This window comes from Methylotenera mobilis JLW8, from assembly GCF_000023705.1.
In the GTDB taxonomy this organism is placed as follows: domain Bacteria; phylum Pseudomonadota; class Gammaproteobacteria; order Burkholderiales; family Methylophilaceae; genus Methylotenera; species Methylotenera mobilis.
This window is the reverse complement of record NC_012968.1, coordinates 2,133,844-2,364,529: the sequence shown is the minus strand read 5'-3', so window position 1 is coordinate 2,364,529 and position 230,686 is coordinate 2,133,844. Positions and strand designations below refer to the sequence as shown.

Annotated in this window: 227 protein-coding genes, 1 tRNA gene and 1 other RNA gene (1 of these 229 cut by a window edge); 150 read left to right on the top strand and 79 right to left on the bottom strand. The window is 46.9% G+C overall.

Annotated elements, in window-relative coordinates; all coding sequences use genetic code 11:
- A protein-coding gene (dprA, locus tag MMOL_RS11060) for a DNA-processing protein DprA (RefSeq protein ID WP_015833124.1) crosses the window boundary here: on the bottom strand, positions 1–304 show its 5' end (the start). The gene continues 809 nt to the left of window position 1, outside the view; the window shows 304 of its 1,113 coding nt (coding positions 1–304); the start codon lies at positions 302–304; its stop codon lies beyond the left edge, outside the window.
- Positions 305–312: 8 nt separating this feature from the next.
- Positions 313–1,482, bottom strand: coding sequence for a LysM peptidoglycan-binding domain-containing protein (locus MMOL_RS11055; protein ID WP_015833123.1), 1,170 nt, complete (start codon positions 1,480–1,482; stop codon positions 313–315).
- Positions 1,483–1,665: 183 nt separating this feature from the next.
- Between MMOL_RS11055 and def the strand changes: the two genes are divergently transcribed.
- The 3 genes from def to htpX all read left to right on the top strand — a co-directional run bounded on the left by def (position 1,666) and on the right by htpX (position 4,074).
- Complete coding sequence (gene def, locus MMOL_RS11050; protein ID WP_015833122.1) at positions 1,666–2,166, top strand: peptide deformylase; 501 nt, start codon at positions 1,666–1,668, stop codon at positions 2,164–2,166.
- A 20-nt stretch (positions 2,167–2,186) separates the two neighbouring features.
- Positions 2,187–3,128, top strand: a complete 942-nt coding sequence (fmt, locus tag MMOL_RS11045) for a methionyl-tRNA formyltransferase (protein ID WP_015833121.1) — start codon at positions 2,187–2,189, stop codon at positions 3,126–3,128.
- Between the two features lie 82 nt (positions 3,129–3,210).
- The gene (gene htpX, locus MMOL_RS11040) at positions 3,211–4,074 is read left to right on the top strand and encodes a zinc metalloprotease HtpX (RefSeq protein ID WP_015833120.1); all 864 of its coding nucleotides are present in this window, start codon (positions 3,211–3,213) and stop codon (positions 4,072–4,074) included.
- A 120-nt stretch (positions 4,075–4,194) separates the two neighbouring features.
- Here the strand turns inward: htpX and MMOL_RS11035 are convergent, their stop codons facing one another.
- Entirely contained in the window at positions 4,195–4,707 is a 513-nt protein-coding gene (locus tag MMOL_RS11035; RefSeq protein ID WP_015833119.1) for a hypothetical protein, read from the bottom strand.
- Positions 4,708–4,844: 137 nt separating this feature from the next.
- Between MMOL_RS11035 and rsmB the strand changes: the two genes are divergently transcribed.
- The 5 genes from rsmB (at position 4,845) to MMOL_RS11010 (ending at position 10,855) form a co-directional block, all read left to right on the top strand.
- On the top strand, positions 4,845–6,143 hold the full coding sequence (gene rsmB / locus MMOL_RS11030; protein ID WP_015833118.1) for a 16S rRNA (cytosine(967)-C(5))-methyltransferase RsmB: 1,299 nt from the start codon (positions 4,845–4,847) through the stop codon (positions 6,141–6,143).
- Entirely contained in the window at positions 6,121–6,690 is a 570-nt protein-coding gene (locus MMOL_RS11025; protein WP_015833117.1) for a DUF4390 domain-containing protein, read from the top strand. Before rsmB ends, MMOL_RS11025 begins: the two co-directional genes overlap by 23 nt.
- On the top strand, positions 6,687–8,816 hold the full coding sequence (locus MMOL_RS11020; RefSeq protein WP_015833116.1) for a sensor histidine kinase: 2,130 nt from the start codon (positions 6,687–6,689) through the stop codon (positions 8,814–8,816). The genes MMOL_RS11025 and MMOL_RS11020 overlap by 4 nt, the downstream gene beginning before the upstream one ends.
- Before the next feature lie 31 nt (positions 8,817–8,847).
- Positions 8,848–10,164, top strand: coding sequence for a sigma-54-dependent transcriptional regulator (locus MMOL_RS11015; protein WP_015833115.1), 1,317 nt, complete (start codon positions 8,848–8,850; stop codon positions 10,162–10,164).
- A 64-nt stretch (positions 10,165–10,228) separates the two neighbouring features.
- Positions 10,229–10,855, top strand: coding sequence for a hypothetical protein (locus MMOL_RS11010; RefSeq protein WP_015833114.1), 627 nt, complete (start codon positions 10,229–10,231; stop codon positions 10,853–10,855).
- A gap of 53 nt (positions 10,856–10,908) precedes the next feature.
- Here the strand turns inward: MMOL_RS11010 and hemB are convergent, their stop codons facing one another.
- From hemB to MMOL_RS10975, 7 genes are all read right to left on the bottom strand, one after another.
- A complete protein-coding gene (gene hemB / locus MMOL_RS11005; RefSeq protein ID WP_015833113.1) occupies positions 10,909–11,913 on the bottom strand; it encodes a porphobilinogen synthase in 1,005 nt (334 codons plus the stop codon).
- 71 nt (positions 11,914–11,984) lie between these two features.
- A complete protein-coding gene (gene trpC / locus MMOL_RS11000; protein ID WP_015833112.1) occupies positions 11,985–12,773 on the bottom strand; it encodes an indole-3-glycerol phosphate synthase TrpC in 789 nt (262 codons plus the stop codon).
- 55 nt (positions 12,774–12,828) lie between these two features.
- Entirely contained in the window at positions 12,829–13,272 is a 444-nt protein-coding gene (locus MMOL_RS10995) for a DUF3465 domain-containing protein (RefSeq protein ID WP_015833111.1), read from the bottom strand.
- The gene (gene trpD, locus MMOL_RS10990; RefSeq protein WP_015833110.1) at positions 13,269–14,285 is read right to left on the bottom strand and encodes an anthranilate phosphoribosyltransferase; all 1,017 of its coding nucleotides are present in this window, start codon (positions 14,283–14,285) and stop codon (positions 13,269–13,271) included. Before trpD ends, MMOL_RS10995 begins: the two co-directional genes overlap by 4 nt.
- Before the next feature lie 4 nt (positions 14,286–14,289).
- Positions 14,290–14,853 (bottom strand): aminodeoxychorismate/anthranilate synthase component II, encoded by a 564-nt coding sequence (pabA, locus tag MMOL_RS10985; RefSeq protein WP_015833109.1) that lies wholly within the window; start codon positions 14,851–14,853, stop codon positions 14,290–14,292.
- Between the two features lie 192 nt (positions 14,854–15,045).
- The gene (gene thiO, locus MMOL_RS10980; protein ID WP_015833108.1) at positions 15,046–16,131 is read right to left on the bottom strand and encodes a glycine oxidase ThiO; all 1,086 of its coding nucleotides are present in this window, start codon (positions 16,129–16,131) and stop codon (positions 15,046–15,048) included.
- 24 nt (positions 16,132–16,155) lie between these two features.
- Entirely contained in the window at positions 16,156–18,141 is a 1,986-nt protein-coding gene (locus tag MMOL_RS10975) for a cation:proton antiporter (RefSeq protein WP_015833107.1), read from the bottom strand.
- A gap of 255 nt (positions 18,142–18,396) precedes the next feature.
- On the opposite strand from MMOL_RS10975, the gene MMOL_RS10970 reads away from it, so the two are divergent.
- The 15 genes from MMOL_RS10970 (at position 18,397) to tmpT (ending at position 32,010) form a co-directional block, all read left to right on the top strand.
- Positions 18,397–19,422 (top strand): KpsF/GutQ family sugar-phosphate isomerase, encoded by a 1,026-nt coding sequence (locus MMOL_RS10970; RefSeq protein ID WP_015833106.1) that lies wholly within the window; start codon positions 18,397–18,399, stop codon positions 19,420–19,422.
- 54 nt (positions 19,423–19,476) lie between these two features.
- Entirely contained in the window at positions 19,477–19,983 is a 507-nt protein-coding gene (locus MMOL_RS10965; RefSeq protein ID WP_049764529.1) for a KdsC family phosphatase, read from the top strand.
- Between the two features lie 68 nt (positions 19,984–20,051).
- Entirely contained in the window at positions 20,052–20,771 is a 720-nt protein-coding gene (lptC, locus tag MMOL_RS10960; protein ID WP_015833104.1) for an LPS export ABC transporter periplasmic protein LptC, read from the top strand.
- A gap of 10 nt (positions 20,772–20,781) precedes the next feature.
- A complete protein-coding gene (gene lptA, locus MMOL_RS10955; protein ID WP_148207869.1) occupies positions 20,782–21,444 on the top strand; it encodes a lipopolysaccharide transport periplasmic protein LptA in 663 nt (220 codons plus the stop codon).
- A 49-nt stretch (positions 21,445–21,493) separates the two neighbouring features.
- On the top strand, positions 21,494–22,216 hold the full coding sequence (lptB, locus tag MMOL_RS10950; RefSeq protein WP_015833102.1) for an LPS export ABC transporter ATP-binding protein: 723 nt from the start codon (positions 21,494–21,496) through the stop codon (positions 22,214–22,216).
- A complete protein-coding gene (locus MMOL_RS10945) occupies positions 22,213–23,790 on the top strand; it encodes an RNA polymerase factor sigma-54 (protein WP_015833101.1) in 1,578 nt (525 codons plus the stop codon). The genes lptB and MMOL_RS10945 overlap by 4 nt, the downstream gene beginning before the upstream one ends.
- Before the next feature lie 145 nt (positions 23,791–23,935).
- Positions 23,936–24,262, top strand: a complete 327-nt coding sequence (hpf, locus tag MMOL_RS10940; protein ID WP_015833100.1) for a ribosome hibernation-promoting factor, HPF/YfiA family — start codon at positions 23,936–23,938, stop codon at positions 24,260–24,262.
- A 38-nt stretch (positions 24,263–24,300) separates the two neighbouring features.
- Positions 24,301–25,242, top strand: a complete 942-nt coding sequence (gene hprK / locus MMOL_RS10935) for an HPr(Ser) kinase/phosphatase (protein WP_015833099.1) — start codon at positions 24,301–24,303, stop codon at positions 25,240–25,242.
- 62 nt (positions 25,243–25,304) lie between these two features.
- A complete protein-coding gene (gene rapZ / locus MMOL_RS10930; RefSeq protein WP_015833098.1) occupies positions 25,305–26,138 on the top strand; it encodes an RNase adapter RapZ in 834 nt (277 codons plus the stop codon).
- Between the two features lie 19 nt (positions 26,139–26,157).
- Positions 26,158–26,580 carry a PTS sugar transporter subunit IIA gene (locus MMOL_RS10925; RefSeq protein WP_015833097.1) on the top strand — a complete coding sequence of 141 codons (423 nt, stop codon included), beginning with the start codon at positions 26,158–26,160 and terminating at the stop codon, positions 26,578–26,580.
- Between the two features lie 29 nt (positions 26,581–26,609).
- Complete coding sequence (locus MMOL_RS10920) at positions 26,610–26,879, top strand: HPr family phosphocarrier protein (protein ID WP_015833096.1); 270 nt, start codon at positions 26,610–26,612, stop codon at positions 26,877–26,879.
- Positions 26,876–28,642 carry a phosphoenolpyruvate--protein phosphotransferase gene (ptsP, locus tag MMOL_RS10915; protein WP_015833095.1) on the top strand — a complete coding sequence of 589 codons (1,767 nt, stop codon included), beginning with the start codon at positions 26,876–26,878 and terminating at the stop codon, positions 28,640–28,642. The genes MMOL_RS10920 and ptsP overlap by 4 nt, the downstream gene beginning before the upstream one ends.
- Positions 28,643–28,656: 14 nt before the next feature.
- A complete protein-coding gene (locus MMOL_RS10910) occupies positions 28,657–28,998 on the top strand; it encodes a DUF4870 domain-containing protein (protein ID WP_015833094.1) in 342 nt (113 codons plus the stop codon).
- A gap of 137 nt (positions 28,999–29,135) precedes the next feature.
- On the top strand, positions 29,136–31,163 hold the full coding sequence (locus MMOL_RS10905) for a M3 family metallopeptidase (RefSeq protein WP_015833093.1): 2,028 nt from the start codon (positions 29,136–29,138) through the stop codon (positions 31,161–31,163).
- Between the two features lie 199 nt (positions 31,164–31,362).
- Positions 31,363–32,010, top strand: a complete 648-nt coding sequence (tmpT, locus tag MMOL_RS10900; RefSeq protein WP_015833092.1) for a thiopurine S-methyltransferase — start codon at positions 31,363–31,365, stop codon at positions 32,008–32,010.
- Positions 32,011–32,017: 7 nt separating this feature from the next.
- Here the strand turns inward: tmpT and MMOL_RS10895 are convergent, their stop codons facing one another.
- Positions 32,018–32,656: an HAD family hydrolase gene (locus MMOL_RS10895; protein WP_015833091.1), complete on the bottom strand. Its 639-nt coding sequence runs from the start codon at positions 32,654–32,656 to the stop codon at positions 32,018–32,020.
- A gap of 230 nt (positions 32,657–32,886) precedes the next feature.
- Between MMOL_RS10895 and xth the strand changes: the two genes are divergently transcribed.
- Positions 32,887–33,657 (top strand): exodeoxyribonuclease III, encoded by a 771-nt coding sequence (gene xth / locus MMOL_RS10890; protein WP_015833090.1) that lies wholly within the window; start codon positions 32,887–32,889, stop codon positions 33,655–33,657.
- Here the strand turns inward: xth and MMOL_RS10885 are convergent.
- A complete protein-coding gene (locus MMOL_RS10885; protein WP_015833089.1) occupies positions 33,644–36,145 on the bottom strand; it encodes a penicillin-binding protein 1A in 2,502 nt (833 codons plus the stop codon). The two genes, xth and MMOL_RS10885, sit on opposite strands and share 14 nt — an antisense overlap.
- A 195-nt stretch (positions 36,146–36,340) precedes the next feature.
- Here MMOL_RS10885 and MMOL_RS10880 point away from each other — a divergent pair, with 195 nt between their 5' ends.
- From MMOL_RS10880 to MMOL_RS10835, 10 genes are all read left to right on the top strand, one after another.
- On the top strand, positions 36,341–37,414 hold the full coding sequence (locus tag MMOL_RS10880) for a pilus assembly protein PilM (RefSeq protein ID WP_015833088.1): 1,074 nt from the start codon (positions 36,341–36,343) through the stop codon (positions 37,412–37,414).
- Positions 37,411–38,010, top strand: a complete 600-nt coding sequence (locus tag MMOL_RS10875) for a PilN domain-containing protein (RefSeq protein WP_015833087.1) — start codon at positions 37,411–37,413, stop codon at positions 38,008–38,010. The genes MMOL_RS10880 and MMOL_RS10875 overlap by 4 nt, the downstream gene beginning before the upstream one ends.
- Positions 38,007–38,678: a type IV pilus inner membrane component PilO gene (locus MMOL_RS10870; protein ID WP_015833086.1), complete on the top strand. Its 672-nt coding sequence runs from the start codon at positions 38,007–38,009 to the stop codon at positions 38,676–38,678. Before MMOL_RS10875 ends, MMOL_RS10870 begins: the two co-directional genes overlap by 4 nt.
- Positions 38,679–38,725: 47 nt before the next feature.
- Positions 38,726–39,226 (top strand): pilus assembly protein PilP, encoded by a 501-nt coding sequence (locus MMOL_RS10865; RefSeq protein WP_015833085.1) that lies wholly within the window; start codon positions 38,726–38,728, stop codon positions 39,224–39,226.
- Between the two features lie 157 nt (positions 39,227–39,383).
- On the top strand, positions 39,384–41,543 hold the full coding sequence (locus tag MMOL_RS10860) for a type IV pilus secretin PilQ (protein WP_015833084.1): 2,160 nt from the start codon (positions 39,384–39,386) through the stop codon (positions 41,541–41,543).
- A 193-nt stretch (positions 41,544–41,736) separates the two neighbouring features.
- Positions 41,737–42,216: a shikimate kinase gene (locus MMOL_RS10855; protein ID WP_049764495.1), complete on the top strand. Its 480-nt coding sequence runs from the start codon at positions 41,737–41,739 to the stop codon at positions 42,214–42,216.
- Positions 42,217–42,224: 8 nt separating this feature from the next.
- The gene (aroB, locus tag MMOL_RS10850) at positions 42,225–43,307 is read left to right on the top strand and encodes a 3-dehydroquinate synthase (RefSeq protein ID WP_041928888.1); all 1,083 of its coding nucleotides are present in this window, start codon (positions 42,225–42,227) and stop codon (positions 43,305–43,307) included.
- 144 nt (positions 43,308–43,451) lie between these two features.
- Positions 43,452–44,576 carry a deoxyguanosinetriphosphate triphosphohydrolase gene (locus tag MMOL_RS10845; protein WP_015833081.1) on the top strand — a complete coding sequence of 375 codons (1,125 nt, stop codon included), beginning with the start codon at positions 43,452–43,454 and terminating at the stop codon, positions 44,574–44,576.
- A 355-nt stretch (positions 44,577–44,931) separates the two neighbouring features.
- Entirely contained in the window at positions 44,932–46,149 is a 1,218-nt protein-coding gene (locus tag MMOL_RS10840; RefSeq protein WP_015833080.1) for a porin, read from the top strand.
- A gap of 113 nt (positions 46,150–46,262) precedes the next feature.
- Positions 46,263–46,934, top strand: a complete 672-nt coding sequence (locus tag MMOL_RS10835) for a DUF6445 family protein (RefSeq protein ID WP_015833079.1) — start codon at positions 46,263–46,265, stop codon at positions 46,932–46,934.
- A gap of 229 nt (positions 46,935–47,163) precedes the next feature.
- Here MMOL_RS10835 and ntrC read toward each other — a convergent pair whose 3' ends face one another.
- From ntrC to glnA, 4 genes are all read right to left on the bottom strand, one after another.
- Complete coding sequence (gene ntrC, locus MMOL_RS10830; RefSeq protein ID WP_015833078.1) at positions 47,164–48,561, bottom strand: nitrogen regulation protein NR(I); 1,398 nt, start codon at positions 48,559–48,561, stop codon at positions 47,164–47,166.
- A 118-nt stretch (positions 48,562–48,679) separates the two neighbouring features.
- Positions 48,680–49,774, bottom strand: coding sequence for a nitrogen regulation protein NR(II) (gene glnL, locus MMOL_RS10825; protein WP_015833077.1), 1,095 nt, complete (start codon positions 49,772–49,774; stop codon positions 48,680–48,682).
- Between the two features lie 301 nt (positions 49,775–50,075).
- On the bottom strand, positions 50,076–50,576 hold the full coding sequence (locus tag MMOL_RS10820) for a DUF4124 domain-containing protein (RefSeq protein WP_015833076.1): 501 nt from the start codon (positions 50,574–50,576) through the stop codon (positions 50,076–50,078).
- Between the two features lie 194 nt (positions 50,577–50,770).
- Positions 50,771–52,180: a type I glutamate--ammonia ligase gene (glnA, locus tag MMOL_RS10815; protein WP_015833075.1), complete on the bottom strand. Its 1,410-nt coding sequence runs from the start codon at positions 52,178–52,180 to the stop codon at positions 50,771–50,773.
- Positions 52,181–52,520: 340 nt separating this feature from the next.
- On the opposite strand from glnA, the gene MMOL_RS10810 reads away from it, so the two are divergent.
- The 4 genes from MMOL_RS10810 (at position 52,521) to MMOL_RS10795 (ending at position 55,423) form a co-directional block, all read left to right on the top strand.
- Entirely contained in the window at positions 52,521–52,985 is a 465-nt protein-coding gene (locus MMOL_RS10810; protein ID WP_015833074.1) for a rhodanese-like domain-containing protein, read from the top strand.
- A 2-nt stretch (positions 52,986–52,987) separates the two neighbouring features.
- The gene (aroE, locus tag MMOL_RS10805; protein ID WP_041928886.1) at positions 52,988–53,791 is read left to right on the top strand and encodes a shikimate dehydrogenase; all 804 of its coding nucleotides are present in this window, start codon (positions 52,988–52,990) and stop codon (positions 53,789–53,791) included.
- Positions 53,788–54,522 carry a monofunctional biosynthetic peptidoglycan transglycosylase gene (mtgA, locus tag MMOL_RS10800; protein WP_015833072.1) on the top strand — a complete coding sequence of 245 codons (735 nt, stop codon included), beginning with the start codon at positions 53,788–53,790 and terminating at the stop codon, positions 54,520–54,522. The genes aroE and mtgA overlap by 4 nt, the downstream gene beginning before the upstream one ends.
- 76 nt (positions 54,523–54,598) lie before the next feature.
- Positions 54,599–55,423, top strand: a complete 825-nt coding sequence (locus MMOL_RS10795; RefSeq protein WP_015833071.1) for an HDOD domain-containing protein — start codon at positions 54,599–54,601, stop codon at positions 55,421–55,423.
- A gap of 73 nt (positions 55,424–55,496) precedes the next feature.
- On the opposite strand, the gene uvrA is transcribed toward MMOL_RS10795, so the two are convergent.
- Positions 55,497–58,310 carry an excinuclease ABC subunit UvrA gene (uvrA, locus tag MMOL_RS10790; RefSeq protein WP_015833070.1) on the bottom strand — a complete coding sequence of 938 codons (2,814 nt, stop codon included), beginning with the start codon at positions 58,308–58,310 and terminating at the stop codon, positions 55,497–55,499.
- A gap of 248 nt (positions 58,311–58,558) precedes the next feature.
- Between uvrA and MMOL_RS10785 the strand changes: the two genes are divergently transcribed.
- Both MMOL_RS10785 and MMOL_RS10780 read left to right on the top strand, forming a co-directional pair.
- On the top strand, positions 58,559–59,962 hold the full coding sequence (locus tag MMOL_RS10785; RefSeq protein ID WP_015833069.1) for an MFS transporter: 1,404 nt from the start codon (positions 58,559–58,561) through the stop codon (positions 59,960–59,962).
- Positions 59,963–59,964: 2 nt separating this feature from the next.
- Positions 59,965–60,465 (top strand): single-stranded DNA-binding protein, encoded by a 501-nt coding sequence (locus tag MMOL_RS10780; RefSeq protein ID WP_015833068.1) that lies wholly within the window; start codon positions 59,965–59,967, stop codon positions 60,463–60,465.
- A gap of 111 nt (positions 60,466–60,576) precedes the next feature.
- Here the strand turns inward: MMOL_RS10780 and modC are convergent, their stop codons facing one another.
- Genes modC through MMOL_RS10760 form a run of 4 tightly spaced genes read right to left on the bottom strand, consistent with a single transcriptional unit; the run spans position 60,577 to position 64,250 of the window.
- Complete coding sequence (gene modC / locus MMOL_RS10775; RefSeq protein ID WP_015833067.1) at positions 60,577–61,215, bottom strand: molybdenum ABC transporter ATP-binding protein; 639 nt, start codon at positions 61,213–61,215, stop codon at positions 60,577–60,579.
- Entirely contained in the window at positions 61,208–61,918 is a 711-nt protein-coding gene (modB, locus tag MMOL_RS10770; RefSeq protein ID WP_015833066.1) for a molybdate ABC transporter permease subunit, read from the bottom strand. Before modB ends, modC begins: the two co-directional genes overlap by 8 nt.
- A gap of 12 nt (positions 61,919–61,930) precedes the next feature.
- Positions 61,931–62,722, bottom strand: a complete 792-nt coding sequence (gene modA, locus MMOL_RS10765; RefSeq protein WP_015833065.1) for a molybdate ABC transporter substrate-binding protein — start codon at positions 62,720–62,722, stop codon at positions 61,931–61,933.
- Between the two features lie 28 nt (positions 62,723–62,750).
- Positions 62,751–64,250, bottom strand: a complete 1,500-nt coding sequence (locus MMOL_RS10760; protein WP_238524379.1) for an alginate export family protein — start codon at positions 64,248–64,250, stop codon at positions 62,751–62,753.
- A gap of 311 nt (positions 64,251–64,561) precedes the next feature.
- Here MMOL_RS10760 and MMOL_RS10755 point away from each other — a divergent pair, with 311 nt between their 5' ends.
- The 20 genes from MMOL_RS10755 to MMOL_RS10655 all read left to right on the top strand — a co-directional run bounded on the left by MMOL_RS10755 (position 64,562) and on the right by MMOL_RS10655 (position 81,999).
- On the top strand, positions 64,562–64,849 hold the full coding sequence (locus tag MMOL_RS10755) for a winged helix-turn-helix domain-containing protein (RefSeq protein WP_238524378.1): 288 nt from the start codon (positions 64,562–64,564) through the stop codon (positions 64,847–64,849).
- Positions 64,850–65,308: 459 nt separating this feature from the next.
- A complete protein-coding gene (locus MMOL_RS11975) occupies positions 65,309–69,061 on the top strand; it encodes an EAL domain-containing protein (RefSeq protein WP_015833062.1) in 3,753 nt (1,250 codons plus the stop codon).
- Between the two features lie 316 nt (positions 69,062–69,377).
- Positions 69,378–70,472, top strand: a complete 1,095-nt coding sequence (locus MMOL_RS10740) for a 3-deoxy-7-phosphoheptulonate synthase (RefSeq protein WP_015833061.1) — start codon at positions 69,378–69,380, stop codon at positions 70,470–70,472.
- A gap of 111 nt (positions 70,473–70,583) precedes the next feature.
- Positions 70,584–70,871: an FmdB family zinc ribbon protein gene (locus tag MMOL_RS10735; protein ID WP_015833060.1), complete on the top strand. Its 288-nt coding sequence runs from the start codon at positions 70,584–70,586 to the stop codon at positions 70,869–70,871.
- Between the two features lie 23 nt (positions 70,872–70,894).
- Positions 70,895–71,521: a DUF502 domain-containing protein gene (locus tag MMOL_RS10730; RefSeq protein ID WP_015833059.1), complete on the top strand. Its 627-nt coding sequence runs from the start codon at positions 70,895–70,897 to the stop codon at positions 71,519–71,521.
- Positions 71,522–71,524: 3 nt separating this feature from the next.
- Positions 71,525–73,312 carry an aspartate--tRNA ligase gene (gene aspS / locus MMOL_RS10725; RefSeq protein ID WP_015833058.1) on the top strand — a complete coding sequence of 596 codons (1,788 nt, stop codon included), beginning with the start codon at positions 71,525–71,527 and terminating at the stop codon, positions 73,310–73,312.
- Between the two features lie 123 nt (positions 73,313–73,435).
- On the top strand, positions 73,436–73,963 hold the full coding sequence (locus tag MMOL_RS10720) for an adenine phosphoribosyltransferase (RefSeq protein WP_015833057.1): 528 nt from the start codon (positions 73,436–73,438) through the stop codon (positions 73,961–73,963).
- Between the two features lie 129 nt (positions 73,964–74,092).
- Positions 74,093–74,488 (top strand): VOC family protein, encoded by a 396-nt coding sequence (locus tag MMOL_RS10715; RefSeq protein ID WP_015833056.1) that lies wholly within the window; start codon positions 74,093–74,095, stop codon positions 74,486–74,488.
- A gap of 132 nt (positions 74,489–74,620) precedes the next feature.
- Positions 74,621–75,430 (top strand): quinoprotein dehydrogenase-associated SoxYZ-like carrier, encoded by an 810-nt coding sequence (locus MMOL_RS10710; protein ID WP_015833055.1) that lies wholly within the window; start codon positions 74,621–74,623, stop codon positions 75,428–75,430.
- 141 nt (positions 75,431–75,571) lie between these two features.
- Positions 75,572–75,991 carry a secondary thiamine-phosphate synthase enzyme YjbQ gene (locus MMOL_RS10705; protein WP_015833053.1) on the top strand — a complete coding sequence of 140 codons (420 nt, stop codon included), beginning with the start codon at positions 75,572–75,574 and terminating at the stop codon, positions 75,989–75,991.
- Between the two features lie 60 nt (positions 75,992–76,051).
- A complete protein-coding gene (trhP, locus tag MMOL_RS10700) occupies positions 76,052–77,401 on the top strand; it encodes a prephenate-dependent tRNA uridine(34) hydroxylase TrhP (RefSeq protein WP_015833052.1) in 1,350 nt (449 codons plus the stop codon).
- 264 nt (positions 77,402–77,665) lie between these two features.
- Positions 77,666–77,872, top strand: a complete 207-nt coding sequence (locus MMOL_RS10695) for a hypothetical protein (RefSeq protein ID WP_015833051.1) — start codon at positions 77,666–77,668, stop codon at positions 77,870–77,872.
- Positions 77,873–77,903: 31 nt separating this feature from the next.
- A complete protein-coding gene (locus MMOL_RS10690; RefSeq protein ID WP_015833050.1) occupies positions 77,904–78,203 on the top strand; it encodes a hypothetical protein in 300 nt (99 codons plus the stop codon).
- Positions 78,204–78,261: 58 nt separating this feature from the next.
- A complete protein-coding gene (rpsD, locus tag MMOL_RS10685) occupies positions 78,262–78,879 on the top strand; it encodes a 30S ribosomal protein S4 (protein ID WP_015833049.1) in 618 nt (205 codons plus the stop codon).
- Positions 78,880–79,047: 168 nt separating this feature from the next.
- Entirely contained in the window at positions 79,048–79,269 is a 222-nt protein-coding gene (locus tag MMOL_RS10680) for a hemin uptake protein HemP (RefSeq protein ID WP_015833048.1), read from the top strand.
- 7 nt (positions 79,270–79,276) lie between these two features.
- Positions 79,277–79,549, top strand: a complete 273-nt coding sequence (locus MMOL_RS10675; protein ID WP_015833047.1) for a hypothetical protein — start codon at positions 79,277–79,279, stop codon at positions 79,547–79,549.
- A gap of 158 nt (positions 79,550–79,707) precedes the next feature.
- Positions 79,708–79,878 (top strand): hemin uptake protein HemP, encoded by a 171-nt coding sequence (gene hemP, locus MMOL_RS10670; protein ID WP_015833046.1) that lies wholly within the window; start codon positions 79,708–79,710, stop codon positions 79,876–79,878.
- A 67-nt stretch (positions 79,879–79,945) separates the two neighbouring features.
- Positions 79,946–80,776 carry an energy transducer TonB gene (locus MMOL_RS10665; RefSeq protein ID WP_015833045.1) on the top strand — a complete coding sequence of 277 codons (831 nt, stop codon included), beginning with the start codon at positions 79,946–79,948 and terminating at the stop codon, positions 80,774–80,776.
- Positions 80,777–80,833: 57 nt separating this feature from the next.
- A complete protein-coding gene (locus MMOL_RS10660) occupies positions 80,834–81,583 on the top strand; it encodes a MotA/TolQ/ExbB proton channel family protein (protein WP_015833044.1) in 750 nt (249 codons plus the stop codon).
- Positions 81,580–81,999 (top strand): ExbD/TolR family protein, encoded by a 420-nt coding sequence (locus MMOL_RS10655; protein WP_015833043.1) that lies wholly within the window; start codon positions 81,580–81,582, stop codon positions 81,997–81,999. The genes MMOL_RS10660 and MMOL_RS10655 overlap by 4 nt, the downstream gene beginning before the upstream one ends.
- Positions 82,000–82,103: 104 nt before the next feature.
- On the opposite strand, the gene MMOL_RS10650 is transcribed toward MMOL_RS10655, so the two are convergent.
- From MMOL_RS10650 to MMOL_RS10630, 5 genes are all read right to left on the bottom strand, one after another.
- Positions 82,104–82,841 (bottom strand): hypothetical protein, encoded by a 738-nt coding sequence (locus MMOL_RS10650; RefSeq protein ID WP_015833041.1) that lies wholly within the window; start codon positions 82,839–82,841, stop codon positions 82,104–82,106.
- 153 nt (positions 82,842–82,994) lie between these two features.
- On the bottom strand, positions 82,995–84,218 hold the full coding sequence (locus MMOL_RS10645) for an ABC transporter permease (protein ID WP_015833040.1): 1,224 nt from the start codon (positions 84,216–84,218) through the stop codon (positions 82,995–82,997).
- Positions 84,218–84,949 (bottom strand): ABC transporter ATP-binding protein, encoded by a 732-nt coding sequence (locus tag MMOL_RS10640; RefSeq protein ID WP_015833039.1) that lies wholly within the window; start codon positions 84,947–84,949, stop codon positions 84,218–84,220. The genes MMOL_RS10645 and MMOL_RS10640 overlap by 1 nt, the downstream gene beginning before the upstream one ends.
- Positions 84,950–84,963: 14 nt before the next feature.
- On the bottom strand, positions 84,964–86,178 hold the full coding sequence (locus MMOL_RS10635; protein ID WP_015833038.1) for an efflux RND transporter periplasmic adaptor subunit: 1,215 nt from the start codon (positions 86,176–86,178) through the stop codon (positions 84,964–84,966).
- A 15-nt stretch (positions 86,179–86,193) separates the two neighbouring features.
- Positions 86,194–87,675, bottom strand: coding sequence for a TolC family protein (locus MMOL_RS10630; RefSeq protein ID WP_015833037.1), 1,482 nt, complete (start codon positions 87,673–87,675; stop codon positions 86,194–86,196).
- Between the two features lie 311 nt (positions 87,676–87,986).
- Between MMOL_RS10630 and MMOL_RS10625 the strand changes: the two genes are divergently transcribed.
- The 5 genes from MMOL_RS10625 to MMOL_RS10605 all read left to right on the top strand — a co-directional run bounded on the left by MMOL_RS10625 (position 87,987) and on the right by MMOL_RS10605 (position 93,052).
- On the top strand, positions 87,987–90,188 hold the full coding sequence (locus MMOL_RS10625) for a TonB-dependent receptor (RefSeq protein ID WP_015833036.1): 2,202 nt from the start codon (positions 87,987–87,989) through the stop codon (positions 90,186–90,188).
- Between the two features lie 232 nt (positions 90,189–90,420).
- Positions 90,421–90,684: a PepSY domain-containing protein gene (locus MMOL_RS10620; protein WP_015833035.1), complete on the top strand. Its 264-nt coding sequence runs from the start codon at positions 90,421–90,423 to the stop codon at positions 90,682–90,684.
- Between the two features lie 49 nt (positions 90,685–90,733).
- A complete protein-coding gene (locus MMOL_RS10615; protein ID WP_015833034.1) occupies positions 90,734–91,414 on the top strand; it encodes a Fe2+-dependent dioxygenase in 681 nt (226 codons plus the stop codon).
- Complete coding sequence (locus MMOL_RS10610) at positions 91,414–92,502, top strand: alpha-hydroxy acid oxidase (RefSeq protein ID WP_015833033.1); 1,089 nt, start codon at positions 91,414–91,416, stop codon at positions 92,500–92,502. Before MMOL_RS10615 ends, MMOL_RS10610 begins: the two co-directional genes overlap by 1 nt.
- Before the next feature lie 58 nt (positions 92,503–92,560).
- Positions 92,561–93,052 carry a cytochrome b/b6 domain-containing protein gene (locus MMOL_RS10605; protein ID WP_015833032.1) on the top strand — a complete coding sequence of 164 codons (492 nt, stop codon included), beginning with the start codon at positions 92,561–92,563 and terminating at the stop codon, positions 93,050–93,052.
- A gap of 43 nt (positions 93,053–93,095) precedes the next feature.
- Here the strand turns inward: MMOL_RS10605 and MMOL_RS10600 are convergent, their stop codons facing one another.
- The 3 genes from MMOL_RS10600 to MMOL_RS10590 form a co-directional block, all read right to left on the bottom strand.
- The gene (locus MMOL_RS10600; protein WP_015833031.1) at positions 93,096–93,527 is read right to left on the bottom strand and encodes a CBS domain-containing protein; all 432 of its coding nucleotides are present in this window, start codon (positions 93,525–93,527) and stop codon (positions 93,096–93,098) included.
- Positions 93,528–93,734: 207 nt separating this feature from the next.
- Positions 93,735–95,087: a chromate efflux transporter gene (gene chrA, locus MMOL_RS10595; protein ID WP_015833030.1), complete on the bottom strand. Its 1,353-nt coding sequence runs from the start codon at positions 95,085–95,087 to the stop codon at positions 93,735–93,737.
- 258 nt (positions 95,088–95,345) lie between these two features.
- Positions 95,346–96,158 carry a Tim44 domain-containing protein gene (locus MMOL_RS10590; protein WP_015833029.1) on the bottom strand — a complete coding sequence of 271 codons (813 nt, stop codon included), beginning with the start codon at positions 96,156–96,158 and terminating at the stop codon, positions 95,346–95,348.
- A gap of 343 nt (positions 96,159–96,501) precedes the next feature.
- Between MMOL_RS10590 and MMOL_RS10585 the strand changes: the two genes are divergently transcribed.
- The 23 genes from MMOL_RS10585 to xerD all read left to right on the top strand — a co-directional run bounded on the left by MMOL_RS10585 (position 96,502) and on the right by xerD (position 113,747).
- Positions 96,502–97,008, top strand: coding sequence for a MarR family winged helix-turn-helix transcriptional regulator (locus MMOL_RS10585; protein ID WP_015833028.1), 507 nt, complete (start codon positions 96,502–96,504; stop codon positions 97,006–97,008).
- A gap of 33 nt (positions 97,009–97,041) precedes the next feature.
- Complete coding sequence (locus tag MMOL_RS10580) at positions 97,042–97,419, top strand: YybH family protein (protein WP_015833027.1); 378 nt, start codon at positions 97,042–97,044, stop codon at positions 97,417–97,419.
- A 55-nt stretch (positions 97,420–97,474) separates the two neighbouring features.
- The gene (locus MMOL_RS10575; protein WP_015833026.1) at positions 97,475–98,392 is read left to right on the top strand and encodes a DMT family transporter; all 918 of its coding nucleotides are present in this window, start codon (positions 97,475–97,477) and stop codon (positions 98,390–98,392) included.
- A 147-nt stretch (positions 98,393–98,539) separates the two neighbouring features.
- Positions 98,540–99,265: a YebC/PmpR family DNA-binding transcriptional regulator gene (locus MMOL_RS10570; protein ID WP_015833025.1), complete on the top strand. Its 726-nt coding sequence runs from the start codon at positions 98,540–98,542 to the stop codon at positions 99,263–99,265.
- A 32-nt stretch (positions 99,266–99,297) separates the two neighbouring features.
- The gene (ruvC, locus tag MMOL_RS10565; protein WP_041928588.1) at positions 99,298–99,864 is read left to right on the top strand and encodes a crossover junction endodeoxyribonuclease RuvC; all 567 of its coding nucleotides are present in this window, start codon (positions 99,298–99,300) and stop codon (positions 99,862–99,864) included.
- 253 nt (positions 99,865–100,117) lie between these two features.
- Complete coding sequence (gene ruvA / locus MMOL_RS10560; protein ID WP_015833023.1) at positions 100,118–100,696, top strand: Holliday junction branch migration protein RuvA; 579 nt, start codon at positions 100,118–100,120, stop codon at positions 100,694–100,696.
- Between the two features lie 64 nt (positions 100,697–100,760).
- Entirely contained in the window at positions 100,761–101,816 is a 1,056-nt protein-coding gene (locus MMOL_RS10555) for an AI-2E family transporter (protein WP_015833022.1), read from the top strand.
- A complete protein-coding gene (gene ruvB, locus MMOL_RS10550) occupies positions 101,813–102,853 on the top strand; it encodes a Holliday junction branch migration DNA helicase RuvB (RefSeq protein WP_015833021.1) in 1,041 nt (346 codons plus the stop codon). The genes MMOL_RS10555 and ruvB overlap by 4 nt, the downstream gene beginning before the upstream one ends.
- Positions 102,853–103,257: a tol-pal system-associated acyl-CoA thioesterase gene (gene ybgC / locus MMOL_RS10545; protein ID WP_015833020.1), complete on the top strand. Its 405-nt coding sequence runs from the start codon at positions 102,853–102,855 to the stop codon at positions 103,255–103,257. Before ruvB ends, ybgC begins: the two co-directional genes overlap by 1 nt.
- Before the next feature lie 135 nt (positions 103,258–103,392).
- Positions 103,393–104,067, top strand: coding sequence for a protein TolQ (gene tolQ / locus MMOL_RS10540; protein ID WP_015833019.1), 675 nt, complete (start codon positions 103,393–103,395; stop codon positions 104,065–104,067).
- A 54-nt stretch (positions 104,068–104,121) separates the two neighbouring features.
- Entirely contained in the window at positions 104,122–104,517 is a 396-nt protein-coding gene (locus MMOL_RS10535) for an ExbD/TolR family protein (protein ID WP_015833018.1), read from the top strand.
- A 19-nt stretch (positions 104,518–104,536) separates the two neighbouring features.
- Positions 104,537–105,343 (top strand): energy transducer TonB, encoded by an 807-nt coding sequence (locus MMOL_RS10530; protein ID WP_015833017.1) that lies wholly within the window; start codon positions 104,537–104,539, stop codon positions 105,341–105,343.
- 106 nt (positions 105,344–105,449) lie between these two features.
- A complete protein-coding gene (gene tolB, locus MMOL_RS10525) occupies positions 105,450–106,751 on the top strand; it encodes a Tol-Pal system beta propeller repeat protein TolB (protein WP_015833016.1) in 1,302 nt (433 codons plus the stop codon).
- 42 nt (positions 106,752–106,793) lie between these two features.
- Positions 106,794–107,369: a peptidoglycan-associated lipoprotein Pal gene (gene pal / locus MMOL_RS10520; protein ID WP_015833015.1), complete on the top strand. Its 576-nt coding sequence runs from the start codon at positions 106,794–106,796 to the stop codon at positions 107,367–107,369.
- 23 nt (positions 107,370–107,392) lie between these two features.
- On the top strand, positions 107,393–108,202 hold the full coding sequence (locus MMOL_RS10515; RefSeq protein WP_015833014.1) for a YbgF trimerization domain-containing protein: 810 nt from the start codon (positions 107,393–107,395) through the stop codon (positions 108,200–108,202).
- 122 nt (positions 108,203–108,324) lie between these two features.
- Entirely contained in the window at positions 108,325–108,963 is a 639-nt protein-coding gene (gene queE / locus MMOL_RS10510) for a 7-carboxy-7-deazaguanine synthase QueE (RefSeq protein WP_015833013.1), read from the top strand.
- Entirely contained in the window at positions 108,960–109,640 is a 681-nt protein-coding gene (queC, locus tag MMOL_RS10505; protein WP_015833012.1) for a 7-cyano-7-deazaguanine synthase QueC, read from the top strand. The genes queE and queC overlap by 4 nt, the downstream gene beginning before the upstream one ends.
- A 160-nt stretch (positions 109,641–109,800) precedes the next feature.
- On the top strand, positions 109,801–110,238 hold the full coding sequence (gene rpsP, locus MMOL_RS10500) for a 30S ribosomal protein S16 (protein WP_015833011.1): 438 nt from the start codon (positions 109,801–109,803) through the stop codon (positions 110,236–110,238).
- Positions 110,239–110,273: 35 nt separating this feature from the next.
- Positions 110,274–110,864 (top strand): ribosome maturation factor RimM, encoded by a 591-nt coding sequence (gene rimM / locus MMOL_RS10495; RefSeq protein WP_015833010.1) that lies wholly within the window; start codon positions 110,274–110,276, stop codon positions 110,862–110,864.
- A 33-nt stretch (positions 110,865–110,897) separates the two neighbouring features.
- Entirely contained in the window at positions 110,898–111,635 is a 738-nt protein-coding gene (trmD, locus tag MMOL_RS10490) for a tRNA (guanosine(37)-N1)-methyltransferase TrmD (RefSeq protein ID WP_015833009.1), read from the top strand.
- Between the two features lie 65 nt (positions 111,636–111,700).
- The gene (gene rplS, locus MMOL_RS10485) at positions 111,701–112,096 is read left to right on the top strand and encodes a 50S ribosomal protein L19 (RefSeq protein ID WP_015833008.1); all 396 of its coding nucleotides are present in this window, start codon (positions 111,701–111,703) and stop codon (positions 112,094–112,096) included.
- Positions 112,097–112,306: 210 nt separating this feature from the next.
- Entirely contained in the window at positions 112,307–112,846 is a 540-nt protein-coding gene (locus MMOL_RS10480; protein WP_015833007.1) for a methylated-DNA--[protein]-cysteine S-methyltransferase, read from the top strand.
- Positions 112,839–113,747, top strand: a complete 909-nt coding sequence (xerD, locus tag MMOL_RS10475; RefSeq protein ID WP_015833006.1) for a site-specific tyrosine recombinase XerD — start codon at positions 112,839–112,841, stop codon at positions 113,745–113,747. The genes MMOL_RS10480 and xerD overlap by 8 nt, the downstream gene beginning before the upstream one ends.
- A 198-nt stretch (positions 113,748–113,945) precedes the next feature.
- Here xerD and folB read toward each other — a convergent pair whose 3' ends face one another.
- Entirely contained in the window at positions 113,946–114,302 is a 357-nt protein-coding gene (gene folB / locus MMOL_RS10470) for a dihydroneopterin aldolase (protein WP_015833005.1), read from the bottom strand.
- 142 nt (positions 114,303–114,444) lie between these two features.
- Between folB and plsY the strand changes: the two genes are divergently transcribed.
- Positions 114,445–115,086 (top strand): glycerol-3-phosphate 1-O-acyltransferase PlsY, encoded by a 642-nt coding sequence (plsY, locus tag MMOL_RS10465; protein ID WP_015833004.1) that lies wholly within the window; start codon positions 114,445–114,447, stop codon positions 115,084–115,086.
- A 46-nt stretch (positions 115,087–115,132) separates the two neighbouring features.
- Here plsY and tsaD read toward each other — a convergent pair whose 3' ends face one another.
- Entirely contained in the window at positions 115,133–116,155 is a 1,023-nt protein-coding gene (tsaD, locus tag MMOL_RS10460) for a tRNA (adenosine(37)-N6)-threonylcarbamoyltransferase complex transferase subunit TsaD (protein WP_015833003.1), read from the bottom strand.
- Positions 116,156–116,328: 173 nt separating this feature from the next.
- Between tsaD and rpsU the strand changes: the two genes are divergently transcribed.
- The 5 genes from rpsU (at position 116,329) to MMOL_RS10435 (ending at position 121,011) form a co-directional block, all read left to right on the top strand.
- Positions 116,329–116,541, top strand: coding sequence for a 30S ribosomal protein S21 (gene rpsU / locus MMOL_RS10455; RefSeq protein ID WP_015833002.1), 213 nt, complete (start codon positions 116,329–116,331; stop codon positions 116,539–116,541).
- Between the two features lie 24 nt (positions 116,542–116,565).
- On the top strand, positions 116,566–117,009 hold the full coding sequence (locus tag MMOL_RS10450) for a GatB/YqeY domain-containing protein (protein ID WP_015833001.1): 444 nt from the start codon (positions 116,566–116,568) through the stop codon (positions 117,007–117,009).
- A 123-nt stretch (positions 117,010–117,132) separates the two neighbouring features.
- Complete coding sequence (gene dnaG / locus MMOL_RS10445) at positions 117,133–118,872, top strand: DNA primase (RefSeq protein WP_041928869.1); 1,740 nt, start codon at positions 117,133–117,135, stop codon at positions 118,870–118,872.
- Positions 118,873–118,965: 93 nt separating this feature from the next.
- The gene (gene rpoD, locus MMOL_RS10440; protein WP_015832999.1) at positions 118,966–120,906 is read left to right on the top strand and encodes an RNA polymerase sigma factor RpoD; all 1,941 of its coding nucleotides are present in this window, start codon (positions 118,966–118,968) and stop codon (positions 120,904–120,906) included.
- Between the two features lie 26 nt (positions 120,907–120,932).
- Positions 120,933–121,011, top strand: a tRNA-Ile gene (locus MMOL_RS10435).
- Positions 121,012–121,500: 489 nt separating this feature from the next.
- Here MMOL_RS10435 and MMOL_RS10425 read toward each other — a convergent pair.
- Both MMOL_RS10425 and MMOL_RS11970 read right to left on the bottom strand, forming a co-directional pair.
- The gene (locus MMOL_RS10425) at positions 121,501–121,788 is read right to left on the bottom strand and encodes a hypothetical protein (RefSeq protein ID WP_148207867.1); all 288 of its coding nucleotides are present in this window, start codon (positions 121,786–121,788) and stop codon (positions 121,501–121,503) included.
- A gap of 174 nt (positions 121,789–121,962) precedes the next feature.
- Complete coding sequence (locus MMOL_RS11970; RefSeq protein WP_015832996.1) at positions 121,963–123,975, bottom strand: MBL fold metallo-hydrolase; 2,013 nt, start codon at positions 123,973–123,975, stop codon at positions 121,963–121,965.
- Between the two features lie 311 nt (positions 123,976–124,286).
- Between MMOL_RS11970 and MMOL_RS10415 the strand changes: the two genes are divergently transcribed.
- The 4 genes from MMOL_RS10415 to MMOL_RS10400 all read left to right on the top strand — a co-directional run bounded on the left by MMOL_RS10415 (position 124,287) and on the right by MMOL_RS10400 (position 129,202).
- Positions 124,287–124,727 (top strand): HNH endonuclease, encoded by a 441-nt coding sequence (locus MMOL_RS10415; RefSeq protein ID WP_015832995.1) that lies wholly within the window; start codon positions 124,287–124,289, stop codon positions 124,725–124,727.
- A 650-nt stretch (positions 124,728–125,377) separates the two neighbouring features.
- Entirely contained in the window at positions 125,378–125,932 is a 555-nt protein-coding gene (gene fae / locus MMOL_RS10410) for a formaldehyde-activating enzyme (protein WP_015832993.1), read from the top strand.
- 417 nt (positions 125,933–126,349) lie between these two features.
- Positions 126,350–127,474, top strand: a complete 1,125-nt coding sequence (locus MMOL_RS10405; protein ID WP_015832991.1) for an HD domain-containing phosphohydrolase — start codon at positions 126,350–126,352, stop codon at positions 127,472–127,474.
- 198 nt (positions 127,475–127,672) lie between these two features.
- Positions 127,673–129,202: a sensor domain-containing diguanylate cyclase gene (locus tag MMOL_RS10400; protein WP_015832990.1), complete on the top strand. Its 1,530-nt coding sequence runs from the start codon at positions 127,673–127,675 to the stop codon at positions 129,200–129,202.
- 209 nt (positions 129,203–129,411) lie between these two features.
- Here MMOL_RS10400 and MMOL_RS10395 read toward each other — a convergent pair whose 3' ends face one another.
- The 3 genes from MMOL_RS10395 to pip all read right to left on the bottom strand — a co-directional run bounded on the left by MMOL_RS10395 (position 129,412) and on the right by pip (position 133,414).
- Positions 129,412–130,941, bottom strand: coding sequence for a 2OG-Fe(II) oxygenase family protein (locus MMOL_RS10395; RefSeq protein WP_015832989.1), 1,530 nt, complete (start codon positions 130,939–130,941; stop codon positions 129,412–129,414).
- A 53-nt stretch (positions 130,942–130,994) separates the two neighbouring features.
- Complete coding sequence (locus MMOL_RS10390) at positions 130,995–132,302, bottom strand: YhjD/YihY/BrkB family envelope integrity protein (RefSeq protein ID WP_041928587.1); 1,308 nt, start codon at positions 132,300–132,302, stop codon at positions 130,995–130,997.
- 155 nt (positions 132,303–132,457) lie between these two features.
- A complete protein-coding gene (pip, locus tag MMOL_RS10385; protein ID WP_015832987.1) occupies positions 132,458–133,414 on the bottom strand; it encodes a prolyl aminopeptidase in 957 nt (318 codons plus the stop codon).
- A 301-nt stretch (positions 133,415–133,715) separates the two neighbouring features.
- Here pip and MMOL_RS10380 point away from each other — a divergent pair, with 301 nt between their 5' ends.
- From MMOL_RS10380 to MMOL_RS10360, 5 genes are all read left to right on the top strand, one after another.
- The gene (locus tag MMOL_RS10380; protein ID WP_015832985.1) at positions 133,716–135,587 is read left to right on the top strand and encodes an outer membrane protein assembly factor BamB family protein; all 1,872 of its coding nucleotides are present in this window, start codon (positions 133,716–133,718) and stop codon (positions 135,585–135,587) included.
- Positions 135,588–135,941: 354 nt separating this feature from the next.
- Positions 135,942–136,859 carry a quinoprotein dehydrogenase-associated putative ABC transporter substrate-binding protein gene (locus MMOL_RS10375; RefSeq protein WP_015832984.1) on the top strand — a complete coding sequence of 306 codons (918 nt, stop codon included), beginning with the start codon at positions 135,942–135,944 and terminating at the stop codon, positions 136,857–136,859.
- Positions 136,860–136,991: 132 nt separating this feature from the next.
- Positions 136,992–137,495 carry a c-type cytochrome gene (locus MMOL_RS10370; protein WP_015832983.1) on the top strand — a complete coding sequence of 168 codons (504 nt, stop codon included), beginning with the start codon at positions 136,992–136,994 and terminating at the stop codon, positions 137,493–137,495.
- Positions 137,496–137,596: 101 nt separating this feature from the next.
- On the top strand, positions 137,597–138,121 hold the full coding sequence (locus MMOL_RS10365) for a c-type cytochrome (RefSeq protein ID WP_015832982.1): 525 nt from the start codon (positions 137,597–137,599) through the stop codon (positions 138,119–138,121).
- A gap of 89 nt (positions 138,122–138,210) precedes the next feature.
- The gene (locus MMOL_RS10360) at positions 138,211–139,548 is read left to right on the top strand and encodes an NAD(P)/FAD-dependent oxidoreductase (RefSeq protein WP_015832981.1); all 1,338 of its coding nucleotides are present in this window, start codon (positions 138,211–138,213) and stop codon (positions 139,546–139,548) included.
- 257 nt (positions 139,549–139,805) lie between these two features.
- Here the strand turns inward: MMOL_RS10360 and lplT are convergent, their stop codons facing one another.
- The 8 genes from lplT to moaA form a co-directional block, all read right to left on the bottom strand.
- Positions 139,806–140,966 (bottom strand): lysophospholipid transporter LplT, encoded by a 1,161-nt coding sequence (gene lplT / locus MMOL_RS10355; protein WP_015832980.1) that lies wholly within the window; start codon positions 140,964–140,966, stop codon positions 139,806–139,808.
- 64 nt (positions 140,967–141,030) lie between these two features.
- Positions 141,031–142,428: a PhoH family protein gene (locus MMOL_RS10350; RefSeq protein WP_015832979.1), complete on the bottom strand. Its 1,398-nt coding sequence runs from the start codon at positions 142,426–142,428 to the stop codon at positions 141,031–141,033.
- A 201-nt stretch (positions 142,429–142,629) separates the two neighbouring features.
- Positions 142,630–143,085: a peroxiredoxin gene (locus MMOL_RS10345; RefSeq protein ID WP_041928862.1), complete on the bottom strand. Its 456-nt coding sequence runs from the start codon at positions 143,083–143,085 to the stop codon at positions 142,630–142,632.
- 179 nt (positions 143,086–143,264) lie between these two features.
- Positions 143,265–144,749 carry a sensor histidine kinase gene (locus MMOL_RS10340; protein WP_015832977.1) on the bottom strand — a complete coding sequence of 495 codons (1,485 nt, stop codon included), beginning with the start codon at positions 144,747–144,749 and terminating at the stop codon, positions 143,265–143,267.
- 17 nt (positions 144,750–144,766) lie between these two features.
- Positions 144,767–145,507: an energy transducer TonB family protein gene (locus MMOL_RS10335; RefSeq protein ID WP_015832976.1), complete on the bottom strand. Its 741-nt coding sequence runs from the start codon at positions 145,505–145,507 to the stop codon at positions 144,767–144,769.
- Between the two features lie 175 nt (positions 145,508–145,682).
- Positions 145,683–146,957, bottom strand: a complete 1,275-nt coding sequence (gene moeA, locus MMOL_RS10330; RefSeq protein WP_015832975.1) for a molybdopterin molybdotransferase MoeA — start codon at positions 146,955–146,957, stop codon at positions 145,683–145,685.
- A 96-nt stretch (positions 146,958–147,053) separates the two neighbouring features.
- Positions 147,054–147,665 (bottom strand): molybdenum cofactor guanylyltransferase MobA, encoded by a 612-nt coding sequence (gene mobA / locus MMOL_RS10325; RefSeq protein WP_015832974.1) that lies wholly within the window; start codon positions 147,663–147,665, stop codon positions 147,054–147,056.
- Positions 147,666–148,691 (bottom strand): GTP 3',8-cyclase MoaA, encoded by a 1,026-nt coding sequence (gene moaA, locus MMOL_RS10320; RefSeq protein ID WP_015832973.1) that lies wholly within the window; start codon positions 148,689–148,691, stop codon positions 147,666–147,668. It abuts the gene before it with no gap.
- A gap of 101 nt (positions 148,692–148,792) precedes the next feature.
- Between moaA and MMOL_RS10315 the strand changes: the two genes are divergently transcribed.
- Genes MMOL_RS10315 through MMOL_RS10295 form a run of 5 tightly spaced genes read left to right on the top strand, consistent with a single transcriptional unit; the run spans position 148,793 to position 154,769 of the window.
- A complete protein-coding gene (locus MMOL_RS10315; protein ID WP_015832972.1) occupies positions 148,793–149,275 on the top strand; it encodes a formate dehydrogenase subunit gamma in 483 nt (160 codons plus the stop codon).
- The gene (locus MMOL_RS10310) at positions 149,272–150,825 is read left to right on the top strand and encodes a formate dehydrogenase beta subunit (RefSeq protein ID WP_015832971.1); all 1,554 of its coding nucleotides are present in this window, start codon (positions 149,272–149,274) and stop codon (positions 150,823–150,825) included. Before MMOL_RS10315 ends, MMOL_RS10310 begins: the two co-directional genes overlap by 4 nt.
- A gap of 9 nt (positions 150,826–150,834) precedes the next feature.
- The gene (fdhF, locus tag MMOL_RS10305) at positions 150,835–153,699 is read left to right on the top strand and encodes a formate dehydrogenase subunit alpha (protein ID WP_015832970.1); all 2,865 of its coding nucleotides are present in this window, start codon (positions 150,835–150,837) and stop codon (positions 153,697–153,699) included.
- Positions 153,700–153,708: 9 nt separating this feature from the next.
- A complete protein-coding gene (gene fdhD, locus MMOL_RS10300; protein WP_015832969.1) occupies positions 153,709–154,530 on the top strand; it encodes a formate dehydrogenase accessory sulfurtransferase FdhD in 822 nt (273 codons plus the stop codon).
- Between the two features lie 20 nt (positions 154,531–154,550).
- Positions 154,551–154,769, top strand: a complete 219-nt coding sequence (locus MMOL_RS10295; RefSeq protein ID WP_015832968.1) for a formate dehydrogenase subunit delta — start codon at positions 154,551–154,553, stop codon at positions 154,767–154,769.
- A 166-nt stretch (positions 154,770–154,935) separates the two neighbouring features.
- On the opposite strand, the gene MMOL_RS10290 is transcribed toward MMOL_RS10295, so the two are convergent.
- The 5 genes from MMOL_RS10290 to MMOL_RS10270 all read right to left on the bottom strand — a co-directional run bounded on the left by MMOL_RS10290 (position 154,936) and on the right by MMOL_RS10270 (position 160,491).
- A complete protein-coding gene (locus tag MMOL_RS10290) occupies positions 154,936–156,588 on the bottom strand; it encodes an ArnT family glycosyltransferase (RefSeq protein ID WP_015832967.1) in 1,653 nt (550 codons plus the stop codon).
- Between the two features lie 144 nt (positions 156,589–156,732).
- A complete protein-coding gene (locus tag MMOL_RS10285) occupies positions 156,733–156,975 on the bottom strand; it encodes a type B 50S ribosomal protein L31 (RefSeq protein WP_015832966.1) in 243 nt (80 codons plus the stop codon).
- Positions 156,976–157,094: 119 nt separating this feature from the next.
- Positions 157,095–158,354, bottom strand: coding sequence for a transcription termination factor Rho (gene rho / locus MMOL_RS10280; RefSeq protein ID WP_015832965.1), 1,260 nt, complete (start codon positions 158,352–158,354; stop codon positions 157,095–157,097).
- A 154-nt stretch (positions 158,355–158,508) separates the two neighbouring features.
- On the bottom strand, positions 158,509–158,835 hold the full coding sequence (gene trxA / locus MMOL_RS10275) for a thioredoxin TrxA (protein ID WP_015832964.1): 327 nt from the start codon (positions 158,833–158,835) through the stop codon (positions 158,509–158,511).
- Positions 158,836–158,934: 99 nt separating this feature from the next.
- Positions 158,935–160,491 (bottom strand): hypothetical protein, encoded by a 1,557-nt coding sequence (locus MMOL_RS10270; protein WP_015832963.1) that lies wholly within the window; start codon positions 160,489–160,491, stop codon positions 158,935–158,937.
- A gap of 170 nt (positions 160,492–160,661) precedes the next feature.
- Between MMOL_RS10270 and MMOL_RS10265 the strand changes: the two genes are divergently transcribed.
- Entirely contained in the window at positions 160,662–161,135 is a 474-nt protein-coding gene (locus MMOL_RS10265) for a TlpA disulfide reductase family protein (protein WP_015832962.1), read from the top strand.
- 99 nt (positions 161,136–161,234) lie between these two features.
- On the opposite strand, the gene MMOL_RS10260 is transcribed toward MMOL_RS10265, so the two are convergent.
- From MMOL_RS10260 to MMOL_RS10245, 4 genes are all read right to left on the bottom strand, one after another.
- Entirely contained in the window at positions 161,235–161,552 is a 318-nt protein-coding gene (locus MMOL_RS10260) for a DUF3579 domain-containing protein (RefSeq protein WP_015832961.1), read from the bottom strand.
- A 236-nt stretch (positions 161,553–161,788) separates the two neighbouring features.
- Positions 161,789–162,376: a BON domain-containing protein gene (locus MMOL_RS10255; RefSeq protein ID WP_015832960.1), complete on the bottom strand. Its 588-nt coding sequence runs from the start codon at positions 162,374–162,376 to the stop codon at positions 161,789–161,791.
- Between the two features lie 46 nt (positions 162,377–162,422).
- Positions 162,423–162,782 carry a YraN family protein gene (locus MMOL_RS10250; RefSeq protein ID WP_015832959.1) on the bottom strand — a complete coding sequence of 120 codons (360 nt, stop codon included), beginning with the start codon at positions 162,780–162,782 and terminating at the stop codon, positions 162,423–162,425.
- Between the two features lie 16 nt (positions 162,783–162,798).
- Positions 162,799–164,424, bottom strand: coding sequence for a penicillin-binding protein activator (locus MMOL_RS10245; protein ID WP_015832958.1), 1,626 nt, complete (start codon positions 164,422–164,424; stop codon positions 162,799–162,801).
- Between the two features lie 15 nt (positions 164,425–164,439).
- Between MMOL_RS10245 and rsmI the strand changes: the two genes are divergently transcribed.
- Positions 164,440–165,282, top strand: coding sequence for a 16S rRNA (cytidine(1402)-2'-O)-methyltransferase (rsmI, locus tag MMOL_RS10240; RefSeq protein ID WP_015832957.1), 843 nt, complete (start codon positions 164,440–164,442; stop codon positions 165,280–165,282).
- A gap of 38 nt (positions 165,283–165,320) precedes the next feature.
- Positions 165,321–166,364, top strand: coding sequence for a dihydroorotase (pyrC, locus tag MMOL_RS10235; RefSeq protein WP_015832956.1), 1,044 nt, complete (start codon positions 165,321–165,323; stop codon positions 166,362–166,364).
- Between the two features lie 111 nt (positions 166,365–166,475).
- On the opposite strand, the gene MMOL_RS10230 is transcribed toward pyrC, so the two are convergent.
- A complete protein-coding gene (locus MMOL_RS10230; protein ID WP_015832955.1) occupies positions 166,476–167,381 on the bottom strand; it encodes a LysR family transcriptional regulator in 906 nt (301 codons plus the stop codon).
- A 130-nt stretch (positions 167,382–167,511) separates the two neighbouring features.
- Between MMOL_RS10230 and rnk the strand changes: the two genes are divergently transcribed.
- Positions 167,512–167,886, top strand: a complete 375-nt coding sequence (rnk, locus tag MMOL_RS10225; protein WP_049764492.1) for a nucleoside diphosphate kinase regulator — start codon at positions 167,512–167,514, stop codon at positions 167,884–167,886.
- A 1-nt stretch (position 167,887) separates the two neighbouring features.
- Here rnk and MMOL_RS10220 read toward each other — a convergent pair whose 3' ends face one another.
- Positions 167,888–168,115 (bottom strand): VF530 family protein, encoded by a 228-nt coding sequence (locus MMOL_RS10220; protein ID WP_015832953.1) that lies wholly within the window; start codon positions 168,113–168,115, stop codon positions 167,888–167,890.
- Between the two features lie 110 nt (positions 168,116–168,225).
- Here MMOL_RS10220 and MMOL_RS10215 point away from each other — a divergent pair, with 110 nt between their 5' ends.
- The 23 genes from MMOL_RS10215 to MMOL_RS10105 all read left to right on the top strand — a co-directional run bounded on the left by MMOL_RS10215 (position 168,226) and on the right by MMOL_RS10105 (position 193,336).
- Positions 168,226–168,525, top strand: coding sequence for a flagellar basal body protein (locus tag MMOL_RS10215; protein ID WP_015832952.1), 300 nt, complete (start codon positions 168,226–168,228; stop codon positions 168,523–168,525).
- A gap of 35 nt (positions 168,526–168,560) precedes the next feature.
- Positions 168,561–168,755, top strand: a complete 195-nt coding sequence (locus tag MMOL_RS10210; RefSeq protein WP_015832951.1) for a YjfB family protein — start codon at positions 168,561–168,563, stop codon at positions 168,753–168,755.
- 252 nt (positions 168,756–169,007) lie between these two features.
- An RNA gene (rnpB, locus tag MMOL_RS11990) (RNase P RNA component class A) lies at positions 169,008–169,338 on the top strand.
- 634 nt (positions 169,339–169,972) lie between these two features.
- Positions 169,973–170,419: a division/cell wall cluster transcriptional repressor MraZ gene (mraZ, locus tag MMOL_RS10205; protein ID WP_015832950.1), complete on the top strand. Its 447-nt coding sequence runs from the start codon at positions 169,973–169,975 to the stop codon at positions 170,417–170,419.
- Positions 170,416–171,498 (top strand): 16S rRNA (cytosine(1402)-N(4))-methyltransferase RsmH, encoded by a 1,083-nt coding sequence (rsmH, locus tag MMOL_RS10200; RefSeq protein ID WP_015832949.1) that lies wholly within the window; start codon positions 170,416–170,418, stop codon positions 171,496–171,498. Before mraZ ends, rsmH begins: the two co-directional genes overlap by 4 nt.
- The gene (ftsL, locus tag MMOL_RS10195) at positions 171,495–171,827 is read left to right on the top strand and encodes a cell division protein FtsL (protein WP_015832948.1); all 333 of its coding nucleotides are present in this window, start codon (positions 171,495–171,497) and stop codon (positions 171,825–171,827) included. Before rsmH ends, ftsL begins: the two co-directional genes overlap by 4 nt.
- The gene (locus tag MMOL_RS10190; RefSeq protein ID WP_015832947.1) at positions 171,827–173,551 is read left to right on the top strand and encodes a peptidoglycan D,D-transpeptidase FtsI family protein; all 1,725 of its coding nucleotides are present in this window, start codon (positions 171,827–171,829) and stop codon (positions 173,549–173,551) included. Before ftsL ends, MMOL_RS10190 begins: the two co-directional genes overlap by 1 nt.
- Entirely contained in the window at positions 173,548–175,011 is a 1,464-nt protein-coding gene (locus MMOL_RS10185) for a UDP-N-acetylmuramoyl-L-alanyl-D-glutamate--2,6-diaminopimelate ligase (RefSeq protein WP_015832946.1), read from the top strand. Before MMOL_RS10190 ends, MMOL_RS10185 begins: the two co-directional genes overlap by 4 nt.
- On the top strand, positions 175,008–176,360 hold the full coding sequence (locus MMOL_RS10180) for a UDP-N-acetylmuramoyl-tripeptide--D-alanyl-D-alanine ligase (RefSeq protein ID WP_015832945.1): 1,353 nt from the start codon (positions 175,008–175,010) through the stop codon (positions 176,358–176,360). Before MMOL_RS10185 ends, MMOL_RS10180 begins: the two co-directional genes overlap by 4 nt.
- Before the next feature lie 19 nt (positions 176,361–176,379).
- A complete protein-coding gene (mraY, locus tag MMOL_RS10175; protein WP_015832944.1) occupies positions 176,380–177,483 on the top strand; it encodes a phospho-N-acetylmuramoyl-pentapeptide-transferase in 1,104 nt (367 codons plus the stop codon).
- 15 nt (positions 177,484–177,498) lie between these two features.
- Complete coding sequence (gene murD, locus MMOL_RS10170; protein ID WP_015832943.1) at positions 177,499–178,857, top strand: UDP-N-acetylmuramoyl-L-alanine--D-glutamate ligase; 1,359 nt, start codon at positions 177,499–177,501, stop codon at positions 178,855–178,857.
- Positions 178,854–180,017, top strand: a complete 1,164-nt coding sequence (gene ftsW, locus MMOL_RS10165) for a putative lipid II flippase FtsW (RefSeq protein WP_015832942.1) — start codon at positions 178,854–178,856, stop codon at positions 180,015–180,017. Before murD ends, ftsW begins: the two co-directional genes overlap by 4 nt.
- A complete protein-coding gene (gene murG / locus MMOL_RS10160; protein WP_015832941.1) occupies positions 180,014–181,105 on the top strand; it encodes an undecaprenyldiphospho-muramoylpentapeptide beta-N-acetylglucosaminyltransferase in 1,092 nt (363 codons plus the stop codon). Before ftsW ends, murG begins: the two co-directional genes overlap by 4 nt.
- The gene (gene murC, locus MMOL_RS10155; protein ID WP_015832940.1) at positions 181,102–182,541 is read left to right on the top strand and encodes a UDP-N-acetylmuramate--L-alanine ligase; all 1,440 of its coding nucleotides are present in this window, start codon (positions 181,102–181,104) and stop codon (positions 182,539–182,541) included. The genes murG and murC overlap by 4 nt, the downstream gene beginning before the upstream one ends.
- Entirely contained in the window at positions 182,538–183,428 is an 891-nt protein-coding gene (gene murB / locus MMOL_RS10150) for a UDP-N-acetylmuramate dehydrogenase (protein WP_015832939.1), read from the top strand. Before murC ends, murB begins: the two co-directional genes overlap by 4 nt.
- On the top strand, positions 183,428–184,333 hold the full coding sequence (locus tag MMOL_RS10145; RefSeq protein WP_015832938.1) for a D-alanine--D-alanine ligase: 906 nt from the start codon (positions 183,428–183,430) through the stop codon (positions 184,331–184,333). The genes murB and MMOL_RS10145 overlap by 1 nt, the downstream gene beginning before the upstream one ends.
- Positions 184,323–185,150 carry a cell division protein FtsQ/DivIB gene (locus MMOL_RS10140; protein WP_015832937.1) on the top strand — a complete coding sequence of 276 codons (828 nt, stop codon included), beginning with the start codon at positions 184,323–184,325 and terminating at the stop codon, positions 185,148–185,150. The genes MMOL_RS10145 and MMOL_RS10140 overlap by 11 nt, the downstream gene beginning before the upstream one ends.
- Before the next feature lie 19 nt (positions 185,151–185,169).
- Positions 185,170–186,408, top strand: coding sequence for a cell division protein FtsA (ftsA, locus tag MMOL_RS10135; protein ID WP_015832936.1), 1,239 nt, complete (start codon positions 185,170–185,172; stop codon positions 186,406–186,408).
- Between the two features lie 94 nt (positions 186,409–186,502).
- Positions 186,503–187,681 (top strand): cell division protein FtsZ, encoded by a 1,179-nt coding sequence (gene ftsZ, locus MMOL_RS10130; RefSeq protein ID WP_015832935.1) that lies wholly within the window; start codon positions 186,503–186,505, stop codon positions 187,679–187,681.
- Between the two features lie 163 nt (positions 187,682–187,844).
- Positions 187,845–188,774 carry a UDP-3-O-acyl-N-acetylglucosamine deacetylase gene (gene lpxC / locus MMOL_RS10125; protein ID WP_015832934.1) on the top strand — a complete coding sequence of 310 codons (930 nt, stop codon included), beginning with the start codon at positions 187,845–187,847 and terminating at the stop codon, positions 188,772–188,774.
- 289 nt (positions 188,775–189,063) lie between these two features.
- Positions 189,064–191,082 (top strand): lytic transglycosylase domain-containing protein, encoded by a 2,019-nt coding sequence (locus MMOL_RS10115; protein ID WP_015832932.1) that lies wholly within the window; start codon positions 189,064–189,066, stop codon positions 191,080–191,082.
- 84 nt (positions 191,083–191,166) lie between these two features.
- Positions 191,167–192,114, top strand: coding sequence for a complex I NDUFA9 subunit family protein (locus MMOL_RS10110; protein ID WP_015832931.1), 948 nt, complete (start codon positions 191,167–191,169; stop codon positions 192,112–192,114).
- Between the two features lie 13 nt (positions 192,115–192,127).
- Positions 192,128–193,336: a multifunctional CCA addition/repair protein gene (locus MMOL_RS10105; protein ID WP_015832930.1), complete on the top strand. Its 1,209-nt coding sequence runs from the start codon at positions 192,128–192,130 to the stop codon at positions 193,334–193,336.
- A 99-nt stretch (positions 193,337–193,435) separates the two neighbouring features.
- Here the strand turns inward: MMOL_RS10105 and MMOL_RS10100 are convergent, their stop codons facing one another.
- From MMOL_RS10100 to MMOL_RS10070, 7 genes are all read right to left on the bottom strand, one after another.
- On the bottom strand, positions 193,436–193,657 hold the full coding sequence (locus MMOL_RS10100; RefSeq protein ID WP_015832929.1) for a DUF2788 domain-containing protein: 222 nt from the start codon (positions 193,655–193,657) through the stop codon (positions 193,436–193,438).
- Positions 193,658–193,692: 35 nt separating this feature from the next.
- Positions 193,693–194,250, bottom strand: coding sequence for a nucleoid occlusion factor SlmA (gene slmA / locus MMOL_RS10095; RefSeq protein ID WP_015832928.1), 558 nt, complete (start codon positions 194,248–194,250; stop codon positions 193,693–193,695).
- Positions 194,251–194,279: 29 nt separating this feature from the next.
- On the bottom strand, positions 194,280–194,909 hold the full coding sequence (locus MMOL_RS10090; protein WP_015832927.1) for a pyrimidine 5'-nucleotidase: 630 nt from the start codon (positions 194,907–194,909) through the stop codon (positions 194,280–194,282).
- 64 nt (positions 194,910–194,973) lie between these two features.
- The gene (gene argB, locus MMOL_RS10085) at positions 194,974–195,858 is read right to left on the bottom strand and encodes an acetylglutamate kinase (RefSeq protein WP_015832926.1); all 885 of its coding nucleotides are present in this window, start codon (positions 195,856–195,858) and stop codon (positions 194,974–194,976) included.
- 197 nt (positions 195,859–196,055) lie between these two features.
- A complete protein-coding gene (locus MMOL_RS10080) occupies positions 196,056–197,012 on the bottom strand; it encodes a hypothetical protein (RefSeq protein WP_015832925.1) in 957 nt (318 codons plus the stop codon).
- A gap of 119 nt (positions 197,013–197,131) precedes the next feature.
- Positions 197,132–198,733: an amino-acid N-acetyltransferase gene (gene argA, locus MMOL_RS10075; RefSeq protein ID WP_015832924.1), complete on the bottom strand. Its 1,602-nt coding sequence runs from the start codon at positions 198,731–198,733 to the stop codon at positions 197,132–197,134.
- Positions 198,734–198,860: 127 nt separating this feature from the next.
- On the bottom strand, positions 198,861–199,373 hold the full coding sequence (locus MMOL_RS10070) for a class I SAM-dependent methyltransferase (protein ID WP_015832923.1): 513 nt from the start codon (positions 199,371–199,373) through the stop codon (positions 198,861–198,863).
- 158 nt (positions 199,374–199,531) lie between these two features.
- Between MMOL_RS10070 and MMOL_RS10065 the strand changes: the two genes are divergently transcribed.
- Positions 199,532–199,912, top strand: a complete 381-nt coding sequence (locus MMOL_RS10065) for a surface-adhesin E family protein (protein WP_015832922.1) — start codon at positions 199,532–199,534, stop codon at positions 199,910–199,912.
- A 40-nt stretch (positions 199,913–199,952) separates the two neighbouring features.
- On the opposite strand, the gene MMOL_RS10060 is transcribed toward MMOL_RS10065, so the two are convergent.
- The gene (locus MMOL_RS10060) at positions 199,953–200,687 is read right to left on the bottom strand and encodes a 16S rRNA (uracil(1498)-N(3))-methyltransferase (RefSeq protein ID WP_015832921.1); all 735 of its coding nucleotides are present in this window, start codon (positions 200,685–200,687) and stop codon (positions 199,953–199,955) included.
- A 103-nt stretch (positions 200,688–200,790) separates the two neighbouring features.
- Here MMOL_RS10060 and MMOL_RS10055 point away from each other — a divergent pair, with 103 nt between their 5' ends.
- The 11 genes from MMOL_RS10055 to ppa all read left to right on the top strand — a co-directional run bounded on the left by MMOL_RS10055 (position 200,791) and on the right by ppa (position 212,581).
- Positions 200,791–201,357 (top strand): thioredoxin family protein, encoded by a 567-nt coding sequence (locus MMOL_RS10055; RefSeq protein ID WP_015832920.1) that lies wholly within the window; start codon positions 200,791–200,793, stop codon positions 201,355–201,357.
- A 56-nt stretch (positions 201,358–201,413) separates the two neighbouring features.
- On the top strand, positions 201,414–202,820 hold the full coding sequence (locus tag MMOL_RS10050; protein WP_337998501.1) for an AMP-dependent synthetase/ligase: 1,407 nt from the start codon (positions 201,414–201,416) through the stop codon (positions 202,818–202,820).
- Positions 202,768–203,151 (top strand): hypothetical protein, encoded by a 384-nt coding sequence (locus MMOL_RS12310; RefSeq protein WP_337998500.1) that lies wholly within the window; start codon positions 202,768–202,770, stop codon positions 203,149–203,151. Before MMOL_RS10050 ends, MMOL_RS12310 begins: the two co-directional genes overlap by 53 nt.
- Before the next feature lie 94 nt (positions 203,152–203,245).
- Positions 203,246–204,313: a Gfo/Idh/MocA family protein gene (locus tag MMOL_RS10045; RefSeq protein ID WP_015832919.1), complete on the top strand. Its 1,068-nt coding sequence runs from the start codon at positions 203,246–203,248 to the stop codon at positions 204,311–204,313.
- 224 nt (positions 204,314–204,537) lie between these two features.
- The gene (tkt, locus tag MMOL_RS10040; RefSeq protein ID WP_015832918.1) at positions 204,538–206,523 is read left to right on the top strand and encodes a transketolase; all 1,986 of its coding nucleotides are present in this window, start codon (positions 204,538–204,540) and stop codon (positions 206,521–206,523) included.
- 200 nt (positions 206,524–206,723) lie between these two features.
- Positions 206,724–207,743 (top strand): type I glyceraldehyde-3-phosphate dehydrogenase, encoded by a 1,020-nt coding sequence (gene gap / locus MMOL_RS10035; protein WP_015832917.1) that lies wholly within the window; start codon positions 206,724–206,726, stop codon positions 207,741–207,743.
- A gap of 11 nt (positions 207,744–207,754) precedes the next feature.
- Positions 207,755–208,936 (top strand): phosphoglycerate kinase, encoded by a 1,182-nt coding sequence (locus MMOL_RS10030; RefSeq protein ID WP_015832916.1) that lies wholly within the window; start codon positions 207,755–207,757, stop codon positions 208,934–208,936.
- Between the two features lie 103 nt (positions 208,937–209,039).
- Positions 209,040–210,476 carry a pyruvate kinase gene (pyk, locus tag MMOL_RS10025; RefSeq protein WP_015832915.1) on the top strand — a complete coding sequence of 479 codons (1,437 nt, stop codon included), beginning with the start codon at positions 209,040–209,042 and terminating at the stop codon, positions 210,474–210,476.
- Between the two features lie 193 nt (positions 210,477–210,669).
- Positions 210,670–211,572: a phosphoribosylaminoimidazolesuccinocarboxamide synthase gene (locus tag MMOL_RS10020; RefSeq protein ID WP_015832914.1), complete on the top strand. Its 903-nt coding sequence runs from the start codon at positions 210,670–210,672 to the stop codon at positions 211,570–211,572.
- A gap of 63 nt (positions 211,573–211,635) precedes the next feature.
- Complete coding sequence (locus MMOL_RS10015; RefSeq protein WP_041928855.1) at positions 211,636–211,929, top strand: YkvA family protein; 294 nt, start codon at positions 211,636–211,638, stop codon at positions 211,927–211,929.
- Positions 211,930–212,032: 103 nt separating this feature from the next.
- Positions 212,033–212,581, top strand: coding sequence for an inorganic diphosphatase (ppa, locus tag MMOL_RS10010; RefSeq protein ID WP_015832912.1), 549 nt, complete (start codon positions 212,033–212,035; stop codon positions 212,579–212,581).
- A 119-nt stretch (positions 212,582–212,700) separates the two neighbouring features.
- Here the strand turns inward: ppa and MMOL_RS10005 are convergent, their stop codons facing one another.
- From MMOL_RS10005 to MMOL_RS09995, 3 genes are all read right to left on the bottom strand, one after another.
- Complete coding sequence (locus MMOL_RS10005; protein WP_015832911.1) at positions 212,701–213,393, bottom strand: VIT1/CCC1 transporter family protein; 693 nt, start codon at positions 213,391–213,393, stop codon at positions 212,701–212,703.
- 172 nt (positions 213,394–213,565) lie between these two features.
- On the bottom strand, positions 213,566–215,593 hold the full coding sequence (locus MMOL_RS10000) for a sodium-translocating pyrophosphatase (RefSeq protein WP_015832910.1): 2,028 nt from the start codon (positions 215,591–215,593) through the stop codon (positions 213,566–213,568).
- 264 nt (positions 215,594–215,857) lie between these two features.
- Positions 215,858–216,277, bottom strand: a complete 420-nt coding sequence (locus tag MMOL_RS09995; RefSeq protein ID WP_015832909.1) for a DciA family protein — start codon at positions 216,275–216,277, stop codon at positions 215,858–215,860.
- A 76-nt stretch (positions 216,278–216,353) separates the two neighbouring features.
- On the opposite strand from MMOL_RS09995, the gene MMOL_RS09990 reads away from it, so the two are divergent.
- The 3 genes from MMOL_RS09990 to MMOL_RS09980 all read left to right on the top strand — a co-directional run bounded on the left by MMOL_RS09990 (position 216,354) and on the right by MMOL_RS09980 (position 220,467).
- Complete coding sequence (locus tag MMOL_RS09990) at positions 216,354–217,328, top strand: M23 family metallopeptidase (RefSeq protein WP_015832908.1); 975 nt, start codon at positions 216,354–216,356, stop codon at positions 217,326–217,328.
- 143 nt (positions 217,329–217,471) lie between these two features.
- Entirely contained in the window at positions 217,472–220,201 is a 2,730-nt protein-coding gene (gene secA / locus MMOL_RS09985) for a preprotein translocase subunit SecA (RefSeq protein ID WP_015832907.1), read from the top strand.
- Between the two features lie 71 nt (positions 220,202–220,272).
- Entirely contained in the window at positions 220,273–220,467 is a 195-nt protein-coding gene (locus MMOL_RS09980; RefSeq protein WP_015832906.1) for a DUF1289 domain-containing protein, read from the top strand.
- 83 nt (positions 220,468–220,550) lie between these two features.
- On the opposite strand, the gene MMOL_RS09975 is transcribed toward MMOL_RS09980, so the two are convergent.
- The 13 genes from MMOL_RS09975 to rsxB all read right to left on the bottom strand — a co-directional run bounded on the left by MMOL_RS09975 (position 220,551) and on the right by rsxB (position 230,686).
- Entirely contained in the window at positions 220,551–221,297 is a 747-nt protein-coding gene (locus MMOL_RS09975; RefSeq protein ID WP_015832905.1) for an HvfC family RiPP maturation protein, read from the bottom strand.
- A 15-nt stretch (positions 221,298–221,312) separates the two neighbouring features.
- Positions 221,313–222,215 (bottom strand): HvfB family MNIO-type RiPP peptide maturase, encoded by a 903-nt coding sequence (locus MMOL_RS09970; RefSeq protein ID WP_015832904.1) that lies wholly within the window; start codon positions 222,213–222,215, stop codon positions 221,313–221,315.
- A 20-nt stretch (positions 222,216–222,235) separates the two neighbouring features.
- A complete protein-coding gene (locus tag MMOL_RS09965; protein ID WP_015832903.1) occupies positions 222,236–222,556 on the bottom strand; it encodes an HvfA family oxazolone/thioamide-modified RiPP metallophore in 321 nt (106 codons plus the stop codon).
- Positions 222,557–222,606: 50 nt separating this feature from the next.
- Entirely contained in the window at positions 222,607–222,864 is a 258-nt protein-coding gene (locus MMOL_RS09960) for a zf-HC2 domain-containing protein (RefSeq protein ID WP_015832902.1), read from the bottom strand.
- Positions 222,865–222,873: 9 nt separating this feature from the next.
- On the bottom strand, positions 222,874–223,431 hold the full coding sequence (locus MMOL_RS09955) for a sigma-70 family RNA polymerase sigma factor (RefSeq protein ID WP_015832901.1): 558 nt from the start codon (positions 223,429–223,431) through the stop codon (positions 222,874–222,876).
- Position 223,432: 1 nt separating this feature from the next.
- On the bottom strand, positions 223,433–223,870 hold the full coding sequence (locus MMOL_RS09950) for a DUF1841 family protein (RefSeq protein WP_015832900.1): 438 nt from the start codon (positions 223,868–223,870) through the stop codon (positions 223,433–223,435).
- 7 nt (positions 223,871–223,877) lie between these two features.
- On the bottom strand, positions 223,878–224,957 hold the full coding sequence (locus MMOL_RS09945; protein WP_015832899.1) for an FIST C-terminal domain-containing protein: 1,080 nt from the start codon (positions 224,955–224,957) through the stop codon (positions 223,878–223,880).
- A complete protein-coding gene (gene nth, locus MMOL_RS09940) occupies positions 224,954–225,619 on the bottom strand; it encodes an endonuclease III (protein WP_015832898.1) in 666 nt (221 codons plus the stop codon). Before nth ends, MMOL_RS09945 begins: the two co-directional genes overlap by 4 nt.
- Positions 225,620–225,636: 17 nt before the next feature.
- Positions 225,637–226,329: an electron transport complex subunit E gene (locus tag MMOL_RS09935; protein ID WP_015832897.1), complete on the bottom strand. Its 693-nt coding sequence runs from the start codon at positions 226,327–226,329 to the stop codon at positions 225,637–225,639.
- 9 nt (positions 226,330–226,338) lie between these two features.
- The gene (gene rsxG / locus MMOL_RS09930; RefSeq protein ID WP_015832896.1) at positions 226,339–227,040 is read right to left on the bottom strand and encodes an electron transport complex subunit RsxG; all 702 of its coding nucleotides are present in this window, start codon (positions 227,038–227,040) and stop codon (positions 226,339–226,341) included.
- Positions 227,041–227,057: 17 nt separating this feature from the next.
- On the bottom strand, positions 227,058–228,077 hold the full coding sequence (gene rsxD / locus MMOL_RS09925; RefSeq protein WP_015832895.1) for an electron transport complex subunit RsxD: 1,020 nt from the start codon (positions 228,075–228,077) through the stop codon (positions 227,058–227,060).
- A 96-nt stretch (positions 228,078–228,173) separates the two neighbouring features.
- Entirely contained in the window at positions 228,174–230,087 is a 1,914-nt protein-coding gene (rsxC, locus tag MMOL_RS09920) for an electron transport complex subunit RsxC (protein WP_015832894.1), read from the bottom strand.
- Positions 230,084–230,686, bottom strand: coding sequence for an electron transport complex subunit RsxB (gene rsxB / locus MMOL_RS09915; protein ID WP_015832893.1), 603 nt, complete (start codon positions 230,684–230,686; stop codon positions 230,084–230,086). The genes rsxC and rsxB overlap by 4 nt, the downstream gene beginning before the upstream one ends.

The window sequence follows — 230,686 nt, the reverse complement described above, 5'->3', positions numbered from 1 at the left end:
GGTCGCTGATTTCTAAGAGTGCACGTGGATATTCGTGGTCTGCAAGCGTGATCAGATGGTTGTTGGCTCCAGCCAGCCATTGCGTGAACTCTGCAGCGGGTTCTTGGTTGGCACCATTACTAATTGCATTAGCAATGGTGGCTGAAACGACTTCTTTTAACTGCGAGAGGCTGGCGGCATAGATATTGTAGGGACTACCAAAGGCTCTCAGTAACTGGCAAAAGGTCTGTGGCCCTATACCGGAAATGCTGCCCAAGCTCACCCATAGCGACTTTTCCGCAACTTCTTCGCGACTGATAGTCATGCGTGCAGTTAAGGATTGTGTACAGAATCTAGCGTGTTAATTGGGTCGCTGGCTTGCATAACGAGGCCATAAGCAACGCGATCAAATACCCGGAATACCATGATTAAACCTACGCGCTCATCTGGAAGCTTAATGTAGCCTGGTTCCAATGCTGGCTCAGTGCTTGTGGCTTCTTTTTTGTCTTTGCCAAAGTTAACGATGGCTTTGCCATCTTCACCAGTGGAAATGTCAAAATTTAACTCTTTTAATTTTGGCTTCGCATCCGCTTTTTTAGCCTCTTCTTTGGCTTCTTTTGTCGGCTCAGGGTCTTTAATAATGCGGCCGTAGCGGCTAATTGCTAGTACTTGCCCCACTTCTACGCCATCTTTAGAGCCGCGACTGATAGAAATAATGCTCCCAGGTCCAGTTTCGGCTAGTCCACCATAAATCTTCAGCACTCGTCCTTTGATCTGCGTGTCAGGTGCATGCGGTGTAAAGTTGACGGAAATTTCATCCCCGCTTGGCACTAGGCGGTCTTTGACAAAAATCTCTTCTTTCGCTTTAGTTACCTCTGCTGTTGCAGGCTTGCCGTATTTTTTAACGCGTAAATCCCCTAGGTAGGTCGCTTCTACCCCCAGCACTTCTTTCGAGTCTGGGTCTACCATGGAGTCACCTGGACGGTAAATAAACCAATTCAGGTCTTTATTTTCTTCAATTTTGTTAATGTAAACGCGTGTGCCAGTGCTAAGTACCACACGGTTATCCGGCCCTGCAATAATTCTTGGTGATTCTGCTAGTTGATCTTTTTCTATCACTAGTGGCTGGCTTAAGAATGGCGCAATCGCGTTGATTGGGATGGTAGAAATTGCAGCTTGATCCACTGGTTCAACGATCACACCAGGCTCTAGCGTAATGGTTGGGCGTAATAGTTTTAGTTGCGGAGTGCCGCTACTTTGATCAAGCACGATAACGTCGCCGGGATAAATTAAGTGCGGGTTTTTAATTTGGGCGCGGTTTAGCTGCCAAACTTGGGGCCATAACCATGGGTCTTTAAGGAAGCGGGCAGATATCCACCACAAGGTGTCACCTTTGACCACGACGTGACGATCCGGATGATCTTCTTTTAGTGCAATTACTTGTGCATTCAGGTTGAAGCTTAAGCAACAAAACATGAGCAGCGTTATAATATTGCGAAACATATGTTGATGACCTCGGTCAAAGATGCATTTAGACGACATACAATGGCGTGCAATATGAGCCGCACACACCGTGAATTTACGTTAAATTTATCACGTAATTCATTAAAGAATCAAGCTTTTATGGAAAAAGCTCAGCTTTTGAGATTTTTTCGAATTTTTGAATGTGTATATTAAAGAGTTTTTATGGCAATTTTAGATATCCTTAATTATCCTGACCCGCGTTTGCATACGGTGGCTAAGCCTGTGAAAGAAGTGAACGCAGCGGTTCACCGCTTGATTGATGATATGGCGGAAACCATGTACGCGGCGCCGGGGATAGGCTTGGCAGCAACGCAGGTCGATCAGCACGTGCAGCTGTTGTTGGTAGACACCAGTGAGACCAAAGACCAACTGCAGGTGTTTATTAACCCTAAAATACTGGAGCGTGATGGCGAGCAAGTTTATGAAGAGGGTTGTCTGTCAGTGCCAGGGGTCTACGAGAGTGTGACGCGCGCAGAAAAGATTTTGGTTGAGGCTTTGGGTAAAGACGGTAAGCGCTTTACTTTGGAGGCGCATGGCTTATTGAGCGTGTGCATTCAACATGAAATGGATCATTTGCAGGGTAAGGTGTTTGTTGAATACTTATCCCCACTTAAGCGTAATAGAATTAAAAACAAAATGCTCAAGCAGCAGCGTGGCAAATAGTCTGATTAGGGGTTAAAGCGTTGAAAATTATATTTGCGGGGACACCCGATTTTGCCGTGCCGGCATTGGCGGCACTGATTGAGGCTGGCCATGATGTTGTGATGGTGCTAACACAGCCAGACCGTCCAGCTGGGCGCGGTATGAAGCTAAAAGCTAGTCCGATTAAAGTATTGGCCGAGCAGTATGGTTTATTTGTGTTTCAGCCCGAAACCTTAAAAGATGCGACGGTACAGGCGGAAATCGCAGAAACGCATGCCGATGTCATGATTGTTGCTGCCTATGGTTTAATTATCCCCACTGTTGTGTTGCAGATGCCTAAGCATGGCTGTTATAACATCCATGCCTCATTGTTGCCGCGCTGGCGCGGTGCTGCGCCTATCCATCGCTCTATCTTGGCTGGCGATAATGAGACCGGTGTCACCATCATGGAAGTAGTGCCGGCCTTGGATGCTGGTGCTATGGTAAGTAAGGGCGTGGTGCCCATTACTGAAACCGATACCACACAAGGCTTGCATGATGCGTTAGCCGCGATTGGTGCTGATTTAATGGTAGAGGCGATGCACGTGTTAACCCAAACGGGTCGGTTGGCGAGTGTGCCGCAAGATGAGTTGTTGGTGACCTACGCGCACAAGTTAGAAAAAGCAGAAGCGGTGATTGACTGGCAAAAAAGTGCTGCAGAAATTTCAAGGCAAGTGCGTGCATTCAATCCCTTCCCGGTTGCGCAAAGCTTTTTACATGGTGAAGTATGCCGTCTTTGGATGGCGACCACTGTTGATGGTATGTCTAGTAGCGCCGCTCCTGGCAGTGTGCTTGATGTACATGACGGTATTTTGGTGGCCTGCGGTGATGGCGGCGTGTTGCGCATTAGTGAATTACAAGCCCCAGGTGGCAAACGCTTGAGTGCTTCAGTCTTTATGCTGGGACATGCTTTAAAAGCAGGTGATCAGTTTGGCGGGGCATAACCAACTTGGAAATTTCAGCTTGAATTTTAAGCTCAGTGTCACCACTTTATGCAATGTCTAAGCATAAGATAAGGGTGAAATAATGTTAGGAAACTGGCTGAAAACGACGATTTTGATGGCAGCGATTGTTGCCTTGTTTGGCGTGGTGGGTGCGGCGTTAGGCGGTGCCGGCGGTATGATGATTGCGTTGCTGCTGGCTGGCGCGATGAATATTTACGCGTACTGGTTCTCTGATAAAGCCGTGCTGAAAATGTATGGTGCGCAGGAGATTACACCAGACAATGTGCAGTTCCGCAGTTATTACCAAATGGTGCGGCAGTTGGCAGAAAACGCACAGTTGCCTATGCCTAAGGTTTATGTGATTGATGAGTCTCAGCCTAATGCCTTTGCGACAGGGCGTAACCCCGAGAATGCCGCGGTCGCAGCAACCGTTGGCATTATGCAGATTTTGGATGAGCGGGAGTTGCGTGGGGTAATGGCGCATGAACTTGCGCATGTGAGAAATCGAGATACGTTAATTTCCACGATATCCGCCACCGTAGCGGGTGCCATTGCTTCTATAGCGCAGTTTGGCATGTTGTTAGGTGGTGGTCGCAATGATCAGGGTGAGCGTAATGTGAATCCGATAGTCGGTATATTAGTGATGCTACTGGCGCCGTTAGCGGCAACATTAATACAGATGGCGATTTCGCGAGCACGTGAGTTTGAAGCGGACAAGGCCGGAGCTGAAATTAGTGGCGATCCGCGCGCCTTGGCTAGTGCGTTGCAGAAAATCCATCACTATGCACACCAAGTGGCAAACCCAACCGCAGAGGCGCACCCGGAAACAGCGCAGATGATGATTATTAATCCGTTGTCTGGCGTATCATTAGATAGATTGTTTAGTACGCATCCTGATACTGCAGAGCGTGTGTCGCGTTTAATGGCAATGGCTAGCCGCTTTTAACGGTATGCAAAAACGGTACATTAGATAACAGCGAGTCTGTGCCGACGGTCTTACAAGGCCAGTTTAACTGAACGTGCTAAATATCAGACGGGGCAAGCTTGTTGCCCCGCGCATCAAGTCTTAGTCCCTATCTCCGCCTCTTCCCCTGCCATGGCCATTACCACGATTTCCCCTGTCACCATCATGGCCTCGGTCGTGGTCTCCGCGGCCTCGATCATCCCAACCACCTCTGCCACGATTGTCATAATAATCGTTGCGGTAGTAGTCGCCGCGATGGTGCGCGCGGTATTGTGGGACGAAGTCGTCGTTATACCACCGGTCTTGCACAAAATACACAGGGCGACCACAAGCGCCATAACGGCCGCAGTAGCGGCGCCAGTTTTTATAATGGCCAGGTGGTACGCGTAAGTACATAGGCTCATATACGTCCATTACCTGACGATGCACAATGATAGGTTCTCTGTAAATGACGCGTGGTTGTGGGTATGGGTAGTTGCCGATATCAATTTGGCCATAAAACCCAGGTTGTCCCACACTGATAGACACGCCAACATCCGCTGCAAACGCCGTATTGGCTGTTGCAAGTAAAAAGCCAGTCACCAGTAAACGCTTTAATATATTTGTTTTGTTCATGAATCTCTCCTCGTGAATCGAACACATACAACGCATCAGCATCTCGATGCGATGACAACATAATGCTTAGCTTAACCCTAATCGAGCGGATATCAAGTAAAATCAGTGTTTTAGCAATTTATGAATAGAAACTAATTTTGTATATTTCTCAACAAATCGCTGCAGATGCGGTACATCAAGTGTTTGCTGGTCGTAACCTGACGATCGCATTGCCTGCGGCACTGTCTCTTTTTCCCAATGCCACACCGCAACAAAAAGGCGCTGCGGCTGATTTGAGTTACGGCACTTTGCGGTTTTATGGTGAAATTGATGCCTATTTGCGTGCTTTGCTTGAAAAGCCGTTGGCAGACGAGCGTATTCACGCTTTATTACTGGTGGCGATTTATCAGTTAAGGCACGACAAGGCAGATGCATTTACTGTGGTGAATCAGGCGGTGCATGCGGTTAGTCAATTAAGACGTCCTGCAGTCAAGGCTTGGGCTAAAGGATTGGTGAATGCAGTGTTGCGTAATTTTCTGCGCCAGCAAGCACAATTGACGTTAAAGTTAACCGCGAATGAAGTGGCGACTTATTCCTACCCGCAATGGTGGGTGAATAAGCTGAAAACACAATATCCTGATGCATGGCAGGGCATCTTAAGCGTAGGTAATCAGCATCCACCCATGAGCTTGCGTGTGAATACTCAAAAAATTGCGATTGCCGACTACTTGCAACTGTTGGCCCTTAGTGAAATTGAGGCGACACAAGTCGGTGCGCAGTCGGTCATTTTGACTAAGCCCGTGGCGGTTGAGAAAATTCCAGGCTTTAGTGACGGCGTGGTGTCGGTACAAGACTACGGTGCGCAACTGGCGGCGCATTTGATTGGTGCCGAGGACGGTATGCGTGTACTGGATGCTTGCTGCGCACCGGGTGGTAAAACCAGTCATATCTTAGAGCTGGCTAAGGTGGAGATGACGGCATTAGATAGTGATGCGCTACGTCTGGAGCGGGTGCAGAGCAATTTGGCGCGTCTGCACTTAAACGCGCAGGTGATTGCGGGTGATGCCGGTTCTGCCGATTGGTATGACGGTAAGCCTTTTGATAGAATTCTTGCGGATGTACCTTGCACTGCGTCTGGCATTGTGCGGCGTCATGTCGATATCAAATGGTTGCGACGAGAGACTGATGTGGCGTCATTTGTGGCGCAACAGGCGAAAATTTTACCAAGTTTATGGCAGATGCTGGCAAAGGGTGGTAAATTGCTTTACGTGACTTGTTCTGTTTTTAAAGAAGAAAATCAGGCGCAGATTGATCAATTCTTGCAGAAAAATGCAGATGCACAGCAATTGCCAATTGAGCAGGCACTTGCACAATATAATGTTGCGCATATACAAGGTCAGCTTATTCCCTCTAACTCACATGATGGTTTCTTTTATGCACTGTTGCAAAAAAATTAAGGCTATTTTTTGCATCATTGCGTTGGTATTGTTCTCTAGCTCGGTCTTGGCGGAGGGTAACAGTTTACGCCTGCGTAGCGCCAATCTAACCGCTTACGAGGGCGAATACCTGCTCAACGCCGATGCGGAAATCAACTTTAGCTCCGAAATTGAAAAGGCAATTCAAAAGGGCTTTGCCTTTAGCTTTCTGATTGAGTTCCAGCTGCTGTCCCCTAAAAAGTACTGGTTTGATGATGAAGTGGTGACCACAACACAGCAGGTTAATTTAAGTTATCACGCGCTAACTCGCCAATACATAGTTGCACGCAATGATCAGCAGCGTGCTTATGCTAGCCTAGATGAGGCGCTGGAGGACTTATCTATTATTCAGGACATGAAAGTGTTTCAGGAGGCGGATGTTGAGAGAGGTGAGCGATATCGCGCGGTGTTGCTGATGCGACTAGACCAGAAAAAATTGCCTAAAGCGTTACGCATAGAGGGCATGACTTCTAACGAGTGGAAAATCAGCTCACAGCGCTTTGAGTGGACGCCTAGCTTATTCAAATGAAATACATAGTCTTTACCAGTGCGTTATTAGGCGGCTTGCTGCTGTACTTGCTCTCAAATGCAAGTGCCAATACCGCTGCGTCTGGCGAGCACTATACATTATTGGTTGCTTTAAATATTGCATTGGCTGTATTGCTAGTGGTGTTGATTGGTGTGCAGCTGTTCAGTTTGTACCGTAATATCCGCCAGCGGGTGATGGGGAGCCGCTTTACGCTGCGCTTACTGGGGTCATTTGCGCTGATGGCGATTATCCCGGGGTTGATTGTGTATCTGGTGTCGGTGAATTTCCTGACGCGCTCAATAGAGTCGTGGTTTAACGTTAAGGTGGAGTCCGCGCTAGAGGGCGGCTTGAACCTAGGGCAAACTGCACTGGAGATCATGCTGGCCGATGTGAAGGAAAAAGGCGAAAGTATGGCGACCAGTTTGGCGTTTCAGTCAGCTAATACCCATTTTTCTACACTCAATGATTTACGCGAGAAGAGTGGTGTGCAGGATGCTGCGCTATTTACGCCACAAGGCGGTATTTTGGCGGTGTCTAGCGGTGATGCCAGTAGCTTTTTACCTGACCTGCCTAGCGTGTCGCAGCTGCGGCAAGCGCGGCAGCGTATCTACGGCAATATCGAGCCGATTAACGGCAAAGGTTTGTATCTGCGTGTGCTGATTCCGGTGAGTGTGCAGGATATTGCGGGTGAAATGCGTATTTTGCAGTTATTGCAGCCGGTACCTAAATCGCTGGCCACTACGGCTGAGGCGGTGCAGGATGTGTATCAGGATTATCAGCAGCTTTCATATAGCCGAACCGCATTACGAGAGGTATTCGCATTGACCTTGACCTTGGTGATGATGCTGGCCATGTTTACCGCTGTGGCGATTGCCTTTGTGTTGAGTCGGCGCTTATCTGAGCCGCTTACCGTGTTGGCGGAGGGTACCAAAGCCATTGCGAGTGGCGATTACAGCACCATGCTGCCTGCGCATGGCAAGGATGAACTGGGGGTGCTGGTGCAGTCGTTTAACAGTATGACGCAGCAATTAGGCGATGCGACTAAAGCAGCAGATAGGAACCGCGCACGTGTTGAGGCCGCGCGTGGTTATTTGGAAACGATACTGGCGCATTTGTCGTCAGGGGTGTTAGCGCTCAATGAGCGTGGTGAGCTGCGTACCTTTAATGAAGCAACGGTGAATATACTGGGTATCTCATTGGAATCCTATGTCGGCTTTACCCCAGAGAAAATCATCGAAAAACAACCTAATCTGGCGACCTTTTTTCAGACCATTGCCCTAAGTGTGCAGCCTGACGCTGTGCAAAAAGACGAAGCGCAGGTACAAGTAGAGTTGGCAACGGCGCAGGGTAAGAAGATTATCACTTTGCGTGGTACGCGATTGCCGGATGGCGGCTATGTGGCGGTGTTTGATGACGCAACCGCCATGGTGCAGGCGCAGCGTGACGCGGCTTGGGGTGAGGTGGCGCGGCGTTTAGCGCATGAGATTAAAAACCCACTGACGCCGATTCAACTGTCCGCTGAGCGTATGGCGCATAAGCTGCATAGTAAATTGTCGGCGGCAGATGCCGAGATTTTGCAGCGCTCAACCGAAACTATCGTTAACCAGGTGGATGCACTGAAAAAAATGGTGAACGAGTTTAGTGAGTATGCACGCTCGCCAACGCCACATTTGGAAAGCTTGGATTTGAATGCGCTTATCCGTGAGATTGTGTCTTTTTATGACGCACCTAAAGTCAGCATCCAGCTAGCGCTAACCAAGCAGGTTTGTTTAATCAAGGGCGACAACACCATGCTGCGTCAGGTGCTGCATAACTTGCTGCAAAACGCGCAAGACGCCTTGGCATCAGCGCTGATGCCGCAGATACGAATTGCAACCGCAGTTTACGACAATATGCTGGTGTTAACCGTGCAGGATAATGGCGGCGGCTTTCCGGCGGAGATGATGTTGCACGTGTTTGAGCCCTATGTCACGACCAAGCCACATGGCACTGGGTTGGGCTTAGCCATCGTGAAAAAGATTATTGAGGAACATAAAGGCAATATTAAGATTGAGAACGTATTAAGCGATGAGGCGAATAGTGCGGGTGCTATGATTACGATTAGCATCCCGCTATTCATCAGCTAATTAACATTAACTTATTGATTAAACGAACCGTATGGCATCAAAACATATATTAGTGATTGACGATGAAATAGGTATACGCGAATTATTGCGTGATATTTTGCAAGATGAGGGCTATCAGGTGCAGCTGGCGGAGAATGCGGCTGCGGCGCGTGCCATGCGTCTGCATGAGCGTCCGGACGTCGTGTTGCTGGATATTTGGATGCCGGATTGTGATGGCATCACACTACTGAAAGAGTGGGCAAATGGCGGCCTGCTCACCATGCCGGTGGTGATGATGTCTGGTCATGGCACGATTGATACAGCGGTAGAGGCAACACGCATCGGTGCGTTTGACTTTTTAGAGAAGCCGATTGCACTGCAAAAGCTATTAAAAACGGTGGCTACTGCACTCAAGCACAGTGAGCAGTTGCCTAAATCGGAAATGAATTTGATGAGTTTGGGCAAGAGCCCTATCGTCGCTGCGCTCAAAGAGCGTTTGGATAAAATCGCTATGAGCACTAGCGTAGCACCTAGCCCGGTGTTGCTGATTGGGCCATTGGGCTGCGGTGCAGAGTTGTGCGCGCGTTTTCTGCATAATGCAGGTACGCCTTGGGTAAACTTAACCGAGTTTTCCCAGTTGGTGCATGCGCCATTAGAGATACTGGAACAGGCAAATGATGGCGTAGTCTATGTTTCGGAAATTGCAGAGCTCAATAAAACCGAGCAAAAAGGTCTGCTGCTGCTGATTACCAAGGCTGAAAAGTATAACGTGCGCGTGGTTTGTGGCACCAGTCATAATTTACAAAAACTGCAGGCAGAGGGCTTATTTGACCATAACCTGTTGCAAATACTCTCCGCGGTGTCATTAAGAGTGCCCGCGTTAGAAGAGCATAAGGAAGATATTCCGGATTTAGTGGTGGCGATTGCTAATCTGCAGTTTGAAATTGCCACGGTGCCTTATCGTGAGTTTGATATTGCCGCGCTAAACGCCTTACGTAACGCGAGTTGGCCTGGTGATATTGCACAGTTGGATGCCGTGGTGCGCAACCTGATTCAAACCAGCTTGGGCGATAAAATTACTTTGGATGACGTGAACCGGGTGATGCATCAATTTGACGGGCACCTACATGCTGAGTTGCAGGTGACTGTTGACGCCGCGGTGAACACTGTCATTCCTTCGGGGCTGGCGATGGAGGTGAATCTTAGCCAGCCACTACGCGAGGCGCGCGATGAATTTGAGCGATTGTATTTTAATCACCACATTAAATCGGTGACGGGCAATATGAATAAACTGGCTGAGATTTCTGGGTTAGAGCGTACGCATTTATATCGTAAGCTTAAACAGCTGGACGTCAAAATCAAAGGTTAAGCTCACTTTGCCATGGCACAAGCACATGGTGCCCAGCTAACGCACTAAATCGAGATAGTACAGAATGGCAAAAGAGAATTTACAGCACATTCGCCAGCTGGTTGCGCAGCAGGCGGCACGTATGATGGCTGAGGATGGTATATCGGATTATGCCTACGCTAAAAAGAAGGCGGGGCGGCAACTCGGCGCATTAGAGAATAGTAGCTTACCCTCCAATGCCGAGGTGGAAGAAGAGCTTAAGCTGTATAACGCGCTGTTCTTAGGTGAAGAACAGCCAGAAAACCTGCGTGACTTGCGCAAAAATGCTTTATTCACCATGCAAATTCTGGAGAAGTTTAATCCGCACCTCACTGGGGCGGTGCTGGACGGTACAGCTGGACTACTTGCAGAAACCCATATACATTTATTTGCGGATAGCATCAAAGAGGTTGAGATGTTTTTGCTTAATCAGCAAATTCCGTTTGATGTGAACGAAAAGTCGTATCGTGTGATGAACGATGGCAAGCGCGACAAAAAGGGCGATCAGCGTAAAACGGTGCCGGTTTTCACTTTGGAGATGGATACCGGTCTGATTAAGTTGAGCGTGTTTGAGGTGGATGATATCCGTGTGCCGACCAAGCGAGCTACTGATGGCACCAACGCTGGTCGCGTTGGAATAGAGGCGTTAAAAGCGCTTATTGCCAGCAGTTAAGTAAGCGCTTAGCTTCGGTGCTTACTTAACTGTGTTTGTTTAGCTGTGCTTATTTAATTTGCGTGGCTTTCATCTTTGAGCCAGCGCGCTGCATCCATGGCGAAATAAGTCAAAATGCCGTCTGCACCGGCACGTTTAAATGCAAGCAGGCTTTCTAGTACGCATGCTTTCTCATCTAACCAGCCATTTTGTGCTGCGGCTTTTAGCATGGCATATTCACCACTCACTTGGTAGGCAAAAGTTGGCACGCCAAACTCATCTTTAACGCGACGTACGATATCCAAATAAGGCATACCAGGTTTTACCATCACCATGTCTGCACCTTCTGAAATATCCAGCGCTACTTCTTGCATGGCTTCGTCGCTATTAGCAGGATCCATTTGGTAGGTGTATTTATTGCCCTTACCTAAGTTGGCTGCCGAGCCGACAGCATCGCGGAACGGACCATAAAACGCAGAGGCATATTTAGCTGAGTAGGCGAGAATTCTAGTGTGGATATTACGTGTACTTTCCAGTGCCTCGCGAATTTGGCCAACGCGACCATCCATCATGTCGCTTGGGGCAACTACGTCTGCGCCGGCATTGGCATGGGAAATAGCTTGCTTCACTAGCACTTCAATGGTTTCATCATTCAGCACATAGCCGGAGTCATCAATTAAACCATCTTGGCCGTGCGTGGTGTATGGGTCTAATGCCACATCGGTAATCACGCCTAGCTCAGGAAAGTTGGCTTTGAGTGCGGCAACGGTGCGTTGTACTAAACCATCGGGGTTGTAGGCTTCAGCCGCGTCCAGGCTTTTGAACTCACTGTCCACCACTGGAAACAACGCTATTGCCGGGATGCCTAAAGCTACACACTCTGCTGCGGTCTTCAGAAGCACATCGATACTTTGACGCTGTACGCCAGGCATGGAGGCCACTGCTTCAATCCGATTTTCGCCATCCAGCACGAACACTGGGTAAATTAAATCGTTACTGGTGAGTACATTTTCTTGCATTAAACGGCGAGAGAATGCGTCTTTGCGCATGCGGCGTGGACGAGAATAGGGGTAGCTCATGATTAAACCTCAATAAAAATAGCGCTGCAGTTGCGCCTGATTCACATAGTTGTGCGGTGTGGTCGCTAGTGTTAAGCAAACACTTTTGCTAGCTCAACACCAGGCTCAGGCTGGCGCATAAACGCTTCACCCACCAAGAATGTGTGCACATGATTTTGTCGCATCAGCGCCACGTCAGCCTGGGTGAAGATGCCAGACTCGGTCACCACGATTTTGTGCGCAGGAATGCGTGCCAATAAGCCTAATGTGGTATCCAGTGTGACTTCAAAGGTGCGTAAGTTACGGTTGTTGATGCCGAGTAGCGGCGTGTCGAGTTGCAACGCGAGTTCTAGTTCTTCGCCATTATGCACTTCTACCAATACTGCCATGCCTAAGCTATGTGCGATGGTTTCCAGTTCACGCATTTTGGCCAAATCAATGGCGGCGGCAATCAGTAGAATGCAATCCGCACCCATAGCGCGGGCTTCATAGACTTGATAAGCGTCTATCATAAAGTCTTTGCGTAATACCGGTAAGTTACATGCGGCATGCGCTTGCTTCAGGTATTCCGGCGAGCCTTGGAAGTATTCGATGTCAGTGAGTACTGACAAGCACGCAGCACCGCCCTGCTCGTAGCTGGCTGCGATAGCTGCAGGCTGAAAGTCAGCACGAATCACACCTTTAGATGGGCTGGCCTTTTTGATCTCTGCAATCACCGCCGCTTGGTTGTTGGCGATTTTGGCGCGTATGCTACCTACAAAATCTCTGGTTGGGCTGGCTGTGGCAGCTTCCTGCTGCACCATTTCTAGTGATTTGTTGGCTTTAGCCGCAGCCACTTCTCGTGTTTTTGTGGCGATAATTTTATTCAGAATGTCAGACATATGGCTTTCGCTATTACATTAAATCAGTCAATGGATGATTGCTGGCCATGGCAGATTACTGGTATTTCTCGTTGTTGTGCATAATCCAGCCGCCAGCATGGCTGCCTTGAGGGCTATGGTGCGTCCAGTGTATAACCCCACCTTTTGGATTATATACATACTCGCCGCTAAACGAAATTGTGTCGCCAGTTTGCACCGGCACTCTGGGGGCGAGGTCTATATTATGAGCAAATAACAAGGTTTGCTGCGGGTTGATTTTTACCAGAAATTTTTGGTGTCTGGCGCCCTTGTTGTCATCAGCCAGTAGTTTGACAGCAACACCAGTACCGCTGACCTGCACCTTGCTTTGTTTAGCCGCAAATGCCTGTTCAACACTTTGGTTGTTAACAGCAGTTTGTTCTGTTGCTGGCTGGTTATGTTCTGCGCTGGGTTGATGGCATGCACATATGCCTAAAGCCAGTATGAGTGCGTAGCATAAGTGTTTGGCTGTAAGATTCATGCGTTAGTGGCGGTGATCAGCGCTTGCAGTTTTTGCATGGCTTGGCCGCCATCTAGCATATTGGCGGCAGCTTTGATGCCATCAGCCAGTGTTGTCGTGATGCCTGCAACATAAATCGCGGCGCCAGCATTGAGCAATACGATATCGCGTGCCGGGCCGGTTTTCCCAGAGAGTAAGGCAAGGATGATGTCTTTGGATTCTTGCGCATTGCTGACTTTAATACTGCTTAAATCGTGCAGGTTTAAGCCAAACTGGGTGGGGTTGACAGTGTACTCAAGTACCTCGCCATGCTTTAGTTCTGCAACGTAGGTGTCACCGGTAAATGAAATTTCATCCATACCGTCGGCACCGCACACCACCATCACATGCTCGCTGCCCAGCTGTTTTAGTACATGCGCTAATTTGCCGGTAAGATCGCGTGAAAATACGCCCATTACCTGACGCTTGGCGCTGGCTGGGTTAGTCAATGGGCCGAGTAAGTTGAATAGGGTGCGGATGCCAAGTTCACGTCGTACCGGGGCGGCATGCTTCATTGCGCTATGGTGATTGGGGGCAAACATAAAGCCCAAGCCCACTTGATTCACGCTGTTGGCAACTTGTTCCGGGCTTAGATTGACGTTGACACCTAACGCTTCCAGCACGTCGGCGCTGCCGCAAGTGGATGATACAGAGCGGCCACCATGTTTGGCTACTTTAGCGCCGGCTGCTGCAGCAATAAAGGCGCTCACGGTAGAAATGTTGAAAGTTTGTATGCCATCGCCACCAGTGCCACAGGTGTCTACTAAGTGGGATGTGTCTTCAATCTCTACCTTGGTGGAGAGTGAGCGCATCACACTGGCTGCTGCGGCGATTTCATCCACGGTTTCACCTTTGATGCGCAGTGCGACCAGTGCGCCAGCAATCTGCGCTGCGGTGAGCTCGCCTGCCATCACTTGTTGCATCAAGCCTTGCATCACATCAAAGCTTAAGCTTTCTCCGTTGATTAAACGGGTCAGCGTTTGTGCATAACTCATGGGCTTAAGCTTTCAAAAAGTTATTCAAAAGCGCATGTCCATGTTCGGTCAGGATGGATTCAGGATGGAACTGCACCCCTTCAACGGCTAATGTTTTATGGCGTACACCCATGATTTCGCCGTCATCGGTCCAGGCGGTAATTTCCAGGCAGTCCGGTAAGGTTTCTTTTTCAATCACTAATGAGTGGTAACGCGTAGCTGTGTAAGGGTTAGGCAAGTCTTTAAACACGCCGATGTTTTTATGGTGAATCAGCGAAGTTTTGCCGTGCATTAACTGCTTAGCGTGAATGATGTTGCCGCCGAAGGCTTGACCAATACTTTGATGACCCAAGCAAACCCCTAGTAACGGGATTTTGCCGGCAAATTCTTTAATCAAAGGTACGCTAATGCCGGCCTCATTCGGGGTGCAAGGTCCAGGTGAAACCACGATGTGATCAGGCTTTAGCTCTGCAACTTTGGCTAAATCAATTTCATCATTGCGGTACACCAAAACTTCTTGGCCGAGTTCACCAAGGTATTGCACCAAGTTGTAGGTGAAAGAGTCATAGTTGTCGATCATTAGCAGCATGTTCTGTCCTAGTTTACTAGCGGCTTTTCGTAAACAAAAAGCAATGAGTGATGGAGTGTTATTTTACCAATGCTTAAAATCTACGTATAGGTAAATTCTGCCTAAATAACGAAAGAATCCCACCGTATTGAATGGGTTGGCGTTAATTTTGATGATGTCAGCGCGCTAGTACACACAGGTGTGTGTGCAAAGCTAATGCGCACAGGCATAAGGTGAGGCATCTAGTGTGGGCGACTCTCCAGAGATAATGGCTGCGATTAGTTTGGCGCTGGCGGGGGCCATGGTGAGTCCATACCTGAAGTGACCTGTATTTAAGTACAGATTTTTGATTGTAGGGTGTGCACCAATGGTTGGCAGGTTTTCAGGGGTGCCAGGGCGCAATCCGCTCCAGTGTTTAATAATAGCTTGCCCTTTTAGCTCGGGCATAATTGCCTCTGCTTTCATGCGCAGCTCTTCACGCACCGCTTCAGTTACGCCATTATCAAATCCTACATCTTCCAGCGTGCTGCCTGCTAGCAGGTAGCCATCTAGGCGAGGAATCATATAAAAACCTTCTTTGTAGACCATTTGCTCAAGATTCTGTTGTGGCTGGTAGAGCAGAATCTGCCCACGCATCGGCTTGATATTCAGTTTGGCGCTGGTGGCTTTTAATAGGTCAAAGCTCCAAGCGCCTGAAGTGACCACAAATTGATCGGCGCTTAGTTTCTCTCCACTCGTGGTTTGCCACTCATTGAGCTGCTGCGTTTCTTCCAGTGGCAGCAACTGTGTGTGCTCCAGCATGGTGACCTGGTGTTGCTCCAGCCATTTGCGCAGAGCCTGCATTAAATACGGTGGGCGTATTTGGCACACGGTGGGCAGCCACAGCGCATTTTCACCTTCGCTAGACTGCACGCCAAAAGCGCTGGCTTTGACCGGTTGCACGCTGACTTCGTTGCGCACACACCAGCTTTGTGCAGCGTCGATATCAAATTTTGGCAGTAGTAAAAAGCCTGACTGTACAAAATCAGTCGGCAGGCCAGTTTCTTGCGCTAGCTGCTGAGATAGTGTGCGATAGAAGTCAGCGCTGTGCTTGGTCAAGGCATTAACCGGCTCGGAGTATTGCCATGGCAGCAGCGGGAAAATAATGCCGCCGCCAGCCCAGGATGATTCGCCTGAGGTTTGACTGGCGATTTGATTGCGTTCCACAATGGTAACGCGGTGGCCTTTGTGAATTAACTCCATTGCGGTCATGCAGCCTACAATGCCGCCGCCTATGATCATGGTGTGTGGTTTAGCCATTAGATACTCTACTTATATAAACTTTTACTTATTAGCCACGCGTCCCATCAGTAGCGCGTTTTCTGCATTGGCCAAGCCGGCAGGCTGACCGAGCAATACGACTACGTCGCCTTCAGCCAGCAGGCTTTCGTTAGACATATGTGCGCTGTTGGCATGTGGGCGTCGAATGTTTTTAATTGAGACCTCAAAACTGTCAAGTTGCATGTCGTTGAGGCAGCGGCCGATGGCATAAGCGCCGGTTGTGATAATCACTGAGTGCAAGCGCACTTCCTGTTTGGCGATTTCCTCGTTCTCAGTGTCTGAAATGCCGCGGAAATAGCCTTTAAACATGCTGTAGCGCTCTTCACGAAAGATTCTGATGCGCTTCACTACGCGGTTGAGCGGCACGCCCAGTAGCATTAACGCATGAGATGCCAGCATTAGGCTGCCTTCCAGGATCTCCGGTACCACTTCTGTAGCGCCAGCTTCACGCAATGCCTCCATATTGCTATCGTCTACGGTGCGCACGATGACTGGTAGTTGTGGGTAGCTTTCCTGCGCGATATGCAGAATTTTCATAGCAGCGCGGTTGTCGGCGTAACTGATAATCAGCGCTTTGGCTCTGGCGGCACCTGCTGCTTCCAGTACTACCCGTCTGGCCGCGTCGCCAAACATCACATTCTCGCCTGCTGCGGAGGCTTCTAGTACGCGGGATGGGTCAATATCCAATGCCACGTAAGGAATGTTTTCTTCTTTCAGAAAGCGACCAAGATACTGTCCGCTACGGCCATAACCGCAAATGACTACGTGATTATTCAAATGCTTGCTGCCTTCATCAATTTCTTCAATGATTTGGCTGCTGTTGCGGGTGTAGCTACGCGCTAGGCGTCGGGCAATGCGGCCGTTATATTGAATCAAGAACGGCGCAATCACCATGGACAGCAGTGCTGCCGCGAGTACCACTTGCAGGGTAGGGCCGGCAATCAGTTTTTGCTCTGCGCCCAGCGCTAAAATCACGAAGCCGAACTCGCCTGCTTGCGCCAGAATAATGCCGGTACGTATGGCGACGCCGATTTCGTATTTCACGAAACGCACCACCGCTGTCACGATAACGGCTTTTAGTAGGATGAAGCCCAGTAGCGTGAGTAAGATTACGCCTATGTTGTTGAATATCTCTGCGATATTGAGCAGCATGCCCACGCTGATAAAAAATAGCCCAAGCAGAATGTCGCGGAACGGCGCAATGTCAGACTCAACCTGATAGCGATATTTGGTTTCAGAAATCAGCATGCCAGCGACAAAAGCACCCAGTGCGTAAGACAAGCCGGCGGTTTTGGTGGCAAAGGCAACCAGTAGCGTTACCATCAGTACATTCATGACGAATAATTCGCGTGAGCGCTGGCTGGCAACTAGGTTGAATAGAGGGTTTACTAGCCATTTGCCTACGGTAAACAAAAACAGCAGCATGCCTATGGCTTTAAGCGTGGCTAGCCCTAGCACGTCAAAGATGTTGGCATTGGCTTTGCCTAGCGCGGGGATCAGCACTAACACAGGGACGACGATAATGTCTTGAAACAGCAGCACGCCTATGCTCAGGCGTCCGTGTCTAGAGTTTAGGTCTATGCGCTCAGCCAGAATTTTTGACACAATAGCGGTGGATGACATGGTCAGCGCTGCGCCAATCACAAATGCTGCGGCCCAGTTAACCCCGGCTAGTTTGGCAATGCACATGGTGAGTGCTAGCGTGATAAATACCTGCGCACCACCTAGCCCCAGCACTTTTCTGCGCATGGCATACAGTTGCGGCAGGCTGAACTCTAAGCCGATGCTAAACATCAGAAACACGATGCCGAACTCGGCAAATTCGCGGCTGGCTTCGTCGTCCGGTAGTACGCCAAAGGTGTGTGGTCCGAGTGCTAAGCCAACCAAGAAGTAAGCTAGCATGGCAGGGAGTTGTAACTTACGGAAAAGCGCAACAGCCAGAACTGAGCTGATGAGCAAGATGAGAATGAGTGGAAGTGTACCTGACATAATTGTCTTTATAAGCAGCTGTTTTTTATTATTAAGTTTTTATGGTTATCTATAGTTTCACAAAGCACATCCAAAACTTGGAGTATCTTAGTCGATTTTACGTAACTTTTGTAAAAAGCGCAGAGTAATAGCAAAAACTATGCCCGTGACGGAATATTTTTGGAAAATTTACTGAGTTAAGCATGCATTATGCTTTATCACCAAAGCATTCCCTTTTATACTAGTCACTTAAAGTTTTAAGCGTAGATAAAAGTTATGGTGTCGTCATCGCAGATTAAAAAATCAAATGCCGCTAGCGCATCGCCATTGGGTGAGCAAGCGCAAACGCTTGCGTTGGCAAAAGAGGTTCTGCAGCTGGAGTCTAGCGAAATAGATGCGCTAGCACAGCGTTTAGATCACCGCTTCAGTGAAGCGGTCTCGCTGATTTTGCAGTGCAAAGGGCGTGTGGTTGTTACCGGTATGGGGAAATCTGGTCATATCGGCGGCAAAATTGCGTCCACTCTGGCCAGCACGGGAACGCCAGCTTTTTTTATGCACCCAGCCGAAGCGAGCCATGGTGACTTGGGGATGATTACTGCGGGCGATGTGGTGATTGCGCTCTCTAACTCCGGTGAGAGTGATGAGGTGTTGGCAATCGTGCCGCCATTGACGCGTCTAGGTGCCAGTATTATTGCCATTACCGGCAATGACGCTTCCAGTTTGGCCAAGGCTGCAAATATTCATTTAAGCGCGCATGTGAGCCGTGAGGCTTGCCCACTTGGCTTGGCGCCTACTTCTAGTACCACGGTGGCGCTGGCGCTGGGAGATGCTCTGGCGCTGTGTGTGCTGGATTTGCGTGATTTTACCGCAGAGGATTTTGCCAGGTCGCACCCGGGTGGCAGCTTAGGGCGCCGTTTGTTGGTGCACGTGAGTGATGTGATGCGCACTGATGCGGGTGTGCCGCACGTGTCCGAGCAGGCCGGGCTGGCTGAAGCTTTGCTTGAAATGTCACGCAAAGGGCTGGGTTTGACCGCGGTGGTGAATGCTAAGCACGAGCCTGTCGGTATTTTTACCGATGGTGATTTACGACGCGCTTTTGAACAGAACGTGAACGTGATGACCGCCAAAATTCTGGATGTGATGCATGTGAACCCTAGTACCATCCATCAAGACCAGCTGGCGATTGCCGCGGTGGAGATTATGGAGCAACGCAAAATCAATGGTCTGCTAGTAGTGGACGACGCTGGGCGTTTAGTCGGTGCATTAAATATGCATGATCTCTTATTGGCAAAGGTGGTTTAGGTGAGCGGTACAGACAATGGTTTAGGCTTAACGCAGCGTCTAAAAAGCATTCGTATGCTAGTGCTGGATGTTGATGGCGTGATGACGGATGGCGGTTTGACCATAGGTGATGACGGCCAGGAGTATAAGACGTTTCATGCGCACGACGGCTTGGGCATGAAGCTATTGAAGGCCTCGGGTGTTAACGTGGCTATTATTACCGGGCGCACCTCCAACGTGGTTAAAAAGCGTGCGGAAAGCACTGGCGTGGTACATTTTTATCAGGGTGCAGAAGATAAGCTTGCTGCCTTGCAGGACTTGATGCAGCGTACAGCGTTGACCCCTGAACAATGTGCGTTTATGGGTGATGACGTGGTTGATTTACCGCCTATGCTGCGCTGTGGTTTGGCGATTGCGGTGCCTGATTCTCCAGACTTGCTACTCAAACACGCACATTATGTCACCCATAAAAAGGGTGGCCGCGGTGCCGTACGCGAAGTGTGTGAGTTGATTATGCAAGCACAAGATACATTTGATGGGCAGATGGCTCAATTTTTAACGCAAGCTAGCATTGCCAACTAAGTGAAAAATGCTACCAGTATGGGTAAACGGTTAATGCAATCTGGCTTAAAAAGCGCGGGTGTTTAAGTATGCAGCTTAGTACAAAATCTGCGATTATTTTTCCATTGGCTCTGCTGTTATTGCTGGCTTTGCTTACATTTTGGATTAATAAGTCTGTGCAGCCTCTGGCGCCTAAACTGGATGGCAGCAGTCGTCATGATCCTGATTACATGATGCATAATTTTGAGACCACGCAAACCGATGCAAGTGGTGCGCTACGTTATAAATTGGCGGCGCAGGAAATGAAGCACTTCCCGGATAAAGACTCGACCGATTTGGTTAAGCCGCGCTTTACCAGGTTTGCCAAAGATAAGCCTTACACCAGACTGGAAGGTGACACTGGTAATGTTTCTAGCGATGGCGAGCAGGTTGATGTGTTGGGTAATGTAGTGGTGCTGCGGGAAGCTTATGCTGAAAAGGGTGTAATGACGATAGAAACTGATGCCCTCAGAATTTTACCGAACCAAGAATATGCAACCACCGATAGGCCGGTGGTCATTAAGCAGGCGCCTGGCACCGTGGTGCATGCAACAGGGATGATTTATGAGCAGAAGCAGCAAACCGTTACTTTGCTGCATAAAGTGCGCGCGCATTACGATCCGCCCGCCGCTAAGGCAAAAAAAACAAATACACCAAACACCAAGAGTCGTCCACAGGCTAAGGCTAAAAAGCCAGTAGCGGTCGCTCAGCAAGACAAACCAAAAGATAAACCAGATAACCATGCGCGCATTCGGAGACGCTATGAATAGGCAGCTTTTTATGATTAACATCAATACATTATCCAGCTTGCTGCTCTGTGGGGGCTTGTTGTTGGGTGTGGCTGGCCGTGCATGGGCGGAGGCGGCAGACCGTGATAAGCCAATTGATTTAGAGGCGGATACGATGAAGGTCGATGACGCTAAACAAATCAGTACCTACAGCGGTAACGTGATTCTGACCCAAGGTACTTTGGAAATACGTGCGGATAAATTAATCGTACGTGAAGATAAGGAAGGTTTTCAGCACAGTACATCTTTAGGTAACCCGACTACCTTTAAGCAAAAGCTGGAAGGTAAGAGCGAGTATATTCAAGGCAGCGCGCAGCGCATTGAGTATGACGGGCGTATGGATAAGGTGCAGCTTTATACCAAAGCGTGGGTAAAGCGTGGTGAAGATGTGGTGCATGGCGATTACATTATGTATGACGCTAATGCCGAGTATGCCGAGGTGATTGGCGGCAACTCTCAATCTGCAACGTCAGGCTCCGGACGTGTGCGTGCGGTGATTCAACCTAAAAACAAAAAAGCACCAGTGGAAATTAAGCCGGCGGAGCCTGCCAACAAACCTAAGCCTGAGACCTCTACTGGCCCAATCCCTACGGTGAAAGACACAAGGTTCAGCCGTACTTTGGAAGTCAGTAGAAATGCCGGTACTGCACAATAGTGTTGAAGCGATAATTGCATGATAAGTAAACCATGATAAGTGAACAAAGATGAGCGAATTAACTGTAGAAAGTTTGCGTAAATCCTACGGTGCCCGTACGGTAGTGCAGGACATCTCGTTAACGATTAAAAGTGGTGAGGTGGTCGGGCTGCTTGGCCCGAATGGCGCGGGTAAAACCACCAGTTTTTATATGATAGTGGGTTTGGTGGCGCTGGACGCCGGTAGGATTGCCTTGGATGGCACGGAGCTCAGTCATTTGCCGATTCATATGCGTGCTAGGATGGGTTTGTCCTATTTGCCGCAGGAAGCCTCCATTTTCCGTAAATTGACGGTGTCTGAAAACATTCTCGCTATCCTGCAGTTGCAGGACATTCCTGAAGACGAAATGTCAGCCCGTTTGGAATCGCTGCTGGAAGAGTTGCACATCACGCATATCCGCGATAGTGCCGCGGTGAGTCTGTCTGGTGGCGAGCGCCGCCGTGTAGAAATTGCACGCTGTTTGGCATCAGACCCCAGTTTTATTTTGTTAGATGAGCCGTTTGCTGGCATTGATCCGATTGCGGTGATTGATATCCAGCAAATTATCCGCTTCTTAAGTGCGCGCAATATTGGCGTGCTGATTACTGATCATAACGTGCGTGAAACTTTGGGTATTTGCGACCGTGCTTATATTGTGAATCAAGGCCATGTGTTTGCTTCAGGCGTGCCAAGTGAGATTGTGGCCAATGAAAGCGTACGTGAAGTGTATTTGGGTAAAGATTTCCGCCTATGAAGCAAGGGTTACAACTAAAGTTTTCACAGAATCTATCGCTGACGCCGCAGTTGCAGCAGGCGATTCGCCTGTTGCAACTTTCAACGCTGGAGCTGAATCAAGAAATTGATGTGCTGATGCAAACTAATCCCCTGCTGGAACGGGGTGACGACACCGAGGATGAGTACGGCAACGCCGTAGAGCCGGTGGCTGACGGAGCCGACTTATCTGCTACCAGCCCTGAGTCTGCAGAGGCTAAGCCTGAGTTTGAAAATTTTGATGCTGAGTATGCGGAATCTGCGAGTGAGTTCAATGGCGCAGAGTCTGCAAATGCAAGTGTTGCGGATGTGTCCGATACGGCTGATTTTGATGTGCCAAGCACAGATTACGCAGACACGTTTTCGGCTGAGTTTAATGATGAGTTTGATGAGTTTTCCAACGGCAGCCGTTGGGATGAAAACACCATGCCGGCGGATGATGACAGTGACTTCAAGCCGCAGGAAACTTTGCAGACCAGTTTGCGTGAGCATTTGCTGTCCCAGTTAAAGTTGATGCCCTTGTCCGAGCGCGATCAATCGCTTGCGTTGATGCTAGTAGATAGCATTAATGATGATGGTTACTTGGAGCAAAGCCTGGAGGAAATTGCCGAGCTGATGCCAGAAGAGCTGGAGATAGATGCGATAGAGTTGCAAACAGCGTTGCGTCATGTGCAGCATTTGGATCCACCAGGCGTAGGTGCGCGCAGCTTAAGTGAGTGCTTGCTACTGCAGCTTGCGGTGTTGCCGAAATCTACACCGCATTTGGCGATGGCTGATTTGGTGGCTAAGCACCATCTGCAAGTGTTAGCCTCGCGTGACTTTGTGAAATTGCGTAAAGAACTAGGCTGTGATGAGGCTACCTTAAAGCAGGTGCAGCAACTAATTACCAGTTTAAATCCACGCCCTGGCAGTGCTTTTAGCCATATAGGTTCAGAGCACTATATCCAGCATGAAGTGATTGTGAAAAAGGTCAAAGGCATTTGGATTGCCAGCTTAAATGACAGTGTGATTCCTAAACTGAAGATCAACCAGCTGTACGCTGGTATCTTGAAGCGCAATCGTGATAGTTCCAGTCAGTACCTGCAAAGTCAGATGCAGGAAGCCAAATGGATGATTAAGAATATCCAGCAGCGTTTTTCTACCATTTTGCGTGTATCGCAGGCGATTGTAGATAGACAGCGCAACTTTCTGGAGTATGGTGAAGTTGCCATGCGCCCGCTAGTATTAAGAGAGATTGCCGATGAGCTTGATTTGCACGAGTCAACAATTTCACGCGTGACGACCAATAAATACATGCTGACACCGCGCGGTATTTTTGAACTTAAGTACTTTTTTGGCAGTTCAGTGGCGACCGATGCTGGCGGCACTTGTTCGGCAACCGCCATTCGCGCCCTGATTAAGCAGTTGGTGGATCAAGAAAATCCAAGGAAGCCATACTCGGATAATCAGATTACAGATTTGCTGGCTAAACAGGGTATTGTGGTCGCGCGGCGCACGATTGCCAAGTATCGTGAGTCTATGAATATCGCGCCAGCAAGCTTAAGAAAATCCTTATAAGTTGATTGTTGAAATCTACGTAAAAAATTGTTGAATTCCTTGCCACAGAGCGAATGAAAAGTTGTAAACTGAAATTGTTCTGTAAGTCTTAATCACGAACCTCTAAGAATTAATATTTGCGGAATATTTTCAAAAGGAGCAAGTCATGAATTTACAATTAACAGGTCATCATTTAGAAATTACGCCCGCTTTACGTGACTATGTCACCAGTAAGTTAACTAAAATCAGCAATCACTTTGATCATGTGATCGATGTCAAGGTGACCATGAGTGTCGAAAAGCTGGCTCAAAAGGTTGAAGCTACACTGCATGTGCCTGGTAATGATTTACACGCAGAATGCCAAGATGAGAATATGTATAGTGCCATCGATATGTTGACCGACAAGCTTGACCGTCAAGTGGTGAAACATAAAGAGAAAAATACCAATCATCACAAAGCGAATGGTGCGGTAAAGCATCAAAACATTGACTGAGTTTTTCTAGTATTTAATTCTTTTTTGTTACCTTAAATATGGCTCAATTCAACGTCGCTGAGCTATTCAAACAAACCCGCCGTAAACTCAAATTAAATTGGGTTGCAGGACTCGACGGCGGGTCAAATACTCTCACTAGCGAAACAGTTACCAAGCCATCTCTGGCTCTAATTGGACACCTTAATTTTGTACATCCTAACCGGGTGCAGGTATTGGGCTGTGCCGAGATGGATTATCTGACCAGCTTGCCTAGTGCAGATGCTGAACGTGCAATTAATAATTTATTTTCCACCGATTTAGCCGCTGTGATTGTGGCTAATGGTGAAAATGTACTGGATATCTTGTTGGCTGCCGCCAACCAGCACAACGTTCCGTTATTTACCTCTACCTTACGCAGCCCTGAGCTCATGGATATTTTGAGCCACTTTCTGGCGCAGGCTATGGCCGAGACTATCAGTGTGCACGGTGTATTTATGGAAGTGCAAGGCTTTGGCGTGCTGCTCAAAGGCGAGGCTGCTATCGGTAAGAGCGAGCTTGCGTTAGAGCTGATTTCACGTGGACATCGCTTGATTGCCGATGATATTGTGGATTTTTTCCGCATATCGCCTGAACGCATCGAGGGGCGCTGCCCGCCATTGCTAGAAGATTTTCTGGAGGTGCGCGGTTTGGGGATACTCAATATACGCGCATTGTTCGGTGATAATGCCGTGAAGCCCACCAAGCCGTTGGACTTGATTATCCAGCTGGAAAAAGCTGATTTACAAACTCTGCAGATGTTGGACCGCTTAAGCATTAAAACCCAGCATGAAGAAGTGCTAGGCTTAAAAGTGACCAAGGTTCATATCCCGATTGCGGCTGGGCGAAACATAGCGGTGTTGGTGGAGGTTGCGGTGCGTAACCATATGCTGCTACTACGTGGGGTCAACGCAACCAAACAGTTCATGCAGCGCCAACAGCGCGCCATGAAGCAACACAAGTAAATGCTGTATTAGCCTTTATCAACACTAATGATTTTTCAACACTAAGTGATTCATCAATACCAATGAAACAACTGATTATTGTCACTGGGCTGTCCGGCTCTGGTAAAAGTATTGCATTGCGCGCGTTGGAAGACAGTGGTTATTACTGTATTGATAACTTGCCTGCCACCATGCTAGATACGATAGCTGAGCATTTGCATGCTAACCATCAGCGGATTGCGATTAGTATTGATAGCCGTAGTGCTGCGATTGAAACCTTACCAGCACATATCGAGCAGCTCCGGGCGCAAAATATTGATGTGCAAGTATTGTTTTTAGAGTCAAATGTTGAAACCTTGGTTAAACGTTTTAGCGAAACCAGACGCAAGCACCCTTTGAGCGAGTCGTCGACTACGCTGGCTGAAAGTATCGCGCTGGAGCGTGATTTGCTCGGCGGGCTGGGCAGTCTAGGCCATGTGATAGACACTAGCTACTTAAGTGCCAACACCCTGCGTGGCTGGGTGAAAGAGGTGGTTTCTATCGAGCACACGGGCTTGACCTTATTGTTTACCTCTTTTGGTTTTAAGCATGGCATTCCACTGGATGCAGACTTTGTGTTTGATGTACGCTGTTTGCCTAACCCGCATTACGACCCTGCACTGCGCGACTTGACCGGGCGTGATGAAAAAGTGCAGGAGTTTTTAAAAGATCATGCAGCCGTAAGCGAGATGATGCAAGATATTAGGGCTTATGTAGGGAAATGGCTGCCTTGTTTTATACAGGATAACCGCAGCTATCTGACGGTGGCGGTCGGCTGCACCGGCGGTCAGCATCGATCTGTGTACTTGGTGGAAATGTTGAGTTTATACTTTAAGGATAAACAAAAAGTATTAACACGACATCGCGAATTAAAATAAATAGGATTGGTATTCAACAATGATAGGTATTCTGATTGTGACGCATGGTGCACTAGGTGAAAGCCTGATTGGGTGCGCAAGCCATGTGTTAGGTGGTGTGCCGACACAAACTGCTGCATTGGCGATTCATAGTCAGGATGACCCTAATGTGGTGTTACCGAAGGCACAGGCGCTAGTTGCACAGTTAAACAGCGGCGATGGGGTGCTGGTGCTATCTGATATGTATGGCGCAACGCCATGCAATATAGTCACCAAGCTGTGGCAGCCGGATGTGGTGGCTGGGGTGGCAGGTGTGAACTTGCCCATGCTGGTGCGTGCCATGACTTATCGGCATGAGCCGCTTAATGTAGTTGTAGAAAAAGCCCTCAGTGGCGGTCGTGAAGGCGTGGTGCAGTTTACCAGCCAGCAATGCGAACGCTATGAGCAGGATTCCTCCAAATAATAGATTTTACAAATAACTAGGTCCAAAGCATGATTAGTAAAGAGCTGGAAATTATTAATAAACTAGGGTTGCATGCACGTGCATCTACCAAACTTACACAGGCCGCTGGTAAGTTTGCGAGCGAGGTGTGGATTACGCGCAATGGCCGCCGCGTGAACGCCAAAAGTATTATGGGCGTGATGATGCTGGCCGCAGCCAAAGGTTCTATCGTAACGTTGGAAGCCAATGGTGCGGACGAGGTGACGGCACTCGACACCTTGGTGGCACTGATTAATAACCGTTTCGGTGAGGATGAATGAGTAATCTAACTAATCCAAGTTTTAGTATTCATGGCGTTGCTGTTTCTAGCGGTATCGCCATTGGACAGGCACATCTTGTGTCTAATGCTTTGCTGGAGGTTGTTCATTATCAACTACCTAAGCATTTGATTGAAACCGAGATTGACCGCTTTAACGAGGCGGTTGCTAGTGTTAAGTTTGAGCTGGAGCAGATTAACCTTAGTCTGCGTAAAAATGCACCGGCGGAGCTAAGTGCGTTTGTGGGTACGCATTTGATGATGCTGGAGGACAAGTCGTTAACCGAAGTGCCGCAAGATATTATTCGTAGCGAGCAGTGTAATGCCGAGTGGGCGATCAAGCTGCAAATGGATGATATCGTTGAGCAGTTTGAACAGATTGAGGATGTCTATTTCCGTGAGCGCAAGCAAGATGTAGTGCAAGTGGTGGAGCGCATCATTAAAGCCTTGCTTGGGCACCCAAGCCAATTGACTAGTGAACAACAAATCAGCGCCATGCATCAGGAGCGCAAGCTGATTTTGGTGGCGCATGATATTTCACCGGCGGATGCGATTCAATTTAAGCAGCACCAGTTTGCTGCATTTATTACCGATGTAGGCGGTGTTACCTCCCATACTGCCATTCTGGCGCGCAGTTTGAATATTCCATCCATCGTTGCCCTGCAGCGCGCGCGCGACTTAATCAATGACGGTGAGTTGATTATTGTCGATGGTAACTTGGGCATTGTGATTGTTAATCCATCCAAAGAGATTCTCGCAGAGTACAAGCTGCGCCAGGATCAATGGGAGCTAGAGCAGCAGAAGCTGAAGCGTATCAAGAGCACTAAGGCAGTGACCATTGATGGCGTTAGCATCGATTTGCTGGCAAATATTGAGGTGCCGGAAGATGTGGCCGCGGTCAAGCTAGCGGGCGCTACCGGCATTGGTTTGTATCGTACCGAGTTTCTTTTCATGAATCGCCACGATGCGCCTGATGAGGAGGAGCAGTTTTTAGCTTACAAGGCGGTGGCTGAGGCGATGAAAGGTGCACCGGTTACTATTCGCACCCTGGATATAGGTGCGGATAAACAGGTTAATTCGGATACGGTAGTGAATTGCGCGAACCCGGCATTGGGGTTGCGCGCGATTCGTTTGTGTTTGGCTGAGCCGCAACTGTTTCATACCCAGTTGCGAGCCTTGCTGCGCGCTTCGCATTTTGGGCATATCAAGATTTTAATCCCTATGCTGTGTACGCTGTCTGAGTTAAGGCAAACCAAGCTGTTGCTAGAGCGTGCCAAGCAAAGTTTACGCAAAGATGATATCCCGTTTGATGAAAACATTACTTTGGGCGGCATGATAGAGATCCCGGCTGCGGCAATCAATGCAGAAGCTTTTGCCAATGAGTTGGATTTCTTATCCATCGGTACTAACGATTTAATTCAATACACCTTGGCGATAGACCGCACCGATGACGCGGTTGCGCATTTATATAACCCGTTACATCCTTCTATCCTCAAGCTGATTTCGATGACAATCAAAGCCGGTATCAAGCTGGGCAAGTCGGTATCGGTATGTGGTGAGATGGCGGGTGACGCCAGATTTACCAAGCTACTGTTGGGCATGGGCTTGCAGCAGTTGTCTATGCATCCGTCACATATTTTGAGTGTTAAGCAGCAGGTGCTGCACAGCCAATTGGGCGAACTTAAGGTGCACGCGCGTAAGGTTTTAAACTTAAGCGATATAGAAAAAATTGAACTCAACCTTGCCAAGTTTAATCAGATTCAATAAGAAGAGGGCCCGCCATGAGCAACGCGCTATTAGTACCAAGTAATGATGATAAAAACATCGCCACTATTACGCATTTGAGCGGGGTGCTGTTTTCGTTCATTCCTTCTTTAATCGTTTGGCTGTTAAAGAAGGACGATAACGAATATCTATCAGCACAGGCCAAAGAAGCGCTGAACTTTCAAATCACCATCCTTATTGCGCAATTTGCCTCAGGTGTGCTGATTGCCGTTCTGGTCGGTTTCTTGTTGCTGGGGATTATTTGGCTGTTCAATGTTGTTTTATGCATCGTCGCAGCCATCTCTACCAGTAATGGGGAGACTTATCGTTACCCGCTGTGCCTACGTCTTATTAATTAGGGTGGCTTATCATTTAAGGCGTTTTATTAATTAATGCGATTTATCAATTAGCGCGACTGTTAATTAGCGCACTTGAGTATCAATTACTCGTTTTATTCACTAATGCAGTTTAAGTAATGCAGTTATAAGGATTCTTTGTGTCAAACCCATTATTACATTTTGCTGGCTTACCAAAATTTAACGAAATCAAACCTGAGCATGTTGGCCCAGCGGTAGATAGTTTAATTGCAGAGGGGCGTGCGCTGGTTGAGCAGTTAGCTATCAGTACAGAAGCGCCAACCTGGCAGAATTTTGCCGTCAAGCTAGAAGACCATAGTGAAAAATTGGGCCGTAGCTGGAGCCAAGTGGGGCATATGAACGCGGTGGTGAATAGCCCGGAATTACGCGAAGCTTATAACGATAACTTGGCCAAACTGACAGATTTTTACGGTGACCTATCGCAGGATGAGCGCCTCTATGCAAAGTTCAAGGCGATTCAATCCAGTGCTGCTTTTACTACGCTGAGTGCAACGCAGCAAACCATTATCAATAAAGAGGTGCGTGACTTTAAATTAGGTGGCGCCGAATTGCCTGCTGAGCAGAAGGCAAGATTTAAGGCCATTAGTGAGGCGCTGTCTAAACTAGGTGCTAAATTCGAGGAAAATATACTCGATAACACTAACGACTTTAAGCATACGGTGGACAATCTGGCAGATTTGGCCGGATTGCCGCAAGATGCGATTGAGGCGGCACAAGAAGCCGCTAAAGTCGATGGCAAGCAAGGTTATCAGTTTAGCCTGCACTTCCCGTCTTACATGCCGGTGCTGCAATACGCAGACAATCGGGCGCTGCGTGAAGTTTTATATCGTGCCTACGCCACACGTGCCTCTGAGCTCAGTAAGCCGGAGTGGGATAACACAGCGTTAATTCGCGATATTCTGAGATTAAAGCAAGAAGAAGCGCACATGCTGGGTTTTAACAACTTCGCAGAGCTTTCGCTGGCCACCAAGATGGCGGATACACCTAAGCAGGTGACGGACTTTTTGGACACATTGGCTAAGCGTGCCAAACCTTACGCGCAGCAAGACATGCAAGCGCTTACCGCTTATGCTAAGCAACTCGGTATTAGCGACATGCAGGCATGGGATGTGGCTTACGTTAGTGAGAAGTTACGCCAAGAGCAATACGCCTTTTCTGACCAGGAGGTAAAACAATACTTCCCTGAGCACAAAGTACTGGCTGGCCTGTTTAAAGTAACGGAAACCATTTTTGGCGTGCATGTGCGCAAAGTGGAGGCGCCGGTATGGCATGCTGATGCAAGCTTTTATGAAATCAGTAACAGCGACAATCAGCCTATCGCTTATTTCTACCTGGACTTATACGCACGTAACCACAAACGTGGCGGTGCTTGGATGGATGAGTGCATTAGCCGCCGCCAGCGTGCCAATGGCGTAGAGTTACCGGTAGCTTTCCTCACCTGCAACTTCTCTGCGCCTGTTGGCGGAAAGCCTGCGTTATTCACGCACGATGAAGTCATCACCATGTTCCATGAGTTTGGTCATGGTTTACATCATATGCTTACTCAGGTGGATGAGTATGGTGTGTCCGGCATTAAAGGGGTGGAGTGGGATGCTGTTGAGTTGCCTAGCCAGTTTATGGAGAACTTCTGCTGGGAGTGGGACGTGCTACGTCAGATGACTGCGCATGTAGACACTGGCGCGCAATTGCCACGTGAGCTGTTTGACAAAATGGTGGCGGCGAAAAACTTCCAAGCTGGCATGCAAATGGTACGTCAAATTGAGTTTTCACTATTCGATATGCGATTACATGGTGACTTTGATCCTAACGGCAAACTCACCGCCCTAGACCTCATTGAACAAGTGCGTGACGAAGTAGCGGTGATGCGCCCACCGCGCTGGAATCGTTTCCCCAACAGCTTCTCACATATCTTCGCAGGTGGTTACGCTGCTGGCTACTACAGCTACAAATGGGCAGAAGTATTATCTGCCGATGCCTACAGCTTGTTTGAAGAAATGGGCGTACTGTCCGGTGAGGCGGGGACGCGATTTAAGAATGAAGTGCTGGCTAAGGGCGGTAGTCGTCCGGCGATGGAGTCTTTTGTGGCATTTAGAGGCAGAGAGCCCAGTTTGGATGCACTCTTACGCCACAGTGGCATGGCTTCGTAAGCATAGCTCCTCTATAGGCACCTGAAGTACAGACTCTTGGTTTGTGGCCTAATCTAGGTTTGCGTGGCATCACGCAAACCTACACTTAATCTTAAAGCGCCCGCAGATAGTTCAGTATTGTTGGTTTGAACTGAGGCTTTGCTGCAAGCTGTAATCGACTTAACTATTATCGACCCATTAGAATCAACATCAAACTAATATGCATCACGATTTTTGGCATCAAAAATGGAGTAAAAGTGAGATAGGTTTTCACTTACCTGAAGCTAATCCATTGTTAGTTAAATATTTTTCTGCATTAAATTTAAATCCTGGTGCTTGTGTGTTTTTGCCGCTGTGCGGAAAAACTGTGGATATCGGCTGGTTGTTGGCAGCTGGCTATCATGTCGTTGGCGCAGAGTTAAGCGCAGTCGCGATTCATGACCTATTCGAAAGTCTGCACCTGACGCCAACAATCCATGAGTTAGGTGGCGTTACGCATTACAGCGCAGCCAATATTGATATATTTGTCGGTGATATTTTTCAGCTTTCATCCTCCGTGTTGGGTCATGTGGATGCAGCTTACGACAGAGCTGCTTTGGTCGCGTTACCAGACGATATGCGCTTACGCTACACCGAGCACTTGGTGGCGCTAACCTGTAACGCACCACAATTGCTGATTTGTTATGAGTACGACCAAAGCCTAGTGGCGGGGCCGCCATTTTCTATCGGCGTGCTAGCCGTTGCGCGATACTACCAAGCAAACTATGGTTTACATCTACTGGCAACGGTTGAGGTGGATGGTGGTATGAAGGGGCGTTGCAGTGCTACTGAACACGTATTTTTGTTGAAGCCATTACAGGCGGCTTAACTCATATTTAACCAATCAGCTTTAGCCAGTCATCTAGCGTAGTGACTACCTGATGGCAGTGTTCTCTTACAAAGTCACTAGGTTGAATTAAGTCTGGCACCACCACCACCTTTAAGCCGGCGGCAATTGCTGCGCGTGCGCCCATTTCGCTATCTTCAAATGCAATGCATGCCTCGGCAGGCAGGCCTAGCTTGTAAATTGCCAGCAAGTAAATATCTGGATTGGGCTTGCCGCGCTCCACCTCTTGCCCGCTGGTGATGTGCTGGAAGTAATTACTTACACCGACCTGACTTAAGCGCTGGGTGATGTGATGGCTAGCAGACGATGATGCAACACTGCAAATAATATCGTGGGCCTGATAGTGTTGAAGCAGAGCGCGTGCGCCGGGCTTTAGTGGGAATGTGTTGTTCAAGCTTGCTAATTGGGCATCTAAGCCCTGCATCACTAGATTAAATCGCTCTGTGTCGCCTAGTTGCGCCGTCATAATGCGCGTGGAGTCTGGTCCTGCGCGCCCAATCAGCTCCACATAGTCTGCTTGCGTGTAGGTGATGCCTACTTGTTGCGCTGCGCTGATGCAGGCTTGCATGATGATGCGTTCTGAATCTATCAGCAGGCCATCCATGTCAAATATTGCGGCTTTTATCACGTGCTTAAACTTCAAAAGTTGGTTTTAAAAAAATGGTGAACTCTATCATATGGTGCGGATAGCTAGCTAAGGAATTTACGTCTAAGGCTGATGGTGATATCAATGCGTTACTAGAAATGAGTTATTTGATGGGGCGCACACTACCGACAATAGGTTCTTTGACTGGCTTATGGGCGCATGCTAGAGTTGCGCACCTGTCTTATTACATTTTTAATTGCTGGCCTAAGCTTATGAAACTCGCTACTTGGAACGTCAACTCACTTAACGTGAGGCTACCGCATGTGCTTGATTGGTTAACGGCAAACCAGCCGGATGTACTGTGTTTGCAAGAAACCAAGCAAGAAGATAGTAAGTTTCCTTATGCAGCGTTTTCTGAGTTGGGCTATCACGCTGTGCATATTGGTCAAAAAACCTACAATGGGGTGGCTATTTTAAGCCGTCACCCTATTTTGAATGTACAGCGCAATATCCCAGACTTTGAGGATGATCAACAGCGCGTGCTAGCTGCCGATATTAATGGTGTGAGGATGGTGTGTGCTTACATTCCGAATGGTCAGGCGGTAGATTCCGACAAGTACCAGTATAAGATGCGCTGGTTGTCTGCCTTGAATGCATGGCTTAAAACTGAATTGACGCAGCATGCTAAATTAGCACTGTTGGGTGATTATAATATTGCACCAGAAGACCGTGACTGCCATGACCCGGCCGCTTGGGAAGGACAAATCTTGGTTTCTCCGCTGGAGCGGGAGGCCTTTAATCACTTGGTAAGTTTAGGCCTTAGCGATAGTTTCCGGCTGTTTGAGCAGCCGGAAAAAAGCTTTAGCTGGTGGGATTACCGCATGATGGGCTTTCGGCGTAACCTAGGTATGCGCATCGACCATATACTAGTTAGTGATGCGCTGAAAGTATTATGCGCCGCAGCGTATATAGACAAGGCGCCGCGCAAGCTGGAGCGCCCATCAGACCATACTCCAGTTGTATTGGAGCTTAATGCGGGCTAAGTAACTGCTGTGCTTGGTCTGTCTTGGCGGTGTCAGCAGGTTTTGCCGTCGCGCCTGCACTATTTTCCTTCGGTCTGGCTGCTTGATCTTGTGCCCTAGGTGCACTATTTCTTGGCAGCATCGTAATATTGGGCTGTAGTATTTGCTGTGGCTGGCTTAGCGGCACAGCTTCTCCACCATCTTGCATACCCGGTAACTCGGTTTCCACCTCGGGTGGTGGGTTCTCATGATAAAAGTACTCGTAAATACCGTTCTCGTCATTGTCGGCGCGGATACCTGTGGTTGGGTCTATGCGCAGCGCCATCACCCCATCTGGTATCGGCATGTCGGTTTCAGGCACATTTCTCAGAGCACTCGCCATGTATTTAATCCAAATGGGCAGAGCGGTGGAGCCGCCGGTTTCGTTGCGGCCTAAGCGCCTAGGCTTGTCGAAGCCCACCCATGTCACTGCGACCAGTTTAGGGCTATAGCCGGTAAACCATGCATCATAATGGTCGTTGGTGGTACCGGTTTTACCTGCCAAGTCACCGCGGCCAAGCTGGGAGGCTTTGGCTGCTGTGCCGTATCGCACCACATCTTGCATCATAGAGTTCATAATGAAAGCGTTACGTGCATCAATGACGCGCGGCGCATCGACTTTAGCCGTGACGAATTTACTTTGACTGATGACTTTACCGTTTTGGTCAACAATTTTGGTGATCAAATAAGGGTTAACCCGGTAGCCGCCATTGGCAAATACCGCGTAAGCGTTAGCCATTTGCATCGGTGTTGCTGAGCCAGCACCTAGTGCCATCGTCATATAGGCTGGATGGTTCTTCGCTGCAAATCCAAAGCGCGTGATGTAGTCTTGTGCGTAGCTTGGGCCAATACTATCCAGCACACGTATTGCCACCATGTTTTTTGATTTGGCTAAGGCTTGCCTTAATCTGATTGGGCCATCAAATGTGGCGTCATAGTTTTGTGGCGTCCATTCTTTATTACCAGTCTCTTCAGATGAGAAGCTCAGTGGCGCATCTTCCACAATGGTGGCTGGTGTGTAACCTTTTTCTAAAGCGGCAGAGTAGATAAAAGGTTTGAAGCTGGAGCCTGGTTGACGCCACGCTTGGGTAGCATGGTTGAATTTGTTACGGTTAAAGTCAAAGCCGCCTACCAGCGCGCGAATTGCACCAGTTTCAGGGTCTATTGAGATAAGTGCAGATTCCACCTGTGGTACTTGAACCACACGCCATTGACCCGTTGGGGTGGATGGCGCGTTGTTTAGAATGCGAATTACCGCGCCTATCCTTAACAGGCGCTTCTCTGGTTTTTTCTCATTCAGCGTGTTTTGAATCAGTGCCAAACCTTTGCCGCTGATTTCAACGTCATCCCCGTATTTTGTGTGTACGGTAATGGATTTTTCAGAAATTTTGGTAATTGCAGCCGGAATTAAGCCGTTAGAGACATCGATGTCGCTGAGTGCTTCTGTAATTTCCTCTTTATCTACTTCGCTCACTGCCGAGTTAAGATTGAGCATTTTTTCCGGTCCGCGGTAGCCTTGGCGTGCATCGTAGTCCAGGATGCCATCTCTAAGCGCGTTATTGGCGGCTTCTTGATTGGTTTTACGCACGGTGGTGTAGACCTTTAGGCCGCTGCTGTAAATTTCATCTTGATAGGTTGCGTATAAGCTTTCTCTCACCATTTCTGCAACGTAGTCAGCAGATAGGTCACGCGCCTGTCTTGATGCTTTAAATCTAAGCGGTTGATTTAGGGCCTTTTTATAAACGGATTCTTCAATAAAGCCGTAGCGCTGCATGTCGCGCAACACTTCCATTTGGCGTGCAATGGCCCGCTTAGGGTGTAGATAAGGGTTGTAGCCAGACGGCGCCTTCGGTAGGCCTGCGAGCATGGCGGTTTCCGCTAGGTTTAGTTTCTCTAGAGGCTTGCCAAAATAAACTTGCGCTGCCGCGGCAAAGCCGTAAGAGCGCTGGCCTAGGTAGATTTGGTTGATATAAAGCTCAAGAATCTTATCTTTACTTAAATTGTTCTCGATTTTGATAGCGAGCAAGGCCTCGTTGATTTTTGTCGCTAGTGTGCGTTTGCCATTGGGCTTGGTGAAGAAGTTCTTGGCAACCTGCATGGTAATTGTGCTGGCACCCTCATGACTCACGCCCGTGATATTGTTCTTAATCGCACGCAGAATGCCTTTGGTGTCAATGCCGCCGTGCTGATAAAAGCGGCGGTCTTCAATCGCGAGTACCGCATCTTTCATGTTTTTTGGCACATCTTCGATTTTGACGTAAGCGCGTCGTTCTTCACCAAACTCCTCAATTAAATAACCATCTTCAGAGTAAACTCTTAACGGTAGTTTCGGGCGGTAATCGGTAAGCGTTTCTAGCGAGGGTAGGCTCGGATAAATGATTGCAACGGCAATCCCTATAAAAGCAATGGCAGATAACGTGCTAACAATTACGGTTAACAAAAGATAGTGCCACCATTTATTTGGAGTCATAGGTGATTCGATTTCAAGAAAAAATATTGGACTATTATAAATTGCTATGGTTGCTGACGTGCATAAACTAACTGATTAAGTTTAAAAAAATGAATAAATTAAAAATTGCTTTACAGGGTTTAAAGTTGTTGCTAGGATTTAATGTAAATTATTAGAAATGTTCGTAACTAACGAAATCAGAAAAGGAATTTCAATTTGAAATTCAGCTTTTTTACAGAATCGGTACCCCCGCTAGTCGGCATAGATATAAGCTCAACCTCGGTAAAAATGGTTGAGCTTATTAGTGATGGGCGTGGAGGTTACAAACTTGAGAACTATTCAATCTCCCCTTTGGCTAAAGATGCCATCTCTGACGGCAATGTAGGTGATCTTGAAAAGGTCGCTGATGCAATCAAGCTAGGGTGGAAGCTGCTAGGCTCGCGTGAGAAGCGAGTTGCATTGGCGTTGCCTTCATCCGCAGTTATCGCCAAAAAAGTAATTATGTCTGCTGACTTGCGTGAAGAAGACATGGAAGTGCAAGTTGAAGCTGAGGCCAATCAATACATTCCCTTTTCACTCGATGAGGTGAATATTGACTTCCAAGTACTTGGCCCCACCCCCAATAATTCAGATGAAGTTGAAGTGCTCATCGCTGCTGCGCGCAAAGAAAAAATTGAAGACCGCGTTGCTGCAGCTGAAGGCGCAGGGCTAAAAGTGATAGTAATGGATGTCGAGTCTTACGCAACAGAGGCTGCGTATACACTAGTCTCAAGTCAGTTGCCTAATGCGGGGCGAGAGCAGACGGTGATGATTGTGGATGTGGGTGCGACAATGATGCATATTAATGTGCTGCATAATAACGTGCCTATCTATGCCCGTGAGCAAAGTTTTGGCGGTGCTCAGTTAACGCAAGAAATTCAGCGCCGCTTTGGTTTGTCGCAAGAAGAAGCCGAAATCGCTAAACGTAAAGGCGGCCTACCAGAGAGTTATGAAGGGGAGGTGCTGCAGCCTTTTGTGCAATTGCTGGCGATGGAAGTGGCAAGAGCGTTACAGTTCTTTACAAGCTCTACGCAATACAATCGTGTTGACCATATTGTGTTAGCAGGAGGCTGTGCCTCTATTGCAGAGATTGCCATAACGGTACAGGACCGCACTCAGGTTAATACCATTGTCGCTAATCCATTTCATAGTATGGCGACAAGTGCCAAAGTGCGGGCGCAGCAAGCCGCAACAGATGCTCCTGCGTTATTAATTGCTTGCGGCCTTGCTATGCGGGGGTTCGCAATATGATACGCGTCAATTTATTACCACACCGTCAATTAAGGCGTGAAGCCAAACAGCGTGAGTTCGGCTTGATGGCACTGTTTTCTGCCATTGCTGCCTGCGCCATTTTGTTTGTGGCCTACACCGTTATTAATAGTAAGGTTGATTCTCAGTTGGAGCGCAATCAACGCCTTAATAACGCGATTACTAAGTTAGATAAAGAAATCGCAGATATTAAAGACTTGAAAGAGCAAATCAGCGCGATGCTTGAGCGTAAGCAAGTGGTTGAGAACTTGCAGACCAATCGTAGTCAAGCGGTGATTGTGTTTGATGAACTTAGCCGCCAGTTGCCAGAAGGCATGTATCTTAAAAGTATCAAGCAGGAAGGCAAAGTGATTACGCTGGAAGGTGTTGCTGATACTAATGCCAGAGTGGCGACATTAGTGCGTAATTTTAATCAGTCTACTTGGATGGAATCGCCTATTTTGATTGAAATTAAGGCGATTACCGTCGGTGCTCAGAAGCAAAATTTATTTACGCTTAAGGTGAGTTTAAAAACACCAACTACAGAAGCTGATGATGCAGGTGCTAAAGCGAAAGCTGGAAGTGCGAGAAAATCATGAAGTTAGAAGATTTTAATAATATCGATATCAACAACGCTGGCAGTTTGCCTGCACCAATGAAAGCAGTGCTGCTGAGTGTTGTTTTTCTGGTGTTGCTCGCATTAGGTTATTACTTGCTGTTAGGCCCTGCGATGGAGTCTTTAGATACAGAAAAGGCAAAAGAGGAAGAGTTAAGGAAAGTTTACTTCGACAAAAAAAGCCAGGCGATTAATTTAACCGCATATCAAGCGCAGATGGTTGAGATTGAAAAAACATTTGGTGCGTTGCTAAAGCAGTTACCAGATCGCTCTCAAATTGATGGTTTATTAACGGATATTAATCAGGCAGGTTTAAGCCGTGGTCTAGAGTTCGAGTTGTTCAAGCCTGGGCAGGAGACTTTGGCGGAGTTTTATGCAGAGATGCCAATATCAATTAAAGTCACTGGTAGCTATCATGATCTAGGCGCTTTTGCTACCGATATCTCAAAGCTGTCACGTATTGTGACGCTGGGTGATGTGTTTGTTGTGGGCAAAAATAAAGATGCTAAAGATACGAAGTCAGGACCTAATGACGGCGGCTTGGTGATGGAGGCTGTTGCAAAGACTTATCGATATTTGGATGCGAATGAAATCGCAGAAAAACGTAAAGCTGAGAGCGAAAAAGCTAAAGCAGCTAAGAAAGGTAGCTAGTAACCGTGGCTGAAATTATCAAACGAATATTTACCTTGCAGATTATCATGCCCCTTTTAGTGGGCGGGGTGTTGAGTGCTGGGCTTGCCGGTTGTAGCTTTGAAGAAGGAGATGACCTTGATCAGTATATGCGTGATGCAACTAAAGACGTAAAACCCAGAGTAAAGCCATTGCCTGAGGTGCAGCCATATATGGCATTACAATATAACGCTGACAGTACGCTGGTTGATCCATTTCGTGCGCGTAAGGCTGTTAATAAGTCTAGCGCCTTACAACCCAACTTAAATCGACCTAAAGAGCCTATGGAGGCATACCCGCTTGAGAGCCTCAAGTATGTTGGTATGTTGTCTAAAAGTAAGTTGATCTATGCATTGCTTAAAACGCCAGATGAGTCAGTACAACAGGTTAAATTAGGTAATTATGTTGGGCAGAATTACGGCAAAGTGACACAAATTAAAGATGGTGAAGTAGTGTTGTTGGAGCTTGTGCAAGATGACCTTACCGGCGATTGGGTGGAGCGTACTACAAGTTTAGTATTGCAGGAATAATAGCTTTAGCCGCAAGAGGCTAAGTAAGTAGTAGCTTTTTGTGGGTGATGTTGCTGTGTAGTGAAGGTTCGTTTTAAGGCGGTTAATTTATTGTGATAGCGCATTAGGCCCTAAGAACTTTAATATATTCTTAGGAAGTGGGATTTAAGGTGAAATAATGAAAACGAATATTTGGATATCAAAACTTTTGCAGGCCACTATGCTGCTTGGCTTGGCTCTAGGTTCAGCATTTGCTGTCGCTGAAGACCAGGCTGGGTTAACCAATAAAATTGAAAGTGTCGACTATTCAACGTTACCTGGCGGACGTGTGAGTATACGTGTAAAAACCACACAGCCATTAGCAAATCCGCCGGCAGGTTTTACGCTTAATAATCCTTCTCGTATTGCACTGGATTTTCCCAAAGTTGGTAATGGCTTAGCCAAAAATAATATTCCAGCAGATGCTGGTGCACTTAAAAGTGTTACATTGGCGCAGGGTAAAGATCGTACCCGTATGGTGCTTAACTTATCAAAGAACGTAGGTTATAGCGCCACCGCAAAAGGTAATGAGGTGACAATACTTCTGCAGGCGAACGAGGCGGTTGCAGGGGCTGGTGTTGAGACTAAATTCTCTGAGCCTGTTTTGGGTAACAAGGCGGTCTCCATCAATAACGTAGATTTTGTGCGTGGAAAGAATGGCGAGGGTCGTATTATTGTTGATTTGTCAGATGCCTCAGCTGGTATTAACATCAAGCAAAAAGGTAAAACTATTGAAGTTGACTTTATTAACACGGATGTACCAGCTAATTTGCAACGTCGTCTGAATGTGATCAATTTCAATACACCAGTACTCTATGTGGATACGATAAAGCAGGGTAAAAATGGGCGAATGACCATTGAGCCTAAGGGTAATTGGGAACAATCTGCATATCAGGCAGATAAAAAATTCATTATTGATGTGCGTCAGGTGGTAGAAGATCCAAACAAGCTAGTGCGTGGCTCAAAACCTGGCTATGCTGGTGAGAAGCTGTCTTTGAATTTCCAAAATATTGAAGTACGCGCAGTATTGCAAGTGATTGCGGACTTTACAGGTTTGAATATCATTACCAGTGACACCGTAACAGGTAACCTGACCCTGCGCCTTAAAGATGTGCCTTGGGATCAGGCGCTTGAGATTATTATGCAAAGTAAAGGCTTGGATAAGCGCAAGAATGGTAATGTGATTTTAGTAGCTCCTGCGGACGAAATTGCTGCAAAAGAAAAGCAAGCGTTTGAGAGTCAACAACAGATTGATGATGTTGAGCCTATGCGCACCGAGGTGTTTACTTTGAAATATATGAAAGCGGAGGCTTTAAAAAATATTTTAAGTGATCCTAAGCAGAAGATTTTATCTAAGCGTGGGAATGCAGTGCTGGATCCACGCACCAACACCGTGTTTGTGCAGGATACACCTAAGTATTTAGAGCAGGTGCAAGCTATAATTAATAAGACAGATATACCAGTCAAACAGGTGATGATTGAGTCGCGTCTGGTGATTGCTGATGATAAGTACAGCAAGGCGCTAGGTGCTAGATTGGGTGTTACTCAGGTAGGCACTCCTGGTAGTAGCGTAGGTACATTAAGTGGAACTTTGGGCAATCGGCCAACTTCAGTATCAACTACTGGCGTGGTCACACAGGGTACTCATAACGGTGCAGTGCAAACCACATTAACTAATGGTGGCGTATTTACTAGCTCTGATGGGCAGCCAGACTTAATGTCGAATCTTGCGGTTGCAAATGCAGCAGGTTCAATTGCCTATAGTATTTATAATGTTGCAGCTGGATTGTTGCTCAATTTGGAATTAACGGCGATGGAGACTGATCAACGCGGTAAGATTGTATCAAGCCCACGTGTGATTACAGCTAATCAACATAAAGCAAAAATTGCGGCAGGTACAGAGATTCCTTACCTGCAAGCTTCAAGTAGTGGTGCTACCAACGTTGCGTTTAAGCCGGCAGTGTTGAGCTTAGAAGTGACACCACAAATTACGCCGGATGAAAAAATCATCATGGAGCTTGATATCAAGAAAGACAAAGTCGGTCAAATCTTCAATGGCGTACCGTCTATTGATACGCAGAACATCAACACCCAGGTGCTGGTAGGTAATGGTGAGACTGCTGTGTTGGGTGGTATTTTTGAGCAGATTGAGCGTGACGATGTAAGTAAAGTACCATTTTTTGGTGATCTGCCGCTTTTTGGTAATCTATTTAAGAAAAAGACTCGTCAGAATGATAAAACTGAATTATTGATTTTTATCACTCCGAAAATAGTTGATGAGCGATTAACGTTGCAATAATGGCGATGTTCATTATGTCGTGCTAATACAGTTCATAGTTTTGATAAAATGCCCATCTAGAATATGATGGGCATTTTGTTTTGCAGGCCTTTGCGTGATTGCATGGCGAAGCTAATTTAATGTGCTTGTGTATGAGATGTAGCTGTGCAATAAGGATGGTTTTAATTTGAATAATATTTACTTTATAGGTCTGATGGGTGCTGGTAAAACCACCATAGGACGCATGCTATCCAAGCAGCTAGATAAGGAGTTTTATGATTCTGATGTTGAAATCGAGCGTAGAACTGGCGTGAAAATTCCGCTTATTTTTGAGTTGGAGGGTGAGGGCGGCTTTCGTAAACGTGAGACGCTGGCGCTAGAAGAGCTTTGTCAGCTGGATAATATGATTATGGCAACAGGCGGTGGTGCGGTGCTGATGCCTGAGAATCGCGTCTTGTTAAAAAATAGTGGGAAGATTATATACCTGCGCGGCAAGGTCAATGATTTATACCAGCGCACCCGACATGATAAAACCAGGCCTTTGCTGCAAGGTGGCAATATGAAGCAAAAGTTAGAGCGTTTGTATTTAGAGCGAGATCCTATCTACACTAGTCTAGCCGATTACATTGTAGATACTGGCGCCCAGTCTGCACTTGAGATTACAAGTTATATTGAAGATTTATTGAAAAAGTAAACATGGTTATGCAAACACTAAAAGTAGAATTAGCGAATAGAAGCTACCCAATCTATATTGGGCGCTCACTTATCTCCAATGCAGAGCTGATATTGCCGCATTTAAAGCGTAAACATGTGGCAATTGTAACCAATACAACGGTGGCGCAGCTCTACCTTGAGACTTTAAGTAATGCGCTGCAGGATGCGGGTGTGAAGGTAATCCCAATTATATTGCCGGATGGCGAGGCGTATAAGAACAGTGAAACACTGAATTTAATCTATGACGCATTGCTGCAAAATCGCTGTGAACGCAGCACTACTTTAATTGCCCTGGGTGGAGGGGTGATAGGTGACTTGACTGGTTATGCAGCGGCTACCTACTTACGTGGTGTCCCTTTTATACAGATTCCAACCACCTTGCTATCTCAGGTGGATTCATCCGTGGGCGGGAAAACTGGCATCAATCATCCGCTAGGTAAGAACATGATAGGCGCGTTTTACCAACCACAAGTAGTGTTAGCAGATATAGATACGCTGCAAACTTTACCTGCGCGCGAGTTCTCAGCAGGGATGGCTGAGGTGATTAAGTATGGCCTGATTAGGGATGCTGAGTTTTTTGATTGGTTAGAGTTGCACATCGAGCAATTGATGGTATTAGATGAACAGGCAATCACCGAGGCTATCTATCGCTCGTGCAAAAATAAAGCAGACGTAGTTGCACGCGATGAGCACGAAACGGGTGAAAGGGCATTGCTGAACTTAGGTCATACATTTGGGCATGCCATAGAAAATGCCATGGGCTACGGCGTATGGCTCCACGGTGAGGCTGTGGGTGCCGGCACCATGATGGCTGCCGATTTGTCTCAACGCATGGGTTGGCTGACGGCCGACGAGGTGAGGCGGATTCATCAACTGTTAACTGCTGCTAAGTTGCCCTTAGATGCGCCAAAATTAGGTGTGGAGAAGTATTTGCACTTAATGCAGTTGGATAAGAAAGTAGCCGATGGAAAGATTCGACTGGTATTACAACAAGCGATTGGTAAGTCAGTAATTACCAGTGATTATGATGCCGAAAAGCTAAAACAAACGCTTTCTTTAAAATCTGATTAATCAATACTGCGTACATAACACCTAGTATTGGAGCGCTGCTAGGTGAATGTGAGGACTAAAGGCTGCGTAGGCGTAGTTTTTGTTTTGCTCACTTGCTTTTTTGCAGGCTTGCCAGAAATGCTTTACCTAATATAAGATTCAAGCATGAATACTCTCGCTCCTTATGCTGCCAATCCAGATCAATCTATAGGGCGGCACCATGCTGAGCCCGCTTCGTCAACGCGCAATGCGTTTCAGCGTGACCGTGACCGTATCATTCACTCCACAGCCTTCCGTCGCCTGGAATATAAAACGCAGGTATTTGTAAACCATGAAGGTGATTTGTTCCGTACACGCTTGACGCATAGCCTAGAGGTTGCGCAAATGGCACGCGGCATTGCTCGCACCTTGCATCTGCATGAAGACCTCACCGAGGCCATCGCGCTGGCGCATGACCTTGGCCATACACCGTTTGGACATGCTGGGCAGGATGCGCTGAATGACTGTATGCGAGATTACGGTGGCTTTGAGCATAACTTGCAGTCGCTGCGTGTAGTCGATCAGTTGGAGCAGCGTTATGCGGAGTTTGATGGCTTAAATCTCACGTTTGAAGTAAGAGAGGGCATACTTAAGCATTGTTCCATTAGAAATGCCAAGCAACTTGGTGATGTAGGTGTGCGCTTTATCGAAAAAACCAGCCCTAGCTTAGAGGCGCAGCTGACAAACTACGCAGACGAGATTGCTTATAACAATCATGATATTGATGATGGCTTGCGTTCTGGTTTGATCAGTATTGAGCAATTGTCTACAGTGGAGCTGTTTGCGCAAAATCTAGCCGAGGTTAAGGTGAAATATCCGGTGTTGGAGCAAAAGCGTCTGCTGCATGAAACCATACGTCGCATGATTAATACTTTGGTAGTGGATCTATGTACGCAAAGTGCACAAAATATCGCACAACACCAGCCTGACAGTATTGCCGATATCAGGCTACTACCACAGTTAATCGGTTTTAGTGAGGGTGTAGCTAAGCAAAACCTGGAACTTAAGCAGTTCTTACGTAAAAACTTATACCAGCACTATAAAGTAAATCGTATGAGTGCAAAGGCTGTCCGCATCGTACGCGAGCTGTTTGCCTGTTTTTATGAAAATACAGGCCTACTGCCAAACGAGTTTCAAGTATATGCAGAAATTGATAAAGCGCGTGCGGTAGCTGACTATATCGCTGGGATGACAGATCGCTTTGCTATCAGAGAGCACCGCAAGCTGTTTACAGTAGAAGAGTACCTCTAGGTGATGTTGCTGTGCGCTTAGTAGCGAACGCGACATTGATAATCTGCTCAGATACTCCGTCCTTATTCGAAACTACGGACTATTTCGCAAAGTTTCATGCTGTAGCCCGTCCGGTAAAAACTCTATTGTTGCAAAATTACAACAAATGTAAGTAATTGTGACAAAAAGCCCAACTTTTAGTTGTAAGCCTAAAAATCTTTGTGCATACTACGCTCTACCTTCTTAGTGAATGCTACTTAAGTAGTAAACGTTGAGAGAGTTTGCAAACTTTCTTTTTAGTTTGGTTGCTGGCAACGGCGACAAGCTGATAGGGTAATCGAGAATTAAAAATAGTAATATTTTTTAGGAGATTTATATGAAAACAACAATTAAATTAGCAGTTGCTTCAGCTTTAGTAGCTGCAGCTTCAAGCGCACAAGCTGGTATCATGATTCCAGCTGGTGATTGGACATTGGACATCGGCGGTGTTGTAAACGCTTACTACACAACTACTAAATACAGTGGTGACAACGGCGGTACAGCTGCTTTAGGTCTAGGTAACGGTGATGCTGCATCATCAAACAACATCACTACAGGTTTGTTGCCAAACTACTTATCAGTTTCTGGTAAAACACGTCAAAACGACTTAGACGTTGGTTTCACAATCAGCTTGAATCCAGGTGCATCAACAAAAGCTTCAGGTAACCAAGCAGCACAACAAGAAAATCGTCAAGCATTCTTGACATTCGGCGACAAATCATGGGGTACTATCAAGTTAGGTAAAGATCTAGGTATCTACGCATCTGACGCTATCTTGAACGACATGACATTGTTAGGCGTTGGTGGTGGTGCTGGTTCACTAGCTGGCAACACAACAACATTGGGCCGTATCGGTTCAGGTTTCATGTATGCTGACTGGAAATCACAAGTTGCTTACTCATCACCAAACTTCAATGGCTTCAGCTTCACAGTTGGTTTGACACAAGGTTGGGATGCTGTTGCTGATGCTGAAGGCGCTGGCATTTCTAGCTTAAAAAGCACTGGTCGTAGTGGCGCATCATCAGCATACGAAGGTAAAGCTTCTTATGAGTGGGCTGGCGACGTAGCTGGTAAAGTTTGGGCTTCTGGTATCTACCAAAAAGTATCTGGCTTTGCAGGTGCTCCAGGTGCTGACAACGCTCAAGCATTCGACATCGGTACTACAGTTAACGTAGCTGGTTTCGGTTTAACTGGTTACTACGGTAAAGGCGACGGTATCGGTCAAACATTCCAATTACGTAACGGTTTTGATGCAAACGGTAAATCACGTGATTCAGACCAGTGGTACGTACAAGGTACATACACACTTCCAGGTGTAGGTACTAAATTGGGCGTTTCATACGGCGAGTCAACTTTAGACGGCAACCGTTCTGCTGACACATGGAAAGATCTTACAGATTCTATGTGGACAGTTGGTGCTTACCACCCACTTACAAAACACTTGAACTTGGTTGCTGAGTACTCAGAATCTGAGCGCGATTTAGACAACCGTGCAGCAGCTGATGTTAAAGCTAAAGCAAAAACTATCTCTTTAGGCGCTATCTTATTCTTCTAGGATAAGGCAGGGGTTACCCTGTAGTGTTTAAGTAATAGATAAAAAAACGGCAACTTTAGTTGCCGTTTTTTTATAGGTATAGCCCAAGTAATGCAATATAAAGAGATTTTGTAATGAATTTATATCCAGTGACAGTGATTAGTGATTTTTATGAGAATCCTGATGAAATCAGGAGGTATGCGCTTTCTCAGAAATATACCTATTGTCATGAAATGAAAGATGTTGGTTATGTCTTTCCTGGATGTCGTACTAAAGATTTACGTGATATCAGTACCTCGCTTTATGATAAGGTTTGTAAGAAAATAATCAGTGTCTTTCATATACCAGAACATGATGTGATGCGTTGGCAAGTTAGCACTAGTTTTCAAATTGTGTGCGCTGAGTATGGTTCGGGTTTGATTCATCAAGACCAAAATACGGTGTTTGCAGGTGTGCTGTATTTAACACCTGATGCGCCTTTGGATGCAGGAACATCTTTGTTTAAAAAGAATTCTTCGTATGACGATGAGTTGTATTGGAAGACAATTAAAGAGAATGACGAGAACTTTAAGAGTAAGTCACCCATAGACTTTAGTTACCACAGTATGTTTGACGAGGTGGTAAGGGTTAATAACGTATATAACACCTTAATTTTATTTGAGGGCGATATTCATCACTGCGCTAACCAGTTTTTTGGAGATAATAACCATAATGCGCGCCTAGCGCAGGTGTTTTTTATTAACAAAATTGACGCGAATAAGCAAAGTTCATTTCCTTTATTGCGGGCTAAAAGTCAGCTAATCTGACACGGATAGCACAATACTAAGCTTACTTCCTTTGAGCATCAGGTTGATTTTTGCTTATTCATATAATAAGGCACCAGATATATGATTGTCTTAGCCGCGTGATAACTGAAGTAATGTGTACGTAGAGAGGTCATAGCATCTTATCCTCGCCACGTGTGAGGCATTAAATTGAGTGTAGTGCCGTTACAAACCGCTGAGATATAGTGGGGTGGCTGATTTTTCTAATGATCTACTCTTCAATCCCAAGCTCCTGAATCTTCCGTGTGAGTGTGTTACGCCCCATGCCGAGTTGGGTGGCGGCTTCAATGCGGCGGCCGTGGGTGTGCTCTAGTGCCTTTTCAATTAAGATGCGCTCAAAGATTTGAGTGCGAGATTCCAGTACATTTTGCTCACCACGATTGAGCGCGTCAGTTACCTCTGCTGCAAGTGCTTCTTGCCATGAGCCGTTTGAGTCTACTTTATTGCCATCTTGTTTTAGCTCTGGCGGTAGGTCTGCAATGTCAATATTTTGGCCTGGTGCCATCACGGTGAGCCAGTGACATACGTTCTCTAGTTGGCGTACGTTTCCGCTCCAGTTGACTGCGCTGAGGAATTTAAGTGCAGCAACCGAGGGTTGTTTTGCCTCTACACCCAGTTCGGTGGCGCTGTGTTGCAGGAAGTGCTTAATCAGTAATGGGATGTCTTCACGGCGCTCACGCAGTGCTGGCAGGCGTAGGCGAATCACGTTGAGGCGGTGAAATAAGTCTTCGCGGAAGAGGCCGTTTTTAACACGCTCTTCCAAGTCTTGGTGGGTTGCGGCAATGATGCGTACGTTGACTTTAATTGGCTGATGGCCGCCAACACGGTAAAACTGGCCGTCACTCAGCACACGTAATAAGCGCGTTTGTAGATCGGCTGGCATGTCGCCGATTTCATCTAAAAACAGGGTGCCCGTGTCTGCTTGCTCAAAGCGTCCGCGGCGGCCGGCAGCAGCGCCGGTAAATGCGCCACGCTCATGACCAAATAGCTCTGACTCTAATAAGTCTTTGGGGATAGCCGCGGTGTTAATGGCAATAAACGGTTTATCTGCGCGCGGGCTGTGGCGATGTAATGCGCGAGCAACCAGCTCTTTGCCGCTGCCAGACTCACCGTTAATCAGTACGGTAGCATGTGAGCGGCTTAAGCGGCCAATGGCCCTGAAAACCTCTTGCATGGATGGTGCTTGGCCAATGATTTCAGGCGTGTCTTCCGCTACTGAACTGAAGCCACTTTCGGAGGCTTGTCTGGTGCTTTCTTCCACAGCGCGTTTGATGATATCAATTGCCTGGTCAACATCAAAAGGCTTGGCTAAGTATTCAAACGCACCGCCCTGGAATGCTGCTACCGCACTTTCCAAGTCTGAATATGCCGTCATAATAATCACCGGAATGTCTGGGTGCCTGCGCTTAATCTCACTCAGCAGGTCTAAACCTGAGCCGTTAGGCATGCGGATATCACTGACAACAACTTGTGGCTGTTCGTGGTCTAGTGCGTTGAGTGCCTCTACCACTGAGGGGAAGGTTTTGAACTCAAGATCGGTGCGGGCGAGTGCTTTTTCAAAGACCCAGCGAATAGATTTGTCGTCGTCAATAATCCAGATTGGTTTCATAGGTTTCTCTTTTTCAGTCGTGCTAGGTTAAGTTGCACAAATTTTTGCTTATTATTCTATTGGGCTACACTACATTTACTAGTGTCGTGTTTAACATCACATTAAACACTAGGCGCAATCATTGCGTTTTTGCCATCGGTTTGATTGCAGTGGTTTCAATTGGTAGCAGTATGGTGAAGCGCGTATTGCCTGGCGTGCTTTCGCAATCAATCATGCCGTGATGCTGCGTGACAAAGGTTTGAGCAAGGGTTAAGCCTAGCCCGGTGCCGCCTTCGCTGCCTGATACCAATGGGTAAAAAATACGGTCACGTATATCGGCTGGAATGCCTGGGCCGTTATCAATAATTTCCAACTTAATGGCTACACGGTAGCGCTTTCTTGCAAGGGTGACCTGACGTTCAGCACGCGTTTTAAAGGTAATTTGGCTGTTAGGAGTTTTATTGGACTGCATTGCTTGTACCGCGTTGCGTGCAATATTTAATACAGCCTGAATCAGCTTTTCACGGTCACCAATAATCTCTGGTAAGCTTAAGTCATAATCTCGCTTAATGAGAATGCTGCGTGGAGACTCGGCCAGTAGTAGGCTGCGCACGCGTTCTAATACTTCATGAATATTGGTAGGTTGATACTTGGGTACACGGTGCGGAATTAGCAGTCTATCCATCAACGCCTGTAGCCTGTCTGCCTCTTTAATAATCACTTGCGTGTATTCGCGGAGGCTAGGCGATGGTAACTCGTGCTCTAGCAGTTGTGCTGCGCCGCGCAGGCCGCCAAGCGGGTTGCGAATCTCGTGCGCTAAATTACGCAACAGCTCTGCATTTGCCTGTTGTTGAATCAGCATGCGCTCTTCACGCGCAATGCGTAATTGCGCATCCATCGGTTGGAACTCTAATATCAAACTTGCTACGATTGACTCTATAGGGGTAACCGTACAGGTAACGGCAAAGGAGTGGTGCCTATGGGTGCTGATGGTGAACTCATGCTCGCGGAATGGGCTTTGTTCTTTAATGGCGTTGTTCACCGCAAGCATGAGTATCTCGCAGTCTGGGAACACTTCATTGATCTTTTGGCCGATGATTTGGGTGGCACTAAAGGCGAATATGATTTCGGCGCCTGGGTTAACGTAAGCGACGCGGCAGTGATCATCCAAAAGGATGATTGCTGTTGCTAAATGCTCTAGGCCAGCAAAGTGGTCTGGCGTTGGTTGAACCATAATAGTGCTTCACTCATCATTTCATTAGTTGCCTTACTATAAGCAAAAGCTAGACCAGTTTTAAGCTGTGACGTGAATAAGTTTATTAAATGTGCCGAAGTTATACATCGAGCTTATTAACTCATTGAATCTCATAGTTAAAAAATTTCTGTGATGCAGTCTATCTGAGCCATATTTCTTGGTGACGCTTAATAGCCATAGATAGTGATGGTTTTAAGTATAGCAGGATTAGAAAACAAAAAAGCCGCTATTGCACCATTTAGGTGCAATAGCGGCCGTGTACGTTGTTTGATGCGTTAGGTTAGCGTAGTGAGTCGAGCTCTTTTTGCAAAAGCTCAATATTTTTCTTGTGATTGTCTACATTGGCCTGCAGGCCTTTCATTTTTTCTTCGAACTTGGGGACGTTTCTGAATGTTTGTCCCGTGGCCGTTCTGTAAACCTCTGGATTTGATTCGCCCTCAGCATAGGCTTTGTTCGCCTCCTCCAGTGCTTGTTTTTCTGCCTCAAGTTCGTTGCGTAGGATCTCTTTGCGTTTGCCATCGCGCTGGTTTTGCGTGTTGGCATCTACCCGAGGGAAGCTGTCTGGTGTTGTTGTGCGTTTGCTCGCAGCTGGGCTGGCTTTGGGCCTATTCTCGTTGGTAATGTTATTGGTGTCAGGGTCTAGCTCAAGGCGGGTAGAGCCTTTGCTCTTAATGTTGGAGTAAGTCACGCGGCCATCTGCATCTACACGCTTATAGATTTCAGCAAATGCATGGCTAGAGAGCGTAAAGGCAACCAATGATAACAATAAGTGTTTTTTCATGAGGTGAGTTTATTAGAGTTAATCAAATAAGGCAACATGGATTGCATCTGGCCTAGTACGCTGCTTAACGGTTGTTTGTGGTGTTGCGTTGACGCTGCAATTAATGTGTTTTGGTTAGCGTTAAAAATTAAAAAGGGCGATTGCTCGCCCTTTTTAATTAGATCAAACTAACAACTGCGTAAACTAGCTACGCATTAGCATGAGTAGTACAAGCCAAACTCAGCTGGGTGTGGTGTCATACGCACTTTGTTTACTTCTTCCATTTTCAATGCAATGTATGCATCGATCCAGTCGTTAGTAAACACGCCACCTTTGGTTAAGAACTCACGGTCAGCATCTAGTGCTTCAAGTGCTTGTTCTAATGATGCGCATACTGTTGGGATCTTAGCATCTTCTTCTGGTGGAAGATGGTACAAGTCTTTGGTTGCAGCTTCACCTGGGTGAATCTTGTTTTGCACGCCATCTAAACCAGCCATTAGCAATGCAGAGAATGCCAAGTATGGGTTAGCGATTGGATCTGGGAAGCGAGCTTCAACACGGCGACCTTTGTCAGAGTGCACAAATGGGATGCGGATAGAAGCTGAGCGGTTTTTAGCTGAGTAAGCTAATTTAACTGGTGCTTCGAAGTGAGGTACTAAACGTTTGTATGAGTTAGTACCTGGGTTTGTAATCGCGTTTAATGCACGAGCGTGTTTGATGATACCGCCGATGTAGTAAAGTGCGAACTCGCTCAAACCAGCGTAGCCGTTACCTGCAAATAGGTTTTTGCCATCTTTCCAAACTGATTGGTGAACGTGCATACCTGAACCGTTATCGCCAGCGAATGGTTTTGGCATGAATGTAGCAGTTTTGCCGTATGCATGTGCTGTGTTCAAGATTACGTATTTTTGGATTTGAGTCCAGTCAGCACGTTGTGTCAATGTGCTGAATTTTGTACCAATTTCACATTGGCCAGCAGTTGCTACTTCGTGGTGGTGAACTTCAACAGGCACGCCTAGTTGTTCCAATGTGATACACATTGCAGAACGGATGTCGTGTAGTGAATCGACTGGTGGCACTGGGAAGTAGCCGCCTTTAACGCCTGGGCGGTGACCTGTGTTGCCGCCTTCAAATTTCTCGTTTGATGACCATGCGCCTTCTTCAGAGTTGATGCGTACTGAGCTGCCGTTCATTGACACATCCCATTGGATGCTGTCGAAAATGAAGAACTCTGGTTCTGGACCAAAGTAAGCTGTATCGCCTAAGCCGCTTGATTTTAAGTATGCTTCAGCACGTTTTGCCAAGCTACGTGGGTCACGGTCGTAACCTTTGCCATCAGTAGGGTCTACCACGTCACAAGTCAATACCAATGTTGGCTCGTCAAAGAACGGGTCGATAAATGCAGTGCTTGCGTCAGGCATCAATTGCATGTCAGATGCTTGAATGCCTTTCCAGCCAGCGATAGAAGAACCGTCAAAAGCGTGACCTTCTGTAAATTTGTCTTCATTAAAGTGTGACACTGGCACTGTTACATGTTGCTCTTTGCCGCGTGTATCGGTAAAACGAAAATCAACAAATTTAATGTCGTTATCGATTACCAATTTCATTACATTTTCCACTGACATTAGAATCTCCTATAGTGGTGTGGGTTAAAATAAAACAAGTAAAAATTCAACTCATAAGATTAGCAGGAAACGTGCCAATCTGAAAGGTGCTAAGCGCTTGAATTTTAGGGGATAAATAAAACCAACTTCAGATTGATGCACCAATACAATGCATTTTGCGATTTTATGCACATTTTTGGTGCAAACGGGCATTGGTGACGTGGTTTGTCACAACAGGTTTAAGCATAATCTTAAAGATGGTTTATTATAATTCGAACGGCAGTAATGGTGTGAAGAAAAAGGCGTTAACAGATTGTTTTTGGACATGTAATTTGGCATGTAATTTAAGGATAAATGCATCATGAGTGAGATACAGGAAATTTTGGCGCTTGCGGAAAAGCGCGCGATTGAAAAGCGTTTGCCATATGCTGGTGCGCTTACGCCGCAGGAGGCAGATGCGATTTTGCGCGCTGATGCGAGTGCGCAGCTGGTGGATGTGCGCACCAGGGCTGAGCTGGAACTAGTAGGGCGTGTGCCGACCGCATTGCATGTGGAATGGGCTTTTTACCCCGGGATGGTGGCTAACCCGGATTTTGCAGCACATCTACAGGCGCAGCTGAAGCAAAAGGGCGCAGATAAAGATACGGTAATTATGTTTTTGTGCAGAACCGGCGGGCGTTCACATAATGCAGCCGTGGTTGCCGAGTCTTTAGGCTATCTGCATGCGTATAACGTGCTGGAAGGTTTTGAAGGCGATGCCAATGAATATAAGCAACGCACGCTGATTAACGGTTGGAAGCACGCTGGCTTGCCTTGGACAAACTGATGATGGTGGATAAGTATGCGGTGATTGGTAACCCAATCGCACACAGTAAGTCACCCTTGATTCATGCGGACTTTGCCCAGCAAACTGCGCAGGCCATGACTTATGAGGCGATCCTAGCTCCGGTTGATAGCTTTGATGCTACGGTTAAAGAGCTGATGGCGAGCGATTATAAGGGGCTGAATGTCACGGTGCCGTTTAAGTTTGAGGCCTATAAGATTTGCGATAGCTTGAGCGTCCGAGCGCAGAGTTCTGGCGCTGGTGCTGTGAATACGCTGATTAATAGTCATGGCAAAATCCACGGCGATAATACGGATGGTGCTGGTTTACGTCGAGATATTGAGCTGAATTTAGGATTTGCCATTGAGGGTAAAGAGGTATTGATATTGGGGGCAGGCGGCGCAGCGCATGGTGTATTGAATTCGCTGGCAGGTGCTAAACAGATTACGGTTGCCAATCGTAATTTGGACAAGGCGTTGCAACTGGCTGCATCGATTACTAATGGCAGCGCTTGTGCATTTGATGCGTTGGATAAGCCATACGACTTAATCATTAATGCAACGTCAGCGGGTTTGACTGATAGTATGTTGCCAATTTCGGATGCGATTTTTTCAAAAAACACATTGGCATACGACATGATGTACGGCCGTGAAACGCCATTTATGGCGCAGGCGCGTCGAAATGGTGCACAGGTGGCGGATGGTTTGGGTATGCTGGTAGAGCAAGCGGCTGAGGCGTTTTATTTATGGCGCGGCGTGCGTCCGAACACTAAGCCTGTGATGGATAAGATAAGGGCGTTGGCAACATGATCGCTTGGTTGATGAATAGTAAATCTAATGCAGCGCCTCTCAGTGTGGGCGGCTATTTAGAACGCGCGGCAGTGCTTTTTATTGCTTTTGTGCTGTTGTATCAGGTTTGGATATTTTTGCATATTTGCTGGTGGATTAAATTTAATCCCTCATCGAGTGCATTTATGGAAGACCGCTTGGAAGTTATTCAAGAAAAACGACCTGATGCCGAGCTGAAGTATCAGTGGGTGGATTATGGAAAAATATCCAATAATTTGAAGCGAGCGGTGATTGCCTCTGAGGATGCTAAGTTTCTTGATCACGAAGGTTTTGATTGGGACGGCATACAGAAGGCTTATGAGAAAAACCTGAAAAAAGGCAAGATTGTGGCTGGTGGCTCTACCATTAGCCAACAACTGGCGAAGAACCTGTTCTTATCCACCAAACGTACGCCTTGGCGTAAGGGGCAAGAGGCCATTATTACGCTTATGCTGGAAAATATGATGTCTAAGCGTCGCATCTTAGAGATTTACCTTAACGTGATTGAGTGGGGTAATGGCGTGTTTGGTGCGGAAGCTGCGGCGCGACACTACTATAAAACCAGTGCGGCGGGTTTGAGTAAAGGTCAGGCCGCAAGGTTGGCAGCAATGATTCCCAACCCCCGTTTTTACGATAAGCATCAGTACACGCGTTATCTTAATAAGCGTACCGGCACGATACAGGCCAGAATGCATATGGTGCCGGTGCCCTAGTGGAAGCGAGGTGCTTGCCACTAATTGGTTTTGATATGCGCCAAAAGTATCATCGGCTGTAGCGTAAGGAGAGGGTATGCAGTCTATAGAGGATTTCTTTAATTCGATTGTTAGCTTGCCTAGCCTGCCTAAGGTGGTACAGGAGGTGATGCAGCTGCTCAGCAAAGATAATGTTGATATTAATCAGCTAGCTAAAGTGATTGAGCAAGATGCGGTGATTGCTGCCAAAGTACTGAGGATGGCGAACTCCTCATTTTACGGCGTGACACGTGCCGTTAAAAATATCGACGATGCCGTCGCTATTTTGGGCTTGGCTAAGCTGCGTTCTTTGGTAATTGCCAGTGGCGTCACTGGCGCCATCGCCAAGGCACCGGGCTTGAATCTAAAAGAGTTCTGGTGTCGTAGCTTGGTGGCTGCCGGTATCAGCCGTGAAATTGCCAAGCAATTGGAGTTGGATGCTGAAGTGGCATACCTTGCAGGGCTCTTGCACAATATCGGTGATCTATTGCTGCACTTGGTGTCTCCTGCAGTTTTAGAGGTGGATGCTTTGTGCGCAGGAGCTTGCTCAGCGCAGCGGTGCTTGGTAGAGCGTGATGTTATTGGCCTGGATCACTGTCAGATTGGTGCCGAACTGGCGTTGCGCTGGGACTTCCCGTCTGAGATTTCACGGGTACTGCGTTACTATGCGACGCCCTTGGATAAAGCTGCATGTGCAGTTGCACCTGTGGTGTACGTGGCGGTGCACATTGCACAAGGGCTAGTGCGCGGGGATGATACCAATGCCATCACGGCTAGTTGGGATACAGAAGTGTTGCAGCGCTTGCAACTAGGGGGTGTCGATTGGCAGCCCTCAATTGAGCATTATCATAGCTTGCTGCAAGAGGCCAATGCCATGATTTAGTTGTGCTGTGATTGAGTGGCACTGATTAAAATGCATAAGCTGCATTTTAATCAGTGGGTTAGTTTATCGCTAACTACAGCATGAGTTTTAGGTATTTGGCGGTATAGCTAATCTCGTTTTTTGCCACCTCTTCCGGCGTACCTTCGGCAATCACGGTGCCGCCGCCGTCGCCGCCCTCCGGTCCCATATCGACGATCCAGTCTGCGGTTTTAATCACATCCAGATTGTGTTCAATGATTACGATAGTATTGCCGGCGTCGCGTAGGCGATGAATCACATCTAGCAATAATTGAATATCGGCAAAATGCAGGCCGGTGGTTGGCTCGTCAAGAATGTAAAGCGTACGGCCTGTGTCGCGTTTGCTTAGCTCCAAGGCCAGCTTCACCCGTTGCGCTTCGCCGCCAGATAACGTAGTGGCGCTTTGCCCTAGTGTAATGTAGCCTAAGCCCACATCAAGCAAGGTTTGCAGTTTTCTTGCAATCACGGGCTGTGCACTGAAGAAGGCATGGGCCTGTTCTACGGTCATGCCTAGAATTTCATGGATGTTTTTACCCTTGAACTGGATTTCCAGTGTTTCACGGTTATAGCGCTGGCCTTTACACACGTCGCATGGCACATATACATCGGGTAGGAAGTGCATTTCCACGCGCAATACACCATCGCCCTGACAAGCCTCGCAGCGCCCACCTTTTACGTTGAATGAGTAACGGCCTGGACCATAGCCACGGGCACGGCTTTCCGGCACGCTAGCAAATAAATCACGGATAGGCGTAAACAGGCCAGTGTAGGTAGCTGGGTTGGAGCGTGGGGTGCGGCCAATTGGGCTTTGGTCTACATCGACCACTTTATCAAAGAATGCCAAGCCGTCGATTTCATCGTAAGGCGCGGGTTCGGTGCTGCTGCCGTACAAGTGTTGAGCCACAATGCGATACAGCGTATCGTTAATCAAGGTGGATTTGCCGCTGCCGGATACACCGGTGATGCAGCTGAGTAAACCTACTGGTAGCTTCAGTGTTACATTTTTCAGGTTGTTACCAGTGGCGTTGGTCATTTTGAGCCAGCGCTCCGGGTCGGGAGCGGTGCGTTTTTTGTTATAAGTGATTTGGCGTTTTCCGCTCAAATATTCACCGGTCACAGAGTTTGTGTTGGCTTTAATTTCCGTGGGAGTGCCTTCTGCCACGATGCGGCCACCATGCTCGCCGGCACCTGGGCCAATGTCGACTACATAGTCGGCAGCCATGATTGCATCTTGGTCATGTTCAACCACAATCACGCTGTTGCCAATGTCACGTAAGCGCTTCAGGGTGTCCAATAAACGGTCATTGTCGCGCTGGTGCAGGCCGATGGATGGCTCATCAAGTACATACATAACACCGGTTAAGCCGCTGCCGATTTGTGATGCCAGCCGAATGCGTTGTGCCTCGCCGCCGGAAAGGGTTTCAGCTGAGCGTGATAGTGAAAGGTACTCAAGACCTACGTTGGTCAGGAATTTTAAGCGGTTGCTAATCTCTTTAACGATTTTGTCTGCAATCGCTAGTTTGGCGCCAGTTAACTCAAGTGATTCAAAGAAAGTAAGTGCTAACTTTAGTGGCACCTGACACACTTCGTGGATATTTTTATTGCCTACCTTCACGTGGCGTGCTTCTTTGCGTAAGCGGGTGCCTGCGCAATCTGGGCAGCTTTGTGAGTTGAGATACTTTGCCAGCTCTTCACGTACGGTTTGTGAGTCGGTCTCGTGATAGCGGCGTTGTAGGTTATTTAAAATGCCTTCAAATGTGTGGATTTTTTGATAAAACACACCGCGTTCGTTTAGATATTTAAACGCGATCTCTTCCTTACCGCTACCGTTAAGTAGTATCTTCTGAATGGGCTCGGACAACTGCTCAAATGAAGTTTCTAAATCAAACTGGTAGTGTGCGGCCAGGCTGGCCAGCATTTGGAAATAAAATTGGTTGCGCTTATCCCAGCCTTTGATGGCGCCTGAGGCTAAAGATAAATGTGGGAAAGCCACCACACGTTTCGGGTCAAAGAAGTTGATGTTGCCCAAACCGTCGCAAGTTGGGCATGCACCCATTGGGTTGTTGAAAGAGAACAGGCGAGGCTCTAGTTCGGCAAGTGAGTAGTCACACACTGGGCATGAGAACTTGGCGGAGAATAGCAACTCTTTATCAGTATCCATTTCCACTGCAATTGCTTTGCCATCCGCTAAGCGTAGTGCAGTTTCAAATGACTCTGCGATACGTTGCTTCATGTCTGGCTTAACCTTGATGCGATCAATCACAACGTCGACATTATGCTTGGTGGTTTTGGCTAGCTGCGGTAGCGCATCTATCTCGTAAATCTTACCGTCAACACGTAGCCTTACAAAGCCCTGCGCCTTCAACTCTTCAAATAAATCAATTTGCTCACCTTTGCGGTTGGAAACCACAGGTGCCAATATCATGAGTTTAGTATCTTCAGGCAGTGCTAATACACTATCTACCATTTGGCTGACAGTTTGTGCCTCAAGCTTGATGCCGTGCTCCGGGCATTCTGGGTCGCCAGCGCGTGCGTATAACAGGCGCAGGTAATCATGAATCTCTGTGACAGTGCCTACGGTAGAGCGCGGGTTATGTGAGGTGGATTTTTGTTCAATGGAAATTGCGGGAGACAGGCCTTCAATCAAATCGACATCCGGTTTGTCCATGCGTGCCAGAAACTGGCGCGCATAGGCCGAGAGTGACTCTACATAACGGCGCTGCCCCTCTGCGTATAAGGTGTCAAAAGCTAGCGAAGATTTACCGGAGCCGGAAAGACCGGTAATCACAACCAGTTGATTACGTGGAATATCCAGCGAAATATTCTTTAAGTTGTGCGTACGCGCACCGCGAATACGAATTAAATCCATATAGCTAAATCCATTGTACTTTTACTCACCTGCGTGTCTGATAAAATAGCGGTGTAATCAACACAACATTTTATGATGTAGGTAAAGTTTGTGAAAGAGGTGGTGTTTTGGCCCATAAGCCTTGCCAGCAAACGCTGCATGCCATAAAACGGGCGATTGGCCGTGTGCAATTTTATGAAACATTCAGGTTAACATTAAGGCAACCTGCTAATATACCTACTTTTACGCATTTAGCTTAATTATTTTTCATGTCTTCACCGCAACATCTCTCATCAGAAAAAATGACCCCGGCAGAAACCCGTGCGACCTTGAGCTTAGCCTCTATCTATGGCTTGCGCATGTTTGGTATGTTTTTGATTTTACCGATTTTTGCAATTTATGCATCTACCTTGCCTGGCAACCCTAGCAGCTTTATGGTGGGCTTGGCGCTAGGTGCGTACGGCTTAACCCAAGCTTTGCTGCAATTGCCATTTGGCATGGCCTCAGATAAATACGGCCGTAAGCCAATGATTTATCTGGGTTTGGCTATTTTTGCCCTGGGTAGTTTGGTGGCGGCTTTGGCTAGCAGTATTGAAGGCATTATTATTGGCCGTGCCTTACAGGGCGCGGGCGCTGTTTCTGCGGTAGTGACGGCATTGGTTGCAGATCTAACACGTGATGAGCACCGCACCAATGCCATGGCAACGATAGGTATGACCATAGGCGTTGCGTTCTCGGTATCATTGGTTGGCGGCCCGATATTGAATCAATGGATAGGCGTGCCGGGTATTTTTGCATTGACCGGCGTGCTGACCTTAGCAGCTATTGCTGTCGTGCGTTTTGTGGTGCCAGATCCTGTTCACAGCCATTACCATTCTGATGCTAGCGCCACGCCTGCCAGATTAAAAGATGTGCTTAAAAATAAGCAGTTATTGCGTTTGAATTACGGAATTTTTGCCTTGCATGCAGCACAAATGGCAATGTTTGTGGTGGTGCCGTTTGCGATTGTGAGCGCTAGCGGCATGCATGAAAATCAGCACTGGCAGATCTATTTGCCTATCGTATTAGCCTCCTTTGTATTAATGGTGCCGGCGATTATTTATGCAGAAAAGCAATCGCAAATGAAGCGCGTATTTGTGCTTGCGATTGCCATGATGTTGGTGGCGCAATTGATGTTTTCGGTGTCCATACATTATTTCTGGGGGATTGTTGCCTCGCTGACGGTTTATTTTGTGGCGTTTAACGTGCTGGAAGCTTCATTGCCATCCTTAATCAGCAAGATTGCACCAGCCGCCGCTAAGGGTACGGCGATGGGTGTTTATAACACCGCGCAGTCTTTAGGTATCTTTGTTGGTGGCGCTTTAGGTGGCTATCTTTCACATGTTTATGGTTTTGCCAGCGTGTTTATATTTTGTGGCACGATGATGCTTTTATGGCTATTATTAGCGTTTTCTATGCAAGCACCGTTAGCGGTAAGAACCAAAATGTACACCATGGAAGAATCTGCCGACCAGATGACGGCAGAGGTGGCAGCTAACGTGAGAAACAGCCTTGCTAAACTGGCTGGCGTGATAGAGGCTGCAGTGTTGCCGCAAGAGCGCACCGTGATATTGAAAATAGATAAATCGTATGATTGGGATGACGCCCAAGTGTATCAATTGTTGAGAGGATAAACATGGCATCAGTAAATAAAGTGATATTGGTTGGCAATCTTGGTCGCGACCCAGAAGTGCGCTATATGCCAAACGGCGAAGCGGTATGTAACTTCAGTATTGCTACAACCGATAGCTGGAAAGATAAATCAGGTGCCAAGCAAGAGCGTACCGAGTGGCACAATATCGTGATGTACCGTAAGTTGGCTGAAATTGCGGGCGAGTACTTGAAAAAAGGTCGCCCGGTCTATGTAGAAGGCCGCTTGCAAACCCGTAAATGGCAAACCAAAGAAGGCCAAGACCGCTACACCACAGAAATTATCGCAGACCAAATGCAAATGCTGGGCGGCCGTGATGGCGGTGGTTCTAATGCTAGTTATGACGGCGGCATGGATCAGGGCAGTGACTACGGTGATTATAATCAAGCGCCTCCTAGCCAAAGCCAAGCAAAACCAGCGCCAGCGGCTAAGCCTGCAACTAGTGGTTCAGGTTTTGATGATTTTGAGGATGATATTCCGTTTTGATCGACACAATACTAATATTTGTTGATTTACTTTAGAAAAAGCCAGCTTTTAGCTGGCTTTTTTATTGGGCAATATGGTGGTAAAAATGGCTGCTTGGATTGATGCAATCGATTAAGCCACAATTTTCCCTGCGTTGATGTACACCATATTATTGGTGATTTGCATGATTTCGTCTTTAGAGTGGCTGATGTAAATCATGGGGATGTTGATTTCATCCGCCACTTTTTTTAAAAACGGCAGAATCTGGCTTTTTAAGGACTCATCTAAAGAGGCCATGGGTTCATCTAGCATCAGCAGTCTAGGTGAGCTGAGTAAGGCGCGACCAAGTGCAACGCGCTGTTTTTCGCCGCCAGATAGCTGGTGTGTCGTACGTTTGAGTAAGGCGCCAATTTCCAGTAAATTGATGATGTCGTTGAAATGAAACTGCTGTTCATTCGTGGGGGTGAACTTCAATGGGTAGCGTAAGTTATGCTCCACGTTTAAATGTGGAAATAAGCGCGCATCTTGAAACACTAGGCCGATTCTGCGTTGATGTATCGGTTTGTTAATTTTTTTCTCATCATCAAACACGGCTTCCCCGTTGATCATCACGCGGCCTTGGTCAGGTTTGCTAATGCCGGCAATAATGCTAAGTAAAGTGCTTTTGCCTGAGCCGGATGGGCCAAAGATGGCGGTCACGCGCTGATCTAGCTGTAGTGCTACGTCGAGGGTGAAGTCTGGGCGTTTAAGTGTGGCGTTAATTTCAATCATGGGTATGCCCAATCTGCTGGCTTGCCTTACGCTCAAGTCTGTCGCTAATCATGAGCGCACCCAGCGCCAGCGCCATGCTGATAATCACCAGTCGCAAGGCGGCTAAATCACCATCAGGCGTTTGCGTGAGAGAGTAAATGGCAAGTGGCAAGGTACGGGTTTCATTTTCGATATTGCCAACAAACGTTATCGTCGCGCCAAACTCGCCCATGCTGCGGCTAAATGCCAGAATGAGGCCGGTAATAATCCCTGGCATAGATAAGGGCAGGGTGACGGTAAAAAACACGCTGAGCGGGCGCGCACCCAATGATTGGGCGGCTAGCTCTAGGCGGCGGTCCACATGCGAAATCGCTAGCCGGATAGAGCGTACCATGAGTGGAAAGGCCATCACTGCTGATGCTACCACTGCACCCATCCAGGTAAAGGCGATGCTAAAGCCAAAGTGGGTATTGAGAAACTTACCAATCAAGCCATTATTGCCAAGCAACAGTAACAACAGGTAGCCTGGCACAACGGGCGGCAATACCAGCGGCAGATGAATCAGGCTATCCAACAATGATTTGCCAAAGAAGGACTTTCTGGCAAGTAGCCAGGCTACTGCAATTGCTGGTGCAATAGTGAGTACTACGCAACATACTGCTACCTTAAGTGATAGCAGCAGTATGCTGATTTCGGCTGGCGTAAAATTGAAAAAGTCCAACATTTGATTTGCGTGTTATTTCTTTCCTAAGTTTTTTTCTAGGAAGCTAAAGCCGTACTTGGTGAAAATAGCTTTTGCCTTATCTGATTTTAAATATTCATAAAAGTCTGCAGATTTCGCGCTGGCATCTTTAGTGAGCGCCAACGGGTACAAAATTGGCTCATGCGTATTATCTGGAAAGGTGGCGATAACTTCAACCTTGTTAGATATTTTTGCATCAGTTTCATACACGATACCTACTGCACACTCAGCTCTTTCCACCAAAGTTAGTGCTGCACGCACATCTTGCGTGCCTACTATTCTGGACTGGCCTGCATCCAACCATGCGAGTGAAGTTAGTGCTTGCTTCGCATAAATACCTACGGGTACGGATGCCATTTCCCCGGTACAAAGTTTGCCATTAAATGCGCCAAAGAAGTCGAAAGATTTTTGCATGTTTACATCAAAACGTTTACCTGCGGGTGCAATCAGCACCAGATTATTGGTCAGCAAGTTACTGACCGTACTGTCTTTTAGTGTGCGTTTATCTTTTAAGTAATTCATCCACTTCGTGTCCGCAGAGATAAAAATATCTGCGGGTGCACCGTTCTCGATTTGTTTTGCGAGTGCAGACGAGGCTGCAAATGATGACTTAATCTGCGCGCCTTTCTCTTGCTCGTAGTTTGCCGAGATTTCATTGATGGCGTTAGTCAGGCTGGCTGCCGCGAACACAACTACTGCGTCTTTGTTTTCCGCCGCATTTAAGCTTGAGGTAAACGCCAAGAAAATGCTGACGATTGCTACCTTTAAGTATTGATTAAATTGCATGATGAACTCCAAGTTTTACATGAATAGTTTAGAACGCACTGATTTCAAATTGCACGTACAGATAGTCAGAGTTGTCTCTGCGCGTCGGGTCGTTTTTATTGCTGGCGATGCGCACGGCATTCTTGGTGAAGTCACCAGCCATAAAGTGGGCGTAACCAATTGTGGTGTAGATATGGTTGTTAATCGGGAAGCGTGCTGTGATGTCGAACTCTTCGCCAATATCGCTACCGCTTAAGCCTTTTGTATCTCTCAATGTGGCTGGGCCCCAGCTGTCAGTGTCGCTTTCCAAGCGATACCAGCTATAGCCGGTGTCAATTTTCAGGTTTTTGATAAAGCTAACTTTCGGGTCAAACTCTGCTCTTATCTTGGTTGCGCGTATGTTAGACATTTCTATGGTGTCGCTGTTAGACCATGGGCGTGCGAAGCCAAACAAGCGTTCAAAACGCTGGTTTTTCTTGTCGGTTGAACTCTTATCACCAGTTGCCACGCCATAGAAGCCGCTTAGTCTTGGTTTCCAGGATTGGTCAAATGTGTAGCCAACTTCTGCGTTGTAGGCATAGGCATCATGGTCGACTTTAGTTTTATTAGTGAGGCTGGTGTCTTGCTCACCCCATTGTTTGGTGTAGTTGGCATCGTAGTCCCAACCGGTTTTACCTAACACGCCGTATGCGCGTAAGCCTGCGGTGTGTATGGTGCGGTCAATTCTGCTTGTTAAGCTTGTTACATCGCGGCCATTGAGGTCGTATTTCACTTTGTCGCCATCTTGCTCTAGCAGATAGTAGTAAGGTTGTAAGTTAATGACTTGAGACCACCTTCTCCAATTTGCTAGTGCGCCATAAAAATGCTGCGCATCGTTATCTTCGTCTGCCTGAACCGTAAAACGTTGCACCGGCTTGAATGCAAAGGTTTCTAGCTGCCAGTCATTACTTTGTTGACCGATGACAGCACGCACGCCTTCAAAGTTGTTGGTGGTGTTGCGATAGCCATTGCGCGCTACCAGTCTTTTGTCGCCTTGCTCCAATGCTTGGCGACCCACTTTAATGCTGATAGGGCGCTCGTTGCCTAGGTCATCTTTGCCTAACAGTGTTTCTTTAAAGAACAGCTCAAGGTAAGCCTGTACGACCTCGCCTTGGTTGACGTCGCGGGTGTCGTACTCGCGGCTAAACTGGCTATGGTTGCGTCTGGCATCGCCAAGTTCTACCGCAAAACGCAATGGGTCTAAAATATCTTTAATGCCAATATAGGCACGTGTTCTGAGCAGGATTGGGTCATCAATTACGTCTTTGGCGCGTCTAAAGTCGTTGTCACGATGCTCGTAACGAATGCGGTGGTCTAAACCGATATCCAGCCAGTTAACATCCTCAAGGCCACTCACATCCTTTAACCATGTCTTATTCAGCTGCTTTACATATTTTGGCGGCTCAGTTTCTAATGAGGTGCCAAAACTTTTGCGCTCTACATAATATGAGCCAATGCTGCCATCAGCAGCTGATGCGTATTGCATCCCTGTGGCTAATAAAAGCGGCAAGCAAAAGATGCTTGCGTATGAGTTGGTGCGAGGTGGACTGGGTGTGGTTGGTGGCGTAGGTGTTTTCATTTGTATGAATTGTTGTAACGTTTGAATAATGTGCAATTTAATCACAAACACCGATGTGTTTCAATGAATATAGCGGTAGCGTTGCTGTCGATATTTTTTAAAGGTATAAACGGCCATATTTAAGCTAGTTAGATGTTTTTAATTTTTTAGGCACTATAATTAGCAATATGCTAAATAATCAGATCAAAATTAGAATATCTAATGGGCCTGCAACCGCAATGGGGCCGGGCAAGGCTGAGCTCTTGGCATTAATCAATGACTACGGCTCTATTTCAGCTGCAGCCAAGCAAATGAAAATGTCTTACCGCCGCGCTTGGCAGTTGGTAGATGAAGTGAATAAGTGCTTTGATCAGCCGCTGGTTGCGAGTAGTGTTGGAGGTAGTCACGGAGGCGGTGCTAAGCTAACTGAGTTTGGTGTTAAAGTGTTGGAAAACTATCATGCGCTCATTGCTAAATCCCAAGAAGCCTCTGTGCAGGAGCTTGCATTCATAAGGGCTCATCTCAAGTCGCCTATTGAAAGCATCAATTGATACTTGGATGAAAATACAAAATTTTCAGCAGTAGTGTGCGAGTATGTTTCAAATCTTGCTGGATAGGTCGGCGTCGCTAGCTAAAAGTTTGCCAATGGGTGTTAACTTAAGACAGGCGTTGATTACAGAAGTCTTTGTTTTATATCAAATAGTAAGTAATCTTTGATTGATAAAGCTAATTAAGTTTGTTAAATTGCATATGCCATTGAAAATGGTGTTCAAACTTATCTAAAGTTGGTATGTAATGTGAGTGGGGTCTAGAAGCCGCCTCCTAGGGTTTTGTTATTGGATTAATCAATAATGAAGCAAGCATTCCTTAAAGGGGCTAAGGTTTATGTGTGTTGTACTTCACGATGTGGTTAATCTGCATATTCAAAATCTGTACTATATTTGCTGCCAAGTCATTGTTGACATGTGTTTAGCTGGTCATCGCATTTAGCGGTTTAAGGTGATGCTTCGATGTTCAAGATGAATACTATTGCGTACTTTTTTCGCCAGAAAACAGGGCTTTCTGTATTAATGCTTGCAGTTTTAGCTGCGGTGTTTAGCTACTATGTTTATACCGAAAAACGATTGGATGCCGCCAGCGAGTCTCGCTACGTTTCTCATCAGTTAGCCAGCCAGCTTAGGCAGACTTCAGATGATCTGACGCGTATGGTGCAATCTTATGTGCTAACTGGAGATGTCCGATACAAGCGTTATTTTCAAAATATTCTAGATATTCGTAATGGCACAATTCCGCTTCCCGAGGGGTATTTTCATTCTTACTGGGATATGGTGCTTGTCGGTAAGTTGCCGCCACCATCCACACAAGGCAAAGGTGTTGCGTTATTGGAGATGATGCGTGATGCCGGATTTACGCATGAGGAGCTGGATAAGCTTGCCTCTGCCAAGCAGTACTCAGATGATTTAGCCGCTCTAGAGTTTGATGCCATGCAATTAGCTGAGTTGAAAGCGGCTGATGTTGATGCAAATCGATTAAAAGCTGCAAACATGTTGTTGGATAGCCATTATCATCAGGCCAAATCTAAAATTATGGGGCCGATTAACGAAACCTTCTTGATGATGGATCGCCGTACATTGAGTGCTGTGGAGCACGCCAAGTGGGTAGCTACAATATTTCGGATACTTTTCATATTGGTTGCATTTTGGTCAATATTCTATCTATGGCGAGCTTATAGGGCGCTGCACTCAACGCTAGGGGCAAGTGCAGATGAGGTGTATCAGCATATCTTTAGGGTGGGTGCTGGTGACTTCTCTATACCAATTACCGTCAAGCCCGCCCAAGATAATAGCGTGTTGGCAGAGTTGGCAAAAATGCAAAGTTTATTGCATGCCCACGACGTAGAGCGCACACATGCGGAGCAAAGTCTGCATAGAAGTAAAGCGCTTTTAGTGGAGGCGCAACATATTGCTCAAGTTGGGAGTTGGTCGCTAGATTGGCTAACTGGTGAGTTGATATGGAGTGAAGAGATTTATCACATATTTGAGACCGATCAGCACCAGTTCCATGCAAATTATGAAGCGTTTCTAAATGCAGTACACCCTTGTGACCGTGAGGCGGTGGATTGTGCATTCAAGGCATCAGTTGTTAGCCATACCCCTTACGAAATCACGCATCGTCTACTTCTGGCTGATGGCTCTGTGAAGTGGGTGCATGAGCGTGGTACCTCCGATTATGATGCGGCAGGCAATCCGACTTACTCTCGGGGAACTGTGCAGGATGTCACTGAGCGTCAAAATAGCGAGGCATTAATCCGAAAAACTGAAAGTTATCTCACGAATATTCTTAATTCGGTCGAAGAGGTGATTTGGACCGCAAGTGCGCCAGACTTTCGGGTAAATCACGTAAATGCTGCAATAGAAAAGCTTTGCGGTTTGTCGCAGCAAGCGCTGATTGACGATATTGAGGTGTGGATTAACCTTATTCATCCAGACGATTGCGCGCAAGCGAAATTGGCAATGAAAGCAGTTTTTGAACAGTCCAGCGTGGCGCTTGAGTATCGGATTGTATTGGCAGATGGCACGGTGCGCTGGGTATCCGATAGCCGCCATGTGGTGTATGGCGAAAGCGGCGAGTCTGCTGAGTTGGTGTGCGTCATCCATGATGTGACAGCTAAGCGGCTGGCAGCGGATGCTGACCGTGAGAGTAAAGAGCGAGTGATTCAGATGTTGGAAACTAGCCCAATCGCTGTGCGTATTGCTACGTCTTCTGGTGATAAGGTCTTGTTCGCGAATAAGCGCTATACCGAGCTGATTAATTGCCCGCCAGACGCGGTGATGGGGCGCAATCCTAAGTTATATTACGCGCATGCTGAGGAATATGATGCGCTGTTGGCACAGGTGAATAGTGGGCACGCAATTAATGATAAATTGATTCAGCTTATAGTTGAAGGGAAAGGTCCGGTGTGGGCGATGGCTTCCTATCGGCCGGTACATTATGAGGGGACGGCTGCTATATTGGGCTGGTTCTATGATGTCACAGATTTGCGGCGAGCACAGGATGCATTGTTACTGAGTGAGGCGCTTGCAAAGCAATCGCTGGAAGAGCTGAAATACCAAAAATATGCGCTAGATAAACATGCCATTGTTGCGGTCACGGATGTTAAGGGACGCATTACTTATGCTAATGATAAGTTTAGTGAAATTAGTGGTTATTCGATTGAAGAGTTACTCGGGCAGGATCATGCAATTCTAAATTCAGGGTATCACCCCAAGGGATACTTTAAAGAAATGTATCGTACCGTGGCTAACGGTCAGGTTTGGCATGATGAAATATGTAATCGTGCAAAAGATGGTAGTTTGTATTGGGTGGATACCACGATAGCGCCCTTTATCGGTGATGATGGAAAGCCACAGAGTTACATTTCTATCCGCACAGATATTACACAGCGTAAGGCGGCAGAAGATAAAAGTAATTACTTGGCTCTTTATGACCCATTGACCAATTTACCCAATAGACGCTTACTTTTAGATCGGCTAACGCATGCGCTGGCTTCTGCTATGCGTACCGGACGTGGCGGTGCTTTGTTGTTTCTGGATCTAGACCACTTTAAAACATTGAATGATACGCTAGGGCATGATGTGGGTGACTTGTTGCTGCAACAAGTTGCTGAGTGCCTTACTGCTTGTGTGAGAGAAGGTGATACTGTTGCTCGTTTAGGTGGTGATGAGTTTGTGGTGATTCTGGAGGGTTTGAGTGAGCAGGAGGTTGAGGCGGCGGCTCAGGCAGAAGTGGTGGGTGAAAAAATCCTGAACAAGTTTATTGAGCCTTATCAGTTTAAGGGTTATGAGTATCATATTACTTCAAGTGTTGGCATTACCTTATTTGGTAAAAACAATCTGAAATCTGACGAGTTGTTAAAGCAGGCCGATATTGCCATGTATCAGGCGAAGAAGTTGGGGCGTAATGCGCTCAGCTTTTTTGACCCAAAAATGCAGGAGGGGATACAGGCGCGCGTGGATATGGAGCACGAGCTACGTAAGGCTTTGGATAAAAATGAATTCCAACTGTTTTATCAAATGCAGGTGGGGTTGTCTGACCGTGCGGTGGGTGCTGAGGCCTTAATTCGCTGGATACATCCTGAGCGTGGTTTGATTCCGCCCAATGAGTTTGTGTCGATTGCTGAAGATTGCGGCATGATTTTGTCGATTGGGGCATGGGTGATTGATACAGCCTGCGCACAATTAAAACGTTGGGAGCAAAGTGAGCGCACGCGCAGCCTGACCCTTTCGGTGAATGTGAGCGCCAAACAGTTCCGCCAGGCGGATTTTGTCGAGCAGGTCACAACTGCGATTGCACGGCATGGCATTAACCCTATGCTGCTGAAGCTGGAGCTAACCGAGAGTGCGCTGTTGGATCATATTGAAGACGCCGTTGCCATCATGAATGCGCTGAAGGATATCGGTATCAGATTCTCGTTGGATGACTTTGGTACCGGATATTCCTCCTTGCAGTATCTGCGATTGTTGCCATTGTACCAATTGAAGATAGATCGCTCATTTGTACGTGATATCGCAAGCAGTATCGGCAATCAGGCCATTGTGCGCACGATTATTGCCATGGCGCATACCCTAAACCTGAACGTGATTGCTGAAGGGGTGGAAACGCAAGTGCAGCAGGGCATCTTGTTAGATAGCGGCTGCATGCACTATCAAGGTTATTTGTTTAGTGAGCCTGTGCCAATTGATGCGTTTGAAGCATTGCTCTAATTTACGGCTAAAACTCAAGCAGGCTATAGGTTGGTGGCACTAGATTCGGCTATGGTTGCGTTAAAGCCACTAAATTGTATCAAGTGCGCTGTAAAGTGTTAAAATCGTACAAGACGATTGGTTTTAAAGACAAAAAAGCAGAAAATGCGAAAAATTAGCCGTTAATTTTGCTGGCGCTAACGGATAAAGCCGTAGCGAACTGCAGTTGTCGAGAACCCCCCATCGTTTTACTGTTGATAAGCCCGCGCTATACGGGCTTTGTTGTTTGTGAGTTTTGTTGCTGCATGCTTTTTGCGGCAACCCATGAGTTATCTAAATGAGCCCAGTCCATAAAATTATTACTGATGATGTGCGCATCATCGAAATCAAAGAGTTGACGCTGCCGTCTGTGCTGGTGAATAAGCTCGAGCCTAGTGCGGCCACGACTGATATGATCGTGAGAACCCGTGCCGATATCCACCGTATCTTGCATAGTGCCAATGATCGTTTGCTAGTCGTGATAGGGCCGTGCTCCATTCATGATTATGCAGCTGGCATCGAGTATGCAAAACGCCTGCTGGAGCAATACCACAAATACAGTAACGAACTATTGATTGTAATGCGTGTGTATTTTGAAAAACCACGCACCACGGTGGGCTGGAAAGGCCTGATTAACGATCCGCATCTGGATGGCAGCTTTAATATTAATGCTGGTTTAGAGTTGGCGCGTCGCTTCTTGCTAGAGGTGAATGAGCTAGGCTTGCCGGCTGCTACCGAGTTTTTGGATACGATTACACCGCAATATACGGCAGACTTGGTGAGCTGGGGCGCCATTGGTGCACGCACGACAGAATCCCAGATTCATCGCGAGTTGGCATCAGGCTTATCTTGCCCAGTTGGTTTCAAGAATGGTACCGATGGCAATATCCGTATCGCCGTAGATGCGATTAAAGCAGCGGCTAGTCCGCACCACTTTTTGTCTGTAACCAAAGAAGGCCGCTCGGCCATTATTTCTACTACGGGTAATGAAGATTGCCACGTGATTTTACGCGGCGGTAAAACCCCTAACTATGATGCGGCGAGTGTAGAGGCGGCGGCGGTTGAGCTGGCGCAATCTGGCTTAAATGCTAAATTGATGATTGATTGCTCACATGCCAATAGTCAGCGCCAATACCAGTTGCAAGCGCAAGTAGCAGCACACGTGGCAGAGCAGTTGCACGCGGGCGATGACCGTATTATGGGCTTGATGATTGAGTCACACCTGAAAGCAGGGCGTCAGGACCATGCGCCAGGCTGCGAATTGACCTACGGTCAATCGATTACCGATGCGTGTTTAGGCTGGGAAGAGACCTTGCCGTTGTTGGATATGTTGGCTGAGAGCGTGAAAGCGCGTCGTCTTAAAAATCAGCAAGATGATGATAGTGATGAGTGAGGCGCGGTAGTCTTTACAGCTTAAATTTCGGGCGGTTTAGACCGGCATAAAAATCTAGTGGATTCAGGTATAATCGCGGGTTATTTAACGTATTAAGAACGGTGATTTTCTATGCCTATTTACGATTATCAATGTAGTAGCTGCGGACACAAAGCAGAGGTGATGCGCAAAGTGAGTGCTGCCAGCGTAGAGGCCTGCCCGCAGTGTGCAAAAGAGACTTTCTCCAAGCAGTTGTCAGCGCCGAGCTTTCAGTTAAACGGTACCGGCTGGTATGCCACCGATTTTAAAGGTAGTGGTAGCAGTAAATCGGCTAAACCTGCTGATTCATCAGCCGTTGAGACTGCTAGTGAACCAAGTGCGGCGCCTGCCGCTTGTGCTACAGGCTGTGCCTGTCACTAGTTGCGGCTGAATAAATCACGCTAATGAAAAAATATTTTATTACAGGCTTGCTGGTGTTGGTGCCGTTGGTGATTACCATCTGGGTGCTCAAGTCACTGATAGGCGTGATGGATCAAAGCCTATTGCTGTTGCCTGAGGCTTGGCATCCGCATACTTTTTTAGGGCGTGATATTCCGGGTATCGGTGCGATTTTAACTATTCTAATCGTGTTGACCACGGGCTTAATTGCAACCAATTTCTTTGGCATGCAACTGATTCGGTTATGGGAGCAGTTGCTCAACCATCTGCCGGTGGTGAAGTCGATTTACTCTAGCGTCAAGCAGGTGTCTGATACCCTGTTTTCAGACTCAGGCAATGCGTTTCGTAAGGCGGTATTGGTGCAGTTTCCGCACACGGGGGCATGGACGATTGCCTTCTTAACCGGTACCCCGGGTGGTGATGTGGTGAATCACTTGCACGGTGATTATGTCAGTGTGTTTGTGCCGACCACACCTAACCCAACCAGCGGTTATTTTTTAATGATGGCTAAGGCGGATGTGATAGAGCTGGACATGACCGTAGACGAAGCACTTAAATATATTATTTCTATGGGCGTGGTTGCGCCCGTAGCTAAAATTCCAAAACTTTTAACTCAATATTCAAACGATTAAATTATGATGCGTACACATTACTGCGGCCATTTAAACCGCGAACACATTGGTCAAACTGTCACATTATGTGGTTGGGCGCATCGTCGCCGTGACCACGGTGGCGTTATTTTTATCGATTTGCGTGACCGTGAAGGTTTGGCGCAAATCGTAATTGACCCGGATACCAAAGGCGCATTTGAAGTTGCAGAAACTGTGCGTAGTGAGTTCGTGCTGAAAGTAGTATGTAAAGTGCGCGCACGTCCAGAAGGAACGGTTAACCCTAACCTGCCAACCGGTGAAGTAGAAATGTTAGCGACCGAGATTGAGGTGCTAAACGCTTCACTTACGCCACCATTCATGTTGGATGATGAAAACCTGACTGAAACCGTGCGTTTAGAGCACAGATATATTGATTTGCGCCGTCCTGCGATGCAAAAAAACATGATGTTGCGTTACCGTGTGGCTAAAACACTACGTGACTACTTGGATGTAAACGGCTTTATTGAGGTGGAAACACCAATGCTGACACGCTCAACCCCAGAGGGTGCGCGTGATTACCTGGTGCCTAGCCGTGTGCATCATGGCCAGTTCTTTGCATTGCCACAATCACCACAATTGTTTAAACAATTATTGATGGTGTCAGGCTTTGACCGTTACTTCCAAATCACTAAATGTTTCCGTGATGAAGACTTGCGTGCTGACCGTCAGCCAGAATTCACCCAAGTGGATATCGAAACATCGTTTATGGAAGAAAATGACATTATGGATTTGGTGGAAGAAATGATCCGCCAAATGCTTAAAAATGTACAAAACGTAGACCTGCCAGCTAAATTCCCACGCATGCCATTTGCTGAAGCCATGAATCGTTACGGTTCAGACAAGCCAGACATGCGCGTGACTTTAGAAATCACCGAGCTGTCAGACGTGATGAAAGACGTAGACTTTAAAGTGTTTGCCGGCGCAGCCAATATGGCAGGTGGTCGTGTAGCTGCGTTACGTGTACCTAACGGTGCAGCAATTAGCCGTTCAGAAATCGATGCGTACACCGAGTTCGTTAAAATTTACGGCGCTAAAGGTTTGGCGTATATCAAAATCAACGACATCACCAAACTGAACGAAGAAGGCTTGCAAAGCCCGATCGTTAAAAACATTCATGTTGCAGCACTACAAGCGGTGATTGAGCGTACTGGCGCACAAAATGGCGACATCGTGTTCTTTGGTGCAGACAAAGCTAAAGTGGTGAACGAGGCTTTGGGTGCATTGCGCTTGAAAGTGGGTCACGATAAAGGTCACGTGGATGGCCGCGCTTGGGCGCCATTGTGGGTGGTAGACTTCCCAATGTTTGAACACGACGAAGAGAACGACCGTTGGGTAGCATTACACCATCCGTTCACTGCACCAAAAGACGGTCACGAAGACTTGCTGGTTTCTAACCCAGGTGCATGCTTATCTAAAGCCTACGACATGGTGTTAAATGGCTGGGAAGTGGGTGGCGGTTCTGTGCGTATCCATAAACAAGACGTGCAGTCTAAAGTATTCGACGCGCTGAAAATCAGCCGTGAAGAAGCACAAGAGAAGTTCGGCTTCTTGCTAGACGCATTGCAATACGGCGCGCCTCCGCACGGTGGCTTAGCATTCGGTTTAGATCGATTGGTAACGCTGATGGCGGGTGCAGAATCTATTCGTGATGTGATTGCGTTCCCGAAAACACAACGTGCTCAGTGCTTGATGACCAACGCACCGAACGAAGTGGACGAGAAGCAACTACGTGAGCTGCACATCCGTGTTCGTTCACAAAACCCAGCAGCTTAAGATAACTCGCTTTGTGCTAGCTAGCGCACTCTTGCCGTACTAATCGTACTGTCTTCGAGTGCGCCTCTAGCTAGCGCTACGCGATTCTCCTTTTAATGATTTGCCCATTTAAATAGCTCAGTCATGACTATTAAAACTCTTATCCGCACTATCCCTCATTACCCTAAACCGGGTATTCAATTCCGAGATATCACTACCTTACTGAAAGACCCGATAGGCTTTCGCATGGTGATAGATGCATTCGCTCAGCATTATGCTAATCACAACGTAGATAAAATCGCCGGCATAGAAGCGCGCGGTTTTATTATTGGCGCAGCCTTGGCTTATAAATTGGGCGTAGGTTTTGTGCCTGTGCGTAAATCTGGCAAGCTGCCGGCTGAAACTATTGGACATGATTATGCTTTGGAGTACGGCGCTGATCGCGTAGAAATCCACACCGATGCTGTTGCGCAAGGTGAGCGCGTGTTATTGGTGGATGACCTGATTGCTACGGGTGGCACGGCGGAGGCGACAGTGGCTTTGCTGCAAAAGTTAGGAGCCGATGTGTTGGGCTGCGCGTTTGTGATTAACTTGCCTGATTTAGGTGGCGCTCAGCGTTTAAGCGATGCTGGCTTGGTGCCTTTCTCGTTATGCGAGTTTGAAGGGGATTAATCCCGTGCAGCTTTGGGCGCTAGCTACGCCATGCCACAAAGATGTTCATAAAAATGTTAAAGTATGTAGACATAACTAATGTTGCCGAGAGCTCATCGGCTTGCTATATCAATTCATTGAAATCATATTATGCCAGTCACCCAACTTAATCATTACAATCTACGCACGCCTTACGAGACGATGCTGAAGCTCAAGGACTTTTACTGTGATGTGCTCGGCTTAGCGGTCGGGCCGCGTGAGGGGTTTACCAGTAGAGGGTTTTGGCTGTATATCGGTGATACGCATGTGCTGCATCTGGCAGAGTATCGCGGTGAGGGTGAGCCTTTAACCAATGTGCTCACCACGATTGATCATATTTCATTTACCTGCACCGATCTGCCAGCAATGGAAGCGCACTTGCAGAGTCGTGGTGTTCATTACACCACACGCGATTTGCCGGTGTTAAACGTCAGGCAAATCAACTTTAAGGATCCTGTGGGTAACGGTATTGAGTTGTTCTTTTATATGGAAAATGAAGCGGTATAAATTTTGCTAAACCGTGCCGACTGGCGCGGCGCAACTAGAACTATCTGCTAAATCGTTGTGTCTTACGGTGGTGATATGTAGCAGTGGTAAGTATATAGTGGTGAAATCTGATATTTATTGGGAGTGTGTCATATGAGTATGCTATTTCAATTGCGGATGTTCAAAGTGCTGATGGCGTTAGGTTTGTCATTATTTTTTATGACAAATGTTTACGCAGAGGCTGACCCTAAATTATGGGGGGTGATGAAAGAGGCCTTCTTCGCTAAGCGCGACATGAAAGAGGTCGACTTTATCAAGATTGATGCTCCTAAGCGCGCCGAGAGTGGTGCTCAGGTACCGGTTACCTACAGCATAGACCGTGCAGCCGCCAATGGTGTGGTGATTAAAAAACTGTATGCGTTTGTGGATGCAAACCCGATTCCCCTAACTGCGACCTACCATCTGACTGATGCGCTGGGCGACTTTCAGTTATCAACACGGATTAGATTCGAGACAGATGCCTATGTGCGCTTAGTGGGTGAAACTGAAGATGGCAAGCTTTACTTAGCATCGCGCGTGATTCGCGCAGCAGGCGGCTGTGGCGGTATGGTAGAAAATAACGAGGCAGAAGTTCGCGCTGCGGCAGGCCGCATCAAAATGAATGTAGAGACGCCAGCCAAGTTTGGTACAGCAACTACCGCAACTTTTAATATCAAGCATATTATGCGTACAGGTTTGCAGCGTGACCTAGTTTCTCAAGGGTTTGTACCTGCGTTTTATATCAATAAAGTAGATTTTGTTTATGATGGAAAACCGTTAATGACGGTGGATGTAGGTGTCGGCACAGCGGAAGATCCATATTTTAAATTTAACTTTACCCCAGCCTCAGCCGGTGCACTGCAAGCTGTAGCAACTGATAATGAGGGTAAATCCTTTAGTCAGCAATATGATGTGAAAATATAAACCTCACTGTTATGCATGGTGATGAAATGGCCTCCGGTGTGGGGCCATTTTTTTTTGACCATATTTATTTTGTGGAAATTATTTGGCTGAAATGGATAATGCAATGTTAAAATTAGGCTATTGAAAACTAAGGAATATTTGATGAAAAGCTATCGTAAAGAACTCTGGTTTAACCCACCAACACGTGTGGCATTTATCCGTATTACTGAACAAATTCGCGAATGCCTGCGCGAAAGCGGCGTGCGTGAAGGTTTAGTGTTGGTAAATGCGATGCATATTACTGCCAGTGTGTTTATCAATGATGATGAGCGCGGCCTGCACCATGATTACACGCAGTGGCTGGAAAAGCTTGCACCACATGAGCCGGTCAGTAGCTATCGCCATAATGATACTGGTGAAGATAACGCAGATGCGCATATGAAGCGCCAAATCATGGGGCGTGAAGTGGTCGTTGCTGTAACAAACGGCGATTTGGATTTTGGCCCATGGGAACAGATTTTTTACGGTGAATTTGATGGCAGACGCAAAAAGCGCGTGCTTGTGAAAATTATAGGTGAATAAAGCCAAAATAACACCGCATGGCGTTGTTGTTTTGATTTTAAGAGATTAAGTGAAGTAAAGATGATGAAGATACCTGAACTTTTAGCCCCCGCCGGCGATTTAGACCGTATGCGTACTGCGTTTGATTATGGTGCAGATGCAGTTTATGCAGGTCAGCCACGCTACAGCTTACGCGCGCGCAATAATGATTTTACAATGGCCAACCTTGAAATTGGCATTAAAGAAGCGCATGCACGCGGTAAGAAGTTTTTTGTGGCGAGTAATATTGCACCGCATAACGCAAAAATTAAAACCTACATGGCAGATATGGCGCCAGTGATTGCCATGCGTCCTGATGCGCTGATTATGTCTGACCCAGGTCTGATTATGATGGTGCGTGAGAAGTGGCCTGAAGTGCCGGTGCATCTTTCTGTACAGGCTAATACGGTGAATTATGCCACGGTGAAGTTCTGGCAGGCGCTAGGCCTTACACGTGTGATTCTATCGCGCGAGTTATCGTTAGATGAAATTGAGGATATTCGTCAGCAATGCCCGGATATGGAGTTGGAAGTTTTCGTGCATGGCGCTTTATGCATTGCTTACTCGGGGCGTTGTCTGCTCTCAGGTTACTTTAACCAGCGCGACCCGAATCAAGGCACTTGCACCAATAGCTGTCGTTGGGATTATAAAGTGCATGATGCGGCAGAAGATGCTGCTGGCGTGATTCGTCTAGATGAGTTTGATTTTAAAGCCGAGATGGAGAAATCCAGCTTATCTGGTTGTGGCAGTCTGCCGCGCCATCCACTGGCGGATAAAGTCTACCTGATAGAAGAAAAAGGCCGTCCGGGTGAGTTGCTGCCAATTGAAGAGGATGAGCACGGCACGTATATCATGAACAGTAAGGATTTGCGTGCGATTGAGCATGTGGAGCGCTTGATTAAAATGGGTGTGGATTCGCTCAAGATTGAAGGCCGCACTAAGTCACGCTATTACGTAGCGCGTACTGCACAAAATTACCGTAAAGCAATTGATGATGCGCTGGCTGGTCGCCCATTTGACTGGAATCTGTTGGGTGATTTGGAGAACTTGGCTAATCGCGGCTATACCGATGGCTTTTATCAGCGCCATCATACCGCTGAGCACCAAAATTATAAGCAAGGCTACTCTAGCTCTAACCGCAGTCAGTATGTAGGTGACGTAGTAGCTTACGACGCAGAGAACGGTTTAGCTGATGTTGAGGCGCGTAATAAATTTGGCGTGGGTGATCGCTTGCAGGTGATTCACCCAACGGGAAATCAAGATATTGTGGTGGAAAGCCTATTCAATAAAAAAGGTGAGCCGATACAAGAGGCTTCAGGCAGTGGCTATTATGTGAAACTGCCAATTGCAGCGGCGGATTTAAGTAATGCCATGATAGTGAAGTATCTATAACTGTTTAGCATCATAAAAAAAGGGAGCGTTAGCTCCCTTTTTTATTGCCTGTCTCAGTCCTGCTAGCATCAATTTCTCCCGTGTAAACCCAAATTGTGCATAGCGTTAGCCCTTGGCGCACTTGGTATTTACAAGGTTTATTCGTGAATTTCCTACGTCATCAATAATGAAATAAAAATACCCTACTAATTTAGTCGAAATTAACTGTTGACTTATTAAATGAGAATCATTATCATTTAATTAACTTCTCGATTGGAGTAAATCATGAGCAAGCAATTAGTTATTAGCCAAGCAAAACTCGTCGGCAATGAAGATTGCAAAGTACTGTACAACAAAGCCAAAGACATTGTGGAGCTGGAGATTGGTGATACTTCTTTACGGCTTGAAGCGCGCAATTTTTTTATGATGAGTGAAATGATGCGCAAAGCGGTAGCGAAATTGGTGATGCAAACTGAGTTGCATCAGGCGTAAGCGTAAAAGTAAGAAATAAGAGAACAAAAATATGCAAAAACAAGTTTCAGCATTACAGACACCTAGCGAGTTATTTGACCCAGAGTTACCAACTGCGAAAGAGCTAATGGCGGCAATCTGCTGCGTTGCCACGCAGTACGCACTTAAACCTACGCAAGAGTTGGCAATACTGGCCGGTGATTTAGCTAAGAAACTGACTGCGCCAGAATATGCAGAGACAAAGTTAATTGAAGACATTGCTGAGCGCTTGGTCAAGCAATGGGAGCGTATCGTAAGCGAGTACGGTAGTGATGATAGCTGGATGCTGGAAACACACGGAACTTTGCAATGATTTATTGCAATAAATCATTGCAATAAGTTAATTAATATCAAATAGATAAGGAATTAAGATGTCACGATTTATTGGCCCTAGATTAAAAGTGATGCGCGCACTAGGTATTGATTTGCCTGGGTTATCACGTAAAACCATAGAGGCACGCCCAACGCCACCAGGGCAGCATGGCAATAAGGCATCACGCAAGCGCCGCTCTGACTTTGGTGTGAAATTGCTGGAGAAACAGAAAATCCGCTTTAACTATGGTTTGACCGAAACACAAATGCGCAGATTGATTTTGGATGCGCGTAAAGGTAAAGAGCCAACCGGTGAGCGCTTGTTGCAGCTGCTGGAGCGCCGCATGGATAACGTGGTATTTCGCGCCGGCTTTGCACCTACCGTGATTGCAGCGCGTCAGTTGGTCAGTCATGGGCATTTGATGCTGAATGGCAAGCCAGCCAATATTCCTTCGATTCGTCTAAATGTAGGGGATGAAATTAGCATTAAGGCGAAAAGTAAGAATATCCCGATGGTGGTAGAAACGATTAAACAGCCAGCATTAGAGCGTCCGGAGTGGTTGGCTTGGGAAGCAGATAAGCAATTGGCTAAAGTTGCACACTTACCTGCCATTACCGATGTGCCGTTCCCGGTGGATGTGCAATTGGTGGTTGAGTATTACGCTAACCGCGTGTAGCGCGGTGGCAACAGAATTTAGGTCGCTCCTAACAGTGGCTTAAATGTAGTAACTGCATGGAAACATGCGTCTCCTTGATCGTAATTGGTCATTTAATGGTCGCATTAGGCTTAAACGCTTATGTCAGCCGGCCATCTTTTTCATTGACGTATCAATTGGGTGGGCATCATGAAAATTATTACGAATTTAACTTCTAAAGAGCACATGAGTTTTGATATAGCAATTGTGACAGACTCGGAGCATACCCAAGAGGATATTAAGATTACAAGGATTAAGCGCTTGCACAGCGATAGGTTATTTACCAACGTGAAAGAGGTCATGATAGACCACGAAAACGAGACTTACATTTTACGCGTGACCAAACAAAATAAATTGATACTCACTAAATAGGTGCGACATGGAAAATAATCATAAACCGGACTTAGCCATGAACAATGAAGCGACATGCTCACGCGTGCTGCTATCAAAAAATGAAATAGGCAGCATTGTGTTTTGTGAAGGCTGTAGCGTAGCTGAACTAGAGATTGGTGCTATTAGTTTGCGTATAGAGGGTAGCGCACTGAACACGTTAAAAATGCTGCTGGCAGATGCGGCGACTAGGTTGACGTTATATCAACAAGAGCAGGCTGTGTATGCCAAGCAAACAGCGGTTAATTATAACGTTCACTGACACACTCAATTAAATAAAATCAATAACATAGCGGTTAATTAGCTAATAAATTTATTGACAAATCTAAATGATAACAATTATCATTGTGCTTTGAGTTTGTTGGTGTGTAAGCATCTTAAAACTTAACCCAATATTAAAGTAATACTTAAGTTAGATAAATGATGTTTACTGACAAGAAAAGTGCACCTAAACCAGAGCCGCTTTCTCCTGTGAAAGAAATCACGAGTGAGACTTTGTTTGCTGGCGCACGTGAGTTGGTGATTAAGCATGTAGGTGAGGATTACCGGTTAAGACTCACCAACCAAGGTAAGTTGATTTTAACGAAGTAACACCCGATAAGTAGTGCTGACTGTCAGCGATGACAGTTGGTTTTTTGCAATAGGATAGGAGGAAGATATGGTGTCAAATTCAGAGCTGGTGGCGAATCCACACTTCTTCTTGGACCCTGCTGTGCGTAGTGTGGAAGCTGCTAATAAGTTAAATGTAAAATCTGCTCCGCTGAAAGCAGCTAATGCAACGTCTGCCGAAGAGCGAACAGTTTCTTACAGGATGTTGGCTTTGGTGGTCGCGCTGCATATGACGGGCTTGGTTGGTATTCTTTATGCTAAACCAGAAACCGTGGAGCCGGTAAAGCCGCCAGAACCGATGATGGTGAGCCTGGTGAGCCATGTGGAAAATATGCCGGTAGAAAAACCGTTGCCAGTGGTAGAGCAAAAGCCGGTAGTGAAAAAAGCCGTGGTTAAGCCGCAAAAAGTAGTAGAGCAACCACGCGTGATCAACGATGATGCGGCCAGAAAAATTGAACAAAAAGAGCCAGTAACAACCGAGAAGGTAGAAACTCCAGTTGTTGCTGAGAACACCCCAACTGAGGCGCAGCCTGCTGCGAAGGCTACGGAAACCGTAGCGGAGGTAGCTAAAGCAAAAGCGGTGCCTGAGCCAGCGATAGAGCCGCCGAGTTTTGGTGCAGCTTATTTGAATAACCCCGCTCCAACTTATCCGATGTCCGCACGACGTATGGGCGAACAGGGTAAAGTATTGCTCAAGGTATTAGTGTCAGAAGATGGTAAAGCTACCACTGTACAAGTGGACAGAAGCAGTGGTCACAGCAAGTTAGATGAAGCTGCAGTTGAAGCGGTTAAAAAATGGAGCTTTGTACCAGCAAAGCGCAGCAATAAGCCTATGAGCGCGTACGTATTAGTGCCTATCAATTTTTCACTAAATAGTTAGGCCATAAGATTTAAGCCGTAAGGTGATAAACAAATTACAAATGAAACGAGGTAAATGATGCAAAACGGGTATGAATTTAATAGTTGGGAATTTATCACGGCTGGCGGCCCAGTTTCTATGCTGGTGGCTTTGATCTTGTTAGTCATGTCAGTGGCTAGCTGGTATTTTATTGTGACAAAAAGCATCGCTGTTTGGCGTACACGTAGTGCTTATAAAGCTTACCTAGCTGCATTTTGGCAAGCGCCAAGTTTGGCTGCTGCGGTAAAACAAGGTCAACAGGTTTCAGCAACAGGTATGGCGAGATTGGCAGAAAAAGCAGTGCAAGCCGCTGAGCATCATAAATCGCATGCTGCAAAGGCAGTAGACATTGTGGCACAAGACGAGTTTGTAGCACGTGCCATGAACCGCAGCATCACTGAAGAAGCAGCAAACATGGAGGGTGGTCTTACCGTGTTGGCATCTGTGGGTAGTGTGTCTCCGTTTGTGGGTTTGTTTGGTACGGTGTGGGGTATTTACCACGCATTGGCAAGCATCAGCTTAAGCGGTCAGGCTACTTTAGATAAAGTGGCAGGCCCGGTAGGTGAGGCTTTGATTATGACGGCGTTTGGTTTGGCAGTAGCGATTCCTGCTGTGCTGGCTTACAACGCAATTGTGCGTAGCAACCGTGCGTTATCAGCAGAGTTAGAAAAATTTGGCTACGAGTTGCATACTTTGATTATTACCGGTGCGGTAATTAATACTAAGCGTGATGCAAAGCCACATGATGCAGTGCAACAAACGATGCATGTAGTAGGTGCATCAGCATGATAGGGTCAGGCAATAACGCAGGGGTTACCTCGCACTCAGCGCCTATGTCTGAGATTAATACCACGCCATTGGTGGATGTGATGCTGGTGTTGTTGGTGATCTTTATTATCACAGCACCTTTACTCACGCATGCGGTGAAGATTGATTTGCCACAAACCAGCAGTCAGCCTATCCCTGAAAAACCTGAAGTGATTTCAATTGCGATTGATGCCGCAGGTAAAATGTACTGGAATGATGCCCCGCTGGTGGATGGTGAGTTAAAAGTGAAATTGCAGGAAGTGGCGCAAAAGAAACCGCAGCCTGAGCTTAATATTCGTGCAGACAAAGAAACGCGTTATCAGCTCTTGGCTGAGCTGATGGCAGATGCACAAAATGCAGGAGTGAGTAAATTAGGCTTTGTAAGCGAGAGTAAGTAGTTGCTTACTTGGTAAGTGAGTTTAAAATGGCGCAGTGAATACTGCGCCATTTTTTTGTGTATTACTTAGGTCTTGAGCCACAATAGATTTTGTAATGTCCGCATCTATTCGATTTGCCATGAGCCACCTAAATTAAGACTTTTCCCAGTAAAACGAAGAACATGCGTCTGGGTTTGATAGCCACCATACATCAAAGAAGTCTTCGAAAATTCAATGGTTTTATTATTCCGCCAAGTTGCCGTTTTTGTTCCCCAATCATTCGGCTCTATCAGAAACTCTAGAATTAATCCTTTGTTGGTGATGCGGTATACGCTGAGAATATTGGGAGAATAGTCTGCCTCTATTTCCATATTCCAAACCACGAGCCTTCGCTTGTCTGGAGACAAAATTGCATCACCAGTCACTAAAGTCTTGAGCCCATTGGTAAGGTTAAGTAAGTACGCGGAGTGCCCCTCCCCGTATGCGAGAGAAATCAAGGCGTAATTGATTTCAGGGAAATATTTTTGTACCGAATACAAAACGACATCGTCGGCGTTCTTGCCTTCACTGTCTGCGGGAACATCTTTGAAGTGTACAGATTTTCCGTTTAGTAGTCGTACGGTGAGTAGATTGTCTTTTCGAAGAAATAACTGAGGGTAGGTTTGGAGAATTGCAGGCTCGTGGTAAGCAGAGCAGTCATGGTAGTTATGAATATGGGTGGGACACATTGCCTCTGCGTGGCTAAGCAATGATAGCGCTGCAACGAGAAGTAAAAGAACTGTCAATCCGATGCGTATAAGGAGCCTAATGCTAATTGTAGGGTGCAACTGCTCTAAATTGATAGTTAAATATTTCAGATGCATGGCTTAGGTCTCCCGTTTACTCCTGCTTCCGACTACTTATTTGCCTCTGTATCAAATTATCAACGTAGAGACAAAGCATCTCATAAAAATATTCTAGCCTAAGTTTATTCAAATAGAAAACTTGGGTATTGATGGATCTCTTGTCATGTTGGTTTACTGATAACGTAATGCCTCAATAGGGTTGAGCCTTGCCGCCTTGCGTGCCGGGTAAAAACCAAAGAATACGCCTATGCTGGCGGCAACACCAAAGGCGATAGCTACTGAGTTTACCGAAATAATAATCTCCGCCTTGGTGATGGTGTTCACCATGATGGCACCGCTCACACCGATGGCAATGCCGATTAAGCAGCCAACAATAGAAATCACAATGGCCTCTAATAGGAATTGCAGCAAGATGTCACGCTGACGTGCGCCTATGGCCATGCGTATGCCGATTTCACGGGTGCGCTCTGTCACTGAAACCAGCATGATGTTCATGATGCCGATGCCGCCCACCAGTAAGGATACCGAAGCAATCGCGCCTAGTAGTAGCGACATAGTACGTGTGGTTTCTGCAGCCGAATTGGCAATTGCGGTTAGGTTGCGCACCGAGAAGTCACTGTCTGCACCTTCACGGATATTGTGGCGTTGATTAAGCAGGCTATTTAAGCCCTCTTCCACCATGGTCATGGTGTTGTCAGATTCGGCTTGTACCATGATTTGTCTGACGCTGCCCGGCAGCTGGTTGCCAAACAGTTTACGCTGTGCGGTGGTGAGTGGCACGATAATGGTGTCGTCCTGATCACGGCCATCTAAAGTTTGGCCTTTGCTATCCAGTACGCCTAAAATCACAAAAGGGCTCTGTTTGATGCGAATGGTTTTGCCAATCGGGTCTATATTGTCGCCAAACATATTTTGTACGATAGTTTTGCCTATCAATGCCACGCGGGTGGCTGAGCGCAGGTCTGATTCAGAAAAAGCATAGCCGTCACTTAAACTCCAGCCACGTATTTCTAAATAACTGGGGGTGGTGCCGATAATGTCAGTGTTCCAGTTGTTACTGCCGAACACGATTTGCGCCTTACCCATGGTGACCGGTGCCACGCCAATCACACCGTCCAACTCAGCTACGGCATTGGCGTCTTTCACATTCAGTGATGGCGCGTTGCCAGTGGCGGATCTGGCACCTCCAGCCATAGGTGGCCCGGACAGTACCACAAACAGGTTGCTACCCATGGCGCTAATCGAGCGCTTTACTGCCGCTTCAGCTCCCTGACCAATCGCCATCATCAATACCACGGCGCTTACGCCTATCACCATGCCTAACATGGTTAAGAACGTGCGTAGCCGATTGGCGCCCATGGCGTGCCACGCTTCACCTAGCATTGCAGTAAACATCAAATAACCTCGCTAGTCGGTTGCGTGGTGGTCATGCCAATTTCTTTGGTACGCGTGTCTTGCACGATTCGTCCGTCTAAAAATCGCACTTGGCGGCTAGCATGTTCGGCAATGTCAGGTTCATGTGTTACTAGCACGATGGTAATACCTTCTTGATTGAGTTCAGAAAATAGCGCCATGATTTCTTCGCTAGTTGCGCTATCCAGATTGCCAGTGGGCTCATCCGCTAAAATGAGTCTGGGTTTGTTCACCAAGGCGCGTGCAATGGCAACGCGTTGCTGCTGGCCGCCGGAGATTTGGTTGGGGCGTGAATTTAGGTATTTAGCCAAACCTACTTTTTCTAGCAGCAGCTTGGCACGGGCGTGGCGCTCTGCTTTATCGACACCGGCATATACCAGCGGCAACGCTACGTTATCCAGCAGGCTGGAACGCGCCAATAAATTGAAGCCCTGAAACACAAAGCCTATGGTTTTGTTACGCACTTGTGCCACGGCGTTTTGTTCCATATTGGCAACGGGATGGCCATCTAATATGTATTCGCCTTTGCTGGGTTTGTCCAGGCAGCCTAGTATGTTCATAAATGTGGATTTACCTGAGCCAGATTGCCCCATAATGGCCACGTAGTCACCATTCTCAATGCTGAGGTTCACATCTTTCAGCACGGGGAATGGCCCTGCCGCCGTTTGGTAGTCTTTGTATAGCTGACGAACCTCAATCACAGTTTTTTGCATAGCCTTATTCCAATCTAGAACATTCTAGGCCCGCGCATATTGCCGCCTGATTGTGTTTGTCCATTGTTTTGCAGCTCTGCCACAATCACCTGCGTGCCGATATTGATGCCATGCGTATTTAAGTCTTTGCCGGTAATCTCGGTATAGCGCCCGTCGGTAATGCCGGTATGTACTTTAACCGCTAAAGGTTTGCCATCTTTTAAGATATAAATGCTGCCAGTGTTGAGGTCGCCACCTTTATTGCCTCTTTTGTGCCCATTTGCATTTTTACGCGCTTCTTTTTTCGCGCTGTCGGCATTGCTATCGTTTGATTTAGGTTTGTAGCGTAATGCGGCATTCGGCACCAGCCATGCCTGTTCACGCTTGGCGACTCCAATATTGACGTAGGCTGTCATGCCTGGCAGTAGCAATTGCTCGTTGTTATCTACAGAAATGACCACATCGTAAGTCACTACATTAGAGGTGTTGGTAGGGTTGAGGCGCACTTGTTTGACCACCCCCTCAAAGTTACGGTTAGGGTATGCGTCCACATTAAACTTGGTGACTTGCCCCACTTTGATATTGCCAATATCGGCCTCGGCAAAGCTGGAGTTGATTTGCATTTTGGATAAATCCTGCGCAATTTTAATCAGGGTCGGGGTCTGGAAGCTGGCTGCTACGGTTTGCCCCACGTCCACCACGCGATCTACCACCACGCCTGATACCGGCGAGCGGATAATGGTGAAGTTAAGGTTGGTCTGGTCACGCGCCAGCAAGCCGCGTGCGCTGTCCAGTTGTGCCTTGGCTGACTTTAATGCCTGCGCCGCGGTATCTAATTCCTGTTTGGATACAAACTCCTGTGTGTATAGTTGGCGTATGCGTTTTTCATTGGCTTGTGCCAATTCCACCGAAGCTTGGTTGTTTCGCACGCTGGCTTGCGATTGGCTTATTTGTGCCATAAATAGGGAGTTATCCAGCTCTAGTAGCACCTGATCTTTTTTCACTGCATCATTGAAGTCTACGTACAATTTTTTAACGATACCGGAAATCTGTGTACCCACGCTCACCAGTGTCACTGGGTTAAGGGTCCCGTTAGCGGATACGGTCTGTTCTATTTCGCCCTGAGTGATTTCCGCTAAGCGATAGGTGTCTGCTGGGTCGGCTTGGTGTGTGTACTGATAATAAAAATAGGCACCAGCAGCTAACGCAATCAGCACAATAATCAGGATGATGTTTTTAAATAGTTTCATAGTGGGCTAATTTATTTATGGGGTATTGGAGGCAGGCAGTGCATTAACGTTGGCGCTAGGCAGTGATTGGATCATGGCATTATCTAAGGACCCCATGGCTTGGGCGAGCGTAGCGCGAGTAATGTTGGCGTTAAGTGCGGCCTGAATCTTCTGTTGCTGTGCATTGGCTAATGCACTTTGCGCATTCAGTGTGTCAATAATGTTGCCGACACCGGCTTTGTAACGCCCGAGTGCAACTTTGTAAGATTGTTCAGCACTGGCTAGCAACGCCTCGCTAGCACTGACGGATTGCAGTGCGGTGCGTAGATTCTGGTAGGCGGTCCATACATCCAATGAAATCTGTAAGCGTAAGCGGTCGCGTTGTGCGGCGCGTAAGTCTGCAGTTGCTTCGGCTGCACGGATTTTATAAGTTGGCGCATAGCCGCTAAATAATGGGATTGCTACCGTCAGCCCCAAAGTAGAGTTGTTGCTGGTTGCCAAGCTGGAGCCATCCTGTAGGTTGTTAGACATTGAAACCGAGATGGTAGGTTTTGCCGCGGCTTTACTGGCATCAATGCTGGCTTGGGCTGCTTTAAGCTGCGCCTCGCTGGCAATCAGGTCTGGGCGGCTTGCGCTGGCTTGCGCTATCAGTAAGTTGACATCGCTTAGTATGCTAGCGGATGTAGGCATGTTGGCAGGTGTTGTGGCTGTACTGCTCACTAGACTTATTTTCTGATTAGCAGGTAAACCCATCACGTTAGCTAGGGTGCCGTACGCGGTTTGTAAATTACCTTCGTTAGTAATGCGGGTCAGCGTGAGTTGTGCATAAGCGGTTTGCGCCTGCAATTTATCTGCGGGGGTAGCTACACCGGCGTTGTATCTTGCCTCGGCGGCTTTAAAACTCTCACTGCTGGCGCGCTCTGCTTCTAATGCCGCATCTACCGCAGCAATCTTAGCTTGCACTTGGTAGAAGGCCACGGTGGCGGCGAGCAGCACACTCTGCACTGTGCTGCTTTGGCTTGCACTGGCTGAGAGCAATAATTGACGCGCACTTTCTAAATTGGCATTGCGGTTCCCAAAGTCATATAACAGGTAGCTAGCTACCAGACTATTGCTTAAGTTCAGGTTGGGGTTGCTTCGGGTAGCAGATTCCGGGTGCAACACGCTAAGGTTGCCGCCAATATTGTCGGTTAATGAGGGTAGGTATGCTGATTTGGCAATGCCTAGTTGTGCGGCCTGCACGCGCGCACTAGCCCACACCTCACTGGTTTGCGGGTTGTTGCACAGGCTGGCATTGGCAACTTCAGCCAATGTGAGCGGTTTGGCAAAGTCTGCAGTAGATGGCTGCTGAGCACACGGTCCGTCAGGTGACTGATAATCATCTGTCAGTTTGGGCAACGCAAAAAACTGGGTTTGCAGCGGATCGTTTTGTTGGGCATGTTGATCCTGGTACCAAATGCTACCTTCAGCAAAAGCTTGGTTGGCAGTCAGTAATAGGCTGGCTACACATAAGCGCATGTTTATATGAGTTTTTAGCACAATGTTATGCTGAGTCGTCTTTAAGGTTGGAGTGCATGTTGTTAACTTTATCCTTAAGCAGTCAATATCAATATTGCTGAAAGTGACTGATTAATGATTATGAAGCTAATCATACATAATAGTTGCAATTGTAAATGAGAACAGTTATCATTAGCAGCTGAATTTACCTAGTTTTACATTTGCATGGCTTATGTAAAGCTTAACTCCAATTTTTAGCCAGCCAGTAAGTGTTGCACATGCAATAGACTTAGTTAGCCAGCGATTGACATTTATCATTAGGATACTAAAGCATGATGTTGACACAACATAAATCACTGACACAAAAATCACTGTATTTAGCAGTGATGTTAGCCTTACCGGCAATAAACGCAATTGCAGAAGAAAAAACGGCAGAAGCCGCGCCGCAACAGACGCTAGAAGAAGTGAATGTAAAAGCCGCTGCAGTTAAAGAGATTGGTGGCTACCAAGCTACAAAAACCCGCGTAGGTAAAGTACTGCAAGATCCACAAGACGTCCCACAAGCGATTACCTCAGTGACGCATGACTTGATGCACGATCAGCAAATCAGCTCACTACGCGATGCACTGCGTAACGTTTCAGGCTTAACCTTTAACGCGGCTGAAGGTGGCCGTGGCGGCGATAACTTCAATCTACGTGGTTTCTACACATTCGGTGATATCTATCTCGATAATATGCGTGATACCGCACAATACTATCGTGAAACATATAACTTGGAGCAAGTAGACGTATTGCGAGGTTCTGCAGCTATGTTGTTTGGCCGTGGTCAGGCTGGTGGTGTGATTAACCAAGTGACTAAAATGGCTAAGCTTGAAGACAAAAATATCGTTACAGGTAGCTTAGGTAGTTACTCTTACCATCAAATGACTGGCGATTTCAATAAAAAGCTGGGGGAAACTACCGCAATTCGCGTTAATGTGATGGATAGACACGAGGAAAACTACCGTCAAAATCCAGCGACTGGTGATAGGCCAGAGATTGATCGTCAAGGTATTGCAGTTAGCTTTGGTACGGGTATCGGTACGGATAATGAGTTTTATCTAAACCACGTGTACACGCAAACGCGAGATGTGCCAGATTTTGGTATTTCATTCTTCAATAAGCGTCCAGCCAATCGTACTGTTGCAACTGGTAAAATTGACGACAAGACTTTCTATGGTGGTAATCAAAACTTTGACAATAGTGATACGCGAGTCACTACAGGTATCTTCACTCATAAGTTTTCCGAAGATACGCAGTTGCGTACGCAGTTGAGAAGTGCAAGTTATGACCGTGCATATTGGGCAAAAACACCACACCAAACAGCCGCAAATGCAGTGCCTACAAACGCATCATTAGTGCTTGGTCAAAATCAGGCAAGAAAATCAAGCTACGATACATTGAATTTGCAATCAGACTTCAGCACCAAGTTAGATTTGGCAGGAATGAAGCATCAAGTATTGGCGGGCGTTGAGTATTTGAAAGAGGACTCATACCGTCAGAGTTTGCGGAACATAGGAACTGCATCTGTGCCTGGTTATACAGAGAGTCAGGTAACAGGAACTCCAACTAAATTCGATGCAGATAACTATGCAGTTTATGCACAAGATACGATTGAGTTTGTAAAAAACTGGGACCTGTTAGTTGGTCTCCGCCGCGATGAATTACGCGCTGACTACTCAAGTGCTACATCGCCAAAACTTAGCTACGGTGAAAATAGTTATCGTACCGGTTTGTCATGGCATCAAACACCAGACAGTCACTACTATGTGAGTTATAGTGATTCATTCAGCCCCACCGCGGATTTGTATCAGTTGACAGTAGCACCATTGCCGCCAGAAAGAAGTAAAACTGTTGAGTTGGGTGCGAAATGGTTATTCTTGGACGGAGATTTATCGTTCCGTACCGCGCTATATCGTACAACTAAAGACTGGGAACGTAGCACTGATTTAGAGGCTACCGCAAGTATTCTGACTAAAAAGCGTCGCACTGATGGCTTAGAGTTTGAAGTGGCAGGTCATTTGACAGACAACTGGGAGGTATTTGGTGGCGTTGCATTTATGGATGCCAAAATTCTGGAAGTCGCAGAGAACGTGAATGCAAGCACTGGCGTGATTACAAAAGCTTACTCAGGGTATAAAGGCCAACGTGCACGTAATACACCAGCTATGACTGCCAATTTGTGGACAACCTATACCATCGCCGGCAACTGGAAAATCGGTGGCGGTTTTGAGGCTAAAGGCGAACGTACCGGTTATAACCCAAGTGGTGGTGCAGGTACTAACTTCGTGAATGGTGCATTCAAGCCTAATGTGGTGCCTGGCTATACGCGCTGGGATGCCATGGCAGCTTATGAAGCTAAAAAATGGGCAGTACGTTTAAATGTGAAAAATTTGTTTAATAAAGTCTATTACGGCGATGTATATGATAACGGCGCCTTCTTGACGCCTGGCAACAGCAGAACCGCAATCTTAACAACTGAAATCAAGTTCTAAGTTGTAACGTTAAAAAAGCCATGAGTAGCCCTCATGGCTTTTTCTGTTTATTATTTACTACTAGAGTGTTGCCCAAGGTCGCATGGTTTTCTTTTATGCGTCCAATTACTGAATTAATTTAGCCTACAAGTAGTCGATAGCATAGCTGTGACCTAAATCACTGCAATTATTACAACCTTGCTCAACTGTGGGCTGAACTTAAATCGATAAAGAACTGATAAAGGAAATGAATATGCGCATATTATTCGCACTATTAGCTTTACTCCCTATTTACGCACATGCGTCAGCAGATTGCCCTGTGCATCCAAAAGAAGAGTGGGCATCAGAAGATACCCTGAAAAAAGCATTAACGGATGAAGGTTATACTATCAAGAAGTTTAAAGTTGATGGTAACTGCTATGAGATGTACGGCCGTAATAAAGACGGCAAAAAAGTAGAAATCTATTTCGATACAAAAACATTGGCTATCATTAAGGCCGAAGGTCTTAGGGATTAACTACAGTAATTAACCGTAGTAATTAACTACAGCAATTTAAGGAAATCATATGTTGCAGCATGTGCCTGATGTGTTAACCGCTGAAGAGTTGGCAGAGGCCCGCCGTTTGCTCGCTAAGGCAAGCTGGGTCGATGGCCGAGTCACTGCGGGGACGCAGGCTGCAATTGTAAAGAATAATCAGCAGCTGCCGGAGAATGCGCCTGAAATCCGCGCCCTTAGGCAGTTGGTGCACATGGCGCTTAGCCGCAATCCGCTGTTTTTCTCTACGGCGCTACCTTCTAGAATCCTGCCACCATTTTTTAACCGCTATATTGGCGATACCAATCACTATGGCTTCCATGTTGATAACGCCATGCGCATGATGCCGGATGGCAGCGGCTACGTGCGCGCGGATGTGTCAGCCACTTTGTTTTTATCCGAACCGGACGAATATGAAGGCGGTGAACTGATGATAGAGGATACCTTCGGTCGCCACGCCTTCAAGTTCAAAGCCGGGAGCATGGTGGTGTATCCATCTTCGTCTGTGCATCAGGTAACGCCTGTAACCAAAGGTGCGCGCGTAGCTTGTTTTATGTTTATTCAGAGCATGGTGCGTGACGCTGAAAAACGTCGCCTGCTGTACGATATGGATATCTCGCTCGCACAGCTACGCCAAACGGTGGGGGAGTCTGAGGCCGTTGTGCATCTAACCGGTGTTTACCATAATCTTTTGCGGCTATGGGCTGAGTAATGGCTTTACTCAGCAAGTTGACAGCGATTCCGCCCGGCATTCAAACTGCAGAAGATTATCTTGCACATGCTCAGCCAAGATTAAGCCCAGAAGTTTTACATTATCTTGAAGGGGGCTCAGGTAAAGGTATCAGCTTAAAAGCCAATTTAGATGCGTTTGATGGGGTGCAATTGATGTCTAGGCCGTTGACAGACGTGAGATGCGGCCACACGCGTATTAATTTATTCGGCCAAAACTTTGAGCATCCTCTATTGCTAGCGCCAATCGCTTACCAGCGCTTGTTTCACGATCACGGTGAGAGTGTGGCTGCCATGGCTGCCAATGCACAAACCGGGCAAATGGTCGTCAGCAGCTTAGCCAGCCAATCACTGGAGGAAATTATCGAGGCGGCAGGTCAGCCCTTATGGTTTCAGTTGTACTGGCAGGGTGATAGGCCACGTACTTTGCGTTTGCTCAATCGTGCGTTATCCGCAGGTTACAACGCAGTGATGTTTACTGTAGATGCGCCGGTAAAGCAAGCAGTGATGGCATTGCCTGACGATGTACGCGCGGTGAATCTGGAGTCTCCGTTATCTCAGCCGCCGGTACAGGCCAACCAAAGCTTGGTGTTTGATGGCTGGATGACACAGGCGCCGAGTTGGGATGATGTCGCTTGGTTGCGAGATCAAATCAAAGTGCCACTGTTAGTGAAGGGTTTATTGCATACTGATGATGTTGCAAATACCTTGCGTCTGGGGTGCGATGGGCTTGTGGTGTCCAACCATGGTGGACGTGTGTTGGATGGCGTACCTACCAGCCTTGCTGTGCTGCCTGAAATTGCCAATATGGTTGCCGGCAAAGCTTGCCTGCTTTTTGACAGTGGCATTCGCCGCGGGCAAGATGCATTTAAAGCGCTGGCATTAGGTGCAGATGCTGTGATGATAGGCCGGCCTTACATTTGGGGGCTTTCTGTTGCGGGTGCACTAGGTGTTGCTCATGTAATACGTTTGATGCGAGACGAGCTCGAAATGACCATGGCGCTTTCTGGTGCCGCTACTCTGGCTGATATTAAACTAAGTAGTTTAAGTGACAGCGCGCTAGGAAGATAAAGATGCAATTGTTTTCAGTATTGTTGTGCCTATTATTACAGCTTGGTAGCTCCCTAATATGATGAAGTGGACATTAATCGTGCGGCTAACCCATTGGCTAGTGGCAGCAGGGGTGATTGTTAATTTCTTTAATGAATCTGGCTATGCGCATCGCTTCATAGGCTACGTCTGCGCTGCATTGGTGCTGTTACGTTTAGTCAATGGCTTCTGCTTTGCGCGTATAGAAGCTTCAACGCTGCATTTGCCTGGGGTGAAGGCGATTAAGTCACATCTTCAATCGCTGTTAAAGCGAGAGACGCACGATTACGTTGGACACAACCCTTTAGGGCAGTACGCGGTTTACGTGATGTGGACCTTGATTTTATTGCTAGCGCTTACAGGCTGGCTAAGTCGCACCGATGAATTGTGGGGTGAGGACTGGCCGGTCGATTTGCACGAAGCCTTGTCCTACTGTTTACAAGGCATGGTTGTGCTGCATCTGCTGGCGGTGACGTTATTGTCTAAATGGCAGGGCAAGAACTTAATCAGCGCCATGATTCGCGGTAAATAATCACGGTGATGCCGAGGTTATCTTTAGCTCCACTATTGGCATCTTAGTTCTTAATGTAGCTTTGTAGCTGCTTAATCAGCTCTTGCTGATAGGCGATGGTTTCTTTCACTAAATCGCCGATCGAGAGTACGCCTACTACCTTTCCGTCCACCACTACAGGTAAGTGTCTGATGCGATGCTCTGTCATGAGTGACAATGCGTACTCTACCGAGTCGCTGGGGGTGGCAGTCAACACCTTGCTGGTCATTACTTCGTGAATTGATGTGGTTTTGGATGAACGGCCTTTAAGTATCACCTCACGCGCGTAATCGCGTTCAGAAAAAATACCAACTAAGCTTTGCCCTTCTAGTACGATTAATGCGCCAATTTTGTATTCAGCCAAAACGACTAGTGCGTCAAATACCGGGCGGTGTGGGGCGATGGAAATGACCTCTTTATACTTTTTACCATCTAGTAATTGTTGTAGTGTTTTCATGCTGCTCTCCCTTGTGATGCGTAAAAATACGTCCAAAAAGTGTCGTGCAAAAAATACTGTATAAATAGTAAATATACACCAATAATTACTTTTACCAAGGGTATTAGAGGCTAAACTCGATTGGTGTTGCCATCACATAAGGTACGGCTTGAATTATTGGTGTATATAGCCAGCTATATTAGTTTTAGCTGGCGTTGTTTGAGGCGGTTACGCAAGTAGTTGCCAGGCCATGCCTAGTATACCCCCAGCTAAGATTACTAAAATAACATTGGCTTTGTACTTGAATATCGCAACACTAGCTAAAGCGGTCAGTGCAACTGAGAGCCAGTCTATTGCGCCCGTTAGTCCTTGTGGCGAAAATACATGGTAGGCAAAGAACAGCGCTAAGTTCACGATCACGCCGACCACCGCTGCTGTAATCGCGCTTAACGGCGCCGTAAATTTAAGATTGCCATGCGTGGTTTCGATGAAGGGGCCACCTAGTAAGATAAATACAAAACTAGGCAGGAACGTAAAGAAAGTGACCACTGTTGCGGCAACAAAGGCCGAGGCGAAAAGTGCGTCAGCGCCAAATGTCTGCGTCACCCAGCCGCCGACAAAGCCGACAAAAGTCACCACCATAATCAGCGGGCCAGGCGTGGTTTCCCCCAGCGCTAATGCGTCTATCATTTGTGTAGGGTTCAGCCATTGGTAGTGTTCCACCGCCCCTTGGTAAACATAAGGCAGCACGGCATAAGCGCCGCCAAAAGTCAGCAACGCGGCTTTGGTGAAAAACCAGCCCATCTGCGTAAAGGCGCCTTGCCAGCCATAATTGGCCATGAGTATAGCCATGGCAAGCAACCATAGTGTGATGCCGCCGATGGCCACTTGCCGTAGTCTACGCCAGCTAAATAATGCATGCGCCGGGGTTGGTGTGTCATCATCAATAATGGCTGCGCCAAAACTTTTCTGTGCAGCGCCGTGACCACCGCCTAATTTAAAATACTTGGGGTAATAGTTGCCGCCGATATAACCTATCAGGCCTGCCGTCAGTACGATGACAGGGAAGGGTAGTTTAAGCGCAAAGATTGCCAAGAAGGCTGCAGCAGCAATGCCCCACATGACCTTGTTTTTGAGGGTGCGTAGGCCGATTCTATACGCGGCAAACATAACAATGGCAACTACCGCTGGTTTAATGCCATACAGCACCCCAGCAACCGCAGGCACCGCGCCATAGGCCATATAAATATAGGCTAGGCCGACCAGAATAAAGAACGAGGGCAGAAAAAATAAGGTGCCAGCCACGATACCGCCCCAAGTGCGGTGCATGAGCCAGCCGATGTAGGTAGCCAGTTGCTGCGCTTCTGGGCCTGGCAGTAGCATGCAATAGTTCAGTGCATGTAAAAAGCGCTTTTCTGAAATCCAGCGCTTCTTTTCAACTAAGTCGTTGTGCATGATGGCGATTTGCCCGGCGGGACCGCCAAAGCTGATAAAGCCAAGCTTGAGCCAGTAAAAAACCGCTTCTACAAACGGTATTGGGTTAGGGGCTGAGTTTAGATTGTTATTGTTATGAGCGTCCATAGCTTCTCCTCTAAGGCATTATGCCATAAGATTTTGAGCAGGCCTTGGACGTGAGTGTCTTGAAACGGGGAGGCTGCTAATTCCCCATAGATTGGATACTAACCGGACTGGATAGTAATAGCTTTGCGGAGCAATCGCAAGGTGCTTAGTCTGCGTACCTAGCTAATCAGCACCAGGTTAATCAGCAGCAGCTAGCTAAGTCGTTACCATTGCTGCTGCATGCTGATTTTTCAATTGGCAATTAAATTCATGCCATGCTTAATTCAGTTGCTGAATTCCTGCCAGTAACCATTTTTCTTGGGTATTGGTCGTATCTTTTTGTATGTGCCATACCTCGTCTATGCTTTCCAGTGCACCATTGTTTTCACGCAGTTGACCCGTAAAGCGCACGCTGGCAATCGTGTAGGCATCTTCATTTGCCACTTCTAGCAGTTCTGCGTTGATCGCAACCACTTCTGTGGTTTGCACGCTGCTACCGCGCTCTTGCATTTGCATAGAGATTTCTGCAAATACTTCCGGCGTTGTATATTCGCGCACATCGTTGATGTCTTTTCTGTCATTAGCTGCTTGCAGGCGAATAAAGGACGCCTTTGCATTTCTCAAAAAGCTATCTACCGGAAAATCATTTGGAATTGGTTGGCTGCTTCTTGTTGCGTTACCACTGCTTAACACTGGCTCAGTGCTTGGTGTTTGGTATGCGTTGCCAGCACCTGCATATTGCATATTCGGCTGCTGCGGTTTCCTGAATCTTGAGATTAGGAACATCACGGCGGCGGCAACGGCTAGCGCTATCAAGATTGAGCCCATGGCATCACCGATGCCTGATCCGGTAAACATGCTGGCGAGAGCTGCGCCAACTGCCAGCCCTGCTAATGGGCCTAGCCATTTGCTTGCGCCAGATTGTGCTGGTTTGTTAGGTGTAGATTCTGGTGCTTTTTGTGACTGCTTGGCCGGTGCTGGTCTGCTTTTGCCAAAGCTGCTGCCGCCGCCAAAACGTTTTGCTTCTGCTATTGAAGACATAAAACTTACACAAGTAATTGCAACCATTAATAACATCAAAAAGCGTTTCATTACGTTCCTTATTCAACCGATAAAAATAGAAAACTACTGCCAACAAATAACTTACTCTACGTGCATTTTACAGTGGATTTTGTCAGTTTTTAGCTGCGTTAGTTTAAATGAAAAACTTATTTATCAATTTAATTTTATGTTACCCATGCCTGAGTAGCGTATCTAGGCACCTTTTTTCCTACCATGCTCTCTGATACATGCGTTTGGGCTTGTAGATGAGCTGCTATTCCTTCTTCTCAGCATAAATAATACGGTTGAAAGGTAGCTGCAAATGGATAACAGATTATTAAGACTGAAGTATTTTCTTGACATAGTTAGCCAGCTAACTATAATGTTCCTAATTATGCTAGAGCTAAAAGACTTACCTACAACTGGGGTGCTCCAAAAGTTTGCCGAACGATATCCCGATGCGGATATCACGGCAGTGTCGAGCTTTTTACATTTGCTGCGCGTGGCAACTGACTTATCCATCGCCTTAGATGCCTGCTTGAGTAAGCATGGTTTGCTGCAGGGGCGCTGGTGGGTGCTCATTTTGCTGATGCGGGAAGAGACGCAAACTTCAACGCCATCGGTGCTGGCAGATAAAGCCGGTGTTAGCCGTGCCACCATGACTGGGCTTATCGACGGGTTGGAACAAAGCGGTTTGGTAGAGCGTGTGTATAGCAAAAATGACAGGCGTAGCGTGTCGATACACTTGACTACTGCTGGGCAGGCTAAGCTAGATGTGGTGATGCCGGATTACTATCATAGATTAAGGCTGTGCATGCAAGGGCTTGGTGAAGCGCAGCGTGAGCAGATGCACCAGATGCTCGATTTAATTAATTTAGGTATTCCGGAATTAACCAAATAGAAGTAACTTATTTTCATGAAATTAGGAGATCACATGAGCAGTATTCAACAACAAATTAATGCAATTAACCAAAGTTTTGACCATGCGTTCAATACTAAAAATGCGGCTGCGATAGGCGTGCTCTATGCTGAAAATGCTGTGGTGATGCCAGCGCCGGCAGGTGAGCCGGTGATAGGTGCAGCTGCAATCCAAGCGTTTTTTGCTGGTCTGATTGAGGCAGGGGTGATTGAGCATCAACTTAGATTGTTAGATGCAGTAGAAGATGGCAACTTGGCATATCAGCGCGGTAACTGGGCTGGTGCAATGTTAAATGCAGAAGGCGAGAAACAAACGTTTGGTGGCAACGTGCATTTGGTTTATCGCAAACAAGCAGATGGTGTTTGGAAAGCAGTGACGCATATTTGGAACTAAGCGGTTTGAGCGGGTCTATGATGCGCGAGCAAATTAATTAAGGCATAGAAAATAGATGGAAAATAGTACAAAAAAAATCATTAGCGCATTTGTTGCGCTAATCGTACTCACCATTATTTGGGGCTACAACTGGGTGGTGATGAAGAGCGCATTGCAATATGCAGGCCCGTTCCAATTTGCCGCAATGCGTGTGTTCTTTGGGGCGGTTGTGCTGTTCGTCGTTATCTATGCCACCAAGCGCCCTTTGGGGCTAAAAGAGTTCCCCACTATGCTGGTATTAGGCTTGCTGCAAACAGTAGGTTTTACCGGTTTACTGATTTGGGCTTTAGTGGAAGGTGGAGCAGGTAAAACCGCTGTGCTTACTTACACCATGCCATTTTGGGTAATGTTGTTTGCGTGGCCAATGCTGGGTGAAAAAGTGCAAGGCTGGCAGTGGTTGGCTGTCATCTCTGCTGTGTTCGGTATGTTGCTGATCTTTGATCCGCTACATATCAGAGCCGATGGTTTTAGCATGTTTTTGGCCATTATTTCCGGCGTATCCTGGGCGCTGTCCGCCATTATTTCTAAAAAGTTGCATCAGCGCAGCCCGCATCTGGATTTATTAAACTTGACGGCCTGGCCGATGTTGCTAGGCTCTGTTCCTATGCTGGCAATTGCATTTATTGTGCCGGCACCGCCGATTCAATGGACGGGTTACTTTATCGGCTCTGTATTGTTTAATGTGTTTTTGAGCGGCGCGCTGGCTTGGCTACTTTGGCTGTATGCTTTACAGATTTTACCTGCAGGCGTCGCCAGTATGGCATCTATGTTGGCACCGGTGATTGGCGTCCTAGCAGCATGGATACAGTTAAACGAAGTGCCTAATCGTATGGAGTTGATTGGCATGGTGTTAATCGCATTATCGTTAGTGATTATTTCTTTCGTTAGCATTAAAAAGCATGCCCCTGTTGACCCGGCAATCGGGCAAGAGTAGCGGCATCAGTTCATCGCATCTAGGTTTAGTGCCTAGATGCGATTGACACCAGTCATTTCCCTCAAGCCTCACCATTTAAAAGCCTGTAATTTGGGTAAACGCATGTGATAAAATCCGCCTTATTTAGTTGGAATTTAGGATCTAAACATGGCAGGTCATAGTAAGTGGGCAAATATTCAACACCGCAAAGGTCGTCAAGACGCAAAACGCGGTAAGATTTTTACTAAAATCATCAAAGAAATCACGGTGTCAGCCCGTCTTGGTGGCGGTGACCCCAATATGAACCCACGCCTACGTGCGGCCGTTGCCTTGGCAAAAGAAGAAAACATGCCATCAGACAACATCACACGTGCCATCAAAAAAGGTACGGGTGAGTTGGAGGGTGTGAGCTACGAGGAAATTCGTTACGAAGGCTATGGCATCAACGGTGCTGCGATCATTATTGATTGTTTAACCGACAATAAGCAGCGCGCAGTAATGGACGTGCGTCATGCCTTAAGCAAGCACGGCGGTAACTTGGGTACGGATGGTTCCGTTGCGTTTATGTTTAAGCACTGTGGTAGCTTGGTGTATGAGCCTGGTACCTCAGAAGATAAAGTGATGGAAGTTGCGCTTGAAGCGGGTGCGGAAGACGTGGTGACCAACGATGACGGCAGTATTGAAGTGATTACGCCACCAGCTGACTTTATAGCGGTGAAGGAAGCGCTAGAAGCGGCAGGTCTCAAAGCGGTGATGGGCGAAGTAACCATGAAGCCTGATGCTGAGGTTGTGTTCACTGGCGACGATGCAATCAAAATGCAAAAAATTCTGGACGCATTGGAAGACCTAGATGATGTGCAGGATGTTTACACCTCTGCGGTGATTGAAGAGTAGATCTGCATGGTGCAAGCAGCTTGGGGTATGCTTTGAGTGCTATCCGGATACTCGGTATAGACCCGGGCTTGCGCCTCACCGGTTTCGGTGTGATTGAAAAAATAGGTGAGAAAATCACCTACGTCTCCAGTGGCACCATCAAAACCGCGAGTGCCAAAAAAAGCAAGGTAGAGGGTGACCCCGAGCGTGAAGAGTTGCCGGCGCGCCTGAAAGTCATCTTGGATGGCTTGTTTGAGGTGATTGATACCTACCAGCCGCATCAAGTGGCGATTGAGAAAGTATTTGTAAACGTTAATCCGCAATCCACCCTACTGTTAGGGCAAGCGCGTGGTGCGGCCATTAGCGCTGCCGTCATCCGCAATTTAAGCGTTGCCGAATATACCGCGTTGCAAGTCAAACAGGCGGTGGTTGGTAATGGTCATGCACAAAAAGAACAGGTGCAGGAGATGGTAAAGCGTCTGCTTAAATTACCCGCTGCACCCAAGCCAGACTCTGCGGATGCGCTTGCTTGTGCGATTTGTCATGCGCATGGCGGGCAGGGCTTAGGTTTGATGGCGACTGCCGGTTTCCGTGTACGCGGCGGGCGTCTAGTTGGTTGATTGCTGTCTGGCTAATTATCCTGTGGATTAATTACGCAGTCTATTAAATTACCTAACTTAGTAATTTTGCCTAGGCAATAATTGCCTGTTAGTTTTCTTATGTCATCTCTCCTTGTTTTTGTACGTTGCGATTAGTCTGTGCCTTTGGTTTTAAAATGCTCACCGTATTCTGCATCTACAGTCTGTAATCTAGGCTTGCTGGGATACGCAGCCATGCGTTATTGTTCGTTATTATTTTGTAATGGAATCTCTGATGATTGGTCGATTAAGCGGTACCTTGTTAGAAAAAACACCTCCATTGATCTTGATTGATTGTAATGGGGTAGGTTACGAGTGTGAGGTGCCGATGAGCACGTTTTACAATCTGCCGGCGATTGGCGATAAAGTCGTGATGCTCACACACTTTGTAGTACGCGAGGACGCACAGTTGCTGTATGGTTTTGGTACCAGCCAAGAGCGTGCAACTTTTCGCCAGTTGCTAAAAGTAAATGGTATTGGTGCTAAATCAGCCTTGTCTATTTTAAGCGGCTTATCTATCGATGATTTGGTGCAGGCCGTTGCCCTGCAAGAGCCCAGCATGCTGACGCGTGTGCCTGGTGTTGGTAAAAAAACGGCGGAACGTTTACTGTTGGAACTCAAAGATAAGTTTACGATTGATGGTGTGGCGGCAATGAATGAACCGCAAACCAAATCTGCCACTAGTGATGTGCTTAATGCCTTGCTGGCACTGGGTTACAACGAGCGTGAGGCAGTGGCTGCGGTTAAGTTGCTGGATAAAGAAATCAGTGTCACTGACGGCATTAAACAAGCATTAAAATTACTTTCAAAGTAGGATGCAGTATGATGTAAGGGTGGTTGCTTTAATAGATATCTCACCCATCACTTGAGTACTCAATATGATTAACACCAACCAAATCGCACGCATCGCTTCGATATCGCTACTGATAGTAGGCTGCGTTTTTGTGTTGTATCCATTCATGGCGGCCATGCTGTTTGCGGCCATTATTTGTGTGTTTACCTGGCCGTTATACCAGCGCGTTTGGCTGTTGTTTGGCAAGCGCGATATGCTGGCCGCGGCCATGATGACGCTGCTTTTGCTGTTTGCGATGATTATGCCTATGGCCTATTTGGCGGCAAATCTAGCAGACTCTGCTACGCTCATGTTGGATGAGGCGCAGGCTGTGTTGCAAAGCATGCAGCCGGTAGCGCCCACATGGCTAAAAAACCTGCCCATTATCGGTGAGTCATTAGCTGAGTCTTGGCAGCGTGTGATGGCGAGCCATGAGGAGTTGATGCACCTGCTTAATCAGTATGCAGAGCCGATACGCGTATTTCTATTGAAGGTAGTACAGATGGTCATGGGCGGGTTTGTGCAATTGGTGCTCGTGGTGTTTGTGGCATTTTTCTTTTATCGGGATGGCACCAAGCTCGTGGCTGCAGTCACGAGCATGGTACGACGACTGGGTGGCGAGCTAGGGCAGGAGATGCTGGTGTTGTCATGTAATACGGTGAAAGGTGTGATGCTAGGCGTGTTCGGCACTGCGTTAGCGCAAGCCAGTGTCGGGCTGTTTGGATTTTGGCTGGCGGGCGCTCCTGCGCCGCTATTGCTGGCGCTAGCTACTTTTTTCTTATCGGTGATTCCTGTCGGCCCGCCTTTGGTGTGGGGTGGCGCTTCATTGTGGTTATTTAATCATGGTGACCAAGGCTGGGCGATTTTCCTGTTGGTCTATGGGTTGCTGGTGATTAGCATGGTGGATAATATTGTTAAGCCCATCTTGATTAGCCACTCATCACACTTGCCGCTATTGTTGGTGGTATTAGGGGTGTTAGGTGGCATTTTGGCGTTTGGTTTTATCGGCATTTTTTTAGGGCCAACGCTACTAGCCGTTGGTTTAACACTCGTGTCACATTGGGTAACTTTGCAAAATAAGAGAGCAGATGAAGTTGTATGATAGAAACTGACCGTTTAATCGCCCCGGACGTTGTGAGCCCGCAAGAGGATGCGCTGGAGCGCGCACTGCGCCCTAAAGTGCTGGATGAGTATATCGGTCAGGAAAAAGCCCGAGCGCAGCTGGAGATATTTATTAATGCTGCCCGTGGCCGCAGCGAAGCGTTAGACCATGTGCTGCTGTTTGGCCCACCTGGCTTGGGTAAAACCACGTTGGCACATATCATTGCCAAGGAAATGGGCGTTAATATGCGCCAGACCTCAGGGCCTGTGCTGGAGCGCGCGGGTGATTTGGCGGCGCTGCTGACCAACCTAGAGCCCAATGATGTGCTGTTTATTGATGAAATACACAGGTTGTCCCCCGTGGTGGAAGAGATTCTATACCCGGCGATGGAGGATTACCGTCTGGACATCATGATCGGCGAAGGGCCAGCCGCACGTAGTGTGCGTCTGGATTTGCCGCCATTTACCCTAGTGGGCGCAACGACTCGCGCCGGCATGCTAACTAATCCTTTGCGCGATCGTTTTGGTATCGTGTCCAGATTGGAGTTCTATACCTCAGAAGAGTTGGGCCGTATTGTACAACGCTCGGCCGGTTTACTTGATGTGGAGATGGTAGATAGTGGCGCACTGGAGATTGCCAGACGTTCCCGCGGTACACCCCGTATTGCTAACCGCTTGCTGCGCCGGGTACGTGACTACGCGCAGGTGAAAGCAGATGGTAAGGTAAATGCCAATATTGCCGATGCTGCGCTAAGAATGTTAGATGTGGACAAGCTAGGTTTTGATGTGATGGACAGAAAGCTGCTGCTTGCGGTGTTGGAGAAGTTTGGTGGCGGGCCAGTAGGCTTGGATAACCTGGCTGCTGCGATAGGTGAAGAGCGCGATACGATAGAGGACGTGCTGGAGCCGTATTTGATTCAGCAAGGCTTCTTGATGCGCACCCCACGCGGCAGGGTGGCCACCAGCCAGTCATACCAGCACTTTGGCTTGCCGGTGCCGGGCGCGATTGCCAACGGCGCATCATGGCAGGAGCAGTAATGGTTTTAGCTAAATTTACGTGGCCGGTACGCGTGTATTATGAAGACACAGATGCGGGTGGCGTGGTGTATCACTCTAATTATTTGAACTTTATGGAGCGTGCACGCACTGAGTGGTTGCGCGCTTTGGGTTTTGAGCAAACGGAAGTAAAGGACAGTCATGGCGTGATTATCGTGGTGCACAGCTTGTCTATCGGCTTTAAGAAGCCTGCATATTTTAATGACATGCTTGAAATTCATTGCGATATCGTTAAAATCGGCCACGGCAGTATAGAGTTAGCGCAAACCATTACGCGTAATGGTGAGCAACTGGTTAACGCACATGTGAAAGCGGCTTTTGTAAATGCCGCAACCTTCAAGCCTGTAGGGATTCCAGCACAAATAAAACAAGCAATGCTTAATTAACGTTGTTAACAGCGTGCGGATTGGCGTGGTTAATAGATTAAAATCTTGGCATCTGCGGTTAAGCAGCGCTGATGCAAGCACATTGCTTAACAGTATATTAGACCAAAAGAGCAGTAGATAAACAGTGGAGAAGTTATGAACGCTAGTAGTGATATGTCTTTTTTCAGCCTAGTGGCAGGTGCAAGTTTGCCAGTGCAGCTGGTGATGCTTATTCTGATCATCACCTCTCTATTTTCTTGGTGGTATATTTTTATCAAAGTGGCTACCGTTAAACGTGCGGAGCGTGACGCAGAAGATTTTGAAGACACATTCTGGAGCGGTGGCGACCTCAATAAGCTATATGACAGCATCACTGCTCATCGCCGTAAACCGCAGGGCATGGCGAGCATTTTTGAAGCAGGATTCAAAGAGTATGCACGCCATAAGCAACAAACACGTATGGACGTGTCCGACGTGATGGAAGGTGCGCGTCGTGCTATGCGTGCTGCTTACAACCGTGAGATGGACGAGTTGGATGCACATTTGCCGTTTCTAGCATCCGTAGGCTCTGTCAGCCCGTATATCGGTTTATTCGGTACGGTATGGGGCATTATGAATGCATTTAGAGGCTTATCCAGTGTTGGACAAGCCACCCTTACCCAAGTGGCTCCTGGCATTGCAGAAGCGCTAGTGGCAACCGCGATTGGCTTGTTTGCAGCGATTCCAGCGGTGATTGCCTATAACCGATTTGCCAGCTCTGTTGACAGACTTTCTGTGCGCTATGAAAGCTTTATGGAAGAGTTTACTAACATTTTGCAGCGCAAATCTTAATATGGCGATGTCTTTGATGTTTACTATTAAACCGATTTCAACAGGAGTTGCGTGATGAGCAGAACACGTAAACGCCGCATGATGAATCAAATCAACGTCGTGCCTTATATCGACGTGACCTTGGTGTTATTGGTGATTTTTATGGTCACCGCACCCATGACCAACCCTGGCATCGTTGAGCTACCGGGCGCTGGGCAGGCGTTGAATCAACCTAAATTGCCACCGGTGGTGGTGACGGTAAAGAAAAACGGCAGCATAGAGTTGGATAGCCAAGCCATGCAGCGCGATGAGCTGCTGGTGGCGGTGCGGGCCACGCTAAGCAAATCACCTGAGCGCTCTGTGGTCATTGCGGCGGATAAGAACGTTAAATACGAAGACGTGATTGGCGTGATGGATCTACTTAAAACCAACAAGGTCGACAAAGTTGGTTTGCTGCTTAAGCCTGTTTAAGATAGTAGGCTAATTTTTCATGATGTTACGTCAGCGCGAAAATCCAGACTCATTCAAGGCAGGGGTGCTCTCTATCAGCGTGCACGCTATTTTGCTGGGTGCCTTGTTGATTTCATTTAACTGGAAAACTACGCATCCTGTCAGCGTTGCTGAGGTTGAGTTGTGGGATAGTTTGCCGGCAGCCAGCGCGCCTGTTGTTACTACGCCTGTGGTAAAGGAAATTCCTAAGCCTGAGCCCAAACTCGAACCGAAGCCAGAACCTAAGCCCGAGCCGGAAATCGCGATTAAACACGAGGCACAAAAAAAGCCTGAAAAAAAAGAGCCGCTAAAAAAGGTAGCAATTAAAGAGCCGCCCAAAGAGCCAGCTAAGCCGGTCAAAAAAACTGACCAGCTAGCCGAGCTACAAAAGCAGTTGCTGCAAGAGCCCGCAGAAAAGCCTAAAAAACCACCGGTCAACGATGCACTGAAAAAGCTGCAGCAGGAGAGCTTGGGTGACACTGGTACCTCAGCTGAGCCTAAGGCTAGTGCGGCTAAAGCAGGTGTGGTGGATGAATTTAAAGCCAAGATACAGGCGAAAATCCGTAACAACGTGATTAAATCATCATGCGGCGACGGTAACCCGGAGGTGAGGTTTGAAATTACTTTGCTGCCTACCGGTGAGCTGGGTGCGGCGCCTAAGTTAACCAAATCTAGCGGTATCGCTGGATGTGACGATGCGGTGGAGCGGGCGATTCGTGCGTCTGAGCCGTTACCGCTGCCTGAAGATAAAACTTTATTCCCGCAGTTCCGGACATTGAAGCTGACTTTCCACCCCAGCAAGGACTAAATATGGGGCAAGTAAAATGTAAGCAAGTGTAAATGCGCTGGCATCTATTGCAGATTACAGTAAAATTTCATGAACTTTTTTAAGACCTTGCTGACCATAACGATATATGAAAAAAATGCCTAGTTTATTTCAGAGGGTGCTGCTTGCTTGCACACTCACCGTATCCGCAATGATGACCTCAGTAAGTCATGCTGCTTTAGAGATTGAAATTAGCGGCGGTAATGCGCAGCAATTGCCAATCGCCATTGTGCCGTTTAATCAGGATGCAGTTAAAAACCAAGAAAATATTGCCAACATTATTAGCGCAGACTTGCGCCGTAGTGGCATGTTTCGCGTGTTGGAAACCGCAGGCGTGGCGAGTAAGCCTAGCACTATCGCACAAGTAAAGTACAGTGATTGGGCAAGTTTGCAGGCGCAAGCCATTGCCGTTGGTAAAGTCGAAGCGCTGCCTGGCAATCGCCTTAAGGTTAGTTTCCAGTTGGGTGATGTGCTGAAGCAAACCCAGTTGGCGGATATGGACTACAACATTACGCCTAGCCAATTACGGATGACAGCGCATAAAATCGCGGACGTGATTTACCAGAAGCTGACCGGTGAGTCAGCAATCTTTGCCAGTCGTATTGCCTACATTAATAAATCCAAAGGGCGTTATGCGCTACAAGTAGCGGATGCTGATGGTGTTAATCCGCAAACCGTGGTTTCGTCTAACGAGCCGATTATCTCTCCGGCATGGTCACCGGATGGTACTAAAATCGCTTATGTTTCATTTGAGAAGAAAAAACCAATCATTTTTGTGCAGTCACTAATGACAGGTCAGCGCATCACATTGGCCAGCTTTAAAGGTAATAACAGTGCGCCGGCCTGGGCACCAGATGGCAGTAAACTGGCTATTGTATTAACGCATGCCGCCAACTCACAGCTTTACTTGATTAATGCCGATGGCAGTGGCCTTAAGCAGCTGAGCAAAAGTAGCGCTATTGATACCGAACCGGTTTGGTCGCCAGATGCGAAATGGGTGTATTTCAGCTCAGACCGCGGCGGCAGCCCGCAAATTTACAAAGTGTCTTCTCTCGGTGGCGACGCACAGCGCGTGACGTTTGATGGCACTTACAACTTAAGCCCGCGTTTTTCACCGGATGGTAAGTCGCTGGCAATGATCCGCAATGATGGTGGAAGGTACCGTGTTGCATTGCAAAATCTAGCAACCGGACAAGTGCAGATTCTCAGCGAAGGTAATCAGGATGAGTCGCCTAGCTTTGCGCCTAATGGCCGTGTGGTGCTATATGCCACTAGGTCAGCGGGTCGTGGTGCACTTGCTGCTGTGTCTGCAGATGGTCGCGTGAAACAGCGCTTGAGTGAGTCTGGCGGAGATATCCGCGAGCCGGCGTGGGGCCCGTTACTGAATTAGTGGTATGTATAGATAGATTTGTTTTTACTAAAGGAGAGTGTAATGAATAAGGGAATGTTTAATAAAAAAGTATTGGGTGCATTAGTATTGGCAGCAATGTTATCTGCTTGTAAAAGCACACCAATGACAGACAAACCAGCAGCTGTGCAAGATAAAAGCCCAGCAGGCGCGTCTACACAATCATCTGCAAACAGTGCGGCAGATACTTCAGGCGTGAAAGAAGTGGTGATTGATAGCAATGCTAACAATGGCAACAACCCACTAAAAGATCCAAACAATATCTTGTCAAAAAGAAACATCTACTTTGACTTTGATAGCGACTCAGTAAAAGCGGAATACCGCCCAATCGTGGAAGCACACGCTAAATACTTGCTTGCTAACAGCAACGCTAAAGTAGTATTGCAAGGTAACACGGATGAGCGCGGTACACGTGAGTACAACGTTTCATTGGGTCAACGTCGTGCAGTTTCAGTTAAAAAATCATTTAACTTGCTGGGCGTGCAAGATAAACAAATCGAAACAGTAAGCTTGGGCGAAGAAAAAGCATCAGCAAATTGCGCAGATGAAGCTTGCCATCAACAAAACCGTCGTGTTGAAGTAGTTTACGAAAACGATTAATTTTTTAGGTATTACTTTAAAAAATGATGAAAAACCTGATTCTGTCTAGCCTGTTTTTAACAACGCAATTATTTTCCATAAGCGGTCACTCGGCATTATTTGATGACGATGAGGCGCGCAAGAAAATATTAGAGGTTGAGAAAACTGCGCAAAGCCAGAATCAGGCAACGCAGTCAGCACTGAAAGACTTAAAGCAGTCGCATGATTCCAGGCTGACAACGTTAGAAGCTATTACCAAAAATGGCTTTGCTGATATGCAATCGCAAATCGATGCATTAAAGCAAGAGAACGCCAGGTTGAAGGGTGATTTAGAAATCGCCAACCATAAAGTTGAAACTGCACTGCAGCGTCAAAAGGATTTATACACAGATAGCGACGAACGCTTGCGTAAACTGGAGTCTGCACCAGCTGCGGCTGCAGCACCTGTGGCAGCGGTGGCTGAAAAAAACACACAAGAATACCAGTTGTTGGAATTAGCCAATGGCTTGTCAAAAGAGTCTAAGCATAAAGATGCTTTTAACACCTACGATAAATTCCTAAAGGATTATCCTAATAGTAGTTCCGCATCTGAAGCGATGTACGGCTTAGGTTACTCGCAGTTTGCGTTAAAGAACTATAAGTCGTCGATTGCTACGCAGCAAAAGCTGATTGATACCTATGCGGATAGCCCTAAGGTGCCGGATGCGATGTTTAATATGGCCAATAGCCAGATTCAGTTGGGTTTAGTGCCAGGCGCTAAAAAAACATTACGTGATTTAATTGCCAAGTTTCCTAACAGTGAGTTAACGCCTGCTGCGCAGAAGCGCCTAAAAGCACTAGAGGCGATTAAGTAAGTCTAGGAAAAGTTGTTTGTTTGCCTATGTTTAGGTAAATAAAGCTTTTAAGTTAAAATAGCGCCATTGGTTAATTGGCGCTATTTTTTTGCGTTATTTATTGTTGGTGTGCAAAGTATTCGATGAAACTTAAAATCCACGAAATTTTCTATTCGCTCCAAGGTGAGTCCTCACGTGTCGGGCTGCCTACGGTATTTGTGCGCCTTACCGGCTGCCCAATGCGTTGCGTGTATTGCGATACCGCCTATGCATTTAGCGGCGGCAGTAATATGGAGGTTGAAGACATCATCACCAAAGTGGCCGAGTACGCTACGCCATACGTCACCGTGACCGGTGGTGAGCCGCTTGCGCAAAAAGATTGCCACGTCTTGCTCAAAGCTTTATGTGATCAGGGCTATAGTGTTTCTTTGGAAACTGGTGGCGCGATAGATATTGCTCCCGTAGACCCTCGTGTATCTGTGATACTCGATGTTAAAACACCGGATTCTGGAGAGCTGAAGAACAATCTATGGGGTAATTTAGCCCATCTTAAAAAGGCCGACGAAGTAAAGTTCGTGCTATGCAGCCGCGCAGATTATGAGTGGGCAAAGGATTTTCTGGCAAAAGAACAGCTCACAGCAAAATGCTCGGTACTGTTTTCACCGGTGTATAGCCAGTTAGCGCCGGCAGATTTGGCAGATTGGGTGTTGGCGGATAAATTGCCTGTGCGCATGCAATTGCAGTTGCATAAGATTTTATGGGGCGAGGTGCCTGGTAAATGACGAAAAACGCAGTTGTTTTACTTTCCGGTGGTTTAGATTCTGCGACCGTGCTGGCTTATGCACGCAGTCAAGGGTTTGAGTGTTATTGCCTGAGCTTGGATTACCATCAGCGCCATATCGCGGAATTACAGGCTGCTAAAAATGTAGCAAAGGTCATGGGCGCTGCCGCGCATAAAACGGCGCAGCTAGATTTGTCGCTGTTTGGTGGTTCTGCGCTCACGGATGATGCAATTGCAGTGCCAGTTAGTGCTACAGAGGGCATCCCTATTACTTATGTACCAGCGCGCAATACGATTATGTTGTCGCTAGCGTTGGCTTGGGCGGAGGTGTTGCAGGCGCAGGATATATTTATTGGCGTGAATGCTTTGGATTATTCTGGTTATCCGGATTGCCGCGGTGAGTACGTTAAGGCGTTTCAGGATATGGCTAACCTTGCCACCAAAAGTGCGGTGGAGGGCAAAACCATTACGATACATGCGCCATTGATCGATATGACCAAGGCGCAAATCGTTACGCTGGGTACAGAGCTTGGTGTTGATTATGCCATGACGGTTTCATGCTATCAGGCTGATAGTGAAGGTGAAGCCTGTGGTTTGTGTGACTCGTGCCGCTTGCGGCGCGACGGCTTCTTTGCCGCAGGGTTGGCAGACCCTACCCGTTATAAAATGCATGCATAAAGTTGGCGGTTAAGCATCTTTCGTATTGTTTCTTATATAAACCTTTTGATACAAACTATTGGTTGATAAGAAATATCGATAAATAGCTTGCCAAGTGGTGCAGAAATAACGTAAAATCCGCGCCTTTCTGCTTTAAATTTTTCAAAAGAGAACAAAGATTATGGTTATTATTCGTTTAGCTCGTGGTGGCGCGAAAAAAACTCCTTTCTACAACGTAGTTGTAGCTGATTCACGCAACCGTCGTGATGGCCGCTTTATTGAGCGTGTTGGTTTTTACAACCCATCAGCTAGCGCAAATGCTGAAGGTTTACGTATTGATTTAGCTCGTGTTACTCACTGGCAAAATAACGGCGCGCAATTGTCAGAAACAGTTGCACGTTTGGTTAAATTCCACGCTAAAGGCCCAGAAGCTGCTATCGCTGCTAAGGCAAAAGACGCTGCTAAAGTTGAAGCTGCTAAAGCTAAAGCTGATGCTGCAGAAGCTGCAAAATTAAAAGCAGCCGCTGAAGCTGCTAAGGCAGAAGCTGATGCTCAAGCCGCAGAAGCTGCTGCCGCGGCTAAAGCTGCTGAAGCTGAAACACCTGCTGCAGACGCTTAATTTAAAAGGCTTAGGCGTTAGCCTGAGCCATTAAAATGGCTGTGGATAACATGGTGGTAATGGGGCGCATAGTTGCGCCCTACGGCGTTTATGGTTGGCTCAAAGTGGTGCCCGATACAGAAGCAATCGACGGTCTATTTGATTACGATTCTTGGTGGCTGGGTAAGGGTGATGACTGGCGCGAAATGGTGGTAGAAACCGCTAAAATTCATAACGATGTGATTGTTGTGAAATTAGTAGGTATCGATGACCGTGATGCTGCGTTTGCTTGCAAGGGTAAACAGATTGCTGTGCCTAGAGCGCAATTGCCTGAGCCTGATGAGAACGAATACTACTGGTCAGACTTAGTCGGTTTACGTGTGACTAACAGTCAAGGTGTTGATTTTGGTGTAATTACCGAAGTGTTTGAAACAGGTGCAAATGATGTGCTTGTAGTTAAACCTGATGCTCTAGTTAAGCCAGATAGTAGTGCTAAAGCAGACAGTAAAGCTAAGTCCGATGCAGTGCCGGTAGAAGCAGGCAAAGATAAGCCGCAAGAGCGCTTGATCCCGTTTGTTGCAGATGTTGTATTGACGGTTGATTTAGAGGCTAAATCAATGCTGGTTGATTGGGATGAAGACTTTTAGTTTTCGTTAACATCCAACCATTAAAATTGAGTTATGGCGTTTAAATTTGACATTGTGACCCTGTTTCCTGAAATGTTTGATGCCATCACTAAGCATGGCATTACAAGCAGGGCAATGCAGCAGGGTATTTATGAGATTGGCTTTTGGAATCCGCGTGACTTCACTAGCGACAATCATAAAACCGTTGATGATAGGCCGTATGGTGGTGGTCCTGGCATGGTTATGCTGGTGCAGCCGTTAGAGCAGGCGATAGGCGCCGCGAAAGCAGCGCAATCTACGGAACAGAGTGGCAGTTGGGTGGTGCATTTGTCTCCAGCCGGTAAGCCGTTAACCCATCAGAAAGTGATGGAGTTAAGTAAAAAGCAAGGATTGGTATTGCTTGCCAGTCGATATGAGGGTGTCGATCAGCGTTTAATTGATGCTGAGGTAGATGAAGAAATATCGATTGGTGATTATGTGTTAAGTGGTGGTGAGTTACCTGCCATGGCATTGATGGATGCGATTATTCGTCAGTTGCCAGGTGCGTTGGGCGATATTGACTCTGCGATTGAAGATTCATTCGTTGATGGCTTATTAGACTGCCCACACTACACAAGACCAGAGGAATATAAAGGTGTGAAGGTACCGGCGGTGTTAATGTCTGGTAATCATGCCAAGATTAAGCAGTGGCGTTTGAAAATGTCATTGCATAGAACCCGGGATCAACGTCCCGATTTATTGGCCGCAAGGCCGTTGACGAAAGAGGAAACACGGCTGCTGCAAGAAGATTAGTAGCAGGAACAAGTTTCTTCACAATTAAAAGGAACTCCGACGGGCAACCGAAAGAGATAAAGAAGATGGCAGATATTATTAAAATGTTAGAGCAGGAAGAAATTGCCCGCTTAAACAAAACAATCCCAGAATTTGCGCCAGGCGACACCGTGGTGGTTGGCGTAAACGTAGTTGAAGGTACACGTAAACGTGTGCAGTCATACGAAGGCGTTGTTATTGCTAAACGTAACCGTGGTTTGAACTCATCATTCATCGTGCGTAAAATCTCTTCAGGTGAAGGCGTTGAGCGTACATTCCAAACTTACTCACCATTAATCGCTTCAATTGAATTGAAACGTCGTGGTGATGTACGTCGTGCGAAACTGTACTACCTACGTGAGCGTTCAGGTAAATCAGCACGTATTAAAGAGAAATTAGTAGCACGCGACAAAGAAGTAATGGCGCCAGTAGAAAAAGCGTAATACTTAGTTTTAGCGTAATACACTTAAAGCCCCAATTGATGAAAATCATTGGGGTTTTTTGTTATGTGCGCCTGATAGTATTGATTCGTTTCTACGCTAGTTTTAAGCTAGGTATGCACATCACTGATACTCGTTGTTTCTACCACCTTGCCTATGTTTAAGCAGGCTTTGGTTTCCTTTGGGTTTCTTTTGGCTTTGGTTTAATATGACATGATGAATACCAACCCTCAAAACTTGTGTGATGATGCTTTCATCCGTGCGCCTTTTGGTGGGGTGCGCATTGCTATCCATGATCATCAGTTAATGATAGAGCTGTTGGCGCTACCGGCAAGCGTGCAGGCATTGCCGCCGCAAAGAGAGATCGCGCTCGAAGTGGCTTCTACACATTCATTGGTGGATAGTGCTACTAAGCAAGTGCTGCAGTATTTGCAGCAAGCCAGTTATGATTTTAGCTTGCCCGTAGAGCAAGTTGGCACCAGTTTTCAGCAAAAAGTGTGGCAGGCCATCGCAGCCATACCACGCGGGCAAACGCGTACCTATAGCGAGCTTGCGTTGCAAATTGGCTCGGGGCCACGTGCGGTTGCTAACGCCTGTGGTGCTAATCGTTTACCGTTGGTGATTCCATGCCATCGCGTTGTTGCTAAAAATGGCTTAGGTGGCTTTATGCAAGGCACGCACAATGGTTGGCTGATTAAGCAGTGGTTGTTGCAGAATGAGTTAACAAGTGCTGAAGGCAGCTTGCATGAGTGAGTATACACTTGCGCCAGAAGATGCGGCAGCTATAGACTCTTTTCTTGATGCGATTTGGTTGGAAGATGGGTTGTCTAAAAATACATTAGACAGTTACCGCTTAGATTTAACCGCATTTGCTATTTGGGCAAGCTCACAACATAAACAATTGCTCACCATAGATAAAGCCGATGTACAACAGTATTTGGCGGTTAAGTTCCCGCTCAGTAAGCCGCGTAGTATTGGTCGTCTAATCGCCAGCTTAAGGCGTTTTTATCGCTATAACCTGCGTGAGAACCTGATAGCAATAGACCCCACATTGCAGATTGAATCACCCAAACTGCCGCGTAGCTTACCTAAGAGTTTGAATGAGGAAGAAGTGATGGCCCTGTTGAATGCGCCAAATGTGGATGATGTTGTAGGTTTGCGTGATAAAGCCATGCTTGAGTTGTTATACGCCAGTGGTTTACGTGTTTCAGAGTTGGTTTCGATAAAAACCAGCGAAGTAAGCATGAGTGATAGCGTGGTGCGCGTTACGGGTAAGGGCAGCAAAACGCGTTTAGTGCCGATGGGCGAGAATGCGGTAGAGTGGATTTCACATTATTTAAAGGCAGCTCGGCCGCAGATTCTACAAAACCGTCTGAGCGATGCCTTGTTTGTTACCAACCGCGGTGATGCCATGACGCGCCAAACGTTTTGGCACATGATTAAGCGTTATGCTTTGCTAGCGGGTATTACTAAGCATATGTCGCCGCATGTACTGCGCCATGCCTTTGCCACACACTTGCTTAATCACGGTGCAGATTTGAGGGTAGTGCAGATGTTGCTTGGGCATTCTGATATTTCGACAACGCAGATCTATACCTATGTGGCACGCGAGCGCCTGAAGAAGTTACATGCGGCGCATCATCCGAGAGGCTAGTCACTCCGCGCTATGCGCGAAATTTAGTGGCTTGTCGCAGTGTTCAAACTGCTGATTGACGAAACTGCTCACGCAGGTTTTGCTACTCGGAGTGCCTAAATAGGGTGACGCGCTACTTAATCTGTCATTCCCGCGTAGGCGGGAATCCAGTTTGATTTATCTTGTTTTTTGGCGAAAGTCATATTTTTACAACTTCATTCAAGGTTGTTTCTTTCTCTCAATCACTACGCCTAGCGCCTTTAATCCAGGCAATATCGTAGGTTTAGCCACTTTTATCTTCACGCTTAACGCACTAAATTCTTTTAATATCAGCTGGCAAAGGTGTTCTGCGAGTTTTTCAACCAGTTGAAAGCTGTTTTCTTGCAGGGTGTCACGCACGCGGCCAACCACAGCGCCGTAGTCTATTGTGTCATTCACATCATCGCTTTGGCAGGCGCGGCTGAGGTCGTAGCCAATTTCTATGTCTAGGATAATGGTCTGGGGGGTCATGCGCTCCCACTCGGGTACGCCGAGTTTGGTTTGTACTTTAACTTCGCTTAAGAAAATGGTATCCATAATGCCTTATTTGTATGTCGTCGTTCCCGCCAAGGCGGTAATCCAGTAATATCCTGAATATTAAACCACAATTCATTGTGGTGTTGCGCGAATAAGAAATGGACTTCCTGTAAGAGGGTGTCACAATAGAGAGAGTGATTAAATGAGTGATTTAGGTTTTATTCCGGTTACCTTAGTACCTGTTGTGTGGATTGTTGCAGCGTATCTGTTAGGGTCAATTGCTTTTGGTATTTTGGTGAGTAGGTTGTTTGGTTTGCCTGACCCGCGCACAGTGGGTAGTGGCAATATCGGAGCAACCAACGTAGCGCGCAGTGGTAAAAAGTCGGCTGCGATTCTAACCTTGCTAGGTGATGTGTTTAAAGGCTGGTTTCCGGTGTGGCTGGCCTTGCAGTCAATTGATGTGATGTGGGTAATCAGCGCGGTGGGCTTGGCGGTATTTTTTGGCCATTTGTACCCGATTTACTATGGCTTTAAAGGCGGTAAAGGGGTGGCGACTGCCTTGGGTGTGATGTTGGCAATTTCCCCTATGCTGGCTTTCGCTGCTGTGTTGACTTGGATTGCGGTGTTTGCGGTGTCGCGCTATTCATCACTAGCAGCGCTGGTGGCTGCTGCGCTGGCGCCGGTGTATGCATGGTATTTACTGGCTAATGCTGATAATGCCATTGGCCTGTCAGATTATGTGCAAACAGTGTTAGTGATGTCCGTATTTTTGATCTGGCGCCATCGTAGCAATATCAGAAAACTGCTAAACGGTACTGAAGCCGGATTTGGCAAGAAGAAATAAGTGCGGCCCTGCTATCATCATAGCCTTGTGTTGAGGGTGATGATGGTTAAGGCGCTTCTAGTTCACTTAAATTCCAGCGAGGCTTCACGCTAAAGCTATAATTCTTATCCGCGTTGTTTTGCATGGCTTTCAGGCGCATGGCCCCTGCAAATGCAATCATGGCGCCATTGTCTGTGCAAAACTCCAAACGTGGGTAGCTCACCTTGCATAGCTTACGTTTTGTGGCGGCATTGAGTTTTTCACGCAGCCTTGCGTTGGCGCCCACCCCGCCAGATACAATCAGATTATCTAGTCGCGTTTCACGCAGTGCACTCATGCACTTGGTGGTTAATACTTCGGTGACTGCTTCTTGAAACTCATAGGCGATGTCGGCTTTGGTTTCTGCGTCCAATGGTTGATGTTGGCTCACCAATGTTAAGACCGAGGTTTTTAGGCCACTAAAGCTAAAGTTTAAGTCACCGCTATTCAGCAGTGGGCGCGGCAGTTTAAAGCGCGGCTTACCTGTTTTTGCTAAGTTGGAAAGCGCTGGTCCGCCTGGGTAGCCCAAACCTAATAGTTTAGCGGTTTTATCAAACGCTTCGCCGGCAGCATCGTCTAACGTATCTCCCAGTAGTTCATATTGGCCGATGCCATCTACGCGCATCAACTGGCTATGGCCACCGGAAACTAATAAGGCCACAAATGGAAATGCAGGCGGGTTGTCTTCTAATAACGGCGCTAATAAATGCCCTTCAAGGTGATGTACGTTGATGGTAGGGATTTGTAGGCTAAATGCCAGTGACTCGGCAAAGCTGGTGCCTACCAGTAGCGCGCCAGACAGACCGGGGCCTTGCGTGTAGGCAATGGCGTCAATGTCTTGCAATGTTTTATTGGCATCTTTAAGAGCTAGTTCAGTCAAGGGCAGTACGCGGCGGATATGATCACGTGATGCAAGTTCCGGTACCACGCCGCCATATTCTGCATGCATTTCTACTTGTGAGTGCAGGGTGTGCGATAGTAAGCCGTGTTCGGTGTCATATAGGGCGATGCCGGTTTCGTCACAGGAGGATTCAACGCCTAAAACTAACATTTGTTTTGTTCCATTTTTGTCTTAAAGTGCATTTTTATAGTACAAAACTATAAAAGTAATTGAATAAAAGTAATTATACGATTAAAATGGTGGACTTTTCTCAAGTTTATGAGCCTTTGTTGGGCGAACTTGAGCATCACCTAATTAAATTTGTTGCAGATAAGAGAGAATAAATGTCTAGTGTACGCGTAAAAGAAAATGAGCCGTTTGACGTTGCTCTACGTCGCTTTAAGCGCCTGATTGAAAAAACTGGTTTGTTGAATGATCTTCGCGCTCGCGAATTTTACGAGAAACCAACATGGGAACGTAAACGTAAAGCTGCTGCTGCTGTTAAGCGTCAATATCGTCGCTTGATGAAGCAAACATTGCCAGCAAAATTATACTAATAGCTGCTAAGTAGAGTTATTAGCATGTCGTTAAAAGCTCAGATATCTGAGGACATGAAGACCGCGATGCGCGCTAAAGACAGCGCGCGTTTGGGTACAATTCGCTTGCTACAAGCTGCTATTAAGCAGCGCGAAGTAGATGAGCGTGTTGAATTGGATGATAGCAATGTAATTGCTGTCATCGAAAAAATGCTCAAACAGCGTCGGGATTCTATTGCTGCGTATGAATCAGCGAATCGTCATGATTTAGCTGATGTAGAAAAGTTTGAAGTTACCGTGTTGCAAACGTATTTGCCACAACAACTGACTGAAGATGAGATTAAAGCCATCTTGGAAAAGGTTGTGGTTGATACAGGTGCTGCTGGTATTAAAGACATGGGCAAGGTAATGGCTGAAATTAAGCCGTTAGTCGCTGGCCGTGCTGATATGGGTAAAATCTCTGGATTGATTAAAACTCGTCTAGGTTAGCCCGTAGCGGTAAATGCAAGTAGACAAGACAAGGAGCGCTAGCTCCTTTTTTGTTTTTAAAAGATTGCGCTAGAATTGCTAGCAAATTCTATTCACGTAGTTATTTTAGCTAAAGCAGACACTTTGATACCTGAGAGCTTTATTCAAGAGTTGCTAAATCGCGTTGATATTGTCGATGTGATTGATAAAAGCGTACCGCTCAAAAAAGCAGGTGCCAATTATTCTGCTTGCTGTCCGTTTCATAATGAAAAGTCCCCCAGTTTTACTGTAAGCCCCACCAAGCAGTTTTATCATTGCTTTGGCTGCGGTGCGCATGGTACTTCCGTCGGTTTTATTATGGAATATCAAGGTCTTAGCTTTGTGGATGCGATTCATGACCTCGCTAAAATGGTGGGGATGACGGTGCCGCAAGAGGTGCGTGATAGCGATAAGCCTGCGCCTAAAGTGGTTGTTGGCTTGCAGGAGGCGTTGCAGCAGGCGGCCAATTTCTATAAGGCTGAGCTGAAAAAGTCGCCGCGTGCGATTGAGTACTTGAAAGCGCGTGGCCTGAGTGGGCAAGTGGCTGCTAAGTTCCAGGTCGGCTATGCGCCAGCGGGCTGGCAGAATTTACAAAGCGTGTTCCCGCAGTATGAGAATGAGGCGTTAACTGTAGCGGGTTTGGTGGTGGAGAATGAGCAAGGCCGGCGTTATGACCGCTTTCGTGACCGCATCATGTTCCCGATTCATGACCAGAAGGGGCAAGTGATCGGTTTTGGTGGCCGCGTCATTAACCCGGAAGATACCCCTAAATATTACAACTCACCAGAAACGCCGTTGTTTCAAAAAGGTCACGAGTTATATGGCTTGTTTTTGGCACGTCGTGCCATCCGCGATGCAGGTCGCGCGCTGGTGGTTGAAGGGTATATGGACGTGGTGGCGTTAGCACAATACGGTATTGAGTATGCCGTGGCGGCGCTCGGTACCGCGACTACGCCTTACCATATCACTAAGCTGACGCGCCAGGCTGATGAAATTGTATTTTGCTTTGATGGCGATAATGCGGGGCGTACCGCTGCGTGGCGTGCTGCCATGAATGCGTTGCCGGCATTGACTGATGGCCTGAAGCTATCGTTCCTGTTTTTGCCTAAAGAGCACGATCCGGACTCTTATGTGCGCGAGTTTGGAAAAGAAAAATTTGAGGCTGAAATTAAATCGGCCATGCCGTTGTCTCAATACATACTGCAGCACTTAAGTGAAGATAACCCTTTGCAGAGTCAGGAAGATCGAGTGCGTTTCCTGAATGAAGCTGAGCCCATTATGCAACAGATCAGTGCGCCGCGTAGCGCCATGTATCTGCGTAAAAAGGTGGCTGAGTTGGCGCAGCTGTCAGCGGATGAAATGCAGGCGCTATTAAAATTGCCTAATTTGAATAAAGCGCCGATGAAGGCTAAGCCTAAACTGACCCGCACTACAATGTCGCTGCAAAAGCGCTTTGGCTTAATGTTGCTGATGCACCCTGAGTTGGCGCAAGAGGATGATTTGGAGTTGTTGAGTGAGCGTGACGATGCAGATGCTTTGTTGCGGCAAGTGATTGAAATCTGCTTACTGCATCCCCATTCTAAACCTGCGGTATTGTTACGCGAACTGGAAAGTAAAATTGATGCCAATGTGTTGCCTGAGTTGCAGCGAGAGTTAACGTTGCTGGATGATACGTTGGATCACGCGCAAGAGCTTGCAGGGGCGCGTCAGCAATTGCAGGCAGTGCATACGCAGCGGCAAAGCGCGTCACTGCTGGCGCGTATTAGCGAAAAACCTTTGAGCGCTTTAACTGCAGATGAAATCGCATTGTTGAAATCTGTAGGCAGTAAACCCCAGCCAAAATAAGGCTATTTTCTGTTATAATGCACGGTTACGGTAATCTTATTCGCCATCTGTGATGTAGGTATGGTGGCTGAGCTAAAATTCTAGAGGTAAGACATGGCAAGACCAAAGAAAAGTGATCAACAAGCTGAAAAAAATGCAGAAGATTATGTTCACACAGAACAGCTGCAAGAAGTTAGCGCGGAAGAGCGCCGCATTCGTCTAAAAAGCTTAATCGTATTAGGTAAGGAGCGTGGCTACCTAACCTATGCTGAGATTAACGATCACTTGCCTGATGATGTTCAGGGTTCTGAACAGATCGACGGCATCATCGGTATGATTAACGACATGGGCATTCAGGTGTATGAAGAGACGCCAGATGCCGAAGCGTTGTTAATGTCTGATGCGCCTCCGGCAGTGACCGACGATGATGCGGTGGAAGAAGCTGAGCAAGCTCTTGCCACAGTAGACTCTGAGTTTGGCCGTACTACCGACCCTGTGCGTATGTATATGCGTGAAATGGGTACGGTTGATTTGCTCACACGCGAAAGCGAAATTGAGATTGCACGCCGTATTGAAGATGGCCTGAAACACATGGTGCAGGCGATTGCCGCTTGCCCAACTACCATTGCCGCTTTGCTGGAAATGGTGGACAAAGTTGAGCGTGATGAACTGAGCGTAGATGACTTGGTTGACGGCTTGATTGACTCTGACATTGGTCTAGATGACGCAATGACGGAAGATACGCAAGATGATGAAGAGCCAGAAGTTGACGAAGATGAAGACGAAGGTGATGAAGACGGTGCTAAAGCCGCAGCTATTTCTGCAGAAGCTTTAGCTAAACTTAAAGAAGAATTACTGAAACGCTTTGAAGTAGTGCGTGCAGCACACCAAAAGATGACAGTGATTTTGCCAGTCAAAGGTTCGCAAGACCCTGTATACCTCGCATTGCTGTCTGAAATTCTGGTTGAGTTAACGGCATTCCGTTTTTCACCAAAACAAGTAGAAACGCTATGTGACCAAGTGCGCGGTTTGGTTGAAACTGTGCGCGGCCATGAGCGGAAAGTGCTGGACTTCTGCGTAGAAAAAGCAGGTATGCCACGCCCATACTTTATTAAATCATTCCCAGGCAATGAAAGTAATCTAGCTTGGTTGGACGATGAGCTGAAGCTAGACAATCCGTACAATGAAAAACTGGCGCGCTTTAATCACTCCATTTTAGATCAACAGCAACGTATTATTGATTTAGAAACCAAAGTGGGTATTTCAGCTAAAGAGCTGAAAGAAATCAATAAACAAATGACCACAGGCGAGGCGCGTGCGCGCCGTGCTAAACGTGAGATGATTGAGGCCAACTTGCGTTTGGTGATTTCTATCGCTAAGAAATACACTAACCGTGGCTTGCAATTTCTTGACTTGATTCAAGAAGGTAACATCGGCTTGATGAAAGCGGTGGACAAGTTTGAATACCGTCGTGGCTTTAAATTCTCAACCTATGCAACATGGTGGATTCGTCAGGCAATTACACGTTCTATCGCTGACCAGGCGCGTACCATCCGTATTCCTGTGCATATGATTGAAACGATTAATAAGATGAATCGTATCAGCCGTCAAATCTTGCAAGAAACCGGTATTGAGCCGGATCCAGCATTGCTGGCTGAGAAAATGGAAATGCCTGAAGACAAGATTCGTAAAATCTTGAAAATCAGCAAAGAGCCAATTTCAATGGAAACGCCAATTGGTGATGATGAAGATTCACATTTAGGTGACTTCATCGAAGACAGCACAACCTTGGCACCAGTAGATGCTGCGGTTTATGCAAGCTTGCGTGATGCGACTTCTGAAGTGTTGGAATCATTAACACCGCGTGAAGCTAAAGTGTTGCGTATGCGTTTTGGTATTGAAATGAACACAGACCATACCTTGGAAGAAGTGGGTAAGCAATTTGATGTAACGCGTGAGCGTATTAGACAAATTGAAGCGAAGGCGCTACGTAAGCTGCGTCATCCGACTCGCTCAGAAAGATTGAGAAGTTTCTTAGAAACTGGGCAAGACTAGTTTAAAATAACGGCTTCAAAAGTTTAGGCCCCCTAGCTCATGCTTGGTTAGAGCAGCGGACTCATAATCCGTTGGTGCTGTGTTCGACTCACAGGGGGGCCACCAATAAAATCAAAGGGTTACGTTAATTCGTAACCCTTTTTTTATTCATTAGTAGCCGTATAGTAGCCGCTAAGGAGGTTCAAACGCGACTGTTAATAATTATTACAATGAATAATTTAGCTTCAAAAGTGGATTCAATCTTGAATGCCAATTGTTTCTCTACTAATAAAATGTGGTTGAGTGCGAGAATTACTTATTGTTTTTTACAGACTTAGTCACATCTTTCAGTAAGTCTTTATTTGAAAGTGAGTGCCTGTTTAACAACATCTGTACATGTGAAGCTGATAAGTTCGTGAAATCTTGATTTTCAAATTGTTTGAAAAATATACGCACTCGACTTATAAAATGCTTCAGCTCGTTTACTCTCATTATTTCAACTTTTTGTAAAAAGCTTCCAGCACTCTGTAATGCATTTGTTGGATGTATCATTACATTTATTACTTCTGAACCTGGATAATGTTTTACAAACCATGCATTGAGCTTCCGTGCGGTTTAAGCATTGCGCCATCCCACTCCCAACCTTCCAGCACCGAACGTCCATACGGTTTCAATATTGCCCCATCCCATTCCCATCCATTTGTTAATGAGCCAGCGTATGGTTTCAATATTTTTCCATCCAACTCCCAGCCTTTGCTTGGTCCGAGGCCATAAGGTTTTTCCGTCCCATTCCCAACCTTCAGTTTGAGAACGGCCATAGGGTTTGATGTATGTAGGCATAATTTTTATTCTTAAAGTATGAAAAGGAACATGTAGATCGGAAATAGCTATATTGCTCTTCAAAAATATAGCTTAATCTATAATGTTCATTAACTATAAATTTCGAAGTTACAAAGTGGAAGTTAAAAAAACGTTTACTAAAGCGGGTAAAGTCCATTATGTTGCTTTATTCTGGAACTAATTATTCTCATATAAAGACACAATAAACTAGCATTGAGCTTAAGTTTATCTGGGTATTTATTTTTTCTTTATATTGTTATTTGCATATTTATTACTAGCTAATTGATCCACCAGTCGTTGAAGTAAGACATTGGTTTTAAGTTGTTCGGAAAGCAGATCCTGAAGCAAATCCTCTGTTCTTGTGTTAGGGACTGGTGCTATCCATTTTTTTGAATTGAAGTCATACCATTGTTGTCGGCTATCTGGCAGGTAGATTTCATTTGGATTGCGATCACCTTCGTTACCACTATTTAGCCTAGCTTCTATCGCATCTTTAAGCTCAGCTCTTGCTTTAGGTTGTCCATGGTTAATAAAAACTGCTGAGGGCTTAGTTTGAGTTTCCTGCTTTTGCTCACCGACTATTTCAAATATAAAATCAAGCAGTCCGCTTTGATCTGCATGTCCAGAGTAAAAGCCTTGTAGCTGGATAATATTGGTCGTAATGTTTTTCTGCAAAACCTCTTTACTTCCCAAAACCCATGATTCAGTCGATGCTTCAATTTCTTTAGGAGTAGCTTGACTATGCTTCATCAACTTTTCACCTACAGAGTTCTTTGCCATATAACCAGTGAGCAAAATTGTTGAATTACGCTTTGCATCAATCACTTTTTCAATGTGCGATACAACTGGGCCTCCATTACACATTCCACCACCCGTTATCAATATACCGCCACGCTCTTGAAGTTCGGCTACTCTTGGAGTTTTAGGTGTAGTTACATATTGAATTTTATGCTCACCTAATGGTATCTCAATATCTGTCGTTGAATTATTAGGGAAGATAGATTTAATGAACTCATCTACCTGAACGCCATCTTCAACTCCAAGCCTAGATGCCATTTTACGGTTTCTATAAAGAGTCTCCTCTGGTTTCTTTATTTGTGGTCTACAAAGTTCTTCATGATAAACAGTCGACATTTCTCTTGCTAATCCTGAGTCAAGCTTGATGTCGATGGGGTAGGAGTTTGTAGTGCTAGTTATTAACTTTTTGATATCAGCTATTGAAATTTCAGCATTTTCAGATAATGAAAAATTTGACTTACTTTCAGCCTTATTTACCTCATCAATTTGCTTTATTGATTTGAGCCACTTTTCTTGCTCATTAATAGGTAATTTATCAATTGCATTTTTTAATGACTTTTGAACAATAAAGCCCCAGCACCCAGATTCAAACTCGTCATAGAATTGGTTAATAATGTGGATTGGTGATTGTATTGAGTCATTTGTCGAATAGAACTGATTAAATACACAGTAAATATCGACTAATAACTCTTGGGTTCGTTGTATAGAGAATGCAGGAATGATAAGCAAAGATTTTTTGTTAAATACTTCATCTTGAATAACTTTATGTAATGCCGAAAGTCTAGCGTCGTAGTCTGAACACTCGCTATCACGCACTCCAGCTCCATAGGTCGACTCAACTACAATTGCATCTGGGTACCCAAAAACTCCCTGCCGTGAAGCCAGCAAGGGTTGATATGGATTTTCTTTAGTGTTGTTTCCAAGGTCTCCGCTCATGACAACGCTTGCTTTTTCGTCGGCATCATTTATCCAGCTAACTGTAATTGTGGCTGAACCTAAAATATGCGCAGTTCTTGAGAAAGAGGCAAATAAATCCGTGTGAATTGGCAGCAGTCGAGAGAGTCCAAACTCCTTACGTTGATCAATACACTCAAATCGAATCTTTTTTACATCATTTTCAGAGTATATGTCTTTGAGATGTTTAGCTGAATCTGTGAGTGATATTTTTGCCATTCGTGCAGTAGCTGTTGTACATATCACTTTCCCGGTAAATCCTTCTTTGTACAAACGAGGGATTAATCCACAATGATCCAGATGTGCATGGGTAAGAAGTATAAACTCAATTTCTGACGGACGAAATGGGAAGGGTTTTGAGTTTACAATTGACTCATCACCTTCACCCTGAATAAGGCCGCAGTCGACTAAGAATTGAATATTCGTTCTGTTATAAGAGAAGTGTGTGCATGAGCCCGTGACTGAGCCACCGCATGCTCCAACAAATCTAAATCGCATATTGTGTTACCTTTTCTTTTTATTTGTACCGGTACTCTAATCTGAGTAGTAAAAACTTGCTAGATCAATATTCATCCATTTTGTAGGTATTTCTATAACCATTGTTTTCAGATATTGATTTAGCCACACTGTCGTGCTGAATTCGCTAATCTTAAAAGTAATCCTTGTGAAGCGCGATAAATTTACATATTATTGTGATCAGTGCGTCTCATTAGTTGCGTACTGTTTTGGCCAGATACGAGCATCTCGACTGGTTCCCAGATTGTCCTGCTACAGGCAAGTGGGCTTCCCTTAATTTTATGGAGCTCGCTATGCCGACAACCTTAATCAAGTCCCGCCTCAAAGCTTTCAACCTTCAACAAGGTCGCTGTATCTATTGTGAATTACCGATGTGGTCAGATGATCCTGAATCGTTTGCGAAGAAATACAAAATTACTACCAAGCAAGCTAAACCGTTCCAGTGTACAGCAGAACATTTGGAGGCCAAGCAGGATGGTGGCAAAGATCATGAAAGTAATATTGTTGCAGCTTGTCATTACTGTAATCAGAAACGTCACCAATGTAAGTCACCAAAAGACCCTGTCTCCTACAAACATTACGTTACCAACAGGCTTGAGAAAGGGAAGTGGAATCTATGCATGATGTATAGACACTCGAAGCGCTCCAGAAAGATTGCTATTAGCCAGAGTGTTTTGACGTCAACTGGTATGCACCCCTTTACTTCAACACCAGATCGGGTTCGGTTCGGATGAAGCTAGTCGTAACAGATTGATTTTAATGATTTTTACGTCACAACAAACTGTGTATTTGTACAAAAAGGTTCGGCATAGGTTCAGTTTGTCGGGCGCATCAAAACCTAGCCAAAAAAACTACTTAAAATTCTGCAGCTTTCTGCGTTGTTAGAGAGTGCTAACTTGTACTCATAATCCGTTGGTGCTGTGTTCGACTCACAGGGGGGCCACCAAATAAGACGACTTAGAGAGAACTCTCTAGGTCGTTTTTGTTTTGTGGCTATTTGTATGAGCTGCTTTATCCTTAGGGGATTTTTATGGTGTTATTTAAATTTATCCTAAAAAAATGGCAAATACAGGTCCTCATTTTTAGCGTCACTAATTACTGCAAAAACAATAGCGAACTCATCCTGCGAAGGTTTTGTATCAATTTGGAGTAGTTCAGTAATGGGTGGTTTAATCGCCACTGGTTTTGAGCGTAGCATGTTAGCTTAACTAGAACTCTCTTGCTGAATACTAGTCTTAGCTAATAGGAGATAGCTTGAGGTAAGTGATTGAAATTGGTCGATAGCTACCTAAATGCTCCTGACCGCAATACTGACTGTAGCTAGCGATAACGAACGATAAATCTTTCAATGTGCTTACTGATAGCAGATGAGGAGAGGTTTATCATGAACGCGATGAAAATTAACAAGGTATTTGTCGGCGAGGCCTTGTATGGTGAAGGCAATGAGGTTGCCCATGTCGACTTAATTATCGGTCCACGCGGTAGCCCAGCTGAAACAGCGTTTTGTAATACACTTACTAATCAAAAACGTGGTGTGAATGGTTTATTGGCAGTGCTTGCGCCTAATATGATGGCAAAACCAGCCACCGTGATGTTTAATAAAGTGGATATCAAAAATGCTAAACAAGCCGTGCAGATGTTCGGACCAGCCCAGTGTGGTGTGGCACAGGCAGTGGCGGATAGTGTGAAAGAGGGCTTGATTCCTATTGGCGAAGCCAACGACTTGTTCATCTGTGTTGGTGTTTTTATTCATTGGGATGCTGCAGACGACACCAAAATCCAAGACTGGAATTACGAGGCAACTAAACTCGCATTGCAACGTGCAATTAACGAGTTGCCTTTGCCTGAGGACGTAGTGTTGCAAGAAGGCACACTACACCATCCATTAGCAGCACATGATTATCAAAAAACTGCTTTTGATCTCAGACGTAGAGCCTGAGTTGATGGTTGATTTTGCGTGAGTTGTTTTTTTGCGTCGCAGGTGAGTTTCTCACTTGCGCTGGGGTGGTAGGTCGCTGCTTTGCATGTTGCGGACAGTGATTGGAGTGATTTGCCAGGTGCGGTATCATGCGTCATGATACTCGCCGGTTCTGGCTACTGAGAGGTAGCTATTTTTTTGTAAATAAAATCTATGACTAATGACTCAACACATTTAGATACTAAGTTATGCTCTCGTTGTGTTCATTACTTTATTACATATCAGCCAAATTTTCCTTACGGGTGTAAAGCCTTAAATTTTAAAAGTAGGCGCTTGCCATGCAGCGAGGTGTATGAGGCGTCTGGTAAAAATTGCCTGATGTTTGCGAAAAAGCCTACTCCACAGTAATGTTCTATTGGCCAATAATATTAAGAATATATGATAAGACCCCAAATCCTTGATGTAACAAAACATGGTGATACCTTAAATGAGCGTTTGAGCCATTTGCATGAGCGCATGCTTGAGTCCGTGCCTGTGGTGGATCGTATTGGATGTGCGATTTATGATGCAAAAGAAGATACGCTAAAAACTTTTGTGAATAGCACTAGGCAGGGCATGCCGATTTCAGGCTATGAAATTAAGCTTGGCGATAGTGTGTCTTTATCGGAGATTGCGTCAAGTGGTAGCCCTCGTGTGATTGACTCTATTCAGGAGTCAATTCAGCCAAGTAATCAGCACTCTGCGTGGCTGCTAGAACAAGGCTACCAATCGTCGTATACGATTCCAATGTATGACCAAGGAGTGTTATTAGGTTTCTTGTTCTTTGATTCGATAGTGCAGGCTGCGTTTACTCCCCAGACCCAGCGGGATTTATTGTTGTTTTCCAGCTTAATTAATATGACGTTATCGTCCGAGATGGCAGCATTACGAACAGTGATTGCTTCTGTGGAAATGGCGAAAGAACTGACGAACCTTAGGGATTTTGAAACCGGTGCGCACATAGAAAGAATGGCGCGTTACTCTAGGGTGATTGCCAAAGGCGTGGCTCATAAGCGCGGGTTGGGTGATGAGTTTGTGGAGCATGTGTATTTATTCGCCCCACTACATGATATAGGCAAGATTGGCATTCCGGACAAAATACTTCTAAAAGAAGGCAGATTGGACCCTGATGAAAAAATCATCATGCAAACGCATGTTGATAAGGGGATTGAGATTATCGAAAAAATTTTAGGGGATTTTAATTTAGAGCAGCTGGCCGAATCTAAAGTGATGCGTAATATTGTGGCGTTTCATCATGAGTTGATGGATGGGTCAGGATATCCTAACGGAATTAAAGGCGATGCCATTCCAATCGAGGGGCGTATTGTTACGACAGCCGATGTGTTAGATGCGCTGGTGAGCACTAGACCATATAAGCTAGGTTGGTCATTAGACGCTGCATTTGCTGAGTTAAAGCACATGGTAGAAATGGGTAAATTGGATGCAAATTGTGTTGATGTAGTGTTAGAGCAACACGCGGAAATACAGGCGATTGTTAATAAATATCAGGATATACATAATTAAAAGAGAGTTGGATTAAGGTTTATTCGTTTGTGCATGTGTATTTATCCCGTCTCCCCCATTCAATTCGTTTGGTAGAAAGGTGGTGTTATACATGCTTTAGGGTGGTTGCAAAACTGGGTTGCCGCGAGGATACTTGTTGCAAAGGCCTTGAGCGATAAATAGGTTAGCTTTGCCTTAATCTTGATTAGTTAGCGGGATATGATGAACGCTAAGTTAGATGACATTAAACCAATTTCGACCATAGCTATCCTGATGGCTTTAGTGGTCTGGGTGTCGCTTTGCTTAGTGGCTCTGTGGGCTGTGGTTAATCTCAATCTGCGCGATGCTGAAAAAAGCTTCACCGAGCATGGTGAGGACTACGTTGATAAGCTCAACAGAAGTATGGTGAGTAGCGAAACCGTTCTTAAGGGGTTTTCTGCCCTGTTTGCAGCCATTGGTAATACTAATCCTGAAAAAGTATCGGTGTATGTGAGAAGTGTAATTGGTACTAATGATCAAATTTTTGCATTAGAAATCATACAAAAAGTAGCGAAAAAACAACTCCAAGATTTTATTGTTAGTAGGCGACTCAGTGGTACGCCTGACTTTATGCTTAAAGCATTTTCTTTTGGTGGGCACAGAGGGTGGGAACATCCTCAAGATAAGCCATTCTATTATCCTGTCATTTATATGGAGTCACTGTCATCTAGCTCAAATGAAATTATTGGCTTGGATGTGTCTAGTGTCCCTTTTCTTGAAAGTGCAGTCACACAGGCAATTACACTGCAGCGCCCAGTCGCGAGTCATCCATTCAGATTGATACAGGGTAATCTTGCTTATGTGGTTTTTTGCCCGATAAGGTCAGAAGAAAACATGATCGTTGATATGATTGTCGATGCAGATAAGCTGCAAAGACCGGGCGAAAATCTGATGAGAGACGGTTTTAGTGCGACGGTTTATCATAAAGACTTTAATGCGCAAGATCCCAAAGGTCAGCTATTTTCTGTTGCTGGGCGTGCACGCAGCGCAATTGAAGTGGCGATATTCCCGATTTTTAAACATCAGAAATCATTAGCTAGCATGGGTGAGCCATTTTTAATTGTAATGACTAGGCAAGCCGGCTGGAATGACTTGAGCTTTGGCTTAATAGGGCTAATGGCTGTATTGTCATTAGCCTCTTCGGCAATTCTGTATCGGTATCTACGCTCTATTCAGCGTGGTCGACTTAAACATATTAGTCACCAAAATATGCTGTGGAAACTTGCCAATCAGGATGGGTTGACAGGAATCCCTAACCGGATACTGATGTTGGATAGGCTAGAACAAGCTATGGCTGTGAGTGAGCGAAGCGGCCAATATGGTGCGGTTATTTTTCTGGATATTGATAACTTTAAAGGGTTGAATGACACCAAAGGACACGATGCCGGAGATTTGTTGTTAATTGAGGTGGCAAAAAGGATTAAGAGTTGCGTACGGGATGTGGATACGGCCGCTCGTTTAGGTGGGGATGAGTTCGTCGTGATATTAAGCGAGTTAGGGGTTAATCCTGCCGAGGCGAGCGCTGCGACGATGCAGGTCGCAGATAAGATTCGCGCCGCAGTGGAGCAGCCTTATAAGCTGCAGCTCTTTGATTACCAAGTGACGGTCAGTATGGGTATCACCTTGTTCAAAGGCAATGAAAAAACCATCAATCAGCTGCTAAAGTCGGCAGATACCGCCATGTACCAGCAAAAGGCAACGCACCATTAATTGCACTGGCATATACGCAGACCTTGCTGAGAGATTTTAAAAGTACGGTGTTGGTCAGATGAATACGAGCAGTTCGGTGAGAGTCTGGCTTATTCATATAAGACTTATGTAGCGTCTGATTCAGACTAACTCTGCAAGTGAGTGCAAGCTTCTTCCAACTGATTTCGCGCGTGCGGCCAGTAGAAGAAGGGTTGTTAATTATCAAAAAATCAATAGTTAGACCGTCTAAAAATATCACCTTGTGGTTTTAAGTCAAAGGCAATGCAAATCCGCTCTTCATTGGAGTTAAATGGAATGGTGCGGTGAAATAGTGAAGATGGGAACAGTACGATATCGCCGACATTAGGCGATGCTACCCCCACCGGAAAGTCGTCATGCTTTTGTGGGTAGTTGTCACCATGCAGCCCATACTCGAAGCAACCCTCTAACGGGTCTTTTCTATCTTTAGGCAATACTAGGTACACCGCGCCGCTAATCCAGCCAACTTCATGGATGTGACGGTCTACATAACCCGCACGGCGCAAGCGCACATACCATGAACTGGTAAACTCCAGTTCATCCGGGAAGGATTTAATCAGCTCACAGTCGGCGCCAGCGAATCGGTTCTTATAGTTAATGAACTCTTGTTTAACTAACTCTCCTAGCTTCCTAAATGACGCCTCTGGGCGCTTAAATAAGTTGCCGGCAGATTGTTTGCCGTTGATGATCATGCCCTGCGCGCGCACTTCAATCGCCGTGTTGTCGATGTCACTCAGTAAATCTTTAAGAAATTGGCTGTTCGGCTCGGCAAGCTCTGTAATGCTGTTTTGGTAAACAAAATCAAAGCCGTTTTTACAAAAATTGTAGTTGTCCTCTACCCCAAAGTTGCGGGCGTAATGTGAGGATAAGGTGGCGAGAAATGGCGCGTCATGTTTTTTGTGCGTGCGTACAATTTCATCCAGCTTGGTTTTAAATTCATCAAAATGCTCAGCCTTGTAGGTGCAATACAAGGCGCGCTCTTGCCAATCATCTAGGCGTGAGCGCTCAAAGTAAGCAACTGCCTCATCGTGGCGATTGGCTAGATACAAAAACTCACCCATATTGTAATTGGCGCCAGCGTGTTCAGGGTTGAGCTGAAGGGTATCCAAATAGCTTTTTACCGCATCTTCCATATTGCCTTGATCACGCAAGCATTCACCTAGGTAATTATGGGCATCGGCATAATTAGGAAACATCCGAATCGCATGCTTAAAATGCTGAATGGCGTCATCCAGTTTGCCTTGATCACGTAACGCGGTGCCCATGTTGAAATGGCCGCGCGCATCTTCATTAATATTCAGTGCGGTCTGGTAGTTCTGAATCGCATCTTCTAATAACCCTTGTTTTTGCAAGAGTGCGCCTAAGTTGCCATAGGCTTCAAAGAAGTTAGGCTGCAGTGCAATCGCCTGCTGATAATGCTGGCTAGCCGTTTGTATCTCGCCGGTATTGGCGAGGGCTATGCCTAAATTGAAATGCAGGTCTGGCGTATTGGGCTGGATAGATAGCGCTTTTTTATAGCTCTCAATTGCCGCTTGCGGCTTAGATAAACTATCTTGAGCGATGCCTAAAATCTGGTACAGGATAAATGTATGAGGGTAGCGTTTCACCAGCTTGTTTGCAGCCTGTTCAGCCTCGGCCATTTTGCCTGAGTTGAATAAATGCAGAACTGGCTGCATTTCTGCCTGACTGGGTTGAGGGGTGAAAGGTGCTTGCTTTGCCATCATTTGTCCTAATCTGTATCAAATTCTGTATTGCGTTCAGATTGCTTTGTTTATTATTCGTCCTGTTGCTGTAGGCGCATTGCTAATCTGCGTAAAAATTTCATGGCGACTCTAGGCTCGTCCAGCAGTAATGTTTCAATATTATCTGTGCTCATTGTAATGATTTCTACCTGGCTTGAGGCTGCTTTTGCTTCGGCAACGGTCGGCGTGTTGGATAGCATTGCGATTTCACCAAAATACTCACCGGCATGCACAGTGCGTAATACTTTGCCGTATTTAATAATATGCACCACGCCCGAAACTAGGTAATAGAGGCGATCGGTGGCTTCGCCATGCTGAAAGATGGTCTCACTTTGCGCATATACCTTGCCATAGCGCTGCATCAGCTTCGTTACATAGTGCGATTGTGTGGTGATGTGATGCTCTAATGGTTCGTCAAACAGCCCTTTTAGCAGCAAAACATCTTTTTTTCTTAAAGTAGCTATCAGCTCCGTACCGAGTAAAAACACAGCAAAGTTCACATACAGCCAAGTAATGGAGATGAACAGGTTTTTCATGCTGCCAAAAATCGAACTATATGATTCGTTCATTGATAGAAATAAGGTAAAGGCTGGGCGCATGAGCAGCCAGAGTATGGCCGTGAATAAGGCGCCGATGAAGATGTGCTTAATATATAAACGCGCAGGAAAGAACACAAAGTAAAAGGCGCTGATGAGTAGTGTGGTTAAGCCTAAGGAAGTTAACGTCGTGAACACTTCGTTGTGTATGAAATGGTTGCTGGCACCTACGAAGATAATCACCTTCTCCAGCATCAGGCCGGCAAAAGTAAATAAAAAGAAGAGCAGTAACATGCCGATAATGGCAAAAATATCTTTGATCTTTCTCTTAACAAACGAAGGTGCCTCCACCAAGCTCGCTATGCTGTAGAAAGCGGCGCGCATTGCGCTAGCCAGTGGGGTCACGGTCCAAAGTAGTATAAATAGGCCGAGTGCGCCCCATGCCACTTGGTGTTTGGCCGTACTGTAAACCTCGGTCATGATGGCGTTGCTGAATTGCGGAACTAAATTGCTGGTAATAATCGCCAGTTTAACTATGGCGTAGTCAGAGCTGAAAATAAGCTGGCTCAATAGAAAGAACATGAGAAGCACTAAAGGAATCAATGCAAACATCGCATAAAAAGATAAAGATGCCGATAACCCCAATGCATTGTGCCGCTGAAACGCCTTAAACATCTCGTGAAACACAAATAGCGGTGTGTTATAGCGCTGGTTAGCGTAAACCTCACCAGGCATATTAATCGCTTTACGTAAGTTGTCGCGTATCGCTAAATTTGGTTTTGGGCTGAAAGTGATTTTCTTCATGCTGTGTTGAGCCAAATCCTGATGGATCGGCATGACGCTTAATTTTCCATATGCAGGCACTACGGTACAGTAAGCTTGGCGTACCGATATTTAAGAAAGTATAAGCCAAATATCCAGTAAGAATCTTAGCACTACTTTCTTATATGATTGACTGATTAATCTAAATTTTTAAATTTCTCAGTCGCGGCGATTAAGGCTGAAGTGGTGCCAGCCTCCATAGCCGAATGCCCGGCATCATCCACAAAGTGCAACTCCGCGTGCGGCATTGCGCGTTTTAGTTCCCATGCGGTAATCGGTGGGCACACCATGTCGTAGCGCCCTTGCACGATAATGGTCGGCACTTGTGCTAGTTTTTCTGTTACCTCTGCCAGTAGGTCGCGTTGGCCAAGAAAACATTGCTGCTGTATATAGTGTATTTGCACCCTGGCGCGAGCCAATTCTACCGGGCCGTCTACCTCTTGCTCGCTGGCTGGCCTTGGTAACAAAGTCATGATGCTGCTCTCAAACTGGTTCCATTGAATGGCCGCTGGAATGCTAACGGCATTATCGTCCGAGAAAATAAGCTTTTGGTAAGCATTGATGGGGCTGGCTTTTGCCTCCGCTGGTAAGTAATCACATAACACTTCCCATGGCTCAGGGTAAAAAGCCTTCACATCGTTTAAAAACCAATCTAACTCGCTGCTACGGCTTAAAAAGATGCCACGTAGAATCAGGCCGGTGACATGTTGTGTGTGTGCCAGGGCATAAGCAATGCCTAGTGTGCTGCCCCATGAGCCGCCAAATACCAGCCACCTGTCAATGCCAAGATGGGTGCGAATTAGGTCGATGTCATGCACTAAATCATCAATGGTGTTGTTTCTGGTTTCACCTAAAGGTTTGCTGCGCCCACAGCCACGTTGGTCCAGCAAGATGATGCGGTAATGTTCAGGGTCAAAAAAACGTCGCTGTGCCGGATTGCAGCCACTACCAGGGCCGCCATGTAAAAACACCACGGGGGTGCCTTCCGGATTGCCGCAAACCTCATAATAGATCTCATGCAAATCATCCACTTTAATCATACATTCTTTAAATGTATCAAGCTCTGGATACAACTTGTAAATATTGGTCTGCATGCGAGGTAATTCTCTTTCTATTTGATTTTAAATGATTTTTTATTGCTCAATCGTGCACGGGTTTACTGTTGTTACGTGCGCGAAACAGGTAATTTTTAACATGTTAAGTTAATTGTAAATAAATTGTAAACAATGTATTGCAATTCATGATTCACTGGTTTATAGTTCTGTTCAAGCACATTAAGTGTGCTACAAATAGATTCATAAAGGCTAGTAAAAATTTTGAGGAACATCAAAAATTTATTAGTTTAGTTATGAATCTATTTATTTAAACCTTAGTAGTTTAACTTTGGAGATTAATATGCAAATCAACAAAATCAAGTTAGCACTTGGCTTGGTAGCAGGTATGGCGATGCCTTTGATCGCATCAGCAGCTGCTGATCAAGAAGCGGCAATGAAAGACGCGAACAACTGGGCTCACCCACGTGGTCAGCACAACAACAACGGCTACAGCGCTTTGTCACAAGTGAACAAAGGCAACGTTAAAAATCTTAAAGCAGCTTGGACATTCGCTACTGGTGTAAACCGTGGTCACGAAGGTTCACCAATCGTTGTTGGTAACATGATGTATGTACATACAGCATTCCCAAACAACGTATACGCATTAGACCTAGACAACAATCAAAAAATCGTTTGGTCATACTTCCCTAAACAAGATCCATCAGTACAAGCTGTATTGTGCTGTGACAACGTTTCACGTGGTCTTGGCTTCGGCGACGGTAAAATCTACCTACAACAAAACGATGGCAACTTAGTAGCTTTAGACGCTAAAACTGGTGCTAAAGTATGGTCAACATTGATCAACGATCCAAAAGTTGGCGCTACTAACACTAACGCTCCACACGTAATCAAAGACAAAGTATTGACAGGTTGTTCAGGTGCTGAGTTCGGCGTACGTTGCTTTATCGCAGCATACAACGCTAAAGACGGTTCTTTAGCATGGAAAGCATACTCAACAGGTCCTGACTCTGAAGTGTTGATCGGTGCAGACTTCAACAAAGAAACTCCTGAATACAGTGCATTGTCAGTTTACCAAGACGTAAACGGCGGCAACAAAGAAGGCGGTTCTTTCAAAAAATTACCTAACGACCAAATCAAATTTGGCGAAAAAGATCTAGGTACACGTACATGGTTGAAACCACAAGCAGTTAAAGATGGTTGGCAACATGGTGGTGGCTCTGTATGGGGCTGGTGGCCATATGATGCACGTACAAACTTAGTTTACTACGGTACAGGTAACCCTTCTGTTTGGAACCCAGACGTACGTCCAGGCGACAACAAATGGTCTATGACTGTATTCGCACGTGACTTAGACACTGGCGTTGCAAAATGGGGTATGCAAATGACTCCACATGACGAGTGGGACTACGACGGTATCAACGAAGTAATCTTGTTCGACAAAGGTGGCAAAACATACGCTTGGCACCATGACCGTAACGGCTTCGCTTACACATGGAATGCACACAACGGTAAATTACAAGCTGCTCAAAAAGTTCACCCATTCGTAAACTGGGCAACTGATGTTGACATGAAAACTGGTGTACCAAACAAATTGGCATCAGCTTCTACTCACCAAGACTACAACGCTAAAGGCGTATGTCCAGCTGCATTGGGTACTAAAGACCAACAACCAGCTGCATACTCACCAAAAACTGGCTTAGTATATTCTCCATTGAACCACGTATGTATGACATACGAGCCAGTTGAGTCTAAATACGTTGCTGGTCAACCATGGGTTGGTGCAACATTAACAATGTTCCCAGGTCCAGACGGTGTGATGGGTGGCTTCGGTGCTTATGACCCAATGACCAACAAAAAAGTATGGTACAACAAAGAGAAATTCTCAGCTTGGGGTGGTGCTTTAACTACTGCAACTGACCTAGTGTTCTACGGTACTTTAGATCGTTGGTTCAAAGCTGTTGATGCTAAATCAGGTAAAGAACTTTGGAAATTCCAAGTTGGTTCTGGCGTGATTGGTAACGCATTCACATACGGTAACAAAGGTAAACAATACGTTGGCGTGCTATCAGGTATCGGTGGCTGGGCTGGTGTTGCGATGAACCTTGGTATGACTACTCCAACAGACGCTTTAGGTGCTGCTGGTGGTTATGCTGAACTAGTTAAATACAACGCTGCTCCTGGCGGCGGTGCATTGAACGTATTCAGCCTATAATTGATTGTTGAAAAACAAGAAAATTATTAGCTAATATCGTAAGCTAGTATCAAAAGTTGTAACTAAAACACCCCGATTCGTCGGGGTGTTTTTTATTGGGCGCTTGTTGCGTGTAGCCCAATTGCTAAATCTAGATAAGGTAAGTTTACAGCGATAAATGCTTAGTGAATTGATGTTGAAAAATAGCCAATATTTAAGCCAGATTCATGAAAATCTGCTGTTTCATACATAGGCTATCCTGTATAGTCGTATGTCGGTTTTGAAGGTTTGAATAGGTAGAACTTTTGATTAAGTAACTACTCTATTACTTAGCGCGGTGAAGTAAGAGCCGCATTTTTATGATAAGGAATAAAAATGTTTAAAAGAATGCAATTGCTTGGTCTTTTTATGGGTTTTCTTGCAATAGGCAGTGTGCAAGCTGAGGATGTTTACTCTTCAGGCAGGGCTGGTGAAGTGCAGCGTGTGGATGATGGTACAGAGTTTAGAGTCTGTGCAGACCAAGATAACTTACCCTATTCAAATAAGAATCTAGAAGGGTTTGAAAATAAAATTGCTGAAGTATTAGCGAACGATTTGAACAAGAAACTAGCGTTTACGTTTTGGTACGACCGCATGGGTTTCATTAGAAATACGTTGAGTGCGAAAAAATGTGATGTGATTATGGGTACTACCTCAGATTACGATGCATTAAGAACATCAAAACCTTATTACCGTGCAGGTCATGTATTCGTGTATAAAAAAAGCAGCGGTATGAAAATTACCGGCTGGGATAGTCCAGATCTTAAAAAAGCAACCATTGGTATCGTAGGCCAAAGCCCTGCAACCATTGCGTTAAATGATTACGGCCTAATGCCTAATGCTAGACCATATCGCATGCAGCGCGACCTTAACTTACCACCAAGTTATTTAATTGATGACTTGCTTGCTGGCGATATTGATGTCGCCATTATGTGGGGTCCAATCGGTGGATATTTCGCTAAACAATCAAAAGAGCCGTTAGAAGTTGTGATGGTACCTGATTATGAGATGGTGAATGCTAAAGGTAAAACTAACTGGAATATTTCAGTTGGTGTGCGTAAAGCTGATAAAGAGCGTATGGCGATGATCGATGCCGCATTGGAAAGAAACAAAGATAAAATTAACAAAATTTTAGATGATTATGGTATTCCGCATATGCCTGTTGTTGAAGGCGATAGCATCATGAAAGTTTATCGTAAAGGAAAAGAAGTTAATAAAGAAACTCGCGGTGACGCAATCCCAAAAACAGAGTAAAATGTGCGCTTATTTTGCGTTGTTCAGTCAACCGATATATAAATACCTACGTTGAATGACTATACGTTGAAGAGTGCGCTTAGCATGATTAGGACGTAACTCATTTTATGTGAATTAAAATTAGGAGATAACATGTTAGGCAATAAAACTTTAGCGTCAACATTATTAGTTTCTATGTTGGCATTAACAGGTTTGGTATCTGTAAATGTGCAAGCAGCAGATATCAACCTAGTAGCAACGCAAGATGGCTCACCTTTAAATATTAAGAAAGAGTTATTCGATACACCAGCTGCAAAAGAGTTCTTAGCAACTGGTAAAAACCCATACATCGGTAATGAAGATGCAATTAAAGCAGGTAAGAAAAAATTCAACCTGTACTCATGTAACGCTTGTCATGGTGGTCACGGTGAAGGCGCTATTGCTCCAGGTTTAACTGGTGCTATCATGAAATATGCTAAAAATCTTACAAACAAAGGTATGTTTGAAACGATTTGGCATGGTACTAATGGTGGTATGGGTGCTAAAGGTTTAGGTTTGATGGTGCCGGAAGATCCAACTGAAGGTTTGAAACCTGATGATTTGTTGAAAGTAATTGCTTGGATTCGTAGCAACAGCAAAATTACAGGCAACGAATAATTAATTGCTTTATGTTGTAGAAAAACGGTCGCCATTGCGACCGTTTTTTATTACGACTAAATGCGTTATTATTAAACTTTTCATAATTAATCGAGTGAATGATGAATAAACATTTATTTTTAGTAGCGCTCATTTCAATGCTGGCTGCATGTGGTCAAGGTTCTGGCTCTAAAAGTGCAGATGGCAGTGCTTCTGCAGGTTCAGATGTAAAGATGATTGATTTGGTAACAACTCAAGATGGTTCGGCGCTAAAAATTGACGCTAAGCTATTTGATACACCGGCTGCAAAAGAGTTTATTGCAACAGGTAAAAACCCGTATATTGGTGTTGAGGCTGAAATTCAAGCAGGTAAAAAGAAGTTTAACTTATATTCATGCGTAGCCTGTCATGGCGGCCGTGCTGAAGGTGCTGTGGGCCCAAGCCTGCAGGGACCTAACTTCAAATATGCAAAAAATGCGACCAACAAAGGTATGTTTGAAACCATCTGGCATGGTACTAATGGCGGGATGGGCGCAAAAGGTTTTGGCTTAATGCAAGCTGATCCACCTGATGGTTTAAAACCAGATGAAGTATTAAAAGTTATTGCATGGATTCGTAGCAATTCAGCAATCACTGGAAACGAGTAAGTGATTTAAAAATAGAAAACGCTTACTGATGCTCAGTAAGCGTTTTTTTATTTTCAGAATTTAATAATAGTGTGTGCAGGGAGTGCAAAATGGGTAAAGCGGAAGCAGAGCAACTGCATCAAATCGTCATTGTAGGTGGTGGGGCTGGTGGTTTAGAGTTGGCCACTAAACTAGGTGATAGTTTGGGGCGTAAAGGTAAGGCAGAGATTACTTTGATTGATAAATCAAAGACACATGTCTGGAAACCGCTGCTACATGAAATTGCTGCAGGTAGTATGAACCCAGAAAAACATGAGCTGGTGTATTTGGCGCAAGCCCATTGGCATCACTTTAAGTTCCGTCTTGGCAGTATGGATAGTCTGGATAGAGCTAAAAAAGAAATCTCAATTGCACCGAACTATGATGAAGACGGTGTTGAGGTTATCCCTCGCCGCACCATTAAATACGATACTTTAGTGATTGCCGTCGGAAGTACCACCAACGATTTTGGCGTTAAGGGTGCGCGTGAGCATTCTATCGCTCTAGATACGCAGGATCAGGCAGAAAAATTCCACCGCCGCTTGCACAATGCCTTGCTGCGAGCACAAACACAGGCTGATCCGGTGCAGGCGGGGCAGCTGGAAGTGGTTATCGTGGGTGCCGGTGCTACCGGCGTGGAGCTCTCTGCTGAGCTGCATAACACGACGCGTGAGTTGGCAGCTTACGGACTGGACAAGATTGACCCTGACCGTGATGTACATATTTCACTTATAGAGGCGAGTGAACGCGTACTGCCTGCGCTCCCAAGCAAGCTATCTAACTCTGTGGATCTTGAGCTGAGAAAGCTGCGCGTGCACTTATACATGGGTGAGCGTGTGACAGAGGTGACAAGCAAGGGGGTGCAAACCCATAGCGGTCGCTTTATTCCATCTGCACTCGTGGTTTGGGCGGCTGGCATTAAAGCACCTGATTTTCTACGCGAGATTAATGGCTTGGAAACCAACCGTATTAATCAGCTGCTGGTTAAACCTACGCTACAAACAACATTAGACGACAATGTCTTTGCATTCGGAGATTGTGCAGCATGTCCATGGGTTGGACATGGTGAGAACATTACAGTGCCGCCACGTGCGCAGTCTGCACATCAGCAGGCGAGCATGTTGGTAAAATCATTAAAACAGCGCGTTGCTGGTAAGACAGACCTACCTGAGTTTAAGTACAGAGATTATGGCTCATTAGTTAACCTAGGCAGCTATACCACCGTAGGTAATTTGATGGGGGCGTTGTCAGGTAGTAGTTTATTCATTGAGGGCTTAATCGCACGCACCATGTACCAATCACTGTACAAGTTACATTTGATGGCGTTACATGGTTTTTGGAGCATGGCGCTACAAACCTTGGCCAGAATGATTGCAAAACGTACTGAGTCACATGTGAAGCTGCATTAATCAATACTGAGCCTGATACAAAGGGCGCATCAATAAACCACTATATGGTTTGTTGATGCGCCCTTTGTTGTTTGTAGTGTATTGCTTCTGGATTGATTGCAGGTGAGGGAACCTGACCTGCGTGTAGCAGGCAGTAGCGGATACGAATGCAGGGAGAGCTGCTAAGTACAACTGCTAAGTACAACTGCTAAGTACAACTGCATAGCACCTCGTGTTTGCCTGCATTACAAGACGCTACATGTACGTGCTGAGCAAAGCTAGTTGAGGTATCTGTAGCGCCTGTGTATAAACGTCATGCATAGGCTTACAAATACGCCAAATACAATCACGATGGTATTGATAGGTAGCTCAGCTTTTACCATGAGTAAGTAGGCGCCCAACATCAACAGAATGCCGATATGCTCGTTGAAATTCTGTACGGCAATAGAGTGTCCTGCACCGATTAACTCATGCCCACGGTGCTGTAATAGTGCATTTAATGGCACGACAAAGAAGCCCGCAAGTGCGCCGATAATAAATAGCAAGACAACTGCGAGCTGCCAATGTTGTACAAATGCCATGATAATCACCAGAACGCCCATCACTATACCTGCTGGTAAGACCTTGGTGGACTCTTCTAGCTTGATATAACTAGCAGCAACAACAGAGCCTGCCGCAATGCCTACCGCCAGGATTGCCATTAGTTGCGTTGCTTGTTCTAGGCCAAAATGCAGCGTGCTTGCTGCCCAAGCAATCACAACTAGACGCAGTGTGGCGCCTGCACCCCAGAATAACGTGGTGACGGCCAATGACACTTGCCCGCGGGTGTCTGTCCATAACGCTTTAAATGACTGCCAGAAATCGTAAAGCATAAACGCTGGGTTCTTTTTCGGCAGTTTGTGATCAATCGGTAGTTTAGGGATGTAAATGTTGAATATCGCAGCCACCAAGTACAGCAAGGTGATGAAAATCATCGCGAAGTAAGGGTCATGGCTGGCAAGGCTGCCGCCCAGCAATGCACCTAGAATAATGGCAATTACGGTAGAGCCTTCCATCCAGCCGTTGGCGCCGACCAATTTTTCGGGAGGCAGTAACTCGGTCAGAATGCCGTATTTTGCAGGTGAGTAGGCTGCCGCACCGATGCCTACAATGCCGTAAGCGTAGAGTGGCGGCATGCCCAGCAGCATGGCGAGGCTACCGATGAATTTAATGGCATTGGCAAGAAACATAACACGCCCCTTGGGTAAGGCGTCAGCAAATGATCCTACAAACGGGGCTAGTACGATGTAGGAAATCACGAAGAACTGCTGTAATAGGGGCGTGTGCCAATCTGGTGAGTGGATTTTAGCAAGCAGTGCAATCGCCGCAAAAAGCAGAGCATTGTCGGCAAGGGCAGATAAAAACTGCGCTGTGAGTAAGGTATAAAAGCCTTTACACATCCGCATTAGAAGTCACCCATGATAAAACAGCACTGCTTGTTGAGCTTATTACACATAATTGAACCTATAAAATTTCCGCTGCAAAGTCGGCCAGACGCGAGCGCTCACCACGCTGTAGTGTGATGTGCCCGTTATGGTTCCAGCCTTTAAAGCGGTCTACCACATAAGTAAGCCCGGAGCTGCCTTCTGTTAAGTAAGGGGTATCGATTTGTGCGATATTACCCAAACAAACGACTTTTGTGCCAGGCCCCGCACGGGTGATTAGAGTTTTCATTTGTTTAGGCGTGAGGTTTTGCGCTTCATCAATAATTAAAAACTTATTTAAGAAAGTGCGGCCACGCATAAAGTTTAATGATTTAATTTTAATGCGCGTACGAATCAAATCTTGGGTTGCAGCACGACCCCAATCTCCGGCTTCCTCATCGCTTTTATTCAGTACATCTAAGTTATCTTCTAGCGCACCCATCCATGGCGTCATTTTCTCTTCTTCCGTGCCAGGTAAAAAGCCGATGTCTTCACCGACTGGTACCGTTACGCGCGTCATGATGATTTCTGAATAAATTTTCTTATCCAGCACCTGAGTCAGCGCGGCTGCTAATGTTAACAGTGTTTTGCCCGTGCCGGCTTGCCCCAGTAAAGAAACAAAGTCTATTTCCGGATCCATCAGTAGGTTTAAGGCGAAGTTCTGCTCACGGTTACGTGCCGTGATACCCCATACATTATGTTTGGGGATTAAATGGTCTTTGACCACTTCGAGTACTGCCGTGTCCTTCTCTAGGCTGCGCACAATAGCATGGAATGGCTTCTCAAACTCGTAATAAACAAACTCGTTGACTAAAAAAGTTTTGCATAGCGGGCCAGTGAGTCGGTAAAACATGCGGCCAGACTCTTGCCAGGACTCCATCGCCTTGCTGTGATTGTCCCAGAAATCAGCAGGCAGCTCCTTCATGCCGCTATAGAGTACGTCGGTATCTTCTAATACTTTGTCGTTAAAGTAATCTTCGGCCAGCACGCCCATAGCGCGCGCTTTAATACGGATGTTAATGTCTTTGCTGACGAGGATGACTTGACGGTTGACGTGTTGTTTTTGCAGACACAGCACCACACTGATGATTTGATTGTCAGCTTTGCTGCCGGCTAGCCCAGGTAAATCTAGGTGTAGTTGTGTTGTTTGTAAGAATAAACGGCCGGTAGCTTGTTTGTTACCGTTACGAGATAGCGCACAGCCTAGTTCCAGGTTGGTTAGATCTGAACTGACGATGTCTTCTAGGTTACGGCTAACTTGGCGTGCGTTGCGGGCAACTTCAGTAAGACCCTTTTTGTTATTGTCTAACTCTTCTAGCGTGACCATCGGTAGGTAGATGTCGTGCTCTTCAAATCTGAATAGTGAAGAGGGGTCATGCATGAGTACATTCGTATCAAGAACAAATAGTTTGGATATACCAGTATCTTTTTTAGACATAAAAGACTTTCTAATAAGTGATGAATGTAATGGAGTTAAATTAAAAAATTACTGACTGCATACTACGTTGAGTTACTGCTATTCCCTGTAATGATTCTATTAATACAAATTTCTAACCCTAGTTTTGTTCATCTCTCGTATTGCCCATTCTTCAGTTTTACCCCCTAGTTTTTCCAATCCCGATTGGGTGATCACTAACAACTATAATGAGTTGATAAAGCTTAGCACCTCTGCGGCATGACCATCTACCTTTACGCCGCGCCACTCTTTAATTAAAGTGCCATTAGCGTCAATAATAAAGGTGCTACGTTCAATCCCCCTTACCTGTTTGCCGTACATGTTCTTCATTTTGATAACATTAAACAGCGTACAGGCAGCCTCTTCAGTATCGGCTAACAGTTCGAAAGGGAAGCTGAATTTGGCTTTAAAATTCTCGTGCGATTTCAAGCTGTCGCGTGAAATGCCGAAAATCTCTGTATTTTTAGCCTGAAACTCTGCATAAGCATCTCTGAACTGCATGCCCTGAGTGGTACATCCTGGCGTAGAGTCTTTGGGATAAAAGTAAAGCACGAGGTATTTACCCGAATAGTATGAGCGCTGGAATGTTTTTCCGCTGGTTGCAGGTAGTTGGAAATCAGGTACGGTTTGATTAAGCATAAGAAAATTGATCGCTGATATAGTACTTAGCTCCATTGTTGATAAAAAGCCTCATTAAGGCAAGTCTATACAGCAAGTAAATGCTAATAATTTTGAAAAATATTGATTCTGGCTCACTGCTGCTAATCAGAGTTAGTGTTGACTGAGTATTATGCTGAACTAAATTTGCACGGCGTTAGTTAGCTAATCGCGTGATGAGTGCTGAGCACTCTAGGCAGGGTAATGGTAATCATGGTGCCGCCGCCTAGCCTTGAGGCAAATTGTAGGCTACCCCCTAATGCATCGCATACCTTGAATGCAAATGGAATGCCGATGCCGGTGCCAAAGCGTTTGGTGGTTGGCGCGCTCATGGCGCTGGGGTCTGGTGTAAACGGCATGCCGCTACCGCGATCCATCAAACGTAAATCAAACGCATCTTGTGTGATTCTGCACACGATTTCTACAGGGGAGTTTTTGGCTGAGGCGTCAATTGCATTTAGCAGCAGATTGTAGATGACTTGTTCTAACAAGTGGTGATCGGTAAATATTTGATCGTTACGCACAGCGCTAGCTTTAGGCCAGTCGGGCAGTTTTAGCTGGATGGATTTTTCCGAAATTTTTTGTTGTAACGGGCTGAGGGCGCCATTCACAATTTCGCGCATATTGGTGTAAGTGGGCTGAGGTTGCAGTGGATGTAAATAAGCCAGCAGTGCCCCAGTCCAGCGCTCTAGCCTATCCACGGTGTTGATAATGCCGTCAATCGACTCTTGCGTCTCTGCATTGTTGTTAGGGTCGTCCATCACTTGCGCCGTGGCGCGTATGCTGGCTAGCGGGTTACGAATGTTATGGGCCAGCATCGGTACCAGCAAGCCTTGCGCGGCTTGTTTTTCGGTACGAATCAGGTTTTCCTGGCTATTTAATAATTTATCCGCCATTTCGTTCACGGCTTTGGAGAGCGAGGCTAGCTCTTCAATGTTTTCATCGGGGGCTTTGTGTGTCAGGTTGCCAGCACTGATTTCAGTGGTGGCATGTAATACGCCTTCAATTGGCCGCACGATGGAGCGCTTGAGAAACACGCGTGAGAACACTAAAAGCAGAATGGCGAGTGCGAGAGGGGTAAATAGCAAGTAATTGGATTTATGTTTGCTGTTTTTAAGCTGATTGTCTAATTCAGTTTGCTTCTGGTTCAGCAACTGTTCTGTGCTTGCCAGTAACGATTCGTAGCGGTTAAAGATGCCAGCTTCCAAGTCTGTATTCAGTATTTTTTTAAGGTCGGCGCGGTTCAGGTGCGAATCTTGATCAAAGAGTGTTGATGTCTCCGCCACAAACGCGCGATAGCCAGCATGCAGGTCATGAATGGCAGCTTTTTCTGCCTCGCCTACTGCTAGGCGCTGCAATTGTTGGAAATGATTTTCTACTGAAAGGGTAAATTGGTTGTATTCAGTCCGCGCTTCTGGGTCGTCTAGAAAGTAAGCATCAAACAGCTCTTTGAGCTGGCGGTATAAGTCACCGCGTGTTTGCTGTACTTCCTGTACCAGTGAGTTGATGCGGTTGGATTCTTGGCTGGACTGGTCTTGGAGCTGGATCCCAATCGCGCCAATCGATGCGACTAAAAAAATGAGCAGGATAAACGCTAGCTCGTGAATGAGCAAAAGGTCTTTAAGGGAGGTCTTTTTTTTAGCCACAGCAATAATTTTGGTGATTATTCGAGCTTGAACGGGACCGGAATCACAATGGTGAAATTACTGTTGCGCAGTGCCTCTGGAGGTGTCGGGAATGGTACGGCTTTTTCTACCATTTCCAGTGCCTGTTTATCCAACACCTCATAGCCGCTAGATTGTGTGATTTTCTTTGACTTCAGCTTGCCGCTGCCATCCAGCTCTAGTTCTACGATGGCTTCGCCCTGCCAGCCACGCATTTGTGCAATTTTGGGGTACTTCTTATGTTTGCTGATAGCGTTCCACAGTGAGTTGCCGTAGCGCCCAGTGGCATTGTCAATGTCAGCCTGACTCGGCATTGGTGGCGCTTCTTTGACAGGTTCGGCGACCGGCGGAGTGTGGGTTGGCGCTGTGCGCTCAGGTGCAGGCTTCACTGCAATCACCTCTGGTGCTGCCGTGATGATAGGGGTTTCAGGGATAGGTCTGGTTTCTTGAACGATAGGGCTAGGTGTTTGCTTAACAACCGGTTTAGGCAATGGCTTGGGGATGGCTTTGGTTTGTGGTTCGACCACTTCAGCAGGTGGCTGTACTGGTTGTGGTGGCGGTGCAGGTGGCGCAGCTTGTTTCACCAGTTGGATTTCCAGCACTTCAGGCATTTTTACCGCATCAAAATGAATGTTGGGGATAATCAGCACGAGCAAACCATGCAGCAGTATGGAGCAAACAATCGCCCATACGATGGTGTTATCCCACTGTGAGGAGGGGTGTGTTGCCGCGGAGTTCAAAGAAAATAGACCTGATTGAGAGACGGTTATTTAAAAATGACGCGAAATTATACAACAAGCAGTTCTGATTGCTAGGTTGTCGGTTTGGCGGATTACGCTGCGCTGGTTGCTCATCTCATGCATGATTATTTAACACTCACTAAACTCAATTAAGTATGACGTTATAAATATGAAGCTAGATAATACCATCTAGCACCTGAACTTGAACTGTTGCACCAGCCTCCAGATTGCCAACGGTGTCATCTAACACAATAAAGCAGTTGGCTAGCGACATGGAGCTTAATAGCGCCGAGCCTTGTGCACCGGTCGGTTTTACGCGCCATACGCCGTCAGCGTCGGTGAATAATAGTCCGCGCTGGAACTCGGTGCGTCCTGTCAGCTTTTTAATTGCTTGTGTGCACTGTACTTGAAACATGGGCAATGGTACAGGGGTGGATTGCCCCATTAGCCTTAACAAGGCATCGCGTACAAATTGGTAAAACGTTACCATCACCGCCACTGGGTTGCCAGGTAGGCCGAAATAGTGAGCATTGCCAACCTTGCCATAAGCGAGTGGCCTGCCCGGCTTCATGGATACTTTCCAGAACATGACCTGGCCATGTTTGGTGAGTAGTTGTTTCATATAGTCAGCTTCGCCCACAGAAACACCACCGCTGGTGATCACTACATCAGCCTGTTGCGCTGCGTTAAGCAGTGTGGCTTCCAGTAGTATCGGGTCATCTGCAATTGCGCCCATGTCGATGATCTCTACGCCTAACCTAGTGAGCATGCCAAATAGCGTATAACGGTTGCTGTCGTAAACCTGTCCGATGCTAAGGGGTTGTCCTATGCTGACCAACTCATCTCCGGTAGAGAAGAAGGCTACTTTTAATTTGCGGTAAGCTTGTACCTCTGCAATGCCTAATGATGCGATTAAGCCTAAATCGGCGGGGCGCATCAGGTGACCTTGGGCCAGCACGGTTTGCCCCAGTTTTAGATCTTCGCCAGCGTAGCGTACATTTGCCTGTGGCTTGGGCGCTTCGCTGATATTGATAAACTCGCCATCAGCAACGGTTCTCTCTTGCACTACCACGGTATCGGTGCCGGCTGGCATGGCAGCGCCGGTCATGATTCTGACGCATTCACCATCATGCACCGTGCCATCAAATGCTCTTCCGGCAAAGGCGGTGCCTATCACCTTGAGGCGCGATGTTGCAATGTCGCTGCCTTTCAAGGCGTAACCATCCATGGCTGAATTGTCGTAGTTGGGTACGTTAGCCGGTGAGGTGATGTCTGTTGCTAGTACACGGCCAAGGCTGTCACGCAACGCCAGTGTTTCCACTGTGGAAACTGGGTTTAGAAATTGCCAAATAAACTCACGGGCTTTCGCTACGTGCATGGCATTAGGGTCATAATCATCCATGCAGCTAGGGTTGTTGGCTAAGTTCTGGAGAGAGGTGTCGCTGGTCATTTGTTTGTGGACTTGAGTTAAGTGTTGAGCGTTAATGGTGTAGTTTACTATGTTAAAAGCGGTTGTTTTAGCCTTGCGCGCAAATTACAGTGTGGTCTAAAGCGTGTCTGTGCTTTCGTTGCCGCGTTGTGCTAATTTTGACTCCAGTTTCGTAATATCATCCGGGCTGTTTAAGTTTTCAAAAGCGTCATTGTCGACACCAAAGTCTACTTCTATGTAGTGCTGATTTTTTTGCCATGCCTGCACTTTTTTGTGGCCTAGTGCTAAATAGCTATCAAGGCTAGGGAGTAATGTTTTTTTGCATAGGCAAAATACAGGGTGTTTGTTGGTGCCGCAGGTGGCCACGGCAATATCCGCATTAGCCTGCAGTAAGCCCGCTTGAAGCTTTTGTACCAAATCAGCCGGTAGTAATGGCGAGTCGCATGGTGCAAATAGTACTAAATCATGCGTGGCATGCTTAAGCCCAAGCTGCATACCGGCCAGTGGGCCTGCAAAATCTGTGATTTCATCTTGTAATACGCGGTAGCCTAGGCTGTTGTAATACGCCAGCTCGCGGTTGGCATTGATGATGATTTCATCGACCTGTGGTCTTAGTCTGGCAATTACATGTTGAATCATTGGCTTGGATTGGAATGGAACTAAGCCTTTATCGACACCGCCCATGCGAGTGGCTAGGCCGCCTGCCAGTATAAGTGCTGAAACTGGCACTTAGCCGCCGGTGTGTGACATGAATCTAACCACCGCAGGCTTAGCGCGCCGTAAATCGAAATCATGACCTTTCGGTTTAATCGACATACTGTTCAAGATGGCCTGAATCAATGGCTGATCATCATTAGGATGGTTGCGCAACAGTGGCATCAGATCCACTTTATCTTCTTGCCCTAAGCATAGGTATAACTCGCCTTTGCAGGTGATGCGCACGCGATTGCATGCTTCACAGAAGTTATGTGAATGCGGTGAAATAAAACCGATTTTAGTGTTGCTGTCGGCAACGCGCCAGTAGCGCGCAGGACCGCCCGTGTTGGTTGTGCTGGCAGTCAGTGCGTATTGGTTTTGCAGGGTTTTAAGGATTTCTGCATTGCTGACAAAGGTAGATTCCCGCGTATGGTCGACTTCGCCTAAGGGCATTTCTTCAATAAAGGAAATATCAATGGCTTGCTGAATGGCAAAGTCCACGAGCGCTTGTACTTCGTCATCATTGGTGCCGCGCATCAGCACCGTGTTCAGCTTAATATTGTCAAAGCCAGCTTGTTTTGCCGCTTGTATGCCGTGCAGCACTTTATCTAGTTCGCCAGTGCGGGTGATTTTTTTAAAGCGCTCGCTATTTAGGCTATCTAGACTGATGTTAATGCGCTTAACGCCAGCTTGCTTTAAGCTAGCAGCTTGTTTCTCTAATTGACTGCCGTTGGTAGTGAGCACTAGCTCTTTTAGCCTCTCAAGCTTGCCAACTTCTTCAAATAGCCATAGTGCATTTTTACGCACCAACGGTTCGCCACCGGTGATACGTACTTTGGTCACGCCTAGCTGTACGAACGCTTTTACCAAGCGCAGGCACTCTTCCAGGCTGAGTACTTCATCGCGCGGCAAAAACGTCATCTCTTCCGCCATACAGTAGGTGCATCTAAAATCGCAGCGGTCAGTGATAGACAGCCGAATATAGTCAACCTGACGGCCAAACTGGTCGATCAGCTTATCAGGGTAATTGGATGTTGGAGTAGGCACTTTTTCAGTCACGAGTTGTCATACCTGATGAGATTTTACATTTCATTAACAATTTACATCTATATTATAGTAGGATTGTGTATCGTCATTATAGTTGCTTTGGAGATATTAGCTTGCTTGATTCAAACACACCACTAGAAGATACGGATGCGGTAATTAGTCGCTTAATTGCCGAGCATCAACACCGCCCGGGCGCATTGATGCCTTTGCTGCATGCGATTCAAGATAATATCGGTTATGTGCCTGAGGCTGCCTACCCGCAGATATCTAAAGCACTGGCTTTGTCGGTCGCGGAAGTGCATGGCGTAGTTACATTTTACCACCACTTTAGAACTCACAAGCCCGGCCGTAATGTGATGCAGATTTGCCGTGCGGAGTCATGCCAGGCTATGGGCAGTGAGGCATTGGAAGCGCATGCAAAAAAATGCCTGAACATTGATTACCATCAAACCACTGCAGATGACGCTGTTACGCTTGAGGCTGTGTATTGCCTAGGTAACTGTGCATTATCACCTTCTGTGATGATGAACGATGAAATTTATGGCCGAGTGTCTCCATCCGATTTGGATGCATTGATTGCGGAGGCAAGAGCATGACCACCAAAATATATATTCCACGTGACTCAAGTGCTTTAGCTGTAGGTGCAGAGAAAGTGGCGGTTGCGATTGCCGCAGAAGCAAAAAGTCGTGGTTTGGATGTAGAGATTATCCGCAATGGTTCTCGTGGCCTGTACTGGCTGGAAACCTTGGTGGAAGTGTCGACTGCCAATGGGCGCGTAGCTTACGGCCCGGTGAAAGTTAATGATGTTCCATCCCTGTTTGATGCTGATTTTATCAATGCAAAACCACATACGCTGTGTTTGGGTTTAACCGAAGAAATTGATTGGCTCAAAAAGCAGCAGCGTTTAACGTTTGCGCGTGTAGGTGTGATTAACCCTGTATCGCTGGATGATTACATCGCGCACGATGGCTATCAAGGCCTGAAAAATGCACTCAAATTGAGTGGCGCTGACATTGTTAAAGCTGTCACTGACTCAGGCTTACGTGGTCGCGGCGGCGCAGCTTTTCCTACCGGTATCAAATGGAACACTGTGCTGGGCTGTGAATCAGAGCAGAAATACGTAGTATGTAATGCAGATGAGGGCGACTCAGGTACCTACTCAGATCGCATGATTATGGAAGGTGATCCATTCGTACTAATTGAGGGTATGACCATCGCCGGCGTGGCGGTAGGTGCTACACAAGGTTATATCTACTTACGCTCAGAGTATCCACACGCATTAGTAACTTTGAATCAGGCGATTGAGGTGGCGAACAAGGCTGGTTATTTGGGCGATAATCTTTTAGGTAGCGGTAAGGCTTTTCATCTGGAAGTGCGCCGCGCTGCGGGTGCCTATGTCTGTGGTGAAGAAACTTCGTTGCTGGAAAGCCTAGAAGGTAAACGCGGTCTAGTGCGTTTTAAACCGCCACTGCCAGCGATTGAAGGTCTATTCGGTAAACCAACCGTTGTAAACAATGTAATTTCACTAGCTTCCGTGCCGATTATTTTAGATAAAGGTGCGCAATATTATGCTGATTACGGCATGGGGCGTTCACGTGGCACCTTGCCTATTCAGCTTGCTGGTAACCTTAAGCATAACGGTTTAGTCGAGTTGGCGTTTGGTGCTACTTTGCGCGAGTTGTTATATGACTTTGGGGGGGGGGCTGCGAGCGGTAAGCCTATTCGTGCCGTGCAGGTCGGTGGGCCTTTAGGCGCATACCTGCCAGAGAGTCAGTTTGACACGCCTTTAGACTATGAAGCGTTTGCTAAGATATGGGCAGTGCTCGGTCACGGCGGTATTGTCGCCTTTGATGATACGGTAGATATGTCAAAAATGGCGCGTTATGCATTTGAGTTCTGTGCTGTGGAATCTTGTGGCAAATGTACGCCTTGCCGCATAGGCTCAACGCGTGGCGTTGAGGTCATTGATAAAATCAGATCAGGTAAAGATCATGCCAAGAATATCCAACTGGTGCGTGATTTAAGTGACACCATGCTAAACGGCTCATTATGCGCGTTAGGCGGCATGACCCCTTACCCTGTGCTGAGCGCACTGAATCATTTCCCGCAAGACTTTGGACTACCTGCCGAAACGCAGGCAGTTTAGGAGGCAACTATGGACGAAATTAAATACAACTCAAATATTGATTACGGTACTCCTAAAAGCGAAGCTGCTAAGCAAGTGACGCTGACGATAGATGACAGAGAAATTACAGTGCCTGATGGCGTATCTATTATGCATGCTGCTGCAGTAGCAGGTGTGATGGTGCCTAAACTATGTGCAACAGATAGTCTGGAGCCGTTTGGATCATGTCGTTTATGCTTGGTTGAAATCGAAGGCCGCCGTGGCTACCCCGCATCATGCACTACCCCGGTTGCTGATGGTCTGAAAGTCCGTACACAAACGCCAAAGCTTGCAGATATTCGTCGTGGCACAATGGAGTTGTACATTTCAGACCATCCCTTAGATTGCCTAACTTGCGCAACTAACGGTGATTGTGAGCTACAAGACATGGCTGGCGCGGTAGGTTTGCGTGAAGTGCGTTACGGTTATGACGGTGAAAACCATCTTAACTCTGCAAAAGACGAAACTAACCCATATTTCACGTTTGATCCTAGTAAATGTATCGTGTGTTCACGCTGCGTGCGTGCATGTGAAGAAACGCAGGGCACATTCGCACTGACCATCTCCGGACGTGGTTTTGAGTCTAAGGTTTCTGCCGGCAATAAAGACTTTTTAGATTCAGAATGCGTATCTTGCGGTGCTTGCGTGCAGGCTTGCCCAACGGCAACACTGATAGAAAAAACAGTCATCGAAGCCGGTACGCCCGAGCATAGCGTAACCACTACATGCGCATATTGCGGTGTGGGTTGTAGCTTTGACGCGGAAATGAAGGGCGAGGAAGTGGTTCGTATGACGCCAACCAAGAATGGTGGCGCTAACCACGGACACTCCTGCGTAAAAGGCCGCTTCGCATGGGGTTATGCCACCCATAAAGACCGCATCACTACGCCTATGATTCGTAAAAGCATCAAAGACCCATGGCAGCAAGTGGGATGGGATGAGGCAATCAGCTATGCAGCGAGTGAGTTAACCCGTATTCAAAAACAATATGGCAGCGATGCAATCGGCGGAATTACGTCATCACGTTGCACCAACGAAGAGGTTTACGTCACACAAAAGTTGATTCGTGCCGTATTCGGCGTGAACAACGTGGATACGTGCGCACGAGTTTGCCACAGCCCGACCGGCTATGGCTTGAAACAAACGCTGGGTGAGTCTGCTGGTACGCAAACCTTTGATTCAGTGATGCATTCCGATGTAATTTTCATTATTGGTGCTAACCCAACAGACGGCCATCCGGTATTTGCATCACAAATGAAGCGTCGTTTACGTGAGGGGGCTAAACTCATTATTGCTGACCCACGTGAAATTGACTTGGTTGCTAATTCTCCACATATTCGTGCCGATTACCACCTTAAATTACGCCCAGGTACCAACGTTGCCTTAGTGTCAGCGCTGGCTCACGTGATTGTGACGGAGGGCTTGGTGCAGGAAGCGTTTGTAAAAGAGCGCTGCGAGTGGGATTCATTCGTAGAGTGGCGTGATTTTGTGGCTAAGCCAGAAAACTCACCAGAAGCGCTTGCAGCTGAATTGGGCGTGGATGCAGAAACGATGCGTGCGGCAGCCAGAATGTACGCCACAGGCGGCGATGCTGCAATTTACTATGGCCTCGGCGTTACCGAGCATAGTCAAGGCTCTACCACTGTGATGGGTATAGCCAACCTGGCAATGGCAACTGCGAATATTGGCCGTGAAGGTGTGGGTGTTAACCCATTACGCGGTCAAAACAATGTGCAAGGCTCATGCGATATGGGATCTATGCCGCATGAGTTTCCGGGTTACCGCCATGTAGCTGATGATGCGACACGTGCTTTATTTGAATCTGCTTGGGGCCGGTCACTAAGTAAAGAGCCCGGTTTGCGTATTCCCAATATGCTGGATGAGGCGAGCGAGGGTAACTTCAAGGGCTTGTACTGCGTAGGTGAAGATATTGTGCAATCAGACCCCAATACGCAGCACGTCACACACGCATTAGAAAACATGGAGTGTGTGATTGTTCAAGACTTATTCCTGAATGAAACGGCGATGTTTGCGCACGTGTTCTTCCCAGGTGCTTCATTCTTAGAGAAAAATGGTACATTTACCAATGCGGAACGCCGTATTTCACCTGTACGCAGAGTGATGCATCCTAAGAATGGTTATGAAGATTGGGAAGTGACGACCAAACTATCTGAGGCATTGGGCTACCCAATGCAATATAATCATGCATCAGAAATTATGGATGAAATTGCTGCCTTAACACCTACATTCCGTGGTGTAAGCTTCAAGAAACTGGATGAAATGGGTAGTGTGCAGTGGCCATGTGATGACGAGCATCCTGATGGCACGCCGATTATGCATATTGACGAGTTTGTGCGCGGAAAAGGTAAGTTCTTTGTGACGCGCTACGTGCCAAGCACAGAAAAAGTGAATGCTAAATTCCCATTGATTCTGACGACAGGCCGTATTTTGTCGCAGTACAATGTGGGAGCGCAGACACGTAGAACACATAACACTGCTTGGCATCCAGAAGATATCTTGGAAATTCATCCACATGACGCAGAAGAGCGCGGCATTAAAGAGGGTGACTGGGTTGGGATTGTGAGCCGTGCGGGTGAGACTGTGTTGCGCGCTAAAATTACAGAGCGCGTGCAAGTTGGCGTGGTTTACACCACGTTCCACCACCCTGAATCTGGTGCTAACGTGATTACCACCGATAACTCAGACTGGGCAACTAACTGCCCCGAGTTTAAGGTGACGGCAGTGCAGGTGTCACGTGTCAGTCAGTTATCTGATTGGCAGAAACACTACAAGAGCTTTAGTGAAGCACAAATTGCTTTTGCCGGTAAAAAGGCAGACGCAGCAAAAGTGAATTAGGAGTCAACGCTGTCTTTAATATTAGATGTATCCACCAGTCAGTTCGAGGTTACGCAGTGGCAGGATGGGAAATTGCAGACAGCCTCGGATTGTCTGGCAGAAGAAACGCCTATTGCCTTAGTGTATAACGGCGTTTCGCATGCTGTAATGTTGGCTACCGCGCAGGACCTGGAAGATTTTGCATTAGGTTTTTCGCTATCTGAAGGCATTATTGAGCAGGCAAGTGAACTCTATGATGTAGATGTTCAGGTGCGTAACAATGGTATTGAGTTGCACTGTGAGATAGCAACTGAGCGCTTTGTGCAGCTAAAAGAGAAGCGCCGCACCTTGGCGGGTAAGACTGGTTGCGGCTTATGTGGCTCCGAGAGTCTGGAGCAGGCGGTGCGCTATCCTGATCGCTTGTTGTCTCAGTCTGTATTCGCGGCAACAAGTATTCAACGCGCGTTACAGGCGATGCAGGCAACGCAGGTGCTGCAGCAGCAGACTGGTGCTACGCACGCCAGTGCGTATGTGTTGGCAGACGGCACCATCAGCATGGTGCGTGAGGATGTGGGCAGACATAATGCACTTGATAAGCTGGTAGGGGCGCTGGAGAAAAACCGCGTGAAAACCGGCTTGGCGAATGATGGTTTTATTATTACCACCAGCCGTGCCAGCTTCGAAATGGTGCAGAAAACAGCTAGGGCAGGCGTGAGTTTGCTTGTTGCTGTATCAGCACCTACCGGCTTAGCGGTGCGCGTAGCACAAGAATGTGGTTTGACGTTGTTAGGCTTTGCGCGTGAGAGCCGATATGTGGCTTATAGTCACGGTGAAAGAATTTTGAATCAATAAAAATAGAGAAGCTAAAGTCTATGGATATTAAACGTTTAATTTCGATGGCGAACCAGATCGGTGACTTTTATGAGTCTTATCCGAATCAGATCCAAGCGCAAGAGAATATTGCCAAGCATCTTAATAGCTTCTGGGCATTGCCTATGCGTAAGCAAATCGCAGAGTATGTAAATGTGCAGGGCGGCAACGGTTTGCACCAAGCGGTGCAAACGGCGATTAAATCGCACATACAGTTATAACTCCCATCCCTGTCTGCATCCACAATCGCAGACGTTGCTATACCAATCACATAGCTATATGTGATTGGTGAGCGTTTCTTACTAGATATTAATTGTCGCGGTGTTTATTCTCGAGATATTTGCTCTCAGATTAGCCCCGGATATAGCCCCACAAGTAAAGTAGACTTTAGTGCTGGCGCTGATACAGCCTAAAGCTTTCTTTTCTGTCAGCGGTACGTTTGCCGCGCCAAATTAAAGCCCATTCGTCACTGGGTTGCATTCTGGTCGTGCCGCGTTCATCTTGTATCAGGTAAAACTCGCAGCTAGCAGACTGCGGTGCATCCATAGGCTCTAGGTGTAGATTGGTGTAGTAGTTTAATAATACGCGTTGCGATTGGCCAATATTTAAGCTTTTGATGCATGCACTGTTGTTGCCAATGGCTTGCTGTAGCTGCGTAAAGGCCGGCTTGTAGCTCTTTGCGCTGTCAATCAATGGTAGCCATAAGGTCATCAGTAGGCCCCAGCCAAATGTCATGCCTACGGCCCAGTTGGTGACGGTGGCACGGTTGCTTTGGCGCACCCTGACGCAGGTAAATAACCAGATGCTGGTGATGATAACCGCGAGCACAAGGCTGATAATGCTAAAGTGCACGCTATCAGAGCCAGATAGAAACTGCATGCGCTCTTTAATTCTGCTCGGATAGCCTGTAGTCATGGCAAACCAACCTAACCAAATTAGAAAGCCGGCCAAGCCAAATAGACTGATGCCAAACCAGTTTAATGCAGATGCCGCGCCGCGCTTAAGGTGATCTACACTGCCGGCACCTAGTGCCACCAAGGGTAGGAGTAGGGTGAGCGCATTGATATCTTTGTTATCTGCGCCTGCGCCTAGCGCCGCTAAGCTAATCAAGAAAAATATAATAATGAGCTGAAATCTTGGTTTGCTCAGTAGTTGCATGCGGTGACGCCATAGACTCCAAAGTGCCAAAGGCAATGCTGGCCATGCATACCAGATTAATATCTTAAAAAAGTATGAAAAGTAGGATTGGTTAAAACTATGGAGTTCAGATTTAAGCCAGGCACTAAATAACTCTGGATAATATAGCGCAAAAGGTACTAGCCATAGCGCTACTAGCGGTAGTGCCGCTAACATTGCAGCACTGAAAAATATGGCAAAGCTCTTGGTGCGCCAATTCTTAAATAAGAGCGCTAATGATAATGCGGTGCCGGTTAAAATCAATGCTGGCAGCAGCCCCTTTGCTAAGAAGCCAACAGCAATGGCTGCGCCAAAGAGTAGGCTTGCACGCCACGGCCTGCGTTTTGATAGCGCTAGTGCGTAAAAACCGGTAGCTGTGCTGGTTAGCATAGCTATCTCAGTGTTGAGACTGTGTGCATTTAAAATAAGGCCGATGGTGCCTATCATAATAAATGTCGCGTAACGCCCTACGCCATGCGTCCAGAGCTCACGCCCGGTCATGCCCACCATGAGCAGGGTGATTGACATCCATAGCGCGTTAATCAGGCGTGCGCCATCATGGATATCAAATAGGTAGCTAAAAAGCTGGGCACTGCCCGCAGCCGATAAGTGATATAACGGCGGCAAATCTAATAGTGATTGGTTGACGGCTAACGGTGCAATGATATGGCCGTTGTCCAGAATATCTTTAATAATGCTAATACTAGTGGTTTCTAGCGGTTTCCAAGGCGCATGGCCAATCAGACCTAGAAAAATCCAGATAATAGATAAGAGGATTAGAAGCTGTGTTTTTGTGTTCTCACCGATGCGCGCGCGCGGTGTAGACATATTGCCTTGCCAGTCATGATCAAGTTGGAAGCGCATGTGGATTAGCTCGGGATCTGCATCATTGAAGTATGCCCATTTTATATGAGCAAGTGGTTCGTATAAACAACATACTAAAACAAAAGGCAGCCTAAGCTGCCTTTTGATAAACGATAATCTGCAAGCAGAGTCGTGATTGTTGAATTACATGCCGTATTTTTTACGGAATTTATCAACACGACCAGCAGTATCAAGAATCATTTGTTTACCAGTGTAGAACGGGTGTGATTTTGAAGATACTTCGATCTTAACTAATGGGTACTCTTTACCGTCAGTCCACTTGATAGTGTCACGAGCAGCGATAGTAGAGCGTGTGATAAAGCTAAAGTCAGCACCAATGTCTTGAAATACGACTTCGCGGTAATTTGGATGAATTCCATCTTTCATGTTAATAGCCTCTTATTGTTTGCCGAATGATACGGCATAATGTTGCAAATTTTTGCGGTAACTCGGCATTATATTTATATTGCTGCAGCTACGCAAGATAATTGTTTAAAGTAAAGGAGTTAGCCTCTACGCATGCTGTCAAAAAAATCCGCATTGTTTTTAGTTGACTTGATTTTGTCCAACAAGAACTCCATCGCCTCAAGGTCATCCATTGGGTAGAGTAGTTTACGTAGTACCCAGATTTTCTGTAACACATCTTTTTCGATTAATAACTCTTCACGACGTGTACCGGATTTATTCACGTTGATTGCAGGGTATTGGCGTTTCTCTGCCATGCGGCGGTCAAGATGGATTTCCATGTTGCCGGTACCTTTAAACTCCTCATAGATAACGTCATCCATGCGAGAGCCGGTATCTACCAATGCAGTAGCGATAATGGTGAGTGAGCCACCCTCTTCAACATTTCTGGCAGCACCGAAGAAGCGTTTAGGGCGTTGTAGGGCGTTGGCATCCACGCCGCCGGTTAATACCTTGCCTGACGATGGGATCACCGTGTTGTAAGCACGAGCTAAACGTGTAATAGAATCTAGTAAGATGACCACATCTTTTTTATGTTCAACTAAGCGTTTGGCTTTTTCCAGTACCATTTCTGCAACTTGTACGTGACGTGTTGCTGGCTCATCGAACGTTGAAGCAACCACTTCACCTTTTACTGAGCGTGTCATTTCTGTCACCTCTTCAGGGCGCTCGTCGATTAACAATACAATCAGAATCACGTCAGGGTGATTAGCAGTAATCGCATGCGCGATATTTTGCATCATCACCGTTTTACCGCTTTTCGGGCTGGCAACCAGCAGACCACGCTGACCTTTACCGATGGGCGCAATCATATCGATAACGCGGCTAGTGATGTTTTCAGCACCTTTGATATCACGTTCCAGAGTGAGTGGAATGGTAGGGAATAAAGGGGTTAAGTTTTCAAACAGAATTTTATGTTTGGTATTTTCTGGCGCTTCGCCATTTACCATGTCAACTTTAACTAAAGCAAAATAGCGCTCACCGTCTTTAGGGATGCGGATTTCGCCTTGAATACTGTCACCAGTGTGTAAGTTAAAGCGACGAATTTGAGAGGGTGAAACGTAAATATCATCAGGACCAGCTAAATAAGAAGTGTCTGGTGATCTGAGAAAGCCAAACCCATCTTGCAAAACTTCTAAGGTGCCGTCACCAAAAATGCTTTCCCCTTTTTTTGCCTTATTTTTTAAAATGGCAAAAATTAAATCTTGTTTACGCATGCGACTGGCATTGTCGATTTCATTGGCAATAGCCATTTCTACTAATTCAGTAACAGGTAGATGTTTGAGGTCGGATAAATGCATGGGGTCTCGCTAGAACAAGATGTGTGTAGGGTGATTAAAGGCTTTAGATTTAAATGCCAGAGGCTTAGTTTTTGTTGCCTGAAGGGATGGTGCTTGGTTTTAAAGCGTTAATCGTTTAAAACCAAGCCTTTGATTTATGCTAAGCGTAATGGGTTTAGATGTTGCTGTCAATAAAAGCAGTAAGTTGTGACTTAGATAGTGCACCAACTTTAGTTGCTTCTACATTGCCATTTTTAAATAGCATGAGTGTAGGGATGCCACGAATGCCATATTTAGGTGGCGTTTGTTGGTTGTCATCAATGTTTAGTTTAGCAACTTTGATGCGGCCAGCATATTCTTTTGAAATTTCATCAAGAATTGGTGCAATCATTTTGCATGGGCCACACCACTCTGCCCAGTAGTCTACAAGAACTGGGATTTGCGATTGTAGAACATCTTGTTCAAAACTTGCATCGCTAAGGTGTGTGATGTGTTCGCTCATAGGAAAACCTTTAAATTGAATATGACTAAATAATACTAGAAAATGTGTATCGTAGCGAAAAAAAATGTTTTAGTGAAGCCTAATTGTGCTGAATAAGATTTAATTCATGATGTTGAACTGAATGCGCTCAATGTCATGCGTTCTCTCTATTAGCCGCTCAAGGGATGCCTGTACGGTTTTTTTGTTACAGGTGAATGTCAGCTGGCGGCCTTGGATATAAGTGCCTCTGGGCGCGATAATAGTGGCGGCCTGGTTCACCGCGCTGATTTCTGGCAGTTTAAGAACTTTGGTATTGCTGCTGTGTTGGAAGGTCTGTGCAAAAGCGCTGTCTGCATATGGGGCAATCAATTGTACGCCAATGTCTAAGCGGTCTCTGGTGCCACAGTTGGCCCATTTCACTAGCCCGATTGACCACTGCTGTTCGTTTCTGGCCTTTAGCGCAATTAAGCTGCCGACTTTGATGTTCTTCTGTGCGGTATGGTAGCGCCTGATGGAAATGCCGGTTGCGCTGATGTTTAGGATTTTCCAGTGCGAAGGGGTTGCCTGATAGACTTGCGCTACAGGGTCGCTGTTAGCGGCAGTGATGATGCTGTGTATGTCTTCAATGCCGACAGCGATGTCGATATCCCCGTTTTTGGCGGAGCGGTTAAATATACGTTTGGGTGCAATACCCCAGTTGGTAATGAGATAGGACAGTAACTCAATGTAGTCATTATGGTTGGCATCAGCATTAATACTGCCACTCACTGGAATGCTGCGATTTTGGAGTTTGCCCAGGTCTTCGTGAATGCCGCGTATCAGGTCTATGGTATGCAGTAATAGTTCTGAGTCCGGATTGGGCGCTGATTTAAGCTTGCCGTAAGGCGTAGGAGGGGCATCAGACGTTAAGTTGATGATAAATGCACCAGAGCTATTTTCTAACGGCTCGATAGCGGTGACCCTTGCTGCTTGAATGTGGTGCGCTAAATAGTCGGCGACCGCGCTGATATCTTGCTGCAACAGATGATGAGGCTGCGCCAGGCTGACTAGTAGCGTATGCTTATAAGTATCTTCAATAGACGTTAGTAATTGGGCATAATTTTTCGCTTGTGTTGGCGTAGTGTCGGCCGGGGTGTTGGTGTGCAGAATGCCAAGCTTGGCTGCACAGAAGTACAGCTGATGTAAATCGCTCCAGACATGGCTGGGCGGTGTTAAATAGGTTTGGTAGTGTACCAATGTGTATTCAGCTATTGCGTGCATTGCACGCTGAATAGCTAATGCCGAGCTTTTATCTGTGCGTAACTTAATGAGTTGGTTTTGTAAGTCGATTAGCACCAGTTTGTAGCCGTAGCCGAGCTCTAGCCACAGTGCTTCGCAGGCCGCTGCGGCAGATTTGGCTTTATCTTCAAGTGGTAGTGTAGAGTTGACATAGTCTGCTGCAAGTGCTGTGGTTACGCTGATAATCAGGCTACGATAGTAGTCTAATGCTTGCGTTCTTTGGCTGGAGGAAGCCTTTTGGCGATTCAGGGTTTCCAATTCGTTGTGCAAATGTGTGGCGATGTCAGCCGGGTCCTGCGAGTTAATTTCCTGTAATAGTTGCTGTATTTTTTGCGGGCGCGTTTCCGCAATAAATACCGGGTTTTCTTGCAAGGTAGGAATGTTAAGGTTTAATGCCATATTATTTTTTTTGCAATCAATTTATAGGGGTAGATGATTGTATGATATTGCTTATATGAAAATTAGTATAAACAATATGTTACGGCTAGCATACATCTAAAAATTTGTTTTTACTAGCCTGTTAATTCTTTTAGTGGCAAAGCGTAGCTTGCTGTTTCTGTGGTGGATTTATGTATAAGTTTTTATTGGGTTTATTGATGTTGATGTGCAGTCAGTTGGCGAGTGCTGATCTGGTGGCGAAATCTAATTTTTTGCTGAAGGATATGGCTGGTGTGCAGCATCAGCTTGCTCAGTACAAGGGTAAATGGGTTTTGGTTAACTATTGGGCCACTTGGTGCCCGCCATGCTTGGAAGAAGTGCCTGATTTGGTTAATTTGTATGATCAGCACCGACAAAAAGACCTGATGGTGCTTGGCGTGGTGTTTGATTATAAAGATGTGAACGAGGTTAAAGCTTATGTGGATGATATGCTGATGTCTTACCCGATCGTGCTAGGCGATGATAGTGTGATGGAGCAGATTGGAGCGGCAGAGGTAATGCCCACTACTTTTATCTATAACCCCAAAGGTAAGTTAGTGAAAATCAAACGCGGTATCGTGACTAAGCAATATGTAGAAAGCTTGATTAAAGCAGGAGTTAAGTAGCCTAGACTTTCTATGAGATGCTTGAAAACTAGATTGTCAATTAAAGCTCATGTATGCATAAAGTGAAATGCGCATGAGCTTTATTGAGCTATATAGTTGCTAGTGTGGCACAGGAATGCTGTTGCCGCTGCTATCTAGTACATTGAGCTGATTTTCATCGGCAAAGTGCATCAATTGCGCATAGCCTTCAGGATTGACAACTTTTAACTTCAAATCCACCGCTAGGCAGCGCACACCGTTCACTACTCTTGGTTTTAAGTATGGTGAGTATTTTAATTTGCGGTCTTCGCCGAAGGTGGCGTATGTGCTGCACATACGGTCTACCCAGTCGCTAGGGCGAAACGGTTTGCCTGCACGCGTATTGCCTTCGATAATAACCTCTTGTTGCTCTGGGGCGTTTTTGTGGTCTGTAGTCATTTTATTTACCAATGATTGTGCTGCTTAAAAACAGCTTGAGAGTTGCCAGCATTATAGCACTGCCAGTCTGCATGCAAATATGCCTGATTTCAAAAGCAGCATAATAATTCATGCACCAATGAGATTGCTGGGGAGTTGCTGGAGCATTGCTAGTCGTGCAGATGTGCATAAGATGAGCAAGCCAGCCTGATTGATTTAATCCGTTGATTCAGGCTGGCTTGTCACGTTAACGCAGCTTAAGGCATGTATTCAAATACTTTGACTACGGTTGTAACGCCGCTGACATTGCGTGCGATTTCTACCGCTGCATCTGCCTCTTTTTGTGTGACATAACCCATGAGGTACACGATGCTGTTTTCAGTCACGACTTTGACGTAATTGGCGCTAAAGCGGTTTTCAGTCACAAACTGTGTTTTAACTTTTGAAGTGATGAATGAGTCATTGGCACGTGAACTGAGCGTGGTTTTAGGGCCAATCGTTAATTCATTGGTGAGGCTGCGTACGCTCTCTGTGCCTAGAATGATATTGCCTGCCTGCGTTTTGGCTTGTTCACTAGGCACTTCACCTGTTAATAGCACATTACCTTTAAAGCTTGTGACGTTGACGTGCGCCTCTTCGCCCAATGTGTCATGAATTTTCTTGACCGTTTTTAATTCGATGTTTTGGTCTTCAACATAAATGCCGGAGGTGCGTCTATCTGCTGCCATTGCGCCAGTGGCTGCTGCGCCGCCTACAACAACAGGTACGCAAGCACTGATTTGTGTCGCTAGTGCGACAGCGGCAAATAGTTTAATCGCCAATGGGTTAATCGGTAATTTCATCATGAGTATCCTTTATGATTGGAATGAGTTAATGGAGGATAGAAGTGGCTCAGAACGCATCTTTTATCCATTCTACTGTGGTTATATCAAGCGCATGCATCAAAATTGCGTCAAAACGACAGGCGCTATCGCCGTTTATTTGCAGGTAGCGTTCTGCAGTTCGCGTAAGTTTTTGCTGTTTGCTAGCGTTGATGCTCATGCCGGCACCGCCAAATTTGGTATTGCTGCGTAGGCGCACCTCTACAAAAACCAGCGTTTTACCATCGCGCATGATGAGATCAATCTCACCGTAGGCCGAGCGAAAGTTCTTTTCTATCACTGTGAGTCCATTGTTTTGCAGAAAAGTTGCAGCAATTTGCTCTGCCAATTGACCTTCAGTGATGTTTTTGGCTTGTGATTGTGTGGTCATGTGCTTGATGGTGTTGCTACTCTTGGCTAATGCCTTCGTAAGTAAATCTGGCCATCATTGGCTGCCGTGTGATGCTGCTGTGTTTGATGCTGATGGCGCCCGAGAGTCCGTTCAGTAAGACTTCTTTCTCGCTGGCTTGTTGCCTAGTGGCCAATATGGATAGCGCATCAACCCCCAGTGCATACCAGCGCAACAAGTCATTCGAGGTGAGTGTTGCGGCGGCACTTTGGTATGCGTTGAACTGTGTGTTGGATGGTAGTAGAAATGGGATTTCTACAAAACGCACGCTATTGAGTGTCGGGTCAGAAGAGGCTTCGTGTATATTGGAGAATGCTAAAGTAGGGGTGCCAGCATTGAGATAGGGTTTGATCGCACGGGTGTCTGCTGCGGGTAGCGCTAGTATCACCATGTCGTGTGCTTTGGCGTTGATTTTTGTTTGGATGTCGAGCAGGCTAGCGTCATGCGGTGCGATGTTTTGCGGCAGCGTGATGACGTTAAAGCTGTTGTGCTCAGCAGTTAGGTTAAATGCCTGCTGCCACGCGCTATTGAAACTGCTTAACATGGCGGCTGAGGCAGCGCTCTCTGTAGTGAGAATCGCGACATGGTGAATCGCGTTCTTAAGCGCAAATTTAGCAAGTTGTAGCGCTTCTGCATTGAGGTCTAAGCCTAATGTTAATGTTTGCGAATCTGTCTGCTGCTGTAAAGCTGCGTCAGTTGTTTGGTCAAAGTCTAGGCTGATTGCGTACGGGCTATCGAGTTTGGATGTTGCGGTGTTGTCTGCAGCTAGGTTTTGTTCCTGAGCGTCAGTGTTATTGCTGCTGGAGGGCTCCATCAGAATGGTGTTCTCCAGACCAAAATGTGCCAGCGCGGCGCTTAAGCCTGCCTTAAATGCATCGGCTTTGGCATGGTCGCCATCAGAAATAGGTGTGTAGCGAATAACAATCGCGTCGGCGGATGTAAGTTTTGGTGCTTGCGGCGAATTTTGATTAGCATTGGGTAACTGCAAGTTGCTCGCGAGCGTAGCAGCGGCGTGGTCAGGGTAATTAGTTTGCCAGTTTTTTAAGCTGCTGCTTGAGTCTTGATTTCTTGCTGCCAGTGCTAAATCAACCCAGCCTTGGAAATTGTCGTCAGTATTATTGCCGCGCATCGCCAGTAGTTCGCTTTGGTCCAGTTTGCTGAGTAAATCCCATATTTGTGCTTGGTTAGCCGTAGCCGTATTTTGTTGGCTGGAGCTAGGTGCGGCCGATAGCGCTAAATCCACCTGTAATAAATGTATCAGCGTTTGTTCTGGGTCTTGTAGTTGTGCAAAGGTCTTTGCCAGATATTGATGCAAGCTAATTTTTGCCGCGGTGCTGAGCTGTGGTTCTGTTTGCAGTGGCAGCAAAAGTTGTAGTGCTTGGTCTATGGCTTGGTTGTTGAATGCAATTTCACCTTGTAGCAGTTTGGCGTAAGGCGAGCCGCTTGGTATTTTTGCCAAAGCCGCCATCGCGCATGCAGTGTTAGTCTGTTTTAGGCAGGCTTCACCGGCTAAAAGCTGTGCTTCAGCTTTGCTGTTAAGTGGACTGATTTGCTCTGCCGCTAAATTTAAACTGCTAAAAAGCAGGCATGTTGCTAAAATGATGTTTATTAAATTATTAGTCATTAAGTTTTGTATCCTATGGGCATATTATATGTTGTCGCAACGCCAATTGGAAATTTGCAGGATATCACCCTGCGCGCACTGGATACGCTTAAGGCGGTAGATGCGATTGCGGCGGAAGATACGCGCCATACCTCAGGCTTGCTTAGCCATTTTGGCATCAGCAAGAAGTTGATTGCGGTACATGAGCATAATGAACATCAATCCGCAGAGAGGCTGCTGCTGCAGTTGAATGCCGGCGATAGTATCGCGCTGGTGACCGATGCTGGCACGCCAGGCATTAGTGACCCAGGTGCGGTAGTAGTGGATTTGGTGCGTAAAGCCGGGGTGAAAGTGGTGCCAGTGCCTGGGGTCAGCGCAGTGATTACCGCGCTATCGGCCAGTGGTATCGCGCAAAATGGCTTTTTGTTCCACGGGTTTCTACCTGCAAGTGGTGCAGCACGCCGTAAGGCGCTAGAGGCGCTTAAGTCACAAGAAGTGACCTTGGTGTTTTATGAGGCGCCGCATCGTATTGTTGATAGTATCGTGGATCTGTGCGCGGTATTGGGTGCAGAGCGCCGCATTACCTTTGCGCGTGAGCTGACTAAAACCTTTGAAACCATCCATAGCTGTTCCTTGGCTGAAGCGCAGCTCTGGCTGGAGGCTGATGCGAATCAGCAGCGTGGCGAGTTTGTGCTGTTGGTAGAGGCTGCTACAGTTAAGGATGCAGAAGAGATACCAGAAGACGCAGTGCGTGTGCTGAAACTGCTATTGGCTGAGCTGCCGCTCAAACAAGCGGTTAAGTTAGCTACAGAAATCACTCATGAAAAAAAGAATGTTTTATACGAATTTGCACTGCAGCTGAAACAGCAAGCTGAGTAACTACCCGTACTTTATATAATTACCCGTACTAAAAGACTATGAATAATCCTATACACTCACTTACCATTACCCGTCCAGATGACTGGCACTTACATTTAAGAGATGGCGGCGCGCTTAAAGCGGTGCTGCCAGATACCGCAAGGCAATTTGCACGTGCGATTGTGATGCCTAACTTACGCCCGCCGGTGACGACGACAGCCTTAGCCATTGAATACCGTGAGCGTATTCTCAATGCGCTGCCTGTAGACGCCAACTTTGAGCCGTTGATGACCTTGTACCTGACTGATAACACGACTACTGAAGAAATTGAGCGCGCAAAAGCCAGCGGTATCGTGCATGGGGTGAAGCTATACCCAGCCGGTGCGACGACGAATAGTGACTCTGGCGTAACTAATCTAGGGCATTGTGTAAAGGCACTGGAAGCCATGGAGCGAGTAGGGATGCCGCTGCTAGCGCATGCAGAAGTGACTGATAGTGATGTGGACGTGTTTGATCGTGAGCGCGTATTTATTGAGCGTAATATGATTCCACTACTCAAAAAATTCCCGAGCTTAAGAGTGGTATTTGAGCATATTACTACGCGAGATGCGGCAGATTTTGTAGCGCAGGCTCCAAGTAATGTAGCGGCGACCGTGACAGCGCATCATTTATTGATGAACCGCAATGACATGTTTAAAGGCGGCATTCAGCCGCATCACTACTGTTTGCCTATCTTGAAACGTGAAGAACATCGCGTAGCGTTGGTAAAAGCCGCGACATCGGGTAATCCTAAATTCTTCTTGGGTACCGATAGTGCGCCGCATGCTAAGCACACTAAAGAAGCGGCCTGTGGCTGTGCCGGTATGTATACGGCGCATACGGCGATGGAGCTCTATGCAGAAGCGTTTGAGTTAGCGGGCGCTTTGGATAAATTGGAAGGGTTTGCCAGCTTCTATGGTGCTGATTTTTATGGGCTGCCACGCAACACCGAGCAAATTACTTTAGTGAAAGAAAGCTGGAAAGTGCCGGGTAGTTTACCGTACGAGGGCGATGTGCTGGTGCCGTTGCGCGCAGAGCAAATGCTTAATTGGAAAATGTTGTAACTTTAAATTTTTTAGCCAGGTAGTTCTTCTAGGCAACTCTCAAAATCAGTTTTTCTGTAGGTGACGCCAGCTTCTTTAAGCTGGCGTTATGCTTTATAGGTAGTGGCCTTCCTACTCTTTATCCCAATATGGTTCTGCGCCAAAACGTTCGCTTAGAAAATCAATCAAGGCGCGGGTTTTAAGCGGTAAATTCCGTTTTGGTAGGTAAAGTGCGTATACGTATTGGTCAATAGGAATGTACTCCGGCAGTACGGACTGCAGCCGTTTAGCCTGTATCTCTTTGCCAATAATAAAAGTAGGTAGTAACGCCAGTCCAAATCCACCCAATACCACTTGGGACAGCGCCTCGTCGTCATTGATGCGTAGTCGCCCTGAAACTGGCACTAAGGTTTCTTTGCCGGCAACTTCAAAACGCCATAAGCCGCTGTCTCCAGAGTGTATGTAGTCTAGGCAGTTATGCTGAACCAGTGCTTGCGGTGATTGTGGAATGCCAAACTGTTTAAAGTAGTCAGGGGTGGCGCATAGTCTGCGTCTGATTGGTGCCAGTTTCTTTGCCACTAAAGCTTCTGGCGGGTTTCTGGTAACGCATATCACCAAATCGTAGCCTTCTTCAGCTAAATCAACCACGCGATCGGTAATGGTCATGTCAATATCAAGTTCTGGGTAGCGATGCAGGAAATCGCCTACAGCCGGTGCAATATGTAGTGTGCCAAAAGCTACGGAAGCTGCTACCTTGAGCACTCCGCGCGGTTGTGCGCTCAGGCTTTCTATCATCTTCTGTGCTTGGTCTGCTTCGTCGCTGATGCGAGTGCAGTAGTCAAAAAAAGAGGCGCCAACCTCGGTTAAGCTAAGGTGGCGTGTGCTGCGGTTAAGTAGACTGGCACCAAGGTTGTGCTCCAGTTTGGCAACCGCCTTACTGACTGATGATCTGGACACGCCAAGCTTTCTTGCCGCAGCAGAAAAGCCTTGCTCGTTCACTACGTGCGCAAAAGTTATCATTAAATTTAAATCATACATAAGTAAATTGTATCCATATTGGAAACAGTTATGTGCGATTTTGAAGACTTATTTAATCCATTGGCAGCCATTAAGATACTGATTTGCCGAGATTGGTGTTCGGTATATTTACTGTGTGTTGGGGTGGATGATGGAAATTGATAAATTAATACTTTCAGATCAGGACTATGCGCGACTTTCTATGCTCGCCAATGATGAGTTATTGGGTGATGAGTTGAGTCGAGCGATTGTTGTGCCAGCGGATCAAGTACCGGCGGATGTGGTTAGAATAAATTCACGTGTTATCTACTTAGATGAAAGTAGTGGCTTAAGTCGTGAAGTGGAGCTGGTTTTTCCAGAGGGTGCGGATTTGAAGTTCGGCAAGATCTCAGTGCTGTCCCCTGTGGGGTCAGCTTTGCTGGGGTTGAAAGAAGGTCAGGTGATTGATTGGCCGTTTCCACATGGGCAATCCAGGCGTCTCAAGGTGGTGAGTGTTGCTAACTATGTAGCCTTTGCGTCTGACTAGATTATTTCTGCTTGGGTGCGGTGGTCAGGTAGAGACTTTCTACCTTGTCGCGTGCCCACTGCGTTTTGCGTAAAAATTTTAAGCTGGATTTAATGCTGGGGTCATTGCTGAAACAATTGATAGGGATCTGTTCGGCAAGTGCATCCCAGCCATAATAATCCACTAAATAAGTGACGATGGCCTCTAAGGTGACGCCATGTAAAGGGTTGTTGTGTTGTGAGGTTGTCATAGATGTATTTATATCATTAATCTGCTTAAATATATGCAGAAATTATATGGATTGACAGTGCGTAAGCTAGTTGGTAATGTGGGCTTAATATATTGAATTAAATTAAAATTATGAATGTAAGCATCCCTTTATCTGGCATGAATGCTGCGCAAGCTCGATTAGATGTGGCTGCGAATAATATTGCCAATCTCAGCACTGACAACTTTACAAGAAAAGAAGTGGTGCAGGCAGATTTGCCAGGTGGTGGCACAAGAGTGGCTGATATTAAGAGTGCTGCTCAGGCTGGCAGTAATTTGGAGGCTGATATGGTGGAGCAGCTTCAGGCCAGAAATACTTATATGACTAATTTATCAGTATTTAAGTCTAATAATGATATGTTAATGGGTACTATCATCGATATTAATGCCTAAATTAATGTTCAAGTTGATTTGTTGCGAGGTCGGGTATGGATATTTCAGGAATAGCAGCAGCGGCATCTAATCTGGCGCAATACAAAACCGCTAGTGATGTACAGTTGGCGGTATTTAAAAAAGCGGTTGATATCAGTGCGCAAAACTCATTGCAGCTTATTCAGGCTGCGACACAATCTTTGCCAAATAATCCACCTAACCTTGGCAATACCATTGATGTTTTTGCTTAGTTGAATAGCTGTAGTTTTGCGGCTTGGTTCTTTCTTTCAGGGGTTGCGCTTTAATTTAAGCTAGATCAAGAGTTCATGTAGCTTAAGTCATGTGTTTGTGGCCTGTGTTTAAAGCTAAGGCTCAATATCTTAATTGCCATACTTTCACTACATTCCATGCTTTCTCTCTTTAATGTTTAATCTAGGCTAATCTGTTAGCTCCGGTTGGTAATAAACTCGGTTGGTTGGCTTGGTGCATGTTAAAATACGCATGAAGCTGGCTAGACAGTCGCCGCCTAGCAATAGGGGGAGGAAAGTCCGGGCTGCATAGAGCGGGATGACGGTTAACGGCCGTCCGTTGAAACTCCTGTGGCGAAAGCTGCAAGATATAAGGCGAGGAATAGGGCCACAGAGACGAGCGTATTAAGTTACGGTGAAACGCGGTAACCTCCATTCGCAGCAAGACCAAATAGGCTGGTAATGGCGTGGCTCGCGCTGCCAGCGGGTAGGTTGCTCGAGCGTGCAAGTAATTGTACGCCTAGATGAATGACTGTCATGCGTTGTAAAACGCAAACAGAACCCGGCTTATCGGCCAGCTTCAATTTCAATTCTTTAGTTCCTAGCTGCCACTGCGCTGCTTACGCGTTCTTTGCATCATGTTTTTTATCAATCTTTTTTATTGTTTTAATATCAAGAATGTTCACTTTTTGATGATGCGCCGAGTGCTGCGTTATCAATTTTCACCTTAGTTTATTTGCATGGTTTGTTTACTCGTGCAGGCGTGGGCTTGGTTGGGGCTCGTGCATGAGAAAAATCTGGCTAATTGACTACCAAAAATCCATCTTAATTGCACCTTAATTACAATTCAAATGCTTTCGCAATTATCCTAATAATCTACATTCACACAATTTTGTATGTTATTAATTTATAACGATTTTATTTTTATGATGAAAATGCGCTAAGTCCTTGACCTGTAAAGAAAAAATAGCAAAAAAGCGCTTGCGTTCGGTAATTTTTTTATCTATAGTGCATCTTAGTGGGGAAAAGTGGGTTTTTGTGGGGAATTGCTCATAGTTATGTAGGTAAAATGTTTTGGTGGTGTGGTAGAGATTGGCTCGTTAGATAACTACTAAGGGTTATTTGATAGGTGTCTGGTAATGACGTTTGGCAGTTCCCCATTTTTTATATTGAAATTGTTTGTTTAGGCTTAATCGGACTTTAAGGAAAATAACAGACGTATGTTTCGCGGTGCTACATCATTAAGTTTGGATGCCAAGAACAGGCTCACTGTGCCCACCAAGCACAGAGAAGCCCTGCAGCTTGAGTGCGCCGGTAACTTGGTGTTAACTGCGCATCCGCACCGTTGCCTGCTGTTGTATCCTCAACCGGCTTGGGAGCCTATCCAAGCAAAAATGATGGCTTTATCTTCCTTTGATAAACAATCTAGCGCATTGCAACGATTGCTAGTTGGTTTTGCTGAAGATATTAGTTTAGATAGCGCAGGTCGCTTGCTGGTGTCGCCAGTATTGCGTGACTTTGCCGGTTTGGATAAAGAAGTGATGTTGGTTGGCCAGGGTAGCCATTTTGAATTGTGGAGCATGACAGCATGGCGTGCCCAGTTGGAGCAAGTAATGCAAGATGAAGGTTTTGCAATGCCGGCAGAATTAGAGGGATTTTCGCTGTGATTAAGGGCGTGAACAGCGCGCCCACCAAAGCATCATTGTCTTCAAAAAAAGCGTCTCTAAAAAACGCTGATAAGTTAGAAAAGTACCCACAAGAAGTGTCAGTATCAAATTCAAATCAAGATCAAAGCATGGTAGGCGAAAGCTCTGCCGTTCATGCGCACATTACCGTGCTGCTGAACGAGGCTGTACGTGCTTTAGACATTAAGCCAAATGGCATCTATGTAGATGGCACGTTTGGTCGCGGTGGTCATTCCAGAAAAATTTTAGCGCAGTTGGGCGACGCAGGTCGCCTGATTGCATTTGATCGTGATTTAGCCGCAATCGAGGCGGGTAAGGCGATTGATGATCCACGCTTTACGTTAGTGCATAGCCATTTTGCTGACATGCGGAAGCGTTTGGCTGAGTTGGGCGTGCAGCATGTGGATGGCATTTTGCTGGATTTGGGTATTTCATCGCCACAGATTGATGAAGCTGAGCGTGGTTTTAGTTTTAGATACGATGCGCCGCTGGATATGCGCATGGATCAAAGTAGTGGGGAAACAGCGGCAGATTTTCTTGGCCGTACAACAGAGCAGCAATTAGCGGAGGTTATAAAAAATTATGGTGAAGAACGGTTTGCTAAGTCGATTGCAAGGGCGATTATTGCGGAGCGCAATGACGGGCGTGCCATCACCACTACTGGGCAGCTTGCCCAGATCGTGGCAGGTGCAGTCACGCGCTTCGAGCCAGGGCAGAACCCTGCAACGCGCACATTTCAAGCTTTACGGATTTTCGTCAATCAGGAGCTTGAGGAATTATCGCTAACCATGCCGCAATGCTTGGAGCTACTTGCGCCGCATGGTCGACTGGCAATCATCAGCTTTCACTCGCTGGAAGACAGGATGGTGAAGCAGTTTATCCGTGGACAAGAAGACCGCGATGATTTGCCTGCAAACTTTCCAGTGCGCGCGGCTGATTTGCCGCAACCTAGGCTGAAAAGTGTGGGTAAAGCGGTTAAGCCTAGCGATGAAGAAGTAAGGTCGAATCCTCGTTCACGCAGTGCGGTATTACGTGTGGCGGAAAGGACGTCTGTGCTATGACGCGCCTTAACCTTATTTTGTTTTTTGCATTAATTTTTTCGTCATTAGGTTTGGTCGATGCACAGCATCAAGCGCGCAAATTGTACATAGAGTTAGAGCACTTGAACCAAACTGAGAAACAGTACAACCAAGAGTATGGCCAGTTGCAGTTGGAGCAGAGCACTTGGGCGATGCATTCACGTATTGAGCAAATTGCTACCCAGCAATTGCAAATGCAAGTGCCTGATGCCAAAAGGATACAGGTGGTGAGTCTGCAAGCACAGCCTGCGTCTAGTAAGCCTGCAACTGCACCAGTTGTCCCAGCGGTGCAAAGTGAGGTTAAACCTTAATGGCTCTGCATACCCCTTTAGTCATAGTGAAATTGCCAGCATGGCGCCGCCGCCTATTGTTGATAGCGGTGCTGCTAGGCTTTGCTGCGCTATTGGGCCGGGGGGTGTATTTACAAAGCTTCCATAAGCGCTTTTTGCAAGAAAAAGGGGATGCGCGTTATAGCCGTACCTTGGTGTTGCCTGCGCAGCGCGGAAAGATTACTGATCGTTATGGCGAGTTGCTGGCGATCAGTTCTCCAGTGGAGTCAGTATGGGCAAACCCATCTGATGTAAAAATTACTGCAGCTCAGACTAAAAAGCTTGCAGAGTTGCTTAGCTTCAAAAAAGATACGATAGACAAAAAGCTGGCGAACAATACCCGTGAGTTTGTGTATCTAAAACGCCGAGTTTCTCCAGAATTGGCGGCTGAGATTATGCAGCTTGGCATTCCTGGTGTGTATTTGCAGCGTGAGTACAAACGTTACTACCCTGCGGGTGATGTCACTGCGCACTTGGTGGGCTTTACTGATATTGATGATAAAGGCCAAGAAGGGTTTGAGCTGGCAATGAATAGCTCGTTGTCAGGTAAAAACGGTAGCCGCAAGGTGATTAAAGACCGTGCTGGTCGCATTATCGAGGACCTAGAGGCGGTAAAGGTACCTCAAGACGGCGCGGATATTACCTTATCCATTGATCGCAGAATCCAGTACTTAGCACAACGCGAGCTGACCAAAGCTGTAGAGAAGTTTAAGGCCAATGCAGGTGCCGCCGTTGTGCTGGACGCAAAAACCGGTGAGGTGCTGGCGATGGTGAACGTGCCGACTTACAACCCGAATAACCCGATCAATATTCAAGGTAAAACACGTAACCGTGCCATTACCGATATTTTTGAGCCAGGCTCAACCATGAAAACCGTCACGGTGGCGGCTGCGTTAGAAACGGGTAAATATACGCCAGATACCATGATTCAAACCGCACCTGGCTATATGAGCATAGGCCCGGCCACGATTCATGATGCGCATCCGCATGGTTTGATGTCAGTGTCAGAAGTGATCCAAAAGTCTTCGAATGTGGGTTCGGCAAAAATGGCGTTGTCGCTGGAGCCGCAGTATCTATGGGGTGTATTTAATTTAATCGGTTTTGGTGCAAAAACCCGCATCGGTTTCCCTGGTGAAGTTTCTGGTAAGTTGCGTGGTTACAAAACATGGCGTCCTATCGAGCAGGCAACGATGTCTTACGGACATGGTATCAGTGTGACCCTGCTGCAAATGGCAAGAGCTTATACCGTGTTTGCCAATGATGGTGAGTTAAAGCCAGTTTCTTTGCTGAAATTAAAAGATGCGCCTGTGGGTACGCAGGTGTTTAGTGCAAAAACGGCAAATGAAGTGAAGTCTATGCTGGAGTTGGTGGTATTGCCGGGCGGTACAGCGCTAAGGGCGCAAGTGTTAGGTTATCGTGTGGCTGGTAAAACTGGTACCACGCTCAAGCTTGGCGATCATGGGTATGAAAAAAATAAATATGTAGGTTCATTTGTGGGCATGGCGCCAGCTTCTAATCCACGTTTGATCATGGCGGTGATGATTGATGACCCAAGCAGCGGTGAGTACTACGGCGGTACGGTAGCCGCACCGGTATTCAGTGCGGTGATGGCAGATGCTTTGCGCATGTTGTCTGTGCCACAGGATGCACCGAATAATAACGTGGTGATTCCTAGCGATGTGGAAGATGTGAAGGAAAGTATATGACCTTACTCACATCATTAAATCAAACCTTTACGGCTGTAACAGCAGATAGTCGGCAAGTTGTGCCGGGTGCTTTGTTTTTGGCGTATCCGGGTGTGCATAGCGATGGCCGCAAATATATTGCACAGGCGGTTGCCGCGGGCGCAAGCGCTGTACTTTGGGATAGCCAAGATTTTGTTTGGAATGCGGCAATCAAGGTGAGCAACCTTGGGGTGCGTGAATTGAAAAGTCAGGTAGCGCAGATTGCAGCAGAGTTTTATCAATATCCGTCACGCAAACTAGATGTGATTGGTGTGACCGGCACCAACGGTAAAACCTCAGTGAGCCAATGGATTGCGCAGGCAATGCAGGCATTAGGTAAGAAAACTGCAGTGATCGGCACTATCGGTAGTGGCTTTGCCGACGCAAATGGTAATGGCTTGGCTGAAACCAGCAACACGACACCCGATGCGATATTGCTGCAAAAAATGTTGGCGGATTATGCCAATCAAGGCGCTGCTGCGGTGGTGATGGAAGTTTCCTCGCATGGTTTAGATCAAGGCCGCGTGAATGCGATTGAGTTTGATTTTGCGGTATTTACCAATCTGACGCGTGATCATTTGGATTACCACGTGACCATGGATGCTTATGCCAGTGCCAAGCAGAAGCTGTTTGACTGGCCAAGTTTGCGTACCGCCATTGTGAATGCGGATGATGATTTCGGTAAAAAAATGGCGGAGTCATTGCGCGTCAATAATAAGTCATTACTCACTTACGGTTTGCTGCATGGTGATGTGCGCGCTGATCAGCTGACCTTGGGGCCAAGCGGCATCAGTATGCAAGTGAGCACACCGCAAGGCGCGGCTGTGCTGAATGCCTCAGTGTTGGGGCGCTTTAATGCCTATAACCTGCTGGCGGTGCTGGCGACTTTATTGGCGCGCCAAGTGCCATTAAATGAGGCGATAGCTGCTATTGCGCAGATTAAGCCTGTGGCGGGCCGTATGCAGCAGTTTGGCGGTAATGATAAGCCATTGGTGGTGGTGGATTACGCACATACGCCGGATGCGTTAGAGAATGTATTAGTGAGCTTGCGTGAACAAACGCAAGGCAAGTTGGTTTGTGTGTTTGGCTGCGGCGGTGACCGTGATGCGGGTAAGCGCCCACTGATGGGAGCGATTGCTGAGAAGTATGCACATCATGTGGTGGTGACTAGCGATAACCCTCGCAGCGAAAACCCTGCTGAAATTATTGAGCATGTGGTTAACGGCATGACTGTATTACCAAGCGTTGCGCCTGACCGTGCGATTGCAATTCAACAGGCAATAAAGTTTGCCAATAAGGACGATGTAGTGCTGTTAGCAGGTAAAGGGCATGAGGATTATCAGGAAGTTGGTGGCGTAAGAGCGCCATTTAGCGATATCGCGGTAGCGCAAGCAGCGCTATTACACTGGGTGCCTAATCAGGCAATGGCGGTGGGCAAATGATGATGCTATCTGAAGCAGCCGCAGCATTAGGCGTACAGCATATGGGTGCTGATGTGCAATTTAGCTCTGTCGGCAGTGACAGCCGCAATATTGTGGCTGGCCAGTTATTCGTGGCTCTGAAGGGCGCAAATTTTGATGGTAATGCTTTCGCTCAAGAGGCATTGGAGCTAGGGGCAGCAGCAGTGCTGGTGTCTGATGCAAGCGTGCAGGCAGAGCCACGCATCGTCGTGGCAGATACTAGATTGGCATTAGGCGAGTTAGCTAAATACTGGCGTCAAAAATTTGCGATGCCGGTAGTGGCTGTAACCGGCAGCAACGGTAAAACTACCACTAAAGAAATGCTGAGCGCGATTTTGAGCGTGGTGGCAGGGGCTAAGGCCTCTGTGCATGCGACCTACGGTAATTTGAATAACGATATAGGCGTGCCGCTTACCTTGTTAAAAATGCAGCCTGCACACCAGTATGCAGTGGTGGAAATGGGCATGAATCACTTAGGTGAGATTGACTATTTAACGCATATTGCGCAACCCGATGTGGCGCTGATTAACAATGCCGGCATTGCTCACATTGGTGAATTGGGTTCACGTGAAAATATTGCTAAAGCGAAGGGCGAGATTTTTGCCGGATTAAAGTCAGATGGCGTGGCGGTAATCAATGCCGACAGTGACTATGCATATTATTGGAAATCGTTGAATCCACATAGAAAAATAGTGACATTTGGGCTGAAAAACCCTGCAGATGTAAGTGCTCGCTATCAAGAGAATGACGGCTATGCCAGCGTGGTGCTGGCGACAGCATCAGATGAGGTAAGCGTGCAATTAAATGTGCAAGGTGAGCACAATATAAGCAATGCTTTGGCGGCAGGGGCTACGGCTTATGCACTGGGCGTGTCATTAAATGATATTGGCCGTGGCTTAGCCAGTTTTACTGGTGTGTATGGACGTTTAGAGCGCAAAGCAGGCATTAACGGTGCGGTAGTGATTGATGATACTTACAACGCTAATCCAGATTCCATGAAGGCTGCCATCAATGTGCTGGCTAAGCTTGCGGGTAAAAAAATACTGGTACTGGGTGATATGGGCGAGCTTGGTGCCGATGCGAAAAGTATGCATGCAGAGGTGGGTGCTTATGCCAAGGCGGCTGGGCTAACAACGCTGTATTGCTTAGGAAATTTAAGTGTAGAGACTGCACGTAGTTTTGGGGCAGGGGCTGAGCATTTCAGTTCGCCTGAGGCAATCGCTCAGGCAGTCTTGCCAGCGCTTGCGCAGGGTACCACCGTGCTGGTGAAAGGTTCGCGTTTTATGCAGATGGAGCGCGTAGTGAATTTGTTGGTAGCAACACAAAAGTAGGCGAATTGGGAGAAAGAAAATGTTACTAGAACTAGCACAATGGTTAGCACATGATATCCGAGGTTTTAATGTATTTAACTACATTACCTTACGTGCGGTGTTGGCCACGCTTACTGCATTAGTGATTTCATTGATGGTGGGACCAACTTTAATTCGCAAATTAACCCAATATAAAGTAGGTCAGGCTGTGCGTGATGATGGCCCACAAACCCATTTGATTAAAGCTGGCACTCCAACCATGGGTGGCGCCCTGATTCTAGTGTCTATTGCGATTTCAACCTTGTTGTGGGCAGACTTGAGTAATCGCTTTGTGTGGGTGGTGTTATTTACTACATTAGGTTTTGGCGTGATTGGCTGGGTAGATGACTGGCGCAAGGTCGTGCATCGCAATCCTAAAGGCTTATCAGCAAAAGAAAAATACTTTTGGCAGTCCGTGGTCGGCCTCAGTGTGGCGGTGTTTTTGCAGCAGACTGCTGCCACCCCAGCAGAAACGACATTGCTGATTCCATTCTTTAAAAATCTAGTGGTACCACTCAGCGGCCTAGGTTTTATTGTGCTCACTTACCTAGTGGTGGTAGGCAGCAGCAATGCAGTCAACCTGACTGATGGTTTAGATGGTTTGGCGATTATGCCAACAGTAATGGTGGCGGGTGCCTTGGCGATTTTTGCCTATGTGACCGGTCACTTGTATTTCTCCAGATACTTAAGTATTGCCTATGTGCCAGGTGCGGGTGAACTCACTGTATTTTGTGCTGCCATGGTAGGCGCAGGCTTGGGCTTCTTATGGTTTAACGCTTACCCAGCTGAAGTGTTTATGGGTGATGTAGGTGCGCTGGCACTGGGCGCGGCGTTAGGCATTGTGGCTGTGGTGGTGCGTCAAGAAGTTATCTTATTCATCATGGGTGGCGTGTTTGTGATGGAAACACTCTCGGTTGCGGCGCAGGTGACTTACTTCAAATACACCAAATATAAAACCGGTACCGGGAAACGCATCTTCTTGATGGCGCCACTGCATCACCACTATGAGCAAAAAGGCTGGAAAGAAACGCAGGTGGTGGTGCGCTTCTGGATCATCAGCATGATGCTGGTGTTGATTGGTCTTGCCAGTTTGAAAATTAGGTAATTAGTGAATTTAAACATGCAAATCGCGTTAAAAGACAAAAAAGTATTAGTGCTAGGTCTGGGTGATACCGGCCTATCTGCATTGCGCTGGCTACATAGCCAAGGCGCACGCTTGTCTGTGGCTGATACGCGCGCAGTACCGCCAGGCTTGGATGTATTAAAAGCAGAGTTGCCTAATGTTGTTGTGTACGTCGGTGCTTTGACACCAACGGTGTTTGATGGCGTAGATTTAGCGGTGATTAGCCCGGGTGTGCCATTGAGCGAGCCTGAGATTCAAGCCGCGATACAACGCGGTATACCTGTTGTGGGTGATGTGGAGCTATTTGCACAATATCGCCCAACCAGTGCCAAACTGATTGCCATTACCGGCGCTAACGGTAAAACCACTGTCACTACGCTAGTGGGCGAGATGTGCAAATCGGCAGGCTTGAAAACGATTGTGGCCGGCAATATCGGCCTGCCTGTGCTTGATACTTTAAGTATGGAAACGCCGGATGTTTATGTGCTGGAGCTTTCAAGTTTTCAACTCGAAACCACCAATAGCCTGCTCGCAGACGCTGCCACTATGCTGAATCTATCTGAAGACCATATGGATAGATACGACAGCATGCAAAGCTACGCGGTAGCCAAAGCCCATATTTTTTATCATGCAAAATTGCAGGTGCTGAATCGCGATGATGCCTGGAGCTTGATGATGGCTAGAGCGAAGTTAGCGCAAGTGACATTTGGCCTGGATGATGTTGTAGCCGAGCAAGACTATGGCATTAAACAAGTGAATGGCGAGACATGGCTAAGCTGTGGCACGCATGACTTAATGAATATTCGCGACCTGAAAATCGCCGGCTTGCATAACGCCAGCAACGCATTGGCAGCCATGGCATTGTGCCGTGGCATAGGCTTGGATTTTGCGCCGATTATTCAGACCTTATATAACTTTAAAGGCTTGCCGCACCGCGTGGAGTGGGTTGCCAATATTGATGACGTAGATTATTACGATGACTCAAAAGGCACTAATGTAGGTGCAACCTGCGCGGCTTTGTCCGGCTTGTCACAAAAAGTGGTGCTGATTGCCGGCGGTGAAGGTAAGGGTCAGGACTTTTCACCGTTGAAAGAGGCTGTGAGTACCAATGCTCGCGCCGTGGTGTTAATCGGCCGCGATGCGCCGCTGATTGAAGCAGAGTTACTATCAACCAATGTGCCTATGTACCACGCGGCAGATTTGCCGGAAGCAGTGACGATAGCGCAAAAATTGGCACAGACCGGAGATGCTGTACTGCTGTCGCCAGCTTGCGCCAGTTTTGACATGTTTAAAAACTATGTACACCGTGCCGAGGTGTTTGTGGCGGCGGTGAAACGTATGGAGCATGTCGCATGATTACCGCCATGTTGAACCGTGATCGCATTAACTCACCAAGCTACGATCAGAGCTTGCTGTGGGTCACCCTTATTTTGCTTGGGCTGGGTTTGGTCATGGTGTATTCAGCATCGATTGCGATTGCCGAGTCAGATAAAGCGCTGGGCTATAACAGCAGTTATTACTTGGTACGTCAGGCCATATTCTTAGTGGTGAGCTTAAGCGTCGGCTTTGTGGCTTTTAACGTGCCGATGGCTTGGTGGCAAAAAATGGCGCCTTACCTATTTTTAGTTGGCTTGGCATTACTGGTGCTGGTGCTTATCCCTGGTATTGGCAAAGTGGTTGGCGGTAGCCGCCGTTGGTTGTCTTTGTTTGTAATTAACTTGCAGCCATCTGAGTTTATGAAGCTATTTGCAGCCATGTATGTGGCAGATTACACCGTGCGTAAAGCGGCGGTGATGGATAGCTTTACTAAAGGCTTTATGCCGATGTTAATGGTGATGCTGCTGGTCGGCGGTTTGTTATTGAATGAGCCGGATTTCGGTGCGTTTGCCGTGATTGCGGCGATTTCGATTTCTATCCTGTGGTTGGGTGGTATCAATGCACGTATTTTTGGCGGTTTGATTGTGTTGCTGGTGGTTGGTTTTGTGTTCCTGATCTGGAGTTCACCATACCGCCTAGAGCGCGTTATCGGTTTTATGGACCCTTGGGCCGACCCTTACGGCAAAGGTTATCAGTTATCCCATGCGCTGATTGCATTTGGCCGCGGCGAATGGTTTGGCGTTGGCTTAGGCGGCAGCGTAGAAAAATTGCTGTATCTGCCAGAGGCGCATACCGACTTCTTATTGGCCGTAGTAGCAGAAGAGCTAGGCTTTGTTGGCGTGCTCACGGTAATTGGTCTGTTTATGTGGATATTGATTCGCGCATTCGGTATCGCCAAAGAGGCAATAGAGAATGAGCGTTACTTCTCGGCCTTACTGGCGCAAGGTTTAGGTGTGTGGATAGGCGTGCAAAGCATTATCAATATGGGCGTGAATATGGGCTTGCTGCCAACCAAAGGCTTGACGTTGCCTTTGATGTCGTTTGGCGGCAGCGGCATTTTAGCCAACTGCATTGCGCTGGCCATATTGCTGCGTATTGATTTTGAAAATCGTCGTTTGCAAAAAGGGTTGCCAGCATGAGTCAAGCAACTGCTAAAACTTTAATGGTGATGGCTGGCGGTACCGGTGGCCATGTTTACCCTGCAATGGCTGTGGCCGATGCATTGCAAAGCCAAGGCTGGAATGTCGTTTGGCTATGCACCGAAGGCGGCATGGAAAACAAGCTGATCGCAGGAAAACCCTACGATAAAGCCATGATTACTATGCAGGGTGTGCGTGGTAAAGGTTTGCTGGGCTGGCTGTTGTTGCCAGTGAAGTTAATCACTGCGTTTAAGCAGAGTTTAACTGCGCTTAACCAATTTAAGCCTGACGTAGTGCTAGGCATGGGTGGTTTTGCCGCATTTCCTGGCGGTTTGATGGCGCGCTTGCAAGGCCGTCCACTGGTGATACATGAGCAAAACTCGGTGGCTGGCTTAACTAATAAAGTGCTGGCAACAGTGGCTACGCGTGTTTTAGCGGCGTTTCCTGCGGCATTTGGAGCCAAGGCTGCCTTATTGGGTAACCCGGTGCGTGCGGATATTTCAAACATTGCACCGCCAGCACAACGCTTTGTAAATAGAAGTGGTGCACTGCGCTTGTTGATTGTTGGTGGTAGCTTAGGCGCGCAAGCGCTGAACGAGGTGATCCCACAGGCGTTGGCGACGTTGCCAGAAGCGGAACGTCCGCAAGTGGTGCATCAGGCGGGTGTGAAGCATATTGAAGTATTACAGAACAATTATAAACAAGCAGGTGTGACGGCAGATGCGCGTGCTTATATTGAAAACATGGCAGAGATGTACGCCTGGGCAGATTTTGTAATTTGCCGTTCAGGCGCACTCACCGTGGCTGAGATTTCCGCTGCGGGCTTAGGTTCTATGATGGTGCCGTTTCCATTTGCGGTGGACGATCATCAAACTGGTAACGCTCAGTATTTAGCAGATGCAGGCGCCACAATTTTGGTGCAACAGAAAGAATTGAGTGTAGATAAATTGGCAAAAATCTTAAAAGAATTAAGTCGTGAGCAGTGTCTGGACATGGCCCAAAAAGCACGTGCTTTGGGCAAGCCAGAAGCCACTGCTGATGTGGCAAAAGTTTGCGTACAAATGGCAGAGCAAGGAGTCGCGAAATGAAACATAAAGTAAAAAATGTACATTTTGTAGGCATAGGCGGCTCAGGCATGAGCGGCATTGCTGAAGTGTTGATTAACTTGGACTTCAGCGTCAGCGGTTCAGATTTAGCTGCAAACGCAACTACCAAACGCTTGGCTGCATTTGGTGCCACCGTATATCAAGGCCACGAAGCAGAAAACGTGAAGGATGCTGATGTGGTAGTCGTGTCCTCTGCGGTGAACGAGGCGAACCCGGAAGTGAAAGCGGCACGTGCGAAGAAAATCCCAGTCGTGCCACGTGCATTAATGTTGGCGGAGTTAATGCGCTTTAAACAGGGCATTGCGGTGGCAGGTACCCACGGTAAAACCACTACGACTAGCTTGATTGCCAGCATTTTGGGCGAAGCCGGTATGGACCCGACCTTTGTGATTGGCGGCAAGTTAGAGGCGGCTAATGCCAATGCGAAATTAGGTACTGGTGATTATATCGTTGCCGAGGCCGATGAGTCTGATGCGTCATTTTTACACCTGACACCAGTGATGGCGGTGGTGACCAATATTGACCAAGATCACATGGACACTTATGAGCACAGCTTTGAAAAACTGAAAAGCGCGTTTGTCGAGTTTCTGCAGCAGCTGCCGTTTTGGGGCATGGCCGTGGTGTGTGTGGATGACGCCAATATTCGCGAAATATTGCCACGCGTCACTAAGCCGGTGATGACTTATGGTTTGAGCGAAGATGCACGTATCCGCGCTAAGAACGTACGCGCCGATGACGGCAAGATGCATTTTACGGTGCAGCGCATTAACGGTGTGACCACAGAGTTTGATGTGACCTTGAACCTGCCTGGCAATCACTATGTGTTAAACGCACTGGCAGCGATTGCGATTGCTAGTGAGTTAAATGTGCCGGATGCCGCCATTATTAAAGCACTAAAAGAGTTTAAAGGCGTAGGCCGCCGTTTTGAGCGTTATGGTGAAGTGCCAGCCATGCCACGCAATGCAGCGAGCGCTGGCACCTTTACCTTGATTGATGACTACGGCCATCACCCAGTAGAGATGCAGGCGGTCATCGCAGCGGCACGCGGTGCGTTCCCAAATCGACGTCTAGTCATGGCATTCCAGCCGCATCGTTATACGCGGACTAGGGATTGCTTTGAAGACTTCGTGCGCGTGCTATCGAGTGCCGATGTGGTACTGCTGACCGAAGTTTACTCAGCGGGCGAAGCCTCGATTGTGGCTGCCGATACGCGCTCATTGATCCGCGCGATTCGCGTAGCGGGTAAGGTGGAGCCGTTATTTGTAGAAACCACGGATGAATTACCACAGGCGATTTTGGATATTGCACATGCTGATGACGTGGTGATCGTGATGGGTGCAGGTTCTATCGGTCAGGTGGCTTTAAAAACGAAAGAGTTGCAAGCAGCGAAAGCGTCGCAAGGGGTGGCCGCAGCATGAGCCAACTGAAAGGGAAATTGCTCTTAAACGAACCAATGGCGCGCTACACCAGCTGGCGTGTCGGTGGTCGTGCAGATCAATTTTATATTCCTGAGAGTTTGGAAGACCTAAGTGCATTTTTGCGCAGCCAAGATGAAGCTGAGCCTACTTATTTTATTGGGCTGGGTTCTAACCTGCTAGTGCGTGATGGCGGTATACGCGGCACAGTGGTGTTAATGCATAACGTATTAACCACACTGCAAATGGATGGCGATGCCGTCTACGCGGAAGCTGGTGTAACTTGTGCCAAATTGGCCAAATTCTGCGCGAAAGAAGCGAAGCAAGGCGCTGAGTTCTTTGCCGGTATTCCAGGCACGCTGGGCGGCGCACTGGCGATGAATGCAGGTTGCTATGGCAGCGAAACTTGGAATGTAGTGCAGCGTGTGACCACGATTAATAAAAGCGGTGAATTGAATACACGTGATGCGGCAGCTTTTATCCCTAGTTATCGGCATATCGATATGCCAGTGGCGGATGAGTGGTTTATCGCGGCATGGTTGAGATTGGCACAAGGTGATGCGCAGGAGTCAGCACAGAAAATTAAAACTTTACTGGCAAAGCGTTTAGCTTCACAACCGCTGAATCAGCCAAGTGCAGGTTCTACCTTTAGAAACCCGCCGGGCGACTTTGCTGCAAGGCTAATCGAGGCCAGTGGTTTAAAAGGCTACATTATTGGTGGGGCGCAAGTGTCAGAAAAGCATGCCAATTTCATTGTGAATATTGGCGGTGCGAATGCGCTGGATATTGAGCTGTTGATTCAGCATATGCGCGAAACAGTATTAGAAAAACAAGGCGTGGCACTGCAACAGGAAGTTAAAGTGCTAGGCGAATTAGAGGTAAGAGAATAATGCAGGATTTTGGAAAAGTAGCAGTGTTGTTAGGTGGTAAGTCTGGCGAGCGTGAAGTTTCGCTGAAGAGCGGCACAGCTGTGCTTGCTGCACTGCAAAGACAAGGTGTAGATGCGCACGCGTTTGACCCTGCCACACGGCCATTGCATGACTTGGAGTCATTTGATACCGCCATGATTTCATTGCACGGGCGCTTTGGTGAAGATGGCGCTATGCAGGGTGCTTTAGAACTGCTGGGCATTCCGTACACCGGCAGCGGCGTGATGGCATCTGCTATTGGCATGGATAAATGGCGTACCAAAATGATGTGGTCAGCCGCTGGTGTGAGTACACCAGCCTTTGAGTTAGTAAGTGCTGACTCTGATTTTGAGGCAATTGAGCAAAGACTAGGTTTGCCATTGTTTGTAAAACCGGCGAACGAAGGCTCCAGCATTGGTATTAGTAAAGTGAAGCAAACCGGCGGCTTGAAAGCCGCATACGAGCTTGCGGCAAAATCTGACCCGCTAGTCATTGCTGAGCAGTTTGTAGGTGGCGGCGAATATACCGTTGGTATTTTAGGCGATCAAGCTTTGCCGATTGTGCGCATCGTGCCTAAAAACGAGTTCTATGATTTTGAGGCGAAGTACTTGCGCGATGACACTGAGTACAGATGCCCATGCGGTTTAAGTGCAGAAAAAGAAGCACAGATTCAGCAAGAAGCATTATTGGCATTCAATACCATCGGTTGCCAAGGCTGGGGTCGCGTGGATTTCTTGATGGATGAAGCCGGTAAACATTACTTTTTAGAAGTGAATACCAGCCCAGGTATGACAGACCATAGCCTGGTGCCGATGGCAGCAAAAGCTGCAGGTATCAGCTTTGATGAGTTAGTGGTAAGCGTGTTGAGATTAGCGCATGTGGGATAAACCTGCATTACTGAACTGGATAGCTAACCTACTGTACGCCATCAGTATGGTAGTGATGCTATACGCAGCGGTATATGTGGTGGTACATTTGCCGATTTTTCCGCTACGCGAAGTGAAGGTGGACGGTGAGCTGCACCATGTAAGCCGTGAACAGGTGAAGCTGATTGTCGCCAAGCATTTAAAAGGTAACTTTTTTACGCTGGATTTAATCAATGCCCGCGATGCGTTTGAAAAGTTACCTTGGGCACGCAGTGTGAGTGTGCGTCGCCGCTGGCCAGATAAGTTGGAAGTGGTGATTGAAGAGCATGAGGCACTGGCGCGCTGGGGTAGCACGGCGTTGGTGAATAAGCAGGGTGAATTGTTTCATGCGGCTTCTGGCAGTGATTTGCCAGTGTTTTACGGGCCAGATAACGGCGTGATTGAAGTGGCATCACAATATGACTCGTTAAATAAAGTGCTACAAAGCGCTAATTTAGAAGTGGCAACGCTAGCGTTAACGCCAAGACGTGCTTGGCAGGTGACAACCACCAACGGCATCGTGCTGGAGCTGGGCCGAGTGGAAATGCAGCCGAGATTGGAGAAGTTTGCCAATATTTATAGCAGTACTTTGGTAGGGCTGAATAAAAAAATTACTTATGTAGATTTACGTTATCCCAGCGGTTTTGCGGTACGTAGGCCGACAGCGGTAGTGAATACGGGAAAAGTTGCTAGTGCGGATGGCAGCCAAAAAGCGGTAGAGGCAGTAAAACCAAGCGCTAGCGATAGCAAGGCGATGAAAAGCGACACAGTGAAAAAACGTACGGGAACCGTGACCTAATTCACGGAAGGGATGAAGAATGAGCAGAATTAAAGAAGATAAGAATTTGATTGTAGGCTTGGATATTGGCACATCAAAAATTGTGGCGATTGTTGCTGAGTTGCAGCCAGAAGGTACGTTGAAGGTAATCGGCTTAGGTCAGCATGTATCACGCGGCTTGAAAAAAGGCGTTGTAGTGAATATCGAATCTACGATGCAGTCAATTCAGCGCGCATTGGAAGAAGCTGAGCTGATGGCTGATTGCAAAATCAATAACGTGTTTACCGGCATCGCTGGCAGCCATATCAAGAGCCTGAATTCACACGGCATGGTGAAGATTAAGGATGCTGAAGTTTCGCAAATGGACGTAGACCGCGTGATTGAAACTGCACGTGCGATTGCACTGCCAGCCGATCAGCAGATTCTGCATATCCTGACCCAAGAATTCATCATCGATGGCCAAGAAGATGTACGTGAGCCATTAGGCATGAGTGGCATGAAGTTGGAAGTGAAAGTGCATATCGTGACCGGTGCGGTAGCCGCGGCGCAAAATATCGTGAAGTGCATTAAACGTTGCGGCATTGAGGTCAGTGATTTGATCTTGCAGCCTTTGGCTTCTAGCCTGGCTGTGCTGACTGAAGATGAAAAAGAGCTAGGTGTTTGCCTGGTAGACATTGGCGGCGGTACTACGGATATTGCAGTGTTCAAACAAGGCGCGATTCGCCATACCGCGGTGGTGCCTATCGCGGGTGACCAAATGACCAATGATGTAGCGGTAGCTTTCCGTACCCCTACGCAGTCAGCAGAAGATATCAAGATCAAGCACGGCTGCGCATTACGCCAGTTAGCTGACCCACGTGAAGTGGTGGAAGTGCCAGGAGTAGACGGTAGGGATCCACGTCAGCTATCTGTACAGACATTGGCTGAGGTGTTAGAGCCACGTGTGGTGGAGCTCTATGAGTTGGTGCTGAATGAATTACGCCGTAGCGGCATGGAAGACATGATTGCATCAGGCATCGTTATCACTGGCGGTTCCGCCATGATGCGCGGCATGGTGGAATTGGGTGAAGAAATATTCCATATGCCGGTACGTTTAGGTATGCCACGTTATGTGGGCGGCTTGTCAGAAGTGGTAAGCAATCCAAGGTATGCCACTGGTGTAGGCCTAGTGTTAATGGGCAAGCAGCAGTTGGAGCGCCATTTAACCGGTCAGATGGAATCAAGTTCATTCGGACGCATTTTAGAAAGAATGAAGAGCTGGTTTCAAGGTAACTTTTAAAAGTAATTTGTAAGTAGCAGTAAGTGTTTAGCAGTGAAAAGTAGTAAGGCAGAAGTAACAGTTAAAGTGAACGCTAAAAAGAGGAGGCAATAAAATGTTTGAGATTATGGAAAAAAATTCGCAAGAAGCCGTGATTAAGGTCATCGGTGTGGGTGGTTGCGGTGGCAATGCAGTGGCACACATGATTGAAAAAAATGTGGGCGGTGTTGAATTTATTTGCGCCAATACCGATATGCAAGCTTTGAAAAAGAGCCAAGCAAAAACTGTATTGCAAATTGGTGAGGCAATGACGCGCGGTTTGGGCGCTGGTGCTAAACCAGAAGTAGGCCGTGAAGCTGCTTTGGAAGACCGTGACGCAATTGCAGAGTTAATCGATGGCGCCGATATGCTGTTTATCACGGCTGGTATGGGTGGTGGTACTGGTACCGGCGCTGCACCTGTGATTGCACAAATCGCGAAAGAGATGGGTATTTTAACGGTTGCAGTCGTGACTAAGCCTTTCTCATTTGAAGGGAAACGCACTAAAGTGGCATCTGATGGTCTAGATGAGTTATCAAAGTATGTGGACTCACTGATTGTGATTCCAAATGAGAAATTGATGGAAGTATTGGGCGAAGATGTACCGTTCCTAGAAGCATTTAGAGCCGCAAACGATGTATTGCACAACGCAGTATCTGGCATTGCTGAAATCATCAATTGCGCAGGTATGGTGAACGTGGACTTTGCAGACGTACGCACTGTCATGTCTGAAATGGGGATGGCGATGATGGGTTCTGCATTGGCAACCGGTCCGGACCGTGCACGTATCGCAGCTGAACAAGCGGTAGCAAGCCCATTGCTGGAAGATGTCAACTTGGCGAACGCGCGTGGCGTTTTAGTGAATATCACCACATCAACTGCTTTCAAAATGAAAGAGTACTACGATGTGATGAACACCATTAAAGAGTTCACCGCAGAAGATGCGACCGTGATTGTAGGTAATGTGTTTGATGACAGCATGGGTGATGGTCTGCGTGTAACGATGGTGGCAACTGGCTTGACTGGTGCACAACGCCGTCAACAAAAACCAGAGTTACGTGTAATGCCACAACAAGTGGTGCGTGATGGTACGACTAACCAACCGATTTTTGTTGGTAATGCCAATATCGCTACCGATGATGAAGCACCGGCAGTATTTGGTTCAAACAGCCGCCGTGCGCAAGTGGAAGCGATGAAAATGTCAGGGGTTGAAGAATATGACATCCCAGCATTTTTGCGCAAACAAGCTGACTAAGTAACATTGCACTAAGCTTCAAGTGTGGATAAGGCTATGTAGCCAGCGAAAGGCTGTCGCCATGAATTATGTTATTATTTAACTGATTCGTAAGGCAAATAGTTAAGTTTTGATAGCTGGTAAGTGCGCGCACAGAAACTTAGAGAATGGAAATTGATTAGGCATGTTAAAGCAACGTACACTTAAAAAAGCGATAAGCGCCACAGGCGTTGGATTGCACAATGGCGAAAAGGTTACTCTTACCCTGCGCCCTGCTGCACCTGACACTGGTATTGTTTTCAAACGGGTTGATCTGCCTCAGCCCAATGAAATCGTGGCGACTCCAGGCGTAGTGCATGACACAAGAATGTGCTCTGCGCTGGAGGCCAACGGCGCGCGCGTTGCTACAGTTGAGCATGTGATGTCTGCACTGGCTGGTTTGGGTGTAGATAATGTGTATGTAGAGGTGGACGCTTCTGAAATTCCGATTATGGATGGAAGCTCAGGCCCTTTTGTATTTTTACTGCAGGAGGCTGGCCTAGTTGAGCAAGCCGCTGCAAAAAAATTCATACGTATTACCAAAACAATAGAAGTAAAAGAGGGCGATAAGTGGGTGCGGTTTGAGCCTTATCATGGCTTTAAAATTGATTTCACCATTGATTTTAATCACCCAGTGTTTGAAAACTCGGGTAATAACGTCAAAATTGATTTTGCCGCCGATTCTTATATTAAAGAAATCAGCCGTGCGCGCACTTTTGGCTTTATGCATGAGGTTGAGTATTTGCGATCTAATGGCTTGGCGCGTGGCGGCAGCCTAGATAACGCAATTGTGCTCGATGAGTATCGCGTACTGAATGCGGATGGCCTGCGTTACGACGATGAGTTTGTGAAGCACAAGGTGTTGGACGCGATTGGCGATTTGTATATGTTGGGTCATCCAATCTTGGGGGCTTTTTATGCTTACAAATCCGGACACTCTTTGAATAATCAGCTGTTGCGCGCGTTGATGCAAGATACCACAGCGTGGGAATACACCACCTTTGAAAAGCAAGAAGATGCGCCCGCTACTTTTTTGTCGCAGCCAGCCCAGTTGCTAGCCAAGACTGCTTATTAAGTTAAAGTAAGTTAAAGCAAAAAATCACAAGAAATTACACAAGAAATTATTGGTGACATAGTCAACCAAGTTTAGTCATAATGCAGAGGAGGCGTATATGTTGATGATTCGCCTGATATTCGTTTTATTAGTGATTACCGCGACGGTGTTGCTAGGCTTGTACTTGTTATCAAGCGATAAAAAGTATCTGTATTATTTCAAGCAAACCCTTAAATATACGTTCTTTCTGGTTCTGGTCACGGCCATCCTTTTTGTGTTGCGTCGTATCCTATATCTTTAGCCTATTTGTATGTTTAATCCATTTGAAAAATTATCCCAACTAGCAGTGCTTAAGCAGCTTAGTAAGCTGTGCCTGGGCGCACTGCTAGTGTCAGGCCAAGTTGCTGCAATGTCAGACCAAGCTCTGTTTGACCATGCGCGCGAAGCCTATGCCAAAAAGAATGAATTAGCGTTGGCTGAGGACGTTAGTCAACTCAATAGTCAGCAATACATACTGGCACCGTATGCGGCTTATTGGTTAATGCTACTCAGGCTGGACCAAGCTGACAATGCCGAAGTGCAGGCATTTTTAACCCAATATGCAGACATGGTATTTGCAGACCGTTTACGTGGTGAATGGCTGAAAAAACTGGGAAAAAAACAAGACTGGGCGTTGTTTTTTGAACACTACCCAAACTTCAAACGTACTGATGCTACGGTGGAGTGTTATGCGCTATATGGCAAACATCAGTTTGATAGTCAGGAAGTATCTACACAGGTTAAGAAAATATGGATGAGCTCGGCAGATTTGCCAAGCAGCTGCACGTCTTTATTTGATGCGATGCAAGAGACCGGCGCGTTAGCGACGAGTGATATCTGGGCAAGGTTGCGCCTAGCCTTGCAGGATGGCAAGCTCAGCGTGGCCAAGAGCATAGTTGCGCGCTTAGCTAACTTTGATAAAAACAACTTAGAGTTACTGGCGGTGGCAGAGCAAACGCCAAAACTGCTGCTCACCAGCAAAACCGTGACAGTTAGAATTAACAATAAAAAAACAGTATTAAAAACACCGTCGTTTAAAGCGAGAGATGATATAGAGGTCAATTTATATGCATTAGATAGATTGGCACGTACCAATATAGTAGAGGCGGTTGCGGTCAATCAGTCCTTGCAAGAGCGCTGGTCTGCACAGGATGCTGCTTTTGCATGGGGGCGTATTGCTTATCATGCAGCACGCACGCACCACCCTCAGGCGCTTGAGTTCTATGCCAAAGCTAATGAAACGCCGTTAGATAAAGAGCAGTTAGCATGGATGGCACGCGCCGCAATGCGCGCCCAAAACTGGGACATGTTGTTGGATGCCATTGGTAAAATGGCACCGGAGCAACAGCAAGAGGGCGCCTGGCGCTATTGGAAAGGCCGTGCGTTAAAAGAGAAGTCGATGGTGGTAGAGGCTAACAAGATATTAGGCCCACTTTCTACCGAGCGTCATTACTATGGCTGGCTAGCACTAGAGGAGCTGGGCAGCGTGGTGAATAATCCGCAGCAGCAATATACACCAGTAGAGCAAGAGGTGATGGCGATTGCCAGCCAACCGGGTATTAAACGTGCACTAGAGTTGCAAAAGCAGGATATGCGCTGGGAGGCTAAGGCAGAGTGGGTGTGGGTAACGCGCGACTATGATGATAAACAGCTGCTGGCTGCCGCAGAGTATGCGCAGCGGCAGAAATGGTACGATGTGGCGATTAGTACCGCTGACAATACCAAGCAGCTGCATGATTTTAACTTGCGTTATCCCATCCCTTACCGTGATTTATTCCGTGCGGCAGCCTTAAATGAGAATGTAGATGAGGCTTGGATTTATGGTTTAACCCGTCAGGAAAGCCGTTTTATGCATTATGCCAAGTCTGGAGTAGGCGCTTCTGGCCTGATGCAACTGATGCCGGCTACCGCTAAATGGGCAGCGCAGCGCATGGGGTTGAGCGACTATAGCCAAGATATGATACATGACCTTAAGTACAACGTTGGCATAGGTACCTATTACATGCGCTATACCTTGGAAACCATGAGCGGCCAGGCCGTGATGGCCACCGCGGCATATAACGCGGGCCCTAGCCGTGCACGGCGCTGGGCGGCTGATGAGCCGATGGAGGCTGCCATTTATATTGAGTCTATTCCCTATGGCGAAACCAGAAGCTATGTACAAAAGGTAATGGCAAACGCACAGATATATGCACCTAAACTCGGTTATCCGGTGCAGACATTAAAAGCTAGAATGGGGACGATTCCAGGGCGAGCCAAGCCAGAGGTGATATTGGCGGACGTTGATTAGTGTTGTGTACTTAGTGCCGCTTTTCCAAGTTTCCAGTAGTTGAGTGATCTTTTTAGAACAAATAGCTAAGTTAGAAGGATAGTCATGCAGTTAAGCAAAATATGTGTGTTGGGCGGTTCAGGATTTGTCGGTAGTGCGATTGTTGCCAAGCTGGATGCGGCTGGTTATGCAGTAACCGTGTTGACGCGCAGAAGAGAGGCAGCCAAGCATTTATTCTTGTTACCTAATGTGACTGTGGTCGAGTGTGATGTGCTGGATTACCATGCTTTAAATACCGTACTTAGGGGAACTGACGCTGTGATTAACTTGATTGGTATTTTGCATCAAGGCCATCATGCAAGTTTTAATGCAATTCACCACCAGTTGCCGGCGCAACTGGCCAAGATTTGTGCTGATTTGGGCATCAAACGCCTTATTCAAATGAGCAGCTTGGGTGCGCATGAGCATGCACCTAGCCAGTATCTACGCACTAAAGCGGCCGGGGAAGCGGCATTAAAAGCACTGCAGGACAAAATCAATATCACCATATTTAAGCCATCCATCATTTTTGGGCGCGGAGATAAATTTACCAATCTCTTTGCAACGCTGATTAAGCTGTTGCCAGTGGTCGTGTTGGCTAAGCCTAACGCTAAGTTTCAACCAATCTGGGTGGAAGATGTCGCTAGTTGTTTTGTGAATAGCCTGCAAAACATGGATACCTATGGTCAGACTTATGAGTTGGCTGGGCCTAAAGTGTATACCTTCCGTGAACTGCTGCAGCAAATCATGCACGTCTTGTCAATTCAACGCCCGATTATTGGCTTGAATAATACACTTTCCTATGTGCAGGCTTTAATCATGGAGTTTTTGCCTGTTAAGTTAATGTCACGTGACAATATCAAGTCTATGGAGGTTGATAGCGTTAGCCAGCAGCCACTGCCTGCTGTTTTAGTGGTAGAACCTAGTGCATTGGAGGCGGTGCTGCCTGAGTACTTGGTCGATCGTAACGCACGCGGTGCGTATGACCGTTTCCGTAGTGCGGCAGCACGCTAATCCTAGCTGCGTCATGCAAACTTATATCGTAGGGGGAGCTGTACGAGACGAGTTGCTGGGCTATGCGATTAAAGATAAAGATTATGTCGTTGTCGGCAGTACACCCGAGCAGATGGTGGCAGCCGGCTTTAGGCCAGTAGGCAAGGATTTTCCGGTGTTTTTGCATCCGGTTACTCAGGCAGAGTATGCGCTGGCACGTACCGAGCGTAAAACCGCCAAAGGTTATAAGGGTTTTGCTGTACATGCCTCGCCAGAGGTTACTTTGGAGCAAGATCTAGCGCGGCGTGACCTCACTATCAATGCCATTGCCAAAAGCGAGTCTGGCGAACTGGTAGACCCTTTTAACGGTATTGCCGATATTCAAGCCAAAACCCTGCGCCACGTTAGCGCTGCCTTTGTTGAAGACCCAGTGCGTATTTTGCGTATTGCGCGTTTTGCTGCACGCTTTACTGATTTTCATGTGGCGCCAGAAACGCTAAGCCTGATGCAGATAATGGTTGATGCAGGCGAGGTGGATGCCTTGGTTGTCGAGCGCGTATGGCAGGAGATTGCCAAGGGCTTAATGGAATCGCAGCCGTCACGCATGTTCAATGTATTACGTGCATGCGGCGCATTGCAAAGAATCATGCCAGAGTTAGATAAGTTGTGGGGTGTGCCGCAGCCTCCTCAATATCACCCGGAGGTGGATACCGGTGTGCATGTGATGTTGGTAGTGGATTATGCTGCTCAGCAAAATTTTACGCTGCCGGTGCGTTTTGCCGCATTAATGCATGACTTAGGCAAAGGCACTACGCCACAAGATATTTTACCTAGGCATATCGGTCATGAAGAGCGTGGAGTGCATCTGGTAAAAGACCTATGCAAGCGCTTGCGGGTGCCCAATGACTGTAGAGAATTGGCGCTGATGGTGACTAAATTTCACGGCAAGCTTTATCAGTCATTAGCCATGCGTCCTGATACGCTGCTGCAATTCTTGATTCAACTGGATGCCATCCGCCAGCCATCTAGGCTAAAAGAGTTTTTACAGGCTTGCGAGGCCGATTCCCGTGGCAGGACGGGGTTTGAGCAGTGCCCTACACCTGCTGCGGATTTAATGCTAAAAGTATTAGATGCGGCATTGAGTATTGATGCGGGTGCTATTGCTAGCGCTTACACTGAGGTGGAAAAAATCAAGGCAGCGATTTTTGATGCCAGAGTTAATGCCATTAAAGGCGTGCTTTAGCACCGGAGTGATCAAGCGCCTCTCGAGCCTTGAATACTTGATATAGCGCTAATTTTTAACAGTAGCGCTGTAACTGCGCCGATTGCTACAGGGTTGGGTTTAAATGCCCAGCGAGTTCTGAATAAAGTACTTAGCAATATAGCCCACCAGCCCAAAGGTCAGCCCCAGAAACAGTACAAATGCCCCAAATTTGCCGGCTTTTGACTCCCAAGCCAGATGACCCACAATAAACAACATTAATAGCATCAAGCCGCCAACGCCAAATGTCATACCAAATTCAGTGATTTGTGCTTCAGTGAAGCCAAAAATTGTGCCTTCCAACGTAATCTCCTAAGTAGGGTTGGGCTCGTTTTTAATTAGAGTAAATTAGGTAGTTGTTGCTCAATAAACTCTGTAGGTTTGCGTTTGAATCCGCTTTTTGCGTATTGGTTCCAGCGGCCGATAATGTAGCAAACGATTAAGTTTGCCTGTGCTTCAGCATCTTGCTTCTGACCGGTTTGCGTTTCTGCAATACGCAAACATTGTTTCAGTGTGACTTCAATGCGGTCATATAGTTGGTTAATACGTAATTGCAATTTGTCATCTTCATTCACCAGCGCATCGCCAATTAGTACGCGCGTCATGCCAGAGTTTTTTTCTGCAAACACCATGAGCATGGTGACAATGCGCTGTACTTGTCTGAGGCCTTCTGGCTCTTCGCTGCTAATTTTGTTAATCAGGCCAAAAATGGTTTCTTCAATAAACAAAATCAAACCTTCAAACATTTGTGCTTTGTTTGCAAAATGGCGGTAAAGCGCAGCTTCACTCACTTCTAATTTTGCGGCTAATGATGCGGTTGTGATTTTCTCTCTTTTTGGAGATTCCAGCATTTTTGCCAAAGTTTCTAAAATTTGCTGTTTACGTTCGCCGGCCATTTTATTTCCTTAACAGATAATTGATTTTATTATAGCTTAATGTGAGTAAGTGCTAACACTGAGGTTAGGCGATAATCAACAAAATTTGGTTTATTTAACTGCTTGGATACCCAAATCGTCCTCATGCCTAGGCGCTTAGCTGTCATCAGTGCGGGTAAGCTGTCTTCCAGCATAATGCAGTCGCTGGCTTGGGCGTTAATGGTTTGGAGTAAGCGCTGAAAGCCACGCGCCGACGGTTTGGCATGAAATTGTGTAGATTCCACACTGAAAACCAGTTCAAATAGATCTGCGATACCCAGTAATTCCAGCACTCGCATGGCGTAGCTACGCGGGGCGTTGGTGAATACTAACTTACGTCCTGAGAGTGATTTCAGCATGTGTTTCAGGCGTCTGGTTTGAATCACCATGTCTGGCAAGTTGGCAAGGCGATGGGTTTCATGCAGAAAATGATGTGGGTCTGTCCCGTGGTGGCGCATGAGTCCTTTGAGCGTGGCGCCATAAATTCGCCAGTAGTGCTGACGTAATGCGTGGGCGTCGGGCTCATTCATTGCAAGCTCGTTCATGATGTATTGCGTCATGCTGCGGTTCATCACCGGGAAGATATGTGCACTGGCATTATGCAGTGTGTCGTCCAGGTCAAAAATCCAGATTCTGCTCATGCGTGGTATGGGAGTGTTGGTCGGACACAGTTAGTTTAACCGTGCCCTGATTTGGTTTTAGCGCTTATTTTGCTTTAATTAAAGTTCCTACGCCTTCATCTGTCAGTACTTCTAGCAGCAAGGCGTGCTCTACACGGCCGTCAATAATGTGAACAGCTTTTACACCGCTGCGTGCGGCATCTAAGGCGGAACTGATTTTAGGCAGCATGCCGCCAGATAGCGTGCCATCTGCCACCATGTCATCAATTTGTCTTGGTGTTAAGCCAGTAAGTAGCTCGCCATTTTTATCTAGTACGCCCGGTGTGTTGGTGAGCAGAATGAGCTTTTCTGCATTCAGTATTTCAGCCAATTTGCCAGCTACCACGTCGGCATTGATATTGTAGGTTTCGCCGTCTGCGCCTACGCCAATCGGGGCAACCACAGGGATAAAGTCACCCGTGTCTAAAAAGTTGATAATGCTAGGGTCGATGGCGGAAATCTCGCCGACTTGCCCAATATCAATCATTTTGGTGGCGTCATCTTTATCTGCTATCAAGAGCTTGTGTGCGTGAATGAAATTGCCGTCCTGGCCAGTCAGGCCAACTGCTTTACCGCCGTGGCGATTGATTAAGTTTACAATCTCTTTGTTTACTTGGCCGCCGAGCACCATTTCCACCACATCCATGGTTTCTTCATCGGTCACGCGCATGCCTTGGATAAACTCGCCTTTTTTACCCAGTTTATCCAGCATTTCGTTGATTTGCGGGCCACCACCATGTACTACTACCGGGTTCATCCCAACCAGCTTCAACAATACTACGTCTTTGGCGAAACACTCTTTCAAGTGCTCATCGGTCATGGCGTTGCCGCCGTATTTAATGACGATAGTTTTATCAAAAAAACGTTTGATATAGGGTAACGCCTCAGCCAGCGTCTTTGCTTTTTTTGCAGCGGTTGATTGGTTTAGCATGAGTTTTCCGTAAGCTTAAATTTTGGTCAATTTGGTTTCCGTCATTGTAACTAAATTTTGTTTACAATGTTTTGCTAAACGCCTTAGATTTGCGTTGGTAATTGTAAAGTCTTTGTTTCTCTGCTGTTGGCTAACTTATCAACTCTAGTGTTGAACTGATATCCATATTTATCTTTCAATTCAAAATTAGATTTATGCTATTTTGCGACTTGTGTATTTAAGCGAACTACGCGCTTCACGCCTTCTTCTACTTGTTTCCAACAAGGCATCCATTGCTGTGGAAGCGAATAAGTGACCAGATATTCGTTATCCAATTTAATATGCCCTATGCAAGCGCTTACTGGGTTAGTGGCACCAGCACACGCAAAGCGTGACAGCCCGTAAGGACTTGGATTGGAGTTATTAATTGGTTCGTAATAGAACATGCCTGTTCTCCTAGCAATAATTTCACGTAAACCAAATTTCTCAGAATCACCGACATAATTAATTGGCTGGTTTTTATCAAGCCAAATTTCATGTTCCTTACGTGCTTGAGCTTTTTGTTGTGCTGTTAAATTGGCTCTATAGCTTCTCTTCCAAAATTTAATTTCCTGCGTCATTGGCAATCTACTCCAATCAGGCACGTAGTTAATCGAGATGCCAATTCTTGTTTCTGGAATTAAATGCATCACCTTTTTGTCAACCTTGTGCTCACGCCTATACTCTCTTCGGTCGGTTATAAAGTTTTTATCTTCTTCACCACGCAAGCTGGGAAAGTTGAAGGCTGCGTACAAGGTGGTGTTAAGTGCGTTGATGGGTGTGTGGCTACCTATAGGTTTGCCTGACTTTTCTTCTAAAACGCCTTTGTCTAACCAATAGGTATAGCCTTGTACTATGTCTATGGTTTTTGCATCCCATCGTATCTTTGTCCGCGGGGTGCTTTTGTATAGCTTCTCTAAATCCGGAAGTTGCGCTGGGCAATTAATCTCTATTGATGCAAATGCCTTTTCTTCTTCTACAGGTTTATTAATATCTGTTTTGGCTGGTGGTGCTGTAACAACAGACTTGGTCATCAGTTCTCTTTTTTGCTTTAACTTTTCCAAATCAATGAATAAGAGGCCAACTGCCAGTATGCTGATGGCTATAATGCCTTTAAGCAAAAAAGTCATTTTCATATGTTTACCCCTGAAAATAATATTCACTGAATCAACAGCGTCTGAGTATATTGATTCAGTGACTCTATTAATTTTGCAACTTATAAAGTTGCTCTCGCATACTTGATTCCGAGCTTTATTTACAATGTTTTCCTAAACACCTTAGATTTACGCTGATAATTGTAAAGTTTTTGTTTCTCTGCCGGCAGTTTTTCTACCCCTTGTTCGGTAAAGCCACGCTCTAAAAACCAATGCTCGGTACGCGTTGTGAGGCAGAACAAGCTTTTAAGGCCACGCTGTTTGGCTACGTTGGCGCAGTAATAGAATAACTTATCACCACGCCCGCCGCCACGGTATGCCGGGTCGATGGCTAGGCATGCAAACTCAGCGGTCTGTTCTGATTCAAACGGGTAGAGTGCTGCGCAGCCGATGATGCGGTTGTCATGCTCCATCACATGAAAATGATTAATTTCCATTTCTAACCGTTCACGACCACGCCTGACCAAAATGCCATCGTTTTCCAATGGTTCTATCAGCTTTAAAATGCCGCCCACATCATCAATGTTAGCTTGGCGCATGCTTTCCAGGCTCAGTTCTGTCACCATGGTGCCAATGCCGTCCAGTGTGAACAGTTCTTGAATGATGGCGCCGTCGATATGCCGGCTAATTAAGTGCGTCCTAGCCACGCCATGCTCACAGGCGCGCACGGCTGCTGGTAGGTAGTAAGTGACGTCTTCCGAAATATTGATGGCTTGTTCGGTTTCTCTCACATTTTTGAGTAGATTCTTGGCTTTTTCTGCGGTCATCTCACGCAATAGCTCGCCGCGCAGGTTGTGTACGCCTTCTGAGTCCATCAGGAAAATAAGCTTGTCTGCATCTAATGCCACTGCAGTGCTCACAGCAACATCTTCTAAGCTTAGGTTGAAAGCCTCGCCGGTTGGCGAATAGCCTAGTGGAGACAGTAATACCATCTCATTGTCATCTAGCCGTTTTTGGATGCTGATCGCATCGACTTTGCGCACTTCGCCGGTGTGTTGCAAATCTACACCATCGTGCACGCCTAGCGGCTTGGCGGTGACAAAGTTACCACTAGCTACGCGGATGTCGGCGCCGGCCATGGGGGAGTTGGCAATCCCCATTGAAAGCAAGGCTTCAATTTCTACGCGGATGGCACCATTGGCTTCCTTTACTGCCTCCATCGCGGCATCATCGGTGACTCGCAAGCCGTTATGGAACAGTGGAGAGATGTTATCGCGCTTTAAGCGTTGCTCAATTTGTGGCCGCGAGCCGTGTACTAATACCAAGCGTACTTCTAAGCTAGCTAGCAGATTTAAGTCGTGCGAGAGTGCGATGAATTGCTGCTCGCTTACTACTTCGCCGCCAAATGCAATCACAAACGTGCGCCCACCAAAAGCGTGGATATAAGGTGTGGCAGAACGGAACCACTGCACAAAATCTTTGGCATTGGTGCTGTTGGTTTGCTCTGATTGGCTTTTGGTGTAAGTGTGCGCTTGCTCACCCGATTTATTGTTTGGTGTTGCGTCATCGCTATCAGCATAAAGGTTGGCCGGTGTTGTCTCCAATGCAGATGCAATTTTGCGTAGTAGCGACTCGGAAACGCCTAATTCACCGCGCTCAATACGTGACAAATTGCCTGCATCTGCATCAATTTTAGAGGCGAGTTGCTGCAGTGTTAAGTGCAGTGATTTGCGTTGAGTCCGTATGCTGTGACCAAGAGACATGATTTAGCCTTAGTTTTCTGGTTGGTTGCTTGGTAGTGTTAATTTGTATTATTTACATTAATGTAAATTAAAATTGTAAATAATACAAATTAAATATAGTGTGATTGAACGTTTGGAATGCGCTGTCTTATGCAACCTTTTGCGCACAAATGCGCTGTAGCATAGCTGGCCTAGGCTCTAGTACTTCACCTTGTTCAAAAGCAAGCACCTTAAGCAGTGGTGAGTAGATGTTGAGTAGTTCATCCGGCATTAACAGAAAGTCGGGGTTGCTAGGTTTGCCAAAGCGCTCGTTGCCTTGCATAAAGGTTTCATAAATCAGTATACCGCCCGGTTTGAGCAAGCTAGCAAGTGTGGAAAGTAGTGGTCTATGTAAGTAGCGGCTAACGATAATGCCGTCATAGCTGTACTCAAATGTTGGCGGCTCAGCAGTTTCCAAGTCTATTGTCGTGATGCGTATGCCATCAATGCCTTGCATGCTGGAAGTGACAGTCGGGTCGCGGTCTAGCGCATGTACCTGGTAGCCTTGCTGTGCCAGCCATTTGGCATGCCGCCCACTGCCGCATGCCAAGTCTAATACTAGCCCTTGGCTTTTGATAAGCGGTGCAAATTTCACTATCCATGATGAAGCAGGTTCTAGCATGTTGAGCCTTTTTTGGGTGAGGTTATCAGATTGCTATTTTATAGAGGTGTATCGTGCATGTGATATTTAATGCGTTATTTAGTCTTGTTGGGGATTTAATCCGATAGAATCAAGCAACTCGTAGATTAAACAGTCTGTATAAGGTGCCAAGGTAAAGCATGCGTAAATTTATAATGATAGTGTTGGCAGTGTGGTCTAGTCTGGCGCAAGCTGAGTGGACCATGATACAAACTAACGATAATGGCAATATGTATATTGATTTTGGTTCGGTACAGCGGACCGCCGGTTTGGTCACGGTGTCCACCTTGAGCGACTATTATGTGCAGCAGGCGAAAGGTGAGCTATCGTCGCAGTGGCTGGAGCTGCATGACTGCAAAAATAAGAAATTTAAAGCGCTCTCAATTCAATACTATGCGGACAATATGGCAAAAGGTGCTGTGTTAACAACTTACCGTCTGCCAGAGGCAGAGACTGGCTGGTCAGATGTGGTGCCTTATAGCATAGGGGAGCTTAAAGCTAACGTAATATGTAGTCGTTAGCGTTCATCTATTTTCCATCCGAGTGCTTGCGCACAGCTAATTAAAAATCCCCCCATGCTAGTTGCATGGCTGCAATTGCAGTTAAGGCGGCGGTTTCTGTACGTAAAATGCGTGGCCCCAATACAATCGATTGGAAATTATGTGCAGTAGCTAAGTCAATTTCTTCCTGACTTAACCCGCCTTCCGCCCCGATCAATAGCTGAATTTCACCCGTAGGTTTGGCAATTTCGTTCAAGCGCACAGCACCAATTGGGTTGAGTAAAATGCGTGTGTTATTAGCTGCAGGATTATTACCTAGCCACTGTTCAAGTGATATAGGGGTAAGTACCTTGGGTACATAGGCGCGGCCGGATTGCTCGCACGCCGAGATGGCAATATTTTGCCAGTGTTCAGTGCGTTTTTCTGCGCGTTCACCAGATAGTTTGACTACACTACGTTTGCTGGAAATGGGCTGGATGCTTTTTACGCCCAGCTCTACCGCTTTTTGAATGGTAAAGTCCATCCTATCGCCACTGGAAATTGCTTGCACCAAGGTGATGTTGAGCGGGGATTCGTTATGCACTGCGGTGGCGCCATTTACCATTGCCGTCACGCTATTTTTCTTGATCTCGGTTAATGTGCAGTTGTAATTGACACCATCACCGTTGAACAAAATCGCATCATCACCCACGCTTAGGCGTAGTGCGCGGGTTGCATGCGCGGCCGCACTTTCGGAGAGTAAAACCGATGCACCAAGTGCTAGAGGTGAGTGGGTGTAAAAGCGCAAATTAGCCATAGACGCGGGCGACTCCAAAAGTAAAGCAAACGGTAAAACAAAAGTGATAATATAAACGTTAACGTTGTCACAGTAATAAGTATAACGAAATAAGGAGAATAAAATGGTTAGCTTAAACCCCCCAGTCTGTAATTTTGGTCAGCCAGCGGTAGATTTCGATTTATTAGGGGTGGATGGCAAGCGATACACGTTAGCAAATAGCGCAGGTAAAAACGGCTTGCTAGTGATGTTTATCTGTAACCACTGTCCTTATGTAAAGGCAATTAAGACTCGTCTGGTTGATGATTGCCGCGAGCTTTTGCAATATGGCATCAACACGATTGCGATTCAGAGTAATGATACGGAGAACTATCCTGAGGACTCATTTGAACGCATGATGGAAGAGGCTAAATTATTTAACTTTCCATTCCCTTATGTGCTGGATGAAACGCAGGAAGTGGCTAAAGCCTATGGTGCGGTATGTACTCCGGATTTCTTTGGTTTTAATGCAGATTTGGAGCTGCAATATCGTGGGCGCTTTGATGCCGCTGGCCGCCGTCAGTCGGAGGAGAATCATCCTAGGGATTTATTTAACGCAATGAAACTGATTGCAGAAACCGGTGAGGGGCCTAAAGAGCAAATCGCCAGTATCGGCTGTAGCATTAAGTGGTTTCCGCAGGAGTCTATTTAACCATTGGTGATGAGTCAGCGTGTTAAGCCTAAATACTCACCAAAGTGCTAACCAAAGTGTTAAGACAAAATGTTGTTGATTACATCTCGCCTGAGGCTGTCGTCACGCTAGATGGGTTGTTTCATGAGCGTGTCAGGCGCTCGTCGCAGTGTGTCGCTTATCGCTACTTTGATGAGGGGTTGGGTGAGTGGCGCGAGATGACATGGTTGTCCATCATGCAGCAGGTAGTGCGCTGGCAACAGGCTTTGCTGGCTGAGCATTTGGCAGTTGGTGACCGCGTTGCCATTATGCTCAAGAACTGCCCCAGTTGGGTCGCGTTTGACCAGGCTGCCTTGGGGTTGGGTTTGGTCACCGTGCCGCTTTATGTGTCAGACCGTGCTGAAAATATTGCGCATGTGCTGCAGGATTCAGGCGCAAAATTATTACTGGTGAATAGTGTCGGCGATTGGCAGGCGGTTCATGCGCTGGGTGTAGATTTTAAGCATTTACAGCGTGTGGTGAGTTGTCAGCCATTGCCTGCGGGTGAAGATGATGCTTGTATGCGCGGGCTGGATGCATGGCTGCCGCCTGCTGATGTGCAGGGTGAGTTGCAGCATCGCGTGGCAGACGCCGATGCACTGGCGACCATTATTTACACGTCAGGCACTACTGGCAAACCCAAGGGGGTGATGCTCACACATCGTAACTTGATGTGTAATGCTTGGGATTCGTTAAGCTACTTTGCCGTTTACCCACATGACGTGTTTCTCTCTTTCCTGCCGTTGTCGCATGCGCTGGAGCGGATGGCTGGTTACTGTTTGCCCATGATGTCTGGCGCCAGCGTCGCGTTTGCGCGCTCGGTGCAGCAGTTGCAGGACGATTTGCTTAAAGTGCGCCCCACTATTATCGTCACCGTGCCGCGTATCTTTGAACGGATTCAGTTGGCGTTACGTAATAAGTTGGAGGCTGGGCCGGCCTATGCGTCGCGCCTGTTTGCGCTGGCAGTGAAAATTGGATATAGCCGTTTTGACTACGCGCAAGGGCGGGCAAAGTGGCAATGGCTGCATTTGTGTTGGCCCATCTTAAAGTGCCTGGTGGCTAATAAATTGCAGGCACGTTTAGGCGGCCGTTTGCGTTTGGCGGTGGCAGGTGGTGCGGCATTGTCAGCCGATAGTGCGCGTACTTTTATCGGCTTGGGTGTGCCCATTGTGCAGGGTTATGGCCTAACGGAAACTAGCCCGGTGATTAGCGTCAATAAGGCGGAAGATAATGTACCTAGCAGCGTAGGGCATGCTTTGCCCCGCGTACAGGTGCGTTTGGATGTATCCGGCGGCTTAGAAGTGCGGGGCCCTAGTGTGATGCAGGGTTACTGGAATAATGTAGATGCAAACGAAGCCATATTTACCGCTGATGGCTGGCTAAAAACCGGGGATGTCGCCAGCATTGATTATACTGGCCGCAATACTGACAGACCCTTTGTTTGAGCAGGTGATGTTGGTAGGTGAGGGTAAGCCGTATTTAGGGTTGTTAGCGGTGGTGAATCAGGATGGGTGGCTGGAGCTGGCGCAAAAGCATGGTTTGCCTAGTGATTGGCCGGTGGTGTTGGAGTGCCGTGAGGCGCGTGCTTTTGCCCTTGTGCGTATAGCGGCGCAGATGAAGTCTTTTCCTGGCTATGCAAAAGTGAGGCGGGTCGCGTTGTTGCCGTTGCCGTGGACTGTAGAGAATGGCCTGCTGACACCTACTTTAAAAATTAAACGCCACCTTATTTTGCAGCAATATGCTGCGCATTACCAAAAGCTCTATGAAGGCTTTTAAGCTGTAGCCTGCTGGAGGCATGCTTGGTGTATGGTGTGTCGCTATATTTTGGGTGGAAATTTTAAGTTGATATTACGAGAATAAAGGATAAATTGTGACGCAGACCGAACATAAAAAATTACGCTGGGGCATACTGGGTGCTGCGCGTGTGAACGAGCGTTTGCTGCCGGCGATTGTGGAGGCACCTAACGCCCAGTTGGTTGCTATTGCTAGTCGCCGTGCTGGCGCGGCCAATGCTACCTTGCAGAAGTATGCGCCGTGTCATATGAGCCAAGTACAATGTTATGACGACATGGATGCACTGATTAACGATGCTAATGTTGAGGCTGTTTACTGCCCGATGGCTAATAATGAGCATGCCGAATGGGCGCTCAAGGCAATCAATGCCGGTAAGCATGTGTTGATAGAAAAGCCGATGGCGCTGACTGTTGCAGACATAGAGGCTATTGAACAAGCGGCACTTAAGCATGGCGTGAAAGTGATGGAGGGGTTTATGTATCGCTTCCATCCGCAACATGCGCGTATTCAGGAGATTGTGGCATCTGGCTTGATTGGCGATGTGCTGTCGGCGCGCGCCAGTTATTCATTCTTAATGCGTGAGGCGCGAATGTATCGGGTAGCCGGTAGCGTGGCGCAAGGTGGCGGCGCGATGTGGGATATCGGTCCTTATGCGATTCACTCATTACGCTGGGTGATGGGCTTGGGCGTTGGTGTGAATCAGGTACAGCCGCTAGAACCGCAGTCAGTGATTGCGCACGCTAAATTAAACGCAGCAGGTGCAGACATTGTGACCAGTGGTGTGCTGGATTTTGGCCGCGATGCAGAAGGTCGTGCGTTATTTGGTCATTTTGACGTGAGTTTTGAGCGTTCACGTAAGTCAGAGTATGAAATTATTGGCACTAAAGGCTGGGTGAAATGCCATGCAGCATGGGTGTTTCAGAATGACGTGCCAGTTGTGTCGTGGGCAACTGAAGATGGTAAGTATGCCGAAGAGCGCTTTGCGCCTAGTAACCACTTTAATTTGGAAATTGAGCATTTCAATGACTGTGTACTCAATAATAAGCCTACGCACTTAACGTTTGCCGATGCTAAAGCGAACTGCAAAGCCATCGAGGCGGTGTTGGCGTCAGTTGCATCTCAGCGTCTGGTTAAGGTCGATTAAATTCGGAGGCATTTAGGCGATATTTTGAAAGTGGCGCGTTGTTGAAACTCGCCACTTTTCTTACGTTCTACTTGCCGAAAAAAGCTATCTAAGCAATAATTTAGCTTTCACGGAAAAGCAGTGGATTTTGCTGTTTTTTTGAAAACTTCAATTAAGGTTTATGAGGTTTCGCGCAAAACGCTATCTTTATAAGTCCTCAAGTACTAATCATTAGGGAGAAAACAATGGCAACACGTAAAGACCTAGCTAATGCAATTCGTGCGTTATCTATGGATGCAGTGCAAAAAGCTAACTCAGGCCACCCAGGTGCGCCTATGGGCATGGCTGAAATCGCAGAAGTATTGTGGAATCACCACTTGCGTCACAATCCAACAAATCCAAACTGGGCTGATCGTGACCGCTTTGTGCTCTCTAACGGCCACGGTTCAATGTTGATCTACTCCTTGTTACATCTAACAGGTTACGACCTACCGATGGATGAAATCAAAACATTCCGTCAATTGCACTCAAAATGTGCTGGTCACCCAGAGTACAGCTATGCACCAGGCATTGAAACAACCACAGGTCCATTAGGTCAAGGTATCACCAACGCAGTTGGTTTCGCAATGGCGGAAAAACTATTGGCTGACCAATTCAACAAACCAGGTCACGACATCGTTGACCACTACACATACTGCTTCCTAGGTGACGGCTGTATGATGGAAGGTGTATCACACGAAGCTTGTGCTTTAGCTGGCACATGGGGCTTGGGTAAATTGGTTGCTTTCTGGGATGACAACGGTATTTCTATCGACGGTCACATCGAAGGCTGGTACACAGACGACACAGCTAAACGCTTTGAAGCTTACGGCTGGCACGTTCAATCAGTTGATGGTCACGATTCTGCTGCAATCGACGCAGCTGTTAAAGCAGCTAAAGCTGTTACAGATAAACCATCATTGATCTGCTGTAAAACTATCATCGGCATGGGTTCACCAAACAAATCTGGTTCACATGACTGCCACGGTTCTGCATTAGGTTTAGAAGAAGTTGCTGCTACTCGCGCTAACATCGGCTGGCCACATGAGCCGTTTGTTATTCCTGCTGACGTTTACGCTGGCTGGGATCAAAAAGCTAAAGGCGCATCAACAGAAGCTGCTTGGAACGAAAAATTTGCTGCATACGCAGCTGCATTCCCAGCAGAAGCTGCAGAGTTCAAACGTCGTATGGCGGGTGACTTGCCAGCTAACTGGAAAGAAGCAACTGATGCATTCATCGCTGCTACTAACGAAAAAGCAGAAGGCGTTGCAACACGTAAAGCTTCACAAAATGCAATTACTGCACTAGCTCCATTATTGCCAGAGTTCTTGGGCGGTTCTGCTGACTTGACAGGTTCTAACCTGACGGCAGCTGCTAGCTTCAAACACGTATCTGGTAAAGAGCCAGGTAACTACATCTCTTACGGTGTACGTGAGTTCGGTATGTACGCAATCATGAACGGTATGGCATTGCATGGTGGTTTGATTCCATTCGGCGGTACATTCCACATGTTCTCTGACTATGCGAAGAGCGCATTACGTATGGCTGCATTGATGAAACAACGCACTATCGCTGTTTTATCACATGACTCTATCGGTCAAGGTGAAGATGGTCCTACTCACCAACCAATCGAAAACACATCAGGTTTACGTTACATTCCTAACATGGATGTATGGCGTCCTGCTGACTCAGTAGAAACTGCAATCTCTTGGGTTGCTGCTGTTGAGCGTAAAGATGGTCCATCAAGCTTGGTATTAAGCCGTCAAAACGTGCCTGGTATCAAACATGATGCTAAAGACTTTGACCTAATCCGTAAGGGTGGTTATGTGTTCTCAGACGTTGCTGGTAAAGCTGACGTAATCATCATCGCTAACGGTTCAGAGTTAGATTTGGCGATTAAAGCTGCTGCTGAGTTGAACGCTGCTGGTACTAAAGTACGTGTAGTTTCAATGCCATCAACTAACGTGTTCGATCGTCAAGATCAAGCATACAAAGACAGCGTATTAACTGCTGGCGTTAAACGTGTTGCGGTGGAAGCTGCTCACCCAGACTTCTGGCGTAAATATGTAGGTTTAGAAGGTGCTGTAGTTGGTATCGCTACATTCGGCGAATCAGCACCTGGTGGTGTATTGATGAAGCACTTCGGCTTCACAGTTGAAAACGTAGTTGCAACTGTTAAATCGGTGCTTTAATACACTACTACTGACCAAGCCCAATCAGTTTTTAAGTTTGGTCAGTTAGTTTTTAAAAGGCACCTCAAGTTTGGGGTGCCTTAATTTTTTTTATAGAGCTGGTGTTTGGTAGCGGATGCCTAGCTTTAAGTAGTAGATGAATTTAAGCTGTGTATGCTTTAAACTGGCTTACAGTTAATTGAAAATATTTAGGAATTATCATGGCAATTCGAGTGGCAATTAATGGTTATGGTCGTATTGGACGCATGGTATTGCGTGCTTTATATGAGTCAGGTCGCAAGGATATTGAAATTATCGCGATCAACAGTTCAGGCGGGGATGCGGAAGAGAATGCCCATCTGACACGTTATGACAGTGCACACGGCAGATTCCCATTTGATGTTGGTGTTGATGGCGATGCCATGATTATCAATAGCCATAAAATTAGAACATTTTCAACGCGTAACCCAGCTGAGCTGCCATGGCGTGATTTAGGTATTGATGTGGTACTGGAGTGTACCGGCGCCTTCAATAGCAAAGCCAAAGCGCAAGCACATATTGATGCAGGTGCGAAAAAAGTATTGTTATCAGCGCCTGGCGAAAAAGATATCGACGCAACCGTTGTTTATGGCGTGAACCATCACGTCATCAAAGCTGAGCACACTGTGATCTCGAATGCTTCTTGCACGACTAACGGCCTAGCACCGATGGTGTTGCCATTGCATCAGAAAATCGGTATCGAGAATGGTTTGATGAATACTATTCACTCTTTTACCAATGACCAAGTGCTGACTGATGCACACCATAAAGATATGCGTCGCGCACGTTCTGCAACGACTTCATTGATTCCAACTAAAACAGGTGCCGCAGCAGCGGTAGGTTTGGTATTACCAGAGCTGAACGGCAAATTAGATGGTTTCGCGATTCGCGTACCAACCATCAACGTGTCGCTGGTAGATTTAACATTTACCCCATCACGTCCAACCACCAAAGAAGAAGTAAACCACATCATGCACGAAGCGGCTAATAGCAGCGCGCTGAAAGGCATTTTGTCTTATAACGAGGCACCATTGGTTTCTGTGGATTACAACCACACTGATTTCTCATCTAACTTTGATGCAACTTTAACCAAAGTGACCAAAGACGGCATGCTGGTTAAAGTGTGCGCATGGTATGACAACGAGTGGGGCTTTAGCTGCCGTATGTTAGATAACGTTGCTGCTATGATGGCTGCTAAATAAGGAGATTTGTCATGAACGTGATCAAAATGACAGATCTGGATTTAAACGGCAAACGTGTATTAATCCGTGCCGACCTGAACGTACCTGTGGCTGACGGTAAAGTGACTTCAGATGCGCGTATTACAGCGTCCATGGCAACCATTGAGTTTGCCATGAATGCGGGTGCTAAAGTGATGGTTACTTCACATTTGGGTCGCCCGGAAGAGGGCGTTTACTCCGCAGAAAACTCATTGCAGCCAGTGGTGGATGTGATTTCCGCCAAGTTGGCAAAACCTGTACGCCTGATTAAAGATTGGGTAGACGGTGGCTTTGAGGTGGCGGCGGGTGAGCTGGTAGTGCTGGAAAACTGTCGCTTTAACAAAGGCGAAAAGAAAAGCAGTGATGAATTGTCACAAAAATATGCCAAGCTATGCGATATTTTCGTGATGGACGCTTTTGGCACGGCACATCGTGCTGAAGCGAGTACGCATGGTGTGGCAAAATTTGCACCGGTGGCAGCAGCTGGCATATTATTAGTGAATGAGCTCGAAGCTCTGACTAAGGCATTGTTAAGCCCGGCACGCCCGATGGTGGCAATTGTTGGTGGCAGTAAAGTTTCAACCAAGCTAACTGTGCTGGAGAGCTTGTCTGAAAAAGTAGACCAGTTGGTCGTGGGCGGTGGCATTGCCAATACTTTCTTAAAAGCCTCTGGTTTAGAGGTAGGTAAATCATTGTGTGAAGATGATTTAGCACCAGTAGCACGCACCTTAATGGACAAAATGTCCCAAAGAGGCGCAGATGTACCAGTTGCAGTAGATGTAGTCTGTGCCAAAAAGTTTGATGCAAACGAGCCAGCAGTCAAGAAAGACGTAGCTGACGTGGCTACAGATGATATGATTTTCGATATTGGCGCGAAATCTGCTAATGAATTAGCTGAGATCATTAAAAACGCAGGCACTGTGGTATGGAATGGTCCTGTTGGCGTGTTTGAGTTTGACCAGTTCGGCGAAGGTACTAAAACCATTGCAGATGCGATTGCCAATACAAAAGCGTTTACCTTGGCTGGTGGTGGCGACACGATTGCCGCTATTCAGAAATATGGTATTGAAAGCAAAGTGGATTATATTTCGACCGCGGGTGGTGCATTCCTAGAGTTTTTAGAAGGCAAGAAATTGCCTGCAGTTGAGATTTTGGAGTTGCGTGCTAAAAGTTAACTAGCCCTAACCTTTAGTGCTATACGGTAATACTTTTAAAATGGGGCTATATGCCCCATTTTTATTTTGCGATTGTTATTTTTCGAGAAAATAAGGTAACAGTTTGACACTACGTAAAACAAAGATAGTCGCGACATTAGGCCCATCTTCTACCAGCGAAGAGATGCTGGCACGCCTGATCACCGCAGGGGTTAATGTTGTGCGTTTGAATTTTTCGCACGGTAACGCGGAAGAGCACATTAAGCGTGCTGAAATTGTTCGTAATATTGCTGTTAAGTTGGGGCGGCCGGTTGGTGTACTGTGTGATTTGCAAGGCCCTAAAATCCGCATTGGTAGATTTGAACTCGGTAAAATCACGCTCAAGACCGGCGATATCTTTATCCTGGATGCTGACTGCGAGTTAGGCGACCAATATCACGTTGGCTTAGACTACAAAGCGCTACCGCAAGAGGTGGTGGAGAATGCCATCTTGCTGCTGGATGATGGTCGTATCACCATGCAAATTAACCGTGTAAAGGGTAACCAGATTCATTGCGTGGTACTGAGCGGCGGCGTGCTGTCTAACAATAAAGGGATTAACCTGCAAGGCGGTGGCTTGTCGGCGGACGCTTTAACCAAAAAAGACCGGGAAGACATCAAAACTGCGGTTGCACTAGATGCTGACTATATTGCAATTTCATTTCCAAAATCTGCGCTGGATGTTGAGCTGGCAAGAACGCTGGTGCGCAAGGCTGGCGGCACCGCAAGCATTATCGCCAAGATTGAGCGTGCAGAGGCGATTGCTGACTTAGAAGCCATTATTGATGCCTCTGATGCCATTATGGTAGCGCGTGGTGATTTGGGTGTAGAGGTAGGCGATGCAGCTGTGCCTGGTCTGCAAAAGCGCATGATCCGCATGGCGCGCGCCCAAAATAAATTGGTAATCACAGCGACGCAGATGATGGAGTCTATGATTACCAGCCCCATCCCAACCCGGGCCGAAGTATCTGATGTGGCGAATGCGGTGCTAGATGGTACCGATGCGGTAATGTTATCCGCAGAAACAGCCTCAGGCCAATATCCGTTAGAAACGGTACAAGCAGTGCACCGTGTGGCGCTTGAGGCCGAGAAAGAGTACTTAAGCTACCACCATGCGGAAAAGCTGGATCAGGTGTTTGTTAAAACCGATGAGGCATTGGCCGCTGCGGCGATTTATACCGCACACCATTTGAAGGTCAAAGCCATTGCTGCGCTGACGCAATCCGGCAATGCAGCGCAATGGCTGTCACGTGCTGACGCCGAGGTGCCGATTTACGCCTTGTCGCCAGACAAGTATGCGCGTAGGAAGCTTACATTACACCGCGGTGTGTACCCGTATCCGATTGAGCAAGCTAGCAAGAACCGAGATGAAATTCTCATGGAGATGGAACAGGTGCTGTTACGGCAGCGTGTGGTCAGCGTGGGTGATCTAGTGTTGCTCACTTTTGGTGAGCCGATTGGTCATCCAGGCGGCACTAATACGCTTAAAATTATAAAAATCGGTGAGCACAGCAAAGACTAAGGCTAGCAATACATCTCGCGCCAATTACTTGCATGACATACCTGGCATTATTGGTGTCGGTTGATGTGGTAGGATGAATTATTCCCGCCATGTTTTTGTGTTGGATCCAGCATTTTAAATTTATCAGAATTAAACACTGCGTTTATAATGTACGCTTAGGTTAATTTACCCATTAATATAGTCATCATCACTCATGAACAATCCTTTATTAGAAACCAGCATTCACAGTTTAAAACGTATCCATCAAGGTAAGGTGCGTGATATTTATGATATCGACGCTAACACGATGTTGCTGGTGAGCACCGATAGGTTGTCTGCATTTGATGTGATTCTGCCCACCGGCATTGCAAATAAAGGCGCAATGCTGACGCAAATGGCTAATTTCTGGTTTGAAAAATTAAAAGATGTCGTGCCTAATCATTTGACTGGTATAGAGCCTACCAGTGTGGTGACTGACCAGGCAGAGAAAGCACAGCTGGCGAACCGCTCTGTGGTGGTGAAAAAACTCAAGGCATTGCCGATAGAGGCAATCGTACGTGGCTATTTGGTTGGTAGTGGCTGGAAAGAATATAAAGCCAAAGGCACAGTATGTGATATTCCACTGCCTGCGGGTTTGCAAGAGGCCTCTAAGTTGCCTGCGCCATTATTTACACCATCCAGCAAAGCGGCGGTGGGCGAGCATGATGAAAATATCAGCTTGGCGCAATGTGCAGCGCTGATTGGTGAAGACATGGCCGCACAGGTGGCAAAAGCTGCTATCGCCTTGTACACACAGGCTGCCGAATATGCGTTGACACGCGGTATTATCATCGCCGATACCAAATTTGAATTTGGTTTAGATGAGAACGGTGTATTGCATGTGATGGATGAAGTGCTAACCCCAGACTCTTCACGCTTCTGGCCTGCAGAGAGTTATATAGTGGGTAAAAACCCGCCAAGTTACGATAAACAATATGTGCGTGACTGGTTGGAAGCTAGCGGCTGGGATAAAACACCGCCAGCACCAGCATTGCCAACCGATGTTGCCAGCAAGACTAGCGAAAAATACATGGAAGCGTTTGAGCGCTTAACTGGTCAGCCATTAAGCATTAAATAAGCGGGGTCTTAAATAAACGCGCCCTTGGCTAACAAGTACAGCCAATATGAGTTACTTTTTAACGTGCTAAAAAAACTTAAATCACTGGCTAAGCAACTCAAGCAGGAGCTAGCTGTTTACCGCTTAGTATTAAAACACCCACAGACGCCTTGGCTGGCTAAATGCCTGCTATGGCTGGCTGTGGGTTATTTATTACTGCCATTTGATTTAATCCCTGACTTTATTCCCATCTTGGGCCAGCTTGACGAACTGGTGATCATTCCCGCTTTACTATACCTTGCCCTGTTGTTAATTCCGCACAGCGTGCTGCAAAGTTGCCGAGAGCAAGTGCAGCAGGCGGTTGCAAGTGAGATTTAAGCGCAATACACTTTGTTACGACTTTTTTCTGTGACTTTATTGCGGGCTTGCTATAATTGCGCCTACAAAATTCATTAGTAGTATTTATATTTAGGAATAGACCATGTCATTAAACCAAGTGCCGACCGGTAAAGATGTCCCTAACGATTTCAATGTGATTATTGAGATTCCTATGCAGGGTGATCCAGTAAAATATGAAGTAGATAAAGAAAGCGGCGCAATTTTTGTTGATCGCTTCATGGGTACAGCGATGCAATACCCAACCAACTATGGTTATGTGCCGCACACCTTGTCTGATGATGGCGATCCAGTTGACGTATTAGTAATGACACCAGTGCCGTTGATTCCTGGTGTGGTAGTGCGCTGCCGTCCATTGGGCGTGCTATTGATGGAAGATGAAGCTGGTTTGGATGCAAAAGTGTTAGCAGTGCCAGTAGACAAAGTTTGTGGTTTATATGGTCATTTGAAATCACATACTGATGTTTCAGAGTGGCGCTTAAACATGATTGCCCACTTCTTTGAGCATTACAAAGATCTAGATAAAGGCAAATGGGTGAAGATTAACGGCTGGGGCGATATCGAAGCAGCTAAAAAAGAAATCTTACAAAGTGTAGAGAACTACAATAACGCACAAGTTAAACCAGCGTTCTAATTAACACTTGGTTGGTTAGTACGGATTTGTTAATAGCAGTTTGTGCGTAAATGAAAAAGGCAGCTTAGGCTGCCTTTTTTGCATTCAGGGTATGGTTTAAATCTTGTTGAGATGAAAACTTAAGCTGTTACCACACCAAAAAGTTTACCTACAATAGCTGTAGCCGCCATCGCCACCACACCCCAAAATGCAACACGTGCTACCCCTGCCGTAATATTAGCGCCGCCAGCCTGCGCGGCCAGTCCGCCCAATATTGCCAGAAAGGCAAGCGATGATGCCCCTACATAAATTGCAGTGTCAGCGGCAGGTGCCAGATAGGTGACTAAGAGTGGTAACACCGCGCCGACGGCGAAGGTTGCGGCAGAGGCGAGTGCCGCCTGCAGTGGGCGTGCGTTCATCGTGTCGGTAATGCCCAATTCGTCTCTAGCGTGTGCGCCTAGTGCATCGTGGTGGGTAAGTTGCACGGCAACCTGATGAGCCAACTCCGGAGTTAAGCCGCGGTTGATATAAATGCCGGTAAGCTCTTTCAGTTCGCTTTCATGATCACTCGCCAGTTCTAAGCGCTCACGTGCCAGGTCTGCGGCCTCGGTGTCGGCTTGTGAGCTCACAGAAACATATTCACCGGCTGCCATCGACATGGAGCCAGAAACCAAGCAAGCAATACCTGTAATCAGGATGCTGCCGTTGGAAACACCAGCGGAGGCAACGCCTATAATTAGGCTGGCGGTTGAAATAATGCCGTCATTCGCACCCAGTACTGCAGCACGTAGCCATCCGATACGATGTGAGCGGTGAAATTCAGAGTGTCGCATGTAGACTCTTTGCTAAAAGTTAAACGTAATGTGATTGTATAACGTAAGTATGCTGATTTTTAAGTGGCGGTGGTTATTGCCCTCTGGCTAGTGGTGCGCAAGTAACTACACTTGGTGCTGAGCTAACAAAAGGGCGGCCTAAGCCGCCTAGTGTAGGTTGCGTAACGCTACTTTATAGTAAAGGCACTATCAGTAAGGCCACGATATTGATGATTTTAATCAATGGGTTGACGGCAGGTCCTGCGGTATCTTTGTACGGGTCACCCACGGTGTCGCCAGTCACAGCGGCTTTGTGAGCATCGGAGCCTTTGCCGCCATGATTGCCATCTTCAATATATTTCTTGGCATTGTCCCAAGCGCCGCCACCGGTACACATCGAGATTGCAACAAATAAACCGGTCACAATAGTTCCCATTAGCAAGCCGCCAAGCGCGACAGGGCCAAGTGTTAGGCCAACCACCACTGGCACGGCAACCGGTAAGAGTGAAGGTACCATCATTTCCTTGATAGCAGCCGTGGTCAGCATATCAACAGCTTTGCCGTACTCTGGTTTTGCCGTGCCTTCCATAATACCTTTGATATCACGGAATTGACGGCGCACTTCTTCTACCACTGCACCTGCGGCACGTCCTACCGCTTCCATCGCCATGGCTGCAAACAGGAACGGAATCAAGCCACCAATAAATAAACCGATAATCACCATAGGGTCACTTAAGTCAAATTTGACCGCAATGCCGGCGCCTTCTAGTTTATGGGTGTAGTCTGCAAATAGCACTAACGCCGCTAAACCAGCAGAGCCAATGGCATAGCCTTTGGTCACGGCCTTGGTGGTGTTGCCTACCGCGTCCAATGGGTCGGTAACATCACGCACGCTGCTAGGTAATTCTGCCATTTCCGCAATGCCGCCAGCATTATCGGTAATTGGGCCATAGGCATCTAGCGCCACCACAATGCCTGCCATGCTCAGCATGGCGGTGGCTGCAATAGCAACACCGTATAAGCCAGCTAAATGGTAGGAGGTGTAGATGGCGATACACACTGAAATAACAGGCAAAGCGGTAGACTTCATGGAAATGCCAATGCCAGCAATGATGTTGGTGGCGTGGCCGGTAGTAGAGGCTTGCGCTACGTGCCTAACTGGAGCGTAGTCCGTGCCGGTATAGTACTCGGTAATCCACACTAAGGCGGCGGTTAATACTAAGCCAACGGCACAAGCACCAAATAATTGATTGGCAGAAATGGCTAGCTCGCCAGCAGTCACGCCATTGGGGAACATTTTGGTGGTGACAAAATAAAAGGCAACTAGTGATAGTAAGCCTGCTACCGCCAAGCCTTTATAAAGCGCTGGCATCACGTTTTTCATGCCAGGGGTAGCCTTAACAAAGAAACAGCCAATAATGGATGCCACTATAGAAACAGCACCTAACATCAGCGGGTATATCACGCCATGTGCGCCAGCGTTAGTGAGCAGTAAGCTGCCTAGTACCATCGTTGCAATCAAGGTGACCGCATAGGTCTCAAACAAGTCTGCCGCCATGCCGGCACAGTCGCCCACGTTGTCGCCCACATTGTCGGCAATCACCGCAGGGTTGCGCGGGTCATCCTCAGGGATGCCAGCTTCCACTTTGCCTACTAAGTCAGCGCCAACATCCGCGCCTTTAGTAAAGATGCCGCCACCTAACCGTGCAAAAATTGAGATGAGTGATGAACCAAATGCCAAGCCGATAAGTGGATTCAGGTTGGCGGCGGATTCTCCGCCTAAATACGCATAAAAACCAGTCACGCCTAGTAGGCCTAAGCCAACCACCAGCATGCCAGTGATAGCGCCACCGTTAAAGGCTACATTAAGCGCCGGTGCAATACCGTTGGTAGCGGCTTGTGCCGTGCGTACATTGGCTTTGACTGAGACGTTCATGCCAATAAAGCCACAGGCACCGGATAGCACCGCGCCTAACACAAAGCCAATAGCGGTGGAGGCGTTGAGGAATACCCCGATTAAAACGGCAAGAACGATGCCAACGATGGTGATGGTTTTGTATTGACGGGCAAGGTATGCGGCTGCCCCTTGTTGAATGGCACCGGCAATTTCTTGCATGCGAGCATTGCCAGCTGGTAAACCTGTAATCCACTTACTCATTACTGCGCCGTAGAGTACCGCTAATATCGCGGCGCCTATGGCAATCATTAGTTCGACTGACATGACTTCTCCCTATCTAAATTTTTATTAAAACTGCAAAATAAAACTAGCGTGAAAACGAAACTAGGTACTAAATAAAATCAGGTGCAAAACATCTGTTGCAGATAAAGCTTAAGTTGAGGTTTAATGCTCCTTAAAATTTGTAAATAAAATGTAACATAGCTTCATTATTGCACTATTGTGCTGGGTGAACAATAGCAGGCTAGGTGAACAGCAGAGGTGCTGGTAACTTCATGACTGTGCCTTACAATCACAACGCTTGCCTGATTATTTTCTGGCGTTTTTTAGCAGTTTGCTGAGTGAGTCACCCAGCGTGGTGCCAGACAGCTGCAACTCTAGTTTTTGTAGTTGACTCACTGCTTCTGAACTCAATGACTTTGTGGATTTTGGCGTGACTTTCGGCTGAGATTTTGCTTGCACTTTTATACGAATTGCAGTAACTTCGTACCCTTGCTTTTCTAACTGAATCAATAAGCTAGGAATTAAAAGCTTAATTTTTGCAGCCACCGCGTTGTTGTTTGCATATACGGTAAATTGATTGTTTTTGATGCTGCTGACATGGCTATGATTAGCCAAGCCATCAGGCGCAATTTCCGTCCAAATTTTTTGCGATGCCTGTGCTTCTAGGGTGCGCTGATTGAGCTCGTTTAACTCGGGCTGCTTAAATAATGTATTAAGTCTTTGCATAGTGCTTGATGGTGCCGTCTCGGTAGTTCTATATTGATAGTACTGTTATGGTTTGCTGGCAAGGATGAGGGGTAGTATGAATATCATTTTGGTCTCAAATAATATGGCGAAAGCCAAAACGCTTTCTATACTGCAAATCGGTATGATCGTGTTTGCACTGGTAACGTTGCCTATCCTGTTTATGCTTATGTTCATTGTGCCACAGGAGCCTTCTGCACAGAAGGGTGTAAAGTCACTGATTCCACATCATTTACGCTTTTCTTTCAACAACCCACAAAAACATTTAGATGCCTACGCGGTACAGTTGGGTGAAATGCAGGCACGTATGATGCGCTTAGATGCGCAGAGCGAGCGTTTGGCCAGGTTGGCGGGCGATAAAAAGGCGGCACAGACGCAGAATAGTAAAGCAGAACCTAACCTTGCCCCTAAGCCAAACTATTCACCAACCTCCAGCCTTGAGCCTGCACTTGCCAACCCTGTGGCCAACACAGCACTTGGTGCCAACCAGGGCGGACCGTTAGTGCAAAGTGCACCGTTATCCGAGGTGGAGTTGCAAAGCAAGATTGCCGAGTTGATGACGAAAATCGAGCTCAAAACCGAATATTTAAGTGATATAGAAGCTAAACTGCTGCAGCAAAGCGTGTTAAAAAACACCTTGCCCAACAGCAGCCCGGTAAATGCCGCGTTTAATTCGTCTAGTTTTGGCTGGCGTTTAGACCCGTTTAACGGCAGCAAAGCTTTTCATGAGGGTTTAGACTTTACCGCCGCAACTGGCACTGCGATTTATGCGGCAGCTGGCGGCATTGTGTCTACGGCTGAGCAGACGCCCGACTATGGTAAAATCGTCAAGATTGACCATGGCTCTGGCTTAGAGACACGCTACGCCCATGCCTCCAAGCTACTAGTGAGCGTAGGCCAGCGCGTGGCAAAAGGGCAGGTGATTGCCGAGGTGGGGAGCACTGGGCGCTCGACCGGGCCGCATCTGCATTATGAGATCAGGCTGAACGGTAACCCCCTAGATCCAAGAAAATACCTGAGTGCATCGCGCTAACACTTGAAATAATCAAAATAAACCCCATTTAATTCCTAATGATTTATTACCTGTCAGGCATTTCGAGTTTACAATCTCACACTTAATTTCAATCTTTACTCAATTTAAAGTTGTTTATCCTCTAGCGGAAAGTATTTCATTTCATGATATCTACGTTGTTCAAAAAATTATTCGGTAGCCGTAACGACAGGCTGGTTAAGCAATATGCACAGAAAGTAGAACAAATTAATGCATTAGAGCCTGCAATGCAGGCCTTGAGTGATGATGGCCTACGCGCGAAAACAGAGGAATTTAAGCAGCGTTTTGCCAATGGCGAATCTTTGGATAGTTTACTGCCGGAAGCGTTTGCCGTAGTGCGCGAAGGTGGCCGCCGTGCCCTAGGCATGCGCCACTTTGATGTGCAGTTGATCGGCGGTATGGTACTGAACGCGGGTAAGATTTCCGAGATGCGTACCGGTGAGGGTAAAACTCTGGTGGCAACATTGCCTACTTACCTAAACGCGATTACCGGTAGGGGCGTACACGTGATTACCGTGAACGATTACCTAGCAAAGCGCGACGCGGAGTGGATGGGTAAGCTTTACAACTTTTTAGGTTTATCGATAGGTATCAACTTATCGCAAATGCCGAATGAAGCGAAACGTGCAGCTTATGCAGCGGATATTACTTATGGTACCAACAACGAATTTGGTTTCGACTACCTGCGCGACAACATGGTTTACAGCCGTGAGGAGCGTGTGCAGCGCGGGTTGAGTTATGCCTTAATTGATGAGGTGGACTCGATTCTGATTGACGAGGCTCGCACCCCGCTGATTATTTCAGGTCAAGCGGATGATAGCGTTGCACTTTATACACAAATCAATGAAGTCGCCGCTAAGCTGGTCCCACAAAAAGAAGAAGAGGGCGAAGGCGACTTCTGGGTGGATGAAAAAGCACAGAATGTTGTGATGTCTGAACAAGGGCATGAGCACGCTGAAGCGATATTGGCAGAGGCTGGCTTGCTGGCTGAGGGCTCAAGCTTATACGAGGCCTCTAATATTACCTTAGTGCATCACTTGTACGCTTCGTTACGTGCACGTAACCTTTACCATCGCGATCAGCACTATGTCGTGCGTGATGGCGAGATTGTGATTGTGGATGAATTCACTGGTCGTATGATGGCAGGTCGCCGCTGGTCTGATGGTTTGCATCAGGCAGTTGAGGCAAAAGAAGGCGTGGAAATTCAAAAAGAGAACCAAACACTGGCCTCGATTACTTTCCAAAACTACTTCCGTATGTACAGCAAGCTTTCTGGCATGACCGGTACTGCCGATACCGAAGCTTACGAATTTAACCAGATTTATGGTTTAGAAACCGTGGTTATCCCTACGCATCGCGCTATGCAGCGTAAAGACGCGATGGATAAAGTGTATAGAACCTCTCGTGAGAAATACGAGGCTGTGATCTTAGATATCAAGGATTGCCAAAGCCGCGGCCAGCCAGTGTTGGTAGGTACTACTTCGATTGAGAACTCTGAGTTGATTTCGAAATTGCTGACGGAAGCTAAGCTGGAGCATCAAGTATTGAATGCAAAACAGCACGAGCGCGAGGCGCACATTATTGTGCAGGCTGGTCGTCCTGGTGTGATTACTATCGCTACCAACATGGCGGGTCGTGGTACCGACATCGTATTGGGCGGTAACCCTGAGCCGGAAATCGCTGCAGTGCATGACGATGCCTCATTGACCGATGCGCAGAAAGAAAGCCGCATCGCTGAAATTAAAGCGGATTGGCAGCAAGTGCATGCTGCGGTACTGGCTGCTGGCGGTTTACATATTGTGGGTACCGAGCGCCATGAATCACGCCGCGTAGATAATCAGCTGCGTGGACGTTCAGGCCGCCAAGGTGACGTGGGTTCTAGCCGCTTCTATCTGTCTTTAGAAGACCAGCTATTAAGAATTTTTGCTTCTGATCGCGTGTCAGCGATTATGGGTAAGCTGAATATGCCGGATGGTGAAGCGATTGAGCACCCTTGGGTCACGCGTGCGATTGAAAACGCACAGCGTAAGGTAGAAGGCCGTAACTTTGATATCCGTAAACAGTTATTAGAGTTTGATGATGTATCTAATGACCAGCGTAAGGTGATCTACGAGCAACGTAATGAGTTGTTGGAAGCAGTTGACGTAGGTGATACGGTGAAAGCCATGCGTGAAGATGTCATCATGAATATGGTGGCTACCCATATCCCGCCAGACAGCGTGGAAGAGTTGTGGGATGTGCCGGCGCTGGAGCGTGAGTTGAAAGCTGACCTTGGTTTGGAAATCGGACTGCAAAAAATGCTGGAAGAAAATCCAGACCTGCACGAAGAGACCTTGCGTGAGCGTATCCTTGCTGCGGCCAATGCGGCTTATCAGGCAAAAGAAGAGTTGGCTAGCCCAGATATCTTGCGTCAGTTCGAGCGTTCAGTCATGCTGCAAAGCCTAGATAACCACTGGCGTGAGCATTTGGCTGCGTTAGACCATCTGCGTCAAGGTATTCACTTACGTTCTTATGCGCAAAAAAATCCTAAGCAGGAATATAAACGTGAGGCATTTGAGCTGTTTGCAGGCTTGCTCGATACCATTAAAACAGAAGTGACTAAAGTTACTATGCTGGTACAAGTAAAAACTGAGGCTGATGTGGAAGCGGTGGAGCGTCCGGTTGAAGTGGAAAATGTGCAATACCAGCACGCTGACTACGCGGAAGCTTTGGCAGGTGATGCTGCTGATGACGGTGAGGTGAATGTAGCCGCATCGCAGCCGATAGTACGTGACGGTGTGAAGGTTGGCCGTAATGACTTATGCCCATGTGGTTCTGGCAAGAAATACAAGCAGTGCCACGGTGTACTTAGTTAATAATGTGCTGAGTTAAAGCGTAAAGCGTACCTAGTTAATCAATAGCGTATAAATAAAGAATAGAGTTAGTAATGTCAGACAATACAGTAGAAGTGCAATCCCCTTGTATCGGGGTTTGCAGCATTGACGAAACAAGCGGCTTTTGCAATGGTTGTTACCGTACCATAGCGGAAATCAGAGGCTGGTGGGATATGCAGCCAACTGAGCAGAAGGATCTGCTATCTGTATTGGAAACACGTCAAAGCGAGACGGTTAATTTTGATTAACTAAGATTTAGCATTAGCTCTCTGCCAACGTGGATGCCAGCTTTGAGCTAGCCAATAGTTTGTGTGGCTAATACTTGATGTAATTAGTAAGTAGTGCCTAGGATAATTCCCTGGTTTTGTAAGTCTAGTAAAACTCCCAATCCAAATTGCATAATGATTTGTGGTTGGGGGTGTTTTAATTCATCCGCAAGCATAATCAGTGCTTGTTCCGCAGTCACTTCCCCAGATTTTAATAAAGTAAGCAGTTTGAATGTCATCGGGTTAAGCTCGATAAATTTAACCTTATCGTTTGCATCACGATGTACCAGCAAGTAGGTGGGTTCTTGGCTCTTGGGTTTGTGCCTAGGGGAGATTCTATGCACGGCATAGTCGTAACTGAGTAGTTGCATTGCCGGCGTAAAAACTAGTGGTTGCTGCGCCAAGTCACCGTGCGTGTTTGCTGATGTGCTGTCGAGCGCTGGTAAGGAGCTGAGGTAAAGTTCTATCCACTCATAGTGGCATAGTGCCTGTAGATATGGAGCTAATGCCAGCTTGCTGTGTTGTAAGAAGGTCAGAAATTCTTCTGGAACTTTACGAAAAAGCGGAGTGTTGGCTGAGTGCTCTTTTAAGAAGGCTTGTACCAGCCTTAGCCAGGCTGCTTTGCCTATGGTTTTACGTGCAACCGGAAAACATGCTGATACAGACTCTAGCAGATTGTTAAATACAATTTCGTCATAAACCGCCATGCGCTCAGGCACAACATCCTTTGGCAGCGGCTGATTGCGTGGGTCGCGTATGCGAGCGGTAAACGCTAGCTGGTATTGTTGGAAGCTGGGCAGGGTATCGGTCATGGCGATAAGATTAATTCAAACTATCAGCGATGTGAGTGTTGTTGTATTCGGCTTGCTGCTACGTGGAATCGCCTGACGTTGCAAGTCGGCGATTTTGTCTACTTCCTGCATGAGCGTATCTAACGCTGGGATATTGTTATCACGCTCCAGTAAGGTCGGGAACACGCCAAACAAGTCGTAAGCATCCTTCAGTAGTGCCCAGACCGGGTCGATGACGTCTTCACCGTGCGTATCAATTAATAAATCTGGTGATTGTTGGTAATGCCCAGCGATATGACTATAAATAATGCGCTCTTGCGGTATGCCACGCAAAAATGCGAGCGGGTCAAAGTTAAAGTTGATGCTGTTAACGTATATATTATTGATATCCAAGTGCAGCATGCAATCAGCTTCGCTGAGAACTGCATTAAGAAAGGTCAGTTCGCTCATTTCCGAGATGGGGGCTGCCGCATAATATGAGGCGTTTTCTATGCCTATACGCCGCCCCAGTAGGTCTTGGGTCTGGCGGATGCGCTGCGCCACATAGTGCACTGCTTCCTCGGTAAAGGGGATAGGCAACAAGTCATATAAATAGCCCTGCTTGCCTTGGTAGGCATCGGTGCAATAGCTTAGATGCTCGGTGTAGATATCAATGTTGTAACGATTTAAGAACTGCTTAACGAGCTGTAGAAAATCAGTATTAAGCGGGCTGATACCCCCTAGGGATAAGCATAGGCCATGACACACGATGGGGTAGCGTGCGGCAAACCAATCTAGCTGTTTGCTTGCTTTGCTCCCGGCGTCTATCCAGTTTTCTGGCGCAATCTCAACAAATTGGATGTTGGAAATTAGTGTTTGGTTATGGTGTGACTGAATCTGGGGTATCAGCTCACGCTTCAACCCCAGACCTGCGCCATGAATATGACTGCGATTCATCATGCACTATAGGTTGGTGATGATTATTTTTTCTCACCACTGCATGAGCCTTCTTTGGCTTTTTCACCGCCACAGGAGCCTTCTTTAGCTTTTTCTGCGCTGCCAGTTTTGCTGGTGCCGCATTTTGCATCTTTCATTTTCATTTCTTTGGCTTTTTCTGCGGTACCACATTTACCCGTGCCACATTTGCCATCGGCCGCCTTGGTGTCGTGCGCATCTGCTACTTGGTAGCCCGTGGCTAGGGTTTTTAATGCAAATGGGTTTTCTGCTGCATTTGCTACCGCAACAGAAAGTGCCAGTGCGCCACCGATTGCAAGAGAAATGGTTTTTTGTGTTTTGTTCATCATCGTTTCCTTTAATTAAAGAAGTTACTATTGATTGCAATTAATGAAAGTTACTGAGATTGCTGATCAGCTTCTATCTGATCAATAATTCTCGCCTTTGCTGCTAATGGGAGCGTAATAGCGCTATCGTTTTCTATATTGGTTCTGATATTGTGCAATGCTACACGCAGTAGATTCAATTGTTTTTTAAATCGGCTACATGCGTTGCAAATCATCAGATGCAGTTTTAACCGCATAAGTTCAGACCAAGATAAAGGACGGTCTAGAGATTGCGAGATGAGTTTGCTGGCTTGTTTACAGGTCATCATATCAATCACCTAGCCTTTAACCCAATTCAACTCTAAACATTTTCTTAACACCATCCTAGCTCTATATAACATTACCCAAGCATTGGTCGGCGTAATCTCCAGTTCCTTACAAATATTTTCATTTTCCATTTCATGCACGTCGCGTAACATAAAAATGGCTTTCAACTTCTTCGGTAGTTTTTGCATGCAATCATCCAGCACGCTAAGAAACTGGCTTTGTTCCAGCGCATGGTCTGGCATGTCAAACGATTGCGGTTTATCTAGCCAGTGGCCGGTTTTATCAAAAAAATCGTCCATTGCATCATCACCAGCGTCTAAACCAATAAGGTCTGATATTGGCTGCTCGCGTATCAGTTTACGTTGTATATCCACTATTTTATGTTTGAGTATGCCGGTGAGCCAGGTGCGCACCGATGAGTCGCCGCCAAAGCTATTGTGCTTAATAGCGGCGAGCATGGTTTCCTGCACGGCGTCCTCCGCCTGATGCGTATCCTTTAAGCGTGCCAAGGCAAAGCGATATAGGTAATCCCCATGCTCGTGCAGCCAATCGTTAACGTTGCTGTGCATATTAGGCCGCCACTCTTTGCTGTAACAGGCCTAGGTAATGTGCCGAGTCTAACGGTGTATTGTTGCGCTGTGACTGCCAAATAGTTTCGGCGAGGCAATCCAAGATATCATGCTGCGCTAGGTGCTGGTCGTTGTGCTTTTGCTTGAGCTGTTCGTAAATAGCTTTGATGCCGATGGGCTGGTTGATAGCTATTTGCTCAATCACGGATAGATGCAGGCTTAAGTGCAGAAATGGATTGGTTTCTCCCATTTCAGGAAAGTACTGTTGCTGCATGTAGCGCTCAGGTGCATCTAATATTGCGTGATATTCAGGATGCATTTGCATCACTTCGACTGCAATCTTCTCTAAGTCTGTGAGCGGGGTGTGCTGTTTAAATTTGGCCCACGCGTCAAATAAGAATTGTCTGGCTTGGTCGCGGCTGGGGTTATATAAACTCATAAAATACCTATAACGCTGAAAATAATGAAAGTACGGTAGAGTACGGCAGCAGTTTGTTTTGCCCATTAATACAGGCAATTTCACCGTTACCATAAAAGCCTAATAATGGCATATTGGGGAAGCGTTTTGTCACGACTTTTAAGTCCAAGTCCTCACCGTTGTATAGATAAGGGCCGCGCCCTAGGCATGAAAATAATAAGCCAAAATCCGGGGTATTGCCCAACTCTGTGGCAAGCGTGTTTGCGGCTAGCATCATGTCGGCCTGGGCGCTGTCGGCATCCCGCAGTGCCCAGCTTAAATATTGCCCTACAGGCACTGAGTGAGCGAGCGTAATGCTGCCGTCAGCTTCGTCGCAGCTGATAATCGTGGTTTGCTGGTAGTTTCCTTGCAGAATTTCTTCTGCACTGTCGGCGTATACGGCCATGATCAAATGCGGGGGTAGGGGTTCTAGCGTTTGCCGATAGCTATCCCATGCTTTTTGTAATGAACTGGACGCTTTATGTCTGCCCAGCTGCTGCAGATCAAACTGCTGGCTGGCTTGTACTAATTTCGGGGTGCTGATCAAGCTTAAGCCATGCGCTGCCTTGGTTGCCATGTTCACGCCAGAGATAAACATCTCGATATGGCCGGTGACATCACCTTTTGCATTTTGCCATACGGAGAATGGGCCTTGTCCGGTCACATCGCCAGATATGCCGCCGTAGCGGGTATGATGGTCTAACCAAGTGCTGTTCATTGCGCTTGGTGCGGCGATGGTGAGGAGTGGCTGCTGCTCGTGGTTATGGCGAGCTAGCTCAAGCTTAATGTCGCCGCCAAACACCATGGCGGCTGCGGCGGGGGTATCTAGCACCCAGTCTTCTTCAGTAAAAATACCGGTTGCTGAGCAGCCTGCTACCTGTGTGCAAGCTGCCGCCTTAGCCGCCGCTTTGATGGCGGCTTGCGGGTTGCTGGCGAACTCTGAAGTTAATAACAGCAATACTGCGTTGGCGCTGGTGATGTCGGCTTTGTGCATGGCATTGGTAACAGCCTGCGCAGCTAGTGCGGGCAGGGCTTGGCGGCCTAATACAATGCTGGTAGCAACTTTCATTTACTGGTGGGTTTAACGCTAGCTGGCAAGTGGTATTCCTTTGCCTGGTATTCGCATAGGTCCTCTATGCAGCATTCTGCACATTTAGGTTTGCGCGCGGTACATACATAGCGTCCATGCAAAATGAGCAAATGATGCGCATCCTGCATAAACTCTGCTGGGATGGTTTTGACGTATTTCTTTTCCACGTCCAGCACGGTTTTACCTGTGGCAAGTTTGATGCGGTTGCCTAATCTGAATAAGTGCGTGTCTACGGCAATGGTCGGCTCACCAAATGCTGTGTTCAGTACCACGTTGGCGGTTTTGCGACCAACGCCGGGCAATGCCTCTAATGCACTGCGTGAGTTTGGCACTTGTGATTGATGCTGCTGTATCAGTATTTGACAGGTGGCCAAAACATTTTTGGCTTTAGAGCGGTACAAGCCTATGGTTTTAATGTAATGCTCTAAACGGTCCAACCCTAATGCCAACATGCTTTCGGGCGTGTTGGCCACGGGAAACAGCTTGCCGGTAGCTAGATTAACGCTTTTATCCGTGGCCTGTGCCGATAGCATTACCGCAATCAGCAACTCAAAAGTGTTGCTGTAATTTAACTCAGTGGCAGGATTAGGAATGGCTAACTTTAAGCGTTTAAAGATTTCTAAGCGTTTTTCTGCATTCATAGGACGTGCTTGATAGATTAAGGGCGCAGTGCCGGCTGCAGTGCTGGTGAGGCTGCGTGGTCATCGGCCGCATTGGCCTTGTTTCTGATCTCCATCCAATTGCGTGCCGCAATCAGCATGCCTAAGCCTAGAAATGCACCGGGCGGCAACACTGCTAACAGAAAACCGTGATAGTCGGGAACGACCGTGAGCACAAACTGTTTGGCTGCAGGCCCAAAGACCAGATCGAGGCCAGAAAATAGGGTGCCCTTACCCACAAGCTCACGCATGCCGCCTAGTAAACCTAGTACCAAGGTTAAGCCTAGACCCATCATCAACCCGTCCAAGATAGATGGTATAGGCGAATTTTTAGCGGCAAATGATTCTACGCGCGCCAGCACGATGCAGTTCACTACAATTAATGGGATGAAAATACCCAAAACCTTGTGCAACTGGTGCGCAAACGCATTGATGGATAAATCAATCACGGTCACCAGAGCCGCAATCACCAGAATAAATACAGGTACGCGAATCTCGTTGGGTACGTATTTGCGTACGGGAGAAATCGTGCCATTGGCTGCCGCCATTACAAACACCGTGGCTAGACCCAGGCTAATCCCGTTGACGACACTGGTGGTGACGGCTAAGGTTGGACACAAGCCCAATAGCTGTACTACGCCCGGGTTTTGTTTCCAAATCCCATTCAAGGTGATTTCTTTATAGAGGCTCATGTTGCTTCCTTACTTTGCGACTTTGCTCTGCGATTGAGCTTTGTGTTCGTGCTTTGCATCTTTGCTTGGCGGCATATTATCTGTTGTCTTGTTTTCCAATAACAACGGCTTGTTCTCATTAAAAAACTGTAATGCCTTAGCTGCCGCTTTTACGATGGCACGTGGGGTAATTGTAGCACCAGCCATGTATTCAAACTTGCCGCCATCTTTAGTTACTGCCCAATCTTTGGCAGCGGTTTTAGCCAAAGATTCATTGCTAAACTGTGTGATCCAGGCATTACGTTCAATTTCGATGTAATCACCTAACCCCGGTGTTTCTTTGTGTGTGAGCACACGCACACCGCTAATCGAGCCATCTGCGCGGATGGCAAGCAGCAGCTTGATATCGCCAGCGTAGCCGTCGTGCGCAATCGCCTCTAGGATAACGCCCACAGTTTTATCCCCTAATTTGGCAATGTTGGCTTTGCTGGGAACATGGTTGCCCAGTAAGGCATTGGGTGGGATAGTGAGTTCTGATTTAAGTAAATCATTGTTGTAAGTGTCATGCGGCAAGATTTGTGCAAACAGCGCCAAGCGAGCTTCCGCCTCGCTTGCTTCAATCGGCGCGCGCGTGATGATAAAGATGTAAGCTAGGATGGCCGTGCCCACTAGTGCAAACGCCGTGAGCGTGCCTGCTGTTTTAATTGCGTGTTTAATAATGTTTTCTGACATTGTCGTGCTACTCGTCGTTAACGTTTATGGCCAAATACACGTGGCTGGGTATGTGCATCAATCAATGGCACGCACATGTTCATGATTAACACCGCAAAAGCAACGCCATCCGGATAGCCGCCATACACGCGAATCAAATAGGTGAGTACCCCTGCGCCGGCCGCAAAGTATAGTTTGCCGTTAGGTGTGGTTGGGCCGCTGACCGGGTCAGTAATAATAAAGAACGCGCCTAACATGGAAGCGCCAGCCATTAAGTGCAGGCCAGGACCTGCAAATTGGCCAGGGTTGACCGTGCTGAACACCAAGGAAATTAACGCAAGTGCGGCAATAAACGCTGCAGGTAAATGCCAGGAGATGATGCGTTGTTGCAGTAAATACAGGCCACCTAGCAAATACGCTGCCGTGACGATCTCCCCACCTTTAGCGCCAAAGTGACCAAAAATAGGTGCTTGTGAAATAGTGGTGACTTCTTGTTGCAGCATGCGCTGTGTTTTGAGGTAGTCTAGCGGCGTGGCCGAGGTGACGGCGTCTAATTGCACGCCCGCGGGTAATGCATTGCCCAAAATGAACCTGAATTGTTCGGCCCAGCTTAATGGCGTTGTCGCCAGCTCAAGCGGGGCTGGCCATTTGGTCATGATGACCGGAAAAGAAATCAACAGCACGGCGTAACCTACCATGGCTGGGTTGAACGGATTGTAGCCTAAGCCGCCATAGAGTTGTTTGGCAATGGCAATGGCAAATAACGTTCCCACCACCACGATCCACCAAGGGGCGAGTGGCGGTAGCGCTAATGCCAACAGCCATGCCGTAACCACAGCGCTAAGGTCTGCCAGGCTAGGAGCAATTGGCCTCTGTCTGATTTTTAAAATAGCAGCCTCGGTGATTAATGCGGTGATGGTGGCAAGCGTGAGCGTAAGCAATATGCCCGCACCGTAAACCCATGCATAAGCAATGATGCCCGGTACCAGCGCCAGCAGTACTTTGAGCATAATCATGCTTACGCTAGGCGCGTCTGTAATGTATGGTGAGCGGTTCAATCGTCGTATCCTATTTAGCAGCTATTGTGTAGCAAATATGTCGTAGCCGTAGCGTATGTTAGTCATCAATCAGGCGCACTAAATTAAGTGCTGTATTTAATCAGGTGTTTTATCTTGCACCATTTGCTGTGCTTTGGCGCGTATGGCTTCTATCTCATCAATCTCAGCTTTCACCTTGGCGCTGAGGTTTTCTGTGTTTTTAGGGGCAGCACCAATCTGCGCTGCCGCCAGTTTTTGCGCTTTGGCGCGCTCCATCGCGGCAGCAATCAACGCCTTTTTATCTATTTTTGCTTGGGCGTCACTGTCTACTATTGTGGTGCTATCTGGTTTTGTCTCGTTACTGCTTTGCTCCGCTAGTGGCTGTTCGTTGCCAGCGTTAGCCGCATCGCCGGAGGCTGCGGCTAGCTTGAGTGCTCTTGCCCGTTCTACCGCTGCAGCAATGGCGGCTTTTTTCGCCTCTACTGCGTCGGGATTGCTTGCTGCTTTATCGGCTTCTGCTGACTCGGGTTGCGCGGCATTGTTTTTGGCTGCAGCTGCCCGCTCTGCGTGTTTTTGCGCCCGTTCCATTTTCTCGCGTTCAATGCGGGCTAACCTAAAGTCATTGCGCTCACGCGCCAAGTCAGCCGCTTCCTGCGCTTTGTCCAGCGCAATAATCTCGCTTTTCGCGTAGCGATAGTATTGCACGAGCGGAATATTGCTAGGACACACATAAGTGCAGCAGCCACATTCGATACAATCAAATAGCTTGTAATCTCTTGCTTTCTCAAAATTGTCAGACTTAGCAAACCAATACAGTTCTTGCGGCTGCAAATTAACTGGGCACGCGTCTGCACAGCGTGTGCAACGTATGCACGGCTGGGCTGGCGGCGGTGGTGCAAATAAGTTGGGGCTGGCGGCAATAATGCAATTAGCCGCTTTAGTAACCGGCACATTGAGACTGGGTAAATCAAAGCCCATCATCGGCCCGCCCATCACATAGTGCGTGGTATCTGCTTTGGCTCCACCTGCTGCTGCGATTAATAATGGCATGGGGGTACCTAACAAAACCTCAAAGTTTTGTGGCGATGCTACATTACCGGTGACGGTAACAATACGGCTGACGCTGGGCTCGCCAAAAGTAAAATAGCGATAAAGCGCGAGTACGGTGGCTACGTTAAATACCTGAATGCCAACCTCGGTTGAGCGTTTGTGATGCGGTACTTCTACGCCCAGCAGTAAATGGATGAGTCGGCGCGCATCGCCACTAGGGTAAAGGGTGGGCACTGTGGTGACGGTTACGTTAGCCAAAGTTTGGCTGGCGGCTGTCATGGCGTGGGCGGCCGCAGGCTTGTTGTCTTCGATACCAATCACCACTGCTGTTGCCCTCAGTAAATGCTGGGCGATTGCGATGCCTTGTATAATTTCATCAGCACGTTCGCGCATCAACATGTCATCACAGGTGATGTAAGGCTCGCACTCGGCTGCGTTGATGATTAAGGTATGGATGGCTGATGCTCCATCTTTACGCAGCTTGATGTGGGTGGGGAAGGTGGCGCCGCCCAGACCCACGATGCCAGAGGTGCGCAGGCTAGTAATCAACTCATTGTGCGCGGTATGCTTCCAGTCTATCGGTGTTAATGGTTTCCATAGGTCTTTACCGTCCGGCTGCAGGCTGACGCAAATATCGGGCAGGCCGGAGGGGTGCGGAATGACGGCCTCAGCAATCGCAGTAATGGTGCCTGAAGTCGGTGCGTGGATAGCGGCAGACACAGTGCCTTCGGCCTCGGCCAGCATTTCACCTTTTAAAACGTAATCGCCTACTTTCACCTTGAGTTTAGGAATGTAACCCACGTGCTGGCGTAATGGCAGGGTCAGGGTTTCCGGTATCGGCAGTTGTGCAATCGGGCGCGTGGTGGACTCATGTTTATGCTCATCTGGGTGTACGCCACCATGAAACTTATGTACCTCGCTAGCCGCATTGGTAGCGAGGCTTTTCATCAGCTTACTGGCAAATTGCATAATGGTGTTCATGACGACACCCTATCAGTATTTGTGCCAGGTTTTGCGTCAGGATTTGCAGGTAGTACCTTGATAGGAAATACCGGATACTTCCATTTCCAGTTATCAGGGGTTTCGGCCAGTGGTTGCATGCTGATGCAGTCTACTGGGCATGGTGCCAAGCATAGTTCGCAGCCCGTGCATTCAGATGCAATAATCGTATGCATGTGTTTAGCTGCGCCCAAGATGGCATCAACCGGACAGGCCTGAATACATAAGGTGCAGCCTATGCACGTGGCTTCATCAATAAAAGCAACCGCTTTGGGCTTGGGTAAGCCGTGCTCCGCATTGAGAGGCTTATACTCTACGCCAAGTAAATCAGCCAGCGCGTGTACGCCAGCATCACCACCGGGCGGACACTGGTTGATGTCTGCTTCACCATTGGCAATAGCCGTTGCGTAGGGCTTGCAGCCAGGGTAACCGCATTGGCCGCATTGGGTTTGCGGCAAAATGGCATCAATGCGAGCCACCAGTGGGTCGCCCTCTACTTTAAACAGTAGTGCTGCAATGCCTAGCAACGCACCTAGCACCAAGGCTAGCCCAAGCATGACGTAGATGGAAGTGAGTAACAT

Bases quoted from the DNA above. Each gene is read 5' to 3' on its own strand.
- ptsP (WP_015833095.1), top strand. From the start codon at position 26,876: ATGAGTAATCTAACTAATCCAAGTTTTAGTATTCATGGCGTTGCTGTT.
- gap (WP_015832917.1), top strand. From the start codon at position 206,724: ATGGCAATTCGAGTGGCAATTAATGGTTATGGTCGTATTGGACGCATG.
- rho (WP_015832965.1), bottom strand. From the start codon at position 158,354: ATGCATTTATCCGACCTCAAACATCTACCTGTTACTGAATTAGTAGAA.
- MMOL_RS09950 (WP_015832900.1), bottom strand. From the start codon at position 223,870: ATGAGTTTATATAACCCCAGCCGCGACCAAGCCAGACAATTCTTATTT.
- MMOL_RS10115 (WP_015832932.1), top strand. From the start codon at position 189,064: ATGTTTAATCCATTTGAAAAATTATCCCAACTAGCAGTGCTTAAGCAG.
- ftsZ (WP_015832935.1), top strand. From the start codon at position 186,503: ATGTTTGAGATTATGGAAAAAAATTCGCAAGAAGCCGTGATTAAGGTC.
- MMOL_RS11020 (WP_015833116.1), top strand. From the start codon at position 6,687: ATGAAATACATAGTCTTTACCAGTGCGTTATTAGGCGGCTTGCTGCTG.
- secA (WP_015832907.1), top strand. From the start codon at position 217,472: ATGATATCTACGTTGTTCAAAAAATTATTCGGTAGCCGTAACGACAGG.
- argB (WP_015832926.1), bottom strand. From the start codon at position 195,858: ATGCTAAACCAATCAACCGCTGCAAAAAAAGCAAAGACGCTGGCTGAG.
- MMOL_RS10030 (WP_015832916.1), top strand. From the start codon at position 207,755: ATGAACGTGATCAAAATGACAGATCTGGATTTAAACGGCAAACGTGTA.
- lpxC (WP_015832934.1), top strand. From the start codon at position 187,845: ATGTTAAAGCAACGTACACTTAAAAAAGCGATAAGCGCCACAGGCGTT.
- MMOL_RS10390 (WP_041928587.1), bottom strand. From the start codon at position 132,302: ATGAAGAAAATCACTTTCAGCCCAAAACCAAATTTAGCGATACGCGAC.
- MMOL_RS10020 (WP_015832914.1), top strand. From the start codon at position 210,670: ATGAACAATCCTTTATTAGAAACCAGCATTCACAGTTTAAAACGTATC.
- MMOL_RS10000 (WP_015832910.1), bottom strand. From the start codon at position 215,593: ATGTCAGTCGAACTAATGATTGCCATAGGCGCCGCGATATTAGCGGTA.
- aroB (WP_041928888.1), top strand. From the start codon at position 42,225: ATGCAAACACTAAAAGTAGAATTAGCGAATAGAAGCTACCCAATCTAT.
- pyrC (WP_015832956.1), top strand. From the start codon at position 165,321: ATGAATAATCCTATACACTCACTTACCATTACCCGTCCAGATGACTGG.
- MMOL_RS09965 (WP_015832903.1), bottom strand. From the start codon at position 222,556: ATGAACAAAACACAAAAAACCATTTCTCTTGCAATCGGTGGCGCACTG.
- moeA (WP_015832975.1), bottom strand. From the start codon at position 146,957: ATGACCAGCGACACCTCTCTCCAGAACTTAGCCAACAACCCTAGCTGC.
- MMOL_RS11970 (WP_015832996.1), bottom strand. From the start codon at position 123,975: ATGCGATTTAGATTTGTTGGAGCATGCGGTGGCTCAGTCACGGGCTCA.
- aspS (WP_015833058.1), top strand. From the start codon at position 71,525: ATGATGCGTACACATTACTGCGGCCATTTAAACCGCGAACACATTGGT.
- MMOL_RS10640 (WP_015833039.1), bottom strand. From the start codon at position 84,949: ATGCAAAAAACTGTGATTGAGGTTCGTCAGCTATACAAAGACTACCAA.
- mtgA (WP_015833072.1), top strand. From the start codon at position 53,788: ATGATCGCTTGGTTGATGAATAGTAAATCTAATGCAGCGCCTCTCAGT.
- MMOL_RS10365 (WP_015832982.1), top strand. From the start codon at position 137,597: ATGAATAAACATTTATTTTTAGTAGCGCTCATTTCAATGCTGGCTGCA.
- MMOL_RS10785 (WP_015833069.1), top strand. From the start codon at position 58,559: ATGTCTTCACCGCAACATCTCTCATCAGAAAAAATGACCCCGGCAGAA.
- MMOL_RS10715 (WP_015833056.1), top strand. From the start codon at position 74,093: ATGCCAGTCACCCAACTTAATCATTACAATCTACGCACGCCTTACGAG.
- fae (WP_015832993.1), top strand. From the start codon at position 125,378: ATGAACGCGATGAAAATTAACAAGGTATTTGTCGGCGAGGCCTTGTAT.
- rapZ (WP_015833098.1), top strand. From the start codon at position 25,305: ATGAAACAACTGATTATTGTCACTGGGCTGTCCGGCTCTGGTAAAAGT.
- ftsA (WP_015832936.1), top strand. From the start codon at position 185,170: ATGAGCAGAATTAAAGAAGATAAGAATTTGATTGTAGGCTTGGATATT.
- nth (WP_015832898.1), bottom strand. From the start codon at position 225,619: ATGAATGCAGAAAAACGCTTAGAAATCTTTAAACGCTTAAAGTTAGCC.
- rimM (WP_015833010.1), top strand. From the start codon at position 110,274: ATGGCTGTGGATAACATGGTGGTAATGGGGCGCATAGTTGCGCCCTAC.
- xerD (WP_015833006.1), top strand. From the start codon at position 112,839: ATGAGTGAGTATACACTTGCGCCAGAAGATGCGGCAGCTATAGACTCT.
- MMOL_RS10055 (WP_015832920.1), top strand. From the start codon at position 200,791: ATGGTTAGCTTAAACCCCCCAGTCTGTAATTTTGGTCAGCCAGCGGTA.
- MMOL_RS10975 (WP_015833107.1), bottom strand. From the start codon at position 18,141: ATGTCAGGTACACTTCCACTCATTCTCATCTTGCTCATCAGCTCAGTT.
- MMOL_RS09970 (WP_015832904.1), bottom strand. From the start codon at position 222,215: ATGATGAATCGCAGTCATATTCATGGCGCAGGTCTGGGGTTGAAGCGT.
- MMOL_RS09990 (WP_015832908.1), top strand. From the start codon at position 216,354: ATGAATATCATTTTGGTCTCAAATAATATGGCGAAAGCCAAAACGCTT.
- MMOL_RS10665 (WP_015833045.1), top strand. From the start codon at position 79,946: ATGGTGTCAAATTCAGAGCTGGTGGCGAATCCACACTTCTTCTTGGAC.
- trpC (WP_015833112.1), bottom strand. From the start codon at position 12,773: ATGTCTGACATTCTGAATAAAATTATCGCCACAAAAACACGAGAAGTG.
- MMOL_RS10630 (WP_015833037.1), bottom strand. From the start codon at position 87,675: ATGCGCTTATGTGTAGCCAGCCTATTACTGACTGCCAACCAAGCTTTT.
- MMOL_RS10080 (WP_015832925.1), bottom strand. From the start codon at position 197,012: ATGAAAATGACTTTTTTGCTTAAAGGCATTATAGCCATCAGCATACTG.
- MMOL_RS10575 (WP_015833026.1), top strand. From the start codon at position 97,475: ATGGAAAATAGTACAAAAAAAATCATTAGCGCATTTGTTGCGCTAATC.
- uvrA (WP_015833070.1), bottom strand. From the start codon at position 58,310: ATGGATTTAATTCGTATTCGCGGTGCGCGTACGCACAACTTAAAGAAT.
- MMOL_RS10625 (WP_015833036.1), top strand. From the start codon at position 87,987: ATGATGTTGACACAACATAAATCACTGACACAAAAATCACTGTATTTA.
- MMOL_RS10970 (WP_015833106.1), top strand. From the start codon at position 18,397: ATGGTGTCGTCATCGCAGATTAAAAAATCAAATGCCGCTAGCGCATCG.
- ppa (WP_015832912.1), top strand. From the start codon at position 212,033: ATGTCATTAAACCAAGTGCCGACCGGTAAAGATGTCCCTAACGATTTC.
- MMOL_RS10105 (WP_015832930.1), top strand. From the start codon at position 192,128: ATGCAAACTTATATCGTAGGGGGAGCTGTACGAGACGAGTTGCTGGGC.
- aroE (WP_041928886.1), top strand. From the start codon at position 52,988: ATGGTGGATAAGTATGCGGTGATTGGTAACCCAATCGCACACAGTAAG.
- queE (WP_015833013.1), top strand. From the start codon at position 108,325: ATGAAACTTAAAATCCACGAAATTTTCTATTCGCTCCAAGGTGAGTCC.
- MMOL_RS10255 (WP_015832960.1), bottom strand. From the start codon at position 162,376: ATGATGAAATTACCGATTAACCCATTGGCGATTAAACTATTTGCCGCT.
- hpf (WP_015833100.1), top strand. From the start codon at position 23,936: ATGAATTTACAATTAACAGGTCATCATTTAGAAATTACGCCCGCTTTA.
- lplT (WP_015832980.1), bottom strand. From the start codon at position 140,966: ATGTGTAAAGGCTTTTATACCTTACTCACAGCGCAGTTTTTATCTGCC.
- MMOL_RS10395 (WP_015832989.1), bottom strand. From the start codon at position 130,941: ATGGCAAAGCAAGCACCTTTCACCCCTCAACCCAGTCAGGCAGAAATG.
- lptB (WP_015833102.1), top strand. From the start codon at position 21,494: ATGAGCGAATTAACTGTAGAAAGTTTGCGTAAATCCTACGGTGCCCGT.
- MMOL_RS10650 (WP_015833041.1), bottom strand. From the start codon at position 82,841: ATGCATCTGAAATATTTAACTATCAATTTAGAGCAGTTGCACCCTACA.
- rsxB (WP_015832893.1), bottom strand. From the start codon at position 230,686: ATGTTACTCACTTCCATCTACGTCATGCTTGGGCTAGCCTTGGTGCTA.
- MMOL_RS10065 (WP_015832922.1), top strand. From the start codon at position 199,532: ATGCGTAAATTTATAATGATAGTGTTGGCAGTGTGGTCTAGTCTGGCG.
- rnk (WP_049764492.1), top strand. From the start codon at position 167,512: ATGGAAATTGATAAATTAATACTTTCAGATCAGGACTATGCGCGACTT.
- MMOL_RS10370 (WP_015832983.1), top strand. From the start codon at position 136,992: ATGTTAGGCAATAAAACTTTAGCGTCAACATTATTAGTTTCTATGTTG.
- MMOL_RS10555 (WP_015833022.1), top strand. From the start codon at position 100,761: ATGATTAACACCAACCAAATCGCACGCATCGCTTCGATATCGCTACTG.
- MMOL_RS10360 (WP_015832981.1), top strand. From the start codon at position 138,211: ATGGGTAAAGCGGAAGCAGAGCAACTGCATCAAATCGTCATTGTAGGT.
- htpX (WP_015833120.1), top strand. From the start codon at position 3,211: ATGTTAGGAAACTGGCTGAAAACGACGATTTTGATGGCAGCGATTGTT.
- pip (WP_015832987.1), bottom strand. From the start codon at position 133,414: ATGCAGACCAATATTTACAAGTTGTATCCAGAGCTTGATACATTTAAA.
- MMOL_RS12310 (WP_337998500.1), top strand. From the start codon at position 202,768: ATGTCGCCAGCATTGATTATACTGGCCGCAATACTGACAGACCCTTTG.
- MMOL_RS10285 (WP_015832966.1), bottom strand. From the start codon at position 156,975: ATGAAAGATGGAATTCATCCAAATTACCGCGAAGTCGTATTTCAAGAC.
- MMOL_RS10610 (WP_015833033.1), top strand. From the start codon at position 91,414: ATGGCTTTACTCAGCAAGTTGACAGCGATTCCGCCCGGCATTCAAACT.
- MMOL_RS10230 (WP_015832955.1), bottom strand. From the start codon at position 167,381: ATGTATGATTTAAATTTAATGATAACTTTTGCGCACGTAGTGAACGAG.
- MMOL_RS10005 (WP_015832911.1), bottom strand. From the start codon at position 213,393: ATGCGACACTCTGAATTTCACCGCTCACATCGTATCGGATGGCTACGT.
- tsaD (WP_015833003.1), bottom strand. From the start codon at position 116,155: ATGTTAGTTTTAGGCGTTGAATCCTCCTGTGACGAAACCGGCATCGCC.
- hemB (WP_015833113.1), bottom strand. From the start codon at position 11,913: ATGAGCTACCCCTATTCTCGTCCACGCCGCATGCGCAAAGACGCATTC.
- MMOL_RS10590 (WP_015833029.1), bottom strand. From the start codon at position 96,158: ATGAAACGCTTTTTGATGTTATTAATGGTTGCAATTACTTGTGTAAGT.
- tolB (WP_015833016.1), top strand. From the start codon at position 105,450: ATGAAAAAAATGCCTAGTTTATTTCAGAGGGTGCTGCTTGCTTGCACA.
- MMOL_RS10870 (WP_015833086.1), top strand. From the start codon at position 38,007: ATGAAGTTAGAAGATTTTAATAATATCGATATCAACAACGCTGGCAGT.
- MMOL_RS10780 (WP_015833068.1), top strand. From the start codon at position 59,965: ATGGCATCAGTAAATAAAGTGATATTGGTTGGCAATCTTGGTCGCGAC.
- MMOL_RS10820 (WP_015833076.1), bottom strand. From the start codon at position 50,576: ATGAAAAAACACTTATTGTTATCATTGGTTGCCTTTACGCTCTCTAGC.
- tkt (WP_015832918.1), top strand. From the start codon at position 204,538: ATGGCAACACGTAAAGACCTAGCTAATGCAATTCGTGCGTTATCTATG.
- MMOL_RS10140 (WP_015832937.1), top strand. From the start codon at position 184,323: ATGTGGGATAAACCTGCATTACTGAACTGGATAGCTAACCTACTGTAC.
- hprK (WP_015833099.1), top strand. From the start codon at position 24,301: ATGGCTCAATTCAACGTCGCTGAGCTATTCAAACAAACCCGCCGTAAA.
- MMOL_RS10295 (WP_015832968.1), top strand. From the start codon at position 154,551: ATGGATATTAAACGTTTAATTTCGATGGCGAACCAGATCGGTGACTTT.
- trhP (WP_015833052.1), top strand. From the start codon at position 76,052: ATGATGAAGATACCTGAACTTTTAGCCCCCGCCGGCGATTTAGACCGT.
- murC (WP_015832940.1), top strand. From the start codon at position 181,102: ATGAAACATAAAGTAAAAAATGTACATTTTGTAGGCATAGGCGGCTCA.
- murG (WP_015832941.1), top strand. From the start codon at position 180,014: ATGAGTCAAGCAACTGCTAAAACTTTAATGGTGATGGCTGGCGGTACC.
- MMOL_RS10635 (WP_015833038.1), bottom strand. From the start codon at position 86,178: ATGAAACTATTTAAAAACATCATCCTGATTATTGTGCTGATTGCGTTA.
- MMOL_RS10400 (WP_015832990.1), top strand. From the start codon at position 127,673: ATGATGAACGCTAAGTTAGATGACATTAAACCAATTTCGACCATAGCT.
- glnL (WP_015833077.1), bottom strand. From the start codon at position 49,774: ATGGTTCAACCAACGCCAGACCACTTTGCTGGCCTAGAGCATTTAGCA.
- MMOL_RS11015 (WP_015833115.1), top strand. From the start codon at position 8,848: ATGGCATCAAAACATATATTAGTGATTGACGATGAAATAGGTATACGC.
- rplS (WP_015833008.1), top strand. From the start codon at position 111,701: ATGGCAGATATTATTAAAATGTTAGAGCAGGAAGAAATTGCCCGCTTA.
- MMOL_RS10730 (WP_015833059.1), top strand. From the start codon at position 70,895: ATGAAAAAATATTTTATTACAGGCTTGCTGGTGTTGGTGCCGTTGGTG.
- MMOL_RS10535 (WP_015833018.1), top strand. From the start codon at position 104,122: ATGAGCAGAACACGTAAACGCCGCATGATGAATCAAATCAACGTCGTG.
- MMOL_RS10270 (WP_015832963.1), bottom strand. From the start codon at position 160,491: ATGGCATTAAACCTTAACATTCCTACCTTGCAAGAAAACCCGGTATTT.
- tmpT (WP_015833092.1), top strand. From the start codon at position 31,363: ATGCATCACGATTTTTGGCATCAAAAATGGAGTAAAAGTGAGATAGGT.
- rpoD (WP_015832999.1), top strand. From the start codon at position 118,966: ATGGCAAGACCAAAGAAAAGTGATCAACAAGCTGAAAAAAATGCAGAA.
- MMOL_RS10415 (WP_015832995.1), top strand. From the start codon at position 124,287: ATGCCGACAACCTTAATCAAGTCCCGCCTCAAAGCTTTCAACCTTCAA.
- lptA (WP_148207869.1), top strand. From the start codon at position 20,782: ATGATTAACATCAATACATTATCCAGCTTGCTGCTCTGTGGGGGCTTG.
- MMOL_RS11975 (WP_015833062.1), top strand. From the start codon at position 65,309: ATGTTCAAGATGAATACTATTGCGTACTTTTTTCGCCAGAAAACAGGG.
- rpsP (WP_015833011.1), top strand. From the start codon at position 109,801: ATGGTTATTATTCGTTTAGCTCGTGGTGGCGCGAAAAAAACTCCTTTC.
- MMOL_RS10710 (WP_015833055.1), top strand. From the start codon at position 74,621: ATGAGTATGCTATTTCAATTGCGGATGTTCAAAGTGCTGATGGCGTTA.
- MMOL_RS10405 (WP_015832991.1), top strand. From the start codon at position 126,350: ATGATAAGACCCCAAATCCTTGATGTAACAAAACATGGTGATACCTTA.
- modC (WP_015833067.1), bottom strand. From the start codon at position 61,215: ATGATTGAAATTAACGCCACACTTAAACGCCCAGACTTCACCCTCGAC.
- MMOL_RS10875 (WP_015833087.1), top strand. From the start codon at position 37,411: ATGATACGCGTCAATTTATTACCACACCGTCAATTAAGGCGTGAAGCC.
- MMOL_RS10450 (WP_015833001.1), top strand. From the start codon at position 116,566: ATGTCGTTAAAAGCTCAGATATCTGAGGACATGAAGACCGCGATGCGC.
- MMOL_RS10695 (WP_015833051.1), top strand. From the start codon at position 77,666: ATGAGCAAGCAATTAGTTATTAGCCAAGCAAAACTCGTCGGCAATGAA.
- hemP (WP_015833046.1), top strand. From the start codon at position 79,708: ATGATGTTTACTGACAAGAAAAGTGCACCTAAACCAGAGCCGCTTTCT.
- glnA (WP_015833075.1), bottom strand. From the start codon at position 52,180: ATGTCAGTGGAAAATGTAATGAAATTGGTAATCGATAACGACATTAAA.
- def (WP_015833122.1), top strand. From the start codon at position 1,666: ATGGCAATTTTAGATATCCTTAATTATCCTGACCCGCGTTTGCATACG.
- MMOL_RS10795 (WP_015833071.1), top strand. From the start codon at position 54,599: ATGCAGTCTATAGAGGATTTCTTTAATTCGATTGTTAGCTTGCCTAGC.
- xth (WP_015833090.1), top strand. From the start codon at position 32,887: ATGAAACTCGCTACTTGGAACGTCAACTCACTTAACGTGAGGCTACCG.
- trxA (WP_015832964.1), bottom strand. From the start codon at position 158,835: ATGAGCGAACACATCACACACCTTAGCGATGCAAGTTTTGAACAAGAT.
- MMOL_RS10995 (WP_015833111.1), bottom strand. From the start codon at position 13,272: ATGAATCTTACAGCCAAACACTTATGCTACGCACTCATACTGGCTTTA.
- MMOL_RS10210 (WP_015832951.1), top strand. From the start codon at position 168,561: ATGGATATTTCAGGAATAGCAGCAGCGGCATCTAATCTGGCGCAATAC.
- MMOL_RS10220 (WP_015832953.1), bottom strand. From the start codon at position 168,115: ATGACAACCTCACAACACAACAACCCTTTACATGGCGTCACCTTAGAG.
- MMOL_RS10680 (WP_015833048.1), top strand. From the start codon at position 79,048: ATGAAAATTATTACGAATTTAACTTCTAAAGAGCACATGAGTTTTGAT.
- MMOL_RS10705 (WP_015833053.1), top strand. From the start codon at position 75,572: ATGAAAAGCTATCGTAAAGAACTCTGGTTTAACCCACCAACACGTGTG.
- MMOL_RS10585 (WP_015833028.1), top strand. From the start codon at position 96,502: ATGCTAGAGCTAAAAGACTTACCTACAACTGGGGTGCTCCAAAAGTTT.
- ftsL (WP_015832948.1), top strand. From the start codon at position 171,495: ATGACGCGCCTTAACCTTATTTTGTTTTTTGCATTAATTTTTTCGTCA.
- argA (WP_015832924.1), bottom strand. From the start codon at position 198,733: ATGTCTCTTGGTCACAGCATACGGACTCAACGCAAATCACTGCACTTA.
- MMOL_RS10735 (WP_015833060.1), top strand. From the start codon at position 70,584: ATGCCTATTTACGATTATCAATGTAGTAGCTGCGGACACAAAGCAGAG.
- murD (WP_015832943.1), top strand. From the start codon at position 177,499: ATGCAAATCGCGTTAAAAGACAAAAAAGTATTAGTGCTAGGTCTGGGT.
- MMOL_RS10290 (WP_015832967.1), bottom strand. From the start codon at position 156,588: ATGCGCTTCCAACTTGATCATGACTGGCAAGGCAATATGTCTACACCG.
- MMOL_RS10925 (WP_015833097.1), top strand. From the start codon at position 26,158: ATGATAGGTATTCTGATTGTGACGCATGGTGCACTAGGTGAAAGCCTG.
- MMOL_RS10600 (WP_015833031.1), bottom strand. From the start codon at position 93,527: ATGAAAACACTACAACAATTACTAGATGGTAAAAAGTATAAAGAGGTC.
- rsmI (WP_015832957.1), top strand. From the start codon at position 164,440: ATGGGCATATTATATGTTGTCGCAACGCCAATTGGAAATTTGCAGGAT.
- MMOL_RS10845 (WP_015833081.1), top strand. From the start codon at position 43,452: ATGAATACTCTCGCTCCTTATGCTGCCAATCCAGATCAATCTATAGGG.
- MMOL_RS09960 (WP_015832902.1), bottom strand. From the start codon at position 222,864: ATGATGACCTGTAAACAAGCCAGCAAACTCATCTCGCAATCTCTAGAC.
- MMOL_RS10660 (WP_015833044.1), top strand. From the start codon at position 80,834: ATGCAAAACGGGTATGAATTTAATAGTTGGGAATTTATCACGGCTGGC.
- MMOL_RS10835 (WP_015833079.1), top strand. From the start codon at position 46,263: ATGAATTTATATCCAGTGACAGTGATTAGTGATTTTTATGAGAATCCT.
- MMOL_RS10145 (WP_015832938.1), top strand. From the start codon at position 183,428: ATGCAGGATTTTGGAAAAGTAGCAGTGTTGTTAGGTGGTAAGTCTGGC.
- trpD (WP_015833110.1), bottom strand. From the start codon at position 14,285: ATGAGTTATGCACAAACGCTGACCCGTTTAATCAACGGAGAAAGCTTA.
- ftsW (WP_015832942.1), top strand. From the start codon at position 178,854: ATGATTACCGCCATGTTGAACCGTGATCGCATTAACTCACCAAGCTAC.
- MMOL_RS10675 (WP_015833047.1), top strand. From the start codon at position 79,277: ATGGAAAATAATCATAAACCGGACTTAGCCATGAACAATGAAGCGACA.
- MMOL_RS11055 (WP_015833123.1), bottom strand. From the start codon at position 1,482: ATGTTTCGCAATATTATAACGCTGCTCATGTTTTGTTGCTTAAGCTTC.
- rsxC (WP_015832894.1), bottom strand. From the start codon at position 230,087: ATGAACACCATTATGCAATTTGCCAGTAAGCTGATGAAAAGCCTCGCT.
- MMOL_RS09995 (WP_015832909.1), bottom strand. From the start codon at position 216,277: ATGCAAAGACTTAATACATTATTTAAGCAGCCCGAGTTAAACGAGCTC.
- MMOL_RS10190 (WP_015832947.1), top strand. From the start codon at position 171,827: ATGGCTCTGCATACCCCTTTAGTCATAGTGAAATTGCCAGCATGGCGC.
- MMOL_RS10615 (WP_015833034.1), top strand. From the start codon at position 90,734: ATGTTGCAGCATGTGCCTGATGTGTTAACCGCTGAAGAGTTGGCAGAG.
- MMOL_RS09980 (WP_015832906.1), top strand. From the start codon at position 220,273: ATGTCAGACAATACAGTAGAAGTGCAATCCCCTTGTATCGGGGTTTGC.
- MMOL_RS10920 (WP_015833096.1), top strand. From the start codon at position 26,610: ATGATTAGTAAAGAGCTGGAAATTATTAATAAACTAGGGTTGCATGCA.
- MMOL_RS10605 (WP_015833032.1), top strand. From the start codon at position 92,561: ATGATGAAGTGGACATTAATCGTGCGGCTAACCCATTGGCTAGTGGCA.
- lptC (WP_015833104.1), top strand. From the start codon at position 20,052: ATGCAGCTTAGTACAAAATCTGCGATTATTTTTCCATTGGCTCTGCTG.
- MMOL_RS11035 (WP_015833119.1), bottom strand. From the start codon at position 4,707: ATGAACAAAACAAATATATTAAAGCGTTTACTGGTGACTGGCTTTTTA.
- modA (WP_015833065.1), bottom strand. From the start codon at position 62,722: ATGCAATTTAATCAATACTTAAAGGTAGCAATCGTCAGCATTTTCTTG.
- MMOL_RS10690 (WP_015833050.1), top strand. From the start codon at position 77,904: ATGCAAAAACAAGTTTCAGCATTACAGACACCTAGCGAGTTATTTGAC.
- MMOL_RS10965 (WP_049764529.1), top strand. From the start codon at position 19,477: ATGCTAGTGCTGGATGTTGATGGCGTGATGACGGATGGCGGTTTGACC.
- MMOL_RS11010 (WP_015833114.1), top strand. From the start codon at position 10,229: ATGGCAAAAGAGAATTTACAGCACATTCGCCAGCTGGTTGCGCAGCAG.
- MMOL_RS10720 (WP_015833057.1), top strand. From the start codon at position 73,436: ATGACTATTAAAACTCTTATCCGCACTATCCCTCATTACCCTAAACCG.
- MMOL_RS10885 (WP_015833089.1), bottom strand. From the start codon at position 36,145: ATGACTCCAAATAAATGGTGGCACTATCTTTTGTTAACCGTAATTGTT.
- MMOL_RS10265 (WP_015832962.1), top strand. From the start codon at position 160,662: ATGTATAAGTTTTTATTGGGTTTATTGATGTTGATGTGCAGTCAGTTG.
- thiO (WP_015833108.1), bottom strand. From the start codon at position 16,131: ATGGCTAAACCACACACCATGATCATAGGCGGCGGCATTGTAGGCTGC.
- folB (WP_015833005.1), bottom strand. From the start codon at position 114,302: ATGGATACCATTTTCTTAAGCGAAGTTAAAGTACAAACCAAACTCGGC.
- MMOL_RS10865 (WP_015833085.1), top strand. From the start codon at position 38,726: ATGCCCCTTTTAGTGGGCGGGGTGTTGAGTGCTGGGCTTGCCGGTTGT.
- ruvB (WP_015833021.1), top strand. From the start codon at position 101,813: ATGATAGAAACTGACCGTTTAATCGCCCCGGACGTTGTGAGCCCGCAA.
- MMOL_RS10090 (WP_015832927.1), bottom strand. From the start codon at position 194,909: ATGAGCAGAATCTGGATTTTTGACCTGGACGACACACTGCATAATGCC.
- modB (WP_015833066.1), bottom strand. From the start codon at position 61,918: ATGTTGGACTTTTTCAATTTTACGCCAGCCGAAATCAGCATACTGCTG.
- MMOL_RS10310 (WP_015832971.1), top strand. From the start codon at position 149,272: ATGACCACCAAAATATATATTCCACGTGACTCAAGTGCTTTAGCTGTA.
- MMOL_RS10910 (WP_015833094.1), top strand. From the start codon at position 28,657: ATGAGCAACGCGCTATTAGTACCAAGTAATGATGATAAAAACATCGCC.
- fdhF (WP_015832970.1), top strand. From the start codon at position 150,835: ATGGACGAAATTAAATACAACTCAAATATTGATTACGGTACTCCTAAA.
- MMOL_RS10740 (WP_015833061.1), top strand. From the start codon at position 69,378: ATGAGCCCAGTCCATAAAATTATTACTGATGATGTGCGCATCATCGAA.
- rpsU (WP_015833002.1), top strand. From the start codon at position 116,329: ATGTCTAGTGTACGCGTAAAAGAAAATGAGCCGTTTGACGTTGCTCTA.
- rpsD (WP_015833049.1), top strand. From the start codon at position 78,262: ATGTCACGATTTATTGGCCCTAGATTAAAAGTGATGCGCGCACTAGGT.
- MMOL_RS10070 (WP_015832923.1), bottom strand. From the start codon at position 199,373: ATGCTAGAACCTGCTTCATCATGGATAGTGAAATTTGCACCGCTTATC.
- MMOL_RS10260 (WP_015832961.1), bottom strand. From the start codon at position 161,552: ATGACTACAGACCACAAAAACGCCCCAGAGCAACAAGAGGTTATTATC.
- mraY (WP_015832944.1), top strand. From the start codon at position 176,380: ATGTTACTAGAACTAGCACAATGGTTAGCACATGATATCCGAGGTTTT.
- MMOL_RS10515 (WP_015833014.1), top strand. From the start codon at position 107,393: ATGATGAAAAACCTGATTCTGTCTAGCCTGTTTTTAACAACGCAATTA.
- slmA (WP_015832928.1), bottom strand. From the start codon at position 194,250: ATGGCCGGCGAACGTAAACAGCAAATTTTAGAAACTTTGGCAAAAATG.
- MMOL_RS10215 (WP_015832952.1), top strand. From the start codon at position 168,226: ATGAATGTAAGCATCCCTTTATCTGGCATGAATGCTGCGCAAGCTCGA.
- chrA (WP_015833030.1), bottom strand. From the start codon at position 95,087: ATGGACGCTCATAACAATAACAATCTAAACTCAGCCCCTAACCCAATA.
- ruvA (WP_015833023.1), top strand. From the start codon at position 100,118: ATGATTGGTCGATTAAGCGGTACCTTGTTAGAAAAAACACCTCCATTG.
- MMOL_RS10840 (WP_015833080.1), top strand. From the start codon at position 44,932: ATGAAAACAACAATTAAATTAGCAGTTGCTTCAGCTTTAGTAGCTGCA.
- ybgC (WP_015833020.1), top strand. From the start codon at position 102,853: ATGGTTTTAGCTAAATTTACGTGGCCGGTACGCGTGTATTATGAAGAC.
- MMOL_RS10110 (WP_015832931.1), top strand. From the start codon at position 191,167: ATGCAGTTAAGCAAAATATGTGTGTTGGGCGGTTCAGGATTTGTCGGT.
- pabA (WP_015833109.1), bottom strand. From the start codon at position 14,853: ATGCTGCTAATGATCGACAACTATGACTCTTTCACCTACAACTTGGTG.
- MMOL_RS09955 (WP_015832901.1), bottom strand. From the start codon at position 223,431: ATGCACAGCAACGTTAACGATTGGCTGCACGAGCATGGGGATTACCTA.
- tolQ (WP_015833019.1), top strand. From the start codon at position 103,393: ATGAACGCTAGTAGTGATATGTCTTTTTTCAGCCTAGTGGCAGGTGCA.
- ntrC (WP_015833078.1), bottom strand. From the start codon at position 48,561: ATGAAACCAATCTGGATTATTGACGACGACAAATCTATTCGCTGGGTC.
- MMOL_RS10180 (WP_015832945.1), top strand. From the start codon at position 175,008: ATGATGATGCTATCTGAAGCAGCCGCAGCATTAGGCGTACAGCATATG.
- MMOL_RS10345 (WP_041928862.1), bottom strand. From the start codon at position 143,085: ATGCTTAATCAAACCGTACCTGATTTCCAACTACCTGCAACCAGCGGA.
- MMOL_RS09975 (WP_015832905.1), bottom strand. From the start codon at position 221,297: ATGACCGATACCCTGCCCAGCTTCCAACAATACCAGCTAGCGTTTACC.
- mraZ (WP_015832950.1), top strand. From the start codon at position 169,973: ATGTTTCGCGGTGCTACATCATTAAGTTTGGATGCCAAGAACAGGCTC.
- pal (WP_015833015.1), top strand. From the start codon at position 106,794: ATGAATAAGGGAATGTTTAATAAAAAAGTATTGGGTGCATTAGTATTG.
- MMOL_RS10380 (WP_015832985.1), top strand. From the start codon at position 133,716: ATGCAAATCAACAAAATCAAGTTAGCACTTGGCTTGGTAGCAGGTATG.
- MMOL_RS10580 (WP_015833027.1), top strand. From the start codon at position 97,042: ATGAGCAGTATTCAACAACAAATTAATGCAATTAACCAAAGTTTTGAC.
- MMOL_RS11025 (WP_015833117.1), top strand. From the start codon at position 6,121: ATGCACTGTTGCAAAAAAATTAAGGCTATTTTTTGCATCATTGCGTTG.
- MMOL_RS10810 (WP_015833074.1), top strand. From the start codon at position 52,521: ATGAGTGAGATACAGGAAATTTTGGCGCTTGCGGAAAAGCGCGCGATT.
- queC (WP_015833012.1), top strand. From the start codon at position 108,960: ATGACGAAAAACGCAGTTGTTTTACTTTCCGGTGGTTTAGATTCTGCG.
- MMOL_RS10350 (WP_015832979.1), bottom strand. From the start codon at position 142,428: ATGTCTAAAAAAGATACTGGTATATCCAAACTATTTGTTCTTGATACG.
- MMOL_RS09945 (WP_015832899.1), bottom strand. From the start codon at position 224,957: ATGAAAGTTGCTACCAGCATTGTATTAGGCCGCCAAGCCCTGCCCGCA.
- MMOL_RS10250 (WP_015832959.1), bottom strand. From the start codon at position 162,782: ATGACCACACAATCACAAGCCAAAAACATCACTGAAGGTCAATTGGCA.
- murB (WP_015832939.1), top strand. From the start codon at position 182,538: ATGAGCCAACTGAAAGGGAAATTGCTCTTAAACGAACCAATGGCGCGC.
- MMOL_RS10245 (WP_015832958.1), bottom strand. From the start codon at position 164,424: ATGACTAATAATTTAATAAACATCATTTTAGCAACATGCCTGCTTTTT.
- MMOL_RS10620 (WP_015833035.1), top strand. From the start codon at position 90,421: ATGCGCATATTATTCGCACTATTAGCTTTACTCCCTATTTACGCACAT.
- MMOL_RS10655 (WP_015833043.1), top strand. From the start codon at position 81,580: ATGATAGGGTCAGGCAATAACGCAGGGGTTACCTCGCACTCAGCGCCT.
- MMOL_RS10480 (WP_015833007.1), top strand. From the start codon at position 112,307: ATGATGAATACCAACCCTCAAAACTTGTGTGATGATGCTTTCATCCGT.
- plsY (WP_015833004.1), top strand. From the start codon at position 114,445: ATGAGTGATTTAGGTTTTATTCCGGTTACCTTAGTACCTGTTGTGTGG.
- trmD (WP_015833009.1), top strand. From the start codon at position 110,898: ATGGCGTTTAAATTTGACATTGTGACCCTGTTTCCTGAAATGTTTGAT.
- MMOL_RS10185 (WP_015832946.1), top strand. From the start codon at position 173,548: ATGACCTTACTCACATCATTAAATCAAACCTTTACGGCTGTAACAGCA.
- MMOL_RS10530 (WP_015833017.1), top strand. From the start codon at position 104,537: ATGATGTTACGTCAGCGCGAAAATCCAGACTCATTCAAGGCAGGGGTG.
- MMOL_RS10855 (WP_049764495.1), top strand. From the start codon at position 41,737: ATGGGTGCTGGTAAAACCACCATAGGACGCATGCTATCCAAGCAGCTA.
- MMOL_RS10945 (WP_015833101.1), top strand. From the start codon at position 22,213: ATGAAGCAAGGGTTACAACTAAAGTTTTCACAGAATCTATCGCTGACG.
- MMOL_RS10645 (WP_015833040.1), bottom strand. From the start codon at position 84,218: ATGTTTACTGCAATGCTAGGTGAAGCGTGGCACGCCATGGGCGCCAAT.
- MMOL_RS09935 (WP_015832897.1), bottom strand. From the start codon at position 226,329: ATGAGCCTCTATAAAGAAATCACCTTGAATGGGATTTGGAAACAAAAC.
- MMOL_RS10060 (WP_015832921.1), bottom strand. From the start codon at position 200,687: ATGGCTAATTTGCGCTTTTACACCCACTCACCTCTAGCACTTGGTGCA.
- MMOL_RS10860 (WP_015833084.1), top strand. From the start codon at position 39,384: ATGAAAACGAATATTTGGATATCAAAACTTTTGCAGGCCACTATGCTG.
- MMOL_RS10570 (WP_015833025.1), top strand. From the start codon at position 98,540: ATGGCAGGTCATAGTAAGTGGGCAAATATTCAACACCGCAAAGGTCGT.
- MMOL_RS10375 (WP_015832984.1), top strand. From the start codon at position 135,942: ATGTTTAAAAGAATGCAATTGCTTGGTCTTTTTATGGGTTTTCTTGCA.
- rsxG (WP_015832896.1), bottom strand. From the start codon at position 227,040: ATGTCAGAAAACATTATTAAACACGCAATTAAAACAGCAGGCACGCTC.